Below are 230,686 nucleotides of genomic sequence, written 5' to 3'. Positions count from 1 at the left end.
TTAAAGCGGAAGTAAGTGTTGATAGCGAGCTCATTGGTGGTGTAAGAATTAAAATTGGTGATCAGGTAGTCGATAGTTCTGTGCACGGAAAGCTGGAAGCCATGGCGACGGCGCTCAAAAGCTAGGAGTTATAAAAAATGCAGTTAAATCCATCAGAAATCAGTGAATTAATCAAAAGTAAGATTGAAGGCCTTTCCGTTACATCGGAATTTCGTACGCAGGGAACCATTGTATCACTGACAGATGGTATCGTTCGTGTGCATGGTCTTTCCGACGTAATGCAGGGTGAAATGCTGGAATTTCCGGGTGGGACATTTGGCTTGGCACTCAATCTGGAGCGTGATTCGGTCGGTGCGGTTATCTTGGGTGCGTACGAGCATCTGAAAGAAGGAGATATCGTTAAATGTACCAGTAGAATTCTCGAAGTTCCGGTAGGTGAGGCATTATTAGGTCGTGTCGTCAATGCTTTGGGGCAGCCAATAGATGGAAAAGGACCCATTGCTGCAGAGGGAACAGAGCCGATAGAAAAGATAGCTCCTGGTGTCGTATGGCGTAAATCGGTGGATCAGCCGGTGCAGACAGGGTTGAAATCAATTGATTCAATGGTTCCAGTCGGAAGAGGGCAGCGCGAACTGATCATTGGAGATCGTCAAACTGGTAAGACGGCAGTGGCAATCGATGCAATCATCAACCAGAAGGGTGAGGATGTAATCTGTATCTATGTGGCAATCGGTCAGAAAGCATCATCGATTGCAAACGTCGTACGGAAGCTTGAAGAAGTTGGTGCCATGGCATATACGATTGTCGTGGTTGCTTCTGCTTCTGAATCAGCGGCTATGCAGTATATCGCACCCTATTCCGGTTGTACCATGGGTGAATATTTTCGTGATAAAGGGCAGGATGCACTCATTGTTTATGATGATTTGACCAAGCAGGCATGGGCTTATCGTCAGATTTCTCTGCTGTTGCGTCGTCCACCGGGTCGTGAAGCTTATCCGGGGGATGTCTTTTATCTTCACTCCCGTTTGCTGGAAAGAGCGGCAAGAGTCAATGCTGATTATGTTGAAAAAGCCACTGGTGGAAAGGTAAAAGGAAAAACCGGGTCGCTGACGGCTTTACCTATCATTGAAACACAGGCAGGTGACGTAACGGCATTCGTGCCGACCAATGTTATTTCAATTACGGATGGGCAGATATTCCTGGAATCTGATTTATTTAACGCAGGGATACGCCCGGCAATCAATGCTGGTATTTCTGTATCCCGGGTGGGCGGCGCTGCACAAACCAAGGTGATTAAAAAATTGGGTGGCGGGATTCGTTTGGCGCTGGCTCAATATCGTGAACTTGCTGCTTTCGCACAATTTGCTTCTGATCTCGATGAAGCCACACGCAAGCAGCTGGAGCGTGGAAAAATGGCTACGGAGTTAATGAAACAAAGCCAGTACGCGACGTTGAAAGTTTCAGAGATGGCATTGACGCTGTTTGCCTTAAACAAGGGTTACTTTGATGATGTTGATATAAAGCGTGCGCTTGCTTTTGAGTCGGCATTGAAAAGTCATATTCGCAGTCATCATGGTGCAATACTGGATAAGATTGAAGCCAGCAAAGAACTTGATGCAGAAACAGAAAAAGCGTTAGAAGCAGCCATTCAGGAATTCAAGCAAAACGGAACATATTAACCAATGCCCAGCAGCAGAGAGATACGCAATAAAATCAAAAGCGTTAAAAATACGCAAAAGATTACACGTGCCATGGAAATGGTTGCCGCTTCCAAAATGAGGAAGGCGCAGGATCGTATGAAGAAAGCGCGTCCTTATGGCGAGAAGATACGCAACGTGGCTGCACATATGAGTAATGCCAGTGTTGAGTATCGCCATCCTTTTCTGATAAGTCGTGACTCTGTTAAAAGAGTGGGAATCATTGTTGTAACTTCAGATAAAGGTTTGTGTGGCGGGTTGAACACGAATGTGCTGCGTAGAGCACTCAATGAAATTCGAACGTGGGAAACCGAAGGTAATCATGTAGATGCTTGCTGCATAGGTAACAAGGGTTTGGGGTTCATGAGCCGCCTTGGTACTCAGGTAATCTCACAAGTAACCGGGTTGGGTGATGCACCTAATATGGAAAGGTTGATTGGTGCAGTCAAGGTAGTCTTGGATGCATATACAGAAGGCCAGTTGGATAGGGTATATATTTTCTATAACCGCTTTATTAATACAATGAAGCAGATGCCGGTTATGGAGCAGCTTCTTCCCTTGACTGATGATCGTATCAGCAGTGAGGATGGCGAAGCCAGACCTGCCCGTGCACCGTGGGATTATATTTATGAACCCGAGGCAAAACCGGTTATCGACGATATCATGGTCAGGTATATAGAGGCGCTCGTATACCAGGCAGTTGCCGAGAATATGGCTTCGGAACAATCGGCAAGGATGGTTGCAATGAAAGCAGCATCTGATAATGCAGGTAACCTGATTGATGAGCTGACGCTCATTTATAACAAGTCTCGTCAGGCAGCCATTACCAAGGAATTGTCAGAAATCGTGGGCGGTGCTGCTGCTGTTTAAGTATTTAAATTCGTATTTAGGGAAAAGTGATGAGCCATCAAGGAAAGATCGTTCAGTGCATTGGCGCAGTAATCGACGTGGAGTTTATGCCGGGGGAAATACCAAAAGTATATGATGCCCTGGTAATGGAAGGATCGGAGTTGACGCTGGAAGTGCAGCAACAGCTCGGAGATGGGGTCGTCAGGACTATTGCTCTTGGGTCGTCCGATGGTCTGCGACGTGGAATGATGGTTACTAATACCCAAAAACAGATTTCGGTTCCTGTAGGTACTAAAACACTTGGCCGTATTATGGACGTCCTTGGCAGACCCATTGATGAAATGGGAGAAATCGGCGCGAATTCCTTAATGCCTATCCATCGGGCCGCTCCTGCTTTTGATGAGCTGTCGGCATCCACGGAGTTATTGGAAACCGGGATTAAAGTGATCGATTTGGTTTGCCCCTTTGCGAAAGGAGGCAAGATCGGGCTTTTCGGTGGTGCCGGTGTAGGTAAAACAGTAAATATGATGGAGCTTATTCGTAATATTGCAATCGAGCATAGTGGCTACTCGGTTTTTGCTGGCGTGGGTGAAAGGACGCGTGAGGGTAATGATTTCTACCATGAAATGAAAGACTCTAACGTACTGGATAAGGTAGCTTTGGTTTATGGCCAGATGAATGAGCCGCCTGGTAACCGTTTACGTGTAGCACTTACCGGTCTGACGATGGCTGAGGCATTTCGTGACGAAGGGCGTGATGTATTGTTCTTTGTGGATAATATTTATCGTTATACCTTGGCAGGTACTGAAGTTTCCGCACTGTTAGGGCGTATGCCATCAGCAGTAGGGTATCAGCCAACACTTGCAGAAGAAATGGGCCGGCTGCAAGAAAGGATTACTTCTTCCAAGACAGGGTCGATTACATCCATTCAGGCCGTTTATGTTCCGGCGGATGACTTGACTGATCCATCTCCTGCAACGACATTCGGTCACCTTGATGCTACAGTGGTACTTTCCAGGGATATCGCTTCACTCGGGATTTATCCGGCTGTTGATCCACTTGATTCGACTTCGCGCCAGCTGGATCCTTTGATTATTGGTGAGGATCATTACAATACCGCACGTGAAGTTCAGCAAACATTGCAGCGATATAAAGAATTACGCGATATCATTGCTATTTTAGGTATGGATGAGCTGTCCCCTGAGGATAAGTTGTCAGTTAGTCGTGCCCGTAAAATACAAAGATTTCTCTCTCAGCCATTCTTCGTTGCTGAAGTCTTTACAGGATCGCCGGGTAAATATGTACCATTGAAAGAAACCATCAAGGGATTCAAGGGTATTGTCAGTGGTGAGTATGACGATATTCCTGAACAGGCTTTCTACATGGTAGGTGGTATTGAGGAAGTGCTTGAGAAAGCCAAATCAATTCAATAAATACATAAAATTAATTGACAGATAATTGATGGGTACGATATTCCACTTGGATATAGTGAGTGCAGAGGAATCGATTTATTCCGGTCCTGCAGAGTTTATTATTGCTCCGGCAGTGATGGGTGAGGTAGGGATTTTTCCTCAACATACGCCTATGCTGACTCGTATCAAGTCCGGTGTGGTCCGGGTGAAAGCACCGCTTCAGGATGATGAAGAAGTTTATGTTTCAGGCGGGATGCTTGAAGTACAGCCAGATGTTGTGATGATTCTGGCAGACACTGCAGTGCGTGGAAAAGATCTGGATGAAGCCAAGGCTTTAGAAGCCAAACGGAAAGCGGAGGAGATCATGAAAAACAAAATTTCTGAAATCGAGTACGCACGTGCACAAGCTGAGCTGATTGAAGCTACAGCGCAGTTGGCTGCCATTCAGAAGTTGAGAAAAAGAGGTCACTGATTTCTCTGACTGTTCTGTAATGGTGGGTTTAGTTAAAAAGGGCGACTATTGATCGCCCTTTTTTTATAAGATTAAAATATTTTTCTATCCAACCTGGTTATTTTAACCATTTCCTTTTATACATTAAGACTATGTATGTGTTTTCAGTGGTCATTGTGTAAAAGAAATAGCGAGTTTGCGGTTCGCAGATAGAACGTTTATTTGCGTAGTGGCAAATGAAGTAATCCAAAAGAGGGTTAAAACTCGTGTTACAAGTTGATGTCGTGATATTGGCGGCTGGAATGGGTAAGAGAATGTGCTCGTCTTTACCCAAGGTATTACATCCTCTGGCAGGAAAACCAATTTTATCGCATGTTCTGGATATTGCCCGTACGTTGTCGCCGGAAAGAATATGCGTGGTATTTGGGTATGGGGGTGAGCTGGTTCGCCAGGTTATCGGCGATCATTCTGATCTTATCTGGGTAAAACAGGCTCAGCAACTTGGGACTGGGCATGCTGTAAAACAGGCATTACCTTATCTTGATAATAAAGGTGTAACGCTGGTTTTATTTGGTGACGTGCCACTGGTAAAGAGTGATACGCTCAAGGCTTTGATTGAGAAAGCGCGTGAAGATAATCTTGTCCTGTTGACAGTCGAATTGGACAATCCGACCGGCTACGGACGGATTGTGCGTGATCCTGTAACAAATCGCATCCAGGCAATTGTAGAAGAAAAAGATGCCTCTCAATCACAGAAGAAAATTCGAGAAATCAATACCGGTATTATGGTTCTCCCGAATGGCCGTTTAGGTAATTGGCTCGATAATCTGAGTGATGCCAATACCCAAGGTGAGTATTACCTTACTGATATCATTGCCATGGCTGTGGATGCCGGCATGCCGATCGAAACTTCCAGTCCTGCATCTGATTGGGAAGTATCCGGTGTGAACGACAAGATTCAATTGTCTATCCTGGAGCGTGCTCATCAACAGGATACTGCCAACAGGCTTATGGAGCAGGGAGTGATGTTTGCTGATCCGGCACGCTTCGATGTACGTGGCCGACTTGTTTGTGGGAATGATGTTGAAATAGACATTAACTGCATATTTGAGGGTAACGTTCGTTTGGGTAATAACGTCAAAATCCATGCAAATTGCATACTCCGGAATGTGATTGTCTCAGATGGATCAGTTGTTCATCCATTTAGCCTGATAGAGGATGCAGAAGTAGGTAAAAATTGCCGTATTGGTCCATACGCCCGTATCCGGCCAGGAACACAGCTCGATGATGCCGTTCATGTCGGGAATTTTGTGGAGATCAAAAATAGCCATATTGCATCGGAGAGCAAGGTCAATCATCTCAGTTATGTAGGTGATACTGAAATGGGCAGGCGGGTCAATATTGGTGCCGGTGCAATCACGTGTAATTATGACGGAGCATTTAAACATCGGACCGTTATCGAGGATGATGTATTCATTGGTTCTGATACACAGCTGGTTGCTCCGGTAACGGTGGCGAGAGGATCGACGATTGGGGCCGGTTCGACGATTACGCGCGATACGCCTGAAGGTCAGCTTACATTATCTCGGACCAAACAAACGAGTATCGCTAACTGGAAACGGCCGAGGAAAGACAGGAACTGAGGTTGTTTGAATAACAGGATTGAGTAGGGGTCTGGCTATGTGCGGTATTGTGGGTGCGATTGCAAAAAATGATGTTGTACCTTTTTTACTGGAAGGATTATCCAGGCTTGAGTATCGTGGCTATGATTCAGCTGGAATCGTGGTGGCGGATGGCATGTTGCACAGACTACGGACAACAGGCCGTGTTTCTGAACTGAGCAAACTGGTCGATAGCGGAAAAACATCGGGACTTACCGGTATTGCACATACTCGCTGGGCGACACATGGCGTACCTTCTGAACGTAATGCTCACCCTCATTTCTCAGGTGATCAAAAAAAGATTGCCGTTGTACATAACGGCATTATCGAAAATCACGAAACTCTTCGGCAACGTTTACAACAGGATGGATTTGAGTTTCTGTCGGATACCGATACCGAAGTGATTGCTCACCTGATTTCATCTTACCTCTGTAAGACCAACGATTTACTGGAAGCAGTCTGTCGTTCCCTTGATGAGTTGCAAGGCGCATATGCGATAGCTGTGATGGAGGAATCGCGCCAGGATCGTATTATCGTAGCCAGAAATGGCGCCCCGCTCTTACTCGGGATAGATGATGACGGGCTTTATGCTGCTTCTGATGCCTCTGCACTGGTGCAGGTTACGCAGAGAATCGTGTATCTTGAGGAAGGAGATGTGGCAGAGTTGTCCAGTGATGGATATCGGATTCTGAATTGCCTGGATTCGGTAAATGGCTATGAAGTCACTCGCAAAGTAACTGAAAGCAGCCTGACGCGTGATGCAGTAGAACTAGGGCCCTATTCACATTTCATGCAGAAGGAAATCTTTGAGCAACCTGTTGCTGTGGCGAATACCCTGGAAATGGTGTTGAATGCTCAATCGGTATCTCCTCAATTATTTGGCAGTGAGGCACAAAGCATTCTTGCACAGACTCAGGGAGTGCTGATACTTGCTTGCGGGACAAGCTATCATGCCGGTCTGGTTGCGAAATACTGGCTGGAAACGATTGCAAGACTTCCTTGTAATGTCGAGATTGCCAGTGAATACCGTTATCGTGATCCAATTGCCGATCCGACCACGTTGGTCGTCGGTATTTCCCAATCCGGCGAAACTGCAGATACTCTGGCTGCACTCAGTTATGCCAAATCATTAGGACATCGCTACAGTCTGGCGATTTGCAACGTGCCGGAAAGTGCACTGATCAGACAAACGGATCTGCGCTTTTTGACTCGCGCCGGCCCTGAAATTGGAGTTGCCTCCACAAAAGCGTTTACTACACAGTTGGCGGCTTTGCTGTTGTTTACAGCAGTGCTTACAAAGATACGCGATCAGTTGTCAACTGGAGACGAACAAAAAATGATTGCCGCACTGCGGCATTTACCGGTTGCAATACAACATGCGCTGCAATGTGAACCGGAAATCAGAAAATGGGCCGGGGATTTTTCCCAGAAGCACCATGCTTTGTTTCTGGGGCGCGGTGTACATTACCCGATCGCACTGGAAGGTGCGCTGAAGCTCAAGGAGATTTCATACATCCATGCCGAGGCTTATGCGGCGGGTGAACTCAAGCATGGTCCTCTCGCACTGGTAGATAGTGGAATGCCGGTAGTTGCCATAGCGCCGAATGATGCACTGCTGGAGAAGCTGAAATCCAATCTGCACGAGGTGCGTGCGCGAGGCGGGGAATTGTATGTCTTCGCCGATGCGGATTCACGTATCGAGGAGAGCGAGGGAGTTCATATTATCAGGCTGGCTGAACACAGTGGTGTACTCAGTCCCATCTTGCATACCATACCATTACAGTTACTGGCTTATCATGTGGCTCTACAGAAAGGCACTGATGTCGATAAACCCCGAAATCTTGCCAAATCAGTTACTGTTGAATAATTGGTCAAACTGATTATTGCGAAGGTACTGAAGCGAAGTTGCGGATGATCAGCACCGGGAGCTTCAGTCCCTTATGCTTTATACAATACTACAGGAGTGGTAGCATTATCTACTTTCAATGGTTGAAGGAAGTCAATGGCTGGTCATAGTAAATGGGCTAACATCAAGCATAAAAAGGCCGCGCAGGATGCCAAGCGCGGGAAGATTTTTACCCGTCTGATCAAGGAAATTACGGTAGCTGCCCGCTTGGGTGGCGGAGATCCAAACAGTAACCCCCGGTTGAGATTAGCGATGGATAAGGCTTTCGGACATAACATGCCGAAAGATAACGTCGAGCGTGCGATCAAGCGTGGTTGTGGCGAGCTTGAAGGGGTCAACTATGAGGAAATTCGTTACGAGGGTTACGGAATATCCGGGGCAGCGGTGATGGTCGATTGCATGACGGACAACCGTACGCGAACGGTCGCCGCAGTTCGCCATGCTTTCACCAAACATGGTGGCAACCTGGGAACCGATGGTTCGGTAGCATATTTGTTCAAACATTGTGGCCAGTTGTTGTTCGCCCCTGGAGTTGGTGAAGCGCAGCTTCTGGAAGCTGCGCTCGAAGCAGGCGCGGAAGATGTCATCAGTAACGATGATGGCAGTCTGGAGGTGATTACTGGTCCTGATACGTTCGTGTCAGTCAGAGATACACTGGAAAAAGCTGGCTTCAAGGCTGAACTGGCAGAGGTAACCTGGAAACCCGAAAACGAAGTCTTGCTGCAGGGAGATGATGCGGTCAAGATGCAGAAACTGCTGGATGCCCTGGAAGATATCGACGATGTGCAGGATGTTTATACTTCGGCAGTCCTGGATACTTGACCTCGTTGGTATATGCCGCTAAAGGTATTCGCATACTGGGAATCGATCCTGGTTTGCGTATAACGGGTTTTGGCATTGTTGAAAAAATCGGGAATCGGCTGGTTTATATTGGCAGCGGCTGTGTAGTGACTGGAGAATCCGGTTTGCCGGATCGTTTGAAGACCATTCTCGATGGATTGAATGAAATCATTCTGCAGCATAAACCGGAGCAGGTTGCGGTAGAACAGGTTTTCGTCAATATCAATCCCAAATCAACCCTGTTGCTTGGCCAGGCACGCGGTGCTGCGATCAGTGCAGCGGTTCTTCATGAACTTTCCGTGTATGAATATACTGCCTTGCAAGTCAAACAGGCTGTGGTGGGGAATGGTCATGCCCGTAAAGAACAGGTGCAGGAAATGGTGATGCGGTTGCTGGGGCTGGGAGAACGACCGCGACCGGATGCAGCCGATGCACTGGCATGTGCCATTTGTCATGCTCACGGCGGAACCGGCCTGTTGACCCTGAGTGCCCGCAATCGCTCTAAACGGAGCAGGCGGCTGTGATCGGGAGAATTGCCGGCCTGCTGCTGGAGAAACATCCCCCGCTTGTACTGGTGGATGTAAATGGCATCGGTTATGAAATCGATGTGCCGATGAGCACCTTCTGCAGGTTGCCCGGTATTGGCGAACAGGTAACGCTTCACACCCATTTCTGGGTGCGTGAGGATGCACATTTGTTGTTTGGTTTTATGACGGAGCCAGAACGGGTACTGTTTCGTCAGCTTACAAAAATCTCCGGTATTGGTGCAAGAACAGGTTTGGCGATCTTATCTGGTTTGAGTGTCAATGACTTGCATCAGATCGTGGTATCACAGGACAGCACCCGTCTGACCAGAATCCCGGGTATCGGAAAAAAAACTGCGGAGCGTTTGCTGCTTGAGTTGCGCGATAAAATCAGCCCGGCGATAACCCTGCCTGAAACTGGAACAGCAATGGCCTCAAGTATCGATAAAGACATTCTCAACGCGCTATCTGCACTGGGCTATAATGACCGCGAAGCCAACTGGGCACTCGGGCAATTGTCCGAAGGCGTGACGGTATCTGACGGCATCATGCAGTCACTCAGGCTTTTATCGAAAGCAAAATAGTATCTTGGCTGGTTCTAAATGATTGAATCGGATCGAATCATTACTGCCTCCCCATTTTCTTCCCAGGAAGAAGTCATAGAGCGTGCACTTCGCCCAGTTCAACTGGATGACTATGTTGGTCAGGAGAAAATTCGCGAGCAGTTGAAAATTTTCATTGAGGCGGCCAGGTTAAGGCAGGAAGCGCTGGATCACGTGCTGCTGTTTGGCCCGCCAGGGTTGGGTAAAACGACACTTGCCCATATTATCGCTCGCGAAATGGGTGTGAACTTGCGCCAGACTTCCGGGCCGGTGCTGGAACGTGCAGGTGATCTGGCCGCTTTGCTGACCAATCTGGAAACTAATGATGTCTTGTTTATCGATGAGATTCACAGGCTTTCGCCCGTTGTCGAGGAAATTTTGTATCCGGCAATGGAGGATTATCAGCTCGATATCATGATTGGCGAAGGGGCGGCGGCAAGATCGGTCAAGATTGATCTGCCGAGTTTCACCCTGGTGGGAGCTACTACACGCGCAGGCATGTTGACCAATCCGCTAAGAGATCGCTTTGGGATCGTTTCCCGCCTGGAGTTTTATACCGCCGATGAGCTTGGCAAGATCGTTACCCGTTCTGCCGGGTTACTCAATGTCGATGTGACTGCTGACGGCGCCAGAGAAATTGCATGCAGATCGCGAGGGACGCCGCGTATAGCCAATCGTTTGCTGCGCAGAGTACGTGATTTTGCTGAAGTCCGGGCAAACGGGCGTATCGATCGTCCGGTGGCCGATGCTGCATTGCAAATGCTGGACGTTGATGCCACTGGTCTGGATGTTCTGGACAGAAAGCTGTTGCTGGCAGTACTGGAAAAATTTGGTGGTGGGCCGGTGGGTGTGGATAATCTTGCTGCAGCCATCAATGAGGAGCGTGACACAATCGAGGAGGTACTGGAACCGTACCTCATTCAGCAGGGATTCCTGCAACGCACTCCTCGCGGTCGCATGGCAACGACTATGGCCTATCAGCATTTCGATATCATCCCTTCGCACCAAACGACAGTGCCGAGTCTGTTTGACCCGGATTAAAAGCCGGTAACATCCGTAAACCAAAATTCAATATTTTTCTGAAGAGTATTTTTATAGAAATGGAAGTCGTTTTCGTTCATCCCGTACGCATCTATTATCAGGATACTGATGCGGGGGGCGTCGTATATCATGCGTCCTACCTCAATTTCCTGGAGCGTGCCCGCTACGAGTGGTTGCGCGAACTGGGTTTTACGGTGGATACCATGATCCGGTCACATAAAATGATTTTTCTGATTCGTTCGCTCGGTATCGAGTATTTCAAACCAGCTGTACTGGACGATCTGCTGGATATAACCGTGCAGGTGGTAGACATTGGCAGAAGCCGGATAACGTTGCAGCAACAGATTTTGCGTGAACAGGGTACACTTGCCAGCGCGACCGTTCATGCAGTGTGTGTCGGAGCGGAAACGCTGAAGCCAATCAGTATTCCAGCACCTCTTCGCCAAAAAATTGAGAAGCAGTCATCATGAGTCAAGTAATTACCCAAGATTTATCATTTTTTCATCTTGTCAGCGGTGCGAGCCTTCCGGTTCAACTGGTTATGCTGCTGTTGCTGCTGGCTTCATTTGTTTCCTGGTGGTTCATTTTCAGGAAATTGTTTACCCTTCGTCAGGAAATTAAACAGACTGATGAATTTGAGAACATTTTCTGGCGTGGATCGGATTTGAATGCTCTTTATCAGCGAGCAGCTGGTGCACGTCATGCCGTAGGCAGCATGGAACGGATTTTTGAAGCCGGATTCCGCGAATTTACCAAATATCAGTCGGGAGTCGATATCGGTCCCATCATGGACAGTACACGCGGCGCAATGCGGGCTGTTTATCAGCGGGAAATGGACAGGCTCGAGTCACATCTGTCATTCCTGGCTACTGTAGGATCGGTCAGCCCGTATGTAGGGTTGTTTGGAACAGTGTGGGGCATCATGAATGCATTTCGTGAGCTGTCTAATGTTGGTCAGGCTACCATCGCGCATGTAGCACCGGGTATCGCCGAAGCGCTGATTGCAACGGCAATGGGACTTTTTGCGGCAATTCCGGCTGTGATTGCCTATAACCGCTATGCCAGTGATACTGCTCAGCTGGCAACCCGCTACGAAAGTTTCATAGAGGAAGTATCCAACGTACTGCAGCGTCGTGTGGCTAAACCTCGGGATATGGCGAATTTCTCATGATTCAGCGTCGCAGCAAACGTCGGTTGATGAACGAGATCAATGTCGTGCCGTACATTGACGTCATGCTGGTGCTGCTCATCATCTTTATGATTACAGCACCACTCATCCAACCCAGCCAGATCGAGTTGCCTGAAATCGGTAAATCTTCTGCACCTCCGGCGGAACCACTGGAAGTGATGATTGCCGCCAACGGAAATCTCACATTACGTGACCGTACCGGTGCAGGCAAGGAGCAGCAAGTCGATCGCAACCAGCTGGTGGAACTGATCAGGGCCAGGCAGGCACAAAATACCGATCAGCCTGTCGTTATTGCAGCAGATAAGAATGTCCGTTATGAAGAGGTGATTCAGGTAATGGATCTGCTGCAGCAGCAACAAATCCGGAAAATCGGATTGTTAACCAAATCAAAATAACTGTTGGGGTGTAATTGCGCAATGGTCCGGCTGCCCGGAGATAATAGCGAACCGGGAAAACTGCGTGCGGCATTGTTTGCCCTGCTGGTGCATGCGGCTTTCCTCGCTTTGCTGGTATTTGGCCTGAATTGGAAGAATGAAGTATCTGAAATGATGTCAGTCGATCTGTGGGCCGAGCTGCCCCGGCATCCCGTTGAGCCTCCGTCATCTGCTGCAAAGGTAATACCCGAACCAGTCAAGGTTAAGCCACAACCGCAACAAAAGACTCAACCGCAGCCTCAGCCGGTGATCAAGGCTGCGCCTCCTCCCGTGCGTAAACCCGACATTGCGCTCAAGGACAAAACGGAAAAACCACAGCTTAAAGAAGAAGTGAAAAAGCCGGAACCGGTGAAAAAAGAAGTACCGAAAAAGGAGCCCACCAAAAAGCCGGTGGAGAAACTTGTACCTAAAGAAGAGGTAAAGAAGCCTGAACCGGTCAAAAAGGTCGAACAGAAAACCGAGAAGAAGGAAGATGTTCGACAGCAGGCCGAAGCACAAAAACAGGCACAGCAGCGTGAACGCGAAGCGGCGGCAGCAAAAGCGGAGCGAGCCAGGGCGGATGGTGAAATCGAAAAATATAGAGAAATGATCAAGGCAAAGATTCGCAGCCGTATCATTATGCCACCCGATCTTCCGGGAAATCCTGCCGTCGAGTTTACGGTGACCTTGTTGCCGGGAGGGGATGTCCTGACAGTGACTTTGCGTAAATCGAGCGGTTACACTGCGTTTGATGAGGCAGTGGAAAGAGCAATCTACCTGGCCAAGCCGTTGCCTTTACCTCCGGATCCGGGGTTATTCAATGCGTTCCGTAATTTAGATCTCAAGGTTTATTATCGTGAGTAGTTTCTGGCTTGCTTTACAACATGTCATGGTGATTCGTATGCGTAATTTTTTGTATTGCACCGGTGTGCTTCTGTTGTTGTGGATGAGCACATCATCACAAGCTGCGCTCAATATCGAAATTTTTGGGGGCGGGACCAACAAAATTCCGATTGCCATCGCTCCGTTTAATGGGGAAAGAGGGCTTCCCCAGAGTATTTCAGCGATTGTATCGGCTGATCTGGAGCGTACCGGGCTGTTTAAACTGGTCGATACCCTGGGGTTGACCTCGCAGGAGCCTGAGCAGATCCGGTATATCGACTGGCAGGGCCGCGGTGCGAGTGCGCTGGTTGTCGGCAGTGTCTCGCCGCTGCCGGATGGCCGGATAGATGTTCGCTTCCGTTTGCTGGATGTCGTCAAACAGACTCAACTGACCGGGTTTAGTGGGGCTGTCACAACAGAACAGTTACGGGCTTTTGCACATCGGATTGCGGATATCGTGTATGAGACATTGACTGGTGAGCCGGGTGCCTTCAGTACCCGAATCGCTTTTGTCAGAAAGCAGGGAAGCCAGTATGCGTTGCAGGTGTCGGACTATGATGGGTTCAACGCCCGCTCACTGATCGAATATACCGAGCCGATCATCTCCCCCGCCTGGTCGCCTGATGGCAGCCGAATTGCCTACACCTCGTTTGAGAAGAAAAAACCGGTAGTTTATGTGCAGACGCTGGCAACTCGTGAACGTAAAGCAGTGGCGAATTTCAAGGGAAGTAACAGTGCACCGGCCTGGTCGCCCGATGGCAGCAAACTGGCCGTGGTTCTGACATTGCATGGTGGATCGCAGATTTATCTGATCAACGTGGATGGCAGCGGGTTGCAGCGGATCTCACAAAGCCCGGGGATCGATACGGAACCCAGTTTCTCGCCGGATGGCAGATGGCTGATGTTCACTTCCGACAGAGGAGGGAGTCCGCAGATATATCGTATGCCGGTATCTGGAGGTGCTGCTGAGAGAATGACCTTTGAAGGAGATTACAACGTCAGTCCACATTACAGTCCGGACGGGAAACGGTTTGTTTATATTCACAGGAATGCCGGCCGATTCAATGTCGCTATTCAGGATTTGTCGACGCGCCAGATGCAGTTGCTGACTGACTCCAATTTTGACGAATCTCCCAGCTTTTCCCCCAATAACCGTATGATTCTGTACACAACTGAAATAGGTGGACGTGGTATATTATCCACCGTTTCAAGTGATGGTCAGGCAAAGAGCCGTCTTTCCCAGGAAGCGGGTAATATTCGGGAAGCAGTTTGGGGACCCTTGCTGAAACAGCGGTGATGTGAGGGAAATATCTCACAAGGCGTGGTTCAATTATTTATTTATGGTGAGAAATGAGAAAAATCTTTGCAGTACTGGTAATTTGCCTGTTGTCAGCTTGCGCTAGCGATAATGCTCAACAAACTTCTGATGTCGAGGATCATTCTTATAGCAGAGAGGGAGAAGGCACACGTGGCGGTGCAGGGTCGGATGGGTTCGGGATGAATCCTCTGCAGGATCCCAGCAACATATTGTCCCGTCGCAGTGTCTACTTTGATTTTGACAGCTATACGGTAAAGAGCGAGTACCGTGATCTGGTTCTTGCACATGCAGCTTATTTGCGTGACAACACTAATGCACAGGTATTGCTGCAAGGCAACACTGATGAACGCGGAAGCCGGGAGTATAACCTTGCACTCGGGCAACGCCGCGCAAACAGTGTGAAAGATATCCTGTTACTGTCCGGCGCTCGTGATCAGCAGGTAGAAGCAGTCAGTCTGGGTGAAGAAAAGCCGCGTGCATTGGGAAGTGATGAATCTTCCTGGGCTGAAAACCGCCGTACAGATATTCTCTATCAGGGAGAGTATTGATGTTTTTGCGTGCTTTCCTGCCATTGCTTTTGTTGAGTTGTAATGTCGCACAGGCTGCGCTGTTTGGTGATTCTGAAACACGCGAACAGTTGGAGGCACTGCGCACAAAAGTACTGGAGATGGAAGCGCGCATGCAGCGTACCGAAGAGGTTCTCATGGGACAGGCTTTGATCGAATTGCATACCCAGGCAGAGAACCTCAAGGAGGAAATGGGGAAGTTGCGGGGGCAGATAGAAGTACTGGAAGATGAAAATCGGTCGCTGCGCAAGCAGCAAAAGGATTTTTACCTGGATCTCGATAACCGTTTGCGCCAGCTTGAGCCTGGTTCAGCGGGGACTGCTGCATCAGATTCCAGAATATCTTCCCCGTCATCGGAACAACTCGCTGCTGATACAAAGGATATAAAAAGTCCGGCTTCCGGAAAAACTGCTGCTGTTCTCCAATTGCCGGATACAGCACAGCGCAATCGTTATGATGCGGCTTATGCATCAATCAAAAGCGGTGATTATTCAGGAGCTGTAACCGGTTTTGAGAGTTTTCTTGCACAATATCCGCAATCTGCTCTTGCTCCCTCTGCTGCGTATTGGGTTGGCAATGCATACTATGCACTAAGGGATTTTGACAAAGCGATTACTGCTCAGCAACGATTGATCGAGATTTATCCTGGCAGTCCCAAAGTAGCAGATGGGCTTCTCAATATGGCAAGCAGCCAGGCTGAAATGGGCCAGAAGGCAGCTGCTAGAAAAACACTGGAAAAACTCATCGCCAGTTACCCCGGTACTGAGGCAGCAACAAAAGCCAAGCAACGCTTGGGAACTCTGAAATAAATTTTGGTCGAGCAGGATTGCCAGAATATACCCGGTTCACTCCACTTCTTTAAATTTTTCTCTGCAACATAGAGGAAGGTTTCTATTCCGTCAGGGTCACGGATGTTACGAATTACGGAAATTTTCTACTCGCTTCAGGGGGAAACCAGCCGGATGGGGCTGCCTACGGTATTTGTGCGCCTGACCGGTTGTCCATTACGTTGCGGGTACTGCGATACTGGTTATGCGTTTTCTGGTGGAAAAAGCATGAGTATCAGCGAAATCATGGGCGAGGTGGCTTCATTCTCTCCGCGCTATGTCACTGTTACCGGAGGAGAACCGCTGGCGCAAGCTGACAGTCTGGTGTTACTGGCAGCATTATGCGATCGGGGGTATTCCGTCTCTCTTGAAACCAGTGGGGCATTGGATATTGCACGTGTCGATACGCGTGTATCGAGAATTGTGGATATCAAAACGCCAGGCTCCGGGGAAGTGGAGAAAAATCACTGGAACAATCTCGCTTATCTGACTTCTCACGATGAAATCAAGTTTGTGTTGTGTGATCGGGCTGATTACGACTGGGCCAGGCAGAAACTCCTGGAATTGAAGCTGGATGTAATTTGTCCGGTTTTGTTTTCTCCAGCTTATGGTCAGCTTGTTCCGGCAGATCTTGCCGCCTGGATTCTGCAGGATCAGTTACCAGTTCGCTTGCAGTTGCAGTTACATAAGTTGCTCTGGGGGGAATGTGTCGGAAGGTGAAATGGCAGGACGGTCAGATTCATGAAAAAGGCAGTTGTACTCTTGTCTGGTGGGATGGACTCCGCCACGACGCTCGCTATCGCCCGGCAGAGTGGGTTTGCCTGCTATGCACTCAGTATCGATTATGGCCAGCGCCATGTTGCCGAGCTGGCCGCAGCAGCTCGAATCGGTCAATCCCTGCAGGTCAGTGATCATCAGTTTCTCAAGCTGGATCTGGCTGTTCTGGCCAGTTCTGCGCTAACGGATATTTCCGCCACTGTACCACTGCATGGTACCAGTACCGGCATACCGGTGACGTATGTTCCGGCTCGCAACACCATTATGCTGGCGCTGGCGCTGGCCTGGGCAGAGGTGTTGGGCAGCCACGATATTTTTATTGGTGTAACAGCTGTCGATTACTCGGGATACCCTGATTGCCGACGGGATTATATCGATGCTTTTGAAAAAATGGCTAACCTGGCCACGAAAGCAGGAAGAGAGGGGATGGTGCTGACAGTACATGCGCCTTTGATTGACTTGCCCAAGCGTGAAATCATCCAATGTGGCATGGAACTCGGGATAGACTACGGTCTGACAGTTTCCTGTTATCAAGCAGATGAAGCCGGATATGCCTGCGGTCAGTGTGATGCATGCCATATTCGACGGGCTGGTTTTGAGGCGGCGGATATTCCGGATCCTACGTGTTACCGTAATAAGCAGATATCGTGAAGCAGAGTGATAATCCAGAAGGAGAGATCATTACGATCGGCTGCGTTCGATGCAGATACCCAGCTGTTTCACTCCCGGAATGACATCCAGTTTTGCTGCACTGATTTTTACCCACGTGGAACCAAACTCGATCAGGATCATCTGGGCAATGTTTTCTGTCAGTGCTTCAAGCAGGGAAAAATGTTGCTGATCGAGAATGGTGTTGATTCTGTGAACGACTTGAGAGTAATCCAGTGCATCTTCGATACGATCACTCTTGCCGGCTTGTCGGGAAGGCAGAGCGATCTCGATATTCAATTCAATGGTTTGTGGAATTTTTCTTTCCCACGGATAAATACCGATCAGAGTTTTGATTCTGAATTCTTTGAGAAAAATAATATCCATGGAGAGGTTCCGGGTTAGCCCGGGATTACGAGTGATGCACGGGCTGCGCAATTTTAATTTATTTATCGGGATATCAAAACTTTGATGATTACAGTAGTGCTGATTTTTTCTGCCTACTTGCTGGGCTCGATTTCTTTCGCCGTGGTTGCAAGCTGGCTGTTCAAGCTCCCGGATCCGCGCAGCTACGGTTCCCGCAATCCCGGAGCAACCAATGTACTGCGGACTGGCAAAAAAGCTGCGGCTGCCGTGACTTTACTGGGAGATGCGGGTAAGGGCTGGGTGGCGGTCGCAGCAGCGAAATACGGTGGTGAGGTTTGGGAGCTGGGTGATGAAGTGATTGCGGGTGCTGCTCTTGCTGTCTTCCTGGGGCATTTGTTTCCAATCTTTCTCGCATTTAAGGGAGGTAAAGGTGTTGCCACATCAGCAGGCATACTGTTGGGATTGAATCCCTGGTTGGGTGTTCTTACTATTTCGACCTGGATGGTCGTCGCACTGGTTTCACGTATTTCTTCACTGTCAGCCTTGCTGTCGGCCCTGCTTGCACCATTATATGCGTATTTCCTGCTGGAAAAAGGAATCCTGATAATGGCTGTGTCAATCATATCCGTTCTTCTGATATTGAAGCATCGGCTGAATATTGCCAATCTGATGGCTGGCAAGGAAGCGAGGATAGGCAAGAGCAGTTAGTCGTGGCTTTATAAATCTTCCAGATTCCAGCGGGCTTTGACGGTAAAGCTGCCGCCCGCTCTGAGGCGCTCATCGAGCTGCTGTAAACGTAATGCACCGGCCAGCGCAATCATTGCGCCGTTATCGGTACAAAACTCCAGCGCTGGGAAGAAAACGGTGATATCGGTTCCGGACAGATGGTGTAATAGCTTCTGACGCAATCGGCTGTTTGCGCCTACACCGCCTGCTACGACCAGTTGCGGCAATCCAGTGATATTCAGAGCAGTTACTGATTTTTTTACCAGCACATCGGTAACTGCGTCTTCAAAGGCAAATGCGATATCGGCGCGTGTCTGACTGTTCATCTCATGCTTGCCGATCAGCAGAGCCGCAGCTGTTTTTAATCCGCTGAAACTGAAATTCAGATCATTGCTGTTCAGCATGGGGCGCGGGAGCCTGAATTGTTCTGCCCGGCCTTGTGTGGCCAGTTCTGCAAGCAACTTTCCACCGGGGTAGTCGAGGTCAAGTAATTTTGCAGTTTTGTCAAACGCTTCTCCGGCTGCATCATCCACGGTTTCTCCCAATAACCGATACTGCCCGATTCCGTCTACCCGCATCAGTTGTGTGTGCCCTCCGGATACCAATAGTGCCACGAACGGAAAATCAGGTGCCGGATCGGATAAAAGTGGGGAGAGCAGATGACCTTCAAGATGGTGGATGTTCAAGACGGGTATATTGCGCGCAAAAGCCAGAGCACTGCTGAAACTTGCCCCGGTCAGCAACGCTCCTGCAAGCCCCGGACCCTGGGTACAGGCGATGGCATCAACAGATTCCAGCGAAGTATCCGATTGTCTGAATAATTGTCTGATGAGAGGCAGGATGCGGCGGATATGGTCGCGTGAAGCAAGTTCCGGCACGACACCGCCATATTCGCGATGCATGTCGACCTGAGAATATAGGGTATGGCCGAGTAATCCCTGGCAGGTATCATAAAGTGCTACACCTGTCTCGTCACATGAAGTTTCAATACCTAATACAAGCATTCTGTGATTTTCTCTCAGGAGAGATTTATTTGTGGTGGTCAAACTTTCTTTTGAAAAAAAATGATTGATGTTAAACTAGCGGGATTTTTCGAGACCGAATAGGGGTAGTTCCGGAAAAAATTGAGCCAGTCATGGTTTTTCTGCAACAGGCATGGCAGGACTGGTTTATAACTTAGTTTTGACTGCAGAGCAATTTGGTCAGCGAATGTTCTGTAATATATAAAGCAATCAAAGGAGACCGAAAGGAATTATTACTTTATGACTACTGTTAAAGTCAAGGAAAACGAGCCATTTGAAATCGCGATGCGGCGCTTTAAGCGTTCTATTGAGAAAACCGGTTTACTGACTGAGTTACGCGCCCGGGAATTTTATGAAAAGCCCACGGCTGTGCGTAAGCGTAAGCATGCCGCCGCAGTGAAACGTACCTATAAACGACTGCGTAGTCAGATGTTGCCACCTAAACTGTATTAATTCCTTCAGTTTTTCTGGGTATCTACCTCATTATTCCATGAATTTAAGGCAAAAAATAACCGAAGATATGAAGTCGGCTATGCGTGCAGGGGACGTAAAGCGTCGTGACGCATTGCGTTTACTGCAGGCTGCTTTAAAACAGAAGGAAGTTGACGAGCGAATCGAGCTGGATGATGCTGCCGTGGTTGCAGTAATCGAAAAAATGCTCAAACAGCGTCGCGATTCCATCGCGCAATATGAGGCAGCACAGCGTCAGGATCTGGCAGATATCGAGAAGTTTGAAGCAGGAGTCCTGCAGGCCTATATGCCTGAAGCGCTGAGTGATGCTGAGCTGGATGCCATGATCAGCGAGGTGATTGCATCTGTTGGAGAAAATGGATCTCCAAAAATTGGAGAAGTCATGGCCCTGCTTAAGCCGAAGCTTGCAGGTCGGGCAGATATGGCCAAGGTATCTTTACTGGTTAAAGTAAAAATTACAGGGTAGTTTGATACCGGCTGGTTTTCTGGCAGATACTGTGAGGAATAATCGCAGATAATCTTTTATCGGGGCAATTTTTGCTGGTAAATGATTGAACAATCGTTTATTCAGGAATTACTGGATCGTATCGACATCGTCGATGTGGTTGCACGTCATCTTCAACTTAAAAAAGCGGGCGCAAATTTTACAGCGTGCTGTCCCTTTCATAACGAAAAAACCCCTTCTTTTACAGTAAATTCGTCTAAACAGTTTTACCATTGCTTTGGTTGTGGCAGGCACGGGAATGCTATCAGCTTTTTGATGGAACACAGTGGAGCCAGCTTTGTCGAAGCAGTCGAGAGTCTTGCGACACATGCGGGTATGCAAATTCCCGATCAGGTAAGTATTTATCCAAAAATACCTGATCCAGGCAGAGTTCCATCGGATAAGGTAAAAATCGATAAAGAAGTTGAAGCTACTTCACCTTTGGTAGGTTTGTACGAACGGATGGAGCAGGCGGCAAAGTTTTACCGGGGGCAGCTCAAACAATCCGATCAGGCAATTGCGTACCTGAAAGAGCGGGGAATATCAGGACGGACTGCGCTGCGTTTTGGAATCGGATATGCGCCTCCCGGCTGGCAAAACCTCTCCAGGATTTTTACAGATTATCCTGCAGATGATTCCAGTCACCCACTGGTGCAGGCAGGTTTGGTCGTTGCGCATGATGGCAAGAAAAATTATGATCGCTTTCGTCACCGGATCATGTTTCCCATTCTTGATCGTAAAAAAAAGATAGTGGGATTCGGAGGGCGAGCATTAGATGGGGGCGAGCCAAAGTATCTGAATTCGCCAGAAACCTCTCTGTTTGTCAAAGGGCGTGAGCTTTATAACTTGGCATCTGCCAGTCCGGCAATCCGGAAATCTGCCCGGGTAATTGTGGTCGAAGGGTATATGGATGTTGTGATGCTGGTGCAGAGTGGTGTTGAAAATGTTGTGGCTACTTTGGGTACTGCAACGACGGCTATGCATATTCAGAATCTTTTGCGCCATACAGACGAGGTGGTTTTTTGTTTTGATGGTGATGCAGCGGGAACCAAGGCTGCATGGCGTGCACTGGAAACCAGTCTGCCGCAACTCAAGGATGGAAAAGATATCAAATTTTTATTTCTGCCGGATAAGGAAGACCCGGACAGTTACATTCGCAAATACGGACGGGTTGCATTTGAAGGGGTGCTGGAGAAAGCTCAACCTCTGTCGGTATTCTTCTGTAATGAATTATCCGGTCGTGTGAATCTTGGTACGAGCGAGGGTCGTGCTCGATTGGTTCAGCGGGCAGGGCCGTTATTGGCGCAGATCAATGCCCCTGTATTTGGATTCATGCTGACGAAACGTATATCTGAGCTGACCGGGGTGGGCCAGAACCAGTTAGCTGCGTTCCTGAAAACCGGAAAGAAGAATCGATCTTCCACCCTTCGCCCTGAAGCATCCAGGCCATTATCCGTAACGCCATATCGCAGACTGATCCAGATTCTGCTGCATGCCCCGGATTATGCGAATAAACTGGATACAAATCTTCTTGCGGTAAATGATGAGCAGAACGAGGAAAAAGTACTGCTGGTTGCACTGGTGGATTTTCTGAAGACTTCTGCTTGTTCTATGGAGGAAGAACTGAATTCAGTGACGATCCTGTTGCATTTCGATCAGACTCCTCATCGTGTTTTACTGGAAAAGATTGTCCGGGATGCGCATGTAAAAGATGAAAACTGGAATATTGATGCTGAATTTACTGGAGGAATGGAGCGGTTGCGGGAGATGCAGCGAAGATCGAGAATGGCTGAGTTGCACAGCAGACCGCTTGTATCACTTACTCCAGAAGAGAAAAATGAGTTGCGACAACTGATGCTCTCATAATCTGCGGAGGTTTTCACGAACCAATCATCATGTTTTCGGCGATTAGATCATCAAGGTTAAAAGATGGGAAAAAAGTTTGGGTTTACAACGGCGAAGAGTGGTTGATTACGGCTACGTTTGTTCATATATTCAAAATGGGTCAGGAAAGTTTGGTACAATTAAAGGCTTTCTGTTCGATTTGTCTCTAGTCTTAATGGGTGCTCTGCATGGCAAAAGCAAAAGTGTCGGGATCAGCTAAGAAAAATATCGTTACATCTACAGAGGTGACTGAAACAAAAAGCGGTAAATCGCGTGTTGAAACTCCAGACAATGGGGTTAAAGTTACCGGTAAAAACGCCAAAAATACCTTTTCAGCTGAAACGGAGGTTGTCTCCGTCAAGAAAGAAGCAACTTCTGCTTCCAGGAAAAAGTCTGTCAAAGCGGCTAAATCTGATGGTGATTCTGTTCTGGTTGGGCAGAATAAGAATACATTGCTCCCTGCGGAAGAATCTGAGGATCTGGGGGCAGTTGATGAAGTTTCTGAGAAAACCAGAGTAAGTAAAAGAAATAAAAGTACTCTGTCAGAAAAACAGATCACTGATTTGAGCGAGAGCGCGGTGTCGGTGTCATCGGATAACGATATCGAATTACGCAGGATGCGTTTAAAGAAACTGATCATGCAGGGTAAGGAACGTGGTTACCTGACTTACTCTGAGATTAATGACCACTTGCCGGATGACATGCTGGATGCCGATCAGATCGAAAGCATCATCAGCATGATCAACGATATGGGTATTTCCGTGCATGATGAGGCGCCTGATGCGGAAGCTCTCCTGATGTCGGATGCGGCAACAGCAGTGACTGATGAAGATGTCGTGGAAGAAGCAGAGGCAGCACTTTCCAGCGTAGATTCAGAGTTTGGCCGTACTACGGATCCGGTGCGGATGTATATGCGTGAAATGGGATCGGTAGAGTTACTGACGCGTGAAAGCGAAATAGAAATCGCCAAGCGCATCGAAGATGGCTTGAGGCACATGATACAGGCAATTTCAGCCTGTCCGACAATCATAGAAAATATACTCGAGCTGGCAGCGGATGTGGAAAATGGCCGGTTACGCGCAGACGAACTGGTTGATGGTTTCCTGGACGATGATACAGATGAAATCATGGGTAAGGAAATGTCTGAGGAATCGCTGGATCAGGATTTTGATTCAGAGGATGGGGAAGACGAGCAAGTGGCTGCCGCCAGTGCCGATATGCTGAAGATGAAAGCAGAGGTGCTGGAGCGCTTTGCGGTGATTCGTCAGACCTATGACGGTATGAAAAAAATCATCAACAAGAAAGATGGGCGTCAGGATAAAAAGTACAAACAGTTGCAGGAGAAAATTTCTACCGAACTGATGGCGATGCGTTTCTCTGCCAAGATGGTCGAAAAACTGTGTGATACACAACGTGATATCGTAAACGATATCCGCAACTGTGAACGCAAAATTGCTGAGCTGTGTGTTACACGGGCAGGAATGCCGCGAAACTATTTTATCAAGGCATTTCCGGGGAACGAGACAGATATTGACTGGATCAGTTCGGAAGTCGAGTCAGGTCAGTTGTACAGTCAGTCACTCGAACATTTCCGTCCGGCAGTCATGGAACAGCAGCAAAAAATGCTCGAACTTCAGAAACAAGCCGGTATTCCTATCAAGGAACTCAAGGAAATCAACCGCCGTATGACGACTGGTGAAGCCAAGGCACGTCGTGCGAAACGTGAAATGACTGAAGCCAATTTACGATTGGTTATTTCAATTGCCAAGAAGTATACTAACCGCGGATTGCAGTTTCTTGATCTGATTCAGGAAGGCAATATCGGGTTGATGAAAGCCGTTGATAAATTTGAATATCGGCGCGGATATAAATTCTCGACCTACGCAACATGGTGGATTCGTCAGGCAATTACACGTTCCATTGCTGACCAGGCACGTACCATCCGTATTCCGGTACACATGATCGAGACGATTAACAAGATGAATCGTATTTCCCGTCAGATTCTGCAGGAAACCGGACAAGAGCCTGAACCGGCAGTACTGGCCGAGAAGATGGAAATGCCTGAAGAGAAAATCAGAAAAATTCTCAAGATATCGAAAGAGCCGATTTCGATGGAAACCCCCATTGGTGATGATGAAGATTCTCACTTGGGAGATTTCATTGAAGATGCTTCGACCATGGAGCCAGCAGATGCTGCAGTTTATGCTGGTTTACGCACCGTCACGAAGGACGTGCTTGACTCTCTGACTCCACGAGAAGCCAAGGTTTTGCGTATGCGTTTCGGTATTGAAATGAATACTGATCATACTTTGGAAGAAGTCGGAAGACAATTTGACGTAACGCGCGAGCGTATTCGCCAGATCGAGGCAAAAGCGCTGCGTAAACTGAGACATCCTGCTCGGTCCGACCGCTTGCGTAGTTTCTTGGATAGTGGAAACTCCTGATAGCTACTTTTCGGTTCAGTTTGACCGGTTGATTCAATAAGTTGTAGACATTTCTGTCATCAGGGTCTGTAGCTCAGTTGGTCAGAGCAGGGGACTCATAATCCCTTGGTCGTAGGTTCAAGTCCTACCAGACCCACCAAAAATTCAGCCACTTATTCGTGAAATCGAGTAAGTGGCTTTTTGGGTTGTAACCGTGGATATGTCCGTAGCGCTTCTTGAACTGTCTGTAATTATGCTGCTTTGATATGTTTGGCAGTTAAGTGGCTTGAATTTCGATATGGTTTGGGTGTGTGTGTCGAGGGTTAGAATACCCCGGTAACCAAGCAACTCTGAAGAATTCCGAGAAATACAAACAGAAAGGGGATAATTTCTGAGAATTATCCCTGCTGATATTGCATCAGGTAAGCGCAGATATTATCTGAGTGTGGCGATATACTCAGATACAGCTTGCATTTCCTGTTCGCTCATGCGTGAAACGATTGTTTGCATGGTGTTATTTGTATCATTCTTACGCGTTCCCTGCCGAAATGCTTGTAATTGAGACAAAGTATAAGCAGGGTGCTGACCATCGATTCTCGGGTAATGCGGAGGAATGCCTTGTCCATTGGGGGAATGGCAGCTGGAGCATGCGGGAATGGAATTTTCCAGATTTCCACCTTGGTACAGTTTCTTCCCTGTCTCAACCAGAGAAGCATCGCTGGCGGTGCCCGGTTGGAGTTTTTGTTGTGAATAGTAAGCAGCGAGATTTTCGATATCATCCTGGCTCAAAGTTGCTACCATGGGGGCCATGATCTGATTGTCACGCTTGACTGTTTCGCCTTCTACCACCTTGAAGTCATTCAACTGTTTGGCAATGTACCCCGGGTATTGTCCGGCAAGAATAGGATAGAGGGGGATGGCACTGTTACCATCGGCATTATGACAGCCGGCGCATATACCGGCTGCGATTTCTTTGCCCTTTTCAACATCGCCTGCAGCTGGAGATTCGGCAAACACAAAGCCGGAGAATGTGAGTGCGATTGCTGCTACAGTAGTTCCAATGAATTTCATGATCGTATAAGGTTGGTTTCTGATAATAAACGGTAAATATCCGTGTATTCTAACAAAATTTGCCGGCTGCAGTAAACGCTGCAGTCGCTTATCAAAAACGCACGAGATGAGAAAGTTTTCTGTTTTCCTGTTGCTGGCAAATATTTTCGTTGTTTTTTATCTTCACGGCAGACCGGATGATAACCTTCCTGCACAAATAGCGTTGATTCATTCGGAGAAGATTGAGCTGTTGCCGGCTAAAGTTGCGTGTCTCAAATGGGAAAATCTGATCGGGCCAGTCGTGCAACATGTCAGAGTGGAAATCTCCAAATGGGAGTCGGGACAGGATCACATCACTGAAATTTCCAGAGGTGAAGTTACTGTTCATTGGGTACATATTCCACCGTTACGAAACGCACGTGAGACTGCAAAACAGATCGAGCAACTGAAAAAATCGGGGATTTCCTATTTGCATATTCAGGAAAATGCAGATAGCCCGTGGCATAATGCAATTTCTCTGGCAATCCTGCCGGATGATTCCGACGCGGCAGCATTAGTTGAAGAATTGAAAGGCAAAGGGGTAGAACGTATTATGGATAGCGAACAGGTTCTGGAGCAGTTTGAGTTCGATATTCGTAATCCGACGGAACAAATCACTGAAAGCGTTCGGCAACTGGCGCAGCAGTTCCCGGAAACGAAGCTGGAAGTAACCGAATGCAGCCGCTTATAAAATAATGTGTTATCACTGAAGTCGTCAGGTTTCAGTGTCTTCTCATAAAAAATCAATGGGTTGCTTATCCGGAATTTTTCGCGGATTCCTTGGAGTATTTATCATGATTGTTGATGCAAGCTGGAGCAGGTGTAGTGATTCATATTAAAACAGCACCAGAAATTGAAACCATGCGTATCGCTGGCAGGCTGGCGTCCGAGGTGCTGGATTATATCGAGCCTTACGTGGTGCCCGGTGTAACGACCGGTGAGCTGGATGAGCTTTGCCATCGTTATATGGTCGATGTGCAGAAAACGATACCAGCGCCTCTGAACTATGCTCCACCCGGCTACAGCCCCTATCCGAAATCTATCTGTACTTCTGTGAATCATCAGGTCTGTCACGGTGTTCCGGGAGATAAAAAGCTCAAGGATGGGGATGTCGTCAATCTCGATATAACCGTCATCTATGAAGGCTACCATGGTGATACCAGCCGTATGTATTACGTTGGGGAGCCATCCATCCAGGCCAAACGGCTGTGCGAATTAACCTATGAAGCAATGTGGCGCGGAATCGAAGAAATTCGCCCGGGTAAGCATTTGGGGGATATCGGTCATGCCATTCAGCGTTTGGCAGAGGGTGCGGGCTACAGTGTCGTCAGGGAATTTTGCGGTCATGGCATCGGTGCGAAATTTCATGAAGATCCCCAGGTGTTGCACTATGGTCGTGCCGGTACGGGAATCGAGCTCAAACCCGGCATGATTTTTACCGTCGAGCCCATGATCAATGCGGGCAAGGCAGCCATTAAACAGCTACCGGATGGCTGGACCGTGATTACCAAGGATCATAGCCTGTCTGCACAATGGGAGCACACTATTCTGGTGACAGATGAAAGCTACGAAGTGCTGACAGTTTCTTCAGGATCGCCTGCCAGGCCTGCTTACCGTTTCTGAACCTGATGACATTCTTTGTCAGCAGGCCGCAATTACATACTTCCCGATTCATAAACAGGTGATCGATATGCCACGATGCAATAACCGCGCTCCTGCACAGATGCGCCCGGTCAGAATAATCCGCCATTATGTCCGGCATGCCGAAGGCTCGGTGCTGATCGAGTACGGCGAAACCAGAGTGATTTGTACCGCCAGCGTCATCGAAAAAGTTCCCCCCTTCCTCAAAGGGGCCGGCCAGGGCTGGTTGACGGCAGAATACGGCATGCTGCCGCGTTCCACGGGTGAAAGAATGCAGCGTGAAGCTGCCAAAGGCAAACAGTCCGGGCGGACCATGGAAATCCAGCGGTTGATCGGACGGGCATTGCGTTCCATCCTGGATCTGGAGAAATTGGGTGAACGCACGATTCAGATGGATTGTGACGTGATCCAGGCGGATGGAGGCACTCGTACCGCCAGCATTACCGGCGCATTCGTTGCATTGTATGATGCGATCGACTATCTGCGTGCAGAACGGATGATTTCACAAAACCCGATCAGGGATCACGTTGCGGCTGTCTCGGTGGGCATACTGAAAGGTCAGCCTCTGCTGGATCTGGATTATTTGGAAGATTCCGGTTGTGATACGGATTTGAATGTCGTTATGACGGGCAGCCTGGGGTTGGTAGAAGTACAGGGGACAGCGGAAAAGGTCGTTTTCAGTCGTCAGGAACTGGATGTCATGCTGAATATGGCGCAACAAGGGTTGCAGGAGCTGTTTGATGTACAGCGAAAAGCACTGGAGACTGTCGCCTAAGATAGATAATGAAAGCAAATGGAAAATGGAACCACCCTTGAACAAAATCGTCATCGCCAGCAACAATGCGGGAAAGCTTGCTGAAATCAGTAGGCTATTGGCTCCGTTGGGCATCGAAGTGGTGACGCAGTCATCACTCGGGGTAACAGAAGCAGATGAACCTCACATGACTTTCGTTGAGAATGCACTGGCCAAGGCGCGGCACGCGAGTCTGGCAACCGGGCTGCCCGCGCTGGCAGACGATTCCGGAATATGCGTCAGCGCTCTGAGAGGGGATCCCGGTGTATTTTCTGCCCGTTATGCAGGAGAACCCCGCTCGGACGAGCGCAACAATCGCAAGCTGGTCGAGGCACTGCATGGTCAATCTGACCGTCGGGCTTATTATTACTGTGTGATCGTCCTGTTGCGTCATGGGCAGGATCCGCAGCCTGTCATCATCGAAGATACCTGGCGCGGAGAAATCATTGCTGAACCGATCGGTCAGGGCGGGTTCGGCTATGACCCGCATTTTTTTCTTCCGGAGCTGGGCAAGACAGCTGCCGAGCTTTCCATAGAGGAGAAGAACAGGATCAGTCACCGTGGCAAAGCACTCGCCAGGCTGGTACAGATGCTGTCGGAGAATGAGACAGTGCCGGTTGTGCCGGTATAACGTATTTACGGCCATGTGGTCGGCTTGAAGAAAGATATGCCAGTTTTATCCGTGCCGGATTCAAAATCCCCTCATCTGGCCGAACTGCCTCCTCTGGGGTTGTATATTCATTTGCCCTGGTGTGTCAGAAAATGTCCTTATTGTGATTTCAATTCACACGCAATCAATTCCGGTGGCGATCTTCCGGAATCCGAATATGTAACGGCGCTCAAACGCGATCTGGAGCTTGCGCTGCCGCTGATCTGGGGACGTCCGGTGACCAGCGTATTTTTCGGAGGTGGAACGCCGAGTCTGTTCAGTGCAACCGCTATTGATGCGATTCTTTCTCATGTGCGTATGCTGCTGCCCCTTGCTCCCGGTGTTGAAATCACACTGGAAGCCAATCCGGGAACGCTGGAGGCACAGAAGTTCACGGATTTTCATTCTGCTGGCATCAACCGGCTATCCATCGGTATTCAAAGCTTCAATTCCCGGCATCTGCAAGCACTGGGCCGCATCCACGATGGTGCCGAGGCATTGCGTGCAGCTGAGCTGGCGCTGCAGCATTTTAGTAATGTCAATCTGGACCTGATGTATGCGCTGCCGGGGCAGACCCGGGACGAAGCGTTGCAGGATATTGAAACGGCTTGCAACCGGGGAGTGGCACATATTTCTGCTTACCATCTGACCATCGAGCCCAATACTCCATTTTATCGCTATCCGCCGCAATTGCCGGATGAAGATACATCAGCCGATATGCAGGTCATGATCGAGCACATTCTGGAGGAACGAGGCTACCGGCATTACGAGACTTCTGCGTTTGCCCAACCGGGGAAGCCATGTCTCCACAATATGAATTACTGGCAGTATGGGGACTATCTGGGAATCGGAGCGGGTGCCCACAGCAAAATCAGCTTTCGTGACAGAATCATCCGGCAGATGCGCCATAAACATCCCCGGCAATATCTGGAGCAGGCCATGGCTGGAAATGCCTGTCTTGAGAATCTGCTTGCCACGGAGCAGGAAGTAGGGCCGCAGGACCGAATTTTTGAATTCATGATGAATGCGCTACGGCTGACGGAGGGTTTTGACCCCGGATTGTTTCATACCCGTACCGGGTTGACGATTGCATCGATCCAGAAGTCGCTTGCCGAAGCCGAGCAGCGCGGGCTGATCGAATGGCAGCACGATTGCATCCGACCGACACCTGAGGGAAGACGATTTCTGAACGATCTGCTGGAGATCTTTTTATCGTAACCCAGGCAGCTAACATTCTTCAGAAGAACTTCTGATTGATCGCTGGGTTTTTTGTAGGGAAGGAGAAAGACAACATGTATGCCACTCCTTTTCTCTACCCGAAAATTCCTCATGTGGGCAAATACATGAGTTGCTTTAGCCGGGTTTGAAATAAGGGGAGACGAATCAGGAATGAATGACCCGATTTCAAGGCGTGCTTTTCTGAAAAGATCAGGTGCACTGGGAACATTTGCTGCGCTGGACTGGATGTTGCCGATCTATGCCAGATCTGATTCCCTGGGTGCAGTTACCCCGATTACGCAGTTGAGTGGAGACGTGATCAATCTCGCTATTGCCAGAACTCCGTTCCGCATCGACGATCACATTGCAACTGCTACAACCATCAATGGTACGGTTCCAGGACCTTTGCTTCATCTGCGCGAAGGGCAGGACATTACCCTGAATGTTACCAATCACCTGGACGAGACTTCTTCGATACATTGGCACGGAATACTCCTGCCGCCTGAAATGGATGGTGTACCCGGCGTCAGTTTTCCAGGCATCGAGCCGGGAGCGACCTTTTCTTACCGTTTCACGATCAGGCAGTACGGCACGTACTGGTTTCACAGTCATTCGGGAGGCCAGGAGCAGGCGGGCGTGTATGCGCCGATGATTATTGATCCAATTGAGCCGGATCCGGTCAAGTATGATCGCGAATATGTGATCATGCTTTCTGACTGGAGCTTTTCTTCAGTGGACTCAATGATCGAAAAGCTCAAAAAGCAACCCGGCTACTTCAATTTTCAGAAACGTACGCTGGGTGATTTTATCCAGGATGCGATGCGGGATGGCTGGCGCCCGGCACTTGATGATTACCTGATGTGGGCCCGAATGCGAATGGATCCGACGGATCTGGCAGATGTAACCGGCCATGCCTATACCTATCTCATGAATGGATTGACTCCGGCAGCAAACTGGACGGGATTGTTTCATCCGGGTGAACGCATACGATTACGTTTCATTCAGGTAGGGGTGATGACTTTCCAGGACATCCGTATTCCTGGACTCGGGATGACCGTAGTGCAAGCAGATGGACAGAATGTACAACCTGTTGAAGTGGATGAATTTCGTATCGGCCCGGCTGAAACCTACGATGTCATCGTTGAACCCAAAGAAGAGCGCGCTTACACGATCTTTGCAGAGACACTGGACCGCAGCGGTTTTGCACGCGGTACGCTCGCGCCGCGTCCCGGGATGGCCGCAGAGGTTCCATCGCGACGCCCTCGCCCACTACGCACCATGGCAGATATGGGTATGCAACACATGAGCGGCGTGGATCATGGCAATCACGCGCCTGGCAATGCAACCATGGGTGAGCTGGAAGAAGGTACGCAGCATGACACACCAGATAGGCATGGAGAACACGCGAAGGAGGGTATTCATGGCAGGCATGACAGACATGCCCAACCCGGGTTCCCCGATAGCAGGCCGGTCAGGCATGGTACTGACGATCATGGATCCGGGAATCAGTTCATTCCGGATTTCACGCAGAGCCGTATGGATGAACCGGGTATCGGACTGGGAAATGATGGCCGCCGGGTACTGGTCTATACTGACTTGAAGAGTCTCAAACCCTATCCCGACCAGCGCGAGCCGGAGCGTGAGCTCGAAATTCATCTCACTGGTCATATGGAACGCTTCATATGGTCGTTCGATGGTGAAAAATACTCGGATGCGAAAGGGTCGATCCTATTTCGTCATGGGGAGCGGCTGCGCTGGATTTTTGTCAACGATACGATGATGGAGCACACGATGCATCTGCATGGTACGTGGATGTATCTGGAAAATGGCGCTGGCGCGTACCTCCCGCGCAAGCACACAGTTCTTGTCAAGCCTGCCGAGCGTGTTTCTGTTGCCATTACCGCGGATGCGTCTGGCCCGTGGGCCTTCCATTGCCACCTGCTTTTGCATATGGAAACGGGGATGTTCCGTGTGATCGAGATTCTGGATGCAGCTCCCGGGACAGAATCATGAAATCCTTTCCACAATTTGCGGCCGGCATGGTTGTGATCCTGTCTCCGGGGGTGGATATGCCGGTGGCAAACGCGGAAACATTACTGGACAAGGAAAAACAGACCTTGTCCGGTCTGCCTCATTCTCGGGGCGAGTACCACCATCCGACCCACAGCGACCAGAATTATGCTTTCCTGCGCGCCGATGTTCTCGAATACCGTCCCGGGAGGGATGATAGCGATTTCCGCTGGGATATACAGGGCTGGTACGGAGGGGATTTCAACCGTCTGTGGTTCAAAACTGAAGGCGAACGAAATACGGCTTTCAAGGCAGAGCACGACATCGACATGCAGCTTCTGTACGGCAGGTTTATCGGGAAATATTATGATGTTCAGATCGGTGTGCGCGGAGAGACACAAACCGTTAGAGGGAAAGACGTAGCCCGGGCGCATGCGGTTATCGGTTTTCAAGGGCTTGCTCCCTATCGCTACGAAGTGGAGTCCGCACTCTTTATCAGCCAGCAGGGAGATGTGTCCGTGCGCTTTCAGACATCCCGCGATTTTTTACTGACACAGCGGCTGATTTTGCAAGGACGTTTTGAGACCCATGCGGCAGTGCAAAAGGTAGAGAAATTTACTACCGGCCAGGGACTTAATAATATTGAACTGGGGTTGCGGCTGCGTTACGAGATCAGGCGAGAAATCGCGCCTTATATCGGCATTTCATACGATCGCAGTTTTTTCAGGACTGCTGATCTTGTGCGGGAAGAAGGGGGCGATTCCAGCCAGGTTCGTTTTGTGGCTGGCGTGCAGTTGTGGCTCTAATCAGTGATTTTTCAAGCGTCATCAGAAACTCCGGGGTCTATCCATGCACATGCAGCAGCCAGAGGATGCAACCAGTCACACTGAAACAGCCTGTCAGAGCAATAAGCGCATTGCGGCGATATTTACGGATCAGTTCCGCTTGCGGGCGAACCGAAATGATAAACGGGTACCTGCCATCCTTCAGCGTAGAGACGTGATGGATTTCTGTTTCATGCAGCAGTTGCCGGTGAACGGTTTGTGCTTGTGAAAGTGCTGTTTCACGGGCAATTTCCCATTCTGCCAGATCTATTTCACCATCCCGATTGGTATCGAAGCGTTCCAGCAATTGCCGTCTATCCTGTTTCCAGTCGCTGAGGAGATCACGCGCAATATCCCGTACGGATCGCTCTGTTGCTGGAGAGCGTGTTTGCAGATGGCCGGTGATGTAAAGGCGCTGTCCGGGCAGAATCAACTGTTCAGTATAGCGGTAGCGGCTCGCCAGCCCGATAATGGCCGAGCCGTTATCCAGTATCCCGGTCCGTACAGGCCATTCGGTGTTGCCATACCAGACGAGCTTCTCATTACTGATGATTTCTGCATCTTCCGGGTCGACCTGACATATTCCGGTACCATCGTCCAGCAGAAATGGATGATTGCTGGTGTTTCGATACAGAATTTTCCATTCGGTACGTGTGCGTTTCTGTTCCAGGATGGTTTCTTTGCGTTCGATCCGACTGTGGTACCAGAGACATTCATGATTGGATAACGGAGCAAAAACGGGCTGGTCGGGGAGAGATCTTCCCTTGCCTTCCAGTTCGATACGGCCCTGGTGTGCAGAACGCAGGCGTGCCGTGGGGGTATCCTTGATCAGATGCCATCGTTTCCATGCACGTATGAAACAGTAAAAGCCTGTCAGAGCTGCCAGTATCAGGATGATCAGCGTAAATCCGTACTCTTGCGGGGTGAGGCTGCGCACGAGATTGGTTGCGGCAGTTTCCATGACGACAGTCGATCAGTCGAACAGTTTGCCCAGGTCGTTGTCGTGTTTGTTGATCGTAGTAAATTTCAGCAGTGATCGTGCACCGAATCCAAACCATCTGGCGATAAGGATTTCCGGGAACTGTTCGATGCGGATATTGTTGTTTCTGACTGCTTCATTGTAGTATTCGCGCCGGTCGGCAATGCCATTCTCCAGACTGGTGATGCGGGTCTGCAAATGCTGGAATTTTTCGCTGGCCCTGAGTTCGGGATAAGCTTCTGCTACAGCGTACAGTTGCCCCAGCCCTGCTCTCAATATACTTTCTGCTGCACCCAGGGCAGGCAGATTACCTGTTTCACGAGCATGCGCAATGCTGGTACGTGCTTCCATGACCCGGCTGAGTGTTTCCTGCTCAAATTTCATATAGTGCTTGCAGGTTTCAACCAGCCTGGGCAGCTCGTCATGGCGCTGCTTCAGTAGAACATCGATATTTGACCAGGCTTGTGAAACAGTATGTTTGATATCCACCAGGCTATTATAGATCATGACCCCGATCACCAGCAGGGCGACGGTCACAGCGAGCAAAATATAGAAAGAAATAGCCAGATTCATGGGGTGTCCGTAAAGATAATCAAAACCTTATCAACGACACTGGCCGGGATTTTTTGATGCCGGAAAGACGGGCAATAGTGTTTTATCGGGGGTTGCGCAGCAATTACCGCGTTGTTGTTCAGGCGATCTTGGTGAAGATAATGTCGCGGATGGTGTGGCCGAGCTTCATCCCACGCTGTTCAAATTTGGTCAGCGGCCGGTAAGCAGGGCGTGCGGCGTAGTCGGTGGCAGTATTGATGAGTCGTTTCTCGTTGCGCAACACATGCAGAATATGGGTGGCGTAGTCTTCCCAGTCGGTGGCGATATGCAGATAGCCGCCGGTTTTCAGCCGGTCACACAGAAGTGAAACAAAATCCGGCTGGATCAGGCGGCGTTTGTGATGCCGTGCTTTGGGCCACGGATCCGGGAAAAAAATGTGGATGCCATCCAATGATTTGCTGGTAAGCATTTGCTGCAAAACCAGTTTTGCATCGTGCGGGATGACTCGCAGATTGGTTAGTCTGTGTTTTTCGATTTGACCAAGCAGACTGCCGATTCCCGGTGCATGAACTTCGATGGCTATAAAATCCTTCTCCGGGTGTTGCCTGGCAATTTCGGCAGTGGTTTCTCCCATCCCTGATCCAATTTCCAGAATTCCGGGTGCCGTGCGTCCGAAGATCGAATCGAGATCGACTGGTTCTTCAGTGAGTGGAATGCCGTAACGTGGCAACAGCGATTCGTAGGCGTGTCGCTGCGCATTGGAAAAATATCCCTGACGGAGCACATAACTGCGAATCGGAGGATGAGAAGACAAAAACCGGTTTCCTGAGAAAGTGTATTGCTTAGCTGTTGGCAGCAGGATGCTGAGTGCCGGTAAACATGCCTTCTGCTGGAGAGCTCGGGCTGGCCTGGTAAATTTTCCTGGGCATACGTCCGGCAAGGTAGGCTTCACGCCCGGCCTCGACCGCTTTACGCATGGCGCTAGCCATCAATACCGGGTTGCGAGCACTGGCTACCGCGGTGTTCATGAGCACGCCATCACAACCGAGTTCCATCGCAATGGCAGCATCCGATGCGGTACCGACGCCTGCATCCACAATGACCGGTACTCTGGCTTTGTCTATGATGATCTGCAGATTCCAGGGATTGAGGATCCCCATGCCGGAACCGATCAGTGAAGCCAGCGGCATGATAGCTGCGCAACCGATGTCTTCCAGTTGTCTGGCGACAATAGGGTCATCCGAGGTATAGACCATGACCTGAAAACCCTCTTTGACCAGAATTTTTGCTGCTTCTATCGTTGCAACCACATCGGGAAACAGCGTTTTCTGGTCACCCAGTACTTCCAGTTTGACCAGTGCATGTCCATCGAGCAGTTCACGTGCCAGGCGCAGTGTGCGGACGGCATCTTCTGCCGTGTAACAGCCGGCAGTATTGGGCAGCAGCGTAAACTGCGACGGTGGAAGTATATCCAGCAGATTGGGTTCGTCGGGATTTTGCCCGATATTGGTACGGCGTATCGCTACCGTGATGATTTGTGCACCACTGGCATCGACTGCCGCACGGGTTTCAGCGAAATCCCTGTATTTTCCCGTCCCCAGCAGTAAACGGGAGGAATAACTTTTACCGGCTATGACGAGAGGTTCCATAAATACGTCAGGATCGATGTGGTCAGTTGAAGGGTACGGCCAGAGACTGGAATGAATTTTGAGCGATCGAAAAATCAGCCACCACCCACCGCCACAATGATTTCCAGTTGATCTCCTTCATTGAGGAGTAGTTCAGGAAAACGGCTGCGGGGAATGATTTCACCATTGCGCTCGATGGCAAAACGCTTGTTCTGCAGCGATAATTTTTCTACCAGCTGCTGTACATTCATCGGGCCATCGTAACTTTGTTGCTGTCCGTTGATGATGAGTTGCATAATTTTCAGAAAAGTAGCCAAAGGCAGCCCATAAATGAAGGGATTTATTCTAGCACGCGGGTCTGGATCGATGGTAGAACAGAGATTTTTCAGATAGGCAGTGATGAAGGTGGTACCTGAATCAAAGGCCAATCTGTAAAAACGTGTTTTTAAGGAAAATAAACACCTGTACCCGTCCGGATGATGGAGATTTTTCACAGCATGACCTTACCTGACAGCAAAAAAGATCAAACAGCACGTCACGTGGCGATTTTGCAGGAAAGTTATCGCCATTATACCGGCCGATATTTGTTCGACCCGAAGCTGGGTGCCAGTGAAGCAATAGTGTGGCTGGAGCAGGCACCTTTCGCTCTTGTCTCGCATGGCACCCAGCCTGATCCGATTTTCAATTATGGTAACCAGACTGCCTTGCAACTGTTCGGTATGACCTGGGATGAGTTTACCCGGATGCCTTCACGCCTGTCAGCAGAACCGGTGGATCGCGCGGAACGTACGCGCCTGCTGGATCATGTATCACGCGACGGCTACATCGATGATTACACGGGTGTTCGTATTGCTGCCGATGGTCGCCGGTTTCTGATACGCCATGCAACTGTCTGGAACCTGCTGGACGAGAGTGGCCGATTTTACGGACAGGCTGCGATGATTCCAGAATGGGAAGTATTACAGACGGTGTTTACCGCAGACTGAGGTTATGGATGCCGGGTTCAGCACGGCAAGGATGTCGTCAGCATAAGCACCGGAATGGAAGAATTGGCTCAATCCTCATGCCAGTTTATCCATTGCAAACCCGGTACACGGGAAAATTCGCGCTCGTTGCGTGTGATCAGTGTTGCGCCGTGACGCAAGGCGGTGGCGGCAATCAGGGTATCGTGTGGCCCGATAGGGTTCCCTGCTGCTTCCAGCGTTGTTCGAATGCGAGCAGCATGGTCGGCGCATTCGCTGTCGAAAGGCAGTTTCTGCATGGGTAGCAGCAAGGTAGTCAGAGCAGCCAGACGTGGTGCAGCCATTTCGGGTGACAAACGCAACAGGCCGTAGCGCAGTTCGTATTCCACAATGGCCGGTACAGCCACATCCTGCGGGCGCTGTGCCTGCAAACGCAGCACCACTTGCGGATCACCGCGAAAGTAATAACTGATGGTATTGCTATCCAGAATCAGCATGTTCAGCGCTCAGAATTCCAGGCGCGGCGTATCAGCAGGTAGTGGGTTAGCCTCTTCACGCAGCGGAAAATCGACAAAACGTCCCGCCAGTTCCAGACAGTCCTGCGGCCATTCTTGTGTGGCATATTTGGTAATGAATTCAGCCACCCAACGGCTTTTGGATAGCCCACTGGCTTTGGCGCGCTGCTCGATCAGCGCCTGGATTTCGTCATCAAGATAAAGCGTGATTTGCGACATGTCACACCTCAAACAAATAAAATATATTAGAAAATATAAGTGTAGTGCAGGAAGCTGTCAATGAGGGTGATTGGATATGAGCGCGCGGGCTTCGGTGCAGTTGGGTATGTTACAAAACATTGATTGCTTTGTTATCGGGCGTGCCTTTAAGGAACCTCTGAAAAACTACCTGCGTTGCCATTTCTGCGTTAAAAATCGGCTTAAAATGCTCATTTATTATGTATATTTTACTCGGCGCCAGCGCCTCGCCCTACAGGCCAGCCTTACGGTTGTTCGCTACGCTTTGCTTGCGTCACCGATTTTTGCCTTGAACTGACTGCCTCGTCGACGTTTTTCAGAGGTTCCTTAACAACGGGTTTTGCCGAATGATTCATAATCTGAAAACAGTGTGATCCGGGAATGTCTTGTTATAATTATCGGATCGCTGCAGTTTTCAGTCCTGTCATAACGGAAAAGCGGGGTGGAGGTGTCTTGTAAAGGTAACATGCCCATCTCATCCTCTTCGGAAACAAACAGGCGGGTGTAGTTCAATGGCAGAACGGTAGCTTCCCAAGCGTGCGACACGTCGCATAGGTAGCTAGCCTACTCGGGCGCTTTATTACCGAGAGAAAATAGCATTAGCAGGGGTGAAGGGGGCAACTCCTCTCACTCCATTAAAAAGAGTGCGGTTCAGGGCAACTTGGGCTTCACCCTATGTGAAAGCTGTACAAGTAATTGTTCAGCGGTCTCGCAAGAGGCTGACTGAACCGGGGGTTCAGCCCCCTGTAGTCTAGGAGCGGTGCGTCACTGGTAACGGTGGGGTGCTAAGCGCTCTGACAATGTAGCCACCTTGCGGGGTACGCCGTATCCCGTGAGGGGTCGCGGCGTGATTTCGGGAGTTGCATCCGAATGAGGCGCTAGGCTGAGTTGGTTGGTTAACGCAAGTGAACCGTTGATAAACGTCGTCAAGCTTGATGGGCCAAAGGCAACTTGTAGTATCGGGCCCATGCCAAAAGGCATGTGATCGGTTGTTCGCTTGCTTGGTGCGAACACGCTGACATGAGATCACCGGCGAAATGACGGAACCTTCCCAACTCTGTTACTTGTACGGAACGTGGTAAGCCCAACGCGGCGTCCGGCCAGTTTGGCGGACAAGGATGACCGCAAGGTTATCTGCGGCCGTAGTGGGTAGAGGATGATGGAAAAAGCGAATGCCGTCCTGTAATGGGGCGGATAGGGGATGAAACGATTGCCCTGACGCAAAAGCGTGCAGACTTCCATCTGGTGATCTATCGCAAGATAGGTCTGTTAATCGCACCCGGCGGGGATGATGTAATATTCCCGCAGGGGAGTGTTACGTCTTCCCTTCGGGAACGGGCGGGTGTAGTTCAATGGTAGAACTCCTGGTTCCCAACCAGATAACGTGGGTTCGATTCCCATCACCCGCTCCACTGCATCAATCTGCGGACTTCCGCAGAAGTCCAAGAGAGCCTGCAAGTCGTTGCCACACAAGGACTTTTCCTCTCTTTGACGTTCTGCCGCGGTCCACTGCGATCCGCCTACAGCCGGGACTTTTAAGTCCACAAACAAGTCCATTTTTGCGGGTGCGGCTGATTCCGGATTGTTGATGGAGGGGCGAGGTCGACGTGACCAGCATCTGGTTCCTGACTCATGTTCAGGAGCAAGAGCATGGCACTCTCAGACCTGGCCGTTCGGCAGGCCAAGGCAACTGGCAAGGCATACACCCTCCCTGACTTGGATGGCCTCTCCCTGGCCGTCACCGCTGCCGGGGGCAGGACTTGGCACTTCCGCTACTACTGGGCGGGCAAGCAGAAGCGGATGTCGCTCGGCACCTACCCGGAGGTGACGCTTCGCGAGGCCCGCAGCCTGCGCGACGAAGCGCGCGCCCTGCTGGCCAAAGGCACCAATCCTCGCGTTCACCGCAAACAGAAGCGCACCGCTGTCCGGCTCGCCGACGAAAACACCTTCGAGGCGGTGTATCGCAAGTGGCTCAAGCATCGCGGGCTCAGCCTCAAGGAAGGCCGGCAGACGACCCTTTCGATACTTCCGCGCATCTTCGACAAGGATGTGTTGCCCACCTTGGGCAAGCGGTCGATCTATGAGATCAAGCGTCCCGACCTCTTGGAGGTGATCGCCAAGATCGAGAAGCGCAGGGCACTCTCCGTCGCCGAGAAAGTCAGGACGTGGTTCAACCAACTGTTTCGCTACGCGCTGGTGATCGTGCCGGGCCTGGAGCAAAACCCCGCCTCCGATCTCGATGTGGTGGCGCTGCCGCTGCCACCCGTCAACCACAACCCGTTCCTGCGCATGGCCGAACTGCCGAAGCTGTTGCAGCGGCTGCGCAGCTATCGCGGCAGGCGGCAGACCCAACTCGGGCTTCGGCTATTGCTGCTGACTGGCGTGCGAACCGGAGAGCTGCGACAGGCGACGCCGGATCAATTCGATCTGGACCGTGGGCTGTGGATCATCCCGCCCGACATCGTGAAGCAACTCCAGCTGGATATGCGCAAGAAGCGGCAGCAGCCGAAGGATATCCCGCCCTACATCGTGCCGCTGTCGATTCAGGCCATGGAGATCGTCCGGCACCTGCTGGATGAGTTCAAGCCGGCCCAGCGCCACCTGTTCCGGCACGACAGCGACTTGAAGAAGCGCATCAGCGAGAACACGCTCAATGGTGCGCTCAAACGCATGGGCTATCAGGAGCGCCTGACCGGGCACGGTATCCGCGGCACGATGTCCACTGCGCTCAACGAGATCGGCTACCCGAAGGTTTGGGTGGATGCACAGCTCTCGCATGTCGATCCCAACAAGGTCAGCGCGACCTACAACCATGCCGAGTACGTGGAGCAGCGTCGCCGCATGATGCAGGACTGGGCCGATCGGCTCGACCTCTTCGAGCAGAACCAGGTCGAGGCGGCCAGCATGCCGCTCACTGTGCATCTGGAAGGCGTGCCCGCGTTCCCGAATGAGCAAACCGCAAGCGCACCCTCCACGCCGGTTGCCGCTTCGCCAATCCTGCTCGTGACGAAGCCCGGCGACGCCATGCCGTTGGTTTCTGCCGCCGCACATCGGCTGCCGGCGGTTCCGCCCCCTCGGTCGGCCGCGCCGCTGGTGCCTTCGGACATTCAGCGCGAGAGGATGGAACTGTTCGATGTCTTCGAAGCGCCGCACAACCTTCCCGTCGCGGCGTTTGCCAAGATGGCGGGCAAGTCCCGCAGGTGGATCAGCTACGAGATCAGGGCCGGCAACTTGCTGGCGTTGAACGTGGGCAACCGCGGCCAGCGGGTGCCGGACTGGCACCTCGACCCACTCAAGCACGAGCTGATCCAGTCCGTCCTCAAGCTGACCAGGGGTGCGGACCCTTGGCAGATCTACCATGCACTGCTGCAACCGCGCTCGATGCTGCGGGGGCATTCGGCACTGGAGGGCGTGACGGCCGGCAATCTCGACAAGCTCGTCATGGCAGTGAGCACAGCCGTGAAGGAAAGCGAATGGACCCCGCCGCGAGTCGGAGTCGCCTAGCAGCAGGAATGCGGGATCGTGGCGAAACCGCGATCCCCGCACGTCTGTCAGGACACCAAGCGCGCGCGGCGGGCGAATCTCGCCTGGGTGTCCGACAAGGAAGCATCGCGGCGGAGCAGGTAAGCCATCACGATCGTTGGTGCGTCGGCCAGCGGCCGCACGGCGATGCCTCGGCGTAGGTAGCTCGCCAGTCTCGCGGCAGGCGCAATGGCGATCCCGTATCCGGCGGCAACCAGCGTCATCGCCACATCGAATGTCTCCACCGTTTGCTCTCGCTCTTGCAGCGCGTTTTCGAACACACGCTGCACGGTCATGCGCCATGGTTCATCGGTCGTGGACTGCGAGCAGATCAAGGGCTGCTTGAGCACTTCCCCGCACGGCACTTCACGGTAGGCCAGCAGGTGGGAGCGCTTGGCCACGGCGACCGCCAGCGTGTCATGCCACAGCGGTTCGCATACCCAGCCAGGCCACTGCCGGGCAACCGCAGACAAGGCGAAGTCGAAGCCGTCGTCCGGCAGCTCTGCGCCTCGACCGGGATCTGTCCAGCCGGCCAGGACGGCATGGGTCTCCGGCTCTTCGGCACGCTGCAGGGCTAGCACGTCGGCGAGCTGGGGAGGCACCCATTCGCCGAGGACGGCCATGCGAATTTCGGCGGTGATGTCACTCGATTCCACGTCCAGCTCCCCCAGGCGGTGAACTCGTGGCAACTGATCTCGAAGCCGTTGAATGAGTTAAGTTTAACGTGGTTTAAATCGTGACCGTGTTCGACGCTCTTGGCAATGCCAAAGCGTTCGATCCAAAGGGGCCGCCCCACCGGCACCACTACCTACGAAGCGGAACCAGCCATCGCGTTTGGGGCTGCCGTGCGGGAAGAAAGAACCAACCAGGGCATCGCTCAGGAAACGCTGGCCCACATGGCCGGCATCGAACGGTCGCACATGGGCAAGATCGAGCGCGGCGAGCATGTCCCCACGCTCCCTCTCATCCTCAAGATTGCCCGTGCGCTGAAATGCAGTTCCGCCCACTTGATGACTCTGACCGAAGCCAAGCTGGCGGAGTCGGCCCCATCCGCAGATTGAAGCCGGCCCGCACAGCGGTCGCATGCCTACGCCTGATCGTCGTCCTTGCCCCCAAGGGCTGAATCTTCGCGCTTTGCGGCCTCGTTGAGGAGCCGCAGGTATGGGTTGTCTGGCGGCGTCTCCTGGAACAGCGCATCCGGGCTGGCGAGCAGGTAGCCGTGCAGCCGGCGCGACTTGCGCGGCCCCGTGACTTCGCAGGTCCAGATGTTCAGCCCGCTGGGCTGCTTGCGGTGCTGTCCCAGCTTCTCGAAGCGCTTCTGCACCCACTGCCACCCCTCCAGCTTCTCCTGCTTGGCCAGGGCGGCGACTTGAAGGTACTCCTGCGCGTAGCGCTGGAACACGCCGGGGCTGACGAGATAGGTCGTACCGGCGACGGTATGCACCAGGGCCTTGGCGTCGTTGATGATGAGCTTGCGCGTCTGGACGCTCTGACGCAGCCAGGCCATGAAGTGCGCCCCAGAGGGCTCCGCGCGATCCTGGGAAGGCGCGAGGCTCATCTGTGGCGTGGGCACGGTCGAAGGGGCCGGCTCGGGCTCGGCGACAGGACAACTCGGGGTCTCCGGTGCTGTGGACGGAGCGGTGTCGCCCAGCAGGTCGAGCAGCGCGGCCACGCCGGTGTCCATGGCTGCGGATGCGATCGGCGCCGCGCTCGCGGGTGCAGCTTCGGTGCCTTCGGCGCGCGGCCCATCGGCCACCGCCGGCGCCTGCGGCTCCGCCTGTTCCTCCTCGACCTGCACACGGCCTGCGAACGGCGCCGGCCGGTCAGCGGCATCCCAGATCATCGCCGGCGAGAGTTTCAGGAAGGTGAAGGCGTGCGACCAGCCGGCGTCGCTGGTGACGGTAGCCTTCCAGATCGCCTTGCCATCCGGCGTCGGCTGCACGATGCCGTGATCCTGCAGCACGTTGAACACCGCCGTGTTGCTCGCCGGGATGCCGTCGATGCCCTGCGACAGCAGATGGGCGCGCAGCTTGTCGGAGACGGTCTTGCTTACCAGCCACAGAGCGTCTTGGGTCAGCCAACCGTCCGCCGGACCGGCCTGGTTCAACTTGAATTCTTCCTTGAGCAGGTAGCGCAAGCCGTCGAGCAATTTGCGTTGCAGCGCATGCTTGGGCGCCGCCAGCGCCTTGCTGGGATCGCCGCCGAGTTCCTGGGCGACCGATGCCTGGTCGGCCTGCACGACCAGTTCGCCGAGCGTGCCGGCGTGCTCGTACTGGCCGGCCAGCACGTACAGCAGCGCGGCCCAGAGGTCGGGATAGCCGCTGAGCCAGTCGAAGATGTCCCGATCGAGAAGGCGCGCGTAGAGCAGCCCGGTGGCGGCGCTGTGCAGGCGGTACTCGCGCTCCTTTCGGTAACGGAAGCGGTAGGGCTTTCGCAGCGGGCCGTGCCAGGGATGCCAGACGCTGCCGTCGGCATGTTCGACGTGCAGATCGACCGCAATCTTGCCGATGTCGTGCAGCAGGGCCGCGTAGGCCGTGCCTGCGGTCCAGGCTTCGGCCTGGGCCGCCTGTGCCTCCGGCGTGACGCCCGCAGGCAGCAGGTATGACTGCCGCAGCTTCAGCGCATAGGCGACGATCTCCAGGCCGTGGTCCAGCATGCCGCCCGGATAGGCGTGGTGGTGGTTCTCGGAGGCCGGGAACTGCTGGACCAGCTCGGCGTAGCGCTCCAGTGGGGCGAGGTAGAGCGTGGCGAACTGCCGGCGCGAGAGCGATGTGCGCTGCCAGATGTGTTCCAGCAGTTTCTGCCGGCGCGGCGTGGCCAGCAGCGATGCGGCCGACTCCGGCCGCATCGACCCTTTCGGAGTTTCGATGGCGGAGGTGGGCGGCGTGCCGGCGGTGGGTGGCACCCGTTTGCGCTGGAACAGCGAGAGCATGGCGAACCCCGGATGACGGGCTGCTCGGGGCGCCTTTTGGCCTTTTCAGGATAGGGCCTTTCCCCTTGGCACCCTTCCTTTGCCCCTTCCCAGCCCTTTGGCCTTTGTCGGAAGCCTTTGGGTATAGGGCCGCTGCTTCGCGGGTGCCACGATGAATGCGGCATGGGGCAATCCCGGCAAGTGGGGCGCTGCGGGACGTTCGTCAGCTCTGGCCCAAGCCGGTGTCGAGGGCGGCGGATTGCGCTGCGAAGTCGTCGGGACGGCGCTTGCGGAAGGTTTCGAGATTGCTCAGCTTCCAGCGCAGTGCCGGCAGTTGAGCGGCGTGTTGGCATTGCACCAGCGACCAGTCCGGTTCTGCGCGCACCAGCCCGCTCAGAAACTGCTTGTGAGCGGTGCTCAGTCGCTGTGGCAGCTCGCGCCGCACCCTGGCGCGAGCTTCGAGCAGTGTCTCCAGGGAGCAGTCCACTTCGGTCATGCCGACAAAGGCCCGCTCGTATTCGCCGGCGATGTCCTTGTCGTTGCCGAACAGCACTTCGTGGGGCGGCCGGTTGTGGCCCGCCAGATAGATCACGAAGCACTCGACCATGCCGTCGCTGATGTCGCCCGATTCGTAGAGCTGCCACACGTCGAACAGGTCGCGGGGGTGCTGCCGATCCAGCGCGGCCACCAGCTTGCTGGCGTACAACTCGTCCGGTGCCAGAACCGGCAGCTCGAACTCGACGCCGAACAGATCGCTGGTCTTGGCGCTCAGCGGCCGCCGCTCGACGGGCAGCACGCTGCCTCGGAACACGACGTTGACCTCGATCTTCACCTGGTTGGCGTCGTTCTCGACGATCAGCTTGGTGTCCCCCAGGTCCTTGGCGCGAACCAGGCGTGTCTGCACGCCCAGTGGTGCAACGCGAGTGGCGATGGCGGCCAGCTCCTGGTTGATGGCTTGCAGCGCTTCGTCGCGCGGCGTCTGCCATGGGAGGTACACCACGTCGATGTCCACCGACAGGCGCGGCATGTCCCGCACGAAGAGGTTGATGGCCGTGCCGCCCTTCATGGCGAAGATGTCGTTGGCGAACACGTCGGGCGCGACGGCCAGCAGCAGGCGAACGGTGTCCGCGTAGGTCTTATCCATGAGGTCTCAGGCTCAGCAAGGTGCCGTCATCGAGCCGGCTCATCCAGCGCGTGTTGCTGCCGGTGCGAACCGGGTACTGCTCCAGCAGGGCATCGACATCCACGAGGCTGGTCTCGCGCGCCCAGGTGAGGAACAGGCGCACGGCCTTCACGCTGGCGCAGCAGGACAGCAGTTGCCCGAGCAAGTCCTTGCGGGGGGAACGCAGTCCATCAAAGAGGTTGCGGGCCTCTTCGAGGCTCTGCTTGACGCCGGCTTCGTACAGCAGCTCCAGCACGGCACGCTCGGGGGCTGCCACCCGCAGATCCTCGGGCAGGCCAGGCGGCGTGGTCAGGGTCTTGCCGGCCAGCGCTGTGTCCGGCCAGTCGAACAGGCGGGCGTGGACATAGCGGGCCGGAAAGCGCGAAGTGAACCAGGCCGGCAACGCGAAGCGACCGTCGCCCCACAGCACCAGCGCCTCCCGGCTGCCCAGGTTGTGCCGCACACCCTGCAGGGCCAGGGCGCTCTTGCCGCCGACGTGCAGGCCGGGCACGCGCTGTTGCAGGAACTTCAGCGCACCGTAGACCCCGAACTCATCGTTCGGGAAGGCATAGACGCCATGGGCCAGGCGCACGAGCCACCCGCCGTCGGCATAGTGGGCGGCGAGCTGGGGCGACACCCCGAACTGGCTCAGGGTGGCAAGGTCGAACGGCGCCCCACGGGGTAGTCCCGCCTGCAGCCGCTTGATTACCTGGTGCCTGGAATTTCCATCCATGCTGTAAAAATAGCACGAAATCCAATCAGACCCTAGAGCTATTGCAAGAACGTGCATGGAAAGTAGCATAAAGTTTGATTTATCATGCAGAATCTAATCGACCTGCGACCCGAGCCAACCCGGCTCTGCCAGCCGTAACCCGCCCTCCTGATCGCGGTCTATGCTGGAGGGCAAGCCACGACCGGCGCTCCGCGAGGTGAGGCACCACTGAAACCGAGGCTATGAGCATGACCACCAACACGCACAACGGGCGCTGGAGCCACCGGCTGGGCCGGGGGGCTGGCCGTGCCTGGCGTGGATACCTGCGCCGCGAGCAGCGTGTCGCCGGCTGGCTGGTGACGCGCGGGGTGCCCGCGAGCGCGGCGACGGCGGTGCTCTGGATCGTGAAGCTGGCCGTGCTTGGTGTGCTGCTCTACTCCGCGTTCTGGCTGGCGCTGCTGCTGGCCTTTGCAGGGATCGCTGCCTGGATGGTACGCAACGTCGATGCCGACGAAAGCAGTGATGATGACGAGCCTCAATGGCGAAACGGCCTGGACGGATACGGTCTCTACCGGGGCGAGGTACGCATTGACGGCGGCAGCGCGGACGACGAGTAGCTCGCCACTCTCGGCGCTACTTCGCCTTCGCTGCTTTGATTGCAAGGTCAGCGCCTTTGCCTCCCGCAGATTTGGCGCCATCGGTGGCTGCTGAGAGCATCTGCGAAATGTTGCCTACGCGGACACCAACCCACGCGAGCGCAGCTACCCAGAAACCCGGTAGCACGATGAACATCATCGCCATGACGAAGTTAAGGAGCATGTCGCCAAAGGCGTTGTTCAAACCGATCAACGGATCGAAGTTCGTATGCGGCCTGTCCGCGCCAAACCCCCAGCCGTAGAGCGCGTCCAGGATCGTGCTGTCGATCCAGCGCGCGAGCTGGAACCAGAAGTCCACGAAGAACAGCGCGAACTGGACGCAGCTCACCGTCACCACCGTCTTCAGGTCGTAGGTGCCGATCAGCAGCACCAGTGGGATGCAGATGACGAGCGCCATCTTGAGCATGGTCAGCACCATCGGCAGCGCCTGGCGCACCACGTCCATCGCGGGAAAAAAGCCCAGCGAGCCGACGGTCAGCCCCAGGTCGCTCGCGCCGCGCGTGACGACGTTCGGCAGCGTCTTGTCGATCTGGCCGCCGTAGTCGGTGTAGACGGCGCCCTGGTTCATCTTCTGCTGCCTCGGTGAGACCACGGCGCGGATCACCGAGTCATTGACCTCGCTCTGCGACAGGAAACCCGCCCAGCGCCCGATGCGGGTCAGCAGGTCCGGGTCGACCTGTGCCAGCAGCCGGCTGCGCAGTCCCTGGCCGCCATCGGCCCACCACTGCCGGCAGGACGGATAGCCGCCGCCGCTGTCCACCTGTGCCAGCCCTGCATCGCGGGTCGCGTCGTAGGGCCAGGCCGTGCGTGGGGTCTTGGCGCGATAGGTGTCATAGAAGCCGGGCGTGTCGAGAAAGTAACTCGATCCGATCCAGGTGACGTCGTTCATCTGCTCGTCGGAGAGCGTCGGCCGGTTCATGAACAGCTTGGCGCGCGACGGCCCGTAGCAGTCGTGCGTGAAGTCGGCGACCTCCTGTGCCAGCACCGGATCGTCGATGCGCGTGGCATCCACATCCATGCGAATCTGACGCAGGTCCGTGCCGCAGGGAATCGCCGCCACCGCGGAGCCCGTCACGGCTTTCGACAGCGCGTGCATGAAGAACCACCACACCGGCACCAGCGCGCTCTGGTCGTTGAGCGCCGTGTAGACGTTGGACCAGCCCGTGTCGTTGGGCAGCGGGACACTGACCTGGCATTGCGCGGAGCGCGTGGTGTCGAACTTGATCGTGGCGAGATCCGCCGGGATGAACGGGATCCCGGCGAACATGATGACCACGATCGCCACCCACACCCGGTTCTCGATGCGCATCGACGACAGCACGCCCTTGTTGCCCTCGTCCGCACCTTCGCTGCGGGCCTTGAGCCATTCCTGGATCACGATGGCCACGAACGGCAGCGCGAACACGCCGCTGGCCACGAGAATGCTCCAGATGCCGTTGTTGACCACCCAAGCCACCAGGGTCAGGTAATACTCCAGGTAGTCCGTGGTGTAGAGCGTCATGCCTGCCTCCCGGTCTCAGCCGTGCCGCAGCAGCTGGCTGGCTTCCAGCGCGACCACGGCGATGACGGCCGCGATCTCCGTGCGCAGCAGGCGCTGATGCGTCTCGCGGGACGGCTCCCGCCGCAACAGGCGCCGACGCATCCACCACCAGCCGTAAGCCGTCGCTCCGTAGAGGCACAGCCGCCACACGAAGAAGTGGCCGGCGTGCGCCTGCAGCCAGTGCTGCCAGCCCTCGACGCCGCCCACCACGTGGATGCCGGCGATGTTCACCGCCACGGCGGCGGCGGCCACCAGCAAGGTCCACAGCAGCGCCACGCCGACGCGGCGGTTGAACAGCCATGGCAGCCGCAGCCAGGCCAGCCGGCTCATGGCGTACCGCTCCGCGGCTTCTGGACTTCCCGCAGACGGTCGCGTGTGGTGTCGCCCTCGAAGACGCCGCGCGAACCGGCAGCGCGGGTGCTGTGGCGCTGGATGATCGCCATCGCCGAGTTGCCGGCCAGCGTGCGGCGCAGCTCCAGTTCGGTCTTGAGGTTGTTGATCTCCTGCTCCAGCGCGCTGTTCTCCTGCTCGACCGCCCGCACGGCCAACTCGTTGGCGGCGACGTTCGGCTCCTTCTTGCCAGTGAGCAACGTGCGTTGCAGCAGCAGGGCCTTCTCCAGCACGCTGGACAGCGCCGCCTCCGACGCGAGGCGCCGGCCCAGCACGTCCTGGTCGGGTTCGTCACGCAGGGCCTCGATCACGCCGCGGGTGATCGGCAGCGAGCTGCTGCCGGCTGCGTCGAGATTGGCCAGCGTCGTCGGCCGGGCGCCCGTCACCAGCTCCTGCAACACCTGCAGCTTGGTCTCGTACTCTTCCTGGATCACTGGCGTGAGCCCGACGCCAGGCGTGGTCTGGGTCTTCGTGCAGTTTTCGCAGGTGCGTTGCTCGCGTTCGCCCAACACGCGGGTCGCCCAGTCGGCGGCCGCCTGGGGCGAGGACCAGGTTTGGCAGGTCAGGCGGTTGCCGCAGGCGCTGCGCGCGATCGACGAGGTATCGGTGGCGCTGCGCCCGTTGAGCAGGTTGTAGCCCGCGCGCGTCACGTCGCCGACCACCTTGATCGAACTCTGGCCGGAGCCGCCCGCGTTGCCGCCGCCGACCCAGGGCACGCCGTTGTTCCCTTTGTTGGACTCGGCCTGCTCGATGGCGGAGACGGCATCGGTGCTGCTGACCGCATCCCGCAGCGCCATCCCCTCGGCGAGCTGGTCCCAGCCGGCTTGGCCGCCGGCCATGTCCGCCATCCGATTGGCGATGGCCCGGCAGGTCATCTTCGAGCGGTCGAAGTCCAGGCGCGCCTGGAGGATGCCGTTGGTCAGCAGGTTGTAGAGACCCGGGTCGGCGCGCTGGATGATCAGGGCCGGCAGCGAGGCCACGGCGCTGGTGGCACTCTGGATCACGTTGCTCATGATCGTCTGGAAGCCGTTGGTGATGCCGTTGAGCTGGTTCTGCAGCGTCGTGGTGATGCTCATGTCGCCGCAGATCAGGTTGCTGTTCCAGCCGATCCCCACGCCGATGCTCTGCATGTTGCCGGCACCACCCATCGACACGGCCCGGCCGCCGCCGATGCTGTAGAGCACGTCGTCGCCGATCACGCTGCCGCTGACGTTAACTCCATTGGGATCGATGCGCGTCTGCCCCCAGGCGACGCCGACGACCAGCGTGATGGCCGCCACGAGCAGCGTGGCCCCCAGGGGCGATTTCGCGCGGCGCAGGAAGTCAGGGAGGGAGGCGTTCATCGTGGGTTCCTCACATGAAATCGACGCTGCCGAGGAAGACCTGGCCACGGCGCCGGCAGCAGGAGTACGGCCGCCACAAGGCCCAGGCGTAGTCGCCCTGCTGGGCCTGCACGCGGGTGCGGCTGTGCGGGAAGACCACGCAAGTGTTCGAGAGCGTGGGCGTCAGCTCCTGCCACTTGCCCGTCGATGCGTCGGTCTCCATCAACGCGCCGGCCGGCCAGTACCCGTCGCGGGCGTTGGCCAGCAGGGGCTGGTACACGTGAATCTGGTTGCGGCGCGTCACGATGTCGCCCGCGCGCTGCGCGACCACGGCGCCGCTCTTGTGGTCGTCGGTCTGGTGCAGGAAGCCACCGCGGGGATACACGTTGCCCCAGAGGTTCAGGCCGGTGCGCATACCGATTTCGCGCCAGCCGGGGATGAGCGCTTCGGGGTAGAACGCTTCCGGGATGTTGTAGCGCCAGGCGATCGTGTCGAGCGTGCTCAGCAGATACGGCATGAAGGCCGTGCCAGCGCCTTCGCAGGTGTAGCCGGAGGCGCTGGCGAACTGGCTGAACACCATCCCGGCCGGATGGCCGATGACATCGGCGTTCTTGAACTTGGCGAGGTTGTTCTCGTTGTCATGGTTGGTCGTGCCGTCACCGCCAGCCTTGGCGGTCGGGTTGGGCATGCTCATCGCCCTGACTTCCAGCCACGGGTTTTCGCCGGTGTTCGAGTAGCTCGACACCACCGCATCGGGGACGTAGTGGCGCACCTTGACGGAGGTGCGAACCGAGCAGCCGAAGGGCGTGCAGTACAGCCAGTAGCAGATTCCGACCACGCGGTATTCGAGGCAGTCGGGGGACAACGCCGACGAGACGATGGTGGCGGTGTCCAGGGCGAACGTCGACGTGGCCGCGCTCAGCAGCAGCGAGGCGGCGGTGGCGCGAAGGCGCCGGGATGCCAGCAGGAGGCTCATGGCTGCGTGCTCCGGTAGGCGTTGATGCGCGCGACGGCGCGGGGCACGTCGGGCTCGCCGTAGACCACGTAGCGTCGATCGACCACCACGGCGGGAATCTTGGCGATGCCCAGCCCCCAGGCATCCGCGACGCCTTGGTAGGCATGGCCGATGCGGCGCTGCAGGGCCTCGCCGCCGTCATGCAACCGCTGCCGCACCAGGGCCGCGGCCTGTTGCGGGTCGGCCGGCAGGTGCGCGGCGAGTTCGACCTCGATGCGCGTGGCCTGGTCCAGCTTGATGACCCGCACGCCGGCCGGGGCCTGCACCGGATGACGGCTGTCGGTGACGACGAGCACATCGGCGGCCGCCGCGATGGGACCGAGCAGCGCGGCGCACAGTCCAGCGGCCAGCCGGGCGGCCAGGGGGCGCCGCGAGGCGGCAGGAAGGTTGAGGGAATGAGCCGGCATGGCGCGCCTCCGCGGAGTCGATGCAGGCTCGTAGTCGAGCGCAACGCAGATCGGGAAACGACAAAGAAACCGAAACCGGTCAGTCCCGATTTCCTGCGGACCGGCGAAAAGAAACGGGAGCCAAGGGCTCCCGTGGTGATGAAGCGAGTGCGCTACAACAAGCCGGCTTCGGCGAACGAGTACGGGCTGCCCTTGCCGACGATGAAGTGATCCAGCACCCGGACATCGACGGTGGCCAGGGCACTCTTCAGCCGCTCGGTGATCGCACGATCAGCGGCCGAGGGCTCGGTGTTCCCCGAGGGGTGCTGATGCGCGAGGATCAGGGCCGAAGCGTTGAGCGCCAGCGCACGCTGAACCACCACCCTCGGATACACCGAAGTCTGGTCGACCGTGCCCTGGAACAGCGGCTCAAAGGCGAGCACCTGGTGCTGGTTGTCGAGAAACACGACGGCGAAGATTTCGTTCGGCTCCGCGACCAGTTTCAGGCGCAGGTAGTCGCGCACGGCGGCGGGACTGCCCAGCGCCGGACCGGCCTTGAACACGCGGTTCTCCAGCAGGGTGATGGCCTGCTGGATGATCCAGTCTTCGTGCTGGGCGGCGATCAGGGTGAGCGACTCCGGGCGGGAGTCGGCGATGACGAGAGACATGGCGAACCTCCAATGGATGAGATCGGAGGGCGCCTGCCCCTGGAGGGCAAACCCTCCTGGGGACGATGGGGATGGAACAGGTGACGAGCGGGCATCCACCACCGCGGATGCGGTGGCCGTTCGCGTCAAGGGATGCGATGCGAACGGGTTTCGATCAACGCGGACAAGCCGCGCCGCAGCCTTGAAGATCGATGGCTACCTGGGCATGTCACCGGCAACGCCGGCGGGCATGTCTGGGGAATGGGCGGGTTCGGCTGCGGTCGTGCTGCCGGCAGCGAGCAGGTCGATGGCCGACAGCAAGGCATCGCCTTCGACGGGACCGTGCAGCAGGAGGGTCTTGCCGGACTCGCGGTCGCGCAGTTGCAGGGCCGGCGTGGCCGCGATGCCCTGCTGTGCGGCTTCCACCGCCTGGGCACGGATGACGGCATCGGGGCGCTCGCTGTCGAGACAACCCTGCATGGCTGGCGTGAGGTCGGGATAGCGCAGACCCTCCGGCAGGCCCTGGCCGTCGCCACGGGTGTTCGAGTAGAGCCACGCCACGGCCTGCCAGAACGTGGCATGTCCGCCAGTCTCGCCCGCGCACTCGGCCAGGCGTGCCTCGGCAGTCGCGGCCGGCTCGTGCATGGACAGCGGCAGGTGGTGCCACTGCCAGTTCACCTCGGGATGGGCGTCGATCCAGCGCTTGAGCGCGGGGAAGTAGGCCCGGCAGTACGGACACTCCAGGTCGGCGTACCCGACCACCGTGAAGCGCGCATCGGCACGGCCATACAGCCAGGGCGGGCCAGCCGGTTTCGACGCTTCGGACCCGGCGGCGGCCAGGGACATGGACTCGGTTGCCGGATGCGGCGCGCGCAGCAGCATCCACGAGGCGACCACAATCGTCACCACGATCAGCAGGCCGATCCAGGGATGACGGCGGGCGAATGAAGGCATGCGCATCGTGTTGCTCCCGTCAGGCCAACGTGCCCAGTGCCAGGGGTTCGATGCCCCGCGCACGGTCGATCTTCTCGGCCACGCGGAAGGCGGCATCCAATTCGCTGATGCCGTGCTGCTGCATCAACTGGAAGCGTTCGGCCTTCTCCTCGGGCTCGGTCATCGCCATCGCCAGGTAGAGGCTGGGCGGCACGGCGCGGAACAGCACCTCCATCGACTTGGACAGGATGACGCCCTCGCTGAACTTGCCGGCCTCCTTGCGCGCCGAGAGCATCAGCGCCTTCTGCGACGCGTTGAGTTCGCGGAAGCGCGCGATCTTCTCCACTTCATCGGGCGGCATCGACAGGCAGATCCACCACTCGATCATGTTGAGCATGGGCTCGGCCGCTTTCGGCAGGTCGTCCAGGTTCTGCGTGGCGAGCCAGAACCAGGCGCCGAGCTTGCGCCACATCTTGGTGATCTTGACCACGTAGGGCGCGAGCAGTGGGTTCTTCGTGATGATGTGGCCTTCGTCCGTCACGTTGATGATCGGGCGGCCCAGGAACTGATCGCGCTCGGCGATGTTGTTGACGGTGTTGATGAGCGAGATGTAGGCAATCGAGAGTTGGGCGTTGTAGCCCTCGCGCGCGAAGGTGGCCAGGTCCACGATGGTGATGTCCGCCTCGGGCCACGGCGTGCCGGACCGGTCGAACATCTCGCCGTCCACGCCCTGGCAGAACATATCCATGGCGTCGGCCATCTCGAGTAGCCGTGCGCGCCGCATCTCCGGCAGCGTGGCGTCGCGGGCGCGCTCGCGCAGCGCGTCGCGCACATCGCGCGTGAGCACCGTGCGTCTGTCCGCCACGCAATGCTGGGCCGCATCGAGAATGCACTGGCGGATCAGGCTGCGGTCGGCGCGCGTCATGCGCGCTTCTTCCTTGTCCTCGCCGCCGGTGATCATCAGTCGTGCAGTGATCTCCAGCTCGCCGAGCACGTCACGCTGCTCGTCGCCTTCCACGGCCATGCCGGCATCGGTCTGGTCTTCGTCGAGCGCATCGGCATCCAGCGTCTGTACCTGGCTCGGCGTATCGACCAGGCGCCAGGCGTCGGCGAACGGGGCCAGACTGACGCCCGCGCCCGGCGCGAGCTTCACCCGATGCACGGTGAGGCCCAGCCGTGCCGCGAAGTCGCCGAACAGGCCGAAGCTGTTGCCAGCCTCGACGATGAACAGGCGCGGCCGGTAGATCGCCGTCACCTGGTTCAGGATGTTGTTGAGCGTCGCGCTCTTGCCCGAACCCGTGGGGCCGAACAGGAATAGATGCGCGTTCATCTGCCGGTCGAGGCGGTTCAACGGATCGAAGGTGATCGGACCGCCGCCGCGGTTGAAGAACGTGATGCCCGGATGCCCCGTGCCCTGGCTGCGGCCCCAGACCGGCGCCAGGTTCGCCGCATGTTGCGCGAACATGAGCTGGGTGTACCACTGGCGCTTGTCGGCAGCCGGATCGAACATGCACGGCAGCCAGCGCAGATAGCTGTTCAGCGGCGCCACCTCGTCCTCTTCGCGTACCGGCTGCAGGCCGGCGTTGAGCATCACGTTGACGAGCTGAAGGCCGCGCGCATCGAGCTGGGCCAGGTCGCGGCCGCGCAGGTAGAACGCCAGCGCGCCGCGGTAGAGCTTGTGCGCGCTGCCGATCAGGCCGCGCGCCTGCTGCACGTCCTGCCGGGTCTGCTCCGAGGCCAGGGTCTCGCCGACGGCCTTCCTGGCGAGGTGGTTGAGGTGCGCCTCCAGCACGTCCTGGGGCGTGGCGACCAGCGTCAGGCACATCATCGTGTCCTCGGGCATCTGGTCGAACAGCGCGTTCATGGCATCGCCGCCTTTGCGCGTCTCGCCCGTCAGATGGCCCGTCACGGGTGGCGTGCGCAGGCGATCCATCACGATTACCCGATGCGGCATGCCGTCGAAGAACCACAGGCCGTTGGGCACGTCCGAACGGGGCTGGCCGAAGAACAGGCGCTGCGCGAAATCGGTGCCGCTGGCGAGTTCGATCTCGCCCTCCTCCCGCTCTTCCGGGTAGCGGGTCAGCGCGTAGAAGCGTTCGCGGTCTTCGGCAGTGGCGCCGAGCAGGGTCGGATTCGGGTTGAACCAGCGCAGCAGCCAGGCGTGGATGTCCGCCGCGCCGAGACGCCGAGCCTTCACGCCGGCATTCGCCAGCCCGCCGACCAAGCGGTCGCAGATCGTGGTCAGCGCCTGCTCGGGCGACTGGCCGCGCCGCGAGGTCGGGGCCGCGGACGTGCGGCGGTAGACCACCATGCGCACGCGCCGGACCTGGCCGCGCCACGGCAGGCGCGTCACCGTGGTGTCCTCGAACAGGCCACCCGGCTTGGCGATGGCCCGCAGGTGATGGGCGAAGAAGCGCAGGTAGAAGTCGCTGAACGCGCTGCCCAGCGCACGCGGCTGCAGATAGTTCGCCAGTGAACGCAGATAGTTGTCCCAGTCGGCCTCGTCCTGGGCGTAGAGCTGCACCACCCAGGGGTTGTCGTCCAACTCGTCGAAGGAGTCCTGCAGGGCGTTCTCCAGCGCATCGCGCGCCTGCCATAGCCAGGCCATCTCGCGGCCCTCGGTGCCGACCGGCGCCAGCTCGAAGAAGGCCGCCACCGACTGGCCATCTTCCAGCAACATGCACTTGGAGCCGGGCAGGTACTCGACCCAGGGCAGCAAGTCCGCGAACGACGGCGCGACGCCATAGAGCGCATCGTGGTCGGCCTGGGTGGCCGGCCTGCGCCTGCCCCGGTCGAGCGCGCTGCCCGGCCCGGCGACACCCTGTGCCGCCAGGGCCGTTAGGTGCCGCGCCCAGGCATCATCGGCCGCATCTACGGCGTCAGCAGGCGATGCGTCGGGCTTGCGTGACCACGGCAGCAACCAAGCCATCAGTAGTCCTCCACGCGCTCGCCCGGCATCGCGTACTGCACGCGCTGGTAGAGCGGGAACACCGTGCTGTAGCCGGGCACCGGCACCGGGTCGGTGCCCGCCAGGTGCGGGAACACGTACATCACCAGGTCGGGGTTCGGCAGGCGGTGGAACTGGCGGTAAATCTCGTTCTGCGCGGTACGGGTGTAGCGCGCCTGCACGCCGGGCGCCGCCTGCACATCGGCCTCGGCCAGCGGCCGGCGCAGGCCCTGGCGCGCATCGAGCAGTTGCCGCGCCGCCTGGCCGCCGCCCGCGCTGCCGCCGGTCTCCTGATGCCAGATGTCGAGCATGGCGCTGTCGCCGTGCGGCAGCAGCTTCTCCTTGCTGGTGGCGCAGCCGCCGAGCAGGGTGGCCGCCAGCAGCACGGCGGCTGCGTCAATCCAGATCCGAGGCATTGGCTTCTCCGGTGCGGTGGTGGACCCGACGCCCCTTGGCGTCGTAGTCGATGTCGAGCGGCTGCTCCAGATGCACGGCCACCTTGGCGCCGGGCTGCACGTAGACCGCCGCGAAGGCCTGTCCATAGAGCTTGTTGACCCAATCGGCCATGTCGCGCACGCCGCCCGCGAGGATGCGGCCCATCGCTTCGTTGCCGCTGATGCCGACGGTGCCCAGCGAGCCGTTGCTATTGGCGACCACGGCCACGCTGCCGTTGTCGGACTTGATGAGCGAGGCCGCGCCGGCGCCGGCCGCGGTGATGAGCGCCTGGCTGCCCAGGTACTGCTGGGCGTTGCTGCGCCGCTCGCCGCTGACGCAGGGAATGCCGTAGGGGTCGCTGATCCAGCCCAGGCCGCCTTGGATGCTGGCGCCGTTGTGACCCGAGTTGCCGCCGCTGCCGCCGCCCTTGCTACCGTCCTCCGGCACCGTGCGGATGGTGCCGTCCTGGAACACGAACGTGACCGAGCGGATTTGCCCGCGCACGCACGAGAGCGTCCAGTCGCCCGAGGCCGTGCCGCTGACCACGGCGCCGGCCACGTCGGGGATGTCGATGCCGTTGGCCGTGAGGTTGTCCGGGCCGATCAGCACCTTGAACGGGTACGGGTCGTTGACGGTTCCATCGATCGGCACGCGCCCGATCAGCGCCGTCATGGCAATCGACCCCATGAGCGTCGAGTTCGACGGCACGGTGTAGACAGCCTTCGTGGATGCGCCCACCGCGCGGCTGCCGACGTCGGCGACGGATTCCACTGCGGCCGACAGGCTTTTCTGGGCCGGCCCGAAGCTCAGGGGAAAGCTCGGCTCCTTGCTGCCGTTCTTGGCGTCGACCTTGGCATCGTCGGGCTCGACCCACTGCGTGCCACTGGTGCCGCGGTTGAAGCGCTTGCCGTCACCCTCTTCCAGCCCCAGCCCGACGGGCAGGTCGGACGGGCCACCCTTGCCGGAAAGGCCGTCCAATTGCCGCTGCAGATCCTGCAGCAGCCCCTGGGTCTGCTGCCTGTCGCTGGCCACCTGGTTGCGCTCCTGCTCCAAGCGGTTGCGTTCGCCTTCCAGCGCGCTCTGGATGCGCTGGTCGATCGCGCTTTCCCGCGCACGCAGGCGCTCGTTCTCGGCCTTGTGCTGCTTGTTGTCGCCGAGCGCGCTCTGTAGCTCGGTGCGCAACTGTTTCACCTGGGCCACCAGCGTGGCGACGGTATCGCGCGGCGTGTCGCCGGCGATGCCCAGGGCTTTCATCTCCTCGGGCGTGAGCGTACTGGTCGCGCCCTTGGGAGCGGGCTGGCCGCCCGGGGCGCCGGAGAACAGCTTGATGCCGACGAACACCAGCAGCAGCGCCATCGGGATCAGCAGCCACTTGAGCAGCGGATTACTCTTCATCGCGCGCTCCTCCGGTCGAGCCGGCCGCGGCGGCCGGCGGCAGGTTCACGATGGCGTCGATCGGGCTCAGCGCCGGCAGCAGCGACTCGGCCAGGCCGTGGCCGCGCGTGACCAGGTAGAGCACCGTGGTGTCGGACGGGGTGCCGGCCGGCCCCAGGTTCGGATGCTGAAAGGTCGCCGCCACGAAGTTCCCCTGCAGGGCGCGCGGGTCGAGGTCGAGCCAGCGCGCGGCGGTGTTGGTGAGTCGCACGGCCGTCACCCACTGGTCTTCCAGGCGCCATGCGGCCAGTGCCCGCGCGTGCACCGGCAGCGTCGGCAGCAAGGTGTCCAGCGCGAGGTCGCGGCGCAGGTTCACGCGCCCGATGCCGGCGACCGGCTCGACGGTGCGCAGCGGCGCATACAGGTTCTGTGCGGCATGGCGCGTCAGCACGACCGGTACCGGCGTTTCGCGCCGGGGAACGGATTTGCCTGCGGGCGCATCGGCCTGCTCGTCCGCGCCGCTTGCTGCACCGCCGCCGTAGCGCTTTGCGGGGGCTGCCGCTTCCACGATGCGCACCGGCTCCAGCGGCGCCTGGCCGTCCTTCGCCGGCTCGGCGGCGATGTCGAGCAGGATCAGCACGCCGGATTCCACGTCCTGCAGTTGCAGCCGCGTGGGCGGAATCGGCTCGCTCGCCCGCAGGTAGATCGCGCCGCCCGCACTCTGCACACGCAGATGGTCGCCGACGCCGGCCGGCACGCCGACGCGCACATTGCGGTCGATGAAGACCACGCGCTCCTGGCCGACCACCAGCGGCACCGGCAGGGGCAGCCGCTCCCAGCGCAGGATTTCCACGGCCTGGCTGGCCGGCACGAAACCGAGGATCAGCAGGACGCCGGCCAGGGCCGACAAGGCAACGGGCTTCATGGAGAGTCTCCCTGCAGGTGGCCGGAGGCGTTGGCGGGCGCGACGGCCTGGGTCGGCGTCGGCGGCGGTTCGATGCGCTGGGGCGCGCTGGCGTAGCAGTCCAGCGCCAAGCCAAAGGGGTTGCGCTCGGGGTCGATGTCCAGCCGGACGACCTTGATGGGGTAGCGCACCAGGGCGCGCTTGACCTGCTCGGAGCCGTAGTATTCATCCGCGCTCACGTCGAGCGTGACGATCCAATCGCGGTCGGAGATCACCTTGACGCGCGCGGCCGGATCATCGCCGTAGCCGCGGCCGGGAATCTCGTATATGCCGCGCACGCGCTGACGCAGCTCGCCACTGGCGCGCCGGTACTCGTAGTCCTGTTGCAGAAAGGCCCGGCAGCTCGGCGTCAGGTAGGCCGACAGCGCGCGCAGGTTGCGTGGATAGTCTTCTTCGCCGTTCGTGGGCCAGCGCTGCACCTGCTGCCAGATGTAGAACGAGAAGGCATACACGCTCTCGGGCGGCACGTCCCACCACTTGCGCGTGCTACCCGAGCGCAGGTCCGGCGGCACATGGATGGTGAGACTCTTCGGCGCACTCCACCAACCGAAGCCGAGCAGCAGCGCCACCACGAACAGCGCGCCGGCCCCCAGGCGCAGCGTCTTCACATGCGCCTGCAGGTGCGCAATCTCATTCTTGAAACGGCTCATGGCGCCCCTCGATCGGAGTTGCGCCGGGTCGTCCAGTAGCCCGAGCGGGTGATGAGGCGCTGCCCGCTCAGGAGCGCTGCCAGCGCCGGATGCCGCAGGGCCAGCCGCCACTGGAGCTGCCGGTACAGCCAGGTGTCGGGCCGGCCACGTTTCTGTGCGCGCAGGAAGCCACCGCCGACGAAGACGCCCAGCGCGATGCCGGCGACGATCAGCGTGGGCACCATGGCGATGCTGTGCGTGAGCCACGCCAGCGGCAGGCCGAGCGCGAATCCGGCGGCGGCCGACAGGCCGGTGCAGATCCACAACTCGTCGGCGGTCAGCCCGCGCACGACCACCGGCTGGCGGTTCAGCCGGTGCGGCAGAAAGGTCACCAGCGTGTCGCGCGGGGTCTCCGAAGGGACGGCCATCGCTTGCCGCCCTCACAGCACGCCGGTGGCCTTGGTGAGCAGCCAGATGCCGACCACCAGCAGGATCGCGCCCACGGCGACCGTCAGGCCGAACTGGCCCCAGGTGGCGCGGCCGGTGTGGATCTCCGAGTAGCGTGTGTAGGCGTGATAGCAAACACCGACGAACATCGAGGCGACCACGAGCAGCGCGATCAGCAGCACGATGTCGTAGCCGTAGTTCTGCAAGGTCTGCAGGATGCCGCTGCCCTGGCCGCGCGATGGGTCTTCCATGGTCGGCAGGCCCTGCGCGAAGGCCGACAGCGGCAGGCCCGCGAGCGCCAGCGGCAGCAGCGGTGCGGCGATGCGGGACGGAATGCGATGGGATGTCGGTGGCGTGTTCATGGCGTATGGCCTTTCGTGACGGTCAGGAGAGGAGGAAGAAGGTCAGCACCAGGTACATCGCTACGAAGCGCACGACGACGGCGAGGAACTGACGTTCAGTGATGCGGTGCTCGGCCCAGCCGACGTAGGCGGTGCGCATGGCCCACACGCCCCACAGCAGCAACACGGCGAACACGAAAGCGAGCACCACGGCAGAGACGGCCGAAGGCGCAAAGCCGCCGTTGGCCTGGAAGGCGGCGACCTGATCGGCAGAGGGCGTCATGGCGACGGCTCCTCGTCGTCGGCGCGGTCGCGGCGGACGTAATCGCCGGCCAGCGGGACGGGATCGCGCGGCTGGGCGCGCTGGGGCACGAGGTAGTCCTGCAGGCCGGCGCGAACGCGCTTCAGGTCTGCGCGCAGTCGGGCGTAGTCGAAGTGGTAGCGGGCGCGTTCCTGCGGAGCGGTACTGGCGGCGTGCTCGGCGAGGCGGTCGATCAGGTCGAGCTGGCGCGCGAGCACGGCGAGTTGCTCACGCTCCGGAGTGTCGTCGGCAATGGCGGGTTGCAGGGCCGAGAGCGACACGGCCAGCAGCACGGCCAGCGAAGGCCATGCGGATGCGCGGCGGTTGGTCTGTCCCATCGTGCCATTCCCAAGTGAAGCGAATGGCCTTGATGCTGTGTCCCTTGCTCGGCTCGCGCCGCAATCAAACGGAACCGGTGGTCAACCGTATTTCAGATGTGTTGCTTGATCTGAGATCCGCTGGCTCAGCTCTTCGTCGTCGCTGCTCCTGTTGCCTGTTAAACCAATCCTTTGACTACCATTCGTTCCAAAGCTTTACCGCCGCCTCGATGAATGCATCACAGGCCGCCTGTCGCCAGCACGTGTGGTAACCATCTCGCAGCAGGTAATACTGCTCGTTGGCGCACACGAGGTCGGTTTTCGATGCCTCCTGCCGATACCAATTCAAGGCGTTGACCACGCAGTCCTGATAGCTGGTGGTGAGCTTCTCGTTCGGCACGTTGTACAGCAAGCCTTCGATGTAATATGAAGGCGCGATACCGGCCTTAATCAGGCCGTCTTCGACCATCCGGCTGCGCATGTTCTTGAACACCCGGGCCATAGGTTTGAGCCACTGCGAAGATGCCTGATGTTTCGCCGTCAGGTTCGCCGAGTGCTGCTTTGGGTAGTTCGCGATTCGCTCGCCGGCAGAGTTGAAAAAGCAAATGCCTTCGACGTACTCAGAGTCACTCGCTGACCGGAACTTGAAGTAGCGCCGGAATTGCGTCGCAACAATCACGTCCGACTTGCGCCGCGAGCCGCTCGCGTCGATGGCGATCGCCTTGTCGCCGGCTTTCACGGCCGAGCCGTATTGCCCCTCAAGCACCGACAGTACGTCCCGCTTGAAGTCGGCATGTGTGTAGGTCGCGTCGCTGAATGCCTGCTTGTAGGCCGACTTTTCGTCATCGGACAGAGATTCGAGATCGCTGTGAAAGCAGTCGTCGAGCCGTATGACGATATCCACGTCGCTCTCGGCGTAGATATTCGTGTCGTTACCGTACGAGCCTTGAAGGAACACTTTGAAGTTCCTGCCAGCATACGGCGTGGTGCTGTCCTCCAGGACGCTCTTGATCGTGTTGTAAGTGCTGCTCGACTGGGTGATCGATCCCTGGTGGGACCACGTTTCGAGCTGCGATTCTGGAATCGGCATCTTCTTCCCCCGGCTATATCAAATACTCGCGAAGCTGCTTCTCCCGCGACGCGAACGACTCCCGTCCTCGCTGGAACAAGACACCCAGCTTCTTGAGGTCGTGCTCTAGCAGATCGGTCGCCATTTCAGGCGTGACGTAGGAGTCGTTGATCCGGATGGTCGGTACGTCATGGAACAGAACCTGCCGCAGCTGGTCCATCGACTGCGTGTTGATCTCCAGGGTCTTCTGCAGCAACTGGACGCTGACGAGATACCTTTTCGCCAGCCTCATCAACAGGCTGGGCTTCGGGTCGGGATAAATGCCCACGCCAACGCTCACAAGGCGGATGTCCTTGCGATCACTCCGAAGCGCCTGGACCGCATCGGCGATCGCGTACAGCGTCGGGTTGTTTGCGCAGTACCCCCCGTCGATCAGCTCAATGTCCTCACCCATTGAGGTCCTGACGATCGTTCGCTCGAAGAACGGGTAGGCCGAGCACGATGCCTTGACAGCGTCTGCGATGCTCACACCAAAGCCCGGGACGAACGTCCCGGCTCGGCCATGCGCCTGCGCGACGCTGCCCTTAAAGATCATCGGGCGCTCGGTCAGCCACTTGGCCGTAACGATCCCGATGCCGGTCTTCACATCACTGAACGTTGCATCACCGAAGACCTCGCTCGCCAGCTTCTTCAGGGCTCGAGACCTAGCCGGAGCAGTCTTCTGCGACATCACGGTAGGCACGTGCTTGCGGTACAGCTCCAGGATGGAATCGACGCCGTGACCGAGCGCGATCAGTGACGCGATGATCGCGCCCGTACTGGTACCGAAAACCAGATCGAACTTCTGGTGCAGTGGGCACCCGATCATCGCCTCGATTTCCTTGAGTACGCCCAGCGTGTAAAAGCCCTTCGCGCCGCCGCCGTCCAACGTAAGGACACGCAGGAAGGCAGACGACCCAGACTCTTCTTTCGACTCCATCATCTTCAATGTCCTCCCCACCGATGAAGAGCGTAGGCAACGCCGATGATCATCAGCTCAACCCTGAGCATGAAGCCGTACCAGTGTCCGCACAGGCTCTCCCGTCGCTGCGGTGCTTGTGGTCATCATCATTAGAATACGCATGTATGACTCCAAATGGATTCATGGACAGATTCTATGGCAGACCATATACTTTCCGCAATAATCCGTACAAGCATTCGCTAACCCGAACGAGCCAGTCAGGATGTCGAACGAACAGCTTGCAGATCTAACTCAACCACAGCGCGACCGACTCGCGTTCGTGGAGTTGCGCGTGCGCTTCATTGGGGAGATACGCCGCCAGGACCTGGTGTCGCGGTTTGGCATCCAATCCGCTGCTGCTTCAAGGGATCTGGCGCTGTACAAGGAGTTGGCCCCAGGCAACATCGACTACGATTCCAAGGGCAAGTCTTACGTCCTTGGGCCGGACTTCCAGCCGGTCTTCGACTTCCCACCGGAGCGGGTGCTGTCGTGGCTGACCCAAGGCTTCGGCGACGGTGAGCCGATGCGGCTCAAGGCGTGGGTGGCCAGCGAGAGCCCATCACGACTCACGCACCCGGACCTGGATGTGCTCGCGAGCGTGACCCGTGCGATCCACCAGGAATGCCCGCTGGGCATCGAGTACCACTCCATCTCCAGCAGCCGCACCGAGCGGGAGATTGTCCCCTTTGCGCTGATCGACAACGGCCTGCGCTGGCACGTCCGCGCGTTCGACCGGAAGTCGCAGGAGTTCCGGGACTTCGTCATCACCCGGATCAAACGCCCCATGGTGCTCAAGGGGCAACCCGTGGCGCCCCACGAGATGAGCGATCAAGACATTCAGTGGACCCGAATCGTCGAGCTGGAGCTGGTGCCACACCCAGACCAGCCCCGGCCGGAGATCACCGAGATGGACTACAGCATGCAGGGTGGCGTGCTGCGGATGAAGCTGCGGGCTGCTACCGCCGGTTACATCCTTCGCCAATGGAGTGTGGACTGCACGCCCGACCACAGCCTGCGCGGGCACGAGTACCGGTTGTGGCTGAAGGACCACCTTGCCATCTACGGCGTGCGAAATGCCGTGCTGGCGCCGGGCTACCGCTCCCCTGATCAACAACGGCTCGAAGCCGAGTCGGACTGAGGGTCTGAGCATGCTGGCAAAACTCGAACGACTCATCGGTGAAATTGGCGACCTCAACAGCAAGTTGATCCTGCTGGTTGGCCCCAGCCGCAGCGGCAAGACCCAACTGCTGCGCCAGCTGGGCGACAAACTCAACATTGAGCCGCTCAACGTCGGCCTGGAGCTGGGGCGCCGGCTCGCGGCAACACCGAACAAAAAGCGCGGTTTCTCGGCGGGCGAACTGCTGCGGGAGATCGCGGACAAGGAGCGTACTGAAGACCCGCTGCTGCTCGACAACCTGGAGTTGTTGTTCGAGCCCAGCCTGCAGATCAACCCGCTTGACCTCGTCAGGCGGCTGGCTCATTCCAAGCGCGTCGTGGCCGTCTGGCCTGGCGAGCTGCGCGGTGATCGCTTGGTGTACGCCGACATGAGCCATCCAGAACATCGTGACTACAGCTGCGACGGCGTGGTCGTACTCGAAATTTGACGCTACGGGGAAGAGAGAACCATATGGCCAAGAACATGAAATACGGAGATCTGATCCAGTTCGAGCAGATCGAGTCAGTCATTCAGCTGCTCGATGCCGGGCGCCCGGATGAGGCCAAGAAGCTCGTCGCAACCTATGTCATCTCCGATGACATGGCCGAGCGGATCTCCAAGCTCATGGTTCCCCAGCTCAGTTTCGACGAATCGGTCGATCACAAAGGTGTGCTGATCGTCGGCAACTACGGTACCGGTAAGTCGCACTTGATGTCGGTGCTGTCGCTGGTGGCCGAAGACGCTGCTTACGCACCGATGATTCGCCACCCCAAGGTTGCCGAGGCGGTTGCTCCGATCGCCGGTCGCTTCAAGGTGTTGCGCATCGAGGTGGGCGGGTTGCAAATGCCGCTGCGCCAGATCATCACCCTGCAGCTTGAGCGTTTCCTCGAAAAGATCGGCGTCGACTACACATTCCCGACCGCCGACAAGGAGCTCAACAACAAGGACTCCTTCGAGGAGATGATGGCAGCGTTCGCCGAGAAATTCCCGGACCAGGGCGTGCTGCTGGTTGTCGATGAATTCCTGGAGTACCTGCAGTCCCGGCGCGACCACGAACTGGTCCAGGACTTGGCCATCCTGCGTCAGATCGGCGAAGTCACCAAGCACCTGAAATTCCGCTTCGTCGCCGGTGTGCAGGAGGCCATCTTTGACAGCGTGCGTTTCCAGCACGTCGCCGACAGCATGCGCCGCGTCAACGAGCGCTTCACCCAGATCCTGATCGACCGTCAGGACGTCAGCTTCGTCGTCTCCGCGCGCCTGCTCAAGAAGACGGCCGATCAGCAGAACAAGATCCGCGAGTACCTCACGCCGTTCGCCAAGTTCTATGGCTCCATGAATGAGCGCATGGACGAGTACGTGCGCCTGTTTCCGGTCCATCCGGACTATTTGAAAACCTTCGAGCAGATCCACTTCACCGAGAAGCGCGGCGCGCTCAAGACCATCGAGTCCGCCATGCTGGCCATCCTCGACCAGGAAGTGCCTGCCGACAAGCCGCTGTTCATCAGTTATGAGAGCTTCTGGAACACCATCAAGACCAATTCGGTGCTGCGTGCCGACCCCAACATCAAGGAAGTGATGCGCGTGTCCGAAGTGCTGGAGTCCCGGGTGCAGCAGGCGTTCACCCGTCCGGCCTACAAAGCCATGGCGCTGCGGGTCATCAACGCGCTGGCCGTTCATCGTTTGACCACCGGCGGCGATATCCATGTCCCCATTGGTCCCACGGCCGCCGAGCTGCGCGACGCCCTGTGCCTGTTCCAGCCGGGTGTGGAGGACATGCCGGGCGATCCGGCAGAAAACCTGCTGTCGATGGTGCAAACCGTGTTGCGGGAGGTGTTGAAGACCGTCAACGGTCAGTTCATCTCCAAGGCACCGGACACCGAGCAGTACTACCTCGACCTCAAGAAGGACATCGACTACGACGCGCAGATCGAAAAGCGCGCCGAAGCCCTGTCCGACGATGCGCTGGACCGCGCCTACTACAGCGCCATCAAGGCGCTGATGGAGTGCAGCGACGATCTGCGGTATCCCGGCTTCCAGATCTGGCAATACCAGATCGAGTGGCAGGAACGCCGTGTCGAACGCATGGGCTACCTTTTCTTTGGTGCGCCGAATGACCGGCCCACGGCCCAGCCCGAGCGCGACTTCTACATCTACTTCATCCAGCCCTTCGACAAGCCGAAGTTCACCGACAACAACCTGGCGGACGAGGTGTTCTTCCGCTTGAAGTCGCCCGACGAGGACTACAAGCGCCATCTGTCGCAATACGCGGCGGCACTGGATCTGGCGTCCACCGCCAGCGGTGGCGCGAAGGCCATCTACCTGTCCAAGGCCCAGGACTCGTTGCGGTCCATGAGCAAGTGGCTGCAAGAAAAACAGATGACCGCGTTCGAGGTCACCTACCAGGGCAAGACCAAGACGCTGCAGGACTGGTCCAAGGGCGTGTCCCTGCGCGACCGCGCGCGACTTGGCCCGGATGAGCGCATCAACTTCCGCGACGTGGTGAACATCGTCTCTGGTCTGGCACTGGGCCAGCGCTTTGCCGACATCTCGCCCGAGTACCCCACCTTCTCGGTGCTGGTCACCGAAGCCAACCGCAAGCAACTGGTGGGCAATGCGCTGCGAGCACTGGCTGGCGGCACCCGCACCAAGGATGCCGCTGCCATCCTGGATGCACTGGAACTGCTCGATGGTGACCGCGTCGATCCCGCCAACTCCCGCTACGCGCAGGAAGTGCTGAACCGCCTCAAGGCCAAGGGCCACGGCCAGGTGCTCAACCGCAGCGAGCTGCTGTCGGGCACTTCGGACATCGAGTATTTCGCGCCCATCAAATACCGGCTGGAACCCGATCTGCTGGTCACTGTGCTGGGTGGGCTGGTCTATTCCGGCGACATTGTGCTGTCGATCACCGGCGACAGGATCGACTCCGGCAAGCTGGCACAGCTGGCTGAACGCTCCATCGAAGAGCTCAAGCAGTTCAAGCACGTCGAGGCACCCAAGGAAATCAATCTTGCGGTACTGCGTGTCCTGTTCGAGTTGTTCGACCTGCCATCTGGCCTGGCCCAGAAAGCCAGCCAAGGCGACACCGAGCCGGTCATCAAGCTGCAAGACAAAGTCAGCGCTCTGGTGCCGCGTGTACTCAAGGCGGGCTCCGACTTGCAACAAGGCAAGCTCGGCTTCTGGGGCCAGAACCTGCTGCGCGAGGAGGAAGCGAAAGACTGGCATGCCCGGCTGGACGCGCTGAAGAAGTTCACCGAGTCGCTGGCGCCGTACAACACCGTCGGCAAGCTCAAGAACCTGCGCGTCACGCAGGAAGACCTCGACGGCCAGAAAAAGAATCTGGAAGTCCTGGCCGCCGTCGAGCGTCTGCTCGAACTGGTGGTCGAGCTGGGCAGCACGGCGTCCTACCTCTCTCAGGCCGAGATGGTGTTGCCCGCTGAGCACCCGTGGGTGAAACAGGCCGAGGCCGCCCGCAAGGCGCTGCAAGAGAAGCTGAGTCAGGACCGCACGGCCGAGCACGCCGCCGAATACCGGCAGACGCTGAACCAGCTCAAGAAGGACTACATCAACGCCTACATCGCCAGCCACAGCAAAGCGCGGTTGGGTGTGGCCGAGGACAAGACCCGCAACGCCCTGCGCAAGGACGACCGCCTGCTGGCGCTGCGCGTCCTGGCCGGCGTGTCGCTGATGCCCACCAGCCAGCTCACCGCCTTCGAGGAGTCGCTCAACGGCCTGAAGAGTTGTTCATCGCTGGATGAGCCGACGCTGGGCACGGCAGCCGTTTGCCCCCACTGCCAGTTCCGCCCCTCTGCCGAGCAGCTGGAGCTGATCCCGGCGGCCAACCGCCTGCACAAGCTGGACGACGATCTGGACCAGTTGGTGGCCAACTGGCAGCAAACGCTGCTGGAGAACCTGGAAGACCCGTTCACGCAGGACAGCCTGGGTCTGCTGCCGCCTGCGTCTAAAAAGCTGATCGACGCCTTCCTGACCTCACGCAAGCTGCCAGACCCGATGACCACCGAGTTCGCCAATGCCGTTCAGGAAGCACTGTCGGGGCTGGAGAAGATCGCGGTCAAGGGCGACGAGATTAAGCAGGCGCTACTTCAAGGCGGCTCGCCGGCCACACCGGATGATCTGCGCAAGCGCTTCGACACCTTCATGAACGAGCGCTGCAAGGGCAAGGATTCAACCAAGCTGCGCTTCGTGATCGAGTGATGCCGTGACTCTGCAAGCGAACAGGGAGCTACTGCCATGAGCAACACGCTAAAAGTCAGGGACGACCACGCCCCTATCTGCTTCGAAGCAAGCGCCGAGGATGTCGACAAGTTCAAGCTTTGCGGAGGCGCAGAAGCCTCCTGGCTAACCCAGAGCCAAACTTTCGGCATCAACGAGTTGCGTAGCCGTGTCGAGCCTTGGCTGACCGCCTTATTCCAATCGGAGCATCTTTCGCTGCTTGCTGGCTCAGGATTGACCCATGCCGTACACCATCTGGCGACAGGCAAGCCAGCGGCTGGAATGGGCGAAGCAACCCTGACTAGCTACAAGGATGAAATCGAGAAAGCAGCGAAAGAAGCCGCCCAAAAATCAGGCCGAGAAGCAGGTAATCTGGAAGACCAGCTTCGCGTCGCCAACGAATTGCTGCGAGGGCTAGAGATACTGGGCAATTCAGCAGAAGCCGAAACGCTGCTGACTGAGCTGACCAGCACGCTGGAAGCATTCTCCAAGTCCATCCTCGAAAGCGAAGCCGGTATTGCCAAGGCAGGTGAAGACAAGCGTGAGCAAGCGCTCAATGTGCTGGTCACCTTCCTGATGAGCTTCGCCAGCCGCACCGGCGTGCGCGACCGGCTGAACATCTTCACCACCAACTACGACCGACTGATCGAAGCTGGGGCCGAACTGGCCGGGCTGCATCTGCTGGACCGCTTCCTCGGTAACCTCATGCCGATTTTTCGCTCGTCGCGGCTGGATCTGGACATGCACTACAACCCGCCAGGCATTCGCGGCGAACCGCGCTACCTGGAGGGAGTAGCCCGATTTACCAAGCTGCACGGCTCGGTGGATTGGGTGCAGGCCGATAGGGACATCCGCCGTATCGGGCTGCCCTTCGGCGCCGGTGATGTCGCGCCTTATCTGCAAGCGCCTGGACTCAACGGCGCCAGTGCTCACAAGTTGATGATCTACCCCAATGCCGCCAAGGACCGGGAGACTTCGGATCACCCCTATGTGGAACTGTTCCGAGACCTCGCTGCCGCCGTGTGCCGCCCTAACAGCACGCTGATTACCTATGGCTACAGCTTTGGTGACGAGCACATTAACCGCGTCATCCGCGACATGCTCACAGTGCCGTCCACCCATCTGGTAATGATTGCCTATAGCGATCCGCTCGGCCGCATCATGCAGACCTACCAAGAGTTGGGACGGCCCTCGCAGATCAGCCTGCTGATCGGCCCCGCTCTGGCAGATTTACAAACCCTGACCGAAAGCTTCCTGCCCAAGGCCGCTATCGACAAAACCACCTTCCGCATGAGCGAGCTGCTCAAGCAGCGTTTCGGCACAGATGCCCATCCAGGCCCGGCAGCAGCGAAACCTGGTAGTGATTTTGACGGGGCGGATCCGCTATGAGCTTCTCCCCACTTGCCTACGCCGATTCCCTACGTATCGGCAGCATCGATTTTGTCTCGCCTGACGAAATCAAGGTTCTGCTGGACATCGAAGCACCCGACAACCTCGCCATGAATACGGGCACTCCACGGCCGTTCCCGCGTATCAACGGTTATGTCCTCGTGCCTAGTGATGCAGGCTATCTGGTCGCACAGGTGGAGTGGATCACCATCGAGCGATCTCAGTACCCCAAGCGCAAGGGCATGCAGGATTTCGGTCTGGTCGATTTGCCCTATCCGCTGCGCAAAATGAGCCTCAACCCGCTGGGCGGCCTGGCGTACGAGGGTCAGAGCGCTGGAAAGGAGCGCTACTCCTTCCGGCGTGGTGTGGAAACCTACCCAACAGTGGGTGACCCTGTGCTGTTGCCGACCCAATCACAACTACGCGCCATCGTCGAATCGGGCGAGAACCGCAGGGTGAAAATCGGCATCAGTCCGCTGGCCGCAAATGCCGAAGTCAAGGTCGACCCCGATCGCCTGTTCGGTCGTCATCTGGCCGTGCTGGGCAACACCGGCAGTGGCAAATCCTGCTCGGTCGCCGGTTTGATCCGCTGGTCGATGGAAGCAGCCCGGCATGCACGTGGCGGAGCAGACCCCAATGCCCGGTTCATTGTGCTCGACCCCAATGGTGAATACGCCAAGGCGTTTGATGGACTGGGCAAGGTACGTGTGTTCGCTGTCGAGCCGAAACCAGACAGCGGTATCGAGCAGCTTCAGGTGCCGCTCTGGTTCTGGAACAGCGCGGAGTGGAGCGCATTCACCCAAGCCAGCGCCAAGGTGCAACGGCCGACATTGATTCAGTCATTGCGCGCCGTGCGCGATGGTGCAGTGGAAGCCGCAGCAACACCAAGCCACGACATGCGCCGTTTTTTGCGCACGCTGGTCAGTGTGACTCAGATTGAGCGCAGTGCAGGGCGCCCTTGGGCCAACTTTCCGCACCCCAAAAACTTTTTTGAAAAAATCAAGAAGTGGCAGGAAGGGTTGGAAAACGATACATCTTTCAGTGCGGATGAAAGCATCGCGCTTGCAGCAGTAAGAGACCAAATTTCGACATTTGCCAACGCGCGCACAGGCCAGTATCCAACCTACGACTTCACTAGGCTAGAGATTGATAATTTTTTAGGCTTAACCAAAGCCGCTCACGCCGCCTTTGGCGGCAGTGACACCGACGTCTTGCCCATCGATGCGGACGTGCCCCGCGCCTTTACCGGCGACCAGCTACTGCGCAGTGTTGAAGCCAACGCAGAACTGCTAGGCGTCTCGGAATACGTCGAAACAATGCTCATGCGCATTCGAACGATTCTGTCGGATAGCCGCATGAAAACCATCACCGGCAATGCAGAAGGTGTGACGCTACACGAGTGGCTGGCCAACACCATCGGCGATGACCAGGCATCTAACGGCACGATTACAGTCATTGATCTTTCGCTGGTTCCCGCCGAAGTGGTGCATATCGTCACCGCCGTCATAGCCCGCATGATGCTGGAATCCTTGCAGCGTTATCGCCAGCTCAATCATGGAAAAACATTGCCGACCGTGCTGGTGATGGAAGAGGCGCACACATTTATCAAGCGCTACCAGGACGATGCTGAGAACCAGAACTCAGCCGCCATTTGTTGCCAGGTCTTCGAGAAAATCGCCCGCGAAGGGCGCAAGTTCGGACTGGGTTTGGTGCTGTCATCCCAGCGCCCCAGCGAGTTGTCGCCCACGGTACTTTCGCAATGCAACAGCTACCTGCTGCACCGCATCAGCAACGACCGTGACCAAGAGTTGGTGCACAGGCTGGTTCCTGACAACCTGCGTGGTCTGCTACGCGATCTTCCCTCGCTACCCTCACGCCACGCCATCCTACTGGGCTGGGCCTCTGAGTTGCCAGTGCTGGTGCAGATGAATGCCTTGCCTGAAAGCCAACGGCCAAAATCCGACGACCCGGACTTTTGGGAGGTATGGTCGGGTAAGAAAGAGAATGAAATAGGCGAGATAGAAGCTGTCGAGCGCACCGTGGATTGGACGGCGATTGCAGGGGACTGGCAACAAATAGCACCTGTTCCAAACAATGAAGCCTCGGATGAAGGCGGAGCTTCCTAGGTGGCCAAGGCAAGCGGCTTTGCCGTCCTCCTTCCCAAAGACCGGATAACCACATTCCTCGAATGTGTCGCCGAAGAGCGCGCTTTTGCCGAGCCTGTCGCTGACTTTCAGCACAGCCGAACCGCGCCGTTGGTCTGCTTTGTCGTCAGCGCAGGCAAGTTGACTCACATCGGCTTGGGGCGGCGGGGCGCGCGAGCCGGTACGGGACTTAGCCGATTGAACATTGATCAGGCCGAAGAACTCTCGGAGCCGGTGTCGATTCGGCGGATTCTCAATCGCTTGCCAAAGCGCAACGCTGCATCGGTGCGCAAACGATTCGAGTCGGGTGGCTTATTAACCGAGAAAGGGTTCTCCGCAGTTGTCGAGTCCATTCGCCAACTCGCACCCCAAGCAAGCACTCTGCTGGAACGGTTCAGCCAAGCGCGAGAGAGACGCATACAACGGCTGTCCGTCAAAGCAAGGGACAACTTGGCGCAGCAGAAAGAAGCATTGCTTACGGCTTTGTCGATTGCCGGACTCAGCCGTGACCCCGTTCAGGAGTGGACGCCATCGGATGGCACGCCAGTGTCATTTCTTGATGGCTTGCCCAGTGTCCGGCTGCGCGAAGACCCAATGGTGGTTAACGACCTGCAGAACCTGCCCGGTTTTGAAGTGATCAAGACCTACCCCTACGGCGCAGCAGTGTTTGAATCCGAAGAAACTTCCGAGCGCCTTACCGTCATCCTTGCAAACCGTCTTCCGCTCGAAGAGCAAACCGGCACCGATCTAATCTACTTCAACGAAACCTACCAGAGCTTTGTCATGGTTCAGTACAAGGCAATGGAGCGTGCGGATCGGAAAAGCGGTATCCCGCTTTATCTATACCGGCTACCCGACACACAGTTGAAGGAAGAGATCGATCGAATGGATGCCGCGCTCGGCACGCTGAAGGCATGTGCGCCCAATACGGACATTGGCGGGTTCCGTCTGACAGAGAACCCGTTCTTCCTCAAGCTCTGTCCCAGGCTCGTATTCAATCCGGATGACGTGGGCCTCGTGCCCGGCATGTACTTGCCGCTGGACTACTGGAAGTTGTTGGAGAACGACCCCGGGATCAAAGGGCCAAAGGGTGGCTTGCGGATTACCTATGAGAACGCGAAGCGCCATTTCGACAACACGTCGTTCACAACGGTGGTGTCCAAGGCGTGGGTTGGCACGACGCCCAGCCAGTCGCAGGTGCTTCAGGACGTCATTCGGGCAACCCTGGAAACGGGTAAAGCGGTAGCCATCGCGATCAAACCGAAGAAATCCATAGAACTCCGAGACGATGATCAAGAAATAGAAGAGGAAGCACTCAATGAATGATGTCGCCTCACTGACGATGCCGGCGAACTTGCCCGAATGGCTGACGCTGGCCAACGTCCTGTTGACCGCAATGTTCGCCGGACTCACATTCTTCATTCTGCGCGCCAACCGTGCTGCAGTTGGTGCAATGCGTGAGCAGATGGCTGATCAGAATCGGCCATTTGTCGCAGTGACCGTGCAGGTGCGGATGGGCACGCCAGTCATCCAATTGCTGGTCAGGAATGTCGGTCGTTCACCGGCACAGAATCTCCGGCTACGCCTTGATCGAGACTTCTTTCAGTTTGGCGAAAAAGCCGAGGCACGCAACCTCGCGAAGCAATCAGCATTTGCGCAGCCTATCGACTGCCTACCACCCATGTCGGAGTTGCTTTTCGATCTCGGAATGGGCTTCAAAATCTTCGAAGTCGGAGCTGCCCCGACGATTTGTCCGCCTACATTCGAAGTGTCGGCCGAGTACGAATATGGGAAGAACAAGTACAGCGAAAAGACCAACGTGGATCTGCGGCCCTATATGGGTACCAGCGTTCCGCACCATCCTGTCGCAGAGGAGTTGGAGCGGGTCAGAAAATCCATCGATAACCTGAGCGGCGTGGTCAAGCAGTCTGCGAACGCGGCAATCAAGGCCCAAAGCGCCGAGGAAAAGAATGACTAATCTATTCAGCACTACACAAAAAGATTCTGGGCCGGTGGAATGCCTTGGCCAGACATTCCCCAGCGAACACGCGCGGCGCGAGCACTTCACCAAGCTGCTGGCCGAGAAACTGAAAGATCCGGCGTTCCGCAAGATCGAAGGCTTCCCGCAGGGTACGGACGAGGCCATCCTGGCGATGTCGGACCCGCCGTACTACACCGCGTGCCCGAATCCCTTCCTTGAAGACTTCGTGCGTCACTACGGCAAGCCATACGACCCGAGCGTGAAGTACAGCCGCGAGCCGCAGACCATCGACGTATCGGTCGGTAAGACCGACCCGCTCTACAAGGCTCACGGCTACCACACGAAGGTGCCGCACCTTGCGATTGTCCCGTCCATTCTGCATTACACCGATCCCGGTGACATTGTGTTGGACGGCTTTGGCGGCTCTGGCATGACCGGTGTCGCTGCCCAGTGGTGCGGATTGGCACCGTCATCCTATCGACATGAGTTGGAAACCGACTGGAAGAAGCAAGGCAAAGCCGCGCCAAAGTGGGGAGCTCGTCGCGTCATCCTCAACGACCTGTCGCCAGCAGCCACCTTCATTGCAGCCAACTACAACCTGCCTTTCGATGTTGATGGCTTCTCCAAAGCGGGCGGAAAACTACTGAAGGAAGTGGAGCGTGACATTGGTTGGATGTACGAAACGCTGCACTCCGATGGCAAGACAAAGGCGCGGATCGAATATACCGTTTGGAGCGAGGTACTCAATTGCTCTTCGTGCGCGGGTGAGGTTGTGTTCACAGATGCGGCACTTGATGAGGAAACTCAGCGTGTCGCAAACGAACTGACCTGTCCACACTGCGGGGCGCAGTCGACGAAGGAAAAAATGGACTTGGCGTTCGAGTCCTTCGTAGACCCGGCTTCCGGTGAAGTCGAGACTCGCCCGAAGCGAGTTCCGGTCATCATCAACTACAAGATCGGAAAGACGAAGCATAAGAAGCGCCCCGACAGTGAAGACCTGAAAACACTGGAACGGATTGATGCACTTCCGCTGCCGGCGGAGTTGCCAACAGCACAATTGCCAGACTGCCAAATGACGCGCGTTGGTCGGATGAAGACCACCAACACAACTGCCGTCCATTTCATGTTTTTAGCACGTGCGGCTCACGGCATGGCCGCTCTGTGGAGAAGGGCCAATGAGCATCCAGATCCCCGGACTCGGGAAATGCTTTTGTTCTTTGTTGAGCAGGCAATTTGGGGCATGTCAGTTTTGGCACGCTACGCTCCGACACACTTCTCCCAGGTCAATCAATATCTGAGCGGCGTCTTTTACGTTGGGTCTCAGCACGCTGAGTGCAGTCCTTGGTACATCCTCGATGGAAAGCTCGGGCGGCTGACGAAGGCGTTTGGTGATTACCGGCCACAAGAAGGTGTTGCAGCAGTCAACACTGGAACTGCAACTCGTCTTCCAATCCCAGACGCCAGTATCGACTACGTCTTTACCGACCCGCCTTTCGGCGAAAACATTTACTACTCAGATTTAAACTTCCTTGTCGAGTCCTGGCATAGGGTCTCCACAGATTCACGTCCAGAAGCGATCGTTGATCGTGTGAAGAACAAGGGAGTGCCTGAATATCAGCATTTGATGCAGAAATGCTTCTCGGAGTACTACCGAGTGCTGAAGCCTGGCCGCTGGATGACAGTGGTTTTCTCAAATAGTCGAGCTGCTGTTTGGAACGCAATACAGGTTGCGTTGCAACAAGTGGGTTTTGTCGTCGCAGAAGTTACTACCCTCGACAAGGTGCACTTGAGCTTCCAGCAAGTTGTTTCACCCAACGCTGTTAAGCAAGATTTGGTGATCTCAGCGTATAAGCCCAATGGAGGCTTGGAAGACAGGTTCAACCGTGACGGCCCAACGGTCGACTCAGCTTGGGACTTCGTGCAGACGCACTTGAAGCAGCTACCAGCGGTGAAAGTCACGTCTGGCTACCCGCAGGAGCTTCTGAACATCGTCGAACGCGATCCACGTCGCATCTACGATCGTATGGCGTCCTGGTTTATCCGCCACGGCGCAATGGTGCCCATTTCGACGCCAGAGTTTCTGGCCGAGCTGCCGGTCCGCTTCCGCGAGATGGATGGCATGGTGTTCCTGCCTGATCAATTGGTCGAATACGAGAAGGCGCGGTCGCGTATCCCGCAGGTGAAGCAGGCAGAGCTGTTCGTTTCCGACGAACGCAGCGCCATCGACTGGCTGACCAACTTCCTGCTCAGGCGCCCATCAACGCGATCGGAGATTCATCCCGAGTACATCCCGCAAATTGGTTCGGCCAAGCGCAAGGGCGAGATCATTCCGGAATTGGATCAACTGCTGGAAGACAACTTCTTGCGCTATGACGGTACCGGCGAGGTGCCGAGCCAGATCCACAGCTACCTCTCCTCGAACCACAAAGACCTGCGTGGTCTCGACAAGAGCGCACCCGCTCTGGTGGCAAAGGCCAAGGACCGCTGGTACGTGCCTGACCCGAACAAGGCGCAAGACCTGGAGAAGAAGCGCGAGAAGGCCCTGCTCAAGGAGTTCGAGACCTACAAGGTGTTCACAGGCCGCAAGATCAAGGAGTCCCGTCTGGAAGTGCTGCGCGCCGGTTTCCGCGCCGCGTGGGCAGCCAAGGATTACAAGACCATCATCAGCATCGCCAACAAGCTGCCCGAGGAAACGCTGCAAGAGGACGAGAAGCTGCTCACCCTCTATGACCTGGCGTTGACCCGTACCGAGGATGGGATCTGAACGTGGCCAGTAGCGGTTTCACCATCGGCGATTGGTGCTGGTTCACCCGGCAGGCATCCCCTTGTCGTGTGATCGAGCGGCAGGACGTGTGGGGCGAAGTCGCTTACCGCGTGTGGCTACCGGCCAAGGATGCGGTGGTGCGTGCTCGGGCGGTGGATCTCGCCCCGTTGGAGAGCGTTCGCCCGAGTGTGGAGCAGATCCTGCACACCACGGCGGCAGCCAAACTGCTGGATGCGCTGGAGGACAACCTGCTGCTGGCACCGATTCAGTCCAGCGTGGTGCCGCTGCCGCATCAGCTCTATGCGTTGAACCGTGCGGTCAGCCGCGACCGCATCCGCTACCTGCTGGCCGACGAGGTAGGCCTTGGCAAGACCATCGAGGCCGGTTTGGTGCTGCGCGAGTTGAAGTTGCGTGGCCGGGTGAAGCGCATCCTGGTCGTGGCGCCCAAGGGGCTGGTCCGCCAGTGGCAGGCGGAAATGCGCCTGCACTTCGGCGAGAAGTTCCAGTTCATCGAGCCGTCCGAGCTGGCAGCCTTCCGCCAGTGGCGCAGCGGTGGCGCGGGCGAGGAAGAAAACCTGTGGCGCATGCACGACCAGGTGATCTGCTCACTGGATTCGGTGAAGCCGCTGGAAGGTCGTCGCGGCTGGAGCCTGGAGCAACTCAACACTTACAACCGCGAGCGCTTCGAAGACCTGATTTCGGCGTCATGGGATATGGTCATCATCGACGAAGCCCACCGCATGGGCGGCAGCACGGAGCAGGTGGCCCGCTATAAGCTGGGCGCCGCGCTGGCCGAGGCATCACCCTATCTCTTGCTGCTGTCGGCCACGCCGCACCAGGGCAAGACCGACCAGTTCATGCGCCTGATGCAGTTGCTGGACCGGGAAGCCTTCCCGGACGAGAGCAGCGTCAGCCGGGACCGGGTGCGCCCCTTCGTGATCCGCACCGAGAAGCGTGCCTCCATCAATGCCGAGGGCCAGCCGCTGTTCAAGCCGCGTGTCACCCGGCTGCAGGCGGTGGCCTGGCAGGCGCGCCACGGCGCACAGCAGCGCCTGTACGAGGCGGTGACCGACTATGTGCGCCACGGTTACAACCAGGCAATGGCGGCCAAGCAGCGCCACATCGGCTTCCTGATGATCCTGATGCAGCGGCTGGTGACATCCAGTACGGCCGCCATCCGCACCACACTGGAAAAGCGCCAGGCCCTGCTCGATGCGCCACAGCCGCAGGCGAACCTATTCGAAAGCACCAGCGCTGACGAGTGGGCCGATCTCGATGGCCAGTCCCAGGTGGATCTGGCCATGCAGTCCGGTGGCTGGGAGCTGGAGAAATCCGAAGTCGAGATGCTGCTGGACCTGGCGCGCGAAACCGAGGCCGCCGGCACCGATGCCAAGGCCGAGGCACTGCTTGAGCTGATCTACAAGCTGCAGCAGGAAGAAGGCGACCCGGCGCTGAAGGTGCTGATCTTCACGGAGTTCGTTCCCACCCAAGCGATGCTGGCCGACTATCTGGAGAGCCGTGGCTTCTCGGTGGCGACGCTCAACGGCAGCATGGATCTGGAAGCACGTACTCGTGCCCAGCAGGTGTTCTCCAAAGATGTGCGCGTGCTGATCTCGACGGATGCCGGCGGCGAAGGTCTGAACCTGCAGTTCTGCCATGTCATCGTCAACTTCGATATGCCGTGGAACCCGATGCGAATTGAACAGCGCATCGGCCGCGTCGACCGTATCGGCCAGCACCATGTGGTGCGCGCCATCAACTTCGTGCTCGAAGACACGGTGGAGCACCGTGTGCGCCAGGTGCTGGAGGAAAAGCTCGAGGTCATTGCGCAGGAGTTTGGCGTCGACAAGGCGTCCGATGTGATGGACTCGGTCGAGGCCGATCCGATCTTCGACGAGTTGTTTGTCCACGGCCTGCAAAACCCAGATGCGATTGAACAGGAGTGCGATGCCGTGGTGTCGCAACTGCGATCCACGCTGGCGGAGTCGAAGAAGAACAGCGACCTGCTTTCCGAAGCGCACGACCTGGACGCCGATGACGCCCGCAAGTGGCGTGACCATCCGGCGCAGTTCTGGTTGGAGCGGGCCATTACCAGTGGTTTGGCTGCGCGTGGTGGATCGGCAACCAAGGTGGGCGATGCCTGGCGCGTGAAGTGGGCGGACGGCAGCGAATCGGCACAGGCGTGCTTTGACGCCCGGACGGCGGATGAGAACCCGGAGCTGGAGTGGGTGACGATGGAAGATCCTCGCGCCCGGGCCGTGATCAGCGAACTGCCGCGCTTCGTGGCCGGGCAGCCCCTACCCGTGATCCGGGTGACGGGTTTGCCCGACTCGGTGCGTGGCATCTGGTCGCTGTGGGAGATTAGTCTGGCGGCGGAAGGATTGAGCCGGAAGCGCTTCCTGCCGGTGTTCGTCAACGAAGAAGGCCGCCCCTTCGTGCCGACTGCAAAGCGTGTGTGGGATCTGCTGCTCACCGAAACCGTGGACGTGCACGCCGTGACCGGCGCCGAGGAGTCGGTGAAGTGGTTCGATGTGTCGCTCACGACCGCCAGTACCCAAGGCGAGCGGATCTTCACCGAGCTGCTGAACGAACACCGTGCTCGGCTGAAAGAGGGGCGCGAACGCGCGCTGTATGCCTTCGAGGCCAGATGTCAGGCAATCGGGCGGATTGGCTTGCCCGCCGTGCGCGAGCATCGGCGCAAGCGACTGCAGCAGGAACACGATGCACGCATGGCGGCCCTCGATGACATGGAAGCCAGCGTGCCGGATTTGAATGCCGTGATGATGGTGCGCGTCTCCGGCGATGTGACGCCCGGAGGACAGGTAGGATGAGTTTGTGGACGGAACGAATTCTTAGCTACTTCACGGCCGACCTCACCCGGCTGTGGGTGGCGTGTGACCCGGACGATGTGCTGCTCGACGAGAAGCTGTTGTCCGAGCTGCGCGACCGGGGCTTCGAGGTGATGCTGTACGAAGACCCGTTCGCGTTTCGGGTGGAGTACGAGGAGCGGTATCGCGCCGCATGGGATCGCGGTGAGCCGGGACCAGCACCCTCGCTGGTCTTGCATCTGCGCAGCGCCGACGCGAATGAGTTGCCGTGGGACATCGTCCACCACGGTCGCGTGGTGCGGCTCAGCCTTGCGGAGCTTTTCCCCAGGCTGGCCTACAGCGCTGTGCAGCAGGTAGAGCAGGAGCATCTTGCAGGTCTGTTTTATGCCCACCAGACCGAGTTGCAATCAGCGCGCGGTGAGAACGAGTCGAAGGATTTCATCCTCGAACACGTCTATCAACTGACGCCGCGGTCCATTCGCAACCCGGTGGATTTTTGGCGCGAGCTGCTGCGAATGCATTTCGCCAACCGCTCGTTGCCACCTCTGTTCGCTCAGCACGCGGCGGGCATCATTCAGAGCAAGGGGCTGTTCGCGGATCAGCCCGTCGCTACATGGCTGGCGTCCAAGAGCGCGCTGCTGCGGGTGGTACAGGACGCGTGGTATCGCTACCTGTCGACCCTGGGGCTGGATGGCACGCGCACAGGGGAGCCGCCACCGCCAGACTATGTCGCCAAGATCGAGATTCCCTTCGATCACTCCGATGTGCAGGTGCTGGTGGACTCTATGTTCCTCGACGGCAGCTTGCACCCGCTAGCGGTGCACAGCGTTCCGGCGGGGATGCCGAGCTGGATCAAGGCCGGCATTGTCCAGGACCCAGCGGCGTTGCAGGCCTTGGTGCTAAAAGGCATCGACGGCCTGATCGAGGCAACCCCAACAGCAGCCTCTTCGCACAAGGACTGGAGCGAGTTCGCCAAGCGCTATGGTGAGATCCTGGCCCGCACGCATGGTCTGCCCGGCACGGAAGGCAGCGAGCATCTGCCTGCGATTCGAGACCGCATCAAGATCCTGCAGGCGCAATCGGACGAACGACTGCAGGCGTGGGTTGCGGCCAAGCATTACGCCGACCTGATCCTGCAGCCCGTCACCAAGGGACCGGTGATGGTGCATCACGTTCCGCGCTTCTTGCGGCATCGGCGTTCTGCAGGTGAAGCGAAGGTGGCCCTGCTGGTATTCGATGGGCTGGCATTTGACCAGTGGGTGCAGATTCGGGAGCGGCTGATCGCCAGCACGAAGCGCTTTGCGTTCGATGAGGGAACGGCGTTCGCATGGCTGCCCACCGTGACATCGGTTTCACGCCAGGCACTGTTCTCTGGCCTGAAGCCGCGTGAGTTCGATGACTCCATCGAGCGGACGGACAAGGAGGAGTCCTTGTGGAAGACGTTCTGGCAGAACGAAGGCGTCAACCCGAATGAGGTGATGTATCGCCGCGCGCTGCGACAGATCAATCAGCTCGATGCACTGGAATTGGATCTGAATAACCGGCGTCCGAAGGTTCTAGGCCTGGTGATCGATGAGGTGGACGACCGGCTCCACAAGGAGCGATCGAAGAAGGACGTGGCCATGTGGATTGGGAACTGGTTGGCGACCGGCTTCGTCGATCGGCTGTTCTCGCTGCTGCTGGACAAGGGTTACTACATCTACCTCACGGCAGACCACGGCAACGTCGAGTCCACCGGTGTCGGCAGGCCCAACCAGGGCGTGATTGCAGAGACGCGCGGCGAACGCGTTCGGGTCTATCGCAGCGAACACTTGCTGGCCGATTCCGCTGCGGCCTATCCCACCACGGTCAGGTTGGACATCGCTGGACTGCCCGCGAACTTCATGCCCCTATTCGCGGGCGGACGAACTGCCTTTGTGCCGGAGGGCGAGCAGGTGGTGGTCCACGGCGGGGTGTCGGTCGAAGAGTTGATCGTGCCCTTTGTGAAAGTCAAATATGTGATTGGTACCGAATGAATTCATCAGCCCCTCAAATAGGCTTTGATCGGTTCATTCAGCTTGATTGGGCGGCTGCGGCACTGAATGTTCGTGCTGGCGCGGCTGGACTGGATGATCTGAATGCACTGCTCGATGCAGCCGGACTTGGCGTTGAAGCCAAGAAGAAGACACGCACCGTACTGAACCGGCTGTGGCTAGAGCCGCGCGCCGAACTTGTCGATTACGCGGATCGCGGCGTGGCCATCCATAAGACGCAGCCGGACATTCCAGTCGCCGCGCTGTGCTGGGGCATGGCCGTTGCGACGTACCCGTTCTTCGGCAAGGTGGCCGAACTGGTGGGCCGCCTGTCCGCCATCCAGGGCGATTGCGCATCCGCCGAAGTGCATCGGCGCATGAGTGAGACCTACGGGGAGCGCGAAGGAACCCGGCGCATGACCAACATGGTCATCCAGAGCCAAGCGAGCTGGGGCGCCGTTGAGCGAGTGGAAAAAGGCAAGCGCGTCATTCGTCTCGCTCCGACAGCCATCGACAACGACGAGCTCACGGCATGGCTGATTGAAGCTGCTGTGCGCTATGCCGGCAAGCCCGTTTCTGTCCCCAGTCTGCAGTCGCTACCGGTGCTGTTCCCATTCACCCTGACGCGGCCCCTGGCTTATGTGGTGTCGAACGGCCCGAGCCTGAGCCTCCGGTCAGAAGGGCCAAGTAACCAGTTTGTCGCGCTGCGTTAGAGGTAGTCATTGCTCATGCCCTGGCGATCGCACATTGACCGAGCTGTAAAGCGCATACGTAAAGCGGTCGCAAGACGAATCGCCGCATTATGGCAGCACACCTACAGAGCCCAATTCCAGCTTGGAGTGTGGAAGCTTCGATACGGCAATATCGCTTTTTATGCCGTGCTTCTCCTTCTCGTATCTGCAAGCGCCTACCTGTCTCCGGCCCTCCAAAATGTGCTTGCCATCTATTACTCGACCGAACCCGCACTCGAGAGTCTGCGCGGCCTGATTCTAAATGCGGGAAGCGCGCTGATAGGGGCTGCTGCGATCGTTACGTCGCTCGTACTGTTCGCCATGCAGGTGAACATCGAGCGCATGCCTCACGGGCTATTCCGCCGTCTGAGCGCAGATCGGAAGTTGCTCGGCGCGTTCGCGTCGGCATTCCTCCTAGCAATCGGAGTTGCCACTCTGTCGACTTTTGTGGGTAAGGCCCGGCTGGCGCTCGTCGTGCTCGCAGCCTCATGGGCGGTCGTATTCATACTGATCTCGTTCATGTACGCCTATCGGCGCGCTTTGGTTCTCATCAATCCCTTGCAGCAACTCGGCATACTCATTCAAGACACCCGCAAGGAATTGCGGACCTGGTCTCGACGGGCTCAGCGCGCGATGCCACTCCTTGAGCGCGAAGAAAGCGCAAGTGCCACGTCGTCACCATCTGACTCCACACACGATATGGCTCGTACAGCTTTTTTTCAGATCAACAATCGATGGACCGATGGCACAAAACGAGCGATCCGGCATGCGATGTCGTTTGCTCGGCGCTATGCGGAACAAGGAGATTATGAAGTTTCTGGCGCGGCACTGAACTCCGTCGTTGGGATCAATGCTGCCTACATCGACTCCAAGGGGAAAACTTTCTACGCCAATAACCCATTTGTCGATAATCCTCTTTCCAGCGACAGCTTCTTCAACGACACACTGGAGCACCTGCGGCAAAACGCCCAAAGTGGGATTGCGCGCCGGGACGAGCAGCAGATCGAGCAGACGCTGCAAGCGATGGCTGCACTGGTCCGGGTGTATCTCGGTATCGATTACTCCAGCCCGTATGCCTCGAAAAGCCACGCGCAGCTCGCCGCAGGATACCTTGCAAGCGCGGTGCAGGCCGTAGTTCCTCATGGCATGGCCGACGTTCTGCTAGAGGGGCAACGGCTCATGGGGCAATCTGCGCAATATCTTCTCGCCCATGGAGATCCTAACGACATAGCAACGCTCAGCGAAAAAATTGCGTTGATTGCGTGTACTGGCTGCGCGAAGGAGGATTACCGCCCCGTCACGATGGAAGGTATGACGCAGCTTGCGAATCTCACCTTTGATCTACTTCGCTCTGGGAGCCGCGACATTCACTTCGCCGTTGGGGAAGTCCGCCGAGATGTTGCTTTGGTGTCGAAGTTGTTTCTCAACGTACCAGATACTCCGCTGTCGAACAGCCATAGCACATTCCTGGGACCGTACTACTCGTCGACGAGCATGCAGAGCTTGAGGTCGCGGCTCACGGCATTGGCGAACGCGATCTCTGAAGCGCAACCGGACAACACGGACGCCCAATCAGTCATACGGAACATCGAGCGTTGGGCAGATGGCCTTTACCAAACGGAGAAGGAGCTCCTTCTCGAAGCTGTAAAGGCGAAGTCTCACTTCGCGTTTGACATGATTCACTGGATCACAGGCGTGACCGAAATCCTGTTGGCAGTGTCAAATGCGCCCGCATGCGACCATCACAGCCAAGAGGAACTTCGGAAGCACGCGCGCTGGCTGATTGCGACATTGACCTGGATTCCCGATGACAAGGACACGGTGACCTTCGTTGAGAACTTCCAGATGACCGAGACATTGTTTGAAGCCGCTGTCAATGTGAACCGTCCCGACAATCGAGGAGGCTATTTGGTTAAAGTAAAATATCCATCAATGTCTTATTATCCTGGGTTTGTCGGTAGTTTTCTTCAGCCTGAGCTGGAGGAATATACCCGATAGATCCAAGCAGGCGTTGATGGTTATACCAGGCAACCCATTCCAAAGTTGCCAGCTCCACAGCAGCCCTGGTTTTCCAGGGAGCTCTCCTGTGTATCAGTTCAGCCTTGTACAGGCCATTGATCGTTTCAGCCAGCGCATTATCGTAACTGTCACCGCGACTGCCGACAGACGGTTCAATACCGGCTTGTGCCAGACGTTCGGTATAACGGATCGACACGTATTGCGATCCTCTGTCGGAATGATGAATCAGGGTATCAGCAGGACGGCGATCATACAAAGCCTGCTCCAGCGCATCAAGCACAAAATCCGTACTCATGGTGCTGCTGACACGCCAGCCAACGATGCGGCGGGCAAATACATCGATAACAAAAGCCACGTACAACCAGCCCTGCCAGGTTGATACATAGGTGAAGTCCGAGACCCACAGCTGATTGGGCCGATTGGCATGAAACATCCGGTTGACGAGATCGCGCGGGCAAGTCGCGTTCTGCCGGACAACAGTGGTGCGAATGATTTTGCCCCGTCGGGCACCTTGTAAACCCAGCTGGCGCATCAGACGTTCAACCGTACAACGCGCCACAGTCACACCTTCACGTTGCAATTGATACCAGATCTTGCGTGCACCATAGACTTGCATATTGGCCTGCCAGACACGCCGGATATCAGCCATCAACAACTCATCTCTGCGAGCCCGCGCACTGCGTAATTGTGGATAGCGCTGGCGGGCAGCATGGCGCCAGTACGCTGAAGGGGCAACCTGCAACACCTTGCAGACTGGCTCGACCCCATAGATACTCCGATATTGGTCAATGTAAGCGTTTACTTCTTCAGAACGCGGTCGAGCTCCGCCTGGGCGAAAAAAGCACTGGCTGTTTTCAATATCTCATTGGCTCGGCGCAGTTCCCTGTTCTCACGCTCCAACGCCTTGAGGCGATCACGTTCACTGCTTGTCAGACCTTCGCGTGCGCCATTGTTAATTTCGCTACGTTTAACCCATTCCAGCAACGTGGAGGGCACACAGCCAATCTTGGGTGCAATTGATTCAACCGCCGCCCATAGCGATGGATATTCGCCGCGATGCTCCTGTACCAGGCGAACAGATCGTTCACGAATTTCAGGGGAAAACTTGTTTTGCTTGTTTTGTTTATTCATGGCTCCATTCTCTCAAAAGTTGGAGCCTCCTCAAAACCCGGGGCGATTCAATGCTCGAAATCGCGGCTGTGATGAGATCGCAAGGGAGATTGGGGAAAGCCTCGCATCCTGGACGTTCAAAGGTGGGAGGTATCAAACAGGCTGGGGAGTGCTTGAGAGGGGGCTTTGTGGTCTTGCTGCATTCGCCGTCCATGGTGGGGATGAAGAGATCTCACTACTCAGAACCGCAGTCGTATCTCGATTGACCGGCATGTCTGCTCCGGAGCAGGAAATCCGCGATCGAGCTGCCGGAGAAATCCTGGAACGCGCCGCGAACCTGTACGGGCAAGGACACTGGTCGTCACGGATCGAAATGGCAATTGCTCAATCCGACCATGCGAAACTGCGTCCCCTGCTGGAGGAAATCGCCTTCGCGCTGTCGCCAGGCACAGCCAACAAGTAGGCTCGGGCCGCCTGCACACGGTGTTACGTCCCGGCAATTGGTGCAGCCGTCTTACAAGTACTTCTTGAACGTCGCCGCCGCAATGCACACCGCCACGCCGAGCAGCACGGCGCTGGGCAGCAGGATCAGCAACGGGTTCACGCTGACCGGCAGTGCCAGGTAAGTCACCCACGGCAGCACGGCCAGCGGGATCAGGCTGGCCCTGGCGCGGTGATAGATGAACCCCGACTCGCGTCCCGCGCCGAAGCGGCGGATGTCCCGGCGCACCAGGCCGTCCACCAGCCCGACGAAGGCAGCCATCAAGAACAGCGGCAGGGTCAGGCACAGCACCAGCAGCCGCACGAGGAAGACCAGCGTCGTGTAGGCCGCCGCGATCAGGTAGCTCTCCACGTTCACATAGACCAAGCCGATGTAGTGGCGGAAATCCTTGGTCGGGCGGTGGCTGCCGGCGCTGGCCTGCGCCGAGGCGTCGCGTATCCAGTCCAGCAGGCCGCTTTTCACGAACAGCCAGTCGTAGCCCTGCTCGACCAGCCGGTGCGCGGTGCGCCCCGGCTCCTGTACCAGCGCGCTGCGCGTGAAATGCGTGGAGAGCTGATCCAGCTCGTAGTGCAGCATGCCCTGCGCGTGGCGCCAGCCCTGATCGGGCCAGAAGAAGTGCATGCCGACGCATTCGATCAGGATGCACAGCAGCAGCGCGCCGCACAGCACACCGAAGAAGCGGAACGGCAGCGTGACCAGGCCGGCAATCAGCCCCTGCTGTCGTTGCTGCTGGCGCTGTGCCGCGACGGCCGGATCGCTCATGCTTCGGCCTCTTCAGCGGCGGCCATCTGCTTGAAGTCGTCCAGCAGGTCGTCGGGCAGCGCCTTGTCCTGCAGGCCGGGGATAACTTGGTTCTCCCACCAGTCTCCTGCCTCGACGTAGTGCTGCCGCATGTAGCCGGCCAGCTCCTGCAGATCCTTCGGCATGGCTTCGTCGGGGTCGGGTGCCGGCAGCGGCATGCGGACTTTCCAGAGGTTGCCGCCCTCGATCAGCGCGAAGCACTGCCCCTTGGGTAACGCCACGATATGCGCGGGCTCGATCAATGGCACGCTGGTCGTACTGATGCGGTCCTGCGTGTTGGATGTGAACGCGGTATTGCCGTGCGGGTCGGAGCTGTCGGTGGCGCCGCTCGTCAGTGCCGTGGCGTACACCTCGACCTTGGGCAGTTGTCGCGTCAGCAGCTCGGCGGTGGCGGTCTCGCGCACGCGCAGCATGAACAGGTTGTTGAAGTTGCCGACCACCTGGCCGGCCTTGGCACGGTTGCCGATGCGCGCCTCGATGTCGCTCAAGGTCTGCGTGTAGGCCGTCACCTGCACGCCGGCACCGCCGCCCTTGTTGACCATCGGGATGAACTCGTCGCCCATGAGTTCATTGAATTCGTCGGCGTGGACGTTGATCGGAATCTTGGTGCCCGCCGCTGCGCCGGGCAGCCCGTCGTCGATGCCGAACTTGTAGATGTGGCCGGCGACCGAGACCAGATCGCTGAACATCGAGTTGCCCACCGCCGCCGCGACTTCGGCGTCGGACAGTGCATCCAGCCCCACGTAGACCACCGCGCGTTTGCGGATCACCTGCATCCAGTCGAAGATCGGCCGCGGGTCGGACAGGTCGGAATAGTTCGGTGCGAGCAGTTGCGCGATCTTGCCGGTGGTGAGCTTCTCCAGCAGCGGCAGCAGCGAAGCGACGATCTTGTCGAAGTACGTCCGGTCGTAGCGCACGGCGCTGCGCAGGCCGTCGAGCACCGGGTCATAGATGCGCACTTGGGACAGGTACTGTTCGAGGGCCACCACGCGCTTCTCGCGCCCGATCATGTTGCGCGGGATGTTCTTGTCGTTCAGCTTCGCTTCGAACTGGACGATGACCTCCCAGGCCTTCGGCTCGTTCTTGGCGAAGTAGTGCTGGGCGTACTCGATGAACAGCGCGTCGATGTTGATGACGTGGCGCTGGATCAGCAGGTAGTCCGGCCGCTGCCCCAGCTCGACCAGGGCGCGCGCGATGATGTTGACGAAGCGCCAGGCGAATTCGCGGAACGCGGCGCTGTTGCCTTCGCCCGAGAGCTGTCCGGCGATGCGCGTGGCCACTTCGGAGATCCGCCCGAACCGGCCGACGGCGTTGTAGCGCGCCGAGATGTCCGGCCAGCCCAGATGGAAGACGTAGAACTCGCCTTCGCGCCCGGCGCGCTTGGCCTCGACGTACATGCGCTTCAACAGGTCCGCATCGCCCTTGGGGTCGAAGACGATCACCACCTCGTGCTCGCCGCGGACCTTGCGGCGGATGTCTTGCGTGATGAACAACTCGGCCAGCCGCGTCTTGCCCACGCGCGTGGTGCCCAGCACCAGGGTGTGGCCGACGCGCTCGCCCAGCGGCAGGGTGACGTCGACCTCGTGCGGTTCGATGCCATGCAGGCGCGGCATTCCGCCGACCGGCGGCAGCGGCCGCGCCGGGTTGAGCGGGCTGTCCCAGGCCAACGCGCGCGCCAGCTTCGAGACGGGAAACGGCGCGAACTCAAGCCGCTCCTCCAGCCCCCGGGCGGCCCGGTAGATCGCGGTCGGCTCGACATAGCGGCGGAACTCCGGCCGGTAGGTCTGCATCAGCCGGTGCGTGTGTCGCTGCTCCCAGCGAAAGCCGCGGCCGACGAACAGCCGTTGCTGACTCACCGGCACGTCGTGGCTGGTCATCACGTAGCGCGGCAGGCGGCGGATGTTGCGGCGATAGCGCAGGATCGCCCAGGCATCGCGCAGGCGAATCGCGCCGAAGGTCAGGAAGGCCAGCGCCGAGCCCAGGCCGAGCAGCGGGTTCAGCGCGAGCGACCACGGTGCCACCAGGCACAGGATCGCGGCGCCAGTGCAGACCGCCACGGTGTAAAGCTCCACCGCTGGCCGCAGCAGAACCTCGACCGCATGCGGTTGGGCCATTTGCGCACCTACTGCTCGACGCCGGTGGACGTGATGAGCACCGGGTAGTGGCGCAGGCCCAGGCGCTGGGCCAGGTCGTCGCCGGAGGCCGGCGAGAGGGTCAGGCCGGGAGCCAGCCTACGCAGCGCCGTCAGCGCGGCCAGCGACTCCACGTTGACCACCAGGCCCACGGCCTGCAGCTCTCGCAGCGCTGCCTGCCGCTGCCGCAGCCACGCGCGCGAACGTTCGTCGTCGCCGATCAGGAACAGCGCCGTCAGGCCCGGCGCCCGGATGACGCGGCGCTGCACCTGGCCCGGCGACAGTTGCGTCGAGCGCACCGGCAGCATGGCGGCTTCGGCGTCGGCCGCGTTGCCCACGCGAGGGACTGGCATAGGGGCCGGCGGTGCGGCCTGATCCGGCTGGGGATTCAGCGGCCGGTAGTACGGCAGCGCGGAGTCGCCGCCGCGGTCTTCGACGACGATCAGGGGCGCGGAGGCGGTCTGGGCGAAGACGGTGGTCGTGGACAGCAGCCCGATGGCGGCGATGAAAACGATGTGGTTCATGGCGTGGTGGCCTGAAGGGTTGGAACGGGAACGCCGGGGTCGAGCACGCGGGTCAGGTGCCGATGCACACTGCGCCGGTAGCGTGCCGCGGGCGCCCCGCCGGCGGGCCGGTGGTAGCGGCCGATGGCAAGCAGCCAGTCCTCGCCCGGCGTGTGCTGTTCGCGCAGGATTTCCGCAGCGATGGCGAGGTTGCGGTACGGGTCCAGCAGCTCGCAGGGCTGCGTGTAGCGATGCGTGTGGTAGCCGAGATTGACCTGGCCGAGGCCGGCGTCGATGCGATTGGCCGGCGTGCGGGCGAGTGCCCGGCGCAGCCCCGCGCAGGCCTCGGCGCGGGTGGCGTAGCGCTGCGGCGTGCCGGCGACGTTGAGCGTCCACGGCCAGGGGATCAGGCGCCCGCGCAGCATGGCGCCGCTCTCCTGCAAGGCCACCGCGTACAGCACCGCCGCCGGCACGTCTGCACGGTGCGCCGCCAGTTGATAGGCCGGCGGCGGCACTTCCCGCGCCAGGGCGGCCAACGCCCAGCCGCCGCTGGTGAGCAGCAGCACGGCGCCGGCGCAGCGGATGGCGACGCGGGATGGCCGACGCTCCCGGCCCGGAGCACCTATTGCCGCTGCCATTGGCCGTTCACCTCGCGCACCACGGCCGGCAGATCGCCGGGCAGGCCGAGCGACAGCCAGCGCCCCGCATCGTGGTTGAGCGTGATGGTGCGGGCGCGCACCCTGGCCGGGTCGATGCCCGCCTGGGTGGCCCACTGCCGGATGCGCGCGTCGTCCTGACGGCTGCCGACCATGTAGAGATCGAAGGCTGTGCCGGCCGCCTGCAACTGCTGCACGCGCTGCGCGCACGGTGCGCAGTCGGCCTTGACGAAGACCGCCAGGCGCCCGGAGCCGGTGTTGCCGGCACCCTGCGCCTTGGCGCCGGGCAGGCTCACGCGCGGCTGGCCGGGAAACAGGCGCTGCCACGCCGCGTCGTAGGCCCGCTGGTAGGCCAGCGTCTTGCCGACGCGCCGGGCCTCGGCCTGCACCTGCAGCTCGGCGTAGCGCCTGCGCTCCTCCTCGCTGCGGGCCTCGATGCCCAGCGTCGTGAGCGGATCGAGCTGGGGCGAATAGACCCCGAGCGGCCCCTGCATCAGTTGCCGGTAACGCGCCCACTCCTCGGAGCGAAGCCCCCACTCCCGCGCCTGCCTCTCGTCGAGCGCGGCATCAGCGCCCGGCTGCACTTGAGCGGGCACCATGCGCGAGTTCGTCACCGGGGCCGGTTGGGCGGATGCGCCGAAAGTGGCGAACAGGACGACGGCAGCGAGCAACGGCCGCAGGTTCATGGCGACCTCCTACGGCACCGCAACGCGCTGCGTCTGGCCGTTCACCTGGAACACGCCCGCCTGCGCCTCGATGGACTGCAGTTGCCAGCCGCCCTCGGCGTCGCCCTCGCGCAGCAGCCGGGCGCCCGCGAGCGAGGCCGCGGCGGTGGAGGTGATCGACAGAAAGCGCTCGCCTCCCCGTAGCTCCACGCCGAGCACCCGGAATGGCGGCTCCGGCACCTTGGGCTTCGTCGCAACCGGAGCGCGCGGGCGAGCGGCGGATGCCACCTGCCGGGTCTTCTCCAGGCGGGTATCGATTCCGTTCACGCGCGTCTGCAGCGTCTGCAGGTCGACGGCCAAGGCCCTCGCCTCGTCGGCCTCTTCGAGGCGCGTCATCCGCTCGTCCAGCGCCTGCCGCGCGGTGGCGAATTCGGCCTGGCTGATCGGCGCCGGCCGGCGCTTGTCCGCATCGGCCTGTTGTTCGAGATCGGCCACGCGCAGGACCAGCGCCTTGACCTGCGCATCCTGTGCGCTGCTCTGGGTCTGTTCGGCGAGCCGCGACAGGCCGACGCTGTTGATGAGTGCCACGGCACTGATGAGCAGCAGCCAGAAGGCCGCGGCGACCTTGAGCCAACGCGTGCGGGAATTGCGCTCGGATGGCGCTTGGGAAAAGGTCATGGCTGCATCTCCTCGGGCCGGTCGGCGTCCGGCACGGGCGTGGCGGTGCCGGGCGGGTTGGAGGAAAGGAAGGTGGGAGCACCGCGCCGGCTGAAGCAGACCTGGCGGGTCAAGTCATCGACCGACAGCTCCCAGGCGGGGCCGGCAAGGGTCAGCAAGGCATCGCGCAGCATCAGCGGGCCCAGGCGCAGGTGTGCGGCGGGCAGCGGCAGCGCGTAGAGCGATGCGGCCTCGGCCGCATCGCAGAGCCGGTAGCCGGAGCGCAGGAGCACATGGCGCATGGCATCGCCCACGCTGGCATCGAGCATGGGCGGAATCGAGACCTCCACCGCCTGCTGCAAGAGATCCCGCTGCGCAGGTTCCGGCACCAGCTCGACCAGGGTGTAGCGTCCGTAGCGGGCCACCGGAACGAAACCCGGCTCCGGCGCGACGGCGGTTGGCGATGCGGCCGGCACCGCTGACGCAGACGGTGCGGCGGTCGTGGCGCAGCCGGCGGCCAACAGGCTGCCGGCCAGCAAGCCAGCGACGAGGGCCAGGCGGTGAACAGCGCGGATGGATGGTTGCATGGAGGGCGCTTCCCTGGAACACGGAGCGCTCACCATCGCCGCCGCTTGGCCTGCGGGCAGCAAACAAAACGCACTGACGCCCGCCCGAATACATGGGGGGCGGCGCCATGGACTGTCATACGCCCAAGAAAAACGGCCCCGAAGGGCCGTGGAAAGAAGCCGGCGACCCCGAGGGGCCGCCGGCATGGGTACATGGATCAGGCCGTGACAAGCTGCCGAGCCAGGGCGACCTCGACGGAATCGCCATCCTGGTTCAGAACATCCAGGCCCGACTCGGGTACGTCGCCCGAGGTGCTCTGCGAGACCATGATCTTCCTGGCCATCAACCCCAGGCAGGTCATCTGCGAGGAGTTGGCGTAGCCGAGGTAGATCACGCGCACCGGCTGCTTCTGGCCGATGCGCCATGAGCGCCGGGCGGCCTGCTGCAGCGAATACACGTTGTAGCCCGACTGGAGGAACACGATCGTCGGAAACTCCAGCAGGTCCAGGCCGGTTTTCACCAGCTCGGGATTGGTGATGAGCACGTCGATGCCACGGTCCAACTGCTCGGCGATCCAGTCTTCCCGGCGGGAGGCATCCACGCTCGCGCGCAGCACCGCCACCTTGAAGCCTTCCTGCTCCAGCAGCACCTTCAAACGCGACGTGGTGTCGCGCGTGCCGGTATAGACCGAATAGACCAGGGTCTTGCGACCTTCTGCCTTCTCTTGCTTGCAGATCTCGATCAGCTCGCGTTCCTTGGGCATCACCTCCAGCTCGTTGAACTGAGCCGGCACGAACGCCAAGGTGTTGCGCGTGCGCGGATGCACCACCGCTTCCGACCGGAAGCAGCAGTCCGGCCAGGCCAGCAGCACGTTGAGGACTACACCGAGCAGCGTCGTGTCGCGCTTCGCCAGGGCCTGCTTCAGCTCCTGGGTCAGGCGACCCGCCAGATCGCGATAGGCCGCGGCCTGGGCCGTGTCCATCGCGACTTCGCGGAACTCCTCGTCGTAAGGCGGCAGCACGTTGCCACCGATGTCCTTCAACTTGAGGAAGACCGTGAACGGCAGGACGCACCGCAGTACGCCCTTGGGACCGAAACCCGGCGCCTTGACCGTGCGCACCGATACCTTGGTGCCCTTGGCCGTCTTGTGCGCCGTGCCGGTGCTCTCCGAATAGATGTCCTTGAGCACGCCGTGATCGCGCATGAACGCCATCGCGGCCGACGTCATGCTGCCGCTCTTCGTCGGCCGGTAGCCGTCTTCGATCATCCGCCCCGGCAGGGCTCGGAACAGCAGGTGGAACAGGTCATCGCCGTAGCCGCCCATCAGCGTGCCGGTGAGCAGCAGCGTCTTGCGCGCCTTGGCCGCCAACACCCCCATGGCCTGGCCCTGTGCGGAGCCGCCGTTCTTGTACTCGTGTGCCTCGTCGGCGATGAGCAGGTCGAACGTGCCTTGGGGAAGCTGCCTCTTGATGAACTCGGACGGCTGGTAGCCGCCCTCGCCGAAGCCGAACTCCATGTTGGCCATCGCGCGTTCCATCCGGTGGGCTTGCCGATCCGAGAAGACCAGCTCGCCGTTGCCATCCATCAGGTTGATGAACTCGTGGATGTTGTCCCCGAGCATCGACGCGAGGAAGGCGTCGCCGAACTTCTGCATCAGCTTCTGCGCGGTGACTTCGCCGATGGTTGGAATACGCTTCAGTGCCTTGAGCACGGTCGAGGACTGGTCGCTGGCGGACAGGCCTCTCGGACGGACCAACGACCACAGCGGTGCACGGCAGTGGCTGCACTTGCGGCGGGACTCCTCGGCTTCGAGTTCGACCGGGTTGATCGGCTCGCCGTCGAGGTCGGTGATGACGTGCCCGCAAGCCGGGCAGGCCCCCACGTCGCCGTGAGGCGTGCGCCGGCGAACGAAGACAGGTTTCCAGTGGAACCCCATCCGCATCCGCACGCGGCCGAGGACGAAGAACTCCTGGCCCTGCGCCGGCACGCCCAACTGCTCGCGCAGTTTCAGCAGCTTGACCAGCGTGTCCGGGCCATTGAGCACCCAGACCTTGGCACCGGCAACCGTCTCCTGGATTTCGCGCCGCCACTTGTAGACCAGGTGGGGTGGCGAGAGCACCAGGGTGCGGCGGTAGCCTTCGGCGTTGAGCACGGCGGCGGTGGCAATACCCACCGTCGTCTTGCCGCAGCCCATCTCGCCGTTGACGATCGCGGCGCGTTCGCCGCGATCGACCAACAGCTCGGTGACGGCGTGGACCACATCGGCTTGCGCCGGGAACAGCTTGCGCTTGAGCGCGGCGAGGATCAGTTGCCGATGCACCCGCACCTGGCCGGTGTAGACCGGCGGATTGGCGCGGTTGAGCGAATCGAGCAGCTCGTCGCCGAACTCCGATACGAAGTCCTGCAGGCTGAGCGTGAGAGGTGAAGCGGCCGCTTCGAGCAGGTCGCCCTGCACAGCGGTTTCGGGAACAGTTTCGAGATCGAGGGACATGGTGATGCTCCAAAGCAATGGGGCATGCACCTCCCCCACGGGGCGGTGACATGCCCCTGGGTGGGAAGAAAGAAGCGGCGCGAGACCGCTGGATGCGGATCAGTATTCGCTGGGCAGCAGCAGTGTGGTGACGCTGCGATCCCATTCGGTGATGATCCAGAGCTTCTGGTCGGACGTGACCTGGTAGGACGAGAACAGACGATCCTCGCCGGACTTCAGCGCGGCGTCGTTCTGCCGCCGATCGCTGTCGCTCAGGTCGCCCCATTCGCCATGAAGATGGCGGCGCAGGTACGGCGTGGGGTTGAGCCGACCCTGTCGGACCAGCTCGTCGACGCCGGCGGTCATGACCACCTGCCCGGGCGAAAAGCGTGCTTGTGACGCGAGGTTGAGGACTGCGAGTGCCATGGTGGTTTCTCCTTCTGGAAGAAGGGGCCACGGCACCCCATCGGGGGCAACGTGACCCCGGTGGGTGGATGAAAGCGACGGCGAACCGTCAGGGAACAGCGATCAGCGGATGGTCAGCACTTCGCCCCACGTGGGCGAGCCCAGCGTCAAGTCCCATGCACGAATGACCGGCACGAACTTGTCTGTGAGGATGCGCGTCTCGGCCACGGAGCCGTCGTCGCGTTCGGTGTATTCCGTCTGGAGCGTCTTCTCCTTGTGGGTGTCACCTTTGACTACCAGCACGCGCCCGCTCTTGGACGTCACCACGCCGGAGATCGCGCCTGCGGCCAAGGCCAGGGCGAGATGCCAGTGCGACAAGGCCCGCGCGGGTGGACGCAGCGACTGCTGCGCGGCCCCCAGGTGCGTATCGAGCGCCGGCCAGAGTCCTTGCAGCCGGCCGACTTCATCGGCGAACTGCTCGGGCTCCATCGTCACGCGATAGAAGTGCTCCGGCTCGGCCGGGCTGGCAGGGACGGTGTACGGCAGGAACGGCCATTCGGGCGGCAGCTCCTCGGCTTCGGCGTCACCCTGTCCGATCTGCAGCAGCAGACCGCGCAAGGACTTGGCCGACTCCGACGCCTGGTCGCGTTGACGAATCCTGCGACCGAAGATCACCACCTGCTTGAACTGCGTTTCCACCGCACGGTAGATGCGCAGGTCGGCGAAGTGGCGCGTCAGCCATCCGACCAGCTCGGCGTCGAGCACGTAGGACGGCACGATGAAGATCAGCACGCCGCCGTACTGCAGCAGCGGCAGCGCGCGCTGATAGAAGAGCTTTTCCAGCCGCGCACGGCCCTGGCCCTGATAGCCGATGTTGCCGTTCACGTCCTTGCTCAGGTCGCCATACGGCGGGTTCAGCCACAGCAGCCCGAAGGACTGGCGCGAGATCAGCGTGTCCATCAGGTCACCTTGGATGCAGCGATCGACAAGTTGCCGTGCGTGGCGGGCACGCTCGGCGTCGTACTCGACGGCGAAGGCCTGGACCTGCTCGCGCCCGAGGGCGTGGGCGGCTTCGGCAATCGCCACGCCTTCGCCGGCGCAGGGATCGAGGAGGGACATGGAGCCGGGAGACGGCACCAGTGCGGACAAGGCCCGCTCCAGCGTCGGCTCGTCGGTGGGGAAGTAGCCGTTACGGATGAAATTGCGCGCCAGGCGCGGAAACATGAGTGCCATGGATTTCTCCTGGTGATGGATGAGGGAAGGCGGGCACGCGCGGCGCGCATGCCCGTGGGGATGGCTCACGCCACACGCCGAAGCGGTGCGTTCGCGGCCAGTTCGTACTGCGTGGCGCCAAGGGTGCCGTTGCGGATCAGCTCGCCCAACGCCTTCGTCAGCGCCGGGACATCGAGGGCCAGCCGATGGCCTTCCAGCGGCCCGAGGGCCAAGGGAAGACCGGTCAGCATCCGCCGTGTCTGCAACAGCTCCAGCACGGTGTCGCGCCAGTGGTCGAGCAGTGGCAGCGGGCAGGTGTCCTGCACCAGCGTCCACAGCCGGTCGAGCCGGTGAGCGGAATCCCTGGGCAGAAGCGCCAGCGCGCTGGCGTTGGCCTTGTCTGGCTTCACGCAGCGACGATCGAACAGCCACACGTTCGTCAGCGAACCGAACAGCGTTCGCCGATAGGCGCGGGTGATGCGCTTTTCCAGGTTCTCGACGTTGCCGACGAAGACCGAGATGGATGCGCCCTGCTCGGTGATGACGTGGAACTGATCCAGTCCCTGTTCGTCCCGGCCGAGGGTCAGGCGGGCGAGGAACTCCTGAACGGCGGTGTCGCGCGCCCAGATCGAGAGAAAGACGAGATTGCCCTGCTCGTCACCGACGCAACCGTCAGCCATGAGGTCGGGGCATTCGTCGATGCGGTACAGCGGTTTCGCGGAAGAAGGTGCAGGCATGGTGATGTCCTCTTGGAAAAGAAGGAGCAACCACAGCCCGCGGGGCCGTGCTCGCCCCGGTTGGGTGAAGGAAGATGCGTGCCGCTAGACAGCGCGCCCCGCGTGGAAGCGGTGAACCCGCTCGCGCCACTCGGAGCTTTGCACCGGCGCCATGTCGAGATAGCGCAGCGGGCACGAGTAGTAGTACGGATGCACGGACTCATCGAGGGACTTGTAGCCCCAATCGCCGCCCGAGCTTTCCAGAAGATGGCAGCCGATGTAGCAGACGGACTCACCGGCCGCGAGGCCCATGACGCCCGCCTGCCTGGCGGTGACGCGAACCACGGTCCACAGAACGTCGCCGTCCAGTGTGTGGTCGATGACTTCGCAGCAAGCGCGTTCGGACGCCTGCGGAGCGAGCAGCTCGCGGATCAACTGATCGCGCGTCTGACGAACGAAGGTCCAGCCCATGAGGGTCTCCTTGAAGAAAAGGCCGGAGCCCTCCCCGTCGGGGGAGAACCCCGGCGGGTGGCGGTATGCCGCGCAATGCGGCGGATGGATCAGGCAGCTTTGAGGTGCCAGTCCTGGGACAACGGAGCGAACTCGTAGCCGAGCTTGTCGAGACGGTCGCGCTGCTGACGCAGCACACGACGATCCACGGTCGCATCGAGCTTCACGGTCTCGCCCAGGGGCCACAAGGCACCAAACAGCACCGCGTCGTCTGCCTCGGCCGAGGCCGCAGCGGACACGGGAGCCGATTCGCTGCCGAACGGCGTGGTATCGACCAGGGGATCACGCGGACTGCGCGACTTCGCCTTCGGCTTGGCCGGGGGCGTTGCCGGCGCGGGCGTCTGCGCTTCCTCGTCGATCGGATCGACTTCCTGCGGACTCAGCCGGCGGGCCTCGTCGCGGCTCAGGGCGTCGATGTTGGACAGTGTCATCCCGCCCAGATGGGCGCGGATCTCGATGACCATGCGGCCGTTGGCGTTGTACGTGGAGGGGCGAATCTCGACGATGACGAAATCACCGTCGTACTTGCCCTCGCGGTACTGATCGAGTTCGGCGTTCTTCACGACGAACTCGCCGATCGAGGTCGCCAGGCGGCCGACGTTGAAGTCGCCGTTCCTGCCGTGGATGGTCTTGATGGCCAGTTGGCCGGGGATGGTGATCATGAAGGTCTCCTGCTGACGAAGAGAAGACAAGGCCCCGGGGATGGGGCCTTGCGGATCAGAACGACTCGGCAACGGCCAATGCGGGGGCATCGGCAGCGTCGTCGGCAGCATCGGCGTCGGGCTTGGAAGGCTCCGGTGCCGAGGCTTGCTGCGCGGCGGGCGCGTCGGACGTCACAGGGACTTCCGGGTCCCGCTCGTCGGTCTCGGTCGGCTTGGGTTCGGCCTTGTAGACGAGCTTGCCGTCGACCTTGATCCAACTGACGAACAGCAGGCGGGCCTTGAGGCTCACCCCCTGCTCGCCGGCACGCTTGCCCTTGGAGTAGGTGAAGGTGTCGGTCCACAGGTCGCCCAGGCGGAAGCCGATCATCACCTTCTTCTCGGCGTCGACCGCCTGAATGCAGCGGCGCACCAGGTGCTGCGCTTCCGATCCCGATACGCGCGTGTCGAAGCGCACATACGAGACGTCATCGCTGGGACCGTTCAGAGCCGCGATGTCGCAGGCCAGGAAGGGATCACCTTTCTTTGGCTTCACTTCGCGGATGCGATTGAGATACCCGAGGCCGGTGATGTGCAGATCGAAGTAGGACTTTTCGGTGGAAGTGGTCATGGTGAATCTCCTGGGAACAAAGAGGCGGAGACACACCCGACCCAAGGCGGGGAAGGTGTGGAACCCCCGCGTGGGTTGATGGAACAGCTTGGTGGCATCGCCATCGAAAACCGATGGCCGTTCGCGCATGGATGCCGGTGCGAACTGGAGTGATCAACGCGGTCGGAACCGCATCGCAGCCTTGAAGATCGTGGCTGCCTGGGCATGTCGCTGACGGACGTCAGCGGAACATGGCCGGAAGCGTGGCGCCAGGACGGCGAGCATGCGAGCGGCAATCGGCACTCGCGGCTGTCCGCATTGCCGGGAAGAAAGAAGCCCCCGGAGCGGGGGCCGGGGATGGGCGGTCAGTTACCGCTGGGCGGAGGAACCGCCTGCAGCGACAGGTGTGTCGTGGTGGCGGACACGTCGAGGTCGTCCTCGCTGTGCAGGATGCGCGCAAACACGCCCTCCTGTGGATCGAAGAACTCGCCAAAGTCATCGCCGCCGAACTCGGCGCGCGCCAGCTCCCACCAGTCATCGAACGCATCGACATCCGGGTTGCAGCCGGCGGCATAGGCGATGGTCTTCTGGCGACCATCGGGTCGGCGCTCGCCGCGCTCGGCCAGGAAGTACACGCCCTGATCCTTGACCAGGATGACGCGGCATTGATTCGCCACCGCTTCGGCGAGCACGGGCCGCAGCTCCGTGCCTTTGAATCGAACAGTCATGGGTGTGATCTCCAGGGATGCAGGAAGAGAGGCTTCCCGCCGCGAAGGCGGGAAGCTGCTGGGAGATCAGTGCCGGACAGCCTTGCGACCCGACAACAGGCACTGCACTCGGATGCGGCGCCAGCTCCCGTCGTCGATCAGCCGTTCCAGCGTCTCGCCGAGGGTGTCGAAGAACACCTCATCGACCCGTTCAATCAGCTCGCCGTCGCGGCGCAGCTCCACCGCGTAGAGGTCGAGGCCACGCTCATACAGCACGGTGACGTGACCCTGGAACTTCATCGTGGCGACGGTGAAGCCGATGGCCGGTGGCGTGCGGATGATGTCGGCGGGCAGCGGATCGACCCAGGTGATGTCCCGAGCACCGGCGTCCACCAGCATGTGGGTGATGCGCCGGAAGCCGTCGGGAGCGGGCAACTGCTCCAGTTGGTCGATCAGTTCCTGCAGCTCGGGGCAGCGCGGCTCGGGGATCGGCAGCTTCGCCGGTGCGGACCCGAGCACGAACCGCTTCACCGTGTAGGGCTGGCCGTCGGCGGTGAACTCGGTCTGCTCCTCGGGCGTGTCCGCCCGCTGACCGTCGAAGCGGCGTCTGACATAGGGTTCGACCTGCACCTTGGCGCCCTCGTCGGGCACTTCGGTCACGAGCGTGCGATCAAGCACCGCGAACTCGGCCCGTCCCGTCTTGACGACGATGGCCTCGTCGGTGGTGGCGATGACCTTGCCCTCGAAAGGCTTCGGATCGATGTGAAAGCCCAGCGTCGAAACCTTGGGCTGGCCGTCGAAGATGTTGAACTTGAACGAACGGACGTTGGAAGGCACATGACCGACAACGAGCGTCGGCATCTGTGCACGGATGGCTTGGGTATCCATGGGGAGACTCCTTGTGGCAACCAAGGGACTCCCGCCCGCAAGGGAGGTCGGTCCCTTGAGGGTGAGGTGGATGGACGCGGGTGCGCCCGGAGAACGAAACAACCAGCACGGCGAACCGCGCCGCAGTCTTGAAGGTCTCGACTGCCTGGGCATGCTGCCGGCAACGCCAGCGAACATGCGGCCAGCGTGCGGCACATGGCGGCGGCCGTCCGCCGGGAATCGGCAATGCGCCGGCACCGCGTTCCGCGAAAAAGAAGAGCCCCGACGTAGGGGCTCGAATGGGTTGCGGGTTACTCGTCGTCGTAGAGCGTCAGCCCGTCCAGCACGGGCGCGTCGGCATCGAAGATCAGCAGGCGCACGTCGGCGAGCGCGGCCAGGTGGAGCACCTCCACGAGGGACTCCGGCATGCCTTTCCGGCGATGCTCTCGCTGCAACCGCTCGGCGGTGATGCCTTCGACCCGTTGCAGGTTCTCGTCCGTCCAGGGCGTGGCGATCAGCTTCACGCCGACCGCCGGGCTGTAGGGAATGCGGAAGGCCACGAACAGAAAACCGCTCGGCGTGGCGATGTCGGCCAGGTTGGCCAGATAGCGACCGGCCTCCACGGTGATGTGCGCCGAACTGATTTCCCAGGCACGGCTGTAGAACCCAGTCTCGAAGCGCAGGCGGCGTACCACCTCGCGCGCGGCTTCCTCGGAGAAGGTATCGCCGACGTGCAGCGGCTGGCCGGCTTCTTCGGCCATGACGGCGTAGACGAGGTTTCGGGCGATGCCGTGGCTGGGGCACTGCGCGTCCAGCTCGGGCGGCACGTTCTGGCCTTCCGTGATCAGCGCGAAGTCGTCGCAGAAGACGCAGGCATGGCGCTCGACCTGGCTGTCCGGCAGATGCGACTGCGAGACGTGCAGCGGCAGATAGCTCAGCGGGCAGTCGTCGTCGTAGGAAATCGCCAGCAGCCGCTGCACGGACAGGCCATCGTAGCCGCGGACGAAGGGGTTTTTGGAATGAGACATGGGATTCCTCCAGCAGAGGATGGCCGAGGCAATCCCCTGCCGGGGATTGAACCCCAGCGAGTGGATGAAGTGGCAACCGGTCAGCCGGCCGCGGCGTCGGGCCGCCCTGGTGGCGGGCGGTGCAGGTCAATGGAAGATGGTGATTCGGGACATGGCCGCTCCTGCGAAAGGAAGGAGGGACATGGCCCCGAACGGGGACGCACGTCCCTCGTGGGGTGGGATGAAAGGACGGTGGGTTGCCAGGCACGGCTCACCAGCCGTTGTAGTGCAGCGTGAGGTCAGCGATGACCTGGCGCCGTTCCAGATCGAGGCCGCCGAAGTCGGACAGCCCCTCGAAGCCGCAACGCTTAAGCATCGCGCCGCCCTCGCGGGAGTTGTAGAAGCTCACCATCGCTGACAGGAACATGCGTTGACCGCTGCTCAGTACGCCCAGGGCGTCGTTGAGCATCAGCATGTTGGGCCGCAGGTCCCACTTGGTGGTGGCACGCTGCAGACCTTCGCGTGTGCCGTCGCCGAACCACTCGTGGCCGGCGATCTGCGCGCCGCGCTTCCAGGCCTCGAAGAAGGCCTGCGGTGCAGCGTCGAAGTGCGCCTGTTCCAGCGCCATCTGATCGAGCACGTCTTCGGGTAAAGACAGATTCATGAGAGAACTCCTTGAAGGGTGGGAATCAGGGGTGAGCGCGCTGTGTCCAGGCATGGGTATCCAGGGCGCGCTGTGCTGCGAGGTGGGTCGGGAAATACTCGACGGACTCCCGCGATACCGGGCCTTCGTCGTCTTGCGTGCCGATGTAGTGGCCGGCCGCGCTGCGCAGCACCTGTAGCGGCAGACGCTTGCCGGTCCAGGCCAGCGCCAGCGCACCACTGCGTACTGCGGTTGCAGAGGAAGATGCGGAAGGTTCAGGCATGCCGTGCTCCTTGGTGGGTCGGGGAGTACGCATCCCGTAGAGGATGGAGTTCCCCTCGGGTGGTTGAGAAAAGTGCATCGTCGCCAGGCCGGCGAGCGTCCGCGGTGGGCGATGCGAAGCGGACTGGATCGGTCGACGCGGCGAACCGCGTCGCAGTCTTGAAGACCGAGACTGCCAGGGCATGCTGCTGACGACTGTCAGCAACGCATGGCGTGAGGATGGGCGCGAAGCATGGCTGCCGTCGCAGGGAAAACCGAATCGCGGACGGCCCGCTTTAGGGCAGGCCCGCGTAACGGGACAAGGCAAGGACCAGGGCGCCGAAGGCCACGCGGGCCTTCGGCTGGAGAGGAAGGAAAACCACCTGTGGGCTGCGTCAGCGCGGGCCGTCGTCAAAGCCGTTCGCTGCGTCAGCAATCGCACCCGGCCCGTTTCGTGGCTGGGGCCGGAAACCTCTGGCGTGCATCCACACACAAAGGGAGCCCGTTGTTCCGCCGGCGGGCACCGGCACGGAATACCCTCGGCCCAAGGGGCCTCCTCACGGCTCGCGCGGCGGCAAGGCGTCAGGAAGCCCCTCGTGACCGAGGCAAGGCACACCGATCAAGGGAATGGCGGCGGGCGCGATTCGTGGAGCAATGACCTTCTCGCCCCGTCGCCCGATGGCGAGCAGACGGGGCGCGCACACCGTTGCAGAAGGAGACGCGCGCTTTGGAGTCCCGCGCGGTGCGGGACGTTTGCCTCGCCGTCAGTGAAGTGGCCGGCGCGGCAGGGGGAAGCGAGGATCAGGACGCCTTGGAGGCAGCGCGCCGCTTGCGCGGTGCGCTGCGCCGGCCCGTCGGGGACTCGATCGGCAGCGTGCCCTTGCAGTCCGGGTAGCGCGAGCAGGACCAGAACGCGCCGCTCTTGCCCGTGCGCTGCTGCATCGGCGCGCCGCACTGCGGGCAGGCCGGCGCCGGCGGCAGCTTGAGCGAGAGCGTCGCGCCGCGGTACTGCTGCACGAGCTGACCGACCCACGCGGCCTGCTTCTCGATGAAGGTGTCCAACGCCATCTGGCCGGCCTCGATCATGTCGAGCGCGTGCTCCCACACCGCCGTAGTGCCGGGGTCGGCGATGGCCGAGGGCACCGCGTCGATGAGCGTGAATGCCGCGTCGGAAGCGCGGATGGCACGGCCTTTCTTGACCAGGTAGCCGCGACCGATCAGACCGTTGATGATGTTGGCGCGTGTCGCCTCGGTGCCGATGCCGGTGGTATCTCGCAGCTTCTGTTTCAGGCGCGGGTCGGTCACGAACTTGGCGACGGTCTTCATGGCCTTGATCAGCTCGCCCTGCGTGTAGGGTTTGGGCGGCAGCGTCTTCAGCGCCTTGAGATCCACCTTTCCGACCGGGCAGGACAGGCCCGCATGCAGGGCGGGCAGCACCTGGCTGCGCTGCGCATCCTCGCCATCGGCATCGTCCGGCCCCGGCGTCGCCAGCACCTCACGCCAGCCGATGACGGCGATCTGCTTGCCCACGGCCGCCAGCGACTGACTGCCGCATGAGAACTGCGCCACCGTCCTGTCGAACTCATGGTGCGGGAGGAACTGCGCGAGGTAATGGGCGCGGATCAGCCGGTAGACGGCCAGCTCCTTCTCGCTCATGGCCGACAGGTTGGCGGGTTCCAGCGTCGGGATGATGCCGTGGTGAGCCGACACCTTGCCGTCGTTCCATGCACGCGAGCGCAGTTGGCGATCCAGGCGCTCGATCAGCGGCCGCAGGCTGGGGTCGGTCTTGACCAGGCTGTCGAGTACGGTCGGCACCTCAGCCAGCATGCTCTCGGGCAGGTAGCCCGAATCCGAGCGCGGATACGTTGTCGCCTTGTGCGTCTCGTACAGCGCCTGGGCAATGTCCAGCGTCTCCTGCACGTCGAGGTCCAACTGCTTGGAGCACACCTCCTGCAGCGTGCCCAGGTCGAACGGCAGCGGCGGCCCTTCGCGCACCCGCTCGGTTTCTACCGACAGCACCTGGGCGGAGCTGGCCGTGCGCAGGCGCTCGGCGGCCTGCTGCGCCACCGGCTGTTGCAGGCAGCGGCCCGCATCGTCGTTGCTGCCTTGCGGCGGCGTCCAGCTTGCGACGAAGGACTGGCCTGCATGCGAAAGCGCAACCTCGATGGCCCAGAACGGTACGCAGACGAATCGCGCGATCTCGCGATCACGATCCACGACCAACTTCAGCGTCGGCGTCTGCACGCGCCCCACCGACAGCACGCCCGTATAGCCGGCCTGGCGCCCCAGCAGGGTGAACAAGCGGCTCAGGTTCATCCCGATCAGCCAGTCGGCACGCGAACGGGCGAGTGCGGAGAAATACAGCGGCAGCGTCTCGGCGGACGGTTTGAGCGCGCCCAGCGCCTTGCGGATCGACGAATCGTTGAGCGCCGACAGCCACAGGCGCTGAATCGGCCCGCGGTAGTCGCATAGGTCGATGATCTCGCGGGCGATCATCTCGCCTTCGCGGTCGGCGTCGGTCGCGATCACCAGCTCGCCCGCCTTGGCGACGAGCTGCTGCACGACCTTGAACTGCGCCGCGGTCGCCGCCTTGGGCTCGACACGCCAGCTTCGGGGAAGAATGGGCAGTTGCTCGATGGCCCAGCGTTTGTACTGCTCGCCGTAGCCTTCGGGCGGAACCGCCTCGACCAGATGACCGATGCACCAGGTCACGACGACACCGGCACCGCTGTAGCAGCCGTTGCCGCGTTGGCTGGCGCCCAGCACACGGGCGATGTCCTTGCCCTGGGACGGCTTCTCGCACAGGAACACGCGCATGAAGCCTCCTTGGAAATGTGCGGTTCATCGGATGGGCGTCAGCTTGGCGGGGCCAGGAGATGCCGGCAGCAAGGAAGCCGATTGATGCAGACACCGCTTTGTGATCGGCAGGCGGTCCGTTGCCGCAGCGGTGCGCATAGACCGCAGGAGCTGGCACAGCAAGAGCGTCGTTTCTGGAGGGCGGCTGGAACTCCGTGGACGACCTTGGAGCTATCCCCTGGGGATAGCTCGCTGGTGCATCGCGGGCGTATGACGGTTGCTACAGCCGCCCTCGGGGGAGCGGCGATGGGTGAACTACTGTCCTCCGGCCGGCTTAGCGCTCAGCGCCACCGACTCGATGCGGTACGGCAGGATGCCCACGCGCCGGGCCTCGACCTTGAAGGTCACCCGTTCGTTCTCGTCGGCGTCCTCCCATTCGTCGCGCACGGTGCGGCCCTCGACCAGCACCCGCATACCTTTCTGGTACAGCGTCTTCCAGTGCTCGGCGTCGCGGTGCCACAGCTCCACGGGCGCCCAGAAGCCGCCGCGATCTTCGTACTCGCCGTCCTTCTTCGGGATCGGGTTGTCGAAGTAGACGTTCAGGCGAAGCAGCCGGCGCGGCTCGTCGTTGCCGTTCGGAAATTCGCGGTAGTCCGGCGCAGAACCGATGTTGCCCTCGCCGACGAAGTGCGTGCTCATGGTGACTCCTTGGTGGTGGGTGGAACGGACGCGGTATGCCCGTGGACGCGCCGCAGGTAAGCCGCTTCGGCCTGCGCGGCCTTGTTGGCGCATTCCAGGGCTTGGCGAGCGATGCTGTGGGTCAGGCTGATCTGCATGTTCAGCACGATGCGCTGCAGTTCGATCGCGTACAGCTCGTCGATCAGCGAGGCCGGCGTCGCGGGGTTGGCCAGCAGGGCCTCCCACAACGCCACGCCCATGGAGGAACGGTCGAGGTTGCGCCAGCGCAGGAAGGTCGTCCCTGCGCCAGTGGCCTGCTGGGCCAGTTGCACGTCGAGCAGGCTGAAGGGGTAGGCGCGCGCCTGGGGCAGCACGCGCCGCTGCGCCAGGCCAATCACGTCGTCGCGCAGCGCTGCGCACTGGCTGGCCCAGGTCTCCAGACTCCTCTTACCCTTAAAAGGCTGTAAAAGGCCTTTTAGGTAGCCTGCGTGTTCCAGCCGCTGGAAGTCCGCCTGTTCCAGCACCACGAAGCGCGTGGAGTGACCGATGGGGGGCGATGCCGTCATGCGTCAGCACCCTCACTACCCGTCGCCTGATTGGCTGCGCCATCCGTGTGAGCCGGCGCATCGGGCTCGATGGCGGGCGCAGCAGGCGGCGTGCCGGGCTTGTTCGACCGCCGCGCGATGGGTGGCGCGAAGCGCGAGCGGCGCGTGCCTTCCAGCACGTCCTGCGGCAACTCGCCGAACTTCTCCAGCGCCGCTCGCGCCGCCGCGTTCTTCGCCGCGAAGTCGTCGCGCGTCGTGCCCGAGTAGCGGTACTGCTGGGCCAGCGAGAACAGGCTGCGCAGCGCGTGCGCGCCATCATTGAGCCAGCGCTCCAAGGTGCTGCGGTCGATCAGCGCCGTGTGGTGGGCCAGGATGAGCTTGCGTGCCAGGTCGTCGTAGTCGGCCAGCAGGTACACCGCCATGAAGCCGAGTTGTGCATTCACGAACAGCGGCAGCTTCACCGGCTGCACATTCGTGTTCTCGCCCAGGGACAGCGCCGCTGGCACGTCGGCCAGGGCCTGATCCACCTGTTCGCGCAGGGTCTGCAAGCGGGTCTTGGTGTCGGCGAGCTTGTCCTCGATCCGCAACATCCACCAGTCCGAGTACGGGTCGTCCTGCTCGGCGCCGCGCTTCATCTTGTTCATGGCGCCGATGAAGCCGTTGAGACCGATGATGCCGGGGCGCCCCTCGGTCGGCGCGCGGCCGTGCCAGATGCGCGAAGCGTGGTGCGTGTGCAGCGTCAGCGACATCGCGCTGCGCAGCGATCCGAGATTCAGTTGCAGGGGTTCTGTGCGTTCGTTGGCCATGAGAGCGACTCGCAGTGAAGGAACGAGCCGCCAGCATCGGCATCGCCCGGAAGGCCGTCAGTCAACAAACCGCAGCCCATGCGCGCCCGGTTTGTTCCGCACGGAAGGCTGTGTGTGCCGGCTATCCCCTGGGGATAACTCGGCGGAGTCGTTCGCGGCTCGCGCGGAGATGAGACCGCGTTACGGGGCTATGCCTCGCGCGGTCTGTACCAGGCGGCCCGTTGCCCCTCCACCTCGCGGTAGCGAAGCTCGAACAGGCGGCACTCGTGCACCACCTGCCGCCAACTGCTGCAGCCGTACTTGGCTGGAAGCTGCTCGGGATGCCGGTCCGCGATCCAGCGGCCAGCGGCGGCGATGGGTGTCCAGCCCTCGACGGCCAACTGCGCGACGGCCTCGCGCAGCGCGCGAACGATGCCCGCGGCCGGCCAGTCCACCGTGCCGTCCGGCGCGATGCCATTGACCACCAGGTCGTGGAACACATCCGACTGGACGAACTCCGCTGCCAGGCGCCGCGCCTGATCCATGTGCTCGGCCCAGCCGCGCAGCTGCTCGAAGTGTTGATCGATACGCATATAGGCGGAACCGAGTTCGTCCTGTGCAGCGCGGCACCCGTCCACGGTCCATAGATCGTGCTGGTCGATGAAGTGGTGCACCAGGGTGTTGCGCAGCGATACCAGGTCTTTGAGGTCGGCCTGGGTCTTGGCGTAGTCCTGCGCAGACAGGCTCAGTTGCACGCGCGTGCGAAAGGAAATCACGTCGCCGGGGAGATCGTCGTCGTGTTCCTTGCCATCATTTCCATCGGTGACGACATACGAGCCAAACAGTTGTCCGACCAACGTGCCAAGGGTCTTGGTCGCGGCATCTTCGATCCGCGCTGTGCGAATGGCCTCCAGCGAATGCGCCGGGCCTGAAATCTCGTGGTGCGCCACGATGGCTTTCATGAGGCGCTCGTACTGTTGAAGGCGCAACAGGCATCTGCCCAGCAAGCGCTGAACGTCTCGCTGTAGTGATTGCAGTGCGTTTGTGGCGGGGGAAGTCGTCATGTCCATCGTCGGCCGGGCTCGTGCGTGGCTGTCCTCGTCTGATTCACAGGCGACAGTTTCGCCTGTCGTTCGGTGGGCAGCAATCGAGCACGGCGGAAGGGTGTCTGTTCCAGCTATTCCCAGGGGATAGTCAACATCAGCGATCACGCAAGGCTTCTCGGAGCTGTGCCAGGTAGGCACGTGCCACCTCGGGGTCAGTCGCACGGGATGCCGGCGGTGACGATGGCGCAGGTGGCGGGGGCGCTGGCGGCGCCGATGCACTTTCTCCTGCCCAGGCCTTGAACTCTCCGCGGATGGCCTTCTGGATGATGCCGAACAGATAGCCGGCCGGGTTGCGCACCGCGCTGTTGCGGCAGCGTGCCGCCCATTCGTCGAGCACGGCCTGCCGCTGCGCCTCGTCCACCTGCTGCAGCGCCACCAGCGCGCCGGCCTGCTGTTCGTCCTTCAAGTGCAAGAAGCGCTCGGGCAGCCGCAGGTTCTGCAAGGCCCTCGCGCGCGGTACTGTACGTACTTCATTTATACGATCATTACGTACTGTACGGTCCTCCTTCGGAATCCGAAGAGAGCCGTCCGGCGCGGGTTTCGGCCCTGCTTCGGATTCCGAAGACGGGCGCGCAGCATTCCGAAGAAGGGCTTCCTGGCCTTCTTCGGATTCGTGGTCCGCACCCTCCTGTGGATAACCTGGCGTCGTCCAGCCATGCCGCGCCATGCGCTGCGCCAGCACTTGCAGACGGGTCGGCAGCGTGCGCCCGCTGAGCAGCGGGTCTTCGGCGATCTCCCGCAGCGTGTTCATGCCCACGACCTGCACCGCCTTCGCCGCGTGCGTGAGCGCCTGGCTCACCAGGCCCAGGTAGTCCGGGTCGAGCTGCATCGCCTCGAAGGGTGACAGCGGTTCGTCGTGCAGCACGTAGAGGTTGCCTTGGATACGGCCGGTCTTGGGATCGCGCCGCCGCCGCACCAGGCTGAGCCAGCGCGTCAGCCGCAGCAGCGTCAAGGCGCGCGCCACGGTCTCGTGCGAGGCTTGCGCCGCACAGGGCATGGACGCCAGATATGGGCGGAGCTGGTCGTAGGTGGGAAAGGCGGTCACGCCGTCGTCGTTGAGCTGCAGGCGGAACACCTGCCAGGCATTGCGCTCCAGCGGCGTCAGGCGCCGGTCGAGGAACAACGCGCGCGGCACGCTCTCGTGCCGGTTGCCGCTGTAGAGAAAGCCGTCCTGGCTCGGCGCCGTGCCCTGCGCCGGTTCCTTCGGCTCAAGGTGCCGCAGCGCCTCGTCGAACAACGCCGACAGCGCAACCGGGCCATCACGCCGTGGAGCGTCGCCCGTCGTCATGACCTACACCAGCCCCTGGTCGACCCAGTTCCGTATCGCCGACCAGATCACCGACATGGGCAGGGTCATGGCCTCGGCCAGGTCCATGGTCAGCGCCAGCATCGCCATGTCGTCGTTCAGTGCGATGTGCCGCTCCGTGATGCCGGCCTTCCAGCGTTCCCACAGGACCACGTCCTGCGCCTCGTCGAGCACCGGATGCCGACCCTTACGCTTGGGCAGCCCGAGGATGTCGCGGCGCAGCGCCACTTCCTGATGCGTGAGGCCGTAGAACTTGCTGACCATCTCCGTGCTCGCCCCCAGGCGCAGCATGCGGTCCACCGTGGCGATCTCCCGCTCCACGTCGTGCACCTGGCTCAGCAGCCGCTTCAACACTTCCCGGTTCACCGACACCGAACACCACGACACCGTGGCATTCACCAGCATACTCACGAGTTCTGGGTGCTTCAGCGCATCCAGCTCCTCCTCACCGAAGCCCATGGCCTTGCAGCGGCGCAACTGGCCGTTGCGCAGGTCATGCAGGGCCTGGGCGATCACGGCCTGGTTGAGCGGGTGCGGTGCCGACATACGGGAGCCTCCTGCGCTCAGGAATCCTGGCTCGCTACGCCGGCTTCCAGATCCAGCAGCCGGCGCGCCAGGCGCAGCAGACGGAACAGCTTCACCAGCGCAGCATCGCTCAGGCGTGTGGCCGAGCCGCCGTGGCCATGCAGCAGCGCCGCCAGCTCGTCGGCCAGCCGCGCGCGGTCCAATCCGCTCGCGGAGGGCGGAGCCGCACTCAGCACATGCAGCAGGGTCAGCACCGCCCGCGCGAACGCCGGCAGCGCCTTCGCCTGGCCCACAACCGGCGCCGCGCAGACGAAGCCGATGCCGCCGACGCTGGCCTCAATGTGGTCGGCGACCGCCGCTTCCTCGCCGATCTCGCGCGCGAACTGCGCGATGTGCACGCGCAGGCGATCCGGCACGTCCAGCCCCGGCTCGACGTACCAGACGTCCGAGATGGGATAGAGCCCGCCGACCTGCACGGGGATCGCACGCAGCGCATCGGCCTCGAAGTCGGGCAGCTTGTCGCCGAGCTGGTCCGCGACCATCCGCTGGATGGACTGCAGGCGCTCGGTGGTCGGTGCCGGTGTCACGATGTGCCCTTGCAGGCGCTCGTCGCGTTGCCCGTGCTGGTCCTCCGGCGCTTCGGGCGATGCAGGCGGTGTCGCTGCTGGCGCCGAAGGCGCGACCGGCGTGGTGTCGCGCGGCACAGACGATGCGGGTGGCTGCTGAGGCGCGGAGACCGGCGGGGGAGGAGCAGCAGGCACGACAGGCGCTGCCGGTGGCGTCGGCGCCGCCGGTTCGCTGGTCAGCGCACGCTGGCGGCTTTCGCTGTCGTTGATCTCCAGCGCCAGCGTGTCGTAGTCCGCCTCCAGCAACTCGGCCATCTGGCCCACCAGCTCGTCCTGCACCCGCTGCGGCGAGAAGTCGTCCGGCAGTGTGTCGAACTGCGTCAGCACGTCCTGAAACAAGGTGGCGAAGTCCACGGTCACGGTGCGGCCCAGCGCACGCCGCTCCCAGGTGCGCTCGCACGCCTTGCGCAGCACCGCGAGCCGGTCCACCTGATGCCGGCCCAATCCGCCGTACAACAGCGTCGGGATCGCCGGCAGCAGATAGCGCACCGCATCGTTCATGCGGCTGATGTGTGACTGCGGCACCGGATAGCCGTCGGCAGTCAGCCGCCGCGCGAGTTCGCTCTGCGACAGCGCCTGGCCGCTTTCCTGCTCGTAGAACTCGCGCGCCTTCTCGATGCCCAAGGCCCGCTCGATGAAGGTCAGCCCGCCGCGCAGCTCGTTCTCGGCCAGATGCCCGGTCAGCGCCACGATTTCGCCGCGCGCCGGCCACGGGCGGAACAGGCACGCAATGCGGAAGAAGCGTTCCTCCTTGGTCTCGCTCCACAACTCGCGCAGGATCGCCAGCCGCGTGTTGCCGCCGTTGCGAATGATGTAGTGCGCCTCGCCCGGCCTGCGCGTGATCGCGGGGGGCGCGTCCAGCCCGCGTTCGCGGATGGACGCCTTGATCTCCGCATAGGCCGGGTTGCGCGTCACGCGCGGGTCGTGGTCGTAGGGCCGCAACTGGTCCAGCGTCACCACCATCGGCGTGTCGGCGATGGGGTCGCTCAAGGTCGCGGCCGAAGGGCCGCTGCGCTCGAAGCCGGTGGCCAGCAGCTTGGCAGCCATGTCCTGCGGCGTCAGCTCAGCCACGGCCGTTCTCCTGCGCCTGCCGGTCGGCGCGGCGAAGTTGCGCGCGGGCATTGCGGTCGGCACGGTGGTCGCTCGCAGTCGAACTGGTGTAGATCGACGCGCAGCCTGGTTTCGTGAATTTCAGGTGCCCGCCGGACGTGCGCACCACGCGCCAGCCTTCGCCCAGCGCGAACTCGATCAGCGCGCGCAGCCGTTCACGGCCGCGCGCCAGTTCATGTGCGCTCGCCATGGCTGGCCCCTCCCGCATCGGCCCGGCCGGTGACCAGCGCGAAGCGCCCCCGCCACGCGGGGAACAGCTCGCCGGCCAGCGTGCGCATGGTGTCCAGCGCCGCGGGCGCCGTGCGCCCAGCTGGCCGCCGGTACTCCACCCGATGCACCGGCAATCCTCGTGTTGCAGCGCGTGGATAGGCTTCGATGGCCGGCACGTCGGTGTCCAGCACCTGCATGCCGGCCTGTTCCTGGAACACCTGTCGCAGCGCCTGCTGGACCAGCCGCGCGTTCGACGACACCGGATGCACACGGTTGATGAGCAGGCGCAGCGGCGGCGGCTCGATGCCCAGGTGGCGATACGGCGCGATGTCCTCGATCAGTTGCAGTGTGCCGCGGCGCAGTTCGCGCGCGGCCAGAATCTCCGGCGTCACCGGTGACAGCGCCAGGTCGGACGCCAGCACCGCCATCTCCAGCAGCACGCTGCGCGCGCCCTGCGTGTCGATCAACAGCAAGTCATAGTGCGTGCGGAAGACGGGAAGCAGATGGCGCAGTCGCAGGCGCCCATCCGGAGCGTGCAGCAGCAGCGTGTTCAGTTCGCCGCGGTCGTCGTTGGAGAGCACCAGGTCCAGGCCCGCGATCGCGGTGCGCGACACCAGTTGCTCGATGCGCCGCTCGTTGAAGGCCAGCATCTCGTAGATGCCGCCGGGCGCGCGCACGTCCAGCGTGAAGTAGCTCGACAGCGTGGGCTGCACGTCCAGATCCAGCAGCAGCACGCGCAGCCCGGCATCGGCGATGAAGCCGCCCAGGTTGGCCGCCGTCGTGGTCTTGCCCACGCCGCCCTTGGTCGAAATGATGGACACCACCTGCATGAGCTTCTCCTCGTCGAATGGCATGAACCGAGAAGAAGCGTCAGGCGCGTTCTTTGAGGCGATCGGCGATCCACTGTTCGATCTCCACCGAGTCCCAGCCCACCGCGCGCACGCCCAGGCGCAGCGCCTTGGGGAACTTGCCTTCCTTCATCAGGCTGTAGATGTGCGCGCGCTTGAAGCCGGTCTTGGCTTCGACCTCGGCGCGGCGCAGGATGCGGTGCTCGGGCGGCAAGGCCGGCGCGATGGTCTGCGAAGACATGAGAGGCACTCCTTGACGCTCGATGGCGTTGTTCAGAAAGTGCCTCGCATTCCATATGCTGCTGCTGCGAGATTCACTGCAACTGCAGAACACGCAACTGCAATTGCAGTCTGCTGTTACAGGCTCAGCGCGATGCCTCCAGGTGGCGACGCGCCTGTGCCAGCTTGCTCCACAGCGTTCGCTCGCTGATGCCGGGCCGCCCTTCATGGTGGGCCAGTAGCGCACTGATCACCGCATCCATGTTGCGGAAGGACGAGTAGGCAGAGCCCGCGGGGGACTTGCCCAACAGCAATGTCAGCAGGCCGCCAATGATGTTCAGGTAAGTCGATTCGCTGCGCAGGCCCGGTTCACTCGCATCGCCCTCACGAATGCTACTGGCATGCTCCTTCGCCAACGCTTCGTGCTGTGCCTTCAGCGCCGCATGTAGTTGTGCGAGTTCGGCAAGCTGCAGCTTGGCGGCCTCGCGATCGGCCAGCAACACGTTCAGCATGGCGACGCTCACCGAAGGATGCAGTTCGCGCTCGATGCCGTCGAACAGGAATGGAGGCCGCTCACCGGGGTAGTAATGCGACATCCACGCCTTCAGGTCGACGTGGCGCACGATCAACGCAGGATCGTCGAGTGCGGGGCGCTGAGGTTCCTGCGCCATGCCTGCCTTGCCGTAAGAAAGCTCATCGTGTGCCAATGCGTCGAAGATGCGCTCGGAGAAAAGGCGCAGCAAGGGCCAGCGCGGAAAGTCGTTCGGCTCAGGCATGGCACGTGGCCCGAGCGTTTCCAGAATCCGCGGCTCAAAGCGCAACAGTCCCGCCCAACGGACGGCCGCCTCGATCGGGCGGTAGTAGATCCTGGCGCCAAAGGCAAGGCAACTCGATTTCTCCATGTCGCGTGCGTCCCATCGTCGGATCGAACTCTGGCAGACGCGCACCGCCCAAGTGGGCGAGGCGATTGCCCAGAAATCCGGATGAAGCGCAGGACCGGCCGGGATCGTGGAAGGAAGCGTTGCATCGGCGCTGACGGCCGGCTAAGGGCGAACTACATCTTGCTACGCTTGAAACTCCTCAACCATGATGCGGGCGCTTTGCCTTTGGACCGGCACGCGGCTTGGTGGTCGCGCTCCCCTGGAGTCAAGCATGGGTGCCGCGCTTTACCCGAAACCTGGCCAAAGTTTTCCGTAGGAATTCCAACGGCGTAAAGTGCCAATACGTCAACAGGATGAGCCGGTTTGCAACCAGCAAAAGCTCATGCGTTCCGCGTCAGTGAAATGACCGCGGCGGCGAGCCCGCAGGCGAGTGCCGGAGTACGGAAGGGCGCAGCAATTGCGTCGAAACTGGAATTAGTACAGCGCATGAGCCATGCGGATCGGGTCAGCCGCAAGACCAAAGATGAATCGCGCAATCCGAGAAAACTAGCCGCGCACCTTTCGATAGATCTGCGTCAGATCGCGCGTGATGTGCTTGCGTCCTGATGACATACACGTTCGGCGCGTTCGATGAACCGCTGCAACGGCTCCGTCATGCCACCCTCGGTTCGTAGCAGATAGGTGGTTATCGATGCGCTCTGACCGGCCAACGGGCGGACAACAACATCCGCCGGCTGGCAAGTTGCCAAGTGCGCGGCAGTGGAAAAACTTAGCCCGTACCCTGCGGCCACCAACGTCAGCATCAGCCCGTGAGAAGCGGCATACTCAGCCACGATCGGTTGGACATCGACAGAGCGGAACAGTCGTTCGCTCTGCCGACCGCAACCTTGGCATGCCCGTGGATCACAAAGTACCAGCGGATAGCTCACCACTTCCTGCAACGGCACTTCCTTGAAGGCTACAAGCGGGTGCCGTGCGGGCAGGATCACTACCAAGGGGTCGGCCCACAGCGGCTCAGCAATGATCCCGTCCTCCACTTCATTGACCATTGCAAAGCCGGCGTCGAACAGATTTGCGTTCAGCCCCTGCACGAGTTCGGTCAGCGGTACTTCGGAGAGCCGGATGTTTACCTGCGGCGACTCTTCGCGGCACAGTGCAAGCAGTGCTGATAGCCTCGCCCGTCCTATGTCTCTCGACAGCGCGATTCGCAAAATGCCCTGAGAACCGGAGGCAGCAGCCTTCGCGCTGGCCACTGCCTGCTCAACGCTCAACATGATGCGGCGGGCGTCGTCGAGGAAGACTCGCCCTGCCCAAGTCAGGGTTGCGCCCCGCGGCGTGCGACTGAGCAACGTCACGCCTAGAGTTGTCTCCAACTTGCGGATCGTGCGTGATAGGGGAGATTGTTCTATATGCAGCCGCCTAGCGGCTCGACCGAAGTGCAGTTCCTCGGCTACAGCAATGAAACAGCGAAGATGACGTAAGTTCATGCGCAGTCCCTCGTGACGTGACCAGTCCTTATGATCGTAGGGAGCCGCATGCGTGCGGAGAAGAGGCCGGCATGTCTTGCAGCGGCTGCCGTCGCCGGCTCACAGCACGCGGGCAATGGTGTCCGGAGTTATTGCAACGCTGCTTGAACGCGGGCGGCGGTCATGGCGGATGGCTAGCTAGAGCACTCGCGCCAGCGCGCCTCGGCTATCTTCTGTGGCCGCAGCGACCCGAGGAAGACAGTCGCGGCGTCTTACGTCACTCCCCGAGGGCGAGCGATTTGGTCTGTCGACACGGGCGGCGGCGCAGCGTCTGAAGTTCGCGCCAGCGGGCATCGCGCCGGATGAACTGTCGATGGGCATGTTCGGCGAATTCGAGATCGCCACCTGTAACCGCGCTGCTGAAGCACTGCGGCCGGAGCAGTCGCAGCAAGCGGTTGACGCGGGCGGACAAGCAATTCCTGTAACATGTGCCGCGCCTCTTCACTGCCTTGCAGCAAGCCCGCGACAGCGTGAGGGGAGCGGCCAGCGGCTTTCACGGTCAGCAACGCATTACGCTGTCCGATGGCATCACCCCGTCGCGCTTGCCGACCTTGCTGGCGTTAAGCTGGCAGGAGGAGCCCGACGTCGAGTTGCGCCTGTTCGAGGTGTCACTGTCGCAGCAAATCAAGGGGCTGCATGGCGATCTGTATGACCTAGGGCCCAGTCTGGTGAAGTGGGTGACGACATCGTGGCTAAGGCGCTTTGGAGCGCCCCCCCTCATGGTCGCGGCGCCGGCATGGCATCCGCTGCTTGCGCATTCCGACGATCGTGACCGCCCGTACCGACGAACGTGACCGGTGTTCTGTGCGCGCCAGCGTGGGGTTCAGAGTTTAACCGCGTCGGTCACGATCACGGTCATCTCGGGGCATGGCATAGGCTTATCCACAGGTGGCCGCCAGCGCGCCTCATACGCTGGCGGGCGGCCGCCTGTGGGTAAGCCGTACAGCACGCGCGGCCTCATGCCGTTGCCTTCTTTCGCATCGACTCGCCTTTGAGGGCGAGCTTGTGCGCGGCATGCACGATGCGATCGAGGATCGCATCGGCGAAGGTGGGATCGCCCAGGTAGGCGTGCCAGTGCTCGATCGGCAACTGGCTGGTGATCACCGTCGAGCGGCTGCCGACCCGGTCGTCGAGGAGTTCGAGCAGGTCGCTGCGCTCCTGCGCCGAAGGCGCCGCCAGGCCCCAGTCGTCGATGACGATGAGGTCGAGCCGGGCCAGCTGCATCAGCCGCCGACTGAAGCTGCCGTCGGCGTGCGCGATGCGCAGCTCCTCGAATAGGCGCGGCAGGCGCACGTAGTAGGCAGAGAGCCCCTGGCGGCAGGCGGCGTTGGCGAGCGCGCAGGCGAGCCAGGTCTTGCCGCTGCCGGTGGGACCCGTGATCAGGCAGTTCTGCGCGTGGCGGATCCAGTGACAGGTGCCCAGCGCGGCGAACTGGCTGCGCTCCAGACCGCGCCCGGCGCGGTAGTCGACATCCTCCAGACAGGCGCCGCCGAGCTTGATGCGGGCGGCCTTGAGCAGGCGCTCGATGCGCTTGCCGTCACGCAGCAGCACCTCGCGATCGATGAGTTGGGCCAGACGCTCATCGAAGGTGAGCGCTTCGATGGCGGGGTGGGCGTGCTGTTCTTCGAGGGCGCGTGCCATGCCCTCCAGGCGCAGGGCACGCAGTTGGTCGAGGCTGGGGTGGGTGAGCATCGGGGTTTCTCCGGTGGTGGTGGGTAGCCGTTACGGCGTAACGGCAGTGCGGATCAGTGGTAGTAGTGCGCGCCGCGCAGGTTGGCGTGCGCATCGGGTAGGGCGAGCTCGGCCTGTTGGTGCGCACTCGCCGGCAGCGGGGCGCGATCGAGCCCGGTCTTGAGCATCGAGGCGAGGTTCTTGTAGCGCATCGCCCCGAGCGCGACGGCGCGGCCGGCAGCGGCCTCGAGCCGTGCCTTGCCGTACTGGCGGGCCAGACGCATCAACCCCAGGCAGGCGCGGTAGCCCTGTTCGGGATGCGGCATGCGCTCGAGCTGGAAGGCGACCACGCGCGCGGTGTGCGGCCCCACCGTGGTGCCCCAGGCGATGAGCTTGCTAGGCGACCACTCCCGGTGGGCCTGGTGCGAGGCGGGCATGTGCTCGGTGAGCGTGGTGAAGACGCCGCGCCGGTGGCTGCGGGCATGCACCGCCACGCGGCGTCCGCCGGCGAAGCACTCGATGCTCGAAGGCGTGATGCGAAGCTCCAGCACCTGCCCGACCAGCGCGTGGGGCACGCTGTAGTAGTGACCGTCGAACTCGACGTGGTAGTCGATGTTGGGCTTGGCCTTCTTCCACTGGGCGAACTGGAACGGCGTGGCGGGCAGCGCGCGCAGCGCCGGCTGGTCGAGCGTCTCGAAGGCGGCGCGGCGGTTGCCCGGCAGGCGCTGGAAGGGACGCGCGTTGAGCGCCTCGAGCAACGCGGCGATGGCCACCTCGAGCTCGGCCAGCGAGAAGAAGCGCCGGTGCCGCAGGCGCGCCAGGATCCAGCGCTGCACGATCTGCACGCCCACCTCCACCTTGCTCTTGTCCTGCGGCCTGTACGGGCGTGCGGGCAGGATCGCCACGCCGTAGTGCTGGGCGAACTCGGCGGTGGTGCGCTGCAACTGCGGCACGTACCGGTCCGGCTCGCCCACCAGGGAGCGGGTGTTGTCGGGGACGATCAGCTCGGGCACGCCGCCGATGAAACGCAGCGCCCGCCCCAGCGCCCCCAGCCAGTCGGCCTGAGACTGCGTGGCCGTGGCGCAGGCGAAGGTGTAGTTCGAGGCCCCGAGCACCGCCACGAAGATCTGCGCCCGCGAGATCTCGCCGGTCTCGGCGTCGATGATCGGCACCGTGTCGCCCGCGTAGTCGATGAAGAGCTTCTCGCCGGCACGATGCACCTGCCGCATCGAGCGCTTGAGCCCCTTGGCGAAGTCCCGGTACAGGTCGCAGAAGCGCGAATACTGGTAGGTGGGCCCGGCGGCCGCATGGACGTACTCCTCCCACAGCAGCGCGAGGGTGACGTTCTTGCGCTTGAGGCCTTGATGCACGGCCGCCAGGTCCGGCGTCACGTAACCTACCGCCGCTCCGCGCGGGCGCGGGCTCGCGCCCAGCAGCGCGCGCAGGCGCGCCTCGTCGGCCGCCGCCAGTTCGGTCCAGTTCGCGCCGCTGGCCTCGGCCGCCTTCACGTACTTGGCGACGACCCCCTTGGAGATCGACAGCGCGCGCGCGATGCGCTCATGCGAGAGCGCGCAGTCGTACTTGAGCCGTAACAGCTCCTTGATCTTGTGCATGGCAATCCGCTCCGCCGGCATCCTCTCGCTCCGCGCAAAGCGCGCGAGGGTAGCCGTGACAAGGATGGTTGCCACGCTGGCCGCACAGGCCGTTCCGATTTGATCGTGACCGACGATTCCGACAACGTGACCGGTGATTCCGACGATCGCGAAAATCGGTCACGATCAAATCGGAATCGCCGGTCACGGCCTCGGAATCACCGGTCACACCCTTCTCGGAATGAGCGGTCACGATGGGTCGGAATACGCACGCTGCTCAAGCACAAACGTATCTCACTGGACGAGGTGCTGCGTTATCCGCTGGTGCTGGTGACCCACATGCATACGGGAGTCATGAACGTCAGATCCAACGAGTGCTGCCGCGGGTGAAGCAGGAACCCGTGATCGCTGCACGGGTGGCTTCCTGGGAACCTGAAACGCGTCGAGGTATATTGATTGGACAGAAGCTAGTCTTCCGTCAACAGGTGTAGCCATCCCTTGCTAGCGGCTTCCATAGAACTTTTCCACGAACGAGCGACGGTAACTCTGGTGGCAGGCTAGGCAGCTTTGCTGGGTCTTGGAGAAAGCCGCGATGACTGCTTGGCCGTCATTCCGCTGTGCAGCCTCGCCCATGGCGGTCGCGGCGTCATGGACCTGTCCATCAAGACCCCGAAACTTTCCAGCGTCTGCCCCAAGCCAAGCAAGGATGCGCATCTTTTCCGACATGGGCGGCTCGGCATGCTTGGCGATTCGTGGTGCTAGCTCGGCGACCAGCGGCCAGTCTTCTTTGGAGATCGCGCCCGTGACGGCTTGCATGTCGCGACCGAGTCTTTCCATTATGGTACGAAGCGCCATTGGCTTTGCCGCCTCTACGGACTGCGCACCGAGTGCCGTGGCGAAGGTTGCCAAGAGCACGGACAGCGGGACGGTGAAAAACGATCTGGGTTTCAAGGGCTGGTTCACGAATTTCTCCATTGATGTTGTGACGAATGCTTTGGGTCTAACGATTGGTTGCAGGTGTCCTCAAAATTCCAGACTCAGCGCGATCGATCCGAATGCGTGATGGCCCGCCTGCTGGTCGAACTCGCGGGTTCTCCAAACGCGCATCACGGCGAGCCGTACGCCACGTCCAGCAACGATCCATTGGCTACTGATGCCGAGAGCTGCTTGCGCGATCCAAGGCCGCCGGCTGACGTGATGGCTATGCCGGAACATGTTTCCGTCGAGTGAGAAGTCCCAGGCGACGGCTTTACCCTCCAGATTCAGGAAGACATGTGCCCCAGGTTTGGGCGCCAGGACCGACTGCGGCGTTGTCGTGCGCAGATCGGCAACACCAGAGGGCGGGCGGTTCTCTGCGCCAGGGCGGATCGGATAGCTGCCGAAGTCGTTCGGTATGTTCCAGCCCGCGCGAAACTCCACGCCGGTACTGGCGGCGGTTTCGATGTTTCCGACCCGCAGGGCATAGCTGCCGATCACGTCGCTGCCCCATCCAGGGCGGACCGCACCCTCCGTGTACGGCTTGAACTTGCGCTCCATGGCCATCTGAAACGCCGGCTCGTTGCGCAACTGGTTGTCCCAGCCGCGAAATCGCTCAATGCCGCGTGTCCGATGCACCAGATCCTGAGATTGCTCGGCCAGCGACCAGGGGCCGATCACGCCCAGGGTCAGCTCACGCACGTCAAGCATTTCGTAGCTGGCGGCTTGTGGGTGGATGCGGCGATTCCACGCCAAACCCAGGTAGAGCAAACCAGCGTACGGTCGGTCATCTGGAATCACGTCGGTGCGCGTCTTGTTCTCGGGCGTGTACATGGACTGGCCAAAGCGCACGACGAGGTTTTGCGACGATGTCTGGGCGCCGGAATCGCGCCAGAACCCGGGATCAGCCCAGCCGATGAAGCGGGCGTACAAACCAATCGGCTGTGGCAGGCACTCGGGACGGAGCTCGCCTTGCAGATCACGTGAGACTGCTGTTAGCGCGACACCGTTGGTGTAGTTGCGGTCGGAGCCGGTGAATAGATCGTTCTCCAGGCGCAGGGTGCCACCCCGCCAGCGCAGGGAGTGCTCTGGCGAGCAGGAGGGAGGATCTGCAGAGAGCGAGAAGTCGGAACCGAAAGCAGAAATCGGGCTGAACAATGCACAGGCAATCAACAAGGTGGCGAACTGCATCGACTGCTGCACCTTGGTGCCGCGCAGGCTCCGGCAATACCCGTCGATGCCGATCATGTCGCCCCATCGCCTGCTGCCCTGTTGACGTAAAAGCGTTCGAGGGCACTAACGATTTCCTCGGCTTCGTCTACGCAGGTGAACAAGTCGAGATCGGATGGAGAGATATAGCCTTCGTCGAGCAGAAGATCGAAATCAACTACGCGACGCCAGAATGCACGGCCGACCAGCACCACCGGAATCCGCTGCATCTTTCCGGACTGGATCAAGGTGAGCACCTCGAACAGCTCATCAAGCGTTCCATAGCCACCGGGGAAGGCCACCAAGCCCTTGGCGTGCAACAAGAAGTGCATCTTGCGCAGGGCGAAATAGTGGAATCGGAACGCCAAATCCGGGCACATGTAGGGGTTGGGTGCCTGTTCGTGGGGCAGCGTGATGTTGAGGCCAATCGAACGTGCGCCGACCTCGAAAGCACCGCGGTTGGCGGCCTCCATGATGCCGGGCCCACCCCCGGTGACGACGACGAAATCACGGCGGTTTTGCTGCTGGAAACGCGCCGAAATAAGGCCCGAGAAACGCCTCGCTTGCTCGTAGTGACGTGCCTGTTCGACCCGGCGATTGGCCCGCGCAAGCTCTTGCCGCAGCCCGACATCCTCCGGAGTGACGAGCGCCTGACGCTCCAGAACGCCAAGACGGGCTTCTGCCGTCTCGGCATCGCTCACGCGTGCGCTGCCGAAGACCACTACCGTCGAGCGAATGCCTTGCTCGTGCAGGATGCGCTCGGGCTTGAGCAGTTCGAGCTGTAGTCGCAGCGGCCGCAGTTCGTCCTGGCCAAGCAGCTCGATGTCTTCGTACGCAAGCCGGTACGTTGGCGACTCGCGGATGGCGCGCAGGCGTTCATCGAGATCTTCTGCGGGCTTCATCACTCGTGCGCCAGAAAGTCCGGCCAGCGCAGCGCATGGCCATACTCGGGCACCGTGACCTGCCAGCCGAGTTGCTGCTGCAAGAGGTCAGCGAAGGTTTGCGCGGCCGACGATTCCCCATGCACCACGAAGGTTTGCGCCGGTGCTTGAATGAAAGCACGGGCCCAATCCAGCAGCGCCTTCTGGTCGGCATGCGCCGAGAGGCCGTCCACGCTGTGGATCGCCGCATGTACCGGGATGTCCTCACCGAAGATGCGTACACGTTCGGCCCCCTCGATCAGGCGCCGGCCAAGCGTCCCCTGCGCCTGGAAACCGGGAAACAAGATGCTGCATTCGCGGCGTGGCAAGTTGTGGCGCAGGTGGTGCCGGATACGTCCCGCATCGCACATGCCGCTGGCAGAAATAATGATGGCCCCGGAGCGAATCCGGTTCAGCGCCATGGACTCCTCAGCGCTCGCTGTGAAATCCAGGTACGGGAGGTTCTCGCCGCGCGCGTGCCATCCGGCCAACCGCTTCGCCTGTTCGTCGAACAATTCGAGATGTTCACGCGTGATGCGTGTGGCCTCGGTGGCCATCGGCGAATCGACAAACACCATTGGACGCTGCAGACGCCCTTCGCAGGTGAGACGATGTAGGTGGTAGAGCACCTCCTGGGTTCGGCCGACCGCAAAGGCCGGAACGATGACATTGCCGCCGCGCTCGAACAGGGTTTTCTCGACGATGCCGATCATGTCCGCTTCGGTCGCCGAAAAATCCTTGTGCCGGCGGTCACCGTAGGTGGACTCGATGACGAGGATGTCGGCTTCCTCAATGGGTGTCGGGTCGCGCAGGATGGGGCGTCCCGGCTGACCCAGATCGCCGCTGAACACGATCTTCGTGGGGTAACCGTACTCGGTAATCCAAACTTCCACGATGGCCGAACCAAGGATGTGTCCGGCATCACGAAAGCGGGCGCGCACCCCGACGCGGGGTGCGAACTCCCGGTCGTATTCGATACCTCGTACTTGCTGCAGGCATTCGTGTGCATCCTGTAGGGTATACAGGGGTGGCGGCACGGTCTTTTCTTTGAGCCGCTTGGCAACCCGCTTGGCATCGCTTTCCTGGATGTGAGCGCTATCGGGCAGCATCACCCCGAGCAGATCAACCGTCGCTGGCGTGGCGTAGATGGACCCCTTGAACCCGGCGCGCGTGAGTTTGGGCAATAGCCCGCTGTGGTCGATGTGGGCGTGGGTCAGCAGGACGAAGTCAATGGACGCCGGGTCGAACGCGAACGGCTCGTGGTTGCGTGCTGCTGCTATACGCCCACCTTGAACCATGCCGCAATCGACCAGGAAGCGGACATTAGCCGCTTCGACCAGAAAGCACGATCCGGTGACTTCTCGGGCTGCGCCCAAAAAACTGAGTTTCATAGGGCGTTCACTCGGGTTTTCGCATCGGGCAAGTGCTGAGGCCGAGCAGGCGATAGCCAGGACAGCGGCCTGCCAGGCCGGTGAGGAGTGGCATGATTCCAATGAGTCCCAGCCAACGCCAGGATGAGTCCAGCCACAATGGGAGACTGAGCAAAATCAGTCCGATGACGATGCGCACAATGCGGTCGAGATTTCCAACGTTGATTTGCATGACGGCCCCCTTGTGTTGAGTCAGCGGCTTGAAAACGCGACGGGGGCGGCAGCGCCCCGCAGCGGATGGGTTGCGGTCGATGCCGTCGTCGATACGTCCCAGCCGCCACCAAGGGCCTTGTACAGCGCCACCAATTGCACGGCGGCGTTGGTATGTGCCCGCGCGGCTGCGGTTTCGGCCTCGTGCAGGCTGCGCTGGGCGGCCAGCAGTTCGACCAGCGCGATGTCGCCCGCCGCGTAGCGCGCCTTGGCGTGGCCGTAGCTGGTGCGCGCGGCATCCAGTGCCATACCGCGGCGCTCCAGTGTGTCCAGCCCGCCGTGGTAGTCGCCAAGCGCGCGCTCGGCATCGCCCAGCGCCGCCAGCACGGCCTGCTCATAGGCCAGCGCGGCCTGTCGCTCGGCCGCCTCGCGTGCCCGAATTTCGGCTCGCACACGGCCACCGTCGAACAGGCGCCAGGAAATCAGCGGCAGGATGGAAAAACGCGAGCTGGATGCATCGAACCAATCGCCCGTACTGAGCGCTTGGAACCCGCCGCCGACACCGATGGAGAGTTTGGGGAACAACTCGGCCGTGGCCACGCCGATGTCGGCGGAACTCGCTGCCAGGCGACGTTCCGCAGCCAGCACGTCCGGGCGCCGACGCAGCATCTCTGCGCGCTCGCCCACCGGCAGCGCCCGCAGCGTGCTCGGCGTCAAGGGGCCATCCAGCAGTGCCAGCTCCCGCTCCGGCGGCGCGCCCAGCAGCACGCCCAGGCTGAGTATCGCGGCGCGCTGACGCGCCTGGATATCCGGGATGAGCGCGTTGACTGCTGTCCATTGGGCGTACGCCGCCTCCACGTCGGCGGCCGACGCGTCGCCCAGCGCATGCCGCAGGCGCACCAATTCCAAGGTCTGCTGCAGCGTATCCAGTGTGGCCTGTTGTGCGTGCAACTCGTAGCGGGCGCCGACGGCGGTGAACCAGGTGCGCGCGACCTCGGCCACGATGCGCATGCGTACGCCCTGCGCCTCGGCTTCGGTCGCCTGCAGGCGGGCGCTGGCGCCTTCCAGCGCCCGCCGCTTGGCCCCGAACAAGTCGGCCTCCCAGGCCGCGTCGAAGCCCGCGTCGTAGATGGTCTGCGTGGCGTCAAGGCCGGGGATCGAACCTACGGGCAGGGGTCCGTTCTCGCTTTGACGGCGCCGGTTGACGCTCGCGCCAGCGGCGGCGGTGGGCAATGCCTCGCCGGCCACACGATCGCGCAGGGCGCGTGCCTCATCGATGCGTGCCGCAGCCTGGCGCAGATCCAGGTTCTGTGCCAGCGCCGTGGCCATCAGGCGATCGAGGATGGGATCGTCCAGTGCAGACCACCATTGGCTCAAGTCTGCGGACTGGGATTCGCTTGCCAACGGCAAGCTCCAGCCGCTGCCGACGTCGACCGGCGGCGGCTCGCGGTAGTCGGGGCCCACGCTTGCGCAGGCAGTCAGCAGCACGCAGGACAGGGCCAGCGCGAGCGGACGCGCGCGCCCAGGGGTCAGGCCGGTGACGGTTGCGCGAAGAAAGGGAGTGCGGGGCTTGGATTTCATTGCAGGCGTCCTCGGACGAATACGGTGGCCATCGTCAGCGTGGCCAGGGCGATGACCGCCAGCGGCCACAGGCTGGCGAGAATGTCACCGGGCGGCATGGCCTTGAGAAAGCTGCCTTCGACGATGATGAGGAAGTGGGTCAGCGGAATGGCCTGAGCCAGCCATTGCAGGACGACAGGCATGTTTTCCACAGGCGTCGCAAAGCCTGACATCAGCACCGCCGGCACGCCGACGGCGAACGCCCCCAGGATGGCCTGCTGCTGCGTCATGCTGACCGCGGAAATCATCAGGCCGATGCCGACCACCGAGGCGATGAACAGCACCAGGCTGGCAAGCAGGAGTGCAAACGAGCCCGTAAACGGGATGCCGAACAGGAAGACGCCCGCGCTAATCATGAACAGGCCCAGCCCGGTGCCAATTGCGAGTGCCGGCAGCGACTTGGAGATGATGATCTCGGGCGTCGAGGTGGGCGACACCAGCAACTGGTCGAAGGTGCCCAGCTCGCGCTCGCGCGCGATCGACAACGAGGTGATCAAGAGCGAGCTGAACAGCGCCAGGATGCCCGTCAGCCCGGGCACGATGAACCAGCGGTAGACCAGATTCGGGTTGAACCAGTGGCGCACGACCACGGGCGTTGGTGCCTGGGCGTCGGGCACGACCTCGGCGCCGACATCGGCGGCGATGGTGGACAGATAGGCCACGGTGATCTGCCCGGAGTTGCTGCGCCGGCCATCGACCAGTACCTGCGCGCGGCCACTTTCGCCGGCAGCGATGGAGCGCGAGAAATCCACCGGGATGGCGAGCGCGGCGATCACCTCGCCACGGTCGATCAGCTCGTGCAGTTGCTGCTGGCTGTCGACATGCCGGATGTGGGTGATGAAGCGGGCGCTGTCCAGGCGCTGTACCAGCTCGTGCGACCAGCGCCCCGTATCCTGGTCGTAGACGGCGATATCGACGTTGCGCACTTCCAGCGTCGCGGCAAAGGCGAACACCAGCAACTGCAGGATCGGCGGCACGAACACCACCATGCGGCTGCGCGGGTCGCGCAGGACGCTGAGCACCTCCTTGATGAACTGGGCGCGCAGGCGGGTCAACGAGAATGCGGACGTCAACATCGCTTCACTCCAGGTTCTTGCGCGTGGCGCGCTTGGCGATCACGAAGAACAGCACCCCGATCGCCGCCATGGCCGCCAGGTTGGGCAGGAACACGGCCCAGATGTCGCCGGCCAGGAACACCGTCTTCAGCGAATCGACGAAGTAACGCGCCGGAACCAGCCGGGTGATGGCCCGGATCGGCGCGGGCATCGCGTCGATCTCATACAGAAAGCCCGACAGCATGAAAGCCGGCAGAAAACCCGTGAACAGCGCGATCTGCGCTGCCAGGAACTGGTTGCGTGCCAAGGAGGAAATCAGCAGACCTTGACCCAGCGCCGGCACCATGAACACCGCCGACAGCAGCAGCAGCGCCGCCAGCGAGCCCCGCATCGGGACCCCGAACACGAACACCGCCAGCGCCGCCGCACCCAGCGTGGACAGCATGCCGAGCGCGAAGTACGGCAGCAGCTTGCCGATCAGGATTTCGGCCACCGAGGCCGGCGTGGACAGCACCGCCTCCATGGTGCCGCGCTCCCATTCACGCGCCACCACCAGTGCAGTCAGCATGGTGCCGATGATGGTCATGACGATGGCGATGGCACCGGGAATCAGTGCGCGGCGGCTTTCCAGCTCGGGGTTGAACCAGTAGCGCGGTTCCAGCATGACGGCCTGCGCTGGTGCTCCGACGTCCAGTCCGGCACGCCAGGACTGGACCACGCCACGGGCGTAGTTCTCGACGTAGTTGGCGGTATTGGGGTAGGAGCCATCGGTGACGATCTGCACCAGCGGCTCGCTGCCACGCTGGGCCAGACGCTGCTCGAAATCCTGCGGGATGACCACGTAGCCGCGCAGGTCGCCTGAGACCAGTTGGTCGGCCACTTCGCGCCGGTCATGGGCGAAGTGCGTATTCAGGAAGCGGGTGCCCGAAAACGCTGCGGCCAGCGAGTGTGCCGATGCGCCGGGCGACTCCAGGACCACGCCGACACGGACATCCTTCGCATCCAGCGACACCGCATAGGCGAACAGCAGCAGCAACACCACTGGCAGCACGAACGCGATCAGCAGCGTCGAGGGGTCGCGCAGCGCCTGGTAGCTTTCCTTGGTCACCAGGGCGATCAAGCGCCGTAAATCAAAACGGCGCAAGTCGGTCTGCAGGGGGCCACTTCCGTCTTTGTGCATTGTGGCGCCGTTCATGTGGCGGCCTCCAGCTCGCGGTCTGACGACTCCACCAGGTGAATGAAGGCGTCCTCCATCGTCGGGTCGGGTTGTTCGGGGCTGACCGCCGAACGTTTGAGCGCGTCGGGCGTATCCAGCGCGATCAGTTGCGCACGCGAGAGCATGGCCACGCGGTCGCAGTATTCGGCCTCGTCCATGAAGTGGGTGGTGACCATGATGGTCACGCCCTTGCGGGCCAGTCCGTTGATGTGGGTCCAGAATTCCCGCCGGGTGATCGGGTCCACGCCCGAAGTGGGTTCATCCAGGAACAGCACGGGCGGCCGGTGCATGAGCGAACAAGCCAATGCCAGGCGCTGCTTGTGGCCCAGCGGCAGGGAATCGGGCGTGGCGGACAGCCAGTCGCCCAGATCGAAGGTTTCGATCATCTCGGCAATGCGCTCGCGCCGGGTGTTGCCTTCCAGTCCGTAGACGCCGGCCGAGAATTCCAGGTTCTGCTGCACCGAGAGCAGGCCGTAGAGCGAAAACTTCTGCGCCATGTAGCCGAGCCGGCTCTTGGCTGCGCCGGTGGCGCGGCGCAGATCATGGCCCACCACATGCGCTTCGCCAGCAGTTGGTTTCAACAGGCCGCACAACATCTTGAAGGTGGTGGACTTGCCGGCGCCGTTAGGGCCGAGCAGGCCGAAGATTTCGCCCTTTTGCACCTCGAAGCTGACGTTGTCGGTGGCGGTGAACTCGCCGAAGCGCTTGGTGAGGTTTCGGCACGACACGGCAATGTCGGAACCCAGCTCAACCGGCGGCAGACGCTCGGCCAGCGTCGAAGTGCCGCCGGGGCCGCCACCGAGCAGATCGATGAAGGCGTCTTCGAAGCGCGCGGGCACCTGCGCCAGCTCCACTCGCGCCTGATCGGACAGGGCCTGGAGCTGCTCCGCTTGAGCGCCCTCGCGCAACACCACGCGCACGCCGGCGCCCTGGATCACGCCATCGCTCACGCTGGGCAGGTCGAGTGCCTGGGTCAGGACCGCTCGGCGCTCGGCACCGACGTCTTCCAGACGGAAACTGCGGCCTTCGAGCTGTGCGGTCAGCTCCTGCGGCGGGCCATCGAACAGGAGCTGCCCTTGGTTCAGCAGCAGCACGCTCTCGCAGCGCTCGGCTTCGTCGAGATAGGCGGTGGACCAGACCACGGCCATGCCCTCATCGGTCAGCGCTTGCACCATGTGCCACAAATCCTGGCGGCTGACCGGGTCGACACCCACGCCGGGCTCGTCCAGCAGCAGCACCTTGGGCCGCGCCATCAGCGCACAGGCAAGGCCCAGCTTCTGCTTCATGCCGCCGGAGAGCTTGCCGGCCAAGCGCTTGGTAAAGGGGCCTAGCCGCGTGAACTCCAACAGCTCGGCAAACAGATCGGCGTTGCGATCGGCATCCATGCCGCGCAACTGCGCATACAGGCGCATGTTCTCCATCACCGACAGGTCTTCGTACAGACCAAAGCGTTGCGGCATGTAGCCGCTGGCGACGTGAATGGCGTCGTTGTCCTTCACCACGTCATAGCCGGCCAAGGTGACGTGGCCGGCGTTCGGCACCAAGAGGCCGGTCAGAATCCGCATCAGCGTCGTCTTGCCGGCGCCGTCGGGGCCGACCAGACCGGTCAGCCGCCCATAGTGGATGCGTGCGCTGAGGCCACGCAGGGCCTGTACGCTGCCGAAATGTTTATTCACGCTATCGATAACAACGGCAGCACCGCTATCTGTTATGGGCGACGCGGCTGCCGTAGTGGTGCCGGCGGCCATATCAGTAACCCTCTGCATCGATGTCGTCGGTCGGCGAGGTGTCGACCTCGATGGTCACCGGCATCCCCTGGCGCAGTCCGACATTAGCGTCGGCGTCGTCGATCACTATTCGCAGGCGATAGACCAGGTCGGTGCGTAAGTCGGTGGTCTCTACCGTCTTCGGCGTGAACTCGGCGCGTGGCGAGATGAAGCCGATCTGGCCTCCATAGGCTTTCTCGGAAGAATCGCTGTACACGCGTACCCGCTTGCCGGGCTCGATGCGACCAAGATTCGGCTCGCCAACGTAGGCGCGCACGTAAACCGGCTTGTCCAGGCTCAGGCTGTAGACCGCGCTCTGGCTTGCGACCATGCTGCCGGGCTCCCGCACTCGTGCGATGACGGTGCCGCTACTGGGCGCCATCAACTCGGTGTCCGCCAAAGCTGTCGTGGCTTGCGCTGCGGCAGCCTGTGCGGCCGCAAGGCGAGCTTCAGCCGCAGCGATATCTTCTTTGCGGAATCCCTCCCTGGCCTGGGATAAAGCCGCTTTGGCCGCCTTGACACCGGCAATGGCCTGATCCCGTGCAGCACGTGCATTGTCCACATCCTGCTGACTGCTTGCTTTCGAAGGAAGCAATCTACTCAGACGCACGTAGTCACGCTCGGCCCGGCGCGCCACCGCCTGTGCCTGGTTGAGTGCTTCCTGTGCCTGAATGATTTCCTGCGGCCGCAGGCCGCGGCGCAGCTTGGCCAGCTCGGCCTGGGCCACCTGCACCTGGGCTTGCGCGGCTGCAAGGGCCTCCCGATAGGGTTGCGCATCGAGCGCCGCCAGGCGCGCGCCGGCGCTGACGGCATCGCCCTCATCGAAAGCCATTTGCATCACGCGCCCGGGCTGACGGAAGGCCAGTTGCACCTCGCGGATGTCGACGTTGCCGTAGAGGCGCAATGCATCTTGTTGTCCATGGTCGCGCGACAGCCAGAACGCCAGTGCGCCGCCAAGAGCGAGCACGACGACGGCGATCACGACCCAACGGGTTTTTCTGGAGAGGAGGTTTGGAGTTGTCATCGATGGGTTTCCGCTGGATAAAGGTGCTCAGTGCTCGCGTGCGACCGGCGCATTCGCCGCTGACCGGCGCCAGGCTATGGCCGCTATGCCTGCCCACACCAACGTGCGCAGCGTCATGGCGACCACCGTGCGCCGCTCCCAGGCGCCACCCAAAGCCACATGCACTCCGAAAGCCAGGAACACGAGTGCGGTCGCCACCGTGATGACAATCGCCAACCACGCGGCCCAGCGCCGGCGCATCCACAAGCCGACGCCGGCGACGATGTAGGCGAGCCCGGCCAGAAAATTGAACCAGAGCACGAAAGGCACATAGTGGCCGGCGGCTTGGCGCGCCGCGCCGTCGACAAACAGAACGGCGCCGCCCTCCCGAAGAGTGAGCAGGCCGAAGCCGATCGCGAGCGGGGAGATCAGCCAGTGCCAGATGCTGCGTTGTGGATGAGTGGTCATCTTCATGGCCTTTACTTGATCGCGGAAACTCCCAAGCCTTCGCCGTCGTCGCGGTGTGCGTGTGCGTTCCGCCGGGCGGTCGGGCTGAGTGTTGAATGACGCGGATTCGCGCTGGAGGCGCAACGCGATCGCATGACCGTGGTGTGCCTCTCGGCCGACCGGGCAACTGCGTGGCGGCAGGATGGAAGGCGTTTCATCGGGTGTGCGTGATGCCACGGAGATAGATGGCAAACACGGCTGGCGCATCACGACGGATGCGACTGACCTTGCCGGCCAACAGCGACTGCATGACCAGTCCCTGGATCGTGCCGATGAACAACACGGCGGCGGCATCTACGTCCAGATCCGCATCCAGGTCGCCTTGGGCCTTGCCTGCCTCCATCAGGCGGCGCAGGCGCTGTTCGTATTGACGGAGCAAGGTCTGCACCATCCGCTTGGCGAGCGTCTCGCCAGAGCGTTGCAGTTCTCCGAACAGCATGCGCGGCACGCCGGGATGCTTGGCCACGAAGTCGATGTGCGTCATGAACATGGCTTCGAGTGCCGCGGCAGGAGACGCGGCGCCCTCGGCCGCCTTGTCCACGCGCACCAGCAGACGCTCACCGACCCAGGTCATCGTTGCCTCCAGGATCGCGTCCTTGGTGGGGAAGTGGCGAAACAGCGCGCCCTGCGTCAAACCCATTCGATCGGCGATGGCCGTGGTCGTGATTTCGGCCGGGTTTTGCTCCGCGGCCAAGTCCACCACCGCTTGCACTGTGGCAGCACGCCGCTCTTCAGCGGACAGATGTTGAGGACGTTCGCTCACCGATCAGACTCCATAAAGTAAGTGACTTATTACTATCCTAACATGCAAAACATCCGCGTCGCAAGATCGGGAATACGGTTCATCGCATGGGAAAGGATGGTTCCTGCCCCATCCATGGATCGTGGCCAAGTGAGCTGACGAGACCCAGGAAGCGAACACACTCCTCTGGCACATCATGAGTAATCGGTCGGCAGGTCGGCCACCCCAGTCAGAGCAAGAGAAGCGGTTTCGTTCGAGCGAAGGCGGAAATCCCCCGGGCGTTCTTCAAGGCTTTGCATCTTTTCCCGTAGGCATTATGATAGTAATAAGTTACTTACAACATCGGAAGACCAGAGATGAACACCCTTGCCATACCTGACAAGCCCGCGCCGGCACCGTCCGAAGTCGTCTGTCGCCCCGATGTCCTGGATACGCTTGCGAACGCGTGCCGGGCACGCGGCACTGGCGGGTTGTCACCGGCGGCGGGTTTGCTGGCTTGGTACGACTGGGCGCTGCACCTGAGCCTTTCACCGGGCAAGCAGCGCAGCCTGATCGAAAAGGGATTGCACAAGCAGCGACGCTTGGCGCGCTACGTCGCGCACGCTGCAAGTGCCCACGGCTGCCCCACGTGCATCGAGCCGTTGGAGCAGGATCGGCGCTTCGAGGCGCCGGCCTGGCAGCAATGGCCGTTCAACGTGATCCACCAGGGCTTTTTGCTGCAGCAGCAGTGGTGGCACAACGCCACCACCGGCGTGCGCGGCGTGTCGCGCCATCACGAGAACATGGTCACTTTCGCTGGGCGGCAGTGGCTGGACATGTGGTCGCCATCGAATTTCATCTGGACCAACCCGGAAGTGCTGGAAGCCATCAGAACCAGCGGCGGCGCCAACCTGTGGCGCGGCGCGATGAACTTCCTCGACGATACACAGCGTCTTGCGCTTGACGATGAACCGGCCGGGGTCGAAGGCTTCAAAGTCGGCCAGGACGTGGCGGTCACACCAGGAAAGGTGGTGTTTCGCAACCACCTGATCGAGCTGATCCAGTACACACCCACGACCCCCGATGTGTATGCCGAGCCGGTGCTGATCGTGCCCTCCTGGATCATGAAGTACTACATCCTCGACCTGTCACCGCACAACTCGATGGTGAAGTACCTGGTCGACCAGGGGCATACGGTGTTCATCCTTTCCTGGAAGAACCCGACCGCGGCCGATCGCGACCTCGGCCTCGAGGATTACCGATGGCTGGGGGTCATGGATGCACTGGACGCGGTCACGGCCATCGTGCCCGAGCGCAAGGTGCAGGCGGTTGGCTATTGCCTGGGCGGCACCTTGCTGACGATCGCCGCAGCCGCGATGGCGCGCGATGGCGACGAACGGCTGCGCAGTTTGACGCTGCTGGCGTCGGAGACCGACTTCCGCGAGTCGGGCGAAATCGCGCTTTTCATCGACGACAGTCAACTTGCCTGGCTGGAAGCCGGGATGTGGGACAAGGGCTATCTCGACGGCAAGCAGATGGCCGCCTCTTTCCAGATGCTCAACTCGCGCGACCTGATCTGGTCGCGGCGCGTGCGCGAGTACCTGCTGGGCGAACGGCAGGAGTTCAATGACCTGATGGCATGGAATGCCGACGTGACGCGCATGCCGTATCGCATGCACAGCGAGTACCTGCGGCGTTTGTATCTGAACAACGACCTGGCCGAGGGACGCTACCAGGTCGGCGGACGGCCGGTGGCGATCGCCGACATCGAAGTGCCGATGCTCATCGTCGGCACGGTGCGCGACCACGTTGCCCCCTGGCCATCCGTGTACAAGATGCATCTGCTCAGTGATGCGGAGCTGACCTTCGTACTGACCAGCGGCGGGCACAACGCCGGCGTGGTCAGCGAGCCGGGGCACCCCCGGCGCAGCTACCAGATTGCGACCCGCAGCGTCGGCGCTCGCTACGTCGATCCGCAAACGTGGCGTACCGAAACCCCGCTGAACGAGGGCTCATGGTGGCCAGCCTGGCAGCAGTGGCTGGCACGACATTCGACCGAGCGGGTATCGCCGCCTGCCATGGGCGGCACGCAGGTCCCGCTTGGTGATGCACCGGGAACCTATGTGGCAATGCGCTGATACGACGCGCCGAAGCCGAGACAAGACAAGACCATTTCAACAGGGACATCGCTTGGGATGGCCTACACCCGCCCCGAAGGGGGCCCACCATGACCGAAGGGCACTGCAATGAGCAACGAACTGCCAATCCATCTCTACAAAGCCAATGCCGAGCTGCAACTGCAGATCACGCGCTTGCTGCAGGAGAGCAGCCATCACTGGCTCGAAGTCATGCAACAGCTCAGCGCTGGCAGCGTGCTGGAGACCACCTCGCGCATCCAGGGCCTCCAACAGGCGGCCGACTGGCAAGCGCTCGCGACCTTGCCGTCCGAAGTGTTCTGGCGTCTGTGCCAAGGCCGCATGGGCGATGCCCAAGCGGTCGGGCAAGTAGCAGCCAAGAGCCAGACGGCCTTTGCCAATGGACTGCGCCAGGCGCTCACGACTTGGCAGGAGTCTGTCTCCGAGGCATTCGGCGCGAGTGGCGACGCAGCCTCTTTCACGCAGCTTTGCCAGCGCTGGACCCAGCCCTGGACCGCCCCAAGCGCCGTACCCCAGGGCAAGACCAAGAAATGAGGGGACGGCAATGAATACGACGCAACGGACGGCGCTGGTGACGGGAGGCAACCGGGGGTTGGGCGCTGCGATCGCCCGTGCCCTGCACGATGCCGGCCACCGCGTGATCGTCACGCATACCCCCGGCAACACCACGATTGGCCAGTGGCAGCAAGCGCAAGCGACACAGGGCTACAAACTTGCTGCCTACGGGGTGGATGTATCGAACTACGAATCAACGCAGGAAATGGCGCGGCGCATCCACGCCGACGGTCATCGGATCGACATCCTGGTGAACAACGCCGGCATCACCCGCGATGCAACGCTGCGCAAGCTCGACAAGGCCGGTTGGGATGCCGTACTGCGCACCAACCTGGACTCCATGTTCAACGTCACCAAGCCGTTCATCGATCCGATGGTCGAGCGCGGCTGGGGTCGCATCGTCAACATCTCGTCGATCAACGGCAGCAAGGGCCAGTTCGGGCAGACCAATTATTCGGCGGCCAAAGCCGGCGTGCACGGGTTCACGAAGGCGCTGGCGCAGGAGGTCGCGCGCAAGGGTGTGACGGTCAACACCGTGTCGCCGGGTTATCTGGCCACCGAGATGGTGATGGCGGTGCGGGAGGACATGCGCCAGAAGATCATCGATGCGATTCCGGTTGGCCGTCTGGGCCAGCCGGACGAGATTGCGGCACTTGTCGCCTTCATCGCCAGCGAAGCCGCCGCCTTCATGACCGGCAGCAACGTGGCGATGAACGGCGGCCAGCATATGTATTGAGTAGTCGAGGGGCCTGCGGCATGAAAGTCTGGACCATTCGCTTGGGCAGTTCACCGAAGAGCATCCTTTACACACTCGGGTGCTCGGACACGAAGCATGCGCATTGACACGAGGGTGTTTGCGTGCTGACGGATAGTGATCTGCAAGCCCTCCGGTTGACCGCACGTTTAGCAGGCGTCGTCACCCTGATCCTGATCGACATCCCCATCGCTTGGTGGCTGGCTCGTACCAAGACCTGGTGTAAAGGGCCGATGGGAGGCTGCCTTGGAGCCTAGATTGCTACGCTATTTCGTTGCAGTCGCGGAAGAGCTGCATCTCGCCCGCGCGGCCGAGCGTCTCGGGATCGAGCAATCTCCCGTATCACGAGCAATGCGCGACCTGGAAAGCCAGCTTGGCGTGCAGTTGTTCGACCGCAGCACCCGCCTGACGCGGCTGACCTGGGCCGGCCAGGTGTTCCTAGGCGAATGCCGACGCGTGATGGCCACCGTGGAGCAGGCAGTCAAGAGTGCCAAGGCGGCGGCACAGGGCTACCAGGGCCATCTGCGCATCGCGATCTGCGACGGCCTGGCGCAGCCCCGCATCGCCACCTTGCTGGCACGCAGCCGCGAGGAGGAGCCCGAGATGGAGATTCGCGTCTTCGAGCTGCCGTTCGCGCAGCAGCTCAAGACGCTGCACGACGATCTGCTGGACATCGGCTTTGCGTTGTCAAACGCGGTACATGATGGCCTCGTCGCCGAGCCGGTGTGGACCGATCCGCTGTCGGTGATCGTGCCCGCACGCCACCCCTTGCTGGCACACGTGCAGGTGCCGCTGGCCGAAGCCCTGAAGTTCCCGCTGGTTCTGTGCCATCCCGAATCGGGATCGGGCTGCCGCCATCAGATTCAAGCGCTGCTGCAGGACGCAGGCACGCCGCTCAAGCTGGTCGATGAAGTGACCAGCCTGGGCGTGATGCTGACCCTGGTCGGTGCAGGCTACGGCATCGGCTTCGCCATCGCCTCGCAGGTGCAGACGCTACAGCGCCCGGACATCTCCATTCGTCCCTTGGCCGGCAGCCCACCGGTGCTCTCTACCTACCTGCTGCGCCGCCGGGGCGAACCCTCGGAGCCCATGAAGCGGTTCATCGAGCGGGCGAAAGGCGGGCGGGACCGCGCCTGTCGATGATGAGTCAATCCTTTGAGGACGCAGCTCACCTGTCCGTAGCGGCCTGTGGCGTGATGTGCCAGTGGACAGATAGACTTCGGTATGAAATCCGATGCTCTGGCTGTTGATGGATGAGCTTGGCTCGATTTGGATCACCCGCAGCGGCTTGCGTTGACCAGGCCGAAGACTTGAGTCCACAATCGAGTCCATTCCGTGACGCTTGGATCGGAAAAAGCGTTCGTAATAAACGAGTTAGCGACCGGGTGCTGTTCCCATCACCCGCTCCATTCAACCGGAGGTTGATATGGACGCAATGCAGTTCAATTGTGATGTCGCCTCCACTGCATGGCAATCTTGGCACGATGTTTCATGGGCCGAGGCTTGTCAGGTAGTTGCGAGGTTACAGGCACGTATTGCGAAGGCAGTAAAAGCAGGGGAATGGCGGAAGGTTCGCAACCTGCAGAGACTCCTGACCAAATCCAGCAGCGCGAAAGCGCTGGCAGTACGGAGGGTCACGGAGAATCAAGGCCGGAAAACTCCAGGGGTGGATAAGCAAACCTGGGGCACGCCGGACGAGAAATGGCAGGCGGTTGTCGGTCTCGGCTGCAAGAGATATAGGCCCTTGCCACTGCGTCGCATCTACATACCGAAAGCAAATGGTGACAAGCGCCCTCTGGGCATTCCAACCATGCGTGATCGGGCTATGCAAGCGCTGCATCTTTTGGCGCTTGATCCTGTCGCCGAAACGACTGGCGATGCTCACTCCTACGGCTTCCGCCGTGAGCGCTCGACGGCCGACGCCATCGAACAGGTACGCAATGTACTTGGTCGAAAAGCGTCACCGAAATGGGTGCTGGAGGGGGATATCAAAGGCTGTTTCGACAACATCAGTCACGACTGGCTGGTTGCCAATGTCTGCATGGACAAAGGCATCCTTCGGAAATGGCTGAAGGCAGGATTTATCGAAATGGGAAGGCTTTTCCCTACGAACGCTGGCACGCCACAGGGAGGCATCATTTCCCCGGTGTTGGCAAACATCGCGCTGGACGGCCTGCAACGTGAGCTTGAAACACTGTTTCACACAGTGCGACAGGCACGCGCGGCAAAGGTCAATCTGGTGCGCTATGCGGATGACTTCGTGATCACCGGCAGCTCGAAAGAACTGCTCGAAAACGAGGTCAGGCCTCTGGTGGAGAAATTCCTGGCTGTCAGAGGACTTGCGCTCTCGGAGAAGAAGACCAAAATCACGCATGTGACGGAGGGCTTCGACTTTTTGGGCTGGAATGTCCGGTATTTCAAACGGATGCTGCTCACGCGGCCATCGAAGAAAAATACCAAAGCGTTCCTCGACAAGATTCGCGCCGCGTTAGGTGGGTTGAAGTCGGCCGCACAGGCAGAGGTGATAGACAAACTCACCCCGGTTATTCGGGGGTGGGCCAACTACCATCGAAGCCAAATGGCCACGCTCACATTTTCGAAGTGCGATCATCAAATCTGGCAAGCGTTGTGGCGTTGGGCGTGTCGTCGTCACCCGAACAAGGGGAAGCGATGGATCAAACAGCGTTATTTCGTGCGCCTCAAAGGTCGCGATTGGCGATTTTCGGAAAAGGACAAGCTGCTGCCCGTTTTGCGTGGATACCGGAAACGGCCCCACGTGAAGATCAAGGGCGAAGCAAATCCCTATGACCCGATGTACGACGAGTATTTCTCCAAGCGGCTTGCCCGCAAAATGGATGGAACGCTCGAGGGTCGCCGGAAGCTACGTTGGCTCTGGTGGTGGCAGGAAGGTCTTTGTCCCATCTGTGAGCAGAAGATCACGCGAGATACTGGGTGGCATTTGCACCACATAATCAAACGGTCGCAACGTGGTTCGGACAAACTCACCAATCTGGTGCTGCTGCATCCGAATTGCCATATGCAACATCATTCCACGGAGAAATCCGGTTCTGCCGGTGTCAGCATGTACAAGTGCTGATGCTTGTAGATTGCTTGAGCCGTATGCGGGGAAACTTGCACGTACGGTTCTTAGGGGAGGGGATTATCGCGAGATAATCTCCTTACCCTCCTGCATACGAGGGTTCGATTCCCTTCACCCGCTCCAATCTGACGATCTTTCTCTTCATGTTTCAGCCATTAGCACCAAGGCGTAGCGTTTCCGATTTTCGTGGAGCGACGACTTGTCCAAAGACCTTGATGTGATCGTGATCGTCGATCGAAAACAATCTCTTCCAGCGCATACCCGAGCTGTCGATGAGGTAACAAATGCTGCACAAGTAGTGGGTGTCTGGGTGCTTTTCACGCAGCTAGTTCTCCGTACTGTATCTGACTCTTCTGGAGCACTGCGCCGAGCTGATCCAGCAGTTTCCCGCTTCCGAGAGCTTTCACCACTCTACCCAATGCTATGCTGGACGGCGGGCTGGGCTTTACCTTGGTGTCTTGGCGGCGATCCAAAACGTTCGGGTAACACGCGGCTGAGATTGATCAGAAAGCGTACTTGTGCTGGGCGGCCCAGAATCGGCTGGTTGATGAAATTCGCGGCAGTCACGCCATGAAGTACTGTCTCTGCATGAGCTGAGCGACGATGAACATCCCCTGCAGCATGATCCGGATGTGGCGCTTCTAAGAACCTGTTTACGATCTTTTTGTTATCCCTGATAATGCATGGATGAAAAGAATCGAGTATGCCAGCGATATCAGTAGAGAGAAGTTTGCCGAGATAGAGCTGCTATTGCGCAGCGTACGACGCAGGACCAAGCCCACGAAGGTGGATCTGTACGAGGTGTTCTGCGCGGTGCTGTACCTGCTGCGCACTGGTTGCCAATGGAGATTCCTACCCGGAGAGTTTCCCAAGTGGCAGAGTGTATATGCTTATTGGAGCAAGTGGAGTGAGCCCGACCAGTACGGCGTGAGCGTATTGGAGCGGGCACTCAAAAAATCAGGTTGGCGCGGTCCGAGAGAAACAGGGGCGCAACGTTTGCAGCGCGCTCTTGATCATGGACGCGCAGAGCGTGAAAAACACAGACACGGCCGACCAGAAAGGTTATGACGCTGGCAAGAAGGTATCGGGTATCAAGCGCCATATCGCTGTTGATACCCAGGGTTTGCCGCATGCTATTGCGGTGACGACGGCGGAAGTGACTGACCGTAAAGGTGCATTGCAAGCTCTGGAGCGCTGCAGGCTGGGCTTGGGGCAAGTACAAAGTTTGCTGTGCGACAGCGGCTATACCGGAGAATCATTCACCGAAGGCGTGCGAGAAATTCTGGGCGAACCTGTCACGGTGCAGATTGCCAGGCGCAGTGAACTGCATACCTTCAAAGTTATGCCCAAACGCTGGATCGTCGAGCGTAGTTTCGCCTGGCTGGAGAAGAGCAGAAGATTATGGAAAAACTGCGAGCGTAAGCTCAACACCAGCTTACAGTTCATTCATCTGGCCTTCCTGGCATTACTGCTCAAAAGATCGTAAACAGGTTCTAATTGTTTAGTCCCACTTTGTGATGGTATGGATTGATGATAAAACGTTCAGGTTCGTTTTGCCAGCATTTGATGATGTATTCGTAAGGTGTGAGTCCTCGTAAGGTTTTGAGTCGCCCTGGCGAAGTTGTAGGCATTCAGGAAGCTGTAAAGATGCTCTCGCAACTGTTGATGATTTTCATAATGATAGCGTTTGACGGTTGCTTCCTTGAGGGTGCGGTTCATGCGTTCGACTTGACCATTGGTCCGGGGTGATTTGGCTGGGTCAGGCGATGTTCCGTACCATTTTCCGTGCAGACACGGTCGAAGATATGCAAGAAAGCATGCCTGTCTGTTTTGCGGTGGGTGAACTGGATGCCGTTGTCTGTGAGGATAGTATGGATTTTTTATAGGGTACGGCGGCGATGAGATTGCGCAGGAACTGCGCTGCTTCCATCTTGCCGTACTTGGGCAGTAATTCAGCATAAGCGAACTTGCTGGTTCGGTCGATGGCGACGAATAGATACAGTTTGCCTTCTTCTGTCCGTACTTCGGCAATGTCGATATGGAAATAGCCGATGGGATATTGGGCGAACTTTTTCTGGCAGGTTTCTCGCCTTCCACCTCCGGTAAGCGGCTGATGTTGTGGCGCTGGAACAGGCGATGCAGTGATGATCGGGTCAGGGTGGGAATGCTGCTTTGCAAGGCGTAAAGGCAGTCATCCAACGGCAGCAGCGTGTGTTTGCGAAAGGCTACACAAGCGGCTTCCTGTTCTAGTGTCAGAACCGTGGAACGCGGTTCTTTCGGACCCATCCTGGCATCATGCGTAAAGTTGCGTTTCTTCCATTTCGCCACCGTCTTGGGGTTGATGGCGTAGCGCTCTGCCAGTGTGATCAGGCTCTCTTGACTATGTTGTATCGCTCGACGCACCGCCGCTGTCGTGCGGGCGCTCCCGTGTAATATCTGTCCCATAATTCCTCCTGTGTCGGTAGCAAATCATACAATACACCATCACAAAGTGGGACTAAACATCTAATACTACAGTCGTAGATAATGATGAGAGAATATAGCCTGAATCAACGATGAGGTGGGTTTGGGTATGATGTCACAACTACATGATTGGGCGAAGGAGCTGGAGGTAGTGCACGAGCGGCTTGGGAGTTTATTCAAGCGCAGCGAGCCACGCCAACGCAGTCTTGCGTACCTGAAGGGCCTGTTGAGCACGGTAGAGCGCAAGAACGGCTGGCAACTGGCCGAATGGATGGGCGAGACAACACCCGATGGGGTGCAACATTTGCTGGAACGCGCACAGTGGGATGCTGATGCGGCGCGTGACGTGCTGCGCGATTACGTTGTCGAGCAGGTGGGTGATCCAGACGGCGTGCTGATCGTTGATGAGACAGGTTTTGTCAAGAAAGGAACCCACTCGGTTGGTGTGCAGCGCCAGTACAGCGGTACGGCTGGGCGTATCGAGAACAGCCAGATCGGCGTGTTTTGTGCTATGCCGGCGCCGGTGGCAGTGCTTTCATCGACCGTGAACTTTATATTCCGCGCCAGTGGACGGATGATCGTTCACGCTGCGAGGCTGCAGGCATTGCACAGGAGGTGGAATTTGCGACCAAACCCCAGCTGGCACGCAAGATGATCGAGCGAGCGCTGGATGTGGGCGTGCCCTGTGGGTGGATCACAGGCGATGAGGTTTACGGTAGAGACCGGCATCTGCGGGTATGGCTGGAGTTACGCGAGCAGGCCTTCGTACTGGCTGTAGCCAGGAGTGAACCGCTGTGGTGGCAGGGGCCACAGCACGTGAAAGCCGAGGAGATTGCACAAGCGCTACCAGCACGTGCATGGCGTCATCTGTCGGCAGGCGCTGGAGCCAAAGGTGAACGTCTGTACGACTGGGCGCTGGTACCGCTGTGGCGGCTGCAATTGACACAGAAGGAGCGTCGCTTCGGACACTATCTGCTGGTGCGGCGCAGTCTGGATGAGCATCAGGAGTTGGCCTATTATGTGGTGCATACCAGGCGCTCGCAGGCTCAGCTCAAGCGTTTGGTGCAGATCGCTGGCAGACGTTGGGAGATTGAGATCGGCTTTGAGGCCACCAAAGGCGAGTGCGGACTTGATCATTACGAGGTGCGCCGCTGGCAGGGCTGGTATCGCCACATCACACTGGCGCTACTGGCCCATGCGGTGCTGGTGGCCCTGCGGGTGCGGGAGAAAAAAACACACACCCGGCCTGATTGCCCTGAGCGTGCTCGAGTTGCGTAAGCTGTTATCGCATCTGCTGTGGCACACCAGCCAGGCTATCGAACATGTGCTGCACTGGTCCGTGTGGCGTAGAAAACATCAACACAGAGCCCGACAAGCTCACTACCAACGCAGAGGGTTCTCTCCTCCCGAATAAAATATATACGGCTGTAGTACTAACTGCGGATCTCTGGGCGCTGTTCCCCACATTCACCCAGCGGCTGGCTACGTCGAAAGGTGAGCGCCGGCAAATCGGGCTGCCGGATGGTTGATCTGAATACCGACACAGATATCTCCATTGCCTTTTATGATACTCGCCGCACTGTCGAACTGCATCGTGGCGAGGCTTTGTTTTCCATCAGCCACGATACCGCCAGGCCGTTCCTGGTCGAAGCGGGCGATGCACGCGTGCTGGTCACCAGCACGCAATTCGACGTACGGCGCAACGAAGATCGTGTCATGGTCGCCGTACAGGCAGGGTCGGTCGAGTTTTCCGCCGGCCCCTGGTGGCGACATAAGCGTGCACCTCTGACGGCGGGTCAGGTTTCTGTAGCATCACCGCGAGACGGTCTGGTATCTCCGTACCCTGATCGTATCGAGACTATCACGGCATGGCAGCGGGGACGTCTGGTATTTCGCGATGTCTCGCTATCCGACATGGCGGCCGAGCTGAGCCGCTACCTGACCCGGCCTATCCACCGACTCCTGGTGATCTGGGCAGCAGTTGCTGCTATCTGGATGATGGCCGCATTACCAGCCGAGAGGTGGACATCGAGGTCAGTGGTTAAATCGTGTCAGGTTGGCAGATTCTGGCCGGTTATACGTTCAACGATAATGAAAGTAAGGCAGGTGCAAATACCAATCCAAACGCTGGCAACTGGTACGGTGCACCACGTAATTTTTTGGTGAGTATGCGGTATAGTTATTGATGAGACATCGATTACGCTAAACACGCTGTCGGACTGGCAGGCTGCTACTGTTTTGTCCGACAACAATTGCCACGGCCGAAACTGTGGCCGAGGCGTGCTGCGGTGCTCATCGGGTTACCGTGTTCATGGCCGTCTTTTGTTACATGAGGAATGCCTACTCCAGCTGGCTCCAATTCGGTTTGCTTGCCTGTATCAATGCGTTCCAGTCGTCTGGCGGGTTTCCGCGCCCGAGCATCTTTTCGAATATGGTATACGGGTCTGACTTGCTGCTCGATGACCGCAGGGTCTGCTCATCATTGACCCAGGTGTACACGATGACTTTTGCCTTCGAGTCGTACCGGAAGAACAGCTGGTACCGCCTTCCGAGTTTGGCCCGTCGCCAGTGGCGATAGGTTGGTCCCATGGTATTGCCCTGACGATATTCGTCGTGCGCCGGATCGCCCGGCACCACGTCTTGCATCAGCTGGATCAAGGCCCGGAAGAACTTGACGTTGGTGTTGGATCCGAAGCCCTCCGGGTCGTTCTCTTGCGCACGCAGCACAGCCGCACGCAACTTCATCAACTGCTCGATCAGGTTGTCGTGGAACAACAGCGTCCAGCCATGCTGTTGCATCAGATTTCTACGTCCTCATCGAAATCATCACCCAGGACTACGTTGTGGCCCGTATGCTCCAGCATCGTGCGAATCAGATCTTCCGGCAAACCACGAATGTTCCGGCCAGCCTCGATATCGCGAGCCAGAAGGGCCAGGAATGCAGCAATGGCGGGATCCTCGTGCCCGGTATCGGCACGGGTAACGATCACTTCGCCGCCACGCAGCTCGAACGCAAGCTTGCTGCCAGTATCGGCGCCAAGTGCCTGCCGGATGGACTTGGGCAACGTGATCTGGCCTTTGGAGGTCAGCGTGGCAACTTCATGAATGGTAGGCATGGCAGTTCTCCTGAAAGTAATGTTTGTATTGTAAGGAAATTTCCTTTCTTGTCAATGTGGAGCTTCATGTGGTCAGGGCAACCGGGTGAAAAAATAAGTAATTCTATAAATCAATTGGTTGTTGCTTCATTCATCTTGGTATATGTAAAAGAATATTAAATATCAATAAGTTGTTTTTGTAGCACGATTGCTCTGTATGAGGTGCGCTGGCGAGCTTCATTTCCGGGTCGAGTAACTTATAATGATAGATTAACCAAATCCGGGCGCTCGGAGATAAAACGATGAACAGGTCCAAACCTTTTTTTCTGTCGAATCTGCTGGTTCAGTGGCTGGCAATGCTCATATTTATGGTCAGCTTGCATGGCACGGCCGCCGCTGCGCCCGCTGATGACGAGAGGGCGCAGACCATCGTGCATATGCTCGATTACGTAGGCGTGGATTATCCCGAGTTCGTACAGGACGGCAAGGTGCTCAATGCTGAGGAGTACGAGGAGCAGCGCGAGTTTGCCACGCAGGCCATTACGCTGTTGGAGCAGTTGCCCGAAGTGCCGGAGCAGCCGGCGCTGCAGCAGCAGGCTCACGCGCTGCTGGCACGTATCGAGGCCAAGGCGCCAGGCAGTGAAGTTTCTGCGCTGGCCAGCCAACTGCGCGCGGGTGTGATTCAGGCGTGGAAGCTCAGCGTGGCGCCGCGTCAGGCGCCGGATCTGATGTTGGGTGCTAAATTGTTCGCTCAGCACTGTGCTACTTGTCATGGTGCGGAGGGTCATGGCGATGGGCCGCTGGCCAAGGGCATGGAGCCGGCCCCCAGCAATTTCCATGATGAGGCGCGTATGCGCCAGCGCAGTCTCTATGGCCTCTACAACACCATCACGCTCGGTGTGGGCGGCACGCCGATGCGTGCATTTACCGAATTCTCCGAAGTGGATCGCTGGGCGCTTGCTTTCTTTGCAGGCAGTCTGCGTGCCGACCCGGAGGCTGTTGCGCGTGGTGAGGCTGCATGGCGCGATGGCCAGGGAAAGGCCGCGTTCGACAGCTTGAAATCGCTGGTTGATCAGGCACCCGGCGATCAGGCCGAGGCCGGCACGGTACTGGATGCGGTGCGTACCTACCTGACACAGCAGCCGCAGGCGCTGCAGGCAGCTGCACCAGTGCCGCTGGCATTCTCGCGCGCCAAACTCGATGAAGTGGTGCAGGCCTATACGCGTGGCGACCGTGAAGGTGCACGTCGGTTGGCGATTGCCGCCTATCTGGAAGGCTTCGAGCTGGTCGAATCCGCTCTGGATAATGTGGATGCGCCGTTACGTGCCGAGGTCGAGCGTGAGATGATGGCGCTGCGTGCAGCCATTGGTGACGGCCAGTCTGCCGAAGCTGTGTCAGCTCAGGTTGTTAAAGTCAAGGCATTGCTCGATCGTGCCGACGACGTGCTGTCGGGCAGCAGTTTGTCGCCAATGACAGCTTTCGTGAGTTCACTGCTGATTTTGCTGCGTGAGGGGTTGGAGGCGATCCTGGTGCTGTCGGCCATTATCGCCTTTGTCATCAAGACCGGACGGCGCGATGCTTTGCCCTACATCCATGCGGGCTGGATCGGTGCGGTGGTGCTGGGTGTCATCACCTGGGCGGTGGCAAGCTACGTGATCAATATCTCGGGTGCGAACCGTGAACTCACCGAGGGCATCACAGCGCTGCTGGCTGCAGCAATGCTGCTGTACGTGGGCTGGTGGCTGCACAGTCGCGCAAATGCGCAGGCCTGGAGCCGCTTTATTCGCGAGCAGGTAAACGTAGCACTCGGCAAGCGTACGCTGTGGGCAATGGCTGGCATTTCGTTCCTTGCAGTGTACCGCGAGCTGTTCGAAGTGATCCTGTTCTACGAGGCGCTGTGGGTGCAGGCTGGCGTGGAAGGTCATACTTCGGTACTGTGGGGTATCATGGCCGCAACAGCGCTGCTGGTGCTGATCGGCGGCGCCATCCTGCGTTATAGCGTGCGGTTGCCGATCGGACCGTTCTTTGCGGTTATGTCGGCACTGCTGGCGTTCATGGCTGTAGTGTTCGTCGGTAACGGTGTCGCGGCCCTGCAGGAGGCAGGTGTGCTCGATGCGACGGCGGTGCGCTTCATTTCGCTGCCGCTGCTGGGCATCCATCCGACCGGGCAAGGCCTTGCGCTGCAGGCGCTGACGCTGTTGCTGATCGCAGGTGGCTTCTGGTTCAATCGCAGGAAAACGGCGTAGTTACTGTACTTCGCACCGAAGGTCGATGACCGGCCGTAACCGCCGATGCCCTATGTTCAGAAAAGCGCGGTTCTGCTGATATCCCCATGTATAATTGGGCCGTTTGCGGGTTGTAAGTGGCTTTTTCATTTAGTCTGTGGCAGCTTCTTTTACCCGTTCATCATGTGGCTGTTAAACCAGTCCTGTCTTTGTCCGATGGAACTACTCGTACCGAGAGTGATTCTTTAACTACTACAAAAAACTTCAGAAAGAAACTGATGGCTATTCGTTCAATCAGATCACTGTTGTGCAGCCTGTTCGCAGTTTTATCGTTGCTGATACCTTTTGGCGCAATTTCAGCGGAAAAGACCACGGTCATCCCGGAGTCTCTGAAAATCCTTGGCTGGGTAGAGTTTACCCGTCTGGAGCCCTGGGGAATCAAGACGCCTGCCCGGATCGATACCGGCGCCAATACTTCTTCCATGAGTGCTCGTGATATCAATGTATTCAAGAGAAATGGCAAGACATGGGTCAGGTTTACTTTTGACTTCAAGAAGGGTACGGCGGAGCGTTCCATCGAGATCGAGCGCCCACTGGTGCGTATGGTTAAAATCAAACAGCATGATGGCCCCTCGCAGGAGCGCCCGGTGATCTCCATGGAGATTTGTCTGGCTGATGAAATCCGGGAGGCCGAATTCGATCTGATCGACCGGCGTGCTTTGAATTACCCGGTACTGCTCGGGCGCAAGGCGCTGGCCGGATATGTGGTAGTCGATCCTGCACGTGCCTATCTCACCAAGGCAGTGTGTGGCCATACCAAAAAGAAAAAGAAGGGCAGTGAACCAGCTGATCCCGGGCAGCAGCACGAATGAGAAAACTGCATCTGTATCTGCTGGCATTCATACTGTGTCTTGCGGGATTGGGGCTGGCTTATTACAAAGCTGCGGTAATCGGCCTGCCTTTGACTGCCTCTGAAGAGGCGCAGGTATGGAATATCGAGGCCCGTATCAGTTTTCGTGCCAAACCGGACAGTGCAATCAAGGTAACCCTGCCGCTGCCTTTCAATCCCGCCGGTTATTCCATCCTCGATGAGGATTTCGTCAGTGCAGATTACGGACTGGCAATCGAACAGGATAACACTGGCCGTGTTGCGCGCTGGGCCAAGCGAAGGGCGCAGGGTAAACAGTTACTGTTTTACCGGGCCGTATTGTTCGAAAACGAGGAAGTTGCACCCAAATCGGATGCCGCACCGGTTTACCCGAAACCACCCGAGTACCCAGAGAATCTGGCACCGGTGATTCAGGGAGTGCTGGACAAGGCGCGCCAGCAGTCAGCCGATACCATTTCCTTTACACAGCGGGTGATTGAACAATTGAATGCGGCAGCATCGATACCGGAGCTGAAATTGCTGGTGAAGCATGTCAGCCGTACGCGTAATCTGGCTAAAACCCTGAGCTGGGTGCTGGCCGGTGCCCGTATTCCATCCCGTGTCATTCGGGGATTACGCTTGCAGGATGACAAGGACTACGCGGATCTGGAACATTTTCTGCAGGTTTATGATGGTGAGCAGTGGCGCACCCTGAATATCAAAGATGGCCAGGAGGGCCTGCCGTCGAATTTCATCATCTGGCAGATCGATGATGACCGTTCCTTCTCGATTGAGGGGGCTTCCGAATCCGGAATCCAGTATTCAGTCGCCAGAACCTTACAGGAAACCGTCAACATTGCCGGGTTCCGTTCGGCGGAGAAAGGCTCCCATCTGATGGATTTTTCGCTGTATTCCTTACCGGTACATACCCAGAACGTGTACAAGGTGTTACTGATGGTGCCGCTGGGGGCGCTGGTCGTCGTGTTCATGCGTAACATCATCGGAATCCGTACATTTGGCACATTCATGCCTATCCTGATCGCACTGGCTTTCCGTGAAACAGAATTGTTCTGGGGATTGATTCTGTTCAGCCTGATCGTGGGGCTCGGGCTGCTGTTGCGCGCTTATGTCGAACAGCTGAAGCTGTTGCTGGTTCCCCGCCTGGCAGCGGTGCTGACCATGGTTGTCCTGCTGATGGCGGGGGTCAGCGTCATCATGCACAAGCTCGGGTTCGAAATGGGGTTGTCCGTGGCTCTGTTTCCGATGGTGATCATGACGATGACGATCGAGCGCATGTCGCTGACCTGGGAAGAGGCCGGACCGGCGGAGGCATTCAAGCAGGTGTCGGGCAGTTTGCTGGTGGCAGTGATCGGGTACCTGGCCATGAATATCAGCGAATTCCAGTATATGTTTTTCGTATTTCCTGAACTGTTACTGGTGGTGCTGGCTGTGATTCTGCTGCTGGGCCGCTACTCCGGCTACCGGCTGATGGAGCTCTGGCGTTTCCGTGCGTTCGCACGGAACAAGCCGTAATACCATGTTCGGGTTTCTGGAGAAACTCAGGCAGAGCGGCGTCGTCGGTATGAATCAGCGCAATGCTGATTTCATCCTGCGTTACAACAAGCGCTCGCTTTATCCGCTGGTGGACGACAAACTGCGAACCAAATACCTGGCAACTGCATCCGGTATTGCGGTGCCCGAACTGTATGGTGTCATCGAAATCCAGCACGATGTCGCCAGTTTTCCAGATATCGTCAAGGATCACGAGGATTTCGTGATCAAACCGGCACATGGTTCAGGAGGAAACGGTATCTGTGTCATTACCGGACGTCTCAACAACCGTTATCGACAGAGCAATGGCGATCTGCTGACCGAGGAAGACATCGAATATCACGTCTCGAACATACTCAGCGGCCTCTACAGCCTGGGTGGACAGCCTGATCAGGCACTGATCGAATATCGGGTCAAATTCGATCCGCTGTTCGAAACGGTTTCCTACCGCGGCGTACCGGATATTCGTACCATCGTATTCAGAGGGATTCCGGTGGCCTGCATGGTGCGCCTGCCAACTCGTATGTCGGATGGTAAAGCCAATCTTCATCAGGGTGCCGTGGGAGCGGGTATCGATCTGATGACCGGTCGCACTACCCATGCCATCTGGCAGAATTATCCGATCGAACAGCATCCGGATACCGGTGCTACCATCAGCGGGCTCGCAATTCCTCACTGGTATAAATTGCTGACACTGGCAGCACAGTGCCACGATCTGGTCGGACTGGGGTATCTGGGCGTGGATGTCGTGCTCGACCGGGAACTGGGCCCGCTGGTACTGGAGCTCAATGCACGTCCGGGTCTTTCCATTCAGATAGCCAACCGCAGGGGCATGAGCCGTTTGCTGGAGAAAATCGCCAAACTGGAAGAAATCCCTGCTGCGGCAGCAGATCGTGCCACATTGGGACAGGAATTATTTCTGGAAAATCAGACCTGATTTTCTGTATTTACGGCTATGGCCGCAGGTAATGTTCTTATCCTTACCCTTCGCGCAAGATCAGAGGTTCTTATTCCATTCCCAAATCAAAAATGACACGAAGGCGAGCCGCAGACAGTATAAATAATACGGCCAGGCGAAGCCGACAAAGTTAGTTTTGATTTAGAAATGGAATTAGCGTTGACTGGCCGCCTGTACGGCAGTCAAGGCAATGGTATAAACAATATCTTCCACCGATGCGCCGCGTGACAGATCATTCACTGGTTTACGCAGGCCTTGCAACATGGGGCCGACACTGACTACGTTGGCGCTGCGCTGTACGGCTTTGTAAGTGGTATTGCCGGTGTTGAGATCCGGAAAGATAAACACGGTAGCGCGCCCGGCTACCGGGCTGCCAGGTGCTTTTTGCCGGCCCACGCTGGCAATCGCAGCGGCATCGTATTGCAGAGGGCCGTCGATCAGCAGATCGGGACGTGCCAAACGGGCAAGTCGGGTGGCTTCGCGTACTTTTTCCACTTCTTGCCCGCTGCCGGAATCACCGGTGGAATAACTCAGCATGGCTACGCGTGGCTCAATACCCAGTGCCTGTGCCGACGCGGCACTCTGCAGTGCGATATCGGCCAGTTCTTCAGCCGTAGGATTAGGATTGACCGCACAATCCCCATACACGACGACTTGTTCTGGCAGCAGCATAAAGAAGACAGAGGAGACAAGTTTAAAACCCGGTGCTGTTTTGATCAGTTGCAAAGCGGGGCGAATGGTATTGGCGGTGGTATTGATTGCGCCGGAGACGAGGCCATCGACTTCACCCGTCGCCAGCATCATGGTGCCCAGCACGACATTGTCCTCCAGTTGTGCCAGCGCCATGGGTTCATTTAATCCTTTGTGCTTGCGTAACTCCACCATAGCCGCCACATAATTTCGGCGCACTTTTTCCGGATCAATCATTTCAAGCCCTTCGGGCAGGGTAATGCCACGTGCGCTGGCCACCGCTTTTACTGCATCAGGTTTTGCCAGCAACACGCAACGGGCAATGCCACGTTCCTGGCAAATGGTTGCCGCTTGTATGGTGCGTGGTTCACACCCTTCCGGTAACACGATACGGCAATCAGCCTCTTGTGCCCGCTTGACCAGGCGATAGCGGAAGGCGGGAGGAGAAAGGCGCTGTTCCTGTGGTTCACCACAGCGCTTAACCAATAATTCCTGACGAATATGATTCGCCACAAAGTTGGTGATGCGCTCAGCACGCTCGTGGTCATCCAGCGGAATCTCCCGATTCATGCGATGCAGGTTGGCGGCGGTGTCGTATGAATTGGTCGTGACGGTACAAACTGGTAATCCTTTTGTCAGTGCACCTTTGCACAACTCCAGCACGCGCGGATCTGGCGGAAAATCACTGCACAGCAGTAACCCCGCCAGTGGTACACCATTCAGTACGGCAAGGCTGGCGGCCATGACAATATCGTCCCGGTCACCAGGTGTTACCACCAGAACCCCGGGACGTAACAATGTCACTGAATTGGGGGCGGCACTGGCAAACAGCACGATATCCTGTACACGGCGTTTTTCACTATCCCCCGCGTTTACGATCTGAGCTTGCAGCTGTGTGACAACGTCTGCCATGCGAGGAGCATTCAAGGAATCCTCCCAGGGAATACAACCCAGAATCTGAAAGCTCGATTGACGGAACAGGGTGGAATGGTTTTTTAGCTGTTCAAAAAGATCATCAGAATGATCGGTGCGAATTTTATTGAGGATTACGCCCAATAGACGAGGATTCTGAGCACCACCAAAAAATTGAGCCTGAATTTCAATACGATCTGTAATTGCCTGCAGTGCATCATCTTCGGCAGATGAAACGAGGATGATATCAGCATCAAGGCTGCTGGCCAGCCTGGTATTCACGCGTGAGGCATAGCTGACATGGCGTGTAGGTACCATACCTTCTACCACCATCACATCATAACCTTCAGAGGCTTGCTGAAATCGCCGGACGATATCTTCCATCAAGTCGTCAATCTGACCTTCACCCAGCAGATGTTCAACTGTAGCTAACGGAAGCGGAGCGGGTGGTGCCAGGCCCAACGTTCGCGAGATCAGTTCAGTGGAATATTCAAGCTTGGAATTACCGGGATGTTGCTGAGCGACAGGTTTATAAAAACCCGCTTTAAGGCCGCCATATTCGAGCGCCCGCACCAATCCTAAACTGGTTGAAGTGAGTCCGACACCAAAGCCGGTAGAGGTAACAAAGAAAGTATGCATGCCTTTTTATTCATCCCGCGTCAAGGTTGGTGAAAAAACGCTGAGGAACTTCTGAAAAACTATCTGCGTTGCCATTTCTGCGTTAATCCAGGTGATCGCTCACGACCAAACCAGTTCACCAGCAACTGTCCGGACAGTGGTGCGGCGTTCAGATATCCGGGTGAGTCACAAGCTGTCGCCAATCCCACCGGGCTACGTCCTCGTCCGGCAACGGTTGTTATCACGCGTGAAGATGGCGTCGTCGTCGGGCAAGTTTTTGTCTGGCCCTGCCACTTGCCGCGCTTCAGCCTGCCGCCATCGGATCCCAGAGTTCTGGCTGCAGCATCTGCTTCAATCGATCCAGAATGCACCGCGTTGACGCTGTAAATACCAGGATGAGTTTCCTGTTTCACGACATACACCGTAGCGGAAGGAAGGCGGCAACCCGGGAAACTGGAAGCGCAGATCGATAAACCAAACGCAGACATTTTGTGCGGAATGATCGATACCGTCCAGAACCGGGAATTGTGCGAACTGGCGGAACGGTGCCAGAACCGGCTGCTGCCAGGCTTCGTGTGACAGCGCTGCGTACGCGGGAGAGCGGTTGTCATACAAACCGTATGATCGCCAGTTCGCCATCGCCAGCGGGTGATAGGCTGCGGCCATATCACACAACGGGTTGCCTGAATCAGTACATTCGAGCAGAACGTTTCGCCTCAGGTTGATGCGTGCCACATGCAGACTGGTGCCCTCACGAATAATCACCATCTGATTGAAAGGTGATAAAGGTTGAGGCAATACACTGACTGCCTGCGGGTCCAGCATTTTTCCAGTGGCATATACTTTTCCCGCCTGCATGGCTTCCTGATGAAGCATCCATAAAAATGCCACATATGCCACGACACCGATCAGTGAAGCGACTGCGTAGACCCGTTTTGCCGGGAAAATGGCACTCAGGACAAGTCCGGCAAGGATGATCGCAGTAAACCATGGATCGATGACGAACACGAGTGGCAGAGAAAACCGCCAGGTGGAAAATGGCGCCAGCAGCATCAGGCCGTATGCCGTCACCAGATCGCCCAGAATATGGATCAGGATACCCAGGCATGCCGGTACGAAGAATGAGCGCCAGGGATAGCGCCGCCCGCTAAACCCGGAAAACAGGTGCGCCAGCAGGAATGCCCAGAAAGGCAGCATCACGAGCGAATGTGTCGGCCCCTGATGCCAGTTGAGATAAGTCAGCGTATCGACCAGCCGCAAGATGACATCACTATCCGGGAAAACGGCTGCCAAACTTCCGGCAATGATGCGCTCCCGCAGCGGCAATTGCTGAGCATGCTGAGTATGCGAAGAGGTAACGGCTCTCATCAGCAACGCACCGCTCAGCGTATGTGTCACAGGATCCATCTTTCTCTCCTGCGTCAGGCGCACACTCGGGTGCGACCGAGACTGCAGTTTCCAGGTTTAATCAAATTGCAGTGGGATTTGCCGTCTGCCCGGTACTGCATCCTTTTCGGGATCTCTGCCATACATCTTCTGACCCAACCAGGCAGCCATGGTCAAATGGCTCTTGAGAAACTGGCGGGTATGGCGCGAGTTTTCTGACGCATCCCGCATCCAGAAAAAGAAAGTCATCAGATAAATGGTCGTCAGCGCGCTTTCCTCCAGTGCCCGCCGCATGAATGTGGCATCACGCTGTGCCGCTTCACGTACCCACTGCACGGTGCGGCTGACACGCATGACAGCAGGTACCTGAATGTGAACATGCCCGAATTCCAGTTTGGACATGATCATCTGCCGGGTTACCTTGCGTTGTACTGCCAGCGCATCCAGCAAGGTCATGATGAGATGATGGATACGCTCAGGCGCAGCCAGATCGAGAAAACCGGGAGATTCGGCTTCCTGCAGCATACGACTGTCAGCGCGGTCAAACCAGGCATCGATCAGCTCATCTTTTTCACGGAAATACGCTCGGATTTCATCCAGGGAAACAGCCAGCTCGACTGCTATATCGTACAACCGCACCGCTTCCCAGGATGTGCGGGCAGCCAGCTCCACTGCCGTATCGACGATTGCATCACGCATCGGATCATTATTTATCGTCATATTGGCCTCCTTATTTCTCAAAACAGGAAATGCAATATTTTTCATTGTACCTGTCTTGCCTGATGGAGCGGTTATACTATTACGAACACACCTATATCAAGGCTCAAATAGCCAACATGACGCGCTGGATTAAAAATCCCATTCCCAAGAGCCTGTTCGAAGTCTCCGGGAGTATGAGAGACTGAAGAGATGAGAAAAAGCTACCCGGGTGTTCTGGTCAAGTCGACACCAGTCGCGAACAATTCGAGACTATCAAGCCTTTGCTGGGAAGTGCGCGCAGAAAGACCAGTCCTCGACGAATAGAACACTTTGAGCAAGTTCTTAAAACGCAATTAAGATCAATCAATTATTCTGCGTTCTTTGAAAGATTTCGACTCCACATCATTTCTGATGTTTGCAAATACTACCCATGAAACAATTAACATGCCGCTTACCATTGTATGCCCTGTTTCTTGCACTTCCCGGTTGTCTGTCGCCCATTACACTCAACCACGCGGTAATGACTTACGATGAGGCGGTTATCAATGCAAGTGCCAAACAGCTGCTCGTGAACATTGCCCGAGCACAGCATCATCAGCATCTACATTTCACCCGGGTTTCGACGATTGCCGCTACTTTCAATTTCAGTGCAAATGCGGGAGCGACCCCTGCACTCACGGGGGACAAGGGTGGCATGTTGGCACCCATATTTGGAGGCAGTGTTTCTGAAAACCCTACTTTTAGCATAAACCCAATCGCAAGCGATGAGTTTACGCAACGACTTCTTACGCCGTTTAGCCAGCACAAGCTTACGCTGTTACTTCGCCAGCACTTTGATGTAGATATGATGCTGCGGATGATGGCTCAGGAAGTCCGGCTGCAGCATCACAAGCAGCCCATCTCTTCTCGCTCTGTTCCAGAGGATACCGGGAGCCAACAGGATCACCGCCGCCGCTTCTATCGTGAGACAGAGCGGCAAGTGGATAATCACAATTCTCCGGATACAGCTAATAAAGAAAAGAATCGCCATCGCTTTGCCATTAAACACACCGAGGAGCAAGAGTATCGTCTTCGCCTCCGGCAACAAAGGCATTTGCATCAAATGACCTACCATAACAGTCCACTGGATCGATCTGGTTATGAGATGTTTCGTCGTGTAGTGCTTCACCTCTCGGCTATTCAGGATCAGAAACAGCTTTATGCTGAGCCGTTGACATTCGATCATAGCTGGACAGTTCCTGCCGATGTTGTTTTAGCAGAAGGCTTTAAATCTCTGGAAAAAGAATTTGCTGTCCGGTACAACCGGGAAGATGAAACCTATACCCTGAGCAAACAAACATTGGGGCCAATACTTATCACTAACTATGACCCCAATACACTATGTTGTGAAGATCGCACAGATTTATATGATTTAACCAATCCATGGGTTGAAAATGATATTGCTTTTGATATCCGTCCGGGATATCCGGGAGGAGAGTGGCCAATTAAGGGTTTTTTCCGTTTGAGGAGTTTTCATTCGATCCTTAATTTCCTCAGTCATTCACTCGGGGAAGAACCGGAATATCATGTCGAGAAAGATCCGCGCACGCCACCCGTTTATAAAGATGAAAATCCACCCAATATTCTGGAATTCATCGTCTCAGACACGCGACCTCCCAAAAACGTGCTGTCAGCATACACACATGGTCATTTTTATGCAGTCAATACGACGGGGCCAAATGCTCACTGGAATATGAATGCTTTCCAGTTGCTCTACATTTTATTTCGTATGACAATCACTGATGCAAAATCTCTTGGTCTACCTATCACGATTGCCAAATGATCATTTTATGAAGCATAAATATGCATCCTGAGCATATAATGGCGATGTCATTCTCGGAAACAGATTGAATAAGAGCGATGATCACCGTTTCTGGCGGTTTTCCTTGAGAACATAAGTTCGTCCACTTATTTATTCAATAATGACGCTGAGATCCTGGCGACTTATATCTAATGGAGGCTATATGAAACTAATCTTGTTACTGGCGCTTGTTCTAAGTACGCATGTATACGCCGAGAGCCATAAAGGCAAAATGCACGGTGGGGATCACCATGGCGGTATGCATCACGGTAGCCATAATCTGGATGCAGTTACACTCAAGCAGTTTTTTGAGCCCCTGCCTGCCTCGATTATCGACGAGAAAAAGAACGAAACGTTGATCAGGCTCGGCCGTATGCTTTATATGGATCCGCGACTTTCAGTCAACGACAAAATTTCTTGCAACTCCTGCCATCAGCTCAATAAGTTTGGTGTGGATAATGAACCAACGTCACCAGGCCATGAAGGAAAACGCGGTGACAGGAATTCTCCAACCACCCTCAATGCAGCACTTCATATTGCACAGTTCTGGGATGGGCGAGCCAAGGATGTGGAAGAGCAGGTACTGGGGCCCATCCTGAACCCGGTTGAGATGGGTATGCCCAGTGAATCAGCCGTTATCAGAAAATTGAAGAAAATTGATGAATATCAGGATCTTTTTCCACAAGCCTTTAAAGATGAAAAAGACCCGTTCCAGTACAAAAATGTAGGTAAAGCAATTGGTGCTTTTGAGCGTACGCTGCTAACACCCTCCCGGTTCGATGACTTTCTCAAGGGTGATGAAAATGCACTGACAGAAAATGAAAAAAGAGGATTGAAAAAATTCATCCATATGGGTTGTGTTACTTGCCACAATGGTATTGCAATCGGAGGGAATTCATTCAGGAAATTAGGTATTGTCAAACCTTATGAAACAGATGATTTAGGGCGGTACGAAGTCACAGGACTTGAAACTGACAAGAAAGTATTTAAAGTACCCAGCCTTAGAAATGTTACTAAAACAGGTCCTTATTTCCACGATGGATCTGTTGAAACACTGGATGAAGCCATTCGAGAAATGGCAGAACATCAGCTTGGCCGGGGCGTTGGCAAGGGATTTGTTAGAGATGTCAAAGCTTTCTTAGGCTCCTTGACAGCGAAGGATAGGGAATAAACATAGAGTATTTGAATTTTCTGATGTCTTTGCGACCTGTTCGCTGATGTGAAAAAGCTCAAAAACCTAAACGCTCGACCAGCTTCATAAGCAGCACAAGCAAGTGGCTCGGCTGTACCTGAAAAGCTCATGATGATCAAGATCGTTGGGATGGTGAGTCTGAGCCACCCAACGGTGCAGTGCACGGTTGATCTGCTTAATGCCGGAGCTAAAAGTCGAGATATGTTGTGCAAACTCTCTGGCATCGCTGAAGATCTGCACAGGTATGAGCTTACTGCTTTATCTCCACCACGCCTCCCGTTCGGGCTATTCCACTGATGATGCGTCCGGTGGGGTTGCGTACTTGCACCACTTCTCCCTCAGCCGCGGCGGAAAGTGCTTTTCCTTCTGTGCTGACAGAAAATCCCGTTCCGATTGCAGTCAGTCGTACTTTTTGTCCGCGTGAGATGATGTGCGGCGCACGTAACTGGTGTGTGCGTATGGGTTGTCCGGAAGCGAGAAAGGTGGTTGCGACCTTGCCGATGGCCTGATCGGGATCTGTGACTGCTTCACCGGAAATACGTACGAGATCCACCTCTTTGCTTACGATATCCTGAGCCTCCAGCTGTTTTCCCATGCTGACCGGCTGTGCAGTATGTATGACACGGATAATCACTTCGATTTCAACCGGAACGTACAGTGTCCAGCTGGCTTCATCCTGACAGCGTACTCCCACGGAGAACTTTCCCCATAACCGCCCGCCGGGTGGCAGAAAAGGCTGCAGCTGATTACACGGACGTATTGTCTGGCGTGAATCCTGCTGATTGATCCTGATAATGACCTCACCCGGCAGATATCGGGTTTCCATACGTACAAAATCATCGACTGTCCGGAATATTGTTTTTGCGGATGAATCTTCACCGGCAGTTGCCGTTGCAGAGAGGAGAAGGCTGCATATGATTTTGATAAATAATATCTTTTTATACATATCCGGCGTGATTGGCCTTTAGATAAATAGTCAGAACAGGCAATTTTTGCCGCCACCGGCAATTTTTGCCGCTTGTTTCGCATGGTATCGCTGCCCCGCCCCGGTTAACCTGGAAATTGAAGGGTGATCATGTGCCAGTTTGATTCATTGACCGTAAGGAAACGGTCGATTCAGCCTGGCACGATTCCTGCTTAATGATTAGTGACTACTTTGCAGGAGGAAAGCATGATCAGCAAACTGGAAAATCTGGTTGGTTTTAACCAGAGAGCACTGGGATTACGGGCAACCAGACAGGAATTACTGTCCGGGAATATCGCCAATGCCGATACCCCAGGTTTCAAGGCAAGAGATTTCGATTTTGCCAAAGCGATGCAAAACGTTCAATCGCCGCAGCGGGTACAACATTCCTCTCTGGCGACTACAGCACCCGGACATATCGGTATGGCAGATTTCAGGTCGATCACCTCCGTACCAAAGCAGTACCGTGTGCCGCAGCAACCCAGTATCGATGGTAATACCGTCGATATGGACACCGAACGCATGCAGTTCATGGATAACGCCATACGGTATGACGCCGGACTGACATTCATTAGCGGTCAGTTCCGCACCCTGTTATCAGCTATCAGAGAAGGAAATTAACAGTCATGTCCCTGTTCAGTGTATTCAATGTCGCCGGTTCTGCCATGGCGGCTCAGTCTCAGCGGCTGAATGTGGTGGCCAGTAACCTCGCCAATGCAGACAGTGCCACCAGTTCGACCGGAGAAGCCTATCGTTCCCGCCAGGTCGTGTTCCGCACGATCGATGTCTCGGCGGACAAGGCAAAAGGTGTCAAGGTGGCAGGTGTCGTGCATGATCCCTCACCCATGCGGGTGGTTCATGATCCGAAACATCCGATGGCGGATGAAAAAGGGTATGTCACCCTGCCCAATGTCAACGTGGTGGATGAAATGGTCAACATGATGTCAGCGTCACGTTCTTACCAGAACGGTGTTGACATGATGAACGTGACCAAGACATTGCTGCAAAAGACATTATCGATTGGCCAATAAGGAGAAGGGAATATGAGTCTGATACAAGACAGTGCCAGTGTGTCCGAGCTGCTGGCTTCGAATGGCAGCGGTATCAAGACCGCCCGCAAGGGTGATGAGGATATGCAGGAGCGATTCCTCAAACTGCTGGTAACGCAAATGCAGAATCAGGATCCGCTCAGCCCGATGGATAACGCGGAAGTGACCAGCCAGATGGCACAGATCAGCACCGTGAGCGGTATCGACAAACTCAATACCACACTGGAAAAACTGGTGGCGGATTCCGATGCACGGCGTTCGTTTGAGGCAGCCGCCATGATCGGTCGCAGTGTGCTGGTTCCGGGTAAGGATATGCAGCTGGAAAACCAGGCGGCGATAGGCGGGTTTGAGCTGGCTGAGTCGGTGGACAAGCTTACCGTCACCGTCAAGGATAGTGCCGGTATTACAGTACGTGAAATCGATCTTGGCGCACAGGCTGCAGGTGTAGGCACTTTCGTCTGGGATGGTATGGCCAATAACGGGAACGCAGCGGCGGATGGACAGTACAGCTTCGCACTGAAGGCGATGCGCGCTGACAAGGAAGTATCTGCTTCGGCCCTGGCGTTCGGTTCAGTCAGCAGTGCTCAGGCAGGTAAGGAGGGCGCTTTGCTGGAAGTGGGCCGGCTGGGGTATGTCGGCATGGACGATGTTAAAAAAATATTTTGAGTCAGGAGAGTGAATTATGGGTTTTCAACACGGATTGAGTGGATTAAAGGCAGCTTCAGCCAAGCTGGATGTGACCGGTAACAATATCGCCAATGCCAACACCGTTGGATTCAAGCAATCACAAGCGCAGTTTGCTGATGTTTATGCCAATGCGCTGGGAGGCGGCAGGAATCAGATCGGGATTGGTACTCAATTGGCAGCTGTCGCGCAGGAGTTTAATCAAGGGAATGTGACGCCTACCAATAACCCGCTGGATGTCGCGATTACCGGCAATGGTTTTTTCCGGATGGACAACAACGGCACCATCAGTTTTACCCGTAACGGCCAGTTTCATCTGGATAAGGACGGGTTTCTGGTCAATGCGAGCAATTACAACGTCACTGGTTTCGGGGCGGATGCGGCTGGCACAATCATTCCCAATGTTCCGGTTAATTTACGGTTGCCTACAGCAGATATGACGCCTAAGCCGACTACTAGTTTTATGACGGGGGTTAATCTGGATGCGCGTGTAGATCATACAGATCCAGATCCTGATAAGAGAACTTTTTCTACCTCAGGTGAAGTATTTGATAGTTTTGGTAATTCACATATATTGAGTCTATCTTTCGAGAAAACAGCCGCATCCGCTTGGGATGTATTTGCCACAGTGGAGGGGGTAACAAGTGCAGGTGGGGGTGCGGTGACATTGAGTGCATCTACGCTGAATTTTGATTCCAGTGGAATAATGGATTCGTCAATAACTCCATTTACGGTCAATGTGAATTTTGATGACACGTCCATCCAACCGCTCCAGTTTTCACTGGATCTGACTCGTTCCACCCAGTTTGGCAGCAAGTTCGGGGTGAATATGATGAGTCAGGATGGGTTCGCTTCGGGTCGCCTGGCCGGGTACAGCATTTCTGATAATGGTGAGGTCAGAGCCAGTTATACCAATAATGTCACGCGCACAGTCGGGCAGCTTGCGCTGGCAGGTTTTTCCAATCCGAACGGTCTCAAGCCGATGGGAAGCAATCAGTGGGCAGAGACAGCTGAATCCGGATTGCCGCTGGTGGGGGCGCCAGAAACAGGTGTGCTGGGTTCACTGCAATCTTCCGCAGTGGAAGAATCCAATGTTGACCTGACGACTGAACTGGTCAGCCTGATCATGACGCAGCGCGTGTACCAGGCCAATGCCAAGACCATCGAGACACAGGATGCAGTAATGCAGACCATCATGAATATCTGATGGCTTTCTGTTTAACCCTGATTAGGTGACGATTCAAAAATGGACAGACTGATTTACACCGCGATGACCGGTGCACTGCACACCATGACGCAGCAGGCAACGGTTTCTCATAATCTGGCCAATGCTTCGACTACGGGTTTTCGGGCCCAGACCGATGCTTTTCGGGCAGTGCCCGTTTATGGGGAATCACTGCCCACCCGGGCATTCGTGCTGGATTCTACGACGGGTGCGGATTTCACGCCGGGTGCGATCCAGCAGACCAACCGTCCTCTGGATGTGGCGGTGCAGGGTTCCGGCTGGATTGCGGTACAGCTTGAAAATGGGGAAGAAGCCTATACCCGGCACGGCAATCTCAAAATGGACGCCAATGGCATTCTCCAGACGCAACAGGGTTTCAACATCAAGGGAGAATCCGGTCCCATTACCATTCCGCCCGACAGTCGCATCGCGATTGGCAAGGATGGCAGTGTTTCAGTGCTGCCGTCAGATTCGAGAATGACCGCTGTCTCGATCGTCGGACGGATCAAGCTGGTCGATCCGCCGGCAGAGCAGCTTGTTCGGGGAGAGGATGGCCTGTTCCGGCTGAAAGAGGGAGGTCAGGCGCCTGTCAGTGAAAAAGTGGCCCTGATCGATGGCGCGCTTGAAAGCAGCAATGTCAATGTAATCAGCGAAATGGTGAAGATGATCACCCTTGCGCGGCAGTTCGATATGCAAATGAAGATGCTCGAAAATGCCCAGCAGAATGCCCAGCAGGCAGGTGAAATCATGACACTGAGGGGCTGATACGGGTAGATGCCGGGATGTCGTGACATTGCTGGTAAATTTTTAATTACGCTGAAAGGATAACGATATGGTTCGCTCATTGTGGATATCGAAAACGGGTCTGGATGCCCAGCAGACCAAAATGGATGTGATCGCCAATAACCTGGCCAATATCAGTACCAATGGCTTCAAACGGATGCGCCCGGTATTCGAGGATCTGCTGTATCAGACCATACGCCAGCCGGGTGCCCAGTCATCCGAACGGACTCGCCTGCCTTCCGGCCTGCAGTTGGGAACCGGGGTGCGGCCGGTGGCAACCGAGAATATCTTCTTGCAGGGGAATTTGCAGCAGACCGGCAATACGCGTGATGTGGCGATTCAGGGAGAGGGATTTTTCCAGATATTGCTGCCTGATGGCACACTGGCTTATACCCGTGATGGTGCGTTCCAGTCCGATCAGGATGGTCAAATGGTGACTGCGAGCGGCTTTCCGCTGCAACCGTCCATTACCATTCCGCCGAACACACTGAATATCACGATCGGGCGGGATGGCACAGTATCCGTCCTGACGCCGGGTTCGGCTTCACCAGTGCCAGTGGGTAACATTCAACTGACCACCTTCATCAATCCTGCCGGGTTGCAGCGCTTCGGCGAGAATCTCTATCTTGAAACCATGAGCAGTGGCGTGCCCAATCCCGGTATTCCGGGTACCAATGGCATCGGGCTGCTGAATCAGGGCTTCGTGGAAACTTCCAACGTGAATGTGGTGGAAGAACTGGTCGAGATGATTCAGACGCAGCGTGCGTATGAAATCAACTCCAGATCGATCTCGACTTCTGATCAGATGCTGGCCCGGTTGACTCAGCTTTGATCCATCTGATGTCAGATTTTATCGATCGGATATATCAATGGGAGACTCAGGCTTTTCGGTATTCTCACCGGATCGTGCAGCGCCTGAGTTTGTGGATGGACAGTGTTCAGGTGTCATGGAATCGTTTATGAGAAATCGTGGTCATCTGGTGTTACCCGTGCTTATCGTCATGGTCTGTGTGGTTTCAGGTTGTGCGATAACACCCACGCCGAAAGTACAGCAGCCAATGTCGGTGCGGCCGCCCGATCTGCCGGTCATTCCTCCGAGCCAGACCAGCGGAGGGATTTATCAGGCAGTGTTCGACTACCAGGGAAGAGGACGTTATATCCCTTTGTTCGAGGATCGGCGCGCCCGCAGTATCGGCGATACCATCATCGTTGCGCTCAACGAAAAGACCAATGCAAGTAAGAAAACCGGCAGCAACGCCCAGCGTGCAGGTGAGATCGGGCTTTCGGTGCCGTCATTTCTTGGCCTGCCGTTCAAGTCGATTTTTCAGGATCTCGATCTGGAAGCCACCTCAAGCAACAAGTTTGATGGCAAGGGGGAGAGCTCCAGTAATAACAACTTCACCGGCACGATCGCCGTTACGGTGTTGGACATTCTGCCTAACGGCAATCTGCTGGTCAGTGGAGAAAAGCAGATCGGCATCAATCAGGGGCATGAGTTCATCCGGCTTTCCGGGGTGATCAACCCGATCAACATCATCAATAACACTGTGTCGTCGATACAGGTGGCCGATGCGCGTATCGAATACCGGGGCAACGGTTATCTGGATGAAGTGCAAACCATGGGCTGGCTGTCACGCTTCTTTTTGTCGATTTCGCCCTTTTGAGCATAACGGGAACATATCATCATGACATTATCCAAATGGATCCTGAGTTTCGGGTTATCGGTCTGCCTGATCGTTTCTCATCCGGTTTCTGCTGAACGTATCAAGGATCTGGCCAATATCCAGGGGGTACGTGCCAATCAGTTGATCGGTTACGGTCTGGTGGTGGGCCTGGATGGCACGGGTGACCAGACCCAGCAAACGCCGTTTACCGTACAGAGTATTCTCAGCATGCTGGGGCAACTGGGTGTGAACTTGCCGCCTGGTACCAACCTGCAGTTGCGTAACGTGGCATCGGTGATGGTGACGGCAACGCTGCCGGCTTTTGCCAAACCAGGACAGCAGATCGACGTGACTGTTTCATCCATGGGAAATGCCAAGAGTCTGCGTGGCGGAACCTTGCTGATGACGCCCCTGAAAGGGATCGATAATCAGGTGTATGCCGTGGCTCAGGGCAGCCTGGTGATTGGCGGAGCAGGCGCCAGTTCAGCGGGCAGCAGTGTCCAGATCAATCATCTGGGAGCAGGGCGGATCAGTGCCGGTGCTATTGTGGAACGTGCCGTACCGACCGTGCTGGGCCAGGGGGAGTACATCAACCTGGAGTTGCGCGACACTGACTTCACGACCGCCCGGCGTATCGTCGATACGATCAACAGCCGCTTTTCGTATGGTACCGCTACGGCGCTGGATGGGCGTGTCATTCAGCTGCGGGCACCCTTGAACAACAATCAGCGCGTTACGTTTATTTCACAGATCGAAGATCTTGATGTCATCCCGGCGCAGGGTATAGCCAAGGTCATCATTAATGCCCGCACGGGTTCGGTTGTCATGAATCAGATGGTGACCCTTGAATCCAGCGCAGTGGCACACGGCAATCTTTCAGTGATCATCAATACCCAGCCGATCGTCAGCCAGCCGGGGCCGTTTGCACAACGTGGAGAAACGGTTGTGGTGCCGCAGTCGCAGATAGAGGTGCGTTCGGAAGAAGGCAATCTGATGCTGTTGCCGGGATCGGCCAGTCTGGCTGATGTGGTGAAAGCGCTCAATGCCATTGGCGCCACACCGCAGGATCTGCTGGCAATTCTGCAGGCACTCAAGGCGTCCGGATCTTTACGGGCGGAACTGGAAATCATCTGATGGACACTTCTAAGAATTGGTTTTTCAGGCGAATCGCGGCGTTGCGTGGTGCTCGCTGCCTCGCCTATCTATTTGATATGTCTCGTTGTTGCGCTCCGTGCGCCTTGCGCTTCATCCTGCATAACCGGATTTTTAGAGGTGTCTTTGATAATCCTCTGATGGTGACAGTTATATGATCAATTCACCCGATCTTTCCGGTCAACTGGCCATCGATGCACAGGCAGTCGATCAATTACGTACCCGAGCCAGGCACGACCCGCAGGAAGCGTTGAAACAAACAGCGAAACAGTTTGAGGCGCTGTTTCTCAACATGATGGTCAAGAGCATGCGCGAGGCAACTCCCAAAGGCGGATTGTTTGATAGTGATCAGTCGCGTTTCTATACGCAGATGCTCGACCAGCAACTGGTACAGAATCTTTCCGAGAAGGGTATCGGTCTGGCTGATGTGCTGGTGCAGCAACTGTCGAAAACGATGGGTGAGGAACAATCGCCGGGCAATGCTATCGATCAGGCGGAATCATTATTGACGACCATTACCGGAAAGAGCGGGGAGCCGCTGGTTTCACTGGCGTCGGGGCAAACAAAGGATTTGCCTTCTCAGCTCTGGTCGAATCTGAACCGGTCTTCCGTCAAACCCAGCTTTTCTACTGTTTCACCGACAATGCCGGCAGGCAGAGTGGGAATTGCTTCCAGCTCAGGAGGGATCGGTTCTGCTGAGTCAGTCGCCGCTCATCCCAGAGAATTTGTCCGGGATGTGTTGCCGCATGCACGCAAGGTGGCGCGTGAGACCGGGATTCCTGAGCATTTCATGATTGCGCAGGCCGCACTGGAAACCGGCTGGGGCAGACATCAGATTCGCCGCGCGGATAATCAGCCAAGTTTCAACCTGTTTGGTATCAAGGCAAGCGGAAATTGGCGCGGGGGAGTGGTAGAAACAGTAACCACCGAATACGTGGACGGTAAACCACAAAAGCTCAGGGAAAAATTCAGGACTTACGATTCGTATGAAGATGCTTTTCGTGATTATGCAAAATTACTGCAGAACAATCCCCGTTACGCAGCCGTGCTGAAAAGCCGTAGTGCTACCGCGTTTGCCTGGGGATTGCAGCAGGCTGGTTATGCAACTGATCCATCCTACGCGGAGAAACTCTTGAAGATCATCAACAGTGATGCGTTGAGCATATAGCGGAACTGGAGCGAGGGAGGAAAAACATTTCCTGCAAGCCGTGTCGGTATGCGGTATTCCGCGGTGCTGTAATGACGATGGATTAAGAGGAAATGGCCTGGATAGTGATGACAATTATCTCAATTCCGTCGGAATTCTGCCGTAAACAGATAGAAATGATTCACGAAAATCGAGGATAAAAATGGCAAACGGTATTATGAATGTAGGTGTTTCCGGATTGCGGGCGGCTCAAGTTGCGTTGCTGACGACCAGCCACAATATCAGCAATGCAACAACACCAGGCTATAACCGCCAACAGGCTATCCAGAGCGCCAGTACTCCGTTGGCTAACAGTGATGGATTCATTGGCCGGGGAGTGCAGATTACTACGGTGCAGCGTATTTACAACCAGCATCTGGTCAGTCAGTCGTTGCAGGCGCAGAGCCAGAGCAGCCAGCTTGACAGCCATTACAACGAGATCAAACAGATCGACAACCTGCTGGCCGATACGACTTCCGGGCTGACGCCGGCGCTGCATAATTTTTTCAATGCGGTGCAGGACGTAGCTTCCAATCCTGCTTCCATTTCTTCCCGTCAGGCGATGTTGAGCAATGCTGAAGCACTGACAGCCCGGTTTCAGCAGATGGATCAGCGTTTATCGGAAATGCGTGAAGGGGTGAACAGCCAGATTACCGGCAGCGTGACTGAAATCAATTCACTCGCACAACAGATTGCCGGGTTGAATATGAATATCCAGGCAGTGGAAAGCTCCGCCAACGGGCAACCGGCCAATGATCTGCTTGATCAGCGCGATGCACTGGTGCGCGATCTTAGCCGGATCATCAATGTCGACGTCGTGCGTCAGAATAATGGCCATTACAATGTATTCATCGGCAATGGTCAGTCACTGGTGGTGGGTTCAAGCGCCATGACACTCAAGGCGGTGCCTTCATCGAGTGATCCACAGCGTCTGGTGGTGGCGATGGATCAGCAGGGTGGAGAAATCGTACTGCCAGAACACCAGTTGCAGGGAGGCAGCCTGGGCGGGTTGCTGGCGTTCCGCAGTGAGACACTGGATTCCGTGCAAAACAGTTTTGACCAGCTTGCATGGGGAATTGCCGATACGTTCAATACCCAGCATCAAGTAGGATTTGATCTGCAAAGTGTGGCGGGTTCAAATTTTTTTGAGGGAACGGATCCATCTGACCCGTCCCAAGCTGCCCGAAACATCAGGGTGGCAATCAGTGATCCTGCTAAGATTGCCGCGGCAGATAATAATGATGGTGGTGTGACGAATAACATCAACGCATTGAAGCTGGCTGGGCTGCAGACGGAAAATACCCTGCAGGGTGGAACGGCATCCTATCAGTCTGCTTATGCCAGGCTGGTCAGTCAGGTAGGTAACAAAACGCGTGAGCTGGAAGTGACCAGCAAGGCGCAGGAAAGTATGCTCAATCAGACAGATCAGGCATTACAGTCATTGTCCGGTGTCAATCTGGAGGAGGAGGCTGCCAATCTGTTGCGTTACCAGCAAATGTTCCAGGCATCCAGCAAAGTGATCGAAATTGGTAATTCACTGTTCGATTCACTGCTCAGAATCTGATCTTTTTTGACAGAAAAAGGAATTTATCATGCGCGTAAGCACCAGCACATTGTACGACCAGGGCACCCGATCCATGCTGCAGCAGCAGGATTCGCTATTCAGACTGCAGCAGCACCTTTCTACCGGAAAACGCATCATGACGCCTTCGGATGATCCGATCGGCGCGGCGCGTGCCCATGAACTGGCGCAGTCGCTTTCATTGAACACGCAATATGCTGACAATCGCTACCGGGCGGCCGACAGTCTCCAGCAGGTTGACAGCACGCTCGGCAGCGTTTCCAATCTGATCCAGAGTGTACGCACCATGGCGGTGGCTGCCGGTAACCCGGCATTTTCCGACAGTGAACGGAAGATGATGGCTGTTGAGCTGCGTGGTCATTTCGATGAATTATTGGGACTGGCAAATACCAGGGATGAGCAGGGGAATTATCTGTTCTCCGGTTTTAAGGGAAACACCAGACCGTTCGAACAAACGGCTAATGGCGTGGAATACAAGGGGGATCAGGAGCAGCGGCTGATACAGGTTTCCAGTTCACGGCAGCTGCCGGTCAGTGAAACGGGTGATGCCATTTTTGAGCCAGGGGGCTTGAGTCTGTTTCAGACTATTGAGGATTTTATTGATGAACTGGAAACCCCCGGTGGTGCTGCTCTGAGTGGTGCAGTGAGTACCGCTTTGCAGGATCTCGATATTGCGCTGGATAATGTGCTGGCTAAACGGGCAGCGGTCGGATCACGGCTGCAGGAAGTCGATGCGCTGCAGCAGATCGGTGAGGATACGGCGATTCAGTACCAGCAATCGCTCTCACGCCTGCAGGATCTGGATTTTGCACAGGCCATATCCGATATGACACGCCAGCAGGCACTGCTCGAAGCGGCACAGAAAACCTTTACCCGCGTATCAGGATTGTCGCTGTTCAATCTTATTTGATTTCTGTCAATCGCCCGGTTTCAGTAAATTCCCGGCATATCCGGTAAACTGGCGACAGTTTACTTTTTGAGCATGATATGGACCGGGAAGATTTTTTTCTGAAGATCGCGGAACTCCATCTCAAGCGTGTGGAAATTCTGCAAATGGTTGAGTGGAGAATTACGTTCAGCCTCTGGACATTCGTTGCGGGTATCGCAATGGTGAGCCTGGCCAATGCAGACAAAATGAAGCAGGCGGCTGTCGCCATGGGAGGCATCCTTGGCCCTGTTGTCATACTGTCCCTGATGGGGGGCATTTATGTATGGCTTTGGTATTTATACCTCTATAAATTCTGCAAGAAGAATTACAACAGTCTCGTCACGGAGCGTAACCGCTACCAGCGTATGCAGAATGAAGCAATAAAGCTCGTTCTGAAAGGTAAATCTGCAGATTTTCTGATCGAAGCCGGGGTTGAAGATAAACGGGTGCCTGAATCAGATTTCAGTGGGCCTTCTTTCAAACAACTGTCTGGTGATGATTTCAGGAAGTCAGGTGTATGGGAGTTCAAGCGAGGTATTACAGCAGCGCTGATGTTTTTTTCATGGCTGCTTGTCCTGATGATAATAGTTCCTTCAGCCGGTAAAAACCTGAATGACTCCATAGCGGCCACTGGTAAGCCAATCGGGGTGGAGGTGGAGAGTTCCGGCAGCAATCTCAGGCGGGAGGCCGACCAGCACTTCTGATTTCAGTGTTCGCAGGCATATGGCCGACCGGCTGAATCGTTCGAAGAAGTAGCGCTTTTCCGTGGTATGCGGCCAGCGGCGGTTACAAACAAAATAACGGTAACTCAGATTACCGTTGAAGCCTGCCATTCTATATTCTCAAAAATCTCACGAGTAAACGCCTCATCTCGCACAACTGAACTGTGCCTGTTTTCCCAACAGCCTTCCTTGCAGTCTATCGACGTTTCCATATCACATTACCGTAATATACCTTTTGATACGTATGCGCGCAGTACTGACTGCCTCGCTGACCTTTTTCAGAGGTTCCCCAAGTTTTCCTGTAAGTGTTGAATATGGGAAATACACGATTTCTTCACTTTCCTTTTTATATTTGCAGGCTTGTTATTTTCATCACATTTTATTTATAGATATTTACTAAAAAATAGTACATATGAATAAAATGTAGTAGCAGATATCTTTTTTCAGTTGTCGCAAAAGGGAGGGCGTATGGGCATTCCTTCAGATTTTTCTAATAAAGGTGTGGCTGGATTTAATGTCTCGTCAGCCACGCTTGTCAAAATAGAGCAGCAGTATAAAGGGGTGAAGGGGAAAACATTTACATCTCCCGGAGGCGGAAAGTTTGTCCGCATTGATGATCCCCGGGCCATAGATTCAAATGGCCTTAGAACGGTCGGTGCAGACAGCGCTTCAACAAGTCTTCTGGGGACAGAAAATACCTGGTTGCCCCGGCTGCATGCAGATGGCACTTTAACCTATGCTGGCAAATGTGCATGGCTGGAATGTACAAATGTAACGATCCCCAAGAATAAGCGGTTATGGTTCCGTTATGCATTTTTACGTTTTTCTTCATTGCCCGCCGATTCATTTGCCGTGCTTTTATGTTTCCCAAACGATGATACAAGTGTCCCTCCACTGCCTCCTTACTGGATTTGCAGCGTTAAGGAGCTACAGGAGAACAGGGGTAATATCAATCAAACCGACTGGACTGAATGCTTTGTTGAAATTGATAAAAATGCCGATTTTCATGGGACGCTACGATGGGTTGTGGCAACAGGACATAACCTAGCCGATCAGAATTCGATACCTGGCAATACTCGTTTTACCAGACCTGGCTGTCTGTTGATTGACGCCATTGATATTCGCTAACCGAGTGGAGGGCAATGATGAAAAATTTTAATTTCAGCACTGCACTGATATGCCTGGCGGGTATTTTTATATCTGCTTGTAAAGTGACAGATCACAACAGTGCGTTCGGTCCATCAGGAAAGCGGATCGTTCATGCTGATGTTGTGGCAATCGACCAGCCGATTTATTACAACCGGTTTGGATCGGTGAATCCATACGGTATGGTTTATGCCCTGAAGCGCGATATAACGGTCGTTAAACAAGGTGAAGAGTGGCTGCCAGGGTTGTCATGTCCCTCAGAAGTACGTCTGCTTGAAGGTAAAAGACCTCGGCCTTTGGTGTTGCGCGGTAACGCCGGTGATGTACTGGAGATTACTTTTACCAACAAACTGATGAAAGTGCAGCCGGATATCAGCCGATGTACCTTGATCGATAAACACTCGCCTTATGCGCATCTTGTCGATGCAAAAGGAAGAATTGACCCGATTGATCCTCCGGAACATGAAGCAGAGCTGCGAACAGATATCGGAGAGACACAGCATCTGCCCCCTGCTGACTGGCCAAAAACAAGATCGGCCAATCTCGTTATTCCCGGGCTGGTCAGTTTGTCGGGTACTGACCCAAGGTGTAACGGACTGCAATCGATCGATCCCGGTGAATCGGTTACCTGCCGATGGAAACTTGAAAATGAAGGGACACATTTGTTTTCCAGTCATGGAGCGCCGGCGGGAGGTGAAGGGGATGGCGGCAGTTTGACGCACGGGCTTTTTGGTGTGGTCATCGTCGAACCCGAAAACAGCAAATGGTACCGGAGCCAGGTAACTGCTTCTGTTCTTGATAAGGTATGGCCGCGCCTTAAAGAGGATGACATCGTGCGCAAAGGCAGTTTGCAATACGACGCGTCAGATTCAGAAGGCACACCGTATCTGAATATGCTCAAGCCTGCTGGCAGAGATCAATCCGGCAGTATGCGTTATGAATTGATTTATGGTGACCTGAATGCGGTTGTTCGGGAAGATAAACCGGAAAATCCTGACGCACCCGCATTCCGTGAATTTACCGTTGTCTTTCATGATGAACTCAAAACGTTTTATGCCAATAATTTTCAGGAACTGGCTGTAAGCCGTCAACTGAGTGGCGTAGGGGATGGTTTTGGTATCAATTATGGTGCCAGTGGAATGGGATCCATTTTATTGGCGAACCGGAAAGGGATCGGGCCCGCTGCCGGGTGTGCAGAATGTTTTTATGAGGAATTTTTCCTGCAATCATGGGCAAATGGAGATCCGGCGCTACTGGAGCATTTTGAAGATGATCCTTCCAACGTAGCGCATTCCTATCTCAATGATCGTGTCAAATTCAGGAACTTGCATGCAGGCCCGAAGGAAACCCATGTTTTTCATCTGCATGCGCATCAATGGTTGTCTTCGACTGATAAAAATTCCGGCACCTATCTCGATTCACAGACCATCGCACCGCATCAGGGGTTTTCCTATAGCATTTATGATGGTGGTTTGTCAGAGTGGGCCGGTAAGGGCGAGAACGTACATCAAACCTTGGGTAGCGGAAACCGTAACCGTACAGTCGGTGATTCCATCTTTCATTGCCATCTTTATCCACATTTTGCACAGGGTATGTGGGGACTGTGGCGCGTGCATGACGTAATCGAAGACGGCACCCGTACATTACCCGACGGACAGCCTGAAGCCCATTTCTACGGCCAGCCCCGGGTGGCTCTATCTATAGAAAAGACAAAAATTGGCGGAAAGCGGCCAGGAACCGATCCGGTAACGGGTGCTGCAGGTGCTGGTACGCCGGTGCCAGCCATCTTGCCACTGCCTGATCAGGGGCTGCCGCCACTTCCTACTTATGCACAGGATCCGCGTGTCGGTCAGTCGGAGCAGTACGCTATGCCGGGTTATCCCTTCTATATTCCAGGAGAGCCGGGGCATAGAGCACCGCAACCACCGCTGGATTTTGCCAGGGATGAGAATGGTTTGCTGATGCACGGTGGTTTGCCGCGGCACGTAATCAGAAATGGCGAACGCAAGCCTGTTTTTATGTCTGACGATTTATTGAATCAGTTACCAGCCGATGCTGATGAACGTGCAGCAATGGTATTGCGACAATCACTTGCACTGGGTGATTTTCGTCTGGAGCTGACCCGGGCGGATATTGTTTTGCTCGATCATGATGGTGAATCGATCGAGCGTCAGGCGATGGATTTTCATGCCGGGAAGGCTGCCAGAATCCGATTGGCGGATGGTTCGTATGTTAATCATGATCCAGATAAATCCGGGTACCCGTCTTTGACACCGGAAGGCCGGCGTGCACGTTTTTATGTGAATGGTGCACCATCTGCACCAGGTGCCCCGTATGCAGACCCTTGCCACGATCCTGCATTCAAGGGAAACCGGCAATACGAGGTATCTGCAATCGGTCTCGATCTGGTGGTAAACCGGGCAGGCTGGCATGATCCTCAGGCGCGCATCAATATGTTGACAAAGGATGCAGAACAGATCGAAGGACAGCGCCGGCATGATATGGAACCTTTCTTTTTCCGCGCGTCATCCGGTGAGTGCATCGAATTCAAGCATCAAAACAGAACAGAAAAAGAGCTTGAGCTGGATGACTTTCAAGTGGCTACCCCAACCGATACCATCGGCCAGCATATTCATCTGGTGAAGTTTGATGTTACTTCTTCAGATGGTTCAGGGAATGGGTTTAATTATGAAGATGGCACCTTCTCTCATGGTGCAGTCGAAGAAAGGATCCATGCAGCCAGCGGGCTGGCAGTAACCTCTGCCGGGGAACGTAAGCGACTGGCAATTGGTAAGGATTTGGACGGCAAGCAGATTGATCGCTATCAGACAACCGTTCAACGCTGGTTTGCTGATCCTTTGCTGGCAGTCAACAGCAAAAATGAAGGCCAGACCTCCCATGCCATGCATGGTGCTGCTACGCCAGACAGGACCTGTCCGGCTCATGCTGACAAGGAATGCATAGACCGTACTTTACGGACGGTGTTTACTCATGACCATTTTGCACCTTCTTCCATCCAGCAACACGGTTTTTATTCTGCTTTACTCGTAGAGCCGGCAGGTTCGACATGGTTGAAACCGAATGGAGAAGCTCTTGAAGAGGGTGTAGGTTCAAAAGCGACCATAATTGAAGCAGCCGACTGGTTGACGCATGAGAATCACCGGGAATATGCACTTGCCGTGGCCGATTTTGCTTTGCTATATGAGCCTGCCTTATATCAGCCCTGGCGGGATCATTCCACAGATGGTATGGCCCGGTTACTCCGTGAAACCCAATCCAATGTGCGTAATTCCGCAACAGGAGCCTTATTCCGGGATCTGAAGCGACATGCTGAACACTGGTGGAAGCAACATGGTAAACCGGTTGATCCGCCCTTTAAACCGGAAGCAATCTCCAAGGATCACCATAATCCTTATCTGGTGAACTATAAGCATGAACCGATTCCATTGCGTATCGGAAAAATGGAGAAAAAACTGCAAACTCCAGAGGAAACCCACTGTGGTGAGCATGCACAGGAACGTGATTCCAAAGGGTATTTCAAAAAACGGATGAGTGTTTCTCAACAGCAGGAAGGAAATCACGGTGATATGGCCTATGTTTTTGCTTCGCGTGAACATGGTGACCCTTGTACACCGATTCTGGAAGCTTATGAAGGTGAGAACATACAAATCCGCATGGTTCAGGGAGCCCAGGAGGTACAGCATACCTTTGCAATTGAGGGGTTGTACTGGCCACGCATAATTGATTATTCAACCAGTCATCAGTTCTCAGAAGAAGTACAAAAAAAACAGGATAACCCGTCAGCACTGGTTTCTGCCCAGGAAATCGGTATCTCAGAGCATTTTGAGATGCGGATGCCACCTTTCCAGAATGTTTCGAATGGCGCAAGCGTGAATGATTACCTCTACCATCTTGGTACGGCAGATGCGTTATGGAATGGAGCCTGGGGTCTGTTGAGAATACATAACGGGGTATCTGCACCGGATCCAGCAGGATGCCAACCCGATGAGAATCTTGCTGCGGCAGTTGATAAATGGTTTGCGCGCAGGAATCTGTTTGGAAGGGATGTAGAAGGCGTACCGGTATCATGCAAGAAGCTGGTGGGAAGCAGATTGAAGCCCCTTCCGGGACATGGAGATGGACGAATTGTCATAGCCAATGAAAAGGAAATTTTTGGTGAAGATTCGGCGCCTGATCCTGAAACGGGTAGAGAATTACCGCTTGGGTGTCCTGGTGGTTCAAGATTGAAGAACTTCAAAGTGGTTGCCACGAGAGTCGATCTGCTTGTTTCTTCTAAAGAGAACAAAATGTTTTACGACAAGGAGAATAAGCTTTTTGATCCAGATGCCTTGATTCTGCTGACTATGCCGCCGGGGGAGGCAAATATAAGACTGCTGGATGTTAAAAATATATATCAGCAAAAGGCGGATGCCGGAGTATTGGAACCCTTGGTTTTACGTGCCAACGCCAACGATTGTATAGCACTGGAATTATATAATCTGCTGTTGGCTGAAGGTGAAACGGAGCTGCCTGACACTGCTGGTGATGCCTTGATGCCGAGAATTATTCCGCTGAATGTTGATCAGCCGACCGGTTCAGCTGCTGGAGATGTCAAACCATCGACAAAATTATCGTTATCGATACCGTTACTGGCAACCAAGGAACCTGCTTATAACCGTAATTTGGGTATCGGTATGAACCGCAGTGCAGAGCCTCTGAACAACGGACAGAAGCGTACCTATATGTTTTACGCGGGAAAACTGGAGCTGGAGTCAGAGGCTAAAACCAAAGATGGCCCGGCTTGTGCGGGAGGAGAGTGCAAATTCAAACTTAACAAGTTGCCTTACACTTTTGGCACTATCCCGATCAAGGCTTTTGGCGATGTAATCAACCATGGGGCACATGGCCTGATTGGCACGCTGGTAATAGAGCCTGAAGGTGCTGTTTATCTTGATCCGGTAACTGAAAAAGAGATTCCAGAGGAAGATCAATGGAAGCTGGGTGCGGAAGCACTGATTAAGTATGAAGATGAACAGCGCAAGAAAAAGATGTTTCGTGAATTTGTCCTGGCTTACCAGGATGGCCTTAATTGGCACTGGCCATCACCATGGAGCAGGAAAACCGAGCCAGTTGGGGATTGCCCGATTTGTGATGATTCATATGATCATGGCGAGAAGGGGATCAACTATCGTGCAGCACCTTTCTGGGCAAGGTTACGGCAAGGAATGGACAGTAACGGTCGCCGTGTCTTCAACGATATTGGTGCAGGGGCGGATTTAAACCAGGTTCAATTCCCAAAAAACTTTTTACTAAGTTCCTGGGCGGATATTCCAACCCCGGTTTTTCAGGCAAAAGCGGGGGAAGAAGTACGTTTCCGTGTATCGCAGCCATATGGTCGTGCCCGTCAACGTGCGTTCGTAAGTTTTGGTGCTGATTATGCAGATATGATGCCCGGATTTGGTTCACCACATTCTGCTTTGATATCTGCTGGCAAGGCGATGACGGCTACTTTATCCGGATCTGCAAAAGAAGGATGTTATATCTACCGCGATGGCCCGATGCATATGTTTGCAAGTGGCGTATGGGGGCATTTCAGGGTGAGTCCGGCTGATGGTACCACTTTGAAATGCGAGATCCCTGCAAGTTATGAGGGGTTGTGAGTACAGCGGAAACTGGGGTAATCACCAGTCTTATTGGCTGGTGATTCAGAATACCGGGTCATGGTTGTTAGTGGGCGAAGACCTGAATGATTCCGTAGCGGCCACTGGTAAGCCAGTCGGGTTGCAGATGCAGGGTTCTGGTGGCGATGTCAGCCGGGAGGCCGACCAGCACTTCTGATTTCAGTGTTCGCAGGCATATGGCCGGCTGGCTGAATCGTTCGAAGAAGTAGCGCTTTTCCATGGTATGTGGCCAGCGGCGGTCGCCGACGAAATAGCGGTAATTCAGGTCACCCTTGAAGATGACCAGCTCTGTATTTTCAAAAGTCTCACGAGTAAGCGCTTCCTCTTCACAGAAGCAGACAGGCAGGCCCAGAGCAGAGCTGCTGCGGAAGATCAACCGATTCTGGTGTAACAGCTGCGTGATATCTTCTCCCAGTTTTTTTGCTGCCGGAATGGATGAAGTCACCAGTTTTCTGATCAGGTATTTCATGTCAGTCATGGTTACATCCGAAACAAACATCGGCCAGGGCCTGACATGGGCAACGATGCGTGAACAATGCCTGCTGATGCGGAGAATCAGCAGCAGATCTGTCAATACGTCCATTCCGGCGTTGTCAAACACGAAATCAATCCGGTTCAAGCCGGAATCAAACAATCCGCCTGCTACATAACTTTCGTCTACGAGCAGTGAAATCTGGCTGGCATCAGTGACAACCTGCTGACTGAGATCGGCGGTATTCCCGGTCATCGACCAGCGAAGCAGTCCGGTAATATCGCAATCGGAATCACAGTAACCGGTCATGGTGGTGAGGGATTCGATGGCCTGTAGGCTGACAGTGTTTTTGATCGGGTGAAAAGGATCCACCAGTGTAGTGGCTGTATGGCCGAAGGCCAACAGGATCCGGGCGTAAAAATAAAGTTCGACTGTCAGAAATGGCATGTCTGTCCAGCGTCGCCCGGTATACGGTTTGATCACCTGATCAAACAGGCCAAGAATTACCGGAGGGAGCGGTGTGATTTCTCCTTCCCGTATTTCTACTGCCAGTTGTTGCAGAGCCTGATCTGTACGGGCGTCAGCGTGGTTTGCCAGATTATCCAGAATGGCTGGCAGTCGTTCTTCCAGTGTGAATGCTGCGAAGGAATCGGGTTCTCCGGTTGTCAGGTGCGCGGGAATCCAGACAGGCTCGTGGTATTGCATGATTACAGTCGAGTTTATTGGTGGGGTTCAGAATTGCACAAATATGGCTGCGAGATGAAAGAAGTTGGTCATTCCAGGAGATTGATATTTTTTATGGCCGGAACTGGTTCCCGTAATTTTCGGGTAAAGGAACACTCTGTTATGTCCCTGTCTGCAATTGTTTGGCAAGCCGATGGATTTCACTGGAAAGCGGGATATTGAATCCCCCGGACAGGATCCGTTGACACTGACGATAAATATGCAGCGCCTGGTCTGTCCAGCCAAGTTTGATGTAATGCTGCATCAGGCGCCGGTAATTGGCTTCCGACAATGGCCTCAGTTCCAGTATTTTGCTCAGTAACTGGCTGGTACGTTCATTTTCACCATGCTGTTCATAACAATCTGCTGAAAGATTGAGCAGGCGGATCAGCCTGTCGAGTAACTGCTCCTGTTTTAGCAGGATCCAGCCGGAGTCGTAATTTTTCAGAAAGGTACCGCGATAAAGCGTCATCAGCTGATCAACCAGTTCTGTCGCCAGAGGCTGCTGATCGCTGCATTTCAGTACATTCTCAAGTTTGCAGGAAATTGTTTCGAATATCCATAAATCCAGCCAGCAACAGCCATCATTCAATGAAACCATACCAGTATTCAATAGTACAGCTTCCTTGCCAATGAGCTTGCGCAGCCGGTGTAGTGAAGTTCCCAGGGAAAGGTCAGCCAGATCACCTTCCGCATCGGGCCATAAAATCTCTTTGAGCAGGTTACCATTAACATTGCGGCCACCCAGTGCGATGATCGTCGCCAGTAATTCCAGTATTTTTTTCTGGTTTCGGCCAGGCTGTATGACCGATTTCCCTGCTACTTCTACCGCCAGTGGACCGAAACTGTGGATTTGTACGACCATGGCCACTTTTTAGTGGCCAGAGGTGTAATTACCGGGAAACATGGAAGACCTCCCACCTTCACACTTGTTTTTGAAAAGTAAAAGCTGAACTTGAGTATTTGTGGAAGCTGCAGCTTTATGGTTATTATTGTATGAATCCGATCCGGCAACAGAGGGCGTATGCGCCGATAGCGCAATTTATAGTCTGGTTACGGACATTGATAATGTGGTGTATCAGAGCAATTTTTGGATGAGGTGAATAAATAAGGTCAATTTTTAAATTGAACCAGTCAGCTTAGTAAGCTGGACTGTGTTCTCTCTTGCGCTATTACACGAGCAGAGTGTCCATTGTTGCTGTAAGTCCGGGAAACCGGAAATATTGCAACCGGGCATTGCGCTATGAATAGATGTATGTAGATATTTTTGTCTCTTGAAAGGATATCGGTCACTTGCCAAATCAGTAACCGATTGTGCTATCGACTTGGACAGAATTAATTACGTGCACATAAAAACCATGGCGGCAGAACTTGACTGTTACCGCGCACCAGAGTTGTGACGACAGTAAATCGTCTCTTTGAGACTAAATTTAATTCTTTTACCTATTTGATAACTTCACACTCTCTGTACGTCGCAATGTTCGGATATTTATCCTTACTTGTCAAGGGATTCCAGGAGAAATTTCATCATTCTTTAAGTTTCATATGTATAGGCATGATTGTAAACAATAAAAATTATATATGTTCTGAGGATTCCTGAGTTGATCATTCTCGTTCGTCTTTCATGAATCCGAACATTAAGGTGTGGTTTTCGGCTGATGAGCTGGCAAAGTTGTCACCGCATCTCGTCACACGAATTCCGGTTTCACCACGTCAGTGCAGGGAACGGGCAAAACGTGAAAAATGGTTATCCAGAGAAGTTGCTGGTAAAGGTGGGCCGCGTGGCAAGAAAACAGAATTTCTTCCACCCGAGAATATCCTGTCTGAAATTCACCAGTTTCTGAGCAGGAATCCGGATTTCTTCGCTGAGGCAGGAAGTTCACCTGAGAACGCAACTCAACCCGGAATGTATCAGGCAAGGCAGCCGATGAGCAGAAACGGGAAATATGGGCAATCCATAGTTGGAAACCATACTGATCTGGAAAATTCAGAAGTTGTTTATGTAGCTCACACAGAGTTATGTGATACGCCAGGTGAGGTTACCGAGATGATTCCTGATGATCAAATGATCATCAGTATCGCTGTCAATCCGGTTGATTGGAGGCGATATGCCGGATTAAATCCGGAGCGTATCAAAATCATCGATGTACAGGGAGACGGAATGAAGCCCACTTTGCAGCATGGTGATCAGGTGCTGGTAGACACTGCCTGCAATCGATTCGTGGATGATGCAATTTATGCAATTCGGCAGGGTGATATGTTACGGATAAAACGTATCAGGCTCAGACTGGATGGCTCGATAGAGATCAGGAGCGATAACAGTCATAATTTTGGTATAGAAACGTACAGTCAGAAAGAAGCTGCAGCATTCAACGTGTTCGGAAAAATTCTGCCGTTCAAGTTTGGAAAATTTGATCTGTAGCGATCCTTGAGTCGATCATTTCTCAAATGTAGCTTCCTGATCTTTCGCAGCATTATTCAAATAACGCAGATCCAGAGCACGAGCCGCCTTTGCTGTAATTCCGCATATTTCATCCCTGTCTGGTGGGTCCGGTTAATCTGACTGCAGAACAATACGGAACAGATATTCGGCCGGGAAATCGTATACTGGCAGGTAATATTTCAGTTCCGGCTGGTATGAATGAGGGCCTGGATCGAGTACCGAGGAGGATATGTCATGAATGGACGGTTTTGCATCTGGCGATCACCGGAATTTAGATACAAGCTGGTGTCAGTATTGTTTCCAGGGATGATTCTTTCCAGTTCATGCTTTGGTGAATCGGAAATTGGTCAGATCCCCCTTGGCAACAGACAGATATTACAATCTCAGTTCCAGGAGTTCCGGATCAGTGGCGGTTTGCAGTATTTTCCTCATTCTTATTTTCCTGTTCAGCCGATTCTGATCTATCCGGGCGTGCAGTGGGCATATCCCTGTTTTCCTTTTGTCAGTTGCATGGAGCTACAGCAATACCGCAGATATAAGCGGCGCGAGAAACGGCAACAGCCTAAACCGGTATTCGGGCAGGGAGCATCTCTGGTGGATGAATCCATGGAAGACTGGCGGGCAGGGTTGCGGCCGGCGGTGGAGCCCTTCCGTACCGATGAACACCAGATTGTTCCGGCATTGCGGGGTCACAGCCTGATACGGCCGGAATATCGGGAAGCAGGCAGTATTCTTCCCCGGTTTTCCAACGGCACCGAGTAATTTTCCATAGAAAAGTGCTGATGATGAGTTCCGAAATCCGGGTGCGGGTTTGCTCATCTGGTGATGAAGAAGCGCTTGCACTTATTGGCCAGGCAACGTTTCTTGAAACCTTCGCAGGTGTTCTCGCAGGATCCAACATCCTGGCGCATTGTGCCCGTGCTCATTCTGTCGAATGTTACCGGAGCTGGCTGGCCGACAGCCGTTATAAGCTCTGGCTTGCTGAAATCAGTCCAGGTAATGCGCCCATCGGCTACCTGGTCGTATCGCCGGCTGAATTGCCGTTGGCAGATATTTCCCTTCGGGATCTGGAGTTGAAACGCATTTATGTTTTCAGCAGGTTTCAGGGAAATGGTCTGGGCAGAAGGCTGCTGCAGGAAGCCATCGCCGAAGCCCGTATTCGCAAGGCAGAGCGCTTGCTGCTCGGGGTATATGTTCGTAATGATGCCGCAATCGGTTTTTATACCCGGATGGGTTTTTGCAAGCTGGGATACCGAAAATTCAATATGGGCGGACAGAAATGTGATGACTACGTCATGGGATTGACGTTGTGAAATCCACTGATTCGTTCGTCCCGATTCAAGTCGTTTGCCTGCCTGCCTTTGCAGATAACAGCCTTGCCAGATATGCCAGGAGGATATTGGTTCAGTAAGCTTCCAATCCGGCGGGTGATGTGAAAGTGCGACAATTTGTCACATTCTCACGATAGTAAGTGTATGTAAAAATCGGCGATCTTTTTTATCCGGGGAAACGAGTATGTGCAAAACATACGCAATATGGATAGGGGTCGTCTTGTTTGTCTGCAAAGATGTCATTGCACAACCGGATGCAACCGGCCAGGAATATTCGGGGGATATACCAAAGGTAACGATGAAGGAAATCACTGTCAGCAGTGAAGCCCTTGCCATTCCCAACGAACGATTGCTGCTGGACACGCCCACGACTACCGGCAGCCGTCTTGGACTGACGCCGCGTGAAACCCCCGCCTCCATCAATATCATCGATCGCGCTACCTTTGAGTTACGCGGCGCGCAAACGACTCAGCAAATCCTGGAGCGTTCTCCCGGGGTAACCGTCTCCGATCAGCCTGGTGCTGCCGGCACCGTTTGTATGCGCGGTTTCTGCGGTGCTCAGATCACTCAGCTATTCAACGGGATTACCGTGCAGTATGACGCAGTGGCCGCTCGTCCGATCGATAACTGGATTACCGAACGCGTGGAGGTCCTGGGCGGGCCATCGAGCTTTCTCTATGGCCAGGGAGCCGTGGGAGGATCAGTCAATTACATCAGCCGGACTGCCAATCGTGATCAGCAGGGTCATGAATCACTCGTTCTGCTTGGTTCCTGGCTGAATCGACGTGCGGCCTATGGTTACAACGGCCGTATCGGTGATACGAATAACTGGCTGCAAATACATGCGGGCTATAAGGGCTCAAACGGTTACATCGACAAGACCCGACATAATTCCGGTGTTTTTTCATTTTCTCTGTTGAGCGATCTGACCAGCCGGATTTCCAACACGGTGGCAGTCGAATATCAGATAGAGGCGCGTGAAGGGTACTGGGGAACGCCGATACTGAACCCTGTTACAGCAGGAAAATATGATCCGGAAACCCGTTTCAGAAACTATAACGCTGAAAATTCTGTTTTCGATCAGCAGGTCATTTGGGTGCGGGATATTGTGGATTTCCGCCTGAGTGAGGCAACGCAAGTTCGAAATACTTTTTATTGGTATGACGCCTACCGCAAGTACAGGAATGTGGAGGTATATCGCTGGAATGGCGATAACACGCTCATCAACCGTTCTGCCTCTTTTGCAGTGGACCATAAACAAAATCTGATCGGTAACCGCCTGGAACTTTCCCATCAGCAGAACTTATTCGGCCTCCCGGCCAGGTGGCTTGCGGGAACTGATATTGCGTTCAATGACCAGACTCGCTTCCCAAGTACGGAGAGTGGGTTGGCCGTCGATACGATAGATCCTTACAATTTTACCGTTGGCGATTATTTTGATAACCCTCGTGCCAGCGGCCCGATCAAGGATCGTCGCAACAAGTTGTTTACGGTTGCCGGTTACGCTGAAAACCGGTCGACGCTGTTCCCCGGCTTCAACCTTGTGAGCGGGATCCGGATCGATAGTATCCAACTGGATTCCAGATATTTTCGCCCGGCAACGGCCACTGAACCTGCTGCTTTTTCACGCAACTGGACACCGGTTACCTGGCGGGCAGGTTTTGTCTACGATGTCACGGACAGTTTCAATTTTTATACCCAATACAGTACGGCTGCTTCTCCTCCGGCAGGTGTTCTGACCACTACCAACCTTAACAGTATCCGCGATTTCGGCCTGAGTACGGGTAGACAAATCGAAGGCGGAATGAAATTCGATTTCTGGGGAAAGCGCGGAACCGCAACGATTGCCGGCTATTATCTGCAACGCAAGCATCTATCGACGAGAGATCCCGATAATCCGATCAATGCCATACCGATCGGTGCACAATCTTCACGCGGTGTGGAGGTCAATCTTGGTGTCCGTTTATCTCCGCAATGGAGCTTCCAGGGCAATATGGCTTTTGTCGATGCGCGTTACGACGATTTCAACGAACTGGTGAGTGGTGTCAGTGTTTCCCGTAAAGGGAACCGGCCGGAAAACGTTGCGAAATGGGTCGCCAATACCTGGCTGACCTGGGACTTTCATCCGGATTTCCAGTGGATGCTGGCGACACGATACGTGGGTGATCGTTATGCCAATGCTGCGAATACAGTACCGGTCAAGTCTCATGTTCGCCTGGATACACAACTTGCCTGGCAGGCGCATCGCAACGCGAGAATCATCGGCCGGATCATGAATTTGACCGATACCGATTACATCGAATGGGCAACCTCCGCGCCCATGTATCTGATTGGTGCACCCAGGAGCTATGAGGTGGCAGTGAAACTCGACTTCTGATCGGAAACCGGGAGGTGTGCCGGACAAATCGGGTCGACTTGAGCGCTTGATTCTTACCGTATTTTTATCTGTGCACTCGGACTGATCATCGTGCTGTTGTCAGTAACCGGCATCATCATCTGGATCAGGAAACAGGCAGCCCGCCTCAGTATGCCCGCTCGCCACCCGGTTACCCGGAAAATACTCGATCCGCAAAATATCTGAAAACCGACAGATTCCATGCAGGCAGCCAGAAGTAACTTCCAGCGCCCGAATGAAAAGGAATCCGGTTTAGGAAAATGTTATACACTCTTTACCCTGCACGACACAGTATCCGTATTTCATAAAAAACGGGTGTGTAATAAATCTTAAATAAATTAATAGTATGGTTAGAAGTGTGAAATGCATCAGACTTGGGTGTGAGGCAGAAGGGCTGGATTTTCCTCCTTATCCGGGAGAGCTGGGAAAACGGATTTTTGATAATGTTTCCAAGGAGGCCTGGGGCCAGTGGATCAAACACCAGACTATGCTGGTCAACGAAATGCGGCTGAATCTGGCGGATATCAAGGCACGCAAGTACCTTGCCAGCCAGATGGAAGCCTATTTCTTTGGTGAAGGTGCCGACCAGCCGGCAGGCTATATTCCTCCTGATAAATAAATCAAGCCGGATCATCGGGCGATAGTGATCAGTTCTCCGTATTCCAGCAATTTTGAGCAGTGATTTTGTGATAAATAATGAACCAGAGATGGCACCGGTAACCAAGCCGGAGATGCCCGCTGCCAAACAGTTTCTGAACCGTGAACTTAGTCAGATCGAATTCAATCGCCGGGTGTTGGCGCAGGCAGAGAATGAGGAAACACCTCTGCTGGAACGCCTGCGTTTCATTTGTATCGTCAGCAGTAACCTCGATGAATTTTTTGAAGTTCGTGTTGCCGGGCTGAAAGAACAAATCAAGCTGGATGCACCTGGTTCCGGTGCGGATGGCATGGCGCCTGGCCAGGCATTCGAACGGGTATCCGAGCAGGTGCGTGAACTGGTCTCCCGGCAATATCAGTTGCTCAATGACAATATTCTTCCCGCACTGGTGGAACAGGGTATTTGTTTCCTGCGGCGCGATTCCTGGAATGATGGCCAGCGCGAATGGATCAGGGATTTCTTCTTTCGCGAGCTGATGCCGATGCTTACCCCCATCGGTTTGGATCCTTTCCATCCTTTCCCGCGTATATTGAATAAAAGCCTGAATTTCGCGGTTGCATTGGAAGGAAAAGATGCTTTTGGCCGTAATTCAGGTGTTGCAATCGTTCAGGCGCCGCGTATTTTGCCTCGTGTCATACGGCTGCCAAAAGAAATCAGTGGCAGCCCCTATAGTTTCGTATTCCTGTCATCCATTATCCATGCTCATGTGGGTGAACTTTTTACGGGTATGCGGGTGGTGGGCTGTTACCAGTTTCGTGTCACCCGTAACAGTGATTTGTTCGTTGATGAAGAGGAAATAAAGAATCTTCGTATTGCATTGCAGGGTGAATTGTCGCAACGTCATCTGGGGAATGCGGTCAGGCTCGAGGTGGCAGATAGTTGCTCGCAACAGATGGTGGAATTTTTGCTGGGGCAGTTTTCTCTTGGGAACGAAGATCTGTTTCAGGTGAACGGGCCAGTCAATCTGGTGCGGCTGATACAGGTTTTTGATCTGATCGATCGACCTGACCTCAAATTTCCACGTTTCATTCCCGGTTTACCTTTTTTTTCTCAGAAAAAGAAAGCACATAACATTTTCGAGCTGATCAGTAAGGGTGACATATTACTGCATCATCCCTACCAGTCGTTCCAGCCGGTCATTGAATTCATTCAGCAGGCTTATGCAGATCCGGATGTGATTGCTGTCAAGCAGACTGTTTATCGCACCGGTTCGGATTCAACGCTGATGGAAGCGCTCGTGGCAGCGGCCAGGCTGGGCAAGGAAGTTACGGTAGTGGTAGAGTTGCTGGCCCGGTTCGATGAAGAAGCCAATATCAACTGGGCGAAACGGCTGGAAGAGGTGGGTGCCCACGTCATTTATGGTGTGTTTGGTCACAAGACGCATTGCAAAATGGCCATGATAGTACGGCGTGAGGCGGGGCAGTTGAAACGTTACGTCCATCTGGGTACAGGTAATTACCACCCTGGCACAGCCCGTGTTTACACGGATTTTGGCTTGCTGACCTGCCATGAGGAAATTTGTACCGATGTCAGTGAAGTATTTTTGCAACTGACCGGGTTGGGCAAAGCGAGCAAGCTGAAGCATCTCTGGCAATCACCATTCAGTCTGCATGGGCAGATACTGAACAGCATTCAACAGGAGATAAAGCATGCCAACGCGGGAGAACCTGCTGCCATCATCGCTAAAATGAATGCATTACTGGAGCCGTCTGTCATTCAGGCACTTTATGCGGCTTCCGGTGCAGGCGTAAAAATTGATCTGATTGTGCGAGGTGCCTGCGCACTGCGCCCCGGTGTGCCGGGATTATCAGAGAATATTCGTGTGCGCTCCATCGTCGGGCGCTTTCTGGAACATACCCGCATTTTCTATTTTCTCAATGCAAAGCAGCATAACGTTTATCTGGCAAGTGCTGACTGGATGTACCGGAATTTTTTTCGTCGTGTGGAGATTTGTTTTCCGGTACTCGATCCGCGGTTGAAGAAGCGGGTAATCCTGGAGGGACTGAAGCCCTATCTCCGTGATAACGTACAGACATGGGAGATGAATGGTGACGGCCACTACAAACGAAAATCTGCAAGGAAGAACAACAGATTCAGTGCGCAGGAAGTTTTACTCGAGAAGCTTGCAGCGGTAAAACAGGACGCTGTCGAATGACTGTAATGAAATCAGGCAAAAAATACCCCGCAGTCCGGTTTGATTGCTTTTCCGGAAGTCTGCGGGGGTGTGGGAAGATTTTCTTGGATTACTTGATGATGGCTTTCAGTTCACCACGCAGATAACGGTTTGCCATGGTTTCCAGTGAGATAGGTTTGATCTTGCCAGCCTGACCAGCGGACCCAAAAGCTTCGAAACGGGCTTTACAGATATCCTTGGCGGCTGCTGTCGCATCTTTCAGGAATTTGCGCGGATCGAACTCACTTTTGTTTTTCGCCAGATGGCGCCGGATTGCTCCCGTCATTGCCAGACGGATATCCGTATCGATATTGACTTTACGCACACCATATTTGATACCCTGCTGGATTTCCTCTACCGGCACTCCATAGGTTTCTTTCATATCTCCGCCATATTCACGGATGATTTCCAGCCATTCCTGAGGAACGGAGCTGGATCCATGCATGACCAGATGGGTATTGGGGATACGCTCATGAATTTCCTTGACTCGCTGGATGGCGAGGATATCACCTGTGGGTTTGCGGGTGAATTTATACGCACCGTGGGAGGTCCCGATTGCAATTGCCAGTGCATCCACACCGGTTTGCTTGACGAAATCGGCTGCCTGCTCGGGGTCAGTCAGTAACTGATCATGTGACAGCTGCCCTTCGGCACCATGACCGTCTTCAGCTTCACCCTGACCTGATTCCAGCGATCCCAGGCAGCCCAGCTCACCTTCCACGGAAACACCCACGGCATGTGCCATTGCAACTACTTTGGAAGTGACATCGACGTTATATTCGTATGATGAAGGAGTTTTTCCATCTTCTTCCAGCGATCCGTCCATCATTACGCTGGAAAAGCCGCTGCGGATGGCGTTGATGCAAACAGCAGGTGAAGCACCGTGATCCTGATGCATTACCACGGGAATATGCGGGTAGGCTTCGACCGCAGCAGCAATCAGATGACGCAGAAACGCCTCTCCGGCGTACTTGCGCGCACCAGCTGAACCCTGCATGATCACCGGGCTGTCGCATTCATCAGCGGCTTGCATGATCGCATGGATCTGCTCCAGGTTATTTACGTTGAAAGCCGGAAGTCCATACCCGTTTTCAGCTGCATGATCCAGTAACTGGCGTAAAGATACGAGTGCCATTGAAGTCTCCTTTAAATAAAATTAATGTATTGATTTCCTGACGAAACTAGAGCTTTATATTTCCTGAAATAAAATCATTCAGCAGCAGGTGGCAGTAAAAATAATGAATGGTACGCCTGAATCAAAATTATAAACCTGCTGATTATAAATTACTTTCATCACCAGTCTGGCACTGCCTGGCAGTGATATGTTTACTTTTTACAGATTCTGCGGATCAGAAAAGGGTTGTTGCGCCACTTCTCTTACTGCTTGTGCAGCTTTCTTGGAACTGCCTACTTTGATGATCTTCATGGTGTTCGTCCCGCCAGCTTTGCCAACCGGTTCACCGATCGTCATGATTATCAGATCTTCGTCGCGTACCGCACCACGCTTGAGTAACTCGTCTTCAGCCATGCCTAGGATGATTTCGGGATCACACAGTCCTTGTCCGAATTCTATGGGATAAACGCCTCGGAAAAGGGTGACTTTACCCAGAGTATCTTCTTGTGGGCTGAGTGCAAAGATGGGTGCTTTCGAACTTCTGCGTGACATGAACAACGCTGTTACACCACTTTGTGTCAATGCTGCAATTGCCTGGATATTGAGTGAACCGGCTGCGTACATGGTGGCGCGCGCAATGGCATCTTCAATACTGATTGACTGTGTATCGGGGGAACGGCGTGCTCTCAAACTGGGTGTATATTCCTTTTCTGCTTCGAGACAAACTCTGGCCATGGCTTCGACGGCTTCAACCGGGTATTGCCCTGCGGCCGATTCAGCGGACAGCATGACTGCATCGGTGCCATCCAGTACGGCATTGGCAACATCTGATACTTCTGCGCGTGTCGGAATAGGGTTGGAAATCATGGATTCCATCATTTGCGTAGCGGTAATTACCAGCTTATTTGCTTCACGTGCAGATCGTATCATGCGTTTTTGCAGGGCAGGAACGGCGGCATCACCTACTTCGACTGCCAGATCTCCACGTGCCACCATGATGGCATCAGATGCTTCCAGAATATCATCCAGTGCCAGAATGGCTTCTGAGCGCTCGATTTTTGCCATGAGCAAACTATGCCCCTGAGCTTCCTGCATCAGCGCGCGTGCGCGCCTGATATCGTCACCGGAACGAGGGAAGGATACTGCGAGATAATCTGCTCGAATGACTGCGGAAGTCTTGATATCCAGTAAATCTTTCGCAGTGAGTGCAGGTGCGCTCAACCCTCCGCCTTTCCGGTTAATACCTTTATTGTTGGAAAGAATCCCGCCCTGCAACACTTCACAGAAGATCTCACTTTCTCTGACTTTGGCCACCGTCAGAACGATACGCCCATCATCCAGTAAGAGTGTGGCGCCTGCTTCGACATCATTAGGAAGTTCCCGATAATCCAGTCCAACCCGTTCCTGGTTTCCCAGCTGGCATTCTGCATCGAGTATGAATTCATCCCCGGTTTTGAGTCGAATTTTCCCCTGCTCAAACTTACCGATACGAATTTTTGGCCCCTGTAAATCAGCCAGTACACCGACTGTACGGCCAAGCGAACGGGCGAGCGAACGAACCAGCTCCACGGAAGCGATGTGCTCATCTTTTGTTCCGTGTGAGAAATTGATACGGATAACATCGACACCGGCTTCGAGCATTCGCCCCAGAACTTCAGCGTTACTGGAAGCCGGTCCTAACGTTGCTACAATTTTTGTTCTTCGCATCATTTCTGGAATTTCCGGAAGAAAATCTTCTCAGACCTCACTTCGCACGTAATTCCAGAATCTCGACAGCAGGTAATTTCTTCCCTTCCAGGAACTCCAGGAATGCTCCTCCGGCAGTGGATATATAGGAAACTTTATCGTAGATGTCGTACTTTTGGATGGCAGCGATTGTGTCACCGCCCCCCGCCAGGGTGAAGGCATCCGTTTCAGCAATTGCCTTGGCTATGGCGCGTGTTCCTTCTCCAAATTGATCGAATTCGAATACACCGACCGGGCCATTCCAGACTACCGTACCGGCTTTCATGATGATGTCGACTAATTCTTGAGCACTTTCAGGCCCGATATCAAAGATCATGTCGTCATCAGAAACAGCGTTGGCTGCTTTTAGAACAGCAGCTTCATCTGCAGCGAATTTCTTTCCGACGACGACATCTACTGCGATGGGAATCGTTGCATTACGCTTGTTCATTTTGTCCATCAGGGATTTTGCAACGGGTACCAGTTCATCCTCGCACAGGGATTTTCCAATGTTGTTCCCTGCGGCCTTGAGAAAAGTGTTGGCAATTCCCCCGCCGACTACGAGCTGATCAACTTTTTCAGCAAGCGATTCCAGCACGGTCAGTTTGGTGGAAACTTTTGATCCGCCTACGATTGCCACCAGCGGATGTGCTGGCTGATGCAGGGCTTTTGTCAGCGCATCGAGTTCTTCGGTAAGCAAAATACCTGCACAGGCAATCGGTGCATATTTGGCGATACCATGTGTCGAAGCTTCTGCACGGTGTGCTGTACCAAAAGCATCCATGACGAATACATCACACAAACTGGCATATTTCTTGGCGGTCTCTTCGAGGTTCTTTTTTTCACCTTTATTGATTCGGCAATTTTCCAGGATTACCAGCTCTCCAGGCGCAACTTCAAATCCACCATCCACCCAGTCTTTGATCAACCGGACAGGCTTTCCCAGTCTCCGGGCAATATCATCGGCAACCGGCTGGAGAGAATTTTCTTCTGTCCATACCCCTTCTTCCGGCCGTCCGAGATGAGAGGTCACCATGACTTTTGCGCCTTGTTTCAGGCAGTGGTTGATCGTTGCCATCGAGGCAGTAATGCGCGCATCTGATGTCACTTTCCCGTCTTTTACAGGAACATTCAAATCAGCGCGGATAAAGACGCGTTTATTCTTCAGATCAAGATCGACAAGTTTAATAACGGACACGTTGACTCCAAGTTAGCCGGGTTACGGGTTTCAAAAATGTGAGAGAAAGAAATTCTTCTGATCGCTTGGTTAAAAATTGCGGGCATGGTCTCCACACCAGAACGAGCGACCATCACAAATGTTTTTATAGATATGTTTTTACGGATTAGTGAACATTCATATCCTTCCAGGCTTTCTGAACAGTACAAAGATATTTCCGATATAGAAGCAATAATGCTGTAACTGGCACAAGGACAATTACAGCATGGCCATCGAACAACCATGAAAACAGGGTTGTTCGGTTTATGAGAAGAAAAATTTCTTCGGTTATTTACTGGCGATTACTCGTACCATTTCCAGCAACTTGCAGGAATATCCCCACTCGTTGTCATACCAGGAAACCACTTTTACAAAATTCTTGTCGAGCTGAATTCCCGCTTCTGCATCGAATACCGATGTACAGGTTTCTCCGCGAAAATCTGTGGAAACCACTTTCTGATCGGTATATCCCAGTATGCCTTTCATTGAACCAGCTGAGGCTTCTTTCATCGCATTACAAATGTCTTCATAAGATGCGTCTTTCTCAAGCTCGACTGTCAAATCCACTACTGAAACGTCAGAGGTAGGAACGCGGAATGCCATACCCGTCAGCTTTTTATTCAGTTCAGGGATGACTACGCCAACTGCTTTGGCTGCACCCGTAGAGGAAGGGATGATATTTTCAAGAATTCCGCGTCCACCGCGCCAGTCTTTATTGGAAGGACCGTCAACAGTTTTCTGTGTAGCGGTGGCAGCATGAACCGTCGTCATCAGGCCACGCTTGATACCCCAGGTATCATTCAGTACTTTGGCAATCGGAGCCAGGCAATTAGTGGTACATGATGCGTTGGAAATAATGGCTTCTCCGCCGTATGCTTTATCATTTACACCATAAACGTACATCGGCGTATCGTCTTTGGACGGAGCACTCAAAACAACTTTCTTGGCACCGGCCTGGATATGTTTTTGAGCGAGCTCCTTGGTCAGGAACAGTCCGGTAGACTCCACCACGATATCCGCACCAACTTCATCCCACTTTAATTCGGTCGGGTCCTTGATGGCGGTCAGACGAATCTGTTTGCCGTTTACAATCAGATTGTTTCCGCTGACGGATACATCTCCTCTGAAGCGCCCGTGGACGGAATCATGTGTCAGCATATAAGCCAGATAATCCGGTTCCAGCAGATCATTGATTGCGACAACTTCAATGTCATCAAACTCCTCTATGGAACACCGGAAAACCATCCGGCCAATACGACCAAAACCATTGATGCCAATTCTGATTGTCATTCCTCTATCTCCACATTTTTAATAAAAAATCTGTTTTACGAGTAAAAACGAATTTTGTTTACCTTATATAACCCTTTTCACGGCATTTACGACATTCTCAACGGTAAATCCGAAATATTCGAATAATTTTTCTGCAGGAGCCGATTCACCGAATCTGTCGATTCCGATTACATCTCCTTCAAGGCCGACGTATTTACGCCAGTAATCGGTAACCCCTGCTTCGACAGCTACACGTGCAATTCCCTTGGGCAGAACACTGTCCCGGTACGCCTGATCCTGTCTGTCAAAAATATTTGTACAAGGCATGGATACGACGCGAACTGCAATACCGCTTTCTGCCAGTGTTTTCTGTGCAGCCATTGCCAACCCGATTTCCGAGCCGGTTGCAATGATAATGGCCTGTGGCTTTCTGTTTGCTGCTTCAGAGAGGATATATCCCCCTTTTCTGATCAGGCTGATCGTTACTGCATCCCGTTTCTGGAAGGGTAGGTTCTGACGGCTGAATATAAGGGATGACGGACCTTCTCTGCGCTCAATGGCGGATACCCATGAAACGATCGATTCAACGGTATCGCACGGACGCCATACATCCATATTGGGAATCATGCGCAGTGTGGCAGTTTGTTCAACCGGCTGATGGGTCGGACCATCTTCCCCCAGCCCGATCGAATCATGAGTGAACACGAAAATGTTACGAATTTTCATCAATGCCGCCATGCGCAGAGCATTGCGGGCGTATTCGGAAAACATCAGGAAAGTACCGCCGTAGGGGATGATTCCACCATGCAACGACAGGCCATTCATGATTGCGCTCATGCCAAATTCCCGGACACCGTAAAAAACATAGTTACCGGTAGATTCTGTGCCAATTCCCTTGGAACCAGACCACATGGTGAGGTTGGAGCCGGCCAGGTCTGCTGATCCGCCAATCAGTTCGGGTAATACGGGTGCCAGTGCCTCAATTGAATTTTGTGATGCTTTCCGGGTCGCGATGGTTTCTTCCCTGGCATTGATCTGGCTGATAGTGCCCTCAACGTGATCGGCCCACCCGACGGGTAACTCGTCAGCCATGCGGCGGGTAAATTCAGCGGCTTCTGCCGGATATTTTTTACTGTATTCCGCAAACAGGCTGTTCCATGCAGATTCCAGCGCCTGACCTTTGGCACGCGCATCCCATGCATCGTAAACTTCTTGCGGAATTTCGAATGGCAGGTAATTCCAGCCGATGTGAGGGCGGGCTGCAGCAATTTCGTCATTTCCGAGCGCAGCACCATGAACATGGCTGGTATTGGCTTTGTTGGGCGAACCCATTCCAATGACTGTTTTGCAACATATCAGTGTGGGTTTGTCCTGTACTTTCTTCGCGGCTTCGATGGCAGCCTGTATTGCTACGGGATCATGTCCGTTGACATCTGGAACGACGTGCCAGCCATAAGATTCGAAGCGTTTGGGGGTGTTGTCCGTAAACCATCCTTCGACATGTCCATCAATGGAAATTCCATTATCATCATAAAAGCAGACCAGTTTACCCAGCTTCAATGTTCCTGCCAGTGAACAGGCTTCATGGGAAATGCCTTCCATCATGCAACCATCGCCCAGAAATACGTAGGTGTAGTGGTCGACGATCGGGAAATAAGGCCGGTTGAATTCTTCTGCCAGAATTTTTTCTGCCAACGCCATCCCTACGGCATTGGTGATACCTTGTCCCAGCGGCCCTGTGGTGGTTTCCACACCGGGGGTGTAACCGTATTCAGGGTGTCCTGGAGTTTTGGAATGAAGCTGACGGAAATTTTTTATGTCTTCGATGGACAGATCGTAGCCGGTCAGGTGGAGCAGAGCATAGATCAGCATGGAACCATGGCCGTTTGATAGTACAAACCGGTCACGATCCACCCAGTCAGGATTTGTCGGATTGTGGCGCATGTGGTGGTTCCACAATACTTCTGCAATTTCCGCCATACCCATTGGCATACCCGGATGGCCGGAATTTGCTTTCTGGACGGCATCCATGGCCAGTGCACGAATCGCACTGGTCAAATTCTTGAACACTGGTGCGCTGAAATCTTTAAATGCTTCCTTCATTTATTTTCATCCTCGATTGTTCAAAAACCATAGCTCAATGTTATGCACCACATGACAACAAAAGCCGACAAAAGTGACCATTATCTCTTAAGTCCGGATAGTTCACAATACAGGTTGTAATTTCTTCATTTCTTCTGATCATTGGCCGAATTTAAAGGAAATGGCTTGGTAAAATAGCCAATTGAAAGGTATCATTCCGCTTTTGGTTGACCGGATACAGGGAAGCGTGGCCGAGCGGTTTAAGGCACTGGTCTTGAAAACCAGCGATGGGCAACCATCCGTGAGTTCGAATCTCACCGCTTCCGCCATTCGCAGTAATTTCCTGTTTTTATTATCTGCTCTCAAAATCTGAAGAGATGAAGAGAGATAGCTTTGCAGGTTTTGTATCAGGGAAAAGATCAGCACATTGGCTGGTATGAAAAAATGGAGAGAATTTAACGATGAGCGTCCCTTTTTTGCAGCAATACCGGGTGGGCAGTTACATCCTGAAACAAAAGCTTGCGGGTAACAAACGTTATCCGCTGGTGCTGATGCTCGAGCCACTGTTCCAGTGCAATCTGGCCTGTGCGGGTTGTGGCAAGATAGATTACCCGGAAGAAACGTTACGCCGTCGCTTGAGTGTGGATGAATGTTTGCATGCCGTGGATGAATGCGGGGCGCCGGTCGTTTCCATTGCGGGAGGGGAGCCGCTCATCCATAAGGAAATGCCGCAGATCGTGCAGGGCATCATTCAGCGCAAAAAGTTTGTATATCTGTGCACCAATGCACTGCTGCTGGATACTCGCATGGACGACTATCAGCCTTCGCCCTATCTTACATTTTCCATTCACCTCGATGGCAATCGCGAGCGCCACGATGCATCGGTATGCAGAGAGGGTGTGTATGACAAGGTTATTCCGGTGATCGAACAGGCGCTTCAGCGTGGTTTCCGGGTGACGGTCAATTGCACTTTGTTTCAGAGTGAAACAGCAGAAGAAGTGGCAGAATTTTTTGATACCGCAACTAAGCTCGGCGTTGAAGGTATCAATGTTTCCCCGGGGTTCAGTTATGAACATGCACCGCGGCAGGACGTATTCCTGCAGCGGTCGGTAAGCAAACGGTTGTTCCGTTCGATTTTTGAAATCGGCAAAAAACGCAAACTTCCCTGGAAATTCAATCATTCCAGCCTGTATCTGGATTTTCTCGCAGGTAATCAGAGTTATAAATGTACGCCGTGGGGAAACCCCACGCGTAATCTGTTTGGCTGGCAGCGGCCCTGCTACTTGCTGGTGGATGAAGGTTATGCAACAAGCTTCCGTGAGCTGATGGAAGAAACCGACTGGGATCGCTATGGTGTCGGCAACAACCCCAAATGTGCAAACTGTATGGCACACTGCGGGTTTGAGCCCACTGCCATCAACGATACCTTTGCTCATCCGCTTAAAGCATTACGGGTCAGCATGCGTGGTCCACGCGTAGAAGGGCCTATGGCACTTGATCCGCTACAAACGAGCAGTGAGTCGCAGCACAATACCGATAAACGGAAACCTTTTCCCATACCGGTGACTGTTGAACACAAAACGGTTGCGCCGTCATCGGATCATTCATCTGGTCCGGATAACTGATACTTCTTTGTTTGCCTGAAGATATTCATATTCCCGCGTATCGAAGGTCATGGCTGTATTGGTAATGTATCTGTCTTTGGCGGGTATGTTATGCTGGTGGGCTATTCTGCTGGCGCCATGGCGAGCATGGAGTACCCGGGAGCAGCTTGAACCATCATCAAGTCCGGAAGCGAAACAATCTTTTGATGACGTTACTGTTCTGATTCCTGCCCGTAATGAGGCACAGTTCATCGATCAGACCTTGAACGGGCTTCAGGCGCAAGGCGAGGGTTTGCGAATCATCGTAATCGATGATCAGTCGGAAGATCATACTGCATCCCTGGCAGGCAGACGAGGTGTTGAAGTCATTTCCGGGACGACTCCACCAAAAAACTGGAGTGGAAAGCTGTGGGCGCTGAATCAGGGATTGCAACAGGTACGCACCCGGTACACTTTGCTGCTGGATGCAGATATCAGTCTATCGTCCGGTATCTTGGGAGCGTTACTGAATAAGGCTCGTCAGGAAAATTTGTCGCTGGTATCGCTCATGGCAGAGTTGCCCGTCCAGCGTTTCTCCGAACGTCTGCTGGTACCTGCTTTTATATTTTTTTTCAAGCTGTTATATCCGTTTAAATTGTCCAATGAGTCGAAATCCCGCATGGCTGCTGCTGCGGGTGGGTGCATTCTGGTTGAAACTGGTGTACTGCGATCCATCGATGCTTTTACCAGTATCCACCACGCATTGATCGATGATTGTGCATTGGCTGCACAAGTCAAACAGGCTGGTTTCAAAACCTGGATCGGACTCAGTCATGCTGTACAAAGCCATCGGGGTTATGACAGCCTGGCGGCTATCTGGAATACCGTTGCTCGTACTGCATTCACGCAACTGCACTATTCATCGTTATTACTGTTGCTGTGTACATTGATCATGTCCAGCATGTTCTGGTGTGCGCCATTGTCCGCGATCATTTATACGGATACGATTTTTGTGGTCAGCAGCATTCTTGCCTGGCTGGCTATGCTCATTGTTTATACACCCGTGCTCAGATTTTATCGGAGTTCACCCTTTTGGGTGATTGTATTGCCCCTGATCGGCACACTCTATCTCATGATGACCTGGACTTCCGCCTTCAGATACTGGCGAGGAGTGCGGGCGCACTGGAAAAATCGACGTTATGAAACTTCTGAACACAATTAGCAGAATAGTGACGCTATGGGTAATCGCCATGCTGGTGATGATCTCCGGATTGCGGGCAGAATCACTCGAAAATGAGGGTGCTGAACGGGTGGTGATCACTCTGCAGAATACGCTGATCCAGGCCATGCAACAGGGTCAGGAAATTGGTTACAGCGGCCGTCTGAAGCTTCTGACTCCTGTTATTGAGCAGACGCATGATCTTGCGGCAATCATCCGCTCTGTACTGGGTGCACACTGGGCCAAGCTCGATTCCGATCAGCAACAGGCGATCACCCGGGTATTCCAGGCCAACAGTATTGCAACTTATGCAGACCGGTTTAACCAGTACGATGGAGAGCAATTCAAGATCATCGAACAGATACAGCTTCCGCGAGGGCGGATGTTGGTTCGCAGCCAGCTCATCCGGTCTGATGGCAGCCCGGTGAATTTTGATTATGTGATGCATGAGGCCGGTGGAAGCTGGCGCATCATCAATATCGTAGTCGACGGGGTCAGTGATCTGGCCCTGAAGCGGGCTGAATACAGTGCTGTATTGCAGAAAGATGGCGTTACCGCGCTGATCGACATGCTGGAGCAGAAAACTTCCCGTATAGAGCAGAATCAACAGTAATTCCAACAGGACAGTTGCTGCCTCTATCCTGAGATAACCATTTCACCACACCACTAAAGCGATTCATACATGGAACAATTCGCCAAGGAAACCTTGCCCGTCAGTCTCGAAGACGAAATGCGGCGTTCTTACCTCGATTATGCGATGAGCGTCATCGTAGGCCGGGCCTTGCCTGATGTGCGCGATGGGCTGAAGCCGGTACACCGTCGTGTACTTTATGCCATGCATGAACTATCCAATGACTGGAATCGCCCGTATAAAAAATCCGCACGTATCGTCGGGGATGTCATCGGTAAATATCATCCGCATGGTGATACTGCCGTCTATGACACGATCGTGCGCATGGCACAGCCTTTTTCTCTGCGTTACATGCTGGTCGACGGGCAGGGTAATTTTGGTTCGATCGATGGTGATAATGCCGCGGCAATGCGTTATACCGAAATCAGAATGTCGCGTATTGCCCATGAATTACTGGCTGATCTCGACAAGAACACAGTCGATTTCGGGCCCAATTACGATGGTTCCGAGCAGGAGCCACTGATCCTGCCGGCCAAAATACCCAATCTGCTGATCAATGGATCATCCGGCATCGCGGTGGGGATGGCGACCAATATCCCACCTCATAATCTGGGTGAGGTCATTGACGCCTGCCTGTTGCTGCTGCGTGATCCTGACGTGGATATCGCCGAATTGATGGCTTGTATCCCGGCACCGGATTTTCCAACTGCAGGCATCATTTACGGTATATCCGGAATCAAAGACGGGTACCAGACCGGAAGAGGGCGTGTCATCATGCGCGCCAGAACGCATTTTGAAGAGCTCGATAAAGGTAATCGCCACAGTATCATCATCGATGAACTGCCTTATCAGGTGAATAAAGCCAATTTACTGGTGCGTATCGGTGAGCTGGTAAGAGATAAAAGGATAGAAGGTATTTCCGATCTGCGCGATGAATCGGATAAATCCGGTATGCGCGTGGTCATCGAACTCAAGCGTGGAGAAGTACCCGAAGTCGTCCTGAACAATCTGTATAAAGAGACACAGATGCAGGATACATTCGGCATCAACATGGTTGCGCTGGTCGATGGACAGCCCCGTTTGCTCAATCTGAAGCAGATGCTGGATCATTTCCTGCGCCATCGTCGTGAAGTCGTGACGCGGCGTACTTTATTCGAACTCAGAAAGGCGCGGGAACGCGGCCATTTGCTGGAAGGACTGGCGGTTGCTTTATCCAATGTCGATGAAATCATTGCGCTGATCAAAGCTGCTCCGACCCCGGCAGAGGCTAAAAAAGGCCTGATGGCCAGAACATGGCGATCCTCGCTGGTTGAAGAAATGCTTCGCCGTGCAATGATCGATGCAGCAGTATTTCGCCCTGAAACGCTGGCAGCCGGGTTCGGGATGTCAGACCAGGGTTATCGTTTATCCGATGCACAGGCCCAAGCGATTCTCGATCTCAGATTGCAGCGACTCACCGGACTGGAACAGGAAAAAATCGTTTCGGAATACAGAGAAATACTCGACAAGATCCGGGATCTCCTCGACATACTGGCAAATCCGGAACGGATTACCACCATCATTGTGGAAGAGCTGACGGCCATCAAAGGGCAGTTTGGGGATCCCCGGCGCAGTGAAGTAGTGATAGATGCGCAAAATTTGAATACTGAAGATCTGATTACGCCTGCCGATATGGTGGTGACCCTGTCACATGCGGGCTACATCAAATCCCAGTTGCTGGACGATTATCGTGCGCAGAAACGCGGAGGGCGCGGCAAGCAGGCAATCACTACCCGAGAGGACGATTTCATCGACAATCTGTTTATCGCCAATACGCATGATTTCATTCTGTGTTTCTCCAGCCTTGGGCGCGTCTACTGGATCAAGGTTTACAATGTGCCGCAAGGCAGCCGTACTTCGCGGGGCAGGCCGGTGAATAATCTCGTGCCACTGGAACAGGATGAAAAGATCAATGCTGTGCTGCCAGTCAAATCATTTGACGATACCCGTTACGTATTTATGTCAACTGCCGGTGGTACGGTCAAGAAAACACCGTTGTCAGAGTTTTCACGGCCGCGTACCAATGGAATCATTGCAATCGACCTCGATGAGGGAGATTATCTGATCGGCGTTGCGCTGACCGAAGGCAAGCATGATGTCATGCTCTTTTCTGATGCTGGCAAAGCGATGCGTTTCGATGAGAACGATGTGCGTCCCACCGGGCGTAATGCACGCGGGGTAAGGGGTATGAAGCTTGGAGCAGGGCAGCAGGTCATTTCACTGCTGGTTGCAGATAATGAAAATATGGCGGTATTGACCGCGACTGAGAATGGCTACGGCAAACGTACACCTATTACCGAATATACCCGGCATAACCGGGGTACTCAGGGTATGATCGCGATTAACACCAATGTTCGTAACGGTAAAGTTGTCGCTGCACAATTGGTTGAATCCAGTGATGAAATCATGCTGATTACCACGGGTGGCGTCATGATTCGCACTCGCGTCAGTGAGATTCGTGAAATGGGCCGGGCAACTCAGGGAGTGACACTGATCAATCTGGATGCAGGTGAGAAACTGGCCGGACTGGAGAGAATCGTCGAAACGGATGAGGATTAGCTCAACCTGGTGAACCAATGAGAAAAATCTACAATTTCAGTGCAGGTCCGGCAGTACTGCCGGAGGAAGTGTTGGAGCAGGCTCGCGAAGAAATGCTGGACTGGCACGGCAGTGGCATGTCAGTCATGGAAATGAGCCATCGCGGGAAAGAATTCATGTCCATCGCGGACGAAACCGAATCTGCTTTGCGCGAGCTGGCGGGCATTCCGGATCACTATAAAGTACTCTTTCTTCAGGGGGGAGCATCCAGCCAGTTTGCCATGGTGCCGATGAATCTGCTCGGCAAGAAGGGCAAAGCGGATTATGTCAATACCGGTCAATGGTCGGCAAAGGCCATCAGTGAGGCCAAAAATTACGGTTCTGTCCAGATCGCAGCTTCGTCGGAAAGTGATGGTTTCAATTCGATTCCACCGCTGGCGCAATGGCATATCTCGCCTGATGCGGCTTATGTACATTACGCGTCCAACGAGACGATCGGCGGAGTCGAATTTCAGTGGACGCCTGATTTATCCGCAGTAGCCGGTGACAACAAAAACATTCCGCTGGTTGCCGATATGTCCTCCAATTTCCTGTCGCGCCCTTTCGATGTCAGCAAGTTCGGGCTGATTTACGCCGGAGCACAGAAAAATGTCGGTCCTGCCGGGTTGGTGGTGGTGATCGTTCGTGAGGATTTACTGAATATTCCACCGCTTGCCGGAACACCCGCTATGTTCCGCTATAAAACGCATGCAGATAATGCTTCAATGTACAATACGCCTCCCACTTATGCCATTTACATCATGGGGCTCGTCATGGAATGGCTGAAAAAACAGGGCGGACTGACTGCGATTGAACAGCGTAACATTGCCAAAGCCAAACTGATCTATGATCTGATCGATGTCAGCAGTTTTTACCATTGCCCGGTCAATCGGGCAGATCGGTCCAGGATGAATGTTCCGTTCACACTGAGTGATTCCGGTCTCGATGACGCATTTCTGAAACAGGCTCAGGCACATGGCCTGATTCAATTGAAAGGGCACCGGTCGGTCGGCGGTATGCGAGCCTCGATCTATAATGCCATGCCGTTGGAAGGTGTACAGACATTGGTGACCTTCATGCGGGAATTCGAGAAAAATCATGCCTGATGATACCCAAAGAATCACCCGGATCCTTACACTGAACTCGATTGCCCAGGTCGGGCTCAAGCGTTTTCCTGCACATCTTTTTCAGATCGGCAGCGACATTACCGGTCCTGACGTGATACTGGTACGTTCCCATAACCTGCATGATATGGAAATACCTGAAAGCGTTATTGCAATCGGGCGTGCCGGTGCCGGAACCAATAACATCCCCGTCAACCAGATGAGCGCACGCGGCATCCCGGTTTTCAATACGCCGGGCGCCAATGCCAATGCAGTCAGGGAACTGGTGCTGGCAGGCATGTTGATGGCATCGCGTAATCTGATACCGGCTTTACGCTTCGTCGAAACACTGGAAGGCGATGATCAGTCTTTCAACCTTCAGGTTGAAGCAGGCAAAAAACAGTTTTCCGGCCTGGAATTGCCGGGGCGGACACTGGGTGTCATCGGTCTGGGCAAGATCGGACGGCAGGTGGCCGATATCGCAATCAAACTTGGAATGAAGGTGCTCGGGTATGATCCGAAAATTACCATCGATTCTGCATGGAGTTTGCCTGCCGAAGTACAGAAAGCAAACCAGATCGAGGATCTGATACGCCGCAGTCAGTTTATTTCGCTGCATGTGCCACTCAACGACTCCACTCGTCATCTGATCAACGATGCACTGATCTCCTGCATGCAGAAGAACACCATTCTGCTCAATTTTTCGCGTGACGCGATCGTTGATGAAGACGCCGTGCTGACTGGTATCAAAAGCGGGGTCATCCGGTACTATGTTTGTGATTTTCCCGGCCGGAAACTGCAGCAACAGCAGGCAGTCGTTACTTTGCCCCATCTCGGCGCTTCCACGCGTGAGGCTGAAGAAAATTGTGCCATGATGATTGCTGACCAGATCATGGATTATGTTACGAACGGTAACATTTCCTATACCGTCAATTTTCCGGATGTCGTCATGGAACGCGGAACACCGTATCGGGTTGCCGTTGCCAATGCCAATGTTCCTAATCTGCTGGGGCAGATATCGACCTGCATGGCAGATGTCGGTCTGAACATCCACAACATGGTGAATAAATCCCGCGGGGAAATGGCCTATACACTGGTCGATACCGACAGAGCAGTTCCACAGGAAACCATCGATGCGATTGTCCGGATTACGGGTGTACTGATGGTGCGCTATCTGCCGATATCAGAATCTTCTGAACGGGCATGAAACCAAAAAAATCCAGGCAAATACATTACCCACATTGATGACAGAACAGCTTAAACAACTGCGCAATGAAATCGATGCAGTCGATGATGAGTTGCTCCGATTGATCAGCACTCGCGCGCGGCTTGCACAGCAAGTCGGCCGACAGAAATCCGGCACTGCTTATCGTCCTGAGCGTGAATCACAGATTTTTTCCCGTCTGCAGCAATCCAATCCGGGGCCGTTGCGAGATGAGCACATTGTGCACCTGTTTACTGAAATCATATCGGTTTGCCGTGCGCTGGAAGAGCCCTTGACTGTTGCTTATCTGGGGCCGCAGGGCACATTTTCGGAAGAAGCGGTTACCAAACGTTTTGGCAGTGCTGTTACTTCACTGCCTTGCAGTTCGATCGACGATATTTTTCGCAAGGTCGAATCCGGCGCTGCCAGCTATGGTGTCGTTCCGGTTGAAAATTCTACTGAGGGAGCAGTCGGTAGAACCATGGATCTGCTGTTGCAGACACCGTTGAAGATATGTGGCGAGCTCGAGCTGCCTGTACACCAGTGCCTGATGGCACAACAGACTGATCTGACCGCTATTCGAAAAATTTATTCTCACCCGCAGTCATTTGCACAATGTCAGGTATGGATCAACGAGAATTTGCAAAGTCTGACGGCTGTCGACCGGATCGATGCCGCCAGTAATGCAGATGCTGCCCGTCAGGCTGCCGCCGACAGCAGTGCCGCAGCCATTGCCGGAAAGAAGGCTGCCGAAGTATTCGGGCTGAAAGTTTGTGCCGCTAACATTGAGGATAATCCGAATAACACAACTCGATTTCTGGTCATTGGCAGTCAGGATGTTGCGCGTTCCGGGAGGGATAAAACTTCACTCGCCATGGCTACGCATAACCGGCCCGGTGCGGTGCACGAGCTTCTTGCACCCTTTGCACGCTATCAGGTCAGTATGACCCGCCTGGAATCACGTCCTTCGCGTGCCAGTCTGTGGGAGTATGTTTTTTTTACCGATATTGCAGGACATCAGGAAGATGAAAATGTAGCCAGGGCACTGCAGGCACTGCGTGATAATACAACCTTTCTGAAGATTTTCGGTTCTTATCCTGCTGCATGAATCGATAAATTCCTGAACAAGATACTATTTACTTTTAAATATGATGAATCTCAGTGAACTGGCTCCGGACTATATCCGGGCAATTCAGCCCTATCAGCCCGGTAAACCAATCTCAGAATTGGTTAGAGACCTGGGGCTGAATAAAGATGAAGTAGTCAAACTGGCTTCCAATGAAAACCCGTTGGGTACCAGTCCCCTGGCAAAGGAAGCCATGATCCAGGCGCTCAACGAATCGGCCCGGTATCCGGATGGCAGTGGTTTCGAGCTCAAGGCAGCGTTGTCTGAACGGCTGGGCATGCCGGCCGACCAGATCGTGCTGGGCAATGGCTCCAACGATGTACTTGAACTTGCCACTCGCATTTTTCTGCACCCGGATTCAACCGCCATCTATTCCCAGTATGCCTTCGCCATCTATCCGCTGCTGGCCCAGGCTGTTGGTGCCAGAGGTATTGCCGTCCCCGCCCGTAATTATGGCCACGATCTCGAAGCCATGCTGGCTGCTGTTACGCCGGAAACCCGTATCATATTCATCGCCAATCCTAACAACCCTACCGGGACATTGTGTGACGCCAGGGATCTGCTGCGTTTTATGGAACGTGTTCCGCAGGATGTACTCGTGATACTGGATGAAGCCTATGACGAATATCTGCCGGAAGCAAACAAGGCAAACAGTATCGCGTGGTTGAAGAATTTCCAGAATCTGGTCATCACCCGTACTTTTTCCAAAGCTTATGGTCTTGCCAGTGTACGCGTTGGCTTTGCGCTGGCACATGCTGATATCGCCAATCTGATGAATCGTATTCGCCAGCCGTTCAATGTAAACAGTATCGGTCTGGCGGCTGCACAGGCAGCGCTCAAGGATGTTGAATTTGTCAAACTTGCCTATATGACGAATCGTACGGGCATGCAGCAGATGACTCATGGCCTGGACCAGCTCGGTATCGAATATATTCCTTCCTTCGGTAATTTTGTCTGTTGCCATATCGACGGGCATCCGGCTAATACGCTGAAAATATACAGAAATCTGCTGCAGCAGGGGGTCATCGTGCGCCCGCTGGGTAATTACGACATGCTCAACCATTTGCGGGTAACCATTGGAATCGAAGAAGAAAACAAGCGGTTCCTGCAAGCGCTGGAACAGGCATTGAAAGAACTGGATTGAGCAGCAACACAAATACCTGATCATGGCTTTTCCCGCCATTTCAAAACTAGTCGTTGTCGGTGTAGGGTTGATCGGTGGTTCATTTGCGCTGGCACTGCGCCGGGCTGGCCTGGTGGATCGTGTCGTCGGCATGGGTCGCAGTCCTGAAAACATGCAGCGTGCCCTTGAGCTGGGCATCATCGATGAACAAACGAGCGACTTTGCCGCAGCATTGTCCGGTGCAGATTTCGTATTGCTCGCGATTCCCGTAAAACAGACGGCCGGTGTCATGCAGCAGATGGCGCCTCATCTGAAAGCCCATACCATCATTTCTGATGTTGGCAGCACCAAACAGAACGTAGTCCATGCTGCCCGTGCCAATCTGGGTAAGCGGATTGAACGTTTCATCCCTGCACATCCCATTGCGGGTACTGAATTCAACGGTGCAGAAGCCGCCTTTCCTGACCTGTTTCAGGATAAACCCGTGATTCTGACGCCGTTGCAGGAGAATGATCAGCAGATCGTCGATCGTGTTGCTGACCTTTGGCAACACTGCGGTGCCAGTGTTTCATCCATGCTGCCGGAGCAGCATGATCAGCTACTTGCTGCAATCAGTCACCTGCCGCACATGCTGGCATTTTCACTGATGCAGCATATTCATACCCTGAGCCAGACCTTGAGCGAGGGGGATCCACTGGCACTGCTGCGCTTCGCCGGCAGCAGCCTGAATGATATGACCCGCATTACCGCCAGTTCCCCGGAAATGTGGCGTGATATCTGTCTTGAAAACCGTGCGGCATTGCTGGCACAAATTGAAACCTATCAGCAGGAGCTCTTCGGGTTGCAGCAGATGCTGGCCGATCATGATGGTGAATCGCTGGAAAAATTGTTTGCAGAAGCACGTGCCATCCGGCAGGCCTGGTCAGCCTTCAGAAACCAATCCTGATCACCCGGTTGAATTCGTACCGGCTCCTGACAAAAATCTAACCGGTTTTAGGTCTCTTTTTGGCACGAGGATGGGCCTGATCGTAAATCTTGGCCAGATGCTGAAAATCCAGATGGGTGTACACCTGCGTACTGCGAATGCTGCTGTGGCCGAGCATTTCCTGAACTGCGCGCAAATCGCCACTCGATTGCAGCAGATGGGAAGCGAATGAATGGCGAAGAGCATGCGGGTGTACCCGGTCATCGAGATTCTGCAGCCGGGCACGCTGATGCAGGCGGATAGCGATGGTGCGCGGGTGGATACGCTGGCCGTGCCGTGACAGAAACAAGGCAGTTTCACCGGGTGCCAGCCATGCACTACGCAGTGGCAACCAGGCTTGCAATGCACGCAGTGCGGGTTCCCCCACCGGTACAATGCGGGTTTTGTCGCCTTTACCCGTAACACGTACGATACCTTCGCTGAAATCGATATCGGTCGGTTGCAACCGGGTCAGTTCAGCCAGCCGCAATCCGGATGAGTAAAACAGCTCGAACATGGCCAGATCGCGTGTCGCCAGTGCATCAGCGGGATCAAAAGCCAGCAGTTGTGCGGCTTCATCCGGTGAAAGCGCATGCGGCAGCTTCCGTGGCGATTTGGGGACGCGTATATCCTGGCAGGGATTTTCGGTATGGTGATGATGGCGCATCAGATAACGATAAAACCCACGCCAGGCGGATAACATGCGCGCCAGGCTTCTGCCGGAAAGACCGCCATGATGCAAGTGCGCGATGAAATGGCGGATATCGTGCGAATGCAAGCGGGTCAGCGAAGCGTCAGTGACTTCATGCCCGTTTTCATGTTCACTTTGATGCTGAGCGGCAATGCAGCATACCAGTGCAACCAGATCACGCCGGTAGCTGTGTTGAGTCAGCAGGGAAAGACTGCGTGTGCTGGCCAGATAAGTCAGATACTCGCTCAGCAGTGGCGGCAGGGGTGTATCACGCTCATCATGAGGCTGATTCACGATTGGCTGCTCCGGGAGTTTGCTGTATGAGGCGCATGATCGAACTGCTCACCATATCTCCCAGCCGTTCCAGATAAAGTGTTCCCATGTCCGGATAAAAGCGTTCTGCCTCCGGGCTGGCCATCACCAGCAGACCAAAATTACTTTGCTTTTTCAATGGAATGACGGCAAAGGATTTCAGATATTCCGCATCCTGAGCAAACCATTGCCTGATTTCGTCATCCACCTCCGGTCCGCAATAAGGGCGCAGCATTCCCTGTGCAAGGATACGTACATTGTTGCTGATCGGACCGAATTCAGGAGAAGGCAGATCCGCCTCGGTGCCAAATTCATCGATCTGCCACAAGCGCAATACGACATGCGGAATGGAAAAATCTTCGCACAGATGGTATTGCAGCTCGTGCAGCAGTTCGGGCAGTGAACCGAAACCCAGCAGTGCAACCGTCAGGCGATGCATTTTTTCACTGATGGCATCGTTGTTTTCACCGACATCGATCAGCTCCTGCAGCCTGTTCTGCAACAATTTGTTTTTCTCGCGCAGCATTGCTACCTGCCGCTCGTTGATCGAAATGACACGGCCTTCGTAAGGATGTGGAAAACGGAGTGATTCCAGCAGATCAGGGTGTTCCTCAAAAAATTCCGGGTGGTCCTGCAGATATTGAGTGATTTCCTCAGGTGTGGTCATGGGTGCATTCGTTTCATTGTTACAGGGCAAACATCTTACCACGGCGGGATATCGATATGTGTCAGGCATCTGATTGCCTTCAAGGAGTCAAGGATGCTGGTGTATTGACTGCCCTGATTGCTGTGATGTCGTTTTAATTTGGATGCTTCTATAAAACCCTGTTTGGCTCGATCGGAATGACAATGAAATTTCTTGTCACTGTACCCATGTTAGATAAAAATCGGGTTTAAGGAAATTATGTGCTATTTGTAACAGATATGTAACAGGCGATATTATTTAATATGGTTAATTCTTATGATAAGCGAATGATATCGGGTGCGATTGGTTCGCAATATGGAAGAAGAGGTGACAGAAAAGACAGGCTGGAATGAAGCAATGACATAACAGATAAATATCCTGGGGGGAATACAGTGAGCGAAGGAGCCAATATTGAGATAAATGAGGTTCTGATATGAGCTGTAGTAGTTGAGATCTGATCTGACAGTTACCCGATTTGACGAGTGCCTGTTAGATCAGATTCAGTTATTCAATTCGGTAATTTTATCGTCCCATATCTCCTTTGCGTCAATTAAAGTTTGCATCGGGGTGCGTCCACAGCACATTTTTCCCTGGTGAGTCCGCACACTGTTGTAGTACGCCATCCAATCATCCAGATCGTGTTGTAACTCTTCAATGGACTGGTAAATCTTGCGCCGGAATGTCACCTGGTAGAACTCCTGCAAGATGGTTTTGTGAAAGCGTTCGCAAATACCGTTGGTCTGCGGATGATTGGCTTTCGTTTTGGAATGTTCGATGTCATTGAGTGCCAGATAAAGCTGGTAATCATGATTTTCCGGCTTGCCGCAATATTCGGTACCGCGGTCGGTCAGAATGCGAATAATGCCCATACTCTGTTCAGCAAAGAACGGCAGTACCCGGTCATTGAGCATATCAGCTGATGTAATTGGTGTTTTGTTGGTATACAGCTTCGCTGCTGCCCACTTGGAATAAGTGTCGACGAAGGTTTGCTGGTAAATTCGTCCCACACCTTTGAGGGTACCGACGTAAAAGGTATCCTGACTACCGAGATACCCGGGGTGAGCCGTCTCAATTTCGCCTTGAGCAACATCATCTTCCTGCTTCTTCTCCAATGCTTGCACCTGTGCTTCGGTCAGCACTGCCCCAGTCTCAGCAATATGTTTCTCCAAGGCTGACAGACGCTTCTTGAACGATTCCAGATTCTGGCGCAGCCATACCGAACGGACACCAGACGGAGAAACAAAAATTCCATGCTTACGCAGTTCGTTGGAAACACGAACCTGACCAAAAGCCGGTTGCTCCAGAGCAAAGGCCAGGATCGCTGCTTCCGTCGCTTCTTCTACACGGTTCTTGATATTGGGCTTACGTCGGTTTGCATCTATCAGAGCTTCAACACCTCCTGTTTCCACAGCTGCCTGATAGCGATAGAAAGTATCGCGAGAAAAACCCATCACCTTACAGGCACGGGATACATTGCCAAGCTCAGCTGCCAGATTAAGCAAGCCAATCTTGTGTTTAATGATTTTATGATGAACACTGCTCATGGGATTACTCCTTTACGCTTTCGCGTTTGGTTGATAAAGATTCGCACCTCTATCAAACCGGGTAATCCCACCTCTTGGCAAGACCTGCTGTCAGATCAAATCTGAACTACTACATATGAGCCGATTGAAACCTCCCTCCTGCGATTTCCCTGAAAGTGAACCTGTATCTGTATTTCAGGATATTCATGCTGCCATGATCAGTACGGATACCCCATCTTATCCGGACCCGTCCTCTTTCATGGAGATGGCCGGGCAGCTACTGCCTAATCTGAGAGTGTATGCAGTCACTGCAGCATCCCAGCATACTCATGACCCCGCTCCCGCTGAGAACAGCAATAACCTGGTACTGCTGGTGCCACTCGATGGAATGGCAGTCATCAATGGGGAAAGTAGTGATCCTGTCTGTTGCCAGCCTGGAGAAGCCTTACTGATACCGATTGATTTGATCCATCAGGTACATATTGCCGATACGGTATCCCTTGCAATTATCGATATCCCGGCCACGCTGATCGCCCCCCGGGTTTCCAATCGGGATGGATTCCTGATAAAGAAAGTCACCAGCGCCTCCATGCCAGCATTACGTTTGCTGGTTGGCTATACAAAAATGCTGATACAAATAGGAGACAGCTTGTCTCCGGACCTTACTTTACTGGTTTCCACACAGATACACGATCTGGTTACGCTGCTGTTTGGTGCGAAACGGGAAGAGGCACAAGTTACGGGCAAATGCCATTTACGTGCAGTACGACTCGAGGCGATCAAGCGTGACATCCTGGAACATATCACCGAAAGTGAATTGTCCATCAGCCAGGTCGCCCTACGCCAGGGCATATCGTCCCAATATATACGTACCTTGTTTCACAGCGAAGAAACCACCTTTGCTGATTATGTGACTGAATTACGCCTCGATCAAGTCTATTGGCATTTGCGCAGTCCTGTGTATAGCGATTGCTGCATCAGCACGTTAGCGTTTGATATGGGTTTCAATAATCTTTCCTGGTTCAACCGTGCTTTTAAACAGCGATTCGGCCTGACCCCTTCGGAAGTGCGAAATTTATCCCGGCAATCTGCAGGCTGTAATTCCATTCCCAAATCAAAAATGACATGAAGGTGAGCCACAGACGGTATAAATAATACGGCAAGGTGAAGCCGATAAATTTAGTTTTGATTTATAAATGGAATAACAACGTTTCTTCCTAAATCCTCTTTTTCATCCGTTGCTGTGCCAGATGATTGCAGCTTCCTGCAGATCAATAAAGGACACACGGATTCTTCAGCAAAAGACTTCTCATTTCAGAGAAAGCAATCCGGGTAATCATAGTAGCGCTCAGTATTACTTCATGTAGCGCTCAGTAGTAGATCGATTCCTTGATTCAATCAAAAATATATCAACCAGAAATGACATCAGCAATTTTTGTTATATAACCTGATTGATAACAATGAATAAATAAAAACTGAAATATTTCAGCCAAATTTTATAAAAATTTGAGTCATGTACAGTTCCTGTGTGGAAATTAAATGACTTATTAAATCACACTCAGATTTATCTTCAGGTACGTACCGGAATGTTTCTAGGAGATCCGGATGGAAGGCAAACCCAGTAAAACCGCAAACCAGGACAGTGAAGCATCGGACAAAGATTCCTTCACGCTATCCGCCCCCAAGATAGAACTCCCGAAAGGCGGGGGTGCGATCCGTGGCATGGGCGAGAAATTCGCCGCTAATCCGGTAACCGGTACGGGTTCCATGTCGGTGCCGATTGTCACCAGTCCGGGGCGCAATGGTTTTGGGCCCGAACTATCTCTTTCTTATGACTCCGCTTCAGGCAACGGGCCGTTCGGTTTTGGCTGGAGCTTGTCGCTGCCGTCTATCACTCGCAAAACTGACAAAGGTTTGCCCCAGTATCTGGATGGCCATACCCATCAGAATGATTCGGATACTTTTATCTTGTCCGGTGCGGAAGATCTGGTGCCGGAATATCAGAAAGATCATCACGGCCAGTGGCTCATGATGGAAGGCAAGTATGTTGTAGACATTATGCCTCCTCGTGTAGTCGATGGCGTTAGTTACATCATTCGTCGCTACCGCCCCCGCATCGAAGGTTTGTTCGCACGGATCGAGCGTTGGACGAATGTTAATGATTCCAGCGATGTCCACTGGCGTTCCATCTCCAAAGACAACATCCTCACGCTCTATGGCCTGGATAGCCAGTCGCGCATCGCCGATCCTGCTAATCCAGAAAGGATTTTTAGCTGGCTGATCTGTGAAACGCGCGATGACAAAGGCAATGCTATCTTGTACGAATATCGTCAGGAGGATGATACCGGTGTCGATCTGATGCAGGTCAATGAGCGCAACCGCTCACGTACCGCCAATCGCTATATCAAGCGCATCCGCTATGGCAATCAGAGAACACTGCTCATCGAGGGCCGCCGGCCTGTCTTTTTATCCACTGACCAGCTTGAAGCAGCTCACTGGTTGTTCGAAGTCGTCTTCGATTATGGCGAGGATCATTATCAGCTTGTTCCTTTGGACGATACGCTTCCCAGCCTTGCACAACGCCCAAGGATACAGGCAGCAGCAGCGCCACTTAATTCATCCTGGCCGGTACGCCCAGATCCATTCTCCAGTTACCGTGCGGGTTTCGAAGTGCGCACCTATCGCCGCTGTCAGCGTGTACTGATGTTCCACCATTTCGCCGAATTGGGCGCTCATCCGTACCTCGTGCGTTCTACCGAATTCGATTACGCCGATTTTCCCTATCCCTTAAATCCCACAGCAGATAACGAGCCTTTGCCCGAGATCGAACTCGGTCACGAAGGCAGCACCCGCTTTGCTTCGTTCATCCAAGGTGTTTCGCAATCCGGTTATCTGCTTGACGACTCTGTTCCAGGTGAAAGTGGAGTTTTGAATGATCGCCTCAGAAAATACACCTACTTCAAAAAATCGCTGCCGCCGCTGCAATTCAAATATAGCAAAGCAAAAATTAAAGAAACGATCGATGAACTGGATGCCGCAAGCCTGGAAAATCTGCCCATCGGACTGGATGGCAGCCATTATCAATGGGTCGATCTGGATGGTGAGGGCGTGACCGGCATATTCACCGAGCAGGCCAATGCCTGGTTCTATAAACCCAATCTTGGCGGCGGCAAGTTCGGTCCGTTACAACCAGTAGCACGCCAGCCCTCGCTGGCAGCGCTCAGTGGCGGCAATCAGCAATTGCTCGATCTGGCGGGCAACGGCCAGCTCGATCTGGTGGCATTCGGCGGTCCCACGCCCGGTTTTTATGAACGCACCCACGATGAAGACTGGGAATCTTTTCGATCTTTCAAAACATTGCCCAATATTCCGTGGGACGAGCCCAACCTGAAATTCATCGACCTGGATGGTGACGGCCATGCCGATATACTCATCAGCGAGCATCAGGTCTTCACCTGGCATCCCTCCCTGGCGGAAGACGGCTTCGCACCCGCCCGCCAGGTTACCCAGCCGTTGGATGAAGAACACGGCCCCCGGCTGGTGTTTGCCGATGGCACCCAATCCATCTACCTGGCCGACATGTGCGGCGATGGCCTGACTGATCTGGTGCGCATTCGCAATGGCGAAGTCTGCTACTGGCCCAACCTCGGCTATGGCCATTTTGGCGCCAAAGTCACCATGGACAATGCACCGTGGTTCGATCATCCCGACCAATTCAGCCAGCAGCGCATCCGCCTGGCGGATATCGACGGCTCCGGCACCAACGATATCCTCTATCTGCACCGCGACGGCGTAAGGCTTTATTTCAATCAATCCGGCAACCGCTGGAGCGTGCCGCATCACCTGCATCAACTCCCCGGGATCGATAACCTGACCTCGATCATGACCGCCGACCTGCTCGGCAACGGCACTGCTTGCCTGGTGTGGTCTTCTTCCCTGCCGGGTGACAGCAGGCGCCCGCTGCGCTATCTCGATCTGATGGACGGCAAAAAACCACACCTATTGACTCGGATCGACAACAATCTAGGCGCAATTACCAAAATCGACTACGTTTCTTCCACTCAGTTTTATCTTGCTGACAAAGCCGCGGGCAAACCCTGGATTACCAAACTGCCCTTCCCGGTGCACGTGGTCGAACAGGTCAGCATCGAAGAAAGCTGGCGCGAGACATGCTTTACCACCCGCTACAGCTACCATCACGGTTATTTTGACGGGCATGAGCGCGAGTTTCGCGGCTTTGGCCGGGTCGAGCAAGTGGATGTCGAGCATTACGGTGAATTTACCGCGGGCAATACCGCCAGTCCATACATTACCGACGATCACCAGCTTTACCAGCCACCCATCAAAACCATCACCTGGTTCCACACCGGTGCATTCCTGGACCGGGAACGCATCCTGTCGCAATTCCAACAGGAATACTTCCGATCCGACCACTTTATAGAAAACACACTGCCGGAACCCGATCTGGCTGCACAGAATCTCTCAGCGGAAGAATGGCGCGAGGCGCTGCGTGCCTGCAAAGGCATGATGCTGCGCCAGGAAATTTTTGAACTGGATGTCGATGCATTGGAACGAGGAGAAGAACAGCGCGTCAAGCTATTTTCGACCGCCTATCACAATTGCCACATCCAACGGCTGCAACCGCGCGCAGATAATCGCCATGCGGTCTTTCTGGTCACCGAGAGCGAGGCCATCACCTACCACTATGAACTCGATTTGCGTGATCCGGCCATTACGCCCGATCCGCGCATCGCGCACACGCTGAACCTGCGCACCGACGCATACGGCAATGTGCTGGAATCCGTCGCCGTCGCCTATCCCCGCATCGGGCGGCATACCGAAGCGGATACTGACACTGTGCTGTTGCCCGCCGACACGCTCGACCGTATCCGTGAGGTGCAAGGCAAACCCCACCTGGTCTATAGCGAAAACCGCTTCACTGAGGATATCGACGATCCGCACGATCCCGCTAATCCGCCCGATCTTGACAATCATCGCCTGCCGCTGCCTTGTGAAGTCAGGACGTATGAACTGACCGGACTCGAACCGGAAGCAGGCGAATTGTATTATTCCCTCGCCAATCTCCGGCAAGCGCCGATTGCCGACCCTGCCAACGAACTTCCCTATCACCAGCTTACGGGGCCAGGCGGTCTGCAAAAGCGTTGCGTCGAACACGTACGCATGCTGTATTTCGACCACAATTTGCGCGATGCGCTGCCATTGGGAAGACACAATACGCTGGCATTGCCCTATGAAACCTACAAACTCGCGCTGACGGAAGACTTGCTGGAAACGATCCTGGGTGAGAAGCTGAACGACCTGCAAGCCTCCGGCGAAAGACGCCAAGCCATGTTTGAACGCGTCCTGCGTGCGGGCGGCTACCATAACTTTCCTGATGAATCGGATCACTGGTGGATACGCTCTGGCACCGCTGGATTTACCCTGGAAGGTGAGCAACACGCGGCACAACACTTCTACCTGCCCGAACGCTACATCGACCCGTTCGATAACGAAACCGTGCTGGAATACGATGGCAGCTACGATCTCTACATTCGCTCTAGCCATGACCCGATGGGTAATGAAACAGCCATCGAGGCCTTCGATTACCGCGTACTGGCCCCCAGCCGGATGCGTGATATCAACGACAATCGCACCGAGGTAGCCTTCGATACTCTCGGCTTGCCCGCCGCCATGGCGCTCAAAGGCAAACCGGATAGAAACGAAGGCGACAACCTGGATCTTGCGCCGCCCGACCTGGATACCGCAACCCTGATCCGTTTCTTCACCGGCGATTACAGCGAAGCCGAAGCGCGCACATTGCTCGGTAGCGCTACCGCGCGCCATCTGTATTATTTTGGCGAACAACTTGTTGATGGCGAAATGGTTTACGGTAATCACCCGGCCTGTGCAGCCGGGCTGATGCGTGAGACTCACGTTGCCGATTCAGGTGGTGCGGACAGTAAGCTGCAAGTAAATATCGAATACAGCGACGGCATGGGGCAGGTGCTGATGGCGAAGGCCAAAGCCGAAGGCGGCCCTATTCCCGATGTCACGCCCAATCCGGCGCTACGCTGGATTACCAGCGGCAAAACCATCCTTAACAACAAAGGCAAGCCGGTCAAGCAATATGAACCATATTTCACCGTTTCTCAACGATTTGAAGAACAGGCAGAAGTCGGTGTCACGCCCATTATGTATTACGACGCGGCAGGTCGCCTCATCCGCACCGAAGCGCCGGACGGCAGCTACAGCCGGGTGGAATTCACGCCCTGGTTCATGGCAACTTGGGACGCGAACGACACAGTGCTTGAAAATGGAAATGCCTGGTATGCGGCGCAGAATCCGCTCGACCCCACGCGCGCCATACCCGTCGATATGGCGGGTCAGCCATTGGCCACACCGCAGCAGCAGGCGGCCTGGCGGGCAGCGCAGCATGCCAATACGCCCACGACGGTTTTCCTGGATAGCCTGGGCCGGGAGGTGATCAGTGTCGCCCATAACCGCTATCGGGATGGCGATGGTGTCATGCGTAATGAAAAATACGCCACCTACACCCACCTCGATGCCGAAGGCAAACCACTGTGGATACGCGATGCACGCGGTAACCGGGTCATGGAATACATCAAACACAATGCATCCGGCACCGGGCCGGAATATTTCCCCGCCTACGACATTGCGGGCAACCTGTTGTTCCAGCACAGCATGGACGGTGGCGACCGCTGGATGCTGATGGATGCCACCGGCCAGCCGCATTACGCTTGGGATGAAAATGAGCGTACCGGCGAGGATGGTGAGGCTCCATTGGAACATCGCATCTACCACACGCGCTACGACCCACTGCGCCGCCCTCTGGAACAGCGTTTGCGAATTGGCACAGCAGACTGGCAGGTAACGGAACGGCTGGTCTATGGCGAAAGCCTTGGAGAAGCAGCCAAGGCGCGCAACCTGCGCGGGCAGGTTTATCAGCACTACGATCCCAGCGGTTTGATTACTAATGAATGGTTCGACTTCAAAGGCAACTTGCTCGAAGCGACGCGCCAGCTCGCCAGCGCCTATGCCGCTTCCATCATCCATTGGCCGGAAGATCCGCCAGAGAGTGCATTTGAACCAGAAATCTTCACCCAGCGCACGCAATACGACGCGCTCAACCGCATGACCGAGCTGCAGAACTGGCACCGGCAAGACCGGTCACCGGCGGTATATCGTCCACAGTACAACCAGCGCGGCATCCTGGCTGGAGAAACTCTGACCGTGCGAGGTGAAGTAAAAGAAGCAATTCGTAAAATTGAATACGACGCCAAAGGTCAGCGGATGCTGATCGAATATGGCAACGATACCGACACTCATTATGACTACGATCCGCTCACTTTCCGCTTAAAGCAACTGCGTACCACCCGCCCGATCAGTGATCTTGCCTTCCCGGAGTTTCACTCCAATTTGGTGGAAGAACGGATCGTCCAGCAGCTCAACTACACCTATGATCCGGCAGGCAACATCACCGAGATTTACGACGAAGCCTACCAGCCGGTATTTTTCCGCAATCAGCGCGTCGAACCGCGCAGCCGCTATACCTACGATGCGCTCTACCGGCTGATCGAAGCCACCGGGCGTGAAAACTACCATGCGGAGGACCCGCCGCCGCAACGTCCGCCTGAACCCGCACCGGTGGATTTTCATTTAGATGGCAATGTGCTGCGTAACTACACCCAGCGCTACCAATACGACTCTGTTGGCAACATTCTGCAAATGCGCCATACCGCTGATCGTGGCAGTTGGACGCGCAACTATCAGTACCACCTGCACAGCAACCGCCTGCTCGCCACGCAAAACGGCAGCAGTCTGGATTATGTACGCTACGTAGAAGCGAATGCAGTCACGCTCAATGAGCGGTATAGCTACGACACCCACGGCAGCATGCGCAATCTGGCCAATGTATCGGAAGAATTTTACTTGCATTGGGATACGCGCGACATGATCCACGCACTCGATCTGGGCGGAGGCGGCTGGGCGTATTACCAATATGACAGTAACAAGCAACGTACACGCAAGCGCATCGAGCGCAGCAATGGCGGCCGTACGGTGGAAGAGCGTTTTTATCTCGGTGGCATGGAATGGTATCGCCGCTGGCTCAACGGCAATCTGGTGGAAGAAATCGAAACGCATCACCTGTTCGTGGACGATCAACGCGTGTTGATCGTGGAGGATGTGATTGAAACGAATTCTGATCTACCTAGAGGCGTGCTGGATCGCTATCAGTACGGCAATCACCTCGGTTCAGTCGGACTGGAGCTGGATGGTGATGCACGGATTATTTCGTATGAGGAATACCATCCGTACGGGACGACGGCGTATCAGGCGCGTGGACGGGATGTACGGGCTGTCGCTAAACGGTATCGGTATACCGGGATGGAGCGGGATGAGGAGAGCGGGTTGAGTTATCACACGGCTAGGTATTATTTGCCTTGGTTGGGGCGGTGGGTGGGTCCAGATAAGATTGGCGTACGCGCTGGAATTAATTTTTATGCTTATTGTAAGGATAACCCTATCGCATTTACTGATCGGACAGGGAATCAGGCTAGACTTTGTGACGATGTAGATTGTGATTTTGCAGTGGATGAACAAAGTGCACGCGAGCAGGCACTCCAGCACGAGAGGATTAGAGCGAGTCAACCCCAAGCTCCCGAATTTATTGATGGAATGATAGTTCAGGATGTAGTCGAAAATGGTGAGATTGTTGGCTATACCTATACTTTTGTAGATGTTTCGGCCATAGATGATAAGCCTACACTTGCTGAATTTCTTACGGTTAATCATGCAAATGAGGAGAATCGCGACGCGCTAACCGCTTATTGGCGAGGCTTGCATCCATCGGGAGTGCGTCTTTATGTTGAGGACGCGGTCATTCCATACAATCCATTTGGCCACTCATTCTTAAGAGTTACTACAGATACCGAGGATTTGGTAATCGAACTGTGGGGAGCGGATACCGACGAAACTGCTACTGAAACAGGGCGGCCTCACATGGACCCATTCTGGCCAGATACACTTATCCGTCGAGGATTATTAGTAGAATATAGCATTCCTAATCGAGTACGTCTCGTCGAAGGTGCTGTCGAAAGACCTGCGGGAATGCGGGCAGATGATTTAACTTTTGAAAGAAGAATTATCGAATTCACAAGATTCTTTCTGGAGACGGATGATACCTCGGGTCGTCCCGAATACATACACCTTCCACTTTATCCTTCCATAAACGGATTTGTCGGGCCAAACTCTAATGGTTTTGTTCGTGCACTTGTCGAACTTGCCGGCGGCACTCTTCATACCGAGGGTGAAGCTGTTCCAGCAAGCGAAAATATTGAAGCATATGAAACCATGCTCGAAGGTCAATTTGGAGAGTTAGAAAACGCTCAAGAACGTGCAAGGCGAGCATTGGATCGATATTAGCGGATTGTCGCTACGCTCCGAATCCGCCCTACGCAAATGATCGGCGAATTGGTGTGTTGGTTTTGAATGGGGTTGGGGATGCCTGATTATCGGCGGAACTGGGTTCCGGGCGGGACGTACTTTTTTAGCCCGCGTAGGGCGGACACCATGAACCCGCGTAACCCGCGTAACCCGCGTAACCCGCGTAACCCGCGTAAGACGGAACCGGAACGGGTTCCGTCGTATGAAAACCACCACGTACCACGTACCACGTACCACGTACGGCGGATTCGCGAAGCAATCCGCCATCATTTGCGGGTCTGGTATCGGATGATTGGGAGATTACGTTTGACTATGGCGGATTGTCGCTGCGCTCCGAATCCGCCCTACGCAAATGATCGGTGAATTGGTGTGCTGGTTTTGAATGGGGTTGGAGGATGCCTGATTATCGGCGGAACTGGGTTCCGGGCGGGACGTATTTTTTTACGGTGGCTTTGCTTGAGCGAAAGCGGGATTTGCTGGTTGCGGAGATCGAGCGGTTGCGGGAAGCGGTGCGCCGGGTGAAGCGCCGGTATCCGTTCGAGATCGTGGCGTGGGTGGTGTTGCCCGACCATTTGCATTGCATATGGACGCTGCCGCCGGGCGATGCGGATTACGCGACTCGCTGGCGTTTGATCAAGCTGCTGTTCGTCAAGAGCCTGCCGAAAGGCGAGCGGCTTTCGACAGTGAGAAAACGGCGTCATGAGCGGGGTATCTGGCATCGGCCGAAGCTGAAGCAACTTCGATGTCGAGTGGAGGGAAAGCACGCGCCGCATTTGTCGGTGAACTCAATGGCGATTCAGCAATAGCGTCTACACGGAGTGGATCAGGTGGAATCGATAGCCTTCAGTCAATTGGTGTGGGAAATAGAATTACTGTGCCACTTGATGTGGTGTCCGCTGAAGGCCAAGTTCTAGAAAGCTCCGTAATAGAATTCGGAACTACTGGAGGATCAGCACCAATACCTGCACCTGATCCGAGACTGTCTCCATTTGGCGCACCAAATCCCTTCGGACACGTAATTGATAGAGCGCTTGACGCTGAAATTAAACTACTTGGTCACGGTTTGCGAGTAACGGAGGCCAGCGGTGCTGATGTATCTGGACGACTTTATTTGTGGGCAGATAGAGGTATGTGTGGTAGTTGCACTGGCAACATATTTCATTTTGAGGCGGTAAGACCAGGTGTCGAGATAATTACCAGCTTGCCGCACCCAAACATTTCTGGTGCCGGAAGCGCTACTTCAAGGCTAAGGCAGTAAACACAGAGTTGGCTCGGGGGCTCGACCCTATCGGTTGTGTGAGCTAAGCAGAGGAAAAAATGAACTTGGACCCCCAGAAATTCTTCATCGGCCTGATGGACTTCTTCTCCATCCTGCTGCCGGGCGCGCTGCTCACCTGGCTGCTGATGGGCGAGGTGGGGCCAGCCGTGCTGGGGGATCGCTATACCAAGCTCGACGGCGCACAAGCCTGGGTCGCGTTTCTGTTCGCGAGCTATCTCTTCGGCCACTTGATCTTCCTGCTCGGCTCCTGGCTGGAGAACTCTACGACTGGGCCCGGTGCTACACGCTGAATTGTGAAGAGGTATAGGTATTTGAATAAAACTGGGGTAAAGAACGCAACGCAGAGAATTGTAATTGAATAATCACAAGCACCGCTTGTAAAAGGAGAAAACTATGCCATCCCTACTCGTCATTCGCCTGCATCCGGTAGAGCCCATCACTGGAGGTGATTTCACCAACTATCTGGATGGGTTATCGATTGATGCTTATGAGGTATCCTTTGATGACCCAGTTGGTAGCGAATCAATTATTGGGACGGCTCGGTATATTCCACCAGTCCTTCCTCCTTCTCCATCACCTGATCCTACTCCCATCCAAGACCCCAATAATCAGATTACGCAGCATTTTTCTATCGATGAAATATCGATTAATCCATCTTTATTCGAAAGAACATTTTTAGCAGTAGCTACTGCGGTAATTGAAATCCCTGATCCAGCACCTGGAGGCGAATACAACACTGCTGATATACGTTTGGTCATCAACCGTGGTGGAAATGAGTTCGTTCACAAGCAAATCTATTACAACGTTCCAGTTAAATCCGGATCATTGCCTGTACCTGTAGAGCCGAATACCTTCCTAACATTTGAACCTATCAGTTTACACCTGGCCCTACCATCTCCTGGGCAGCAACTTAGTGCAACAGCATTATTGCCGGAAGATGGTACTGCACCTAATTTCTCTACGCTTAGGACAGCGGTAGAGAATGTTCTAAATGCCGAACCAGGTAATTTGAATGATATTGGCAACTTGAGCCGTGCACAATGTAAGCATATCGCTTATGAGCTCATCTGGGACCGAATGGCTTACCCATTACCGATTCCAAAGCGCTCTTTGGAGGAGATGTACACAGGCCCGCAAAGTGCTGATAGCGAGGATGAACGGGATCGTCGGATTTTTGAAGGGGAGTTGCTTACCTATTACACCAAACATAACACTGAAGCCGATCGGCTCGCGAATTTTATCTACTCATTATCTGCGGCTATCTGGTGTGAGGAACAGAGTCGAACTGCATCTAAAGTAGGTTTCTATTTTCCGGTACTTTTAGGATTACCCAGTCGCGAAGCAAAAGTGATCTTGACAGGGGTGGGAGAAGCAGCCGCGTCTGACCTGAGATTTGAAGTACCTGCTGCATACTTCTACGCTCTTACAGCTATTCTGCCACCCCAGGTAGCGCGGGAGCTACGCTATAAAATGGTTCAACTGGATGCTGAGGCACAGATCGTCACAAATCTCTTGGCAGCAAAGGAAGACAATATTATCAGCGAGTCTGACGGTGTTTCCGTCAATATTTATCAAGCAGCTCGGCGTTTGCGAGCATTGGGATTGGTAGGTGAAACGGGTACAACGGAATGCGAAGTTGAATTAGCATCTGATGTCCATGGTCTGGTCACCCATTGGCTGGGCCATGTTGGTCCAGATATCAGCGCATTCTGGGGGGCTCTAGCTCTAGCCCCTGCTGATGTCAGAGGACACTTGGATTTGGTGCTCTGCGCGGTAACCCAGCACCACGATCCATTGATTGATGCCATAAATACTTCCGCTTTTGGGGTTCATGATGCTGGCGATCTTACTCAAAAGACTAACGAAGACTGGAAAGGTCTGCTGCACACCGATTCTACGTTACTCCCGGATTTCACAAAACCCGGAACAACCGAGGAAAGGACCCAGGCCTTTATTCGTCATTTGCGGAAATTTTTTGATGTTCCGAATGTTTTTGAACCCCCAGTGGCACCCGAGGTAAGCGCCACACTAATCTTGACTCGCCCAGATAATCCGCTGGATGCATTTTTAGAAAATTATTCAGAGTTTTCGTTTAGTGAAAATTATGACATAGACCAATTCAGGGAAGCATTAGAGCGGATTTTTCCCGGAGACTTAGTGACTCAAGGGCGATTCACTGATTGGTTATCCTGCATTCAGAATCTAGTTCGGTTAACTACAGATATTCAGGAAAATCTCCAGTTTTCAGTCATGGAGGCAATGTGGGCAAGGGGAATAACGAGCAGAGAAATCATCGCACAGTTTTCTCAAGCTGATGAATTGAAAAATGCACTGGTTGGTTCAGTTGCTTACGATTACGCTGATATTATTTGGGAAAATGCCGATGTAGCTGAGCTCAATCCCACACCAAATCCAAGTAATTTCAAACCTATCAATCCGGATGACTCATTAGTCAACTGTATTCCGCCTTTGCATCGATCACCTTTGGGGCCGGTAGCTTACTTACATGAGTTGCTTCGTGTAACGGATGAATCGGCCTGTGAACACCCAATTCCAGGGGAATCGACAGCAACACTAGATGAATTACTGGCTTCACGTCGGGGACCATTGGGGGACCTTCTAGTGACTAAAGCCAATCTGGAAGTGCCTCTACCATTAATAGATTTGGTCAATGAAGCACTGGAACATATGGTTGCCAGCGATGGTGATATGTCCGGCATGGTGTTCAATACGGCCAGCGATCAGGTCGGCAGGCATAGGCTGGCTTCAAATCCCGGGCCAGCTGCTGGTGCGCATGATCCAACGACATTGTTCGAAGTATTGCCTGAACATTCCACGCCTGCTGTCTCTGCGGAGACGGAAGCTGCCTACGACAAACTGAAGGAGGATTTTTCTTCTCATCTATTGCCGTATCACCAGCCCTTGGATATATCCCGGACTTATCTGAGACAACTCGGAACACGCCGATATGACGCTATGCGGCGATTCAGGAAAGATATTACTGAGTTTGTACTGGATCCAAATAAGGAAACGGCGGAGTTTCAGAAGCATTTCTGGCGCTATCCCGTGCGTATCGAGACCGCAATCGAATATCTCTGCATCTCGCTGGAGGAATATGGCACGCTATTCAAGAATAATATTCCATTGGCCGGTATACACTGGATGTACGGTTTCAATTCTGAGCGGGATCAGTCGCAAAGAGAATGGACGGATGTAGTAGTACAACTTAATGAATTTTTGGAACGTACTGGCCTGACATACTGTGAATTCATCGATTTATGGAAATCGAAATTTGTGGAATTTGAGCGAGACCAGGATAACGAGGAAGATAGCGGAACGGAGTTTCCTGAATGTGAGCCTTGTTGCCTGAATCAATATCGAATCGAATTCACTAATCCTGCTGATCCAAAAAGAGCGCTCAAACGGCTTATAGTTTTTATCCGGCTCTGGCGCAAACTGCAATGCGTTACAAATGCCCACTATACATTCGCCGAGTTACGTGATATTTGCGCTGTTTTGAAGTTATTCAATGGCCAGCATATCAATCCAGATTTGATCCGACAACTTGCCGCATTCCAGATGCTTCGGGATGATTTTCGACTGTCACTTACGGATGGTAGCCCACCCGCCGACATGGTAGGCGCGGAGCATACACATTTACTGGCATTTTGGGGGGCGGGTGCTTCCAAACGGAAATGGGCTGTCAGCCACCTGCTGAATCAGATCCAGCAATATGCAATTAATGTGCATCACTGCGGTTGCCGTGAACCGGAATTCATCAAATTGCTGGAGAATAATCTGGATCGGATTTCCGCGCTGGCTGGGTTCAACCCCAATAACGTAACCGATACCTGGCATGCTCATCCAACGCATACGCTGCGTTTTGCGGAAATTCTGGCAAAAATTTACGCATCCGAATTCAGAGTAGGTGAATTGTTGTGCATTTTTACTAATGAAGCACATTTACAAGGCGGCGACCCTTTCCCACTACAAACTGACAATGAAGCAAAGGACTCTCCATTGGGTTTGCCGGATGATGACGATGCAAACTCACTGTATGTGTTGCGCAAGAAACTCCTGGCTGTGGAAGTATGTCCTGAGAATGCCGTGCAATGGACATGGACACGGATAGAAACGGCGCTGCGAGAAGAGTTTGGTCTTACTTCCGGCGCCGAAAGTTATCTGATTACGTTCGGACAGCACTTTTTTCCTGAAATCGTATCGAGTGCCGGTAGCTCTGTGACTAGGGCGCAACGGCAATATCGGGTTTCATTGGAAGGAATTTCTGGGGCCATGTGGAATACCCCGCCGGATGGGCCGTTTTACTACGACTCAACTTCCGAAGAGTTATGGATACAGATTCCACTTACCGATGAAGCTGTCCTGGCTAAACTGGGGCGCATCAGACAGTTGAACGAAGATGAGCAGATAGCTGTACGAGATTTGTATTTTCTCCCTCGCTTGGAATTGATTCGCTTCGCTTTCATATTTAATAATTTTAGCGAAGCTGAGAAACGGCTTATCCAAGAGCCTGATGAAGCAAAACGATGGGCTTGGTTCCAGATAGAATTTGCCCGCTTTTATCAGCGTTGCCAAGTGATTGTTGAACATTTGGCTGCACATATCGACTGTGTAACGGCTACCCCCAATCCGGAGGGAATGGCGTTAGCCAAACTGTTGCTGAAGAACCTGTGGGCCGATGAAAACCGGGCTACTACCCCATGGGAGAATAATAACGGTAAGCCGCCGGTAAATATGACGTGGCAGCCGCAACCCAATGGTGGTGCTTATGCTGCACTATTAGGTTTGTCCGGAACCGGTATGCTAGCCGAATATTTCGATACCGAAGGGACATTGCGGTGGCGGGAAGTGCGGGGTGGAACAGAAATATTTGGTTCAGAGGAAAATACCTGGAATGCACCCATTCCGACCATTATCCCTTCGATGAGTTTTGCTCTAACACCTGAGCAATTGCGGATTGCTGCTATCCGTAACGGATTTGCCATCGCCAATATCGGCGGGACCATGATCGGAGGCGCTGAGCCGTTCATTTTACGCTGGAAAGGTTTGTTGCTGATCGAGTGTGGCGGCGAGTATAGATTTGCAGCGGGTGCACCTACACCATCTTGTCAATTGCCGGATTTTGCAGCGATTGCTGATTCGCACCGCTGGCGCATCATACTGAAACGAGGTCAGAAAACCTGGGTATTACTGGCCCACGATTGGCTTGGTGAAGAAGCACCCGGACATTGTGCCAAGCCGATCATGCTTAAGAAAGGATTCTATGAACTGGTGATCGAGTTGGAACGCAAACCGCTGGTGTTCAATGGGCCGGATATTGTGTGTCCACAAATAACTGGCTTTCAGTTGAAATATCAGGGTCCGGATACGGATGAAAACTGGTTGACCGTTCCTCATGATAAGTTGTTTCGGGATCAGAAGGATAATTCCTTGTGGTTCGAATCAGGAAATTTATCGGGCAAATCTTCAGATTTTCTTACAGCGTATTACACCAGCACCGTTCGTGATATCCGGCGGACCTACCAAAGAGCCTTTAAAGTTTTACTCTTTGTTAATCGCTTGCATCTTTCTGCGCAGGGAATTGCTGATAGCGGTCAGTCTGAGCTCGGATATCTACTCGCACACCCCGAAAATTTTGCTGGGCAGGCATATTATCGAAACGGTGAAAGTTTCGTTACCCATAAAACCAATTTCGACTTCAATTTCTTGCCTGTTCTGGATAATTATCATCCTCCTTCTGATGATCAGGATCAGCGGGCCAATCCTTCTGCCCAACGTCAGCAAGCGATGTTCGATTGGTGGGAACGTTTGTTTGATTACACTGTGATGCGCGGTGAAAGCCAATGTTCACCAGAACAACCTGCATGGTTACTCTTCCACGAAGCAGCGGAGGCACATGAAGACAACCCGGCTCATCTGATGCGTCATTTGGGAATCGATATCCGGCATGTTTCGCTGGTGTTACAGTACTTTAACTCCACCAATCCTTCCTATGATGTGACAAGCAAAGATCTGGAAGACGATCGCTGGGCAATTCGTGTTTGGCAAGCTGAGAAATGGGTTCGCCATCTTCTCTCTCATTTTTATCCCAAAAACATCACTTTGGCAAAGCCCTTTCTTTGGGTGTCTGATGGGCCTGTTCTCGATGGCAACGCCAACCTGACACAGTTTTATCGAGACGGTTGTATTGAGAATGGTGAACCACGGCGTTACAAGGAAATCAAGCTACTGAATGACGGTTTGCGTGAACGGGGTCGGAAAGCCCTGATTGCCTACCTGATTCACTTGGAACGAGTTGAATTACCTTGGGAGCCAGAAGGCAGCTTTGCCACCAAAGCAAAGGATCTGAGTGATCTTTTGCTCATGGACGTAGAAGCTGGGCTCTGTCAAAAAGCAAGCCGTATCGAAGAAGCGATTACCGCGGTCAGCTTGTTTGTCCAACGTGCCAGGCTGGGTTTGGAACCGGGATTCATTGTAACCAATCAGTTTATTCAGGTTTGGGATAGTCACTTTGCTTCCTACCGGATATGGGAAGCGTGTAAACGGCGCTTGATATACCGTGAAAATTGGATTGAATGGGATGAATTGAAAAAAGCACAGAGATCGGAAGCATTTCAATTCCTAGAATCGGAGTTGCGGCGCGCTGTACTAACAGCCCCCGTTCCAGGCGGTTTGACTTACTGGAATAACCCACGCTCTCCTGCTCATCCTGGTTTGACGCTTCTCCAGCACCGTGAACCGGCGACCATGCGACAGTCTGATTCTGCTGCTTCTCGGGGACTAGGCCTGATGGGTACACCGGACAGGCATGCACGATCTACTTGGTTAGCACCAATCCATACCGTTAACCATGAGGATGAAGGGCATCAGTCCGCGATGAATACATATCAGGATCTGCCCATGTGGCTGCAGGCAGCTGTCCGTTTGGAAACCAAGTTTATCAGGGTGGCTGCTGCAGGCATACCGCCGGCTACGACAAACTTTGAGCCCAAATGCCAGCCGGCTGATTTGTCGGTTTGCTGTACTCTATGTGGCAAGGTACATCCAGCACTAATGGATGAATATTATTTCTGGATCGAGGATTCCTCCAGTTACGATACTAAAGAGCAGATTGCCGAGTGGGGAGCTACTTCAGATGACCCTAGGACAGACTGGCACCGGGCAGATGAGCTGCCACGTTTGTTGCATTGGGAATCGGACAAAATGGTTCATCTGCATTGGTGCCGGATGCACAATGGCGAATTTCAGCAACCTCGTAAATCATATGAGGGAGTTAGTATCGAGCAACCTCGTAAATCATATGAGGGAGTTAGTATCGAGCCAGACCAAGCACCCCAACTGTTATTCAAGGGACGACGAGGCGATTCCCTGTATTTCGAAGTAGTGAATGGCAAAACGCCAGCTGGTTTTCCGGCTGACCCACAACCGGGATTCCGTTATGATCTGGCTGAGGATGCGGCAGTAGTGTTGCCAATCATTATAGAACCAGAAACCCCTGATCTTATCGGGGGGCTTGCTGCTTTTCCGTTCTTTGCGTGGTTCGATCCAGGTGTACCCTTGCTACCACTTTCGACTTTCAGTCCTGCTGTGATGATGGCTGGCTATCTTCGTTCACACTGTCGTTTTGAGACGGCATTGAAATGGTACGAAACCTTTTATAACCCCCTTCTGGAAGACAACACTTGGGCTGATTGCGGGGAAGATAACAGTAATCTTGACGATCTGGAGAATCCTGATACCAGGGCAAGAAAACAGGCCATGCTCATGCAATATTTGGAAACCCTGGTGCAATGGGGGGATGCACTGATGCGGAAAAATACGCCAGAAACATTCCAAAGAGCGCGAGTGGTTTTTGATACGGCTGCTCGTATATTAGGCGCATCGCCCGAAACTGTATTATTAAAGAATAATGAATCGGAGTTACTCACAACTATCAATGACTTTAAACCTGATGCCACGCCTATCAATCCGAGACTCCTATGTTTATATTCCGCTGTCGATGACCGTTTGAACTTGATTCATACCTGTTTGAACACTAAGCGATTAAAGAATGGTAAGTCCAATGTGGATATACCCTACTTCGGTAACAGCAACGTACGTGATTGCTGGAAAACTGACCAGGAAACTTGTGTTGATGAATCTGATTGGTGCTCTCCACATAGCTGCTATCGCTTCCTGATACTGGTACAAAAAGCTCAGGAACTTACGGGGGAGGTACGTGCACTTGGTGGTGCTTTATTGGCTACCTATGAAAAAGGTGACGCAGAATATCTTTCGACGATGCGCGTCATGCATGAACGGCAGCTGTTGAATCTAGCACTGGATATCCGCCAACTCCAGTGGCGCGAGGCGGATTGGCAGGTACAAGCTTTACAAAAAACCAAGGAGATTACACAAACACGTTTGCGTTATTACAAGACATTGATTGAAAATGGTTTAATCAGTGGAGAAGTCCAATACGAACCTCTAACCATATCATCTTCGACAGTAAAAACAGCTGGCAATGTATTAGTTGGAGTCGGTCAGTTCATGAATATAATCCCCGATCCGCATGTAGGGTTTCCAGCTAATTTTATAAGACTACCACCCGGAGAAAAATTGAGCCATATTTTCTCTGCATTCGGGACTATAGCCAATACCGTTGCTGAGATTATCAGCACGGCGGCGTCATTAGGATTAACAAAATCGGGTTGGGTTCGTCGCGAGGATGAATGGCAACATCAAGTAGATGTACTCACCGTTGAAATTGAGCAAATCGAGCGACAGATTCTGGCAGCCGAGCGGCGTCGTGATATCGCGTTACGCGAATTGAATAATCACCAGCGTCAGATCGAGAATGCTACTGAAGTGCATGACTTCTTGCGTGATAAATTCACAAATCATGCGCTTTATCTGTGGATGCAGCGAGAAACTGCGGCACTGTATTATCAAATGTACGAATTGGCGTTACATACAGCTCGTCAGGCGCAAAGGGCCTTTAATTATGAGAGAGGCCATACCGCACGAAGCTTTATTCCATCCGAGCTATGGGACAATTTACATGAAGGTTTACTTGCTGGTGAAAGATTGCAACTAGCCGTTCGTCAAATGGAGAAGGCTTATTACGATGAAAATTGTCGGGAATATGAACTGACAAAACATATTTCACTACGGTTGCATAGGCCGGAATCCTTCCTGCAGCTCAAGTTGACTGGACAGTGTGAAATTGAGATTCCTGAATGGATGTTCGATCTAGATTATCCCGGCCATTATTTGCGTCGAATTAAAAATATGACTTTAACGATTCCCTGTGTCGTGGGTCCCTACACTGGTATCCATTGTCGCTTGACGTTACTGAGCAGTTCAACTCGCATTGATCCACGATTGAATATCCCATCACATGCATGTTGTATAGAAGATAAAAGAGAAAATAGTTATGAAGCATTAGCTGACGATTTTCGTATCGTAAAGCAGTATGCTGCAACTGAGGCAATTGCTACATCGAATGGTCAGAGGGATGGAGGGGTTTTTGAGCTTAATTTTCGTGATGAGTGCTATCTACCATTCGAGTTTGCCGGAGCAGTCAGCCGTTGGCGTATTGAGCTTCCCCCCGAGAATAATCATTTCGATCTTGATACCATGAGTGATGTGATCATGCATTTAAATTATACGGCACGAGAAGGGGGAGATCTTTTGCGGCAAGCAGCAAATGATGTGGCTCAAAAATATTTGCCTGGGGATGGTGTGCGTTTGTTCGATATGAAACAGGAATTGCCCGAGGCCTGGGGTCTGTTTTCAGACGATAAAAAGGAAATTAAGCAGGTTCGTATCAAATTGAGTCAAAACATGTTTCCATTTTTACCTGGGCATCGTAATGTTTCTATTGATCGGATCGGATTATTGATTGAAGTGCCTCATGCGAATCCTAGTGCGCATCATGTAGTTAAATTTGCATTGAACGATGGGCATCATTACTTAAAAGGTAAATTGGATTTTTGCGATACGAAGGACATTATTTGCATAGCCTCAGAAGATTGGCCTTGCATTTACTATGGAGTTCTTGATGTGCAGCTAGGATATTTGTGCTCTGATGAAATACGCGACCTAGGAATGCTTATTTTCCCTTGTGGCACTGGGGAAATTGCAAGGGCATTTTTAGTTTGCGATTACTCAGCAACATCGCCACACGAGTGTAAATTAGGAAAAAGTAGAACCGAAAAATCTGATTTATGCCAGCCTTGCTAATTTTAGCAGTTAATTTATTAGGGGCATGACTAGAACAGAGGGTTAGATAGAATGATAACCTTCTGTTATGTTGCTAAAAAATAAGTATGTTAGCCGTTCAAAAATTTCTGAGGCGAAATTCTGGGAATTCGTTCGCTATTTTTCCGCTGATTTGAAAGCATCCCAGATTGCTTTACTCAGTGGCGAACCACAAATCCCCATTATCTGGCGAAGTCGAAGTGGACGAATCCTTCTGCGGTGCCCGCCGGGTTAAAGGCAAACGTGGAGAGGCGCTTATGGTAAGACCATCGCCAACGGCACAGCCAAATAAATACCCAGATCGTACCAGACTGCGCCAAAGCTACGCTGTAGGCTATTATCCGAGGCAAGGTGGTGCTCGAACAGTATCATCTACTCCGATGAGCTTAAAGGCTACGATGATCTCGTTGATGGGGGATACGACAAGCACTTCATATCGACCCTGGCAATAATGAATTTGCCAGGGGACAAACCACATCAATGGCATCGAGGGCCTTGGGGGTGTTGCCAAAACCAGGCTCGCCAGGTTCAGAGGCATGAGCAAGAACACGTTCTATCTACATCTGAAGGAGGAGTGTGAATTCCGGTATAACTATCAGAACCAGAACATATACTTGAGCATCCTAAAAATCGTCAGGCTAAAACCTCTGTTCTAGATAGTGTAGTCATGAGATAAGAAATATGAGATCCTTTTAAGAAATTAAAGGGGCTCGCATGACACATTCACATCGCAGGCATGATATTTCAGATAGGATATGGTCGCTACTTGAGGGGCATTTACCAGGCCGAGAAGGGGCATGGGGAGGGGTAGCCACAGATAATCGTCAGTTTATCAATGCTGTTTTCTGGATTATACGGACAGGAGCCCCATGGAGGGACTTGCCGCCGGACTACGGGGGTTGGAGCAATACTCATCGCCGTTTCATTCGCTGGCGTGACAAAGGTATCTGGGAAAAATTGCTGGAAATCCTGATTGATGATCCAGATTATGAATGGCTGATAATGGATGCCAGTCACTGTAAAGTTCATCCACACGCCAGTGGAGCCAGAGGAGGTAATCAGGATATGAATCGGACAAAAGGGGGCTCAACACCAAGATACATCTGGCCGTGGATGCGCATGGTATGCCGGTCAGAATCCTTGTTACACAAGGTACCACTGCTGATTGCACGCAGGCTGGCCGCCTGATCGAAGGGATTGATGCAGATCATCTGCTGGCAGATCGTGGCTATGACAGTAATGCCATTGTTGAACAGGCGGAAAAACAGGGAATGGAAGCTGTTATCCCGCCAAAAAAGAATCGAAAAATACAAAGACCTTACGATAAATAACTGTATAAGCTGAGGCATCTCGTCGAAAATGCTTTTCTTCATCTCAAAAGATGGCGTGGCATCGCTACAAGATACGCCAAAAACACCTCTTCTTTCCTTGCTGTCGTACAAATTAGATGTATCGCCCTCTGGGCTGATATCTTATGACTACATTATATAAGCTACGCCGTGTGAAAAATCGGACATCTTTGTTGACAAACACCGGTTACCTGGATTTATGACGGTGGATCCAGGAGTGCCGGTGTTCGGTGTTCTGGAGGGCTAAAACACATCTATTCCGGATGAAAATTCAACCCTGCGGGCGATGCGTAAATTATGCGGAACATCTCTAAAACCCCGTCAAATCAGGCTGCGACAATATGTCACATTCTCAAGCAGAATGTTTGAGGGCATAATCGACTCATTATCTGTACCACCTCTGACATCCGGATTCATATCTACAATATGAATAGATTCATGAGAAGGAATGCAGGTTTTCCTTTCGGATCTTGTCTGGATAAGCAGCGTGCTCTACCGGTAAGTAGTTGCTTCCTCCTCTACTTCTGCCTGTCTTTTTACAGCCCTTTTGTAAATTGACAGGCATCCTTTTTTCTACTTTGTCTGGTCTGTATTTCATCGTTTCCCGATGATCGTCATCAAATTTCTGTTAGTTAGGTATTTTCTCTGTGATTTTCAGGAAAGGTTAGTGTAACTGTCAGACCACTATTTGCCGGTCTGGAAAAAGTGATAGTGGCAGCATGCAGATGGGCAATTTCCTGAACGATGGGCAGGCCCAGGCCGCAGCCGCCACTGATCGATCCCGGAATGCGGTAGAAGCGCTCGAATACCTTTTTGTGTTCTTCAGGTGGGATACCGGGCCCGTTATCTTCCACGGCCAGGCAGGGCCGGCTGGAATGGACGCCGCTGCGAACCGTGATCGTGCTACCGGCAGGGCAGTAGCGTAGTGCGTTATCGATCAGATTACCCAGGGCTTCACGCAGCATCCAGGCAATTCCTTCAGCGACTGCCGGTTGGATTTCGAAGCCGAGGTCGATATCTTTGGCAAGGGCACGGTCGATGAAGGTCGAGGCCGCGCTTTCCGCCAGTTCGTGCAGCGCTACCGGGTGGAAAGTCTGGTTGGCGGAAGCTGCCGGCTCAGTCTGGGCATAGATCAG

The 230,686-nt window shown here is 56.3% G+C and carries 201 protein-coding genes, 3 tRNA genes, 4 pseudogenes and 1 other annotated feature (2 of these 209 cut by a window edge); of the genes and pseudogenes, 108 read left to right on the top strand and 100 right to left on the bottom strand.

Annotated elements, in window-relative coordinates; all coding sequences use genetic code 11:
* From HRU73_RS09950 to queC, 20 genes are all read left to right on the top strand, one after another.
* Window positions 1-125 carry the 3' end of a F0F1 ATP synthase subunit delta gene (locus HRU73_RS09950; protein ID WP_276679243.1) on the top strand. 412 nt of this gene lie to the left of the window's left edge, so 125 of the gene's 537 nt are visible here — the last part of the coding sequence; its start codon lies beyond the left edge, outside the window; the stop codon is at window positions 123-125.
* 12 nt (window positions 126-137) lie between these two features.
* Window positions 138-1,679, top strand: a complete 1,542-nt coding sequence (atpA, locus tag HRU73_RS09945; protein ID WP_011110849.1) for a F0F1 ATP synthase subunit alpha — start codon at window positions 138-140, stop codon at window positions 1,677-1,679.
* A gap of 3 nt (window positions 1,680-1,682) precedes the next feature.
* Window positions 1,683-2,567, top strand: coding sequence for a F0F1 ATP synthase subunit gamma (gene atpG / locus HRU73_RS09940; protein WP_281870450.1), 885 nt, complete (start codon window positions 1,683-1,685; stop codon window positions 2,565-2,567).
* Window positions 2,568-2,596: 29 nt separating this feature from the next.
* The gene (atpD, locus tag HRU73_RS09935; RefSeq protein ID WP_287398583.1) at window positions 2,597-3,979 is read left to right on the top strand and encodes a F0F1 ATP synthase subunit beta; all 1,383 of its coding nucleotides are present in this window, start codon (window positions 2,597-2,599) and stop codon (window positions 3,977-3,979) included.
* A 28-nt stretch (window positions 3,980-4,007) separates the two neighbouring features.
* Window positions 4,008-4,430: a F0F1 ATP synthase subunit epsilon gene (locus HRU73_RS09930; RefSeq protein WP_287398582.1), complete on the top strand. Its 423-nt coding sequence runs from the start codon at window positions 4,008-4,010 to the stop codon at window positions 4,428-4,430.
* 245 nt (window positions 4,431-4,675) lie between these two features.
* Window positions 4,676-6,052: a bifunctional UDP-N-acetylglucosamine diphosphorylase/glucosamine-1-phosphate N-acetyltransferase GlmU gene (gene glmU, locus HRU73_RS09925; RefSeq protein ID WP_287398581.1), complete on the top strand. Its 1,377-nt coding sequence runs from the start codon at window positions 4,676-4,678 to the stop codon at window positions 6,050-6,052.
* Between the two features lie 37 nt (window positions 6,053-6,089).
* Window positions 6,090-7,937 carry a glutamine--fructose-6-phosphate transaminase (isomerizing) gene (gene glmS, locus HRU73_RS09920; protein WP_276817856.1) on the top strand — a complete coding sequence of 616 codons (1,848 nt, stop codon included), beginning with the start codon at window positions 6,090-6,092 and terminating at the stop codon, window positions 7,935-7,937.
* A gap of 135 nt (window positions 7,938-8,072) precedes the next feature.
* Window positions 8,073-8,798, top strand: coding sequence for a YebC/PmpR family DNA-binding transcriptional regulator (locus HRU73_RS09915; RefSeq protein WP_011110855.1), 726 nt, complete (start codon window positions 8,073-8,075; stop codon window positions 8,796-8,798).
* On the top strand, window positions 8,795-9,340 hold the full coding sequence (gene ruvC / locus HRU73_RS09910; RefSeq protein ID WP_287398580.1) for a crossover junction endodeoxyribonuclease RuvC: 546 nt from the start codon (window positions 8,795-8,797) through the stop codon (window positions 9,338-9,340). Before HRU73_RS09915 ends, ruvC begins: the two co-directional genes overlap by 4 nt.
* On the top strand, window positions 9,337-9,924 hold the full coding sequence (gene ruvA / locus HRU73_RS09905) for a Holliday junction branch migration protein RuvA (protein ID WP_287398579.1): 588 nt from the start codon (window positions 9,337-9,339) through the stop codon (window positions 9,922-9,924). Before ruvC ends, ruvA begins: the two co-directional genes overlap by 4 nt.
* Window positions 9,925-9,942: 18 nt before the next feature.
* The gene (gene ruvB / locus HRU73_RS09900) at window positions 9,943-10,983 is read left to right on the top strand and encodes a Holliday junction branch migration DNA helicase RuvB (RefSeq protein WP_011110858.1); all 1,041 of its coding nucleotides are present in this window, start codon (window positions 9,943-9,945) and stop codon (window positions 10,981-10,983) included.
* Between the two features lie 59 nt (window positions 10,984-11,042).
* Window positions 11,043-11,453 carry a tol-pal system-associated acyl-CoA thioesterase gene (ybgC, locus tag HRU73_RS09895; protein ID WP_011110859.1) on the top strand — a complete coding sequence of 137 codons (411 nt, stop codon included), beginning with the start codon at window positions 11,043-11,045 and terminating at the stop codon, window positions 11,451-11,453.
* On the top strand, window positions 11,450-12,154 hold the full coding sequence (tolQ, locus tag HRU73_RS09890; protein WP_011110860.1) for a protein TolQ: 705 nt from the start codon (window positions 11,450-11,452) through the stop codon (window positions 12,152-12,154). Before ybgC ends, tolQ begins: the two co-directional genes overlap by 4 nt.
* On the top strand, window positions 12,151-12,567 hold the full coding sequence (tolR, locus tag HRU73_RS09885) for a protein TolR (protein WP_287398577.1): 417 nt from the start codon (window positions 12,151-12,153) through the stop codon (window positions 12,565-12,567). The genes tolQ and tolR overlap by 4 nt, the downstream gene beginning before the upstream one ends.
* A 21-nt stretch (window positions 12,568-12,588) precedes the next feature.
* Window positions 12,589-13,449 carry an energy transducer TonB gene (locus tag HRU73_RS09880; RefSeq protein ID WP_011110862.1) on the top strand — a complete coding sequence of 287 codons (861 nt, stop codon included), beginning with the start codon at window positions 12,589-12,591 and terminating at the stop codon, window positions 13,447-13,449.
* A 37-nt stretch (window positions 13,450-13,486) separates the two neighbouring features.
* The gene (gene tolB / locus HRU73_RS09875) at window positions 13,487-14,764 is read left to right on the top strand and encodes a Tol-Pal system beta propeller repeat protein TolB (protein WP_287400062.1); all 1,278 of its coding nucleotides are present in this window, start codon (window positions 13,487-13,489) and stop codon (window positions 14,762-14,764) included.
* Between the two features lie 53 nt (window positions 14,765-14,817).
* Complete coding sequence (pal, locus tag HRU73_RS09870) at window positions 14,818-15,333, top strand: peptidoglycan-associated lipoprotein Pal (protein ID WP_011110864.1); 516 nt, start codon at window positions 14,818-14,820, stop codon at window positions 15,331-15,333.
* The gene (ybgF, locus tag HRU73_RS09865; RefSeq protein ID WP_011110865.1) at window positions 15,333-16,160 is read left to right on the top strand and encodes a tol-pal system protein YbgF; all 828 of its coding nucleotides are present in this window, start codon (window positions 15,333-15,335) and stop codon (window positions 16,158-16,160) included. Before pal ends, ybgF begins: the two co-directional genes overlap by 1 nt.
* 102 nt (window positions 16,161-16,262) lie before the next feature.
* On the top strand, window positions 16,263-16,898 hold the full coding sequence (queE, locus tag HRU73_RS09860) for a 7-carboxy-7-deazaguanine synthase QueE (RefSeq protein WP_287398576.1): 636 nt from the start codon (window positions 16,263-16,265) through the stop codon (window positions 16,896-16,898).
* Between the two features lie 21 nt (window positions 16,899-16,919).
* Entirely contained in the window at window positions 16,920-17,606 is a 687-nt protein-coding gene (queC, locus tag HRU73_RS09855) for a 7-cyano-7-deazaguanine synthase QueC (protein WP_276679229.1), read from the top strand.
* Window positions 17,607-17,636: 30 nt separating this feature from the next.
* Here the strand turns inward: queC and HRU73_RS09850 are convergent, their stop codons facing one another.
* On the bottom strand, window positions 17,637-17,990 hold the full coding sequence (locus HRU73_RS09850) for a dihydroneopterin aldolase (protein WP_287398574.1): 354 nt from the start codon (window positions 17,988-17,990) through the stop codon (window positions 17,637-17,639).
* Window positions 17,991-18,074: 84 nt separating this feature from the next.
* Between HRU73_RS09850 and plsY the strand changes: the two genes are divergently transcribed.
* Window positions 18,075-18,677 carry a glycerol-3-phosphate 1-O-acyltransferase PlsY gene (gene plsY / locus HRU73_RS09845; RefSeq protein ID WP_011110869.1) on the top strand — a complete coding sequence of 201 codons (603 nt, stop codon included), beginning with the start codon at window positions 18,075-18,077 and terminating at the stop codon, window positions 18,675-18,677.
* Between the two features lie 8 nt (window positions 18,678-18,685).
* On the opposite strand, the gene tsaD is transcribed toward plsY, so the two are convergent.
* The gene (gene tsaD, locus HRU73_RS09840; protein ID WP_287398573.1) at window positions 18,686-19,699 is read right to left on the bottom strand and encodes a tRNA (adenosine(37)-N6)-threonylcarbamoyltransferase complex transferase subunit TsaD; all 1,014 of its coding nucleotides are present in this window, start codon (window positions 19,697-19,699) and stop codon (window positions 18,686-18,688) included.
* A gap of 258 nt (window positions 19,700-19,957) precedes the next feature.
* Here tsaD and rpsU point away from each other — a divergent pair, with 258 nt between their 5' ends.
* The 3 genes from rpsU to dnaG all read left to right on the top strand — a co-directional run bounded on the left by rpsU (window position 19,958) and on the right by dnaG (window position 22,538).
* A complete protein-coding gene (gene rpsU / locus HRU73_RS09835) occupies window positions 19,958-20,170 on the top strand; it encodes a 30S ribosomal protein S21 (RefSeq protein ID WP_011110871.1) in 213 nt (70 codons plus the stop codon).
* Between the two features lie 37 nt (window positions 20,171-20,207).
* The gene (locus tag HRU73_RS09830) at window positions 20,208-20,654 is read left to right on the top strand and encodes a GatB/YqeY domain-containing protein (RefSeq protein ID WP_011110872.1); all 447 of its coding nucleotides are present in this window, start codon (window positions 20,208-20,210) and stop codon (window positions 20,652-20,654) included.
* A gap of 81 nt (window positions 20,655-20,735) precedes the next feature.
* The gene (gene dnaG / locus HRU73_RS09825) at window positions 20,736-22,538 is read left to right on the top strand and encodes a DNA primase (protein WP_287398572.1); all 1,803 of its coding nucleotides are present in this window, start codon (window positions 20,736-20,738) and stop codon (window positions 22,536-22,538) included.
* A gap of 190 nt (window positions 22,539-22,728) precedes the next feature.
* Here dnaG and HRU73_RS09820 read toward each other — a convergent pair whose 3' ends face one another.
* Entirely contained in the window at window positions 22,729-23,196 is a 468-nt protein-coding gene (locus HRU73_RS09820) for a hypothetical protein (RefSeq protein ID WP_287400094.1), read from the bottom strand.
* On the opposite strand from HRU73_RS09820, the gene rpoD reads away from it, so the two are divergent.
* Window positions 23,174-25,000: an RNA polymerase sigma factor RpoD gene (rpoD, locus tag HRU73_RS09815; RefSeq protein WP_425595628.1), complete on the top strand. Its 1,827-nt coding sequence runs from the start codon at window positions 23,174-23,176 to the stop codon at window positions 24,998-25,000. The two genes, HRU73_RS09820 and rpoD, sit on opposite strands and share 23 nt — an antisense overlap.
* A gap of 62 nt (window positions 25,001-25,062) precedes the next feature.
* A tRNA-Ile gene (locus HRU73_RS09810) sits at window positions 25,063-25,139 on the top strand.
* 275 nt (window positions 25,140-25,414) lie between these two features.
* Here the strand turns inward: HRU73_RS09810 and HRU73_RS09805 are convergent.
* Window positions 25,415-26,050, bottom strand: coding sequence for a c-type cytochrome (locus HRU73_RS09805; protein WP_287398570.1), 636 nt, complete (start codon window positions 26,048-26,050; stop codon window positions 25,415-25,417).
* Window positions 26,051-26,156: 106 nt separating this feature from the next.
* Here HRU73_RS09805 and HRU73_RS09800 point away from each other — a divergent pair, with 106 nt between their 5' ends.
* The 7 genes from HRU73_RS09800 (at window position 26,157) to HRU73_RS09770 (ending at window position 33,185) form a co-directional block, all read left to right on the top strand.
* Entirely contained in the window at window positions 26,157-26,759 is a 603-nt protein-coding gene (locus tag HRU73_RS09800) for a hypothetical protein (protein ID WP_276679469.1), read from the top strand.
* 113 nt (window positions 26,760-26,872) lie between these two features.
* The gene (gene map, locus HRU73_RS09795) at window positions 26,873-27,691 is read left to right on the top strand and encodes a type I methionyl aminopeptidase (RefSeq protein ID WP_011110912.1); all 819 of its coding nucleotides are present in this window, start codon (window positions 26,873-26,875) and stop codon (window positions 27,689-27,691) included.
* A 67-nt stretch (window positions 27,692-27,758) separates the two neighbouring features.
* Complete coding sequence (rph, locus tag HRU73_RS09790) at window positions 27,759-28,484, top strand: ribonuclease PH (RefSeq protein ID WP_011110913.1); 726 nt, start codon at window positions 27,759-27,761, stop codon at window positions 28,482-28,484.
* Between the two features lie 25 nt (window positions 28,485-28,509).
* Window positions 28,510-29,133 carry an RdgB/HAM1 family non-canonical purine NTP pyrophosphatase gene (rdgB, locus tag HRU73_RS09785; RefSeq protein WP_041356963.1) on the top strand — a complete coding sequence of 208 codons (624 nt, stop codon included), beginning with the start codon at window positions 28,510-28,512 and terminating at the stop codon, window positions 29,131-29,133.
* 36 nt (window positions 29,134-29,169) lie between these two features.
* The gene (gene hemW / locus HRU73_RS09780; RefSeq protein ID WP_287398569.1) at window positions 29,170-30,369 is read left to right on the top strand and encodes a radical SAM family heme chaperone HemW; all 1,200 of its coding nucleotides are present in this window, start codon (window positions 29,170-29,172) and stop codon (window positions 30,367-30,369) included.
* Between the two features lie 171 nt (window positions 30,370-30,540).
* Window positions 30,541-32,382: a copper resistance system multicopper oxidase gene (locus HRU73_RS09775; RefSeq protein WP_287398568.1), complete on the top strand. Its 1,842-nt coding sequence runs from the start codon at window positions 30,541-30,543 to the stop codon at window positions 32,380-32,382.
* Window positions 32,379-33,185 carry a copper resistance protein B gene (locus HRU73_RS09770; RefSeq protein ID WP_287398567.1) on the top strand — a complete coding sequence of 269 codons (807 nt, stop codon included), beginning with the start codon at window positions 32,379-32,381 and terminating at the stop codon, window positions 33,183-33,185. The genes HRU73_RS09775 and HRU73_RS09770 overlap by 4 nt, the downstream gene beginning before the upstream one ends.
* A 37-nt stretch (window positions 33,186-33,222) precedes the next feature.
* Here HRU73_RS09770 and HRU73_RS09765 read toward each other — a convergent pair whose 3' ends face one another.
* From HRU73_RS09765 to thiS, 5 genes are all read right to left on the bottom strand, one after another.
* Entirely contained in the window at window positions 33,223-34,164 is a 942-nt protein-coding gene (locus HRU73_RS09765) for a GIDE domain-containing protein (RefSeq protein ID WP_287398566.1), read from the bottom strand.
* 12 nt (window positions 34,165-34,176) lie between these two features.
* Entirely contained in the window at window positions 34,177-34,755 is a 579-nt protein-coding gene (locus HRU73_RS09760) for a LemA family protein (protein ID WP_287398565.1), read from the bottom strand.
* Window positions 34,756-34,873: 118 nt separating this feature from the next.
* The gene (trmB, locus tag HRU73_RS09755) at window positions 34,874-35,548 is read right to left on the bottom strand and encodes a tRNA (guanosine(46)-N7)-methyltransferase TrmB (protein ID WP_287398564.1); all 675 of its coding nucleotides are present in this window, start codon (window positions 35,546-35,548) and stop codon (window positions 34,874-34,876) included.
* 28 nt (window positions 35,549-35,576) lie between these two features.
* Entirely contained in the window at window positions 35,577-36,383 is an 807-nt protein-coding gene (locus HRU73_RS09750) for a thiazole synthase (protein ID WP_287398563.1), read from the bottom strand.
* A gap of 74 nt (window positions 36,384-36,457) precedes the next feature.
* On the bottom strand, window positions 36,458-36,658 hold the full coding sequence (gene thiS / locus HRU73_RS09745; RefSeq protein ID WP_011110922.1) for a sulfur carrier protein ThiS: 201 nt from the start codon (window positions 36,656-36,658) through the stop codon (window positions 36,458-36,460).
* Between the two features lie 201 nt (window positions 36,659-36,859).
* On the opposite strand from thiS, the gene HRU73_RS09740 reads away from it, so the two are divergent.
* Window positions 36,860-37,348 carry an MEKHLA domain-containing protein gene (locus HRU73_RS09740; RefSeq protein ID WP_287398562.1) on the top strand — a complete coding sequence of 163 codons (489 nt, stop codon included), beginning with the start codon at window positions 36,860-36,862 and terminating at the stop codon, window positions 37,346-37,348.
* Window positions 37,349-37,416: 68 nt separating this feature from the next.
* Here the strand turns inward: HRU73_RS09740 and HRU73_RS09735 are convergent, their stop codons facing one another.
* Window positions 37,417-37,821 (bottom strand): type II toxin-antitoxin system VapC family toxin, encoded by a 405-nt coding sequence (locus tag HRU73_RS09735; RefSeq protein ID WP_287398561.1) that lies wholly within the window; start codon window positions 37,819-37,821, stop codon window positions 37,417-37,419.
* 9 nt (window positions 37,822-37,830) lie between these two features.
* Window positions 37,831-38,058, bottom strand: a complete 228-nt coding sequence (locus tag HRU73_RS09730; RefSeq protein ID WP_276817876.1) for a ribbon-helix-helix domain-containing protein — start codon at window positions 38,056-38,058, stop codon at window positions 37,831-37,833.
* A gap of 76 nt (window positions 38,059-38,134) precedes the next feature.
* Between HRU73_RS09730 and HRU73_RS09725 the strand changes: the two genes are divergently transcribed.
* From HRU73_RS09725 to HRU73_RS09715, 3 genes are all read left to right on the top strand, one after another.
* Window positions 38,135-38,374, top strand: a complete 240-nt coding sequence (locus tag HRU73_RS09725) for a hypothetical protein (protein WP_287398559.1) — start codon at window positions 38,135-38,137, stop codon at window positions 38,372-38,374.
* 1,040 nt (window positions 38,375-39,414) lie between these two features.
* Window positions 39,415-39,488: transfer RNA gene (locus HRU73_RS09720), tRNA-Gly, on the top strand.
* 238 nt (window positions 39,489-39,726) lie between these two features.
* On the top strand, window positions 39,727-41,580 hold the full coding sequence (locus HRU73_RS09715; RefSeq protein WP_287398557.1) for a tyrosine-type recombinase/integrase: 1,854 nt from the start codon (window positions 39,727-39,729) through the stop codon (window positions 41,578-41,580).
* 47 nt (window positions 41,581-41,627) lie between these two features.
* On the opposite strand, the gene HRU73_RS09710 is transcribed toward HRU73_RS09715, so the two are convergent.
* A complete protein-coding gene (locus tag HRU73_RS09710) occupies window positions 41,628-42,254 on the bottom strand; it encodes a LysR substrate-binding domain-containing protein (RefSeq protein WP_211927245.1) in 627 nt (208 codons plus the stop codon).
* A 105-nt stretch (window positions 42,255-42,359) separates the two neighbouring features.
* Between HRU73_RS09710 and HRU73_RS09705 the strand changes: the two genes are divergently transcribed.
* Window positions 42,360-42,659 carry a helix-turn-helix domain-containing protein gene (locus HRU73_RS09705; protein ID WP_003282197.1) on the top strand — a complete coding sequence of 100 codons (300 nt, stop codon included), beginning with the start codon at window positions 42,360-42,362 and terminating at the stop codon, window positions 42,657-42,659.
* Window positions 42,660-42,685: 26 nt separating this feature from the next.
* On the opposite strand, the gene mobH is transcribed toward HRU73_RS09705, so the two are convergent.
* The 3 genes from mobH to HRU73_RS09690 form a co-directional block, all read right to left on the bottom strand.
* Window positions 42,686-44,530 carry a MobH family relaxase gene (gene mobH, locus HRU73_RS09700; RefSeq protein ID WP_287398554.1) on the bottom strand — a complete coding sequence of 615 codons (1,845 nt, stop codon included), beginning with the start codon at window positions 44,528-44,530 and terminating at the stop codon, window positions 42,686-42,688.
* Window positions 44,531-44,732: 202 nt separating this feature from the next.
* Window positions 44,733-45,653 (bottom strand): nucleotidyl transferase AbiEii/AbiGii toxin family protein, encoded by a 921-nt coding sequence (locus tag HRU73_RS09695; RefSeq protein WP_198846444.1) that lies wholly within the window; start codon window positions 45,651-45,653, stop codon window positions 44,733-44,735.
* Window positions 45,646-46,404 carry a type IV toxin-antitoxin system AbiEi family antitoxin domain-containing protein gene (locus HRU73_RS09690; protein ID WP_013721903.1) on the bottom strand — a complete coding sequence of 253 codons (759 nt, stop codon included), beginning with the start codon at window positions 46,402-46,404 and terminating at the stop codon, window positions 45,646-45,648. Before HRU73_RS09690 ends, HRU73_RS09695 begins: the two co-directional genes overlap by 8 nt.
* A 227-nt stretch (window positions 46,405-46,631) precedes the next feature.
* Here HRU73_RS09690 and HRU73_RS09685 point away from each other — a divergent pair, with 227 nt between their 5' ends.
* Complete coding sequence (locus HRU73_RS09685) at window positions 46,632-47,000, top strand: DUF3742 family protein (RefSeq protein WP_011805400.1); 369 nt, start codon at window positions 46,632-46,634, stop codon at window positions 46,998-47,000.
* Between the two features lie 16 nt (window positions 47,001-47,016).
* Here the strand turns inward: HRU73_RS09685 and HRU73_RS09680 are convergent, their stop codons facing one another.
* The 18 genes from HRU73_RS09680 to HRU73_RS09595 all read right to left on the bottom strand — a co-directional run bounded on the left by HRU73_RS09680 (window position 47,017) and on the right by HRU73_RS09595 (window position 63,078).
* On the bottom strand, window positions 47,017-48,540 hold the full coding sequence (locus tag HRU73_RS09680; protein ID WP_287398553.1) for a conjugal transfer protein TraG N-terminal domain-containing protein: 1,524 nt from the start codon (window positions 48,538-48,540) through the stop codon (window positions 47,017-47,019).
* A 15-nt stretch (window positions 48,541-48,555) separates the two neighbouring features.
* Window positions 48,556-48,909, bottom strand: a complete 354-nt coding sequence (locus HRU73_RS09675) for a hypothetical protein (protein WP_023124322.1) — start codon at window positions 48,907-48,909, stop codon at window positions 48,556-48,558.
* A complete protein-coding gene (locus HRU73_RS09670) occupies window positions 48,906-50,312 on the bottom strand; it encodes an integrating conjugative element protein (protein ID WP_287398552.1) in 1,407 nt (468 codons plus the stop codon). The genes HRU73_RS09675 and HRU73_RS09670 overlap by 4 nt, the downstream gene beginning before the upstream one ends.
* A 10-nt stretch (window positions 50,313-50,322) precedes the next feature.
* The gene (locus HRU73_RS09665; protein WP_287398551.1) at window positions 50,323-51,267 is read right to left on the bottom strand and encodes a TIGR03756 family integrating conjugative element protein; all 945 of its coding nucleotides are present in this window, start codon (window positions 51,265-51,267) and stop codon (window positions 50,323-50,325) included.
* Window positions 51,264-51,713, bottom strand: coding sequence for a TIGR03757 family integrating conjugative element protein (locus HRU73_RS09660; protein WP_287398550.1), 450 nt, complete (start codon window positions 51,711-51,713; stop codon window positions 51,264-51,266). The genes HRU73_RS09665 and HRU73_RS09660 overlap by 4 nt, the downstream gene beginning before the upstream one ends.
* Window positions 51,714-51,865: 152 nt before the next feature.
* On the bottom strand, window positions 51,866-52,360 hold the full coding sequence (gene radC, locus HRU73_RS09655; protein WP_012584731.1) for a RadC family protein: 495 nt from the start codon (window positions 52,358-52,360) through the stop codon (window positions 51,866-51,868).
* Between the two features lie 195 nt (window positions 52,361-52,555).
* Window positions 52,556-53,299: a DsbA family protein gene (locus HRU73_RS09650; RefSeq protein WP_004254897.1), complete on the bottom strand. Its 744-nt coding sequence runs from the start codon at window positions 53,297-53,299 to the stop codon at window positions 52,556-52,558.
* A gap of 13 nt (window positions 53,300-53,312) precedes the next feature.
* Window positions 53,313-56,201 (bottom strand): conjugative transfer ATPase, encoded by a 2,889-nt coding sequence (locus tag HRU73_RS09645; protein ID WP_287398549.1) that lies wholly within the window; start codon window positions 56,199-56,201, stop codon window positions 53,313-53,315.
* Window positions 56,201-56,635: a TIGR03751 family conjugal transfer lipoprotein gene (locus tag HRU73_RS09640; RefSeq protein WP_287398548.1), complete on the bottom strand. Its 435-nt coding sequence runs from the start codon at window positions 56,633-56,635 to the stop codon at window positions 56,201-56,203. The genes HRU73_RS09645 and HRU73_RS09640 overlap by 1 nt, the downstream gene beginning before the upstream one ends.
* Window positions 56,616-58,049, bottom strand: coding sequence for a TIGR03752 family integrating conjugative element protein (locus HRU73_RS09635; RefSeq protein ID WP_287398547.1), 1,434 nt, complete (start codon window positions 58,047-58,049; stop codon window positions 56,616-56,618). The genes HRU73_RS09640 and HRU73_RS09635 overlap by 20 nt, the downstream gene beginning before the upstream one ends.
* Window positions 58,039-58,953 (bottom strand): TIGR03749 family integrating conjugative element protein, encoded by a 915-nt coding sequence (locus HRU73_RS09630; protein ID WP_287398546.1) that lies wholly within the window; start codon window positions 58,951-58,953, stop codon window positions 58,039-58,041. The genes HRU73_RS09635 and HRU73_RS09630 overlap by 11 nt, the downstream gene beginning before the upstream one ends.
* Window positions 58,950-59,642 (bottom strand): PFL_4703 family integrating conjugative element protein, encoded by a 693-nt coding sequence (locus HRU73_RS09625; RefSeq protein ID WP_068636835.1) that lies wholly within the window; start codon window positions 59,640-59,642, stop codon window positions 58,950-58,952. The genes HRU73_RS09630 and HRU73_RS09625 overlap by 4 nt, the downstream gene beginning before the upstream one ends.
* A complete protein-coding gene (locus tag HRU73_RS09620; RefSeq protein WP_287398544.1) occupies window positions 59,639-60,049 on the bottom strand; it encodes a TIGR03750 family conjugal transfer protein in 411 nt (136 codons plus the stop codon). The genes HRU73_RS09625 and HRU73_RS09620 overlap by 4 nt, the downstream gene beginning before the upstream one ends.
* 12 nt (window positions 60,050-60,061) lie before the next feature.
* A complete protein-coding gene (locus HRU73_RS09615; RefSeq protein ID WP_031754986.1) occupies window positions 60,062-60,430 on the bottom strand; it encodes a TIGR03745 family integrating conjugative element membrane protein in 369 nt (122 codons plus the stop codon).
* Between the two features lie 22 nt (window positions 60,431-60,452).
* The gene (locus HRU73_RS09610; protein ID WP_003140997.1) at window positions 60,453-60,692 is read right to left on the bottom strand and encodes a TIGR03758 family integrating conjugative element protein; all 240 of its coding nucleotides are present in this window, start codon (window positions 60,690-60,692) and stop codon (window positions 60,453-60,455) included.
* Window positions 60,689-61,048 (bottom strand): integrative conjugative element protein, RAQPRD family, encoded by a 360-nt coding sequence (locus HRU73_RS09605; RefSeq protein ID WP_287398542.1) that lies wholly within the window; start codon window positions 61,046-61,048, stop codon window positions 60,689-60,691. The genes HRU73_RS09610 and HRU73_RS09605 overlap by 4 nt, the downstream gene beginning before the upstream one ends.
* A 175-nt stretch (window positions 61,049-61,223) precedes the next feature.
* Window positions 61,224-62,117, bottom strand: coding sequence for an anti-phage nucleotidyltransferase (locus HRU73_RS09600; protein ID WP_287398541.1), 894 nt, complete (start codon window positions 62,115-62,117; stop codon window positions 61,224-61,226).
* Between the two features lie 13 nt (window positions 62,118-62,130).
* On the bottom strand, window positions 62,131-63,078 hold the full coding sequence (locus HRU73_RS09595) for an anti-phage phospholipase (RefSeq protein ID WP_287398540.1): 948 nt from the start codon (window positions 63,076-63,078) through the stop codon (window positions 62,131-62,133).
* A 241-nt stretch (window positions 63,079-63,319) separates the two neighbouring features.
* Here HRU73_RS09595 and HRU73_RS09590 point away from each other — a divergent pair, with 241 nt between their 5' ends.
* The 12 genes from HRU73_RS09590 to HRU73_RS09535 are packed head-to-tail and all read left to right on the top strand — an operon-like array spanning window position 63,320 to window position 84,329.
* Window positions 63,320-64,234, top strand: a complete 915-nt coding sequence (locus HRU73_RS09590; RefSeq protein WP_287398539.1) for a WYL domain-containing transcriptional regulator — start codon at window positions 63,320-63,322, stop codon at window positions 64,232-64,234.
* A 10-nt stretch (window positions 64,235-64,244) separates the two neighbouring features.
* Window positions 64,245-64,700: a BREX-3 system P-loop-containing protein BrxF gene (gene brxF / locus HRU73_RS09585; RefSeq protein WP_287398538.1), complete on the top strand. Its 456-nt coding sequence runs from the start codon at window positions 64,245-64,247 to the stop codon at window positions 64,698-64,700.
* A gap of 23 nt (window positions 64,701-64,723) precedes the next feature.
* Window positions 64,724-68,464, top strand: a complete 3,741-nt coding sequence (locus HRU73_RS09580; RefSeq protein WP_287398537.1) for a DUF6079 family protein — start codon at window positions 64,724-64,726, stop codon at window positions 68,462-68,464.
* A 36-nt stretch (window positions 68,465-68,500) separates the two neighbouring features.
* Window positions 68,501-69,871, top strand: a complete 1,371-nt coding sequence (locus HRU73_RS09575; RefSeq protein ID WP_287398536.1) for an SIR2 family protein — start codon at window positions 68,501-68,503, stop codon at window positions 69,869-69,871.
* Window positions 69,868-71,997: an ATP-binding protein gene (locus HRU73_RS09570; protein ID WP_287398535.1), complete on the top strand. Its 2,130-nt coding sequence runs from the start codon at window positions 69,868-69,870 to the stop codon at window positions 71,995-71,997. Before HRU73_RS09575 ends, HRU73_RS09570 begins: the two co-directional genes overlap by 4 nt.
* Window positions 71,998-73,341 (top strand): hypothetical protein, encoded by a 1,344-nt coding sequence (locus HRU73_RS09565; protein WP_287398534.1) that lies wholly within the window; start codon window positions 71,998-72,000, stop codon window positions 73,339-73,341. It begins immediately after the preceding gene.
* Window positions 73,334-73,993 carry a DUF8453 domain-containing protein gene (locus HRU73_RS09560; protein WP_287398532.1) on the top strand — a complete coding sequence of 220 codons (660 nt, stop codon included), beginning with the start codon at window positions 73,334-73,336 and terminating at the stop codon, window positions 73,991-73,993. The genes HRU73_RS09565 and HRU73_RS09560 overlap by 8 nt, the downstream gene beginning before the upstream one ends.
* Window positions 73,986-76,760 (top strand): DNA methyltransferase, encoded by a 2,775-nt coding sequence (locus tag HRU73_RS09555; RefSeq protein ID WP_287398531.1) that lies wholly within the window; start codon window positions 73,986-73,988, stop codon window positions 76,758-76,760. Before HRU73_RS09560 ends, HRU73_RS09555 begins: the two co-directional genes overlap by 8 nt.
* 2 nt (window positions 76,761-76,762) lie before the next feature.
* Window positions 76,763-79,591 (top strand): DEAD/DEAH box helicase, encoded by a 2,829-nt coding sequence (locus HRU73_RS09550; protein WP_287398530.1) that lies wholly within the window; start codon window positions 76,763-76,765, stop codon window positions 79,589-79,591.
* Window positions 79,588-81,603, top strand: a complete 2,016-nt coding sequence (pglZ, locus tag HRU73_RS09545; RefSeq protein WP_287398529.1) for a BREX-3 system phosphatase PglZ — start codon at window positions 79,588-79,590, stop codon at window positions 81,601-81,603. The genes HRU73_RS09550 and pglZ overlap by 4 nt, the downstream gene beginning before the upstream one ends.
* Window positions 81,600-82,313, top strand: a complete 714-nt coding sequence (locus HRU73_RS09540) for a hypothetical protein (protein ID WP_287398528.1) — start codon at window positions 81,600-81,602, stop codon at window positions 82,311-82,313. The genes pglZ and HRU73_RS09540 overlap by 4 nt, the downstream gene beginning before the upstream one ends.
* Window positions 82,314-82,328: 15 nt before the next feature.
* The gene (locus HRU73_RS09535) at window positions 82,329-84,329 is read left to right on the top strand and encodes a hypothetical protein (RefSeq protein WP_287398527.1); all 2,001 of its coding nucleotides are present in this window, start codon (window positions 82,329-82,331) and stop codon (window positions 84,327-84,329) included.
* Here HRU73_RS09535 and HRU73_RS09530 read toward each other — a convergent pair.
* A protein-coding gene (locus HRU73_RS09530; protein ID WP_502709293.1) for an IS3 family transposase occupies window positions 84,244-85,481 on the bottom strand; the annotation gives its coding sequence in 2 pieces (ribosomal slippage) (window positions 84,244-85,190 and window positions 85,190-85,481; 1,239 coding nt in all). The two genes, HRU73_RS09535 and HRU73_RS09530, sit on opposite strands and share 86 nt — an antisense overlap.
* Window positions 85,078-85,194 (bottom strand) — a sequence feature (AL1L pseudoknot). Its footprint overlaps the gene before it by 117 nt.
* 148 nt (window positions 85,482-85,629) lie before the next feature.
* Here HRU73_RS09530 and HRU73_RS09525 point away from each other — a divergent pair.
* Entirely contained in the window at window positions 85,630-85,923 is a 294-nt protein-coding gene (locus tag HRU73_RS09525) for a hypothetical protein (protein ID WP_287398525.1), read from the top strand.
* A gap of 51 nt (window positions 85,924-85,974) precedes the next feature.
* Here the strand turns inward: HRU73_RS09525 and HRU73_RS09520 are convergent, their stop codons facing one another.
* The 14 genes from HRU73_RS09520 to HRU73_RS09455 all read right to left on the bottom strand — a co-directional run bounded on the left by HRU73_RS09520 (window position 85,975) and on the right by HRU73_RS09455 (window position 98,525).
* Window positions 85,975-86,724: a TIGR03747 family integrating conjugative element membrane protein gene (locus HRU73_RS09520; RefSeq protein WP_287398524.1), complete on the bottom strand. Its 750-nt coding sequence runs from the start codon at window positions 86,722-86,724 to the stop codon at window positions 85,975-85,977.
* On the bottom strand, window positions 86,721-88,877 hold the full coding sequence (gene traD, locus HRU73_RS09515; protein WP_287398523.1) for a type IV conjugative transfer system coupling protein TraD: 2,157 nt from the start codon (window positions 88,875-88,877) through the stop codon (window positions 86,721-86,723). The genes HRU73_RS09520 and traD overlap by 4 nt, the downstream gene beginning before the upstream one ends.
* Before the next feature lie 8 nt (window positions 88,878-88,885).
* Window positions 88,886-89,419, bottom strand: coding sequence for an integrating conjugative element protein (locus tag HRU73_RS09510; protein ID WP_287398522.1), 534 nt, complete (start codon window positions 89,417-89,419; stop codon window positions 88,886-88,888).
* Window positions 89,416-90,036, bottom strand: a complete 621-nt coding sequence (locus tag HRU73_RS09505) for a lysozyme family protein (RefSeq protein WP_227264502.1) — start codon at window positions 90,034-90,036, stop codon at window positions 89,416-89,418. The genes HRU73_RS09510 and HRU73_RS09505 overlap by 4 nt, the downstream gene beginning before the upstream one ends.
* Window positions 90,021-90,740, bottom strand: coding sequence for a TIGR03759 family integrating conjugative element protein (locus tag HRU73_RS09500; protein ID WP_227264501.1), 720 nt, complete (start codon window positions 90,738-90,740; stop codon window positions 90,021-90,023). Before HRU73_RS09500 ends, HRU73_RS09505 begins: the two co-directional genes overlap by 16 nt.
* 9 nt (window positions 90,741-90,749) lie before the next feature.
* On the bottom strand, window positions 90,750-91,397 hold the full coding sequence (locus tag HRU73_RS09495; RefSeq protein WP_287398521.1) for a hypothetical protein: 648 nt from the start codon (window positions 91,395-91,397) through the stop codon (window positions 90,750-90,752).
* Window positions 91,394-91,963 (bottom strand): PFGI-1 class ICE element type IV pilus protein PilL2, encoded by a 570-nt coding sequence (gene pilL2, locus HRU73_RS09490; RefSeq protein WP_287398520.1) that lies wholly within the window; start codon window positions 91,961-91,963, stop codon window positions 91,394-91,396. The genes HRU73_RS09495 and pilL2 overlap by 4 nt, the downstream gene beginning before the upstream one ends.
* A 197-nt stretch (window positions 91,964-92,160) precedes the next feature.
* Complete coding sequence (locus tag HRU73_RS09485) at window positions 92,161-94,434, bottom strand: helicase-related protein (protein WP_287398519.1); 2,274 nt, start codon at window positions 94,432-94,434, stop codon at window positions 92,161-92,163.
* Window positions 94,435-94,533: 99 nt separating this feature from the next.
* Window positions 94,534-94,839 carry a hypothetical protein gene (locus HRU73_RS09480; RefSeq protein WP_017462937.1) on the bottom strand — a complete coding sequence of 102 codons (306 nt, stop codon included), beginning with the start codon at window positions 94,837-94,839 and terminating at the stop codon, window positions 94,534-94,536.
* Between the two features lie 102 nt (window positions 94,840-94,941).
* Window positions 94,942-96,051: a DUF6094 domain-containing protein gene (locus HRU73_RS09475; protein WP_247724240.1), complete on the bottom strand. Its 1,110-nt coding sequence runs from the start codon at window positions 96,049-96,051 to the stop codon at window positions 94,942-94,944.
* Window positions 96,052-96,116: 65 nt separating this feature from the next.
* Entirely contained in the window at window positions 96,117-96,767 is a 651-nt protein-coding gene (locus HRU73_RS09470) for a hypothetical protein (RefSeq protein ID WP_034031706.1), read from the bottom strand.
* 84 nt (window positions 96,768-96,851) lie between these two features.
* Window positions 96,852-97,217 (bottom strand): hypothetical protein, encoded by a 366-nt coding sequence (locus tag HRU73_RS09465; RefSeq protein WP_013982123.1) that lies wholly within the window; start codon window positions 97,215-97,217, stop codon window positions 96,852-96,854.
* A gap of 89 nt (window positions 97,218-97,306) precedes the next feature.
* On the bottom strand, window positions 97,307-97,918 hold the full coding sequence (locus HRU73_RS09460) for a DUF3275 family protein (RefSeq protein WP_023124351.1): 612 nt from the start codon (window positions 97,916-97,918) through the stop codon (window positions 97,307-97,309).
* Window positions 97,919-97,973: 55 nt separating this feature from the next.
* Window positions 97,974-98,525, bottom strand: a complete 552-nt coding sequence (locus HRU73_RS09455; protein ID WP_287398514.1) for an STY4534 family ICE replication protein — start codon at window positions 98,523-98,525, stop codon at window positions 97,974-97,976.
* A gap of 91 nt (window positions 98,526-98,616) precedes the next feature.
* Here HRU73_RS09455 and HRU73_RS09450 point away from each other — a divergent pair, with 91 nt between their 5' ends.
* A complete protein-coding gene (locus HRU73_RS09450) occupies window positions 98,617-98,739 on the top strand; it encodes a hypothetical protein (RefSeq protein ID WP_287398513.1) in 123 nt (40 codons plus the stop codon).
* Between the two features lie 130 nt (window positions 98,740-98,869).
* On the opposite strand, the gene HRU73_RS09445 is transcribed toward HRU73_RS09450, so the two are convergent.
* The 17 genes from HRU73_RS09445 to HRU73_RS09365 form a co-directional block, all read right to left on the bottom strand.
* The gene (locus HRU73_RS09445; RefSeq protein WP_003294147.1) at window positions 98,870-99,232 is read right to left on the bottom strand and encodes a DUF3085 domain-containing protein; all 363 of its coding nucleotides are present in this window, start codon (window positions 99,230-99,232) and stop codon (window positions 98,870-98,872) included.
* Between the two features lie 66 nt (window positions 99,233-99,298).
* Window positions 99,299-100,099, bottom strand: a complete 801-nt coding sequence (locus tag HRU73_RS09440) for a hypothetical protein (RefSeq protein WP_013721851.1) — start codon at window positions 100,097-100,099, stop codon at window positions 99,299-99,301.
* Window positions 100,100-100,389: 290 nt separating this feature from the next.
* Window positions 100,390-101,106: a DUF5983 family protein gene (locus tag HRU73_RS09435; RefSeq protein WP_013721850.1), complete on the bottom strand. Its 717-nt coding sequence runs from the start codon at window positions 101,104-101,106 to the stop codon at window positions 100,390-100,392.
* 250 nt (window positions 101,107-101,356) lie between these two features.
* Window positions 101,357-101,749, bottom strand: coding sequence for a hypothetical protein (locus tag HRU73_RS09430; protein WP_003141051.1), 393 nt, complete (start codon window positions 101,747-101,749; stop codon window positions 101,357-101,359).
* Between the two features lie 25 nt (window positions 101,750-101,774).
* Entirely contained in the window at window positions 101,775-102,011 is a 237-nt protein-coding gene (locus tag HRU73_RS09425) for a hypothetical protein (RefSeq protein WP_287398503.1), read from the bottom strand.
* A gap of 779 nt (window positions 102,012-102,790) precedes the next feature.
* Window positions 102,791-104,806, bottom strand: coding sequence for a DNA topoisomerase III (locus tag HRU73_RS09420; protein ID WP_287398501.1), 2,016 nt, complete (start codon window positions 104,804-104,806; stop codon window positions 102,791-102,793).
* Window positions 104,807-105,100: 294 nt separating this feature from the next.
* Window positions 105,101-105,484 (bottom strand): single-stranded DNA-binding protein, encoded by a 384-nt coding sequence (locus HRU73_RS09415; protein WP_004362284.1) that lies wholly within the window; start codon window positions 105,482-105,484, stop codon window positions 105,101-105,103.
* Window positions 105,481-106,029 (bottom strand): DUF3158 family protein, encoded by a 549-nt coding sequence (locus HRU73_RS09410; protein ID WP_287398500.1) that lies wholly within the window; start codon window positions 106,027-106,029, stop codon window positions 105,481-105,483. Before HRU73_RS09410 ends, HRU73_RS09415 begins: the two co-directional genes overlap by 4 nt.
* A complete protein-coding gene (locus HRU73_RS09405; RefSeq protein WP_287398499.1) occupies window positions 106,026-106,814 on the bottom strand; it encodes a PFL_4669 family integrating conjugative element protein in 789 nt (262 codons plus the stop codon). The genes HRU73_RS09410 and HRU73_RS09405 overlap by 4 nt, the downstream gene beginning before the upstream one ends.
* A 188-nt stretch (window positions 106,815-107,002) precedes the next feature.
* Entirely contained in the window at window positions 107,003-107,755 is a 753-nt protein-coding gene (locus HRU73_RS09400) for an OST-HTH/LOTUS domain-containing protein (protein WP_287398498.1), read from the bottom strand.
* Between the two features lie 238 nt (window positions 107,756-107,993).
* Entirely contained in the window at window positions 107,994-109,187 is a 1,194-nt protein-coding gene (locus HRU73_RS09395) for an STY4528 family pathogenicity island replication protein (RefSeq protein ID WP_287398497.1), read from the bottom strand.
* Window positions 109,188-109,190: 3 nt separating this feature from the next.
* On the bottom strand, window positions 109,191-109,751 hold the full coding sequence (locus HRU73_RS09390) for a DUF2857 domain-containing protein (RefSeq protein ID WP_287398496.1): 561 nt from the start codon (window positions 109,749-109,751) through the stop codon (window positions 109,191-109,193).
* Between the two features lie 17 nt (window positions 109,752-109,768).
* Window positions 109,769-111,427, bottom strand: a complete 1,659-nt coding sequence (locus HRU73_RS09385; RefSeq protein WP_287398495.1) for a ParB family protein — start codon at window positions 111,425-111,427, stop codon at window positions 109,769-109,771.
* A complete protein-coding gene (locus HRU73_RS09380; RefSeq protein ID WP_013982111.1) occupies window positions 111,420-111,656 on the bottom strand; it encodes a type II toxin-antitoxin system HicA family toxin in 237 nt (78 codons plus the stop codon). The genes HRU73_RS09385 and HRU73_RS09380 overlap by 8 nt, the downstream gene beginning before the upstream one ends.
* Complete coding sequence (locus HRU73_RS09375) at window positions 111,640-112,530, bottom strand: ParA family protein (protein ID WP_502709292.1); 891 nt, start codon at window positions 112,528-112,530, stop codon at window positions 111,640-111,642. Before HRU73_RS09375 ends, HRU73_RS09380 begins: the two co-directional genes overlap by 17 nt.
* 16 nt (window positions 112,531-112,546) lie before the next feature.
* Window positions 112,547-112,765 carry an AlpA family transcriptional regulator gene (locus HRU73_RS09370; RefSeq protein WP_004255100.1) on the bottom strand — a complete coding sequence of 73 codons (219 nt, stop codon included), beginning with the start codon at window positions 112,763-112,765 and terminating at the stop codon, window positions 112,547-112,549.
* Window positions 112,766-112,889: 124 nt separating this feature from the next.
* Window positions 112,890-113,645 (bottom strand): hypothetical protein, encoded by a 756-nt coding sequence (locus HRU73_RS09365; protein ID WP_010792182.1) that lies wholly within the window; start codon window positions 113,643-113,645, stop codon window positions 112,890-112,892.
* A 342-nt stretch (window positions 113,646-113,987) separates the two neighbouring features.
* Here HRU73_RS09365 and HRU73_RS09360 point away from each other — a divergent pair, with 342 nt between their 5' ends.
* A complete protein-coding gene (locus tag HRU73_RS09360) occupies window positions 113,988-114,230 on the top strand; it encodes a hypothetical protein (protein ID WP_287398489.1) in 243 nt (80 codons plus the stop codon).
* Here the strand turns inward: HRU73_RS09360 and HRU73_RS09355 are convergent.
* Window positions 114,200-115,111 carry a LysR family transcriptional regulator gene (locus tag HRU73_RS09355; RefSeq protein WP_013721842.1) on the bottom strand — a complete coding sequence of 304 codons (912 nt, stop codon included), beginning with the start codon at window positions 115,109-115,111 and terminating at the stop codon, window positions 114,200-114,202. The two genes, HRU73_RS09360 and HRU73_RS09355, sit on opposite strands and share 31 nt — an antisense overlap.
* Before the next feature lie 467 nt (window positions 115,112-115,578).
* Here HRU73_RS09355 and HRU73_RS09350 point away from each other — a divergent pair, with 467 nt between their 5' ends.
* A complete protein-coding gene (locus HRU73_RS09350) occupies window positions 115,579-115,944 on the top strand; it encodes a LysR substrate-binding domain-containing protein (RefSeq protein ID WP_353765026.1) in 366 nt (121 codons plus the stop codon).
* 163 nt (window positions 115,945-116,107) lie between these two features.
* On the opposite strand, the gene istB is transcribed toward HRU73_RS09350, so the two are convergent.
* Both istB and istA read right to left on the bottom strand, forming a co-directional pair.
* Window positions 116,108-116,842 carry an IS21-like element helper ATPase IstB gene (gene istB / locus HRU73_RS09345; RefSeq protein WP_287398488.1) on the bottom strand — a complete coding sequence of 245 codons (735 nt, stop codon included), beginning with the start codon at window positions 116,840-116,842 and terminating at the stop codon, window positions 116,108-116,110.
* Between the two features lie 53 nt (window positions 116,843-116,895).
* Window positions 116,896-118,455: an IS21 family transposase gene (gene istA, locus HRU73_RS09340; protein WP_287398487.1), complete on the bottom strand. Its 1,560-nt coding sequence runs from the start codon at window positions 118,453-118,455 to the stop codon at window positions 116,896-116,898.
* Here istA and HRU73_RS09335 point away from each other — a divergent pair.
* Entirely contained in the window at window positions 118,429-118,803 is a 375-nt protein-coding gene (locus tag HRU73_RS09335; RefSeq protein ID WP_287398486.1) for a hypothetical protein, read from the top strand. The genes istA and HRU73_RS09335 overlap by 27 nt on opposite strands.
* A gap of 111 nt (window positions 118,804-118,914) precedes the next feature.
* Here HRU73_RS09335 and HRU73_RS09330 read toward each other — a convergent pair whose 3' ends face one another.
* The 12 genes from HRU73_RS09330 to HRU73_RS09275 form a co-directional block, all read right to left on the bottom strand.
* A complete protein-coding gene (locus HRU73_RS09330; RefSeq protein ID WP_004255128.1) occupies window positions 118,915-119,388 on the bottom strand; it encodes a cytochrome c in 474 nt (157 codons plus the stop codon).
* A gap of 48 nt (window positions 119,389-119,436) precedes the next feature.
* On the bottom strand, window positions 119,437-120,636 hold the full coding sequence (locus HRU73_RS09325) for a lipid A deacylase LpxR family protein (protein WP_151609303.1): 1,200 nt from the start codon (window positions 120,634-120,636) through the stop codon (window positions 119,437-119,439).
* Window positions 120,633-121,499, bottom strand: a complete 867-nt coding sequence (locus HRU73_RS09320; RefSeq protein WP_151609302.1) for an LOG family protein — start codon at window positions 121,497-121,499, stop codon at window positions 120,633-120,635. The genes HRU73_RS09325 and HRU73_RS09320 overlap by 4 nt, the downstream gene beginning before the upstream one ends.
* Window positions 121,499-122,908 carry an MBL fold metallo-hydrolase RNA specificity domain-containing protein gene (locus HRU73_RS09315; protein ID WP_151609301.1) on the bottom strand — a complete coding sequence of 470 codons (1,410 nt, stop codon included), beginning with the start codon at window positions 122,906-122,908 and terminating at the stop codon, window positions 121,499-121,501. Before HRU73_RS09315 ends, HRU73_RS09320 begins: the two co-directional genes overlap by 1 nt.
* Before the next feature lie 7 nt (window positions 122,909-122,915).
* The gene (locus tag HRU73_RS09310) at window positions 122,916-123,119 is read right to left on the bottom strand and encodes a YgaP family membrane protein (RefSeq protein WP_010792188.1); all 204 of its coding nucleotides are present in this window, start codon (window positions 123,117-123,119) and stop codon (window positions 122,916-122,918) included.
* Window positions 123,120-123,139: 20 nt separating this feature from the next.
* A complete protein-coding gene (locus HRU73_RS09305; RefSeq protein ID WP_017462959.1) occupies window positions 123,140-124,678 on the bottom strand; it encodes an efflux transporter outer membrane subunit in 1,539 nt (512 codons plus the stop codon).
* On the bottom strand, window positions 124,675-125,793 hold the full coding sequence (locus HRU73_RS09300; RefSeq protein ID WP_099589929.1) for an ABC transporter permease: 1,119 nt from the start codon (window positions 125,791-125,793) through the stop codon (window positions 124,675-124,677). Before HRU73_RS09300 ends, HRU73_RS09305 begins: the two co-directional genes overlap by 4 nt.
* 4 nt (window positions 125,794-125,797) lie before the next feature.
* Entirely contained in the window at window positions 125,798-126,967 is a 1,170-nt protein-coding gene (locus HRU73_RS09295; protein ID WP_287398482.1) for an ABC transporter permease, read from the bottom strand.
* Window positions 126,964-128,736 carry an ATP-binding cassette domain-containing protein gene (locus HRU73_RS09290; RefSeq protein WP_287398481.1) on the bottom strand — a complete coding sequence of 591 codons (1,773 nt, stop codon included), beginning with the start codon at window positions 128,734-128,736 and terminating at the stop codon, window positions 126,964-126,966. Before HRU73_RS09290 ends, HRU73_RS09295 begins: the two co-directional genes overlap by 4 nt.
* 1 nt (window position 128,737) lies before the next feature.
* Window positions 128,738-129,778, bottom strand: coding sequence for a secretion protein HlyD (hlyD, locus tag HRU73_RS09285; RefSeq protein ID WP_287398480.1), 1,041 nt, complete (start codon window positions 129,776-129,778; stop codon window positions 128,738-128,740).
* Window positions 129,779-129,805: 27 nt separating this feature from the next.
* The gene (locus HRU73_RS09280; protein ID WP_151609297.1) at window positions 129,806-130,231 is read right to left on the bottom strand and encodes a hypothetical protein; all 426 of its coding nucleotides are present in this window, start codon (window positions 130,229-130,231) and stop codon (window positions 129,806-129,808) included.
* A gap of 187 nt (window positions 130,232-130,418) precedes the next feature.
* A complete protein-coding gene (locus HRU73_RS09275) occupies window positions 130,419-131,027 on the bottom strand; it encodes a TetR/AcrR family transcriptional regulator (protein ID WP_004255154.1) in 609 nt (202 codons plus the stop codon).
* A 335-nt stretch (window positions 131,028-131,362) separates the two neighbouring features.
* On the opposite strand from HRU73_RS09275, the gene HRU73_RS09270 reads away from it, so the two are divergent.
* The 7 genes from HRU73_RS09270 to HRU73_RS09245 all read left to right on the top strand — a co-directional run bounded on the left by HRU73_RS09270 (window position 131,363) and on the right by HRU73_RS09245 (window position 139,036).
* Complete coding sequence (locus HRU73_RS09270) at window positions 131,363-133,123, top strand: PHA/PHB synthase family protein (protein ID WP_151609296.1); 1,761 nt, start codon at window positions 131,363-131,365, stop codon at window positions 133,121-133,123.
* Between the two features lie 108 nt (window positions 133,124-133,231).
* On the top strand, window positions 133,232-133,675 hold the full coding sequence (locus HRU73_RS09265) for a phasin family protein (RefSeq protein ID WP_013721835.1): 444 nt from the start codon (window positions 133,232-133,234) through the stop codon (window positions 133,673-133,675).
* A gap of 10 nt (window positions 133,676-133,685) precedes the next feature.
* A complete protein-coding gene (gene phbB / locus HRU73_RS09260) occupies window positions 133,686-134,432 on the top strand; it encodes an acetoacetyl-CoA reductase (RefSeq protein WP_151609295.1) in 747 nt (248 codons plus the stop codon).
* A gap of 276 nt (window positions 134,433-134,708) precedes the next feature.
* The gene (locus tag HRU73_RS09255; protein WP_226038649.1) at window positions 134,709-135,593 is read left to right on the top strand and encodes a LysR family transcriptional regulator; all 885 of its coding nucleotides are present in this window, start codon (window positions 134,709-134,711) and stop codon (window positions 135,591-135,593) included.
* Between the two features lie 283 nt (window positions 135,594-135,876).
* Entirely contained in the window at window positions 135,877-137,547 is a 1,671-nt protein-coding gene (gene ltrA / locus HRU73_RS09250; RefSeq protein WP_287398478.1) for a group II intron reverse transcriptase/maturase, read from the top strand.
* A 341-nt stretch (window positions 137,548-137,888) separates the two neighbouring features.
* The gene (locus tag HRU73_RS13450) at window positions 137,889-138,047 is read left to right on the top strand and encodes a hypothetical protein (protein ID WP_353765132.1); all 159 of its coding nucleotides are present in this window, start codon (window positions 137,889-137,891) and stop codon (window positions 138,045-138,047) included.
* Between the two features lie 190 nt (window positions 138,048-138,237).
* A protein-coding gene (locus HRU73_RS09245; protein WP_502709291.1) for an IS5 family transposase occupies window positions 138,238-139,036 on the top strand; the annotation gives its coding sequence in 2 pieces (ribosomal slippage) (window positions 138,238-138,510 and window positions 138,512-139,036; 798 coding nt in all).
* Between the two features lie 7 nt (window positions 139,037-139,043).
* Here the strand turns inward: HRU73_RS09245 and HRU73_RS09240 are convergent.
* Window positions 139,044-139,995, bottom strand: a pseudogene (locus tag HRU73_RS09240) (IS481 family transposase).
* Between the two features lie 127 nt (window positions 139,996-140,122).
* Between HRU73_RS09240 and HRU73_RS09235 the strand changes: the two are divergent.
* Together HRU73_RS09235 and HRU73_RS09230 are read left to right on the top strand one after the other, a co-directional pair.
* Window positions 140,123-141,427 (top strand): annotated as a pseudogene (locus HRU73_RS09235) (IS701 family transposase).
* Between the two features lie 107 nt (window positions 141,428-141,534).
* The gene (locus HRU73_RS09230; RefSeq protein ID WP_276679181.1) at window positions 141,535-142,179 is read left to right on the top strand and encodes a FecR family protein; all 645 of its coding nucleotides are present in this window, start codon (window positions 141,535-141,537) and stop codon (window positions 142,177-142,179) included.
* A 174-nt stretch (window positions 142,180-142,353) separates the two neighbouring features.
* On the opposite strand, the gene HRU73_RS09225 is transcribed toward HRU73_RS09230, so the two are convergent.
* Complete coding sequence (locus HRU73_RS09225) at window positions 142,354-142,812, bottom strand: type II toxin-antitoxin system YhaV family toxin (protein WP_276817877.1); 459 nt, start codon at window positions 142,810-142,812, stop codon at window positions 142,354-142,356.
* The gene (locus HRU73_RS09220) at window positions 142,812-143,129 is read right to left on the bottom strand and encodes a type II toxin-antitoxin system PrlF family antitoxin (RefSeq protein ID WP_011110928.1); all 318 of its coding nucleotides are present in this window, start codon (window positions 143,127-143,129) and stop codon (window positions 142,812-142,814) included. The genes HRU73_RS09225 and HRU73_RS09220 overlap by 1 nt, the downstream gene beginning before the upstream one ends.
* A 281-nt stretch (window positions 143,130-143,410) precedes the next feature.
* On the opposite strand from HRU73_RS09220, the gene HRU73_RS09215 reads away from it, so the two are divergent.
* The 4 genes from HRU73_RS09215 (at window position 143,411) to HRU73_RS09200 (ending at window position 148,689) form a co-directional block, all read left to right on the top strand.
* Window positions 143,411-145,354 carry a cytochrome c/FTR1 family iron permease gene (locus HRU73_RS09215; protein WP_276817879.1) on the top strand — a complete coding sequence of 648 codons (1,944 nt, stop codon included), beginning with the start codon at window positions 143,411-143,413 and terminating at the stop codon, window positions 145,352-145,354.
* A 257-nt stretch (window positions 145,355-145,611) separates the two neighbouring features.
* Window positions 145,612-146,205: an ATP-dependent zinc protease family protein gene (locus tag HRU73_RS09210; protein ID WP_143023707.1), complete on the top strand. Its 594-nt coding sequence runs from the start codon at window positions 145,612-145,614 to the stop codon at window positions 146,203-146,205.
* Complete coding sequence (locus HRU73_RS09205; RefSeq protein WP_276679174.1) at window positions 146,202-147,734, top strand: inactive transglutaminase family protein; 1,533 nt, start codon at window positions 146,202-146,204, stop codon at window positions 147,732-147,734. The genes HRU73_RS09210 and HRU73_RS09205 overlap by 4 nt, the downstream gene beginning before the upstream one ends.
* A 4-nt stretch (window positions 147,735-147,738) precedes the next feature.
* Window positions 147,739-148,689 (top strand): alpha-L-glutamate ligase-like protein, encoded by a 951-nt coding sequence (locus HRU73_RS09200; RefSeq protein WP_011110932.1) that lies wholly within the window; start codon window positions 147,739-147,741, stop codon window positions 148,687-148,689.
* 174 nt (window positions 148,690-148,863) lie between these two features.
* On the opposite strand, the gene pta is transcribed toward HRU73_RS09200, so the two are convergent.
* From pta to HRU73_RS09180, 4 genes are read right to left on the bottom strand one after another with little or no spacing between them, the layout of a single operon-like run.
* Window positions 148,864-150,951 (bottom strand): phosphate acetyltransferase, encoded by a 2,088-nt coding sequence (pta, locus tag HRU73_RS09195; RefSeq protein ID WP_276817880.1) that lies wholly within the window; start codon window positions 150,949-150,951, stop codon window positions 148,864-148,866.
* Window positions 150,952-151,010: 59 nt separating this feature from the next.
* On the bottom strand, window positions 151,011-151,343 hold the full coding sequence (locus tag HRU73_RS09190; RefSeq protein ID WP_276677728.1) for a hypothetical protein: 333 nt from the start codon (window positions 151,341-151,343) through the stop codon (window positions 151,011-151,013).
* Entirely contained in the window at window positions 151,282-152,337 is a 1,056-nt protein-coding gene (locus HRU73_RS09185; RefSeq protein WP_276677729.1) for a metal-dependent hydrolase, read from the bottom strand. Before HRU73_RS09185 ends, HRU73_RS09190 begins: the two co-directional genes overlap by 62 nt.
* Window positions 152,338-152,394: 57 nt before the next feature.
* Window positions 152,395-153,036, bottom strand: coding sequence for a TetR/AcrR family transcriptional regulator (locus HRU73_RS09180; RefSeq protein ID WP_276677732.1), 642 nt, complete (start codon window positions 153,034-153,036; stop codon window positions 152,395-152,397).
* Window positions 153,037-153,445: 409 nt separating this feature from the next.
* Between HRU73_RS09180 and HRU73_RS09170 the strand changes: the two genes are divergently transcribed.
* Together HRU73_RS09170 and HRU73_RS09165 are read left to right on the top strand one after the other, a co-directional pair.
* Entirely contained in the window at window positions 153,446-154,837 is a 1,392-nt protein-coding gene (locus HRU73_RS09170; protein WP_281870711.1) for a hypothetical protein, read from the top strand.
* Window positions 154,838-155,018: 181 nt separating this feature from the next.
* Complete coding sequence (locus HRU73_RS09165) at window positions 155,019-156,026, top strand: cytochrome-c peroxidase (protein ID WP_276677734.1); 1,008 nt, start codon at window positions 155,019-155,021, stop codon at window positions 156,024-156,026.
* A gap of 271 nt (window positions 156,027-156,297) precedes the next feature.
* Here the strand turns inward: HRU73_RS09165 and flgA are convergent, their stop codons facing one another.
* The gene (gene flgA, locus HRU73_RS09160; protein WP_281870710.1) at window positions 156,298-156,993 is read right to left on the bottom strand and encodes a flagellar basal body P-ring formation chaperone FlgA; all 696 of its coding nucleotides are present in this window, start codon (window positions 156,991-156,993) and stop codon (window positions 156,298-156,300) included.
* 225 nt (window positions 156,994-157,218) lie between these two features.
* Between flgA and flgB the strand changes: the two genes are divergently transcribed.
* From flgB to HRU73_RS09100, 12 genes are all read left to right on the top strand, one after another.
* The gene (gene flgB, locus HRU73_RS09155; RefSeq protein ID WP_281870709.1) at window positions 157,219-157,632 is read left to right on the top strand and encodes a flagellar basal body rod protein FlgB; all 414 of its coding nucleotides are present in this window, start codon (window positions 157,219-157,221) and stop codon (window positions 157,630-157,632) included.
* A 5-nt stretch (window positions 157,633-157,637) separates the two neighbouring features.
* Window positions 157,638-158,042 carry a flagellar basal body rod protein FlgC gene (flgC, locus tag HRU73_RS09150; RefSeq protein ID WP_281870708.1) on the top strand — a complete coding sequence of 135 codons (405 nt, stop codon included), beginning with the start codon at window positions 157,638-157,640 and terminating at the stop codon, window positions 158,040-158,042.
* A 12-nt stretch (window positions 158,043-158,054) separates the two neighbouring features.
* Window positions 158,055-158,726: a flagellar hook assembly protein FlgD gene (locus HRU73_RS09145; protein WP_287398477.1), complete on the top strand. Its 672-nt coding sequence runs from the start codon at window positions 158,055-158,057 to the stop codon at window positions 158,724-158,726.
* Between the two features lie 16 nt (window positions 158,727-158,742).
* Window positions 158,743-159,951 (top strand): flagellar hook protein FlgE, encoded by a 1,209-nt coding sequence (flgE, locus tag HRU73_RS09140; RefSeq protein ID WP_281870706.1) that lies wholly within the window; start codon window positions 158,743-158,745, stop codon window positions 159,949-159,951.
* A 39-nt stretch (window positions 159,952-159,990) separates the two neighbouring features.
* The gene (flgF, locus tag HRU73_RS09135; protein WP_011110941.1) at window positions 159,991-160,734 is read left to right on the top strand and encodes a flagellar basal-body rod protein FlgF; all 744 of its coding nucleotides are present in this window, start codon (window positions 159,991-159,993) and stop codon (window positions 160,732-160,734) included.
* Between the two features lie 67 nt (window positions 160,735-160,801).
* Window positions 160,802-161,584, top strand: a complete 783-nt coding sequence (gene flgG, locus HRU73_RS09130) for a flagellar basal-body rod protein FlgG (RefSeq protein WP_276817886.1) — start codon at window positions 160,802-160,804, stop codon at window positions 161,582-161,584.
* 37 nt (window positions 161,585-161,621) lie between these two features.
* Window positions 161,622-162,416 (top strand): flagellar basal body L-ring protein FlgH, encoded by a 795-nt coding sequence (locus tag HRU73_RS09125; RefSeq protein WP_276677695.1) that lies wholly within the window; start codon window positions 161,622-161,624, stop codon window positions 162,414-162,416.
* Window positions 162,417-162,437: 21 nt separating this feature from the next.
* The gene (locus tag HRU73_RS09120) at window positions 162,438-163,550 is read left to right on the top strand and encodes a flagellar basal body P-ring protein FlgI (protein WP_011110944.1); all 1,113 of its coding nucleotides are present in this window, start codon (window positions 162,438-162,440) and stop codon (window positions 163,548-163,550) included.
* Between the two features lie 172 nt (window positions 163,551-163,722).
* Window positions 163,723-164,736 (top strand): flagellar assembly peptidoglycan hydrolase FlgJ, encoded by a 1,014-nt coding sequence (flgJ, locus tag HRU73_RS09115; protein WP_281870705.1) that lies wholly within the window; start codon window positions 163,723-163,725, stop codon window positions 164,734-164,736.
* Window positions 164,737-164,917: 181 nt separating this feature from the next.
* Window positions 164,918-166,318 (top strand): flagellar hook-associated protein FlgK, encoded by a 1,401-nt coding sequence (gene flgK, locus HRU73_RS09110; RefSeq protein WP_011110946.1) that lies wholly within the window; start codon window positions 164,918-164,920, stop codon window positions 166,316-166,318.
* Window positions 166,319-166,346: 28 nt separating this feature from the next.
* Entirely contained in the window at window positions 166,347-167,246 is a 900-nt protein-coding gene (gene flgL, locus HRU73_RS09105) for a flagellar hook-associated protein FlgL (RefSeq protein ID WP_281870704.1), read from the top strand.
* A gap of 77 nt (window positions 167,247-167,323) precedes the next feature.
* Window positions 167,324-167,968, top strand: a complete 645-nt coding sequence (locus HRU73_RS09100) for a hypothetical protein (protein ID WP_281870703.1) — start codon at window positions 167,324-167,326, stop codon at window positions 167,966-167,968.
* Here the strand turns inward: HRU73_RS09100 and HRU73_RS09095 are convergent.
* Window positions 167,858-168,097 carry an ARMT1-like domain-containing protein gene (locus HRU73_RS09095; protein ID WP_281870702.1) on the bottom strand — a complete coding sequence of 80 codons (240 nt, stop codon included), beginning with the start codon at window positions 168,095-168,097 and terminating at the stop codon, window positions 167,858-167,860. The genes HRU73_RS09100 and HRU73_RS09095 overlap by 111 nt on opposite strands.
* Window positions 168,098-168,454: 357 nt before the next feature.
* Here HRU73_RS09095 and HRU73_RS09090 point away from each other — a divergent pair, with 357 nt between their 5' ends.
* Window positions 168,455-169,114 carry a hypothetical protein gene (locus tag HRU73_RS09090; protein WP_281871698.1) on the top strand — a complete coding sequence of 220 codons (660 nt, stop codon included), beginning with the start codon at window positions 168,455-168,457 and terminating at the stop codon, window positions 169,112-169,114.
* A 14-nt stretch (window positions 169,115-169,128) separates the two neighbouring features.
* Window positions 169,129-174,792, top strand: a complete 5,664-nt coding sequence (locus tag HRU73_RS09085) for a cupredoxin domain-containing protein (protein ID WP_281871697.1) — start codon at window positions 169,129-169,131, stop codon at window positions 174,790-174,792.
* A 67-nt stretch (window positions 174,793-174,859) separates the two neighbouring features.
* Here HRU73_RS09085 and HRU73_RS09080 read toward each other — a convergent pair whose 3' ends face one another.
* Entirely contained in the window at window positions 174,860-175,990 is a 1,131-nt protein-coding gene (locus HRU73_RS09080) for a damage-control phosphatase ARMT1 family protein (RefSeq protein ID WP_287398476.1), read from the bottom strand.
* Window positions 175,991-176,129: 139 nt separating this feature from the next.
* A complete protein-coding gene (locus tag HRU73_RS09075; protein WP_276677332.1) occupies window positions 176,130-176,873 on the bottom strand; it encodes a bacterial transcriptional activator domain-containing protein in 744 nt (247 codons plus the stop codon).
* 759 nt (window positions 176,874-177,632) lie between these two features.
* On the opposite strand from HRU73_RS09075, the gene HRU73_RS09070 reads away from it, so the two are divergent.
* From HRU73_RS09070 to ppk1, 6 genes are all read left to right on the top strand, one after another.
* On the top strand, window positions 177,633-178,430 hold the full coding sequence (locus HRU73_RS09070) for a S24 family peptidase (protein ID WP_287398475.1): 798 nt from the start codon (window positions 177,633-177,635) through the stop codon (window positions 178,428-178,430).
* 255 nt (window positions 178,431-178,685) lie between these two features.
* The gene (locus HRU73_RS09065) at window positions 178,686-179,213 is read left to right on the top strand and encodes a hypothetical protein (RefSeq protein WP_287398473.1); all 528 of its coding nucleotides are present in this window, start codon (window positions 178,686-178,688) and stop codon (window positions 179,211-179,213) included.
* A gap of 20 nt (window positions 179,214-179,233) precedes the next feature.
* The gene (locus HRU73_RS09060; protein WP_287398472.1) at window positions 179,234-179,764 is read left to right on the top strand and encodes a GNAT family N-acetyltransferase; all 531 of its coding nucleotides are present in this window, start codon (window positions 179,234-179,236) and stop codon (window positions 179,762-179,764) included.
* Between the two features lie 202 nt (window positions 179,765-179,966).
* Window positions 179,967-182,159: a TonB-dependent receptor gene (locus tag HRU73_RS09055; protein WP_287398471.1), complete on the top strand. Its 2,193-nt coding sequence runs from the start codon at window positions 179,967-179,969 to the stop codon at window positions 182,157-182,159.
* 364 nt (window positions 182,160-182,523) lie between these two features.
* Window positions 182,524-182,796, top strand: coding sequence for an oxidative damage protection protein (locus tag HRU73_RS09050; RefSeq protein WP_276677327.1), 273 nt, complete (start codon window positions 182,524-182,526; stop codon window positions 182,794-182,796).
* A gap of 88 nt (window positions 182,797-182,884) precedes the next feature.
* Entirely contained in the window at window positions 182,885-184,990 is a 2,106-nt protein-coding gene (gene ppk1 / locus HRU73_RS09045) for a polyphosphate kinase 1 (protein WP_287398470.1), read from the top strand.
* Window positions 184,991-185,078: 88 nt separating this feature from the next.
* On the opposite strand, the gene fba is transcribed toward ppk1, so the two are convergent.
* The 5 genes from fba to tkt form a co-directional block, all read right to left on the bottom strand.
* The gene (gene fba / locus HRU73_RS09040) at window positions 185,079-186,143 is read right to left on the bottom strand and encodes a class II fructose-bisphosphate aldolase (RefSeq protein WP_011110959.1); all 1,065 of its coding nucleotides are present in this window, start codon (window positions 186,141-186,143) and stop codon (window positions 185,079-185,081) included.
* A 198-nt stretch (window positions 186,144-186,341) separates the two neighbouring features.
* On the bottom strand, window positions 186,342-187,832 hold the full coding sequence (gene pyk, locus HRU73_RS09035) for a pyruvate kinase (RefSeq protein ID WP_011110960.1): 1,491 nt from the start codon (window positions 187,830-187,832) through the stop codon (window positions 186,342-186,344).
* Between the two features lie 34 nt (window positions 187,833-187,866).
* A complete protein-coding gene (locus HRU73_RS09030) occupies window positions 187,867-189,045 on the bottom strand; it encodes a phosphoglycerate kinase (RefSeq protein WP_276818500.1) in 1,179 nt (392 codons plus the stop codon).
* Between the two features lie 306 nt (window positions 189,046-189,351).
* The gene (gene gap, locus HRU73_RS09025) at window positions 189,352-190,353 is read right to left on the bottom strand and encodes a type I glyceraldehyde-3-phosphate dehydrogenase (protein ID WP_011110962.1); all 1,002 of its coding nucleotides are present in this window, start codon (window positions 190,351-190,353) and stop codon (window positions 189,352-189,354) included.
* Between the two features lie 63 nt (window positions 190,354-190,416).
* Entirely contained in the window at window positions 190,417-192,435 is a 2,019-nt protein-coding gene (gene tkt / locus HRU73_RS09020) for a transketolase (RefSeq protein ID WP_287398469.1), read from the bottom strand.
* A 220-nt stretch (window positions 192,436-192,655) separates the two neighbouring features.
* On the opposite strand from tkt, the gene HRU73_RS09015 reads away from it, so the two are divergent.
* From HRU73_RS09015 to HRU73_RS08970, 10 genes are all read left to right on the top strand, one after another.
* Window positions 192,656-192,743 (top strand) — tRNA-Ser (locus HRU73_RS09015).
* Between the two features lie 132 nt (window positions 192,744-192,875).
* Window positions 192,876-194,039, top strand: coding sequence for an adenosyl-hopene transferase HpnH (gene hpnH / locus HRU73_RS09010; protein WP_011110964.1), 1,164 nt, complete (start codon window positions 192,876-192,878; stop codon window positions 194,037-194,039).
* A 49-nt stretch (window positions 194,040-194,088) separates the two neighbouring features.
* Entirely contained in the window at window positions 194,089-195,219 is a 1,131-nt protein-coding gene (locus HRU73_RS09005) for a glycosyltransferase (protein ID WP_287398468.1), read from the top strand.
* On the top strand, window positions 195,197-195,829 hold the full coding sequence (locus HRU73_RS09000; RefSeq protein ID WP_287398466.1) for an ABC transporter substrate-binding protein: 633 nt from the start codon (window positions 195,197-195,199) through the stop codon (window positions 195,827-195,829). The genes HRU73_RS09005 and HRU73_RS09000 overlap by 23 nt, the downstream gene beginning before the upstream one ends.
* 69 nt (window positions 195,830-195,898) lie before the next feature.
* Window positions 195,899-198,445 carry a DNA gyrase subunit A gene (gyrA, locus tag HRU73_RS08995; protein ID WP_287398465.1) on the top strand — a complete coding sequence of 849 codons (2,547 nt, stop codon included), beginning with the start codon at window positions 195,899-195,901 and terminating at the stop codon, window positions 198,443-198,445.
* A gap of 17 nt (window positions 198,446-198,462) precedes the next feature.
* Entirely contained in the window at window positions 198,463-199,569 is a 1,107-nt protein-coding gene (gene serC, locus HRU73_RS08990; RefSeq protein WP_287398464.1) for a 3-phosphoserine/phosphohydroxythreonine transaminase, read from the top strand.
* Window positions 199,562-200,773: a 3-phosphoglycerate dehydrogenase family protein gene (locus HRU73_RS08985; protein ID WP_287398463.1), complete on the top strand. Its 1,212-nt coding sequence runs from the start codon at window positions 199,562-199,564 to the stop codon at window positions 200,771-200,773. The genes serC and HRU73_RS08985 overlap by 8 nt, the downstream gene beginning before the upstream one ends.
* A 37-nt stretch (window positions 200,774-200,810) precedes the next feature.
* Entirely contained in the window at window positions 200,811-201,878 is a 1,068-nt protein-coding gene (pheA, locus tag HRU73_RS08980; protein ID WP_276678935.1) for a prephenate dehydratase, read from the top strand.
* Window positions 201,879-201,921: 43 nt separating this feature from the next.
* Window positions 201,922-203,040 (top strand): histidinol-phosphate transaminase, encoded by a 1,119-nt coding sequence (gene hisC / locus HRU73_RS08975; protein ID WP_041356386.1) that lies wholly within the window; start codon window positions 201,922-201,924, stop codon window positions 203,038-203,040.
* Between the two features lie 22 nt (window positions 203,041-203,062).
* Window positions 203,063-203,965, top strand: a complete 903-nt coding sequence (locus tag HRU73_RS08970) for a prephenate dehydrogenase (RefSeq protein ID WP_287398462.1) — start codon at window positions 203,063-203,065, stop codon at window positions 203,963-203,965.
* A 37-nt stretch (window positions 203,966-204,002) separates the two neighbouring features.
* Here the strand turns inward: HRU73_RS08970 and xerC are convergent, their stop codons facing one another.
* From xerC to HRU73_RS08955, 3 genes are all read right to left on the bottom strand, one after another.
* The gene (gene xerC, locus HRU73_RS08965) at window positions 204,003-204,968 is read right to left on the bottom strand and encodes a tyrosine recombinase XerC (protein WP_287398461.1); all 966 of its coding nucleotides are present in this window, start codon (window positions 204,966-204,968) and stop codon (window positions 204,003-204,005) included.
* Window positions 204,952-205,653, bottom strand: a complete 702-nt coding sequence (locus HRU73_RS08960; RefSeq protein ID WP_287398460.1) for a DUF484 family protein — start codon at window positions 205,651-205,653, stop codon at window positions 204,952-204,954. The genes xerC and HRU73_RS08960 overlap by 17 nt, the downstream gene beginning before the upstream one ends.
* Before the next feature lie 518 nt (window positions 205,654-206,171).
* A complete protein-coding gene (locus HRU73_RS08955; RefSeq protein WP_287398330.1) occupies window positions 206,172-207,215 on the bottom strand; it encodes an IS481 family transposase in 1,044 nt (347 codons plus the stop codon).
* Window positions 207,216-207,408: 193 nt separating this feature from the next.
* On the opposite strand from HRU73_RS08955, the gene HRU73_RS08950 reads away from it, so the two are divergent.
* The 7 genes and pseudogenes from HRU73_RS08950 to HRU73_RS08920 all read left to right on the top strand — a co-directional run bounded on the left by HRU73_RS08950 (window position 207,409) and on the right by HRU73_RS08920 (window position 229,679).
* Window positions 207,409-208,323 (top strand): helix-turn-helix domain-containing protein, encoded by a 915-nt coding sequence (locus tag HRU73_RS08950; RefSeq protein WP_287398459.1) that lies wholly within the window; start codon window positions 207,409-207,411, stop codon window positions 208,321-208,323.
* A gap of 476 nt (window positions 208,324-208,799) precedes the next feature.
* Entirely contained in the window at window positions 208,800-216,638 is a 7,839-nt protein-coding gene (locus tag HRU73_RS08945) for a SpvB/TcaC N-terminal domain-containing protein (protein WP_287398458.1), read from the top strand.
* A 416-nt stretch (window positions 216,639-217,054) separates the two neighbouring features.
* Complete coding sequence (locus HRU73_RS08940; protein ID WP_287398457.1) at window positions 217,055-217,465, top strand: REP-associated tyrosine transposase; 411 nt, start codon at window positions 217,055-217,057, stop codon at window positions 217,463-217,465.
* Window positions 217,466-217,976: 511 nt separating this feature from the next.
* Entirely contained in the window at window positions 217,977-218,228 is a 252-nt protein-coding gene (locus tag HRU73_RS08935; protein ID WP_287398456.1) for a hypothetical protein, read from the top strand.
* A 103-nt stretch (window positions 218,229-218,331) separates the two neighbouring features.
* Window positions 218,332-228,183, top strand: coding sequence for a Tc toxin subunit A-related protein (locus HRU73_RS08930; RefSeq protein WP_287398454.1), 9,852 nt, complete (start codon window positions 218,332-218,334; stop codon window positions 228,181-228,183).
* A gap of 67 nt (window positions 228,184-228,250) precedes the next feature.
* Window positions 228,251-228,857 (top strand): annotated as a pseudogene (locus tag HRU73_RS08925) (IS1595 family transposase).
* A 58-nt stretch (window positions 228,858-228,915) separates the two neighbouring features.
* Window positions 228,916-229,679, top strand: a pseudogene (locus tag HRU73_RS08920) (IS5 family transposase).
* Window positions 229,680-230,182: 503 nt separating this feature from the next.
* Here HRU73_RS08920 and HRU73_RS08915 read toward each other — a convergent pair.
* Window positions 230,183-230,686, bottom strand: partial view of a sensor histidine kinase gene (locus HRU73_RS08915; RefSeq protein WP_287398453.1) — the end only. It continues 885 nt past the right edge of the window; only the last 504 of its 1,389 coding nucleotides appear in the window; the start codon falls outside the window, past its right edge; it ends in the stop codon at window positions 230,183-230,185.

The sequence above is a fragment of the Nitrosomonas sp. H1_AOB3 genome, assembly GCF_015709435.1.
Lineage (GTDB): Bacteria > Pseudomonadota > Gammaproteobacteria > Burkholderiales > Nitrosomonadaceae > Nitrosomonas > Nitrosomonas europaea.
Note: the sequence above shows the minus strand (reverse complement) of the source record. Positions and strands in the feature narration are given on the sequence as shown.

Excerpts from the sequence above, each read along its gene's own strand:
- atpA (WP_011110849.1), top strand. The coding sequence starts at position 138 with ATGCAGTTAAATCCATCAGAAATCAGTGAATTAATCAAAAGTAAGATT.
- atpG (WP_281870450.1), top strand. The coding sequence starts at position 1,683 with ATGCCCAGCAGCAGAGAGATACGCAATAAAATCAAAAGCGTTAAAAAT.
- atpD (WP_287398583.1), top strand. The coding sequence starts at position 2,597 with ATGAGCCATCAAGGAAAGATCGTTCAGTGCATTGGCGCAGTAATCGAC.
- HRU73_RS09930 (WP_287398582.1), top strand. The coding sequence starts at position 4,008 with ATGGGTACGATATTCCACTTGGATATAGTGAGTGCAGAGGAATCGATT.
- glmS (WP_276817856.1), top strand. The coding sequence starts at position 6,090 with ATGTGCGGTATTGTGGGTGCGATTGCAAAAAATGATGTTGTACCTTTT.
- HRU73_RS09915 (WP_011110855.1), top strand. The coding sequence starts at position 8,073 with ATGGCTGGTCATAGTAAATGGGCTAACATCAAGCATAAAAAGGCCGCG.
- ruvB (WP_011110858.1), top strand. The coding sequence starts at position 9,943 with ATGATTGAATCGGATCGAATCATTACTGCCTCCCCATTTTCTTCCCAG.
- ybgC (WP_011110859.1), top strand. The coding sequence starts at position 11,043 with ATGGAAGTCGTTTTCGTTCATCCCGTACGCATCTATTATCAGGATACT.
- tolQ (WP_011110860.1), top strand. The coding sequence starts at position 11,450 with ATGAGTCAAGTAATTACCCAAGATTTATCATTTTTTCATCTTGTCAGC.
- tolR (WP_287398577.1), top strand. The coding sequence starts at position 12,151 with ATGATTCAGCGTCGCAGCAAACGTCGGTTGATGAACGAGATCAATGTC.
- HRU73_RS09880 (WP_011110862.1), top strand. The coding sequence starts at position 12,589 with ATGGTCCGGCTGCCCGGAGATAATAGCGAACCGGGAAAACTGCGTGCG.
- tolB (WP_287400062.1), top strand. The coding sequence starts at position 13,487 with ATGCGTAATTTTTTGTATTGCACCGGTGTGCTTCTGTTGTTGTGGATG.
- pal (WP_011110864.1), top strand. The coding sequence starts at position 14,818 with ATGAGAAAAATCTTTGCAGTACTGGTAATTTGCCTGTTGTCAGCTTGC.
- ybgF (WP_011110865.1), top strand. The coding sequence starts at position 15,333 with ATGTTTTTGCGTGCTTTCCTGCCATTGCTTTTGTTGAGTTGTAATGTC.
- queE (WP_287398576.1), top strand. The coding sequence starts at position 16,263 with ATGTTACGAATTACGGAAATTTTCTACTCGCTTCAGGGGGAAACCAGC.
- queC (WP_276679229.1), top strand. The coding sequence starts at position 16,920 with ATGAAAAAGGCAGTTGTACTCTTGTCTGGTGGGATGGACTCCGCCACG.
- HRU73_RS09850 (WP_287398574.1), bottom strand. The coding sequence starts at position 17,990 with ATGGATATTATTTTTCTCAAAGAATTCAGAATCAAAACTCTGATCGGT.
- plsY (WP_011110869.1), top strand. The coding sequence starts at position 18,075 with ATGATTACAGTAGTGCTGATTTTTTCTGCCTACTTGCTGGGCTCGATT.
- tsaD (WP_287398573.1), bottom strand. The coding sequence starts at position 19,699 with ATGCTTGTATTAGGTATTGAAACTTCATGTGACGAGACAGGTGTAGCA.
- rpsU (WP_011110871.1), top strand. The coding sequence starts at position 19,958 with ATGACTACTGTTAAAGTCAAGGAAAACGAGCCATTTGAAATCGCGATG.
- HRU73_RS09830 (WP_011110872.1), top strand. The coding sequence starts at position 20,208 with ATGAATTTAAGGCAAAAAATAACCGAAGATATGAAGTCGGCTATGCGT.
- dnaG (WP_287398572.1), top strand. The coding sequence starts at position 20,736 with ATGATTGAACAATCGTTTATTCAGGAATTACTGGATCGTATCGACATC.
- rpoD (WP_425595628.1), top strand. The coding sequence starts at position 23,174 with ATGCGTTTAAAGAAACTGATCATGCAGGGTAAGGAACGTGGTTACCTG.
- HRU73_RS09820 (WP_287400094.1), bottom strand. The coding sequence starts at position 23,196 with ATGATCAGTTTCTTTAAACGCATCCTGCGTAATTCGATATCGTTATCC.
- HRU73_RS09805 (WP_287398570.1), bottom strand. The coding sequence starts at position 26,050 with ATGAAATTCATTGGAACTACTGTAGCAGCAATCGCACTCACATTCTCC.
- HRU73_RS09800 (WP_276679469.1), top strand. The coding sequence starts at position 26,157 with ATGAGAAAGTTTTCTGTTTTCCTGTTGCTGGCAAATATTTTCGTTGTT.
- map (WP_011110912.1), top strand. The coding sequence starts at position 26,873 with ATGCAAGCTGGAGCAGGTGTAGTGATTCATATTAAAACAGCACCAGAA.
- rph (WP_011110913.1), top strand. The coding sequence starts at position 27,759 with ATGCCACGATGCAATAACCGCGCTCCTGCACAGATGCGCCCGGTCAGA.
- rdgB (WP_041356963.1), top strand. The coding sequence starts at position 28,510 with ATGGAACCACCCTTGAACAAAATCGTCATCGCCAGCAACAATGCGGGA.
- hemW (WP_287398569.1), top strand. The coding sequence starts at position 29,170 with ATGCCAGTTTTATCCGTGCCGGATTCAAAATCCCCTCATCTGGCCGAA.
- HRU73_RS09775 (WP_287398568.1), top strand. The coding sequence starts at position 30,541 with ATGAATGACCCGATTTCAAGGCGTGCTTTTCTGAAAAGATCAGGTGCA.
- HRU73_RS09770 (WP_287398567.1), top strand. The coding sequence starts at position 32,379 with ATGAAATCCTTTCCACAATTTGCGGCCGGCATGGTTGTGATCCTGTCT.
- HRU73_RS09765 (WP_287398566.1), bottom strand. The coding sequence starts at position 34,164 with ATGGAAACTGCCGCAACCAATCTCGTGCGCAGCCTCACCCCGCAAGAG.
- HRU73_RS09760 (WP_287398565.1), bottom strand. The coding sequence starts at position 34,755 with ATGAATCTGGCTATTTCTTTCTATATTTTGCTCGCTGTGACCGTCGCC.
- HRU73_RS09750 (WP_287398563.1), bottom strand. The coding sequence starts at position 36,383 with ATGGAACCTCTCGTCATAGCCGGTAAAAGTTATTCCTCCCGTTTACTG.
- thiS (WP_011110922.1), bottom strand. The coding sequence starts at position 36,658 with ATGCAACTCATCATCAACGGACAGCAACAAAGTTACGATGGCCCGATG.
- HRU73_RS09740 (WP_287398562.1), top strand. The coding sequence starts at position 36,860 with ATGACCTTACCTGACAGCAAAAAAGATCAAACAGCACGTCACGTGGCG.
- HRU73_RS09735 (WP_287398561.1), bottom strand. The coding sequence starts at position 37,821 with ATGCTGATTCTGGATAGCAATACCATCAGTTATTACTTTCGCGGTGAT.
- HRU73_RS09730 (WP_276817876.1), bottom strand. The coding sequence starts at position 38,058 with ATGTCGCAAATCACGCTTTATCTTGATGACGAAATCCAGGCGCTGATC.
- HRU73_RS09725 (WP_287398559.1), top strand. The coding sequence starts at position 38,135 with ATGAGCGCGCGGGCTTCGGTGCAGTTGGGTATGTTACAAAACATTGAT.
- HRU73_RS09715 (WP_287398557.1), top strand. The coding sequence starts at position 39,727 with ATGGCACTCTCAGACCTGGCCGTTCGGCAGGCCAAGGCAACTGGCAAG.
- HRU73_RS09705 (WP_003282197.1), top strand. The coding sequence starts at position 42,360 with ATGCCAAAGCGTTCGATCCAAAGGGGCCGCCCCACCGGCACCACTACC.
- mobH (WP_287398554.1), bottom strand. The coding sequence starts at position 44,530 with ATGCTCTCGCTGTTCCAGCGCAAACGGGTGCCACCCACCGCCGGCACG.
- HRU73_RS09695 (WP_198846444.1), bottom strand. The coding sequence starts at position 45,653 with ATGGATAAGACCTACGCGGACACCGTTCGCCTGCTGCTGGCCGTCGCG.
- HRU73_RS09690 (WP_013721903.1), bottom strand. The coding sequence starts at position 46,404 with ATGGATGGAAATTCCAGGCACCAGGTAATCAAGCGGCTGCAGGCGGGA.
- HRU73_RS09685 (WP_011805400.1), top strand. The coding sequence starts at position 46,632 with ATGACCACCAACACGCACAACGGGCGCTGGAGCCACCGGCTGGGCCGG.
- HRU73_RS09680 (WP_287398553.1), bottom strand. The coding sequence starts at position 48,540 with ATGACGCTCTACACCACGGACTACCTGGAGTATTACCTGACCCTGGTG.
- HRU73_RS09675 (WP_023124322.1), bottom strand. The coding sequence starts at position 48,909 with ATGAGCCGGCTGGCCTGGCTGCGGCTGCCATGGCTGTTCAACCGCCGC.
- HRU73_RS09670 (WP_287398552.1), bottom strand. The coding sequence starts at position 50,312 with ATGAACGCCTCCCTCCCTGACTTCCTGCGCCGCGCGAAATCGCCCCTG.
- HRU73_RS09665 (WP_287398551.1), bottom strand. The coding sequence starts at position 51,267 with ATGAGCCTCCTGCTGGCATCCCGGCGCCTTCGCGCCACCGCCGCCTCG.
- HRU73_RS09660 (WP_287398550.1), bottom strand. The coding sequence starts at position 51,713 with ATGCCGGCTCATTCCCTCAACCTTCCTGCCGCCTCGCGGCGCCCCCTG.
- radC (WP_012584731.1), bottom strand. The coding sequence starts at position 52,360 with ATGTCTCTCGTCATCGCCGACTCCCGCCCGGAGTCGCTCACCCTGATC.
- HRU73_RS09650 (WP_004254897.1), bottom strand. The coding sequence starts at position 53,299 with ATGCGCATGCCTTCATTCGCCCGCCGTCATCCCTGGATCGGCCTGCTG.
- HRU73_RS09645 (WP_287398549.1), bottom strand. The coding sequence starts at position 56,201 with ATGGCTTGGTTGCTGCCGTGGTCACGCAAGCCCGACGCATCGCCTGCT.
- HRU73_RS09640 (WP_287398548.1), bottom strand. The coding sequence starts at position 56,635 with ATGCCTCGGATCTGGATTGACGCAGCCGCCGTGCTGCTGGCGGCCACC.
- HRU73_RS09635 (WP_287398547.1), bottom strand. The coding sequence starts at position 58,049 with ATGAAGAGTAATCCGCTGCTCAAGTGGCTGCTGATCCCGATGGCGCTG.
- HRU73_RS09630 (WP_287398546.1), bottom strand. The coding sequence starts at position 58,953 with ATGAAGCCCGTTGCCTTGTCGGCCCTGGCCGGCGTCCTGCTGATCCTC.
- HRU73_RS09625 (WP_068636835.1), bottom strand. The coding sequence starts at position 59,642 with ATGAGCCGTTTCAAGAATGAGATTGCGCACCTGCAGGCGCATGTGAAG.
- HRU73_RS09620 (WP_287398544.1), bottom strand. The coding sequence starts at position 60,049 with ATGGCCGTCCCTTCGGAGACCCCGCGCGACACGCTGGTGACCTTTCTG.
- HRU73_RS09615 (WP_031754986.1), bottom strand. The coding sequence starts at position 60,430 with ATGAACACGCCACCGACATCCCATCGCATTCCGTCCCGCATCGCCGCA.
- HRU73_RS09610 (WP_003140997.1), bottom strand. The coding sequence starts at position 60,692 with ATGACGCCCTCTGCCGATCAGGTCGCCGCCTTCCAGGCCAACGGCGGC.
- HRU73_RS09605 (WP_287398542.1), bottom strand. The coding sequence starts at position 61,048 with ATGGGACAGACCAACCGCCGCGCATCCGCATGGCCTTCGCTGGCCGTG.
- HRU73_RS09600 (WP_287398541.1), bottom strand. The coding sequence starts at position 62,117 with ATGCCGATTCCAGAATCGCAGCTCGAAACGTGGTCCCACCAGGGATCG.
- HRU73_RS09595 (WP_287398540.1), bottom strand. The coding sequence starts at position 63,078 with ATGATGGAGTCGAAAGAAGAGTCTGGGTCGTCTGCCTTCCTGCGTGTC.
- HRU73_RS09590 (WP_287398539.1), top strand. The coding sequence starts at position 63,320 with ATGTCGAACGAACAGCTTGCAGATCTAACTCAACCACAGCGCGACCGA.
- brxF (WP_287398538.1), top strand. The coding sequence starts at position 64,245 with ATGCTGGCAAAACTCGAACGACTCATCGGTGAAATTGGCGACCTCAAC.
- HRU73_RS09580 (WP_287398537.1), top strand. The coding sequence starts at position 64,724 with ATGGCCAAGAACATGAAATACGGAGATCTGATCCAGTTCGAGCAGATC.
- HRU73_RS09575 (WP_287398536.1), top strand. The coding sequence starts at position 68,501 with ATGAGCAACACGCTAAAAGTCAGGGACGACCACGCCCCTATCTGCTTC.
- HRU73_RS09570 (WP_287398535.1), top strand. The coding sequence starts at position 69,868 with ATGAGCTTCTCCCCACTTGCCTACGCCGATTCCCTACGTATCGGCAGC.
- HRU73_RS09560 (WP_287398532.1), top strand. The coding sequence starts at position 73,334 with ATGAATGATGTCGCCTCACTGACGATGCCGGCGAACTTGCCCGAATGG.
- HRU73_RS09555 (WP_287398531.1), top strand. The coding sequence starts at position 73,986 with ATGACTAATCTATTCAGCACTACACAAAAAGATTCTGGGCCGGTGGAA.
- pglZ (WP_287398529.1), top strand. The coding sequence starts at position 79,588 with ATGAGTTTGTGGACGGAACGAATTCTTAGCTACTTCACGGCCGACCTC.
- HRU73_RS09540 (WP_287398528.1), top strand. The coding sequence starts at position 81,600 with ATGAATTCATCAGCCCCTCAAATAGGCTTTGATCGGTTCATTCAGCTT.
- HRU73_RS09535 (WP_287398527.1), top strand. The coding sequence starts at position 82,329 with ATGCCCTGGCGATCGCACATTGACCGAGCTGTAAAGCGCATACGTAAA.
- HRU73_RS09520 (WP_287398524.1), bottom strand. The coding sequence starts at position 86,724 with ATGAGCGATCCGGCCGTCGCGGCACAGCGCCAGCAGCAACGACAGCAG.
- traD (WP_287398523.1), bottom strand. The coding sequence starts at position 88,877 with ATGGCCCAACCGCATGCGGTCGAGGTTCTGCTGCGGCCAGCGGTGGAG.
- HRU73_RS09510 (WP_287398522.1), bottom strand. The coding sequence starts at position 89,419 with ATGAACCACATCGTTTTCATCGCCGCCATCGGGCTGCTGTCCACGACC.
- HRU73_RS09505 (WP_227264502.1), bottom strand. The coding sequence starts at position 90,036 with ATGGCAGCGGCAATAGGTGCTCCGGGCCGGGAGCGTCGGCCATCCCGC.
- HRU73_RS09500 (WP_227264501.1), bottom strand. The coding sequence starts at position 90,740 with ATGAACCTGCGGCCGTTGCTCGCTGCCGTCGTCCTGTTCGCCACTTTC.
- HRU73_RS09495 (WP_287398521.1), bottom strand. The coding sequence starts at position 91,397 with ATGACCTTTTCCCAAGCGCCATCCGAGCGCAATTCCCGCACGCGTTGG.
- pilL2 (WP_287398520.1), bottom strand. The coding sequence starts at position 91,963 with ATGCAACCATCCATCCGCGCTGTTCACCGCCTGGCCCTCGTCGCTGGC.
- HRU73_RS09485 (WP_287398519.1), bottom strand. The coding sequence starts at position 94,434 with ATGTCCCTCGATCTCGAAACTGTTCCCGAAACCGCTGTGCAGGGCGAC.
- HRU73_RS09480 (WP_017462937.1), bottom strand. The coding sequence starts at position 94,839 with ATGGCACTCGCAGTCCTCAACCTCGCGTCACAAGCACGCTTTTCGCCC.
- HRU73_RS09475 (WP_247724240.1), bottom strand. The coding sequence starts at position 96,051 with ATGGCACTCATGTTTCCGCGCCTGGCGCGCAATTTCATCCGTAACGGC.
- HRU73_RS09470 (WP_034031706.1), bottom strand. The coding sequence starts at position 96,767 with ATGCCTGCACCTTCTTCCGCGAAACCGCTGTACCGCATCGACGAATGC.
- HRU73_RS09465 (WP_013982123.1), bottom strand. The coding sequence starts at position 97,217 with ATGGGCTGGACCTTCGTTCGTCAGACGCGCGATCAGTTGATCCGCGAG.
- HRU73_RS09460 (WP_023124351.1), bottom strand. The coding sequence starts at position 97,918 with ATGATCACCATCCCCGGCCAACTGGCCATCAAGACCATCCACGGCAGG.
- HRU73_RS09455 (WP_287398514.1), bottom strand. The coding sequence starts at position 98,525 with ATGACCACTTCCACCGAAAAGTCCTACTTCGATCTGCACATCACCGGC.
- HRU73_RS09445 (WP_003294147.1), bottom strand. The coding sequence starts at position 99,232 with ATGACTGTTCGATTCAAAGGCACGGAGCTGCGGCCCGTGCTCGCCGAA.
- HRU73_RS09440 (WP_013721851.1), bottom strand. The coding sequence starts at position 100,099 with ATGGATACCCAAGCCATCCGTGCACAGATGCCGACGCTCGTTGTCGGT.
- HRU73_RS09435 (WP_013721850.1), bottom strand. The coding sequence starts at position 101,106 with ATGTCTCATTCCAAAAACCCCTTCGTCCGCGGCTACGATGGCCTGTCC.
- HRU73_RS09430 (WP_003141051.1), bottom strand. The coding sequence starts at position 101,749 with ATGAATCTGTCTTTACCCGAAGACGTGCTCGATCAGATGGCGCTGGAA.
- HRU73_RS09425 (WP_287398503.1), bottom strand. The coding sequence starts at position 102,011 with ATGCCTGAACCTTCCGCATCTTCCTCTGCAACCGCAGTACGCAGTGGT.
- HRU73_RS09420 (WP_287398501.1), bottom strand. The coding sequence starts at position 104,806 with ATGCGCGTGTTCCTGTGCGAGAAGCCGTCCCAGGGCAAGGACATCGCC.
- HRU73_RS09415 (WP_004362284.1), bottom strand. The coding sequence starts at position 105,484 with ATGAGCACGCACTTCGTCGGCGAGGGCAACATCGGTTCTGCGCCGGAC.
- HRU73_RS09410 (WP_287398500.1), bottom strand. The coding sequence starts at position 106,029 with ATGACGGCATCGCCCCCCATCGGTCACTCCACGCGCTTCGTGGTGCTG.
- HRU73_RS09405 (WP_287398499.1), bottom strand. The coding sequence starts at position 106,814 with ATGGCCAACGAACGCACAGAACCCCTGCAACTGAATCTCGGATCGCTG.
- HRU73_RS09400 (WP_287398498.1), bottom strand. The coding sequence starts at position 107,755 with ATGAAAGCCATCGTGGCGCACCACGAGATTTCAGGCCCGGCGCATTCG.
- HRU73_RS09395 (WP_287398497.1), bottom strand. The coding sequence starts at position 109,187 with ATGACGACGGGCGACGCTCCACGGCGTGATGGCCCGGTTGCGCTGTCG.
- HRU73_RS09390 (WP_287398496.1), bottom strand. The coding sequence starts at position 109,751 with ATGTCGGCACCGCACCCGCTCAACCAGGCCGTGATCGCCCAGGCCCTG.
- HRU73_RS09380 (WP_013982111.1), bottom strand. The coding sequence starts at position 111,656 with ATGGCGAGCGCACATGAACTGGCGCGCGGCCGTGAACGGCTGCGCGCG.
- HRU73_RS09375 (WP_502709292.1), bottom strand. The coding sequence starts at position 112,530 with ATGCCATTCGACGAGGAGAAGCTCATGCAGGTGGTGTCCATCATTTCG.
- HRU73_RS09370 (WP_004255100.1), bottom strand. The coding sequence starts at position 112,765 with ATGTCTTCGCAGACCATCGCGCCGGCCTTGCCGCCCGAGCACCGCATC.
- HRU73_RS09365 (WP_010792182.1), bottom strand. The coding sequence starts at position 113,645 with ATGGAGAAATCGAGTTGCCTTGCCTTTGGCGCCAGGATCTACTACCGC.
- HRU73_RS09355 (WP_013721842.1), bottom strand. The coding sequence starts at position 115,111 with ATGAACTTACGTCATCTTCGCTGTTTCATTGCTGTAGCCGAGGAACTG.
- istB (WP_287398488.1), bottom strand. The coding sequence starts at position 116,842 with ATGCTCACCCACCCCAGCCTCGACCAACTGCGTGCCCTGCGCCTGGAG.
- istA (WP_287398487.1), bottom strand. The coding sequence starts at position 118,455 with ATGCCGGCGGAGCGGATTGCCATGCACAAGATCAAGGAGCTGTTACGG.
- HRU73_RS09330 (WP_004255128.1), bottom strand. The coding sequence starts at position 119,388 with ATGGAGAAATTCGTGAACCAGCCCTTGAAACCCAGATCGTTTTTCACC.
- HRU73_RS09325 (WP_151609303.1), bottom strand. The coding sequence starts at position 120,636 with ATGATCGGCATCGACGGGTATTGCCGGAGCCTGCGCGGCACCAAGGTG.
- HRU73_RS09320 (WP_151609302.1), bottom strand. The coding sequence starts at position 121,499 with ATGAAGCCCGCAGAAGATCTCGATGAACGCCTGCGCGCCATCCGCGAG.
- HRU73_RS09315 (WP_151609301.1), bottom strand. The coding sequence starts at position 122,908 with ATGAAACTCAGTTTTTTGGGCGCAGCCCGAGAAGTCACCGGATCGTGC.
- HRU73_RS09310 (WP_010792188.1), bottom strand. The coding sequence starts at position 123,119 with ATGCAAATCAACGTTGGAAATCTCGACCGCATTGTGCGCATCGTCATC.
- HRU73_RS09305 (WP_017462959.1), bottom strand. The coding sequence starts at position 124,678 with ATGAAATCCAAGCCCCGCACTCCCTTTCTTCGCGCAACCGTCACCGGC.
- HRU73_RS09300 (WP_099589929.1), bottom strand. The coding sequence starts at position 125,793 with ATGTTGACGTCCGCATTCTCGTTGACCCGCCTGCGCGCCCAGTTCATC.
- HRU73_RS09295 (WP_287398482.1), bottom strand. The coding sequence starts at position 126,967 with ATGAACGGCGCCACAATGCACAAAGACGGAAGTGGCCCCCTGCAGACC.
- HRU73_RS09290 (WP_287398481.1), bottom strand. The coding sequence starts at position 128,736 with ATGGCCGCCGGCACCACTACGGCAGCCGCGTCGCCCATAACAGATAGC.
- hlyD (WP_287398480.1), bottom strand. The coding sequence starts at position 129,778 with ATGACAACTCCAAACCTCCTCTCCAGAAAAACCCGTTGGGTCGTGATC.
- HRU73_RS09280 (WP_151609297.1), bottom strand. The coding sequence starts at position 130,231 with ATGAAGATGACCACTCATCCACAACGCAGCATCTGGCACTGGCTGATC.
- HRU73_RS09270 (WP_151609296.1), top strand. The coding sequence starts at position 131,363 with ATGAACACCCTTGCCATACCTGACAAGCCCGCGCCGGCACCGTCCGAA.
- HRU73_RS09265 (WP_013721835.1), top strand. The coding sequence starts at position 133,232 with ATGAGCAACGAACTGCCAATCCATCTCTACAAAGCCAATGCCGAGCTG.
- phbB (WP_151609295.1), top strand. The coding sequence starts at position 133,686 with ATGAATACGACGCAACGGACGGCGCTGGTGACGGGAGGCAACCGGGGG.
- ltrA (WP_287398478.1), top strand. The coding sequence starts at position 135,877 with ATGGACGCAATGCAGTTCAATTGTGATGTCGCCTCCACTGCATGGCAA.
- HRU73_RS09230 (WP_276679181.1), top strand. The coding sequence starts at position 141,535 with ATGGTTGATCTGAATACCGACACAGATATCTCCATTGCCTTTTATGAT.
- HRU73_RS09225 (WP_276817877.1), bottom strand. The coding sequence starts at position 142,812 with ATGCAACAGCATGGCTGGACGCTGTTGTTCCACGACAACCTGATCGAG.
- HRU73_RS09220 (WP_011110928.1), bottom strand. The coding sequence starts at position 143,129 with ATGCCTACCATTCATGAAGTTGCCACGCTGACCTCCAAAGGCCAGATC.
- HRU73_RS09215 (WP_276817879.1), top strand. The coding sequence starts at position 143,411 with ATGAACAGGTCCAAACCTTTTTTTCTGTCGAATCTGCTGGTTCAGTGG.
- HRU73_RS09210 (WP_143023707.1), top strand. The coding sequence starts at position 145,612 with ATGGCTATTCGTTCAATCAGATCACTGTTGTGCAGCCTGTTCGCAGTT.
- HRU73_RS09205 (WP_276679174.1), top strand. The coding sequence starts at position 146,202 with ATGAGAAAACTGCATCTGTATCTGCTGGCATTCATACTGTGTCTTGCG.
- HRU73_RS09200 (WP_011110932.1), top strand. The coding sequence starts at position 147,739 with ATGTTCGGGTTTCTGGAGAAACTCAGGCAGAGCGGCGTCGTCGGTATG.
- pta (WP_276817880.1), bottom strand. The coding sequence starts at position 150,951 with ATGCATACTTTCTTTGTTACCTCTACCGGCTTTGGTGTCGGACTCACT.
- HRU73_RS09185 (WP_276677729.1), bottom strand. The coding sequence starts at position 152,337 with ATGGATCCTGTGACACATACGCTGAGCGGTGCGTTGCTGATGAGAGCC.
- HRU73_RS09180 (WP_276677732.1), bottom strand. The coding sequence starts at position 153,036 with ATGACGATAAATAATGATCCGATGCGTGATGCAATCGTCGATACGGCA.
- HRU73_RS09170 (WP_281870711.1), top strand. The coding sequence starts at position 153,446 with ATGAAACAATTAACATGCCGCTTACCATTGTATGCCCTGTTTCTTGCA.
- HRU73_RS09165 (WP_276677734.1), top strand. The coding sequence starts at position 155,019 with ATGAAACTAATCTTGTTACTGGCGCTTGTTCTAAGTACGCATGTATAC.
- flgA (WP_281870710.1), bottom strand. The coding sequence starts at position 156,993 with ATGTATAAAAAGATATTATTTATCAAAATCATATGCAGCCTTCTCCTC.
- flgB (WP_281870709.1), top strand. The coding sequence starts at position 157,219 with ATGATCAGCAAACTGGAAAATCTGGTTGGTTTTAACCAGAGAGCACTG.
- flgC (WP_281870708.1), top strand. The coding sequence starts at position 157,638 with ATGTCCCTGTTCAGTGTATTCAATGTCGCCGGTTCTGCCATGGCGGCT.
- HRU73_RS09145 (WP_287398477.1), top strand. The coding sequence starts at position 158,055 with ATGAGTCTGATACAAGACAGTGCCAGTGTGTCCGAGCTGCTGGCTTCG.
- flgE (WP_281870706.1), top strand. The coding sequence starts at position 158,743 with ATGGGTTTTCAACACGGATTGAGTGGATTAAAGGCAGCTTCAGCCAAG.
- flgF (WP_011110941.1), top strand. The coding sequence starts at position 159,991 with ATGGACAGACTGATTTACACCGCGATGACCGGTGCACTGCACACCATG.
- flgG (WP_276817886.1), top strand. The coding sequence starts at position 160,802 with ATGGTTCGCTCATTGTGGATATCGAAAACGGGTCTGGATGCCCAGCAG.
- HRU73_RS09125 (WP_276677695.1), top strand. The coding sequence starts at position 161,622 with ATGGGAGACTCAGGCTTTTCGGTATTCTCACCGGATCGTGCAGCGCCT.
- HRU73_RS09120 (WP_011110944.1), top strand. The coding sequence starts at position 162,438 with ATGACATTATCCAAATGGATCCTGAGTTTCGGGTTATCGGTCTGCCTG.
- flgJ (WP_281870705.1), top strand. The coding sequence starts at position 163,723 with ATGATCAATTCACCCGATCTTTCCGGTCAACTGGCCATCGATGCACAG.
- flgK (WP_011110946.1), top strand. The coding sequence starts at position 164,918 with ATGGCAAACGGTATTATGAATGTAGGTGTTTCCGGATTGCGGGCGGCT.
- flgL (WP_281870704.1), top strand. The coding sequence starts at position 166,347 with ATGCGCGTAAGCACCAGCACATTGTACGACCAGGGCACCCGATCCATG.
- HRU73_RS09100 (WP_281870703.1), top strand. The coding sequence starts at position 167,324 with ATGGACCGGGAAGATTTTTTTCTGAAGATCGCGGAACTCCATCTCAAG.
- HRU73_RS09095 (WP_281870702.1), bottom strand. The coding sequence starts at position 168,097 with ATGGCAGGCTTCAACGGTAATCTGAGTTACCGTTATTTTGTTTGTAAC.
- HRU73_RS09090 (WP_281871698.1), top strand. The coding sequence starts at position 168,455 with ATGGGCATTCCTTCAGATTTTTCTAATAAAGGTGTGGCTGGATTTAAT.
- HRU73_RS09085 (WP_281871697.1), top strand. The coding sequence starts at position 169,129 with ATGATGAAAAATTTTAATTTCAGCACTGCACTGATATGCCTGGCGGGT.
- HRU73_RS09080 (WP_287398476.1), bottom strand. The coding sequence starts at position 175,990 with ATGCAATACCACGAGCCTGTCTGGATTCCCGCGCACCTGACAACCGGA.
- HRU73_RS09075 (WP_276677332.1), bottom strand. The coding sequence starts at position 176,873 with ATGGTCGTACAAATCCACAGTTTCGGTCCACTGGCGGTAGAAGTAGCA.
- HRU73_RS09070 (WP_287398475.1), top strand. The coding sequence starts at position 177,633 with ATGAATCCGAACATTAAGGTGTGGTTTTCGGCTGATGAGCTGGCAAAG.
- HRU73_RS09065 (WP_287398473.1), top strand. The coding sequence starts at position 178,686 with ATGAATGGACGGTTTTGCATCTGGCGATCACCGGAATTTAGATACAAG.
- HRU73_RS09060 (WP_287398472.1), top strand. The coding sequence starts at position 179,234 with ATGATGAGTTCCGAAATCCGGGTGCGGGTTTGCTCATCTGGTGATGAA.
- HRU73_RS09055 (WP_287398471.1), top strand. The coding sequence starts at position 179,967 with ATGTGCAAAACATACGCAATATGGATAGGGGTCGTCTTGTTTGTCTGC.
- HRU73_RS09050 (WP_276677327.1), top strand. The coding sequence starts at position 182,524 with ATGGTTAGAAGTGTGAAATGCATCAGACTTGGGTGTGAGGCAGAAGGG.
- ppk1 (WP_287398470.1), top strand. The coding sequence starts at position 182,885 with ATGGCACCGGTAACCAAGCCGGAGATGCCCGCTGCCAAACAGTTTCTG.
- fba (WP_011110959.1), bottom strand. The coding sequence starts at position 186,143 with ATGGCACTCGTATCTTTACGCCAGTTACTGGATCATGCAGCTGAAAAC.
- pyk (WP_011110960.1), bottom strand. The coding sequence starts at position 187,832 with ATGATGCGAAGAACAAAAATTGTAGCAACGTTAGGACCGGCTTCCAGT.
- gap (WP_011110962.1), bottom strand. The coding sequence starts at position 190,353 with ATGACAATCAGAATTGGCATCAATGGTTTTGGTCGTATTGGCCGGATG.
- tkt (WP_287398469.1), bottom strand. The coding sequence starts at position 192,435 with ATGAAGGAAGCATTTAAAGATTTCAGCGCACCAGTGTTCAAGAATTTG.
- hpnH (WP_011110964.1), top strand. The coding sequence starts at position 192,876 with ATGAGCGTCCCTTTTTTGCAGCAATACCGGGTGGGCAGTTACATCCTG.
- HRU73_RS09005 (WP_287398468.1), top strand. The coding sequence starts at position 194,089 with ATGGCTGTATTGGTAATGTATCTGTCTTTGGCGGGTATGTTATGCTGG.
- HRU73_RS09000 (WP_287398466.1), top strand. The coding sequence starts at position 195,197 with ATGAAACTTCTGAACACAATTAGCAGAATAGTGACGCTATGGGTAATC.
- gyrA (WP_287398465.1), top strand. The coding sequence starts at position 195,899 with ATGGAACAATTCGCCAAGGAAACCTTGCCCGTCAGTCTCGAAGACGAA.
- serC (WP_287398464.1), top strand. The coding sequence starts at position 198,463 with ATGAGAAAAATCTACAATTTCAGTGCAGGTCCGGCAGTACTGCCGGAG.
- HRU73_RS08985 (WP_287398463.1), top strand. The coding sequence starts at position 199,562 with ATGCCTGATGATACCCAAAGAATCACCCGGATCCTTACACTGAACTCG.
- pheA (WP_276678935.1), top strand. The coding sequence starts at position 200,811 with ATGACAGAACAGCTTAAACAACTGCGCAATGAAATCGATGCAGTCGAT.
- hisC (WP_041356386.1), top strand. The coding sequence starts at position 201,922 with ATGAATCTCAGTGAACTGGCTCCGGACTATATCCGGGCAATTCAGCCC.
- HRU73_RS08970 (WP_287398462.1), top strand. The coding sequence starts at position 203,063 with ATGGCTTTTCCCGCCATTTCAAAACTAGTCGTTGTCGGTGTAGGGTTG.
- HRU73_RS08960 (WP_287398460.1), bottom strand. The coding sequence starts at position 205,653 with ATGACCACACCTGAGGAAATCACTCAATATCTGCAGGACCACCCGGAA.
- HRU73_RS08955 (WP_287398330.1), bottom strand. The coding sequence starts at position 207,215 with ATGAGCAGTGTTCATCATAAAATCATTAAACACAAGATTGGCTTGCTT.
- HRU73_RS08950 (WP_287398459.1), top strand. The coding sequence starts at position 207,409 with ATGATCAGTACGGATACCCCATCTTATCCGGACCCGTCCTCTTTCATG.
- HRU73_RS08945 (WP_287398458.1), top strand. The coding sequence starts at position 208,800 with ATGGAAGGCAAACCCAGTAAAACCGCAAACCAGGACAGTGAAGCATCG.
- HRU73_RS08940 (WP_287398457.1), top strand. The coding sequence starts at position 217,055 with ATGCCTGATTATCGGCGGAACTGGGTTCCGGGCGGGACGTATTTTTTT.
- HRU73_RS08935 (WP_287398456.1), top strand. The coding sequence starts at position 217,977 with ATGAACTTGGACCCCCAGAAATTCTTCATCGGCCTGATGGACTTCTTC.
- HRU73_RS08930 (WP_287398454.1), top strand. The coding sequence starts at position 218,332 with ATGCCATCCCTACTCGTCATTCGCCTGCATCCGGTAGAGCCCATCACT.